The organism is Candidatus Pelagibacter bacterium nBUS_27 (genome assembly GCF_051200985.1).
Classification (GTDB): Bacteria; Pseudomonadota; Alphaproteobacteria; order Pelagibacterales; family Pelagibacteraceae; genus Pelagibacter.
Genome location: NZ_CP172845.1, coordinates 927,978 through 1,158,663 on the forward strand (window position 1 = coordinate 927,978; position 230,686 = coordinate 1,158,663).

General features: G+C 28.8%; 235 protein-coding genes, 4 tRNA genes, 1 other RNA gene, 3 pseudogenes and 1 riboswitch (2 of these 244 only partly in view). Of the genes and pseudogenes, 96 read left to right on the plus strand and 147 right to left on the minus strand.

Annotated features, from left to right (window positions below):
* Positions 1-750, minus strand: the 5' portion of a protein-coding gene (locus tag ACIJYG_RS05020) for a branched-chain amino acid ABC transporter permease (protein ID WP_435095829.1). The gene continues 264 nt to the left of window position 1, outside the view; only the first 750 of its 1,014 coding nucleotides appear in the window; it begins with the start codon at positions 748-750; its stop codon lies off the left edge, out of view.
* Complete coding sequence (locus tag ACIJYG_RS05025) at positions 750-1,616, minus strand: branched-chain amino acid ABC transporter permease (protein WP_435095832.1); 867 nt, start codon at positions 1,614-1,616, stop codon at positions 750-752. Before ACIJYG_RS05025 ends, ACIJYG_RS05020 begins: the two co-directional genes overlap by 1 nt.
* A gap of 124 nt (positions 1,617-1,740) precedes the next feature.
* Between ACIJYG_RS05025 and ACIJYG_RS05030 the strand changes: the two genes are divergently transcribed.
* A complete protein-coding gene (locus ACIJYG_RS05030; RefSeq protein ID WP_435095835.1) occupies positions 1,741-2,997 on the plus strand; it encodes an ABC transporter substrate-binding protein in 1,257 nt (418 codons plus the stop codon).
* A gap of 95 nt (positions 2,998-3,092) precedes the next feature.
* Positions 3,093-3,704: a YjbE family putative metal transport protein gene (locus tag ACIJYG_RS05035; RefSeq protein ID WP_435087732.1), complete on the plus strand. Its 612-nt coding sequence runs from the start codon at positions 3,093-3,095 to the stop codon at positions 3,702-3,704.
* Here ACIJYG_RS05035 and panB read toward each other — a convergent pair.
* The 9 genes and pseudogenes from panB to ACIJYG_RS05080 form a co-directional block, all read right to left on the minus strand.
* Positions 3,705-4,477 (minus strand): annotated as a pseudogene (panB, locus tag ACIJYG_RS05040) (3-methyl-2-oxobutanoate hydroxymethyltransferase).
* A 4-nt stretch (positions 4,478-4,481) separates the two neighbouring features.
* Entirely contained in the window at positions 4,482-4,901 is a 420-nt protein-coding gene (locus tag ACIJYG_RS05045; protein WP_435095838.1) for a VOC family protein, read from the minus strand.
* Between the two features lie 22 nt (positions 4,902-4,923).
* Positions 4,924-6,486 carry a glutamine-hydrolyzing GMP synthase gene (guaA, locus tag ACIJYG_RS05050; protein ID WP_435095841.1) on the minus strand — a complete coding sequence of 521 codons (1,563 nt, stop codon included), beginning with the start codon at positions 6,484-6,486 and terminating at the stop codon, positions 4,924-4,926.
* Positions 6,476-6,913: a tetratricopeptide repeat protein gene (locus ACIJYG_RS05055; RefSeq protein WP_435095844.1), complete on the minus strand. Its 438-nt coding sequence runs from the start codon at positions 6,911-6,913 to the stop codon at positions 6,476-6,478. The genes guaA and ACIJYG_RS05055 overlap by 11 nt, the downstream gene beginning before the upstream one ends.
* A complete protein-coding gene (guaB, locus tag ACIJYG_RS05060) occupies positions 6,913-7,989 on the minus strand; it encodes an IMP dehydrogenase (RefSeq protein ID WP_435095847.1) in 1,077 nt (358 codons plus the stop codon). Before guaB ends, ACIJYG_RS05055 begins: the two co-directional genes overlap by 1 nt.
* 37 nt (positions 7,990-8,026) lie before the next feature.
* Positions 8,027-8,638 carry an RlmE family RNA methyltransferase gene (locus tag ACIJYG_RS05065; RefSeq protein WP_435095850.1) on the minus strand — a complete coding sequence of 204 codons (612 nt, stop codon included), beginning with the start codon at positions 8,636-8,638 and terminating at the stop codon, positions 8,027-8,029.
* On the minus strand, positions 8,639-9,538 hold the full coding sequence (locus ACIJYG_RS05070) for a glycosyltransferase (protein ID WP_435095853.1): 900 nt from the start codon (positions 9,536-9,538) through the stop codon (positions 8,639-8,641).
* Positions 9,538-10,341 (minus strand): CDP-diacylglycerol--serine O-phosphatidyltransferase, encoded by an 804-nt coding sequence (pssA, locus tag ACIJYG_RS05075; RefSeq protein ID WP_435095856.1) that lies wholly within the window; start codon positions 10,339-10,341, stop codon positions 9,538-9,540. Before pssA ends, ACIJYG_RS05070 begins: the two co-directional genes overlap by 1 nt.
* 2 nt (positions 10,342-10,343) lie before the next feature.
* Positions 10,344-10,991, minus strand: a complete 648-nt coding sequence (locus ACIJYG_RS05080; RefSeq protein WP_435095859.1) for a phosphatidylserine decarboxylase — start codon at positions 10,989-10,991, stop codon at positions 10,344-10,346.
* A 75-nt stretch (positions 10,992-11,066) separates the two neighbouring features.
* Here ACIJYG_RS05080 and ACIJYG_RS05085 point away from each other — a divergent pair, with 75 nt between their 5' ends.
* Positions 11,067-12,281 carry an NADP-dependent isocitrate dehydrogenase gene (locus ACIJYG_RS05085; protein ID WP_435095862.1) on the plus strand — a complete coding sequence of 405 codons (1,215 nt, stop codon included), beginning with the start codon at positions 11,067-11,069 and terminating at the stop codon, positions 12,279-12,281.
* On the opposite strand, the gene alaS is transcribed toward ACIJYG_RS05085, so the two are convergent.
* From alaS to ACIJYG_RS05115, 6 genes are all read right to left on the minus strand, one after another.
* Positions 12,273-14,939 carry an alanine--tRNA ligase gene (alaS, locus tag ACIJYG_RS05090; protein WP_435095864.1) on the minus strand — a complete coding sequence of 889 codons (2,667 nt, stop codon included), beginning with the start codon at positions 14,937-14,939 and terminating at the stop codon, positions 12,273-12,275. The genes ACIJYG_RS05085 and alaS overlap by 9 nt on opposite strands.
* A 100-nt stretch (positions 14,940-15,039) precedes the next feature.
* On the minus strand, positions 15,040-16,188 hold the full coding sequence (gene recA, locus ACIJYG_RS05095; RefSeq protein WP_435089738.1) for a recombinase RecA: 1,149 nt from the start codon (positions 16,186-16,188) through the stop codon (positions 15,040-15,042).
* Positions 16,189-16,295: 107 nt separating this feature from the next.
* A complete protein-coding gene (locus ACIJYG_RS05100) occupies positions 16,296-17,588 on the minus strand; it encodes a TolC family outer membrane protein (protein ID WP_435095866.1) in 1,293 nt (430 codons plus the stop codon).
* A complete protein-coding gene (locus ACIJYG_RS05105; RefSeq protein WP_435095868.1) occupies positions 17,585-18,514 on the minus strand; it encodes a uridine kinase in 930 nt (309 codons plus the stop codon). Before ACIJYG_RS05105 ends, ACIJYG_RS05100 begins: the two co-directional genes overlap by 4 nt.
* A gap of 8 nt (positions 18,515-18,522) precedes the next feature.
* A complete protein-coding gene (locus ACIJYG_RS05110) occupies positions 18,523-18,888 on the minus strand; it encodes a GFA family protein (protein WP_435095870.1) in 366 nt (121 codons plus the stop codon).
* A 14-nt stretch (positions 18,889-18,902) separates the two neighbouring features.
* A complete protein-coding gene (locus tag ACIJYG_RS05115) occupies positions 18,903-19,100 on the minus strand; it encodes a hypothetical protein (RefSeq protein ID WP_435095872.1) in 198 nt (65 codons plus the stop codon).
* A gap of 170 nt (positions 19,101-19,270) precedes the next feature.
* On the opposite strand from ACIJYG_RS05115, the gene ACIJYG_RS05120 reads away from it, so the two are divergent.
* Positions 19,271-19,666, plus strand: coding sequence for a LexA family protein (locus tag ACIJYG_RS05120; protein ID WP_435095874.1), 396 nt, complete (start codon positions 19,271-19,273; stop codon positions 19,664-19,666).
* Entirely contained in the window at positions 19,644-20,921 is a 1,278-nt protein-coding gene (locus ACIJYG_RS05125; protein WP_435095876.1) for a Y-family DNA polymerase, read from the plus strand. Before ACIJYG_RS05120 ends, ACIJYG_RS05125 begins: the two co-directional genes overlap by 23 nt.
* Before the next feature lies 1 nt (position 20,922).
* On the opposite strand, the gene ACIJYG_RS05130 is transcribed toward ACIJYG_RS05125, so the two are convergent.
* From ACIJYG_RS05130 to ACIJYG_RS05175, 10 genes are all read right to left on the minus strand, one after another.
* A complete protein-coding gene (locus ACIJYG_RS05130; protein WP_435095878.1) occupies positions 20,923-22,320 on the minus strand; it encodes a hypothetical protein in 1,398 nt (465 codons plus the stop codon).
* A gap of 18 nt (positions 22,321-22,338) precedes the next feature.
* Entirely contained in the window at positions 22,339-23,358 is a 1,020-nt protein-coding gene (locus ACIJYG_RS05135; protein WP_435095880.1) for a hypothetical protein, read from the minus strand.
* Positions 23,359-23,375: 17 nt separating this feature from the next.
* Entirely contained in the window at positions 23,376-25,886 is a 2,511-nt protein-coding gene (locus ACIJYG_RS05140; RefSeq protein WP_435095882.1) for a hypothetical protein, read from the minus strand.
* The gene (locus ACIJYG_RS05145) at positions 25,883-26,428 is read right to left on the minus strand and encodes a hypothetical protein (protein ID WP_435095884.1); all 546 of its coding nucleotides are present in this window, start codon (positions 26,426-26,428) and stop codon (positions 25,883-25,885) included. Before ACIJYG_RS05145 ends, ACIJYG_RS05140 begins: the two co-directional genes overlap by 4 nt.
* A gap of 292 nt (positions 26,429-26,720) precedes the next feature.
* Entirely contained in the window at positions 26,721-27,725 is a 1,005-nt protein-coding gene (locus ACIJYG_RS05150) for a heparin lyase I family protein (RefSeq protein WP_435095887.1), read from the minus strand.
* Positions 27,726-28,868, minus strand: coding sequence for a hypothetical protein (locus tag ACIJYG_RS05155; RefSeq protein WP_435095890.1), 1,143 nt, complete (start codon positions 28,866-28,868; stop codon positions 27,726-27,728). It abuts the gene before it with no gap.
* Positions 28,868-30,037 carry a DUF1501 domain-containing protein gene (locus ACIJYG_RS05160; RefSeq protein ID WP_435095893.1) on the minus strand — a complete coding sequence of 390 codons (1,170 nt, stop codon included), beginning with the start codon at positions 30,035-30,037 and terminating at the stop codon, positions 28,868-28,870. Before ACIJYG_RS05160 ends, ACIJYG_RS05155 begins: the two co-directional genes overlap by 1 nt.
* On the minus strand, positions 30,034-31,479 hold the full coding sequence (locus ACIJYG_RS05165) for a DUF1800 family protein (protein ID WP_435095896.1): 1,446 nt from the start codon (positions 31,477-31,479) through the stop codon (positions 30,034-30,036). The genes ACIJYG_RS05160 and ACIJYG_RS05165 overlap by 4 nt, the downstream gene beginning before the upstream one ends.
* A gap of 2 nt (positions 31,480-31,481) precedes the next feature.
* A complete protein-coding gene (locus tag ACIJYG_RS05170) occupies positions 31,482-32,354 on the minus strand; it encodes a glycosyltransferase family 2 protein (protein ID WP_435095899.1) in 873 nt (290 codons plus the stop codon).
* A gap of 2 nt (positions 32,355-32,356) precedes the next feature.
* Positions 32,357-33,679 (minus strand): glycosyltransferase family 39 protein, encoded by a 1,323-nt coding sequence (locus ACIJYG_RS05175; protein WP_435095902.1) that lies wholly within the window; start codon positions 33,677-33,679, stop codon positions 32,357-32,359.
* A gap of 78 nt (positions 33,680-33,757) precedes the next feature.
* On the opposite strand from ACIJYG_RS05175, the gene ACIJYG_RS05180 reads away from it, so the two are divergent.
* Entirely contained in the window at positions 33,758-34,279 is a 522-nt protein-coding gene (locus ACIJYG_RS05180; RefSeq protein WP_435087781.1) for a TraR/DksA family transcriptional regulator, read from the plus strand.
* An 11-nt stretch (positions 34,280-34,290) separates the two neighbouring features.
* Here the strand turns inward: ACIJYG_RS05180 and ACIJYG_RS05185 are convergent, their stop codons facing one another.
* From ACIJYG_RS05185 to ACIJYG_RS05210, 6 genes are all read right to left on the minus strand, one after another.
* Complete coding sequence (locus tag ACIJYG_RS05185; RefSeq protein WP_435087783.1) at positions 34,291-34,737, minus strand: MOSC domain-containing protein; 447 nt, start codon at positions 34,735-34,737, stop codon at positions 34,291-34,293.
* Positions 34,738-34,789: 52 nt separating this feature from the next.
* Positions 34,790-35,416, minus strand: a complete 627-nt coding sequence (locus ACIJYG_RS05190) for a glutathione S-transferase family protein (protein ID WP_435095905.1) — start codon at positions 35,414-35,416, stop codon at positions 34,790-34,792.
* On the minus strand, positions 35,413-36,429 hold the full coding sequence (locus ACIJYG_RS05195) for an NAD(P)/FAD-dependent oxidoreductase (protein WP_435095908.1): 1,017 nt from the start codon (positions 36,427-36,429) through the stop codon (positions 35,413-35,415). The genes ACIJYG_RS05190 and ACIJYG_RS05195 overlap by 4 nt, the downstream gene beginning before the upstream one ends.
* Positions 36,430-36,750, minus strand: coding sequence for a 2Fe-2S iron-sulfur cluster-binding protein (locus ACIJYG_RS05200; RefSeq protein WP_435087789.1), 321 nt, complete (start codon positions 36,748-36,750; stop codon positions 36,430-36,432). It abuts the gene before it with no gap.
* Between the two features lie 61 nt (positions 36,751-36,811).
* The gene (locus ACIJYG_RS05205) at positions 36,812-37,813 is read right to left on the minus strand and encodes a fatty acid desaturase (protein WP_435095911.1); all 1,002 of its coding nucleotides are present in this window, start codon (positions 37,811-37,813) and stop codon (positions 36,812-36,814) included.
* A gap of 77 nt (positions 37,814-37,890) precedes the next feature.
* The gene (locus ACIJYG_RS05210) at positions 37,891-38,658 is read right to left on the minus strand and encodes a bacteriorhodopsin-like (protein WP_435095914.1); all 768 of its coding nucleotides are present in this window, start codon (positions 38,656-38,658) and stop codon (positions 37,891-37,893) included.
* A gap of 214 nt (positions 38,659-38,872) precedes the next feature.
* Between ACIJYG_RS05210 and ACIJYG_RS05215 the strand changes: the two genes are divergently transcribed.
* Positions 38,873-40,774, plus strand: a complete 1,902-nt coding sequence (locus tag ACIJYG_RS05215; protein ID WP_435095917.1) for a propionyl-CoA synthetase — start codon at positions 38,873-38,875, stop codon at positions 40,772-40,774.
* Positions 40,767-41,099, plus strand: coding sequence for a DMT family transporter (locus ACIJYG_RS05220; protein WP_435087795.1), 333 nt, complete (start codon positions 40,767-40,769; stop codon positions 41,097-41,099). Before ACIJYG_RS05215 ends, ACIJYG_RS05220 begins: the two co-directional genes overlap by 8 nt.
* Here ACIJYG_RS05220 and ACIJYG_RS05225 read toward each other — a convergent pair.
* Positions 41,092-42,399, minus strand: coding sequence for a dihydroorotase (locus ACIJYG_RS05225; protein WP_435095920.1), 1,308 nt, complete (start codon positions 42,397-42,399; stop codon positions 41,092-41,094). The two genes, ACIJYG_RS05220 and ACIJYG_RS05225, sit on opposite strands and share 8 nt — an antisense overlap.
* A 43-nt stretch (positions 42,400-42,442) precedes the next feature.
* Between ACIJYG_RS05225 and ACIJYG_RS05230 the strand changes: the two genes are divergently transcribed.
* Complete coding sequence (locus ACIJYG_RS05230) at positions 42,443-43,333, plus strand: YgfZ/GcvT domain-containing protein (protein ID WP_435095923.1); 891 nt, start codon at positions 42,443-42,445, stop codon at positions 43,331-43,333.
* A gap of 4 nt (positions 43,334-43,337) precedes the next feature.
* On the opposite strand, the gene ACIJYG_RS05235 is transcribed toward ACIJYG_RS05230, so the two are convergent.
* A complete protein-coding gene (locus ACIJYG_RS05235) occupies positions 43,338-44,726 on the minus strand; it encodes a dienelactone hydrolase family protein (RefSeq protein ID WP_435095926.1) in 1,389 nt (462 codons plus the stop codon).
* A 61-nt stretch (positions 44,727-44,787) separates the two neighbouring features.
* Positions 44,788-44,873 (minus strand) — tRNA-Leu (locus tag ACIJYG_RS05240).
* 55 nt (positions 44,874-44,928) lie between these two features.
* On the opposite strand from ACIJYG_RS05240, the gene nadA reads away from it, so the two are divergent.
* The gene (nadA, locus tag ACIJYG_RS05245; RefSeq protein ID WP_435095929.1) at positions 44,929-45,918 is read left to right on the plus strand and encodes a quinolinate synthase NadA; all 990 of its coding nucleotides are present in this window, start codon (positions 44,929-44,931) and stop codon (positions 45,916-45,918) included.
* 4 nt (positions 45,919-45,922) lie between these two features.
* Entirely contained in the window at positions 45,923-46,756 is an 834-nt protein-coding gene (nadC, locus tag ACIJYG_RS05250) for a carboxylating nicotinate-nucleotide diphosphorylase (protein ID WP_435095932.1), read from the plus strand.
* Here nadC and ACIJYG_RS05255 read toward each other — a convergent pair.
* Complete coding sequence (locus ACIJYG_RS05255; protein WP_435095935.1) at positions 46,753-47,124, minus strand: phosphoribosyl-ATP diphosphatase; 372 nt, start codon at positions 47,122-47,124, stop codon at positions 46,753-46,755. The genes nadC and ACIJYG_RS05255 overlap by 4 nt on opposite strands.
* 66 nt (positions 47,125-47,190) lie before the next feature.
* Between ACIJYG_RS05255 and fumC the strand changes: the two genes are divergently transcribed.
* Positions 47,191-48,579: a class II fumarate hydratase gene (fumC, locus tag ACIJYG_RS05260; RefSeq protein WP_435095938.1), complete on the plus strand. Its 1,389-nt coding sequence runs from the start codon at positions 47,191-47,193 to the stop codon at positions 48,577-48,579.
* Here fumC and ACIJYG_RS05265 read toward each other — a convergent pair.
* Positions 48,567-50,060, minus strand: coding sequence for a hypothetical protein (locus tag ACIJYG_RS05265; protein ID WP_435095941.1), 1,494 nt, complete (start codon positions 50,058-50,060; stop codon positions 48,567-48,569). The genes fumC and ACIJYG_RS05265 overlap by 13 nt on opposite strands.
* 32 nt (positions 50,061-50,092) lie before the next feature.
* Here ACIJYG_RS05265 and ACIJYG_RS05270 point away from each other — a divergent pair, with 32 nt between their 5' ends.
* Genes ACIJYG_RS05270 through ACIJYG_RS05280 form a run of 3 tightly spaced genes read left to right on the plus strand, consistent with a single transcriptional unit; the run spans position 50,093 to position 53,819 of the window.
* Entirely contained in the window at positions 50,093-52,129 is a 2,037-nt protein-coding gene (locus ACIJYG_RS05270; protein ID WP_435095944.1) for an ATP-dependent helicase, read from the plus strand.
* Positions 52,126-52,803: an aminopeptidase P family N-terminal domain-containing protein gene (locus ACIJYG_RS05275; RefSeq protein WP_435095947.1), complete on the plus strand. Its 678-nt coding sequence runs from the start codon at positions 52,126-52,128 to the stop codon at positions 52,801-52,803. Before ACIJYG_RS05270 ends, ACIJYG_RS05275 begins: the two co-directional genes overlap by 4 nt.
* Before the next feature lie 14 nt (positions 52,804-52,817).
* A complete protein-coding gene (locus ACIJYG_RS05280) occupies positions 52,818-53,819 on the plus strand; it encodes a M24 family metallopeptidase (RefSeq protein ID WP_435095950.1) in 1,002 nt (333 codons plus the stop codon).
* Here the strand turns inward: ACIJYG_RS05280 and ligA are convergent.
* From ligA to ACIJYG_RS05390, 22 genes and pseudogenes are all read right to left on the minus strand, one after another.
* The gene (gene ligA / locus ACIJYG_RS05285; protein WP_435095952.1) at positions 53,802-55,832 is read right to left on the minus strand and encodes an NAD-dependent DNA ligase LigA; all 2,031 of its coding nucleotides are present in this window, start codon (positions 55,830-55,832) and stop codon (positions 53,802-53,804) included. The genes ACIJYG_RS05280 and ligA overlap by 18 nt on opposite strands.
* A 54-nt stretch (positions 55,833-55,886) precedes the next feature.
* On the minus strand, positions 55,887-56,678 hold the full coding sequence (locus tag ACIJYG_RS05290; RefSeq protein WP_435095954.1) for an outer membrane protein assembly factor BamD: 792 nt from the start codon (positions 56,676-56,678) through the stop codon (positions 55,887-55,889).
* 47 nt (positions 56,679-56,725) lie between these two features.
* The gene (gene lpxC, locus ACIJYG_RS05295; protein ID WP_435095957.1) at positions 56,726-57,649 is read right to left on the minus strand and encodes a UDP-3-O-acyl-N-acetylglucosamine deacetylase; all 924 of its coding nucleotides are present in this window, start codon (positions 57,647-57,649) and stop codon (positions 56,726-56,728) included.
* Between the two features lie 61 nt (positions 57,650-57,710).
* A complete protein-coding gene (locus tag ACIJYG_RS05300; protein ID WP_435095960.1) occupies positions 57,711-58,406 on the minus strand; it encodes a hypothetical protein in 696 nt (231 codons plus the stop codon).
* Positions 58,390-59,070: a cell division protein FtsQ/DivIB gene (locus ACIJYG_RS05305; RefSeq protein ID WP_435095963.1), complete on the minus strand. Its 681-nt coding sequence runs from the start codon at positions 59,068-59,070 to the stop codon at positions 58,390-58,392. Before ACIJYG_RS05305 ends, ACIJYG_RS05300 begins: the two co-directional genes overlap by 17 nt.
* On the minus strand, positions 59,051-59,965 hold the full coding sequence (locus ACIJYG_RS05310; protein WP_435095966.1) for a D-alanine--D-alanine ligase: 915 nt from the start codon (positions 59,963-59,965) through the stop codon (positions 59,051-59,053). The genes ACIJYG_RS05305 and ACIJYG_RS05310 overlap by 20 nt, the downstream gene beginning before the upstream one ends.
* Position 59,966: 1 nt before the next feature.
* On the minus strand, positions 59,967-60,902 hold the full coding sequence (gene murB / locus ACIJYG_RS05315; RefSeq protein ID WP_435095969.1) for a UDP-N-acetylmuramate dehydrogenase: 936 nt from the start codon (positions 60,900-60,902) through the stop codon (positions 59,967-59,969).
* A complete protein-coding gene (gene murC / locus ACIJYG_RS05320) occupies positions 60,872-62,266 on the minus strand; it encodes a UDP-N-acetylmuramate--L-alanine ligase (protein ID WP_435095972.1) in 1,395 nt (464 codons plus the stop codon). The genes murB and murC overlap by 31 nt, the downstream gene beginning before the upstream one ends.
* Positions 62,256-63,323 carry a UDP-N-acetylglucosamine--N-acetylmuramyl-(pentapeptide) pyrophosphoryl-undecaprenol N-acetylglucosamine transferase gene (locus ACIJYG_RS05325; protein ID WP_435095975.1) on the minus strand — a complete coding sequence of 356 codons (1,068 nt, stop codon included), beginning with the start codon at positions 63,321-63,323 and terminating at the stop codon, positions 62,256-62,258. Before ACIJYG_RS05325 ends, murC begins: the two co-directional genes overlap by 11 nt.
* A gap of 1 nt (position 63,324) precedes the next feature.
* Entirely contained in the window at positions 63,325-64,452 is a 1,128-nt protein-coding gene (locus ACIJYG_RS05330) for an FtsW/RodA/SpoVE family cell cycle protein (RefSeq protein ID WP_435095978.1), read from the minus strand.
* The gene (gene murD, locus ACIJYG_RS05335) at positions 64,442-65,743 is read right to left on the minus strand and encodes a UDP-N-acetylmuramoyl-L-alanine--D-glutamate ligase (RefSeq protein ID WP_435095981.1); all 1,302 of its coding nucleotides are present in this window, start codon (positions 65,741-65,743) and stop codon (positions 64,442-64,444) included. The genes ACIJYG_RS05330 and murD overlap by 11 nt, the downstream gene beginning before the upstream one ends.
* The gene (gene mraY, locus ACIJYG_RS05340) at positions 65,743-66,828 is read right to left on the minus strand and encodes a phospho-N-acetylmuramoyl-pentapeptide-transferase (protein ID WP_435095984.1); all 1,086 of its coding nucleotides are present in this window, start codon (positions 66,826-66,828) and stop codon (positions 65,743-65,745) included. The genes murD and mraY overlap by 1 nt, the downstream gene beginning before the upstream one ends.
* Positions 66,829-69,672 carry a UDP-N-acetylmuramoyl-L-alanyl-D-glutamate--2,6-diaminopimelate ligase gene (locus ACIJYG_RS05345; protein WP_435095987.1) on the minus strand — a complete coding sequence of 948 codons (2,844 nt, stop codon included), beginning with the start codon at positions 69,670-69,672 and terminating at the stop codon, positions 66,829-66,831.
* 2 nt (positions 69,673-69,674) lie between these two features.
* Positions 69,675-69,848: a hypothetical protein gene (locus ACIJYG_RS05350; RefSeq protein ID WP_435095990.1), complete on the minus strand. Its 174-nt coding sequence runs from the start codon at positions 69,846-69,848 to the stop codon at positions 69,675-69,677.
* A gap of 33 nt (positions 69,849-69,881) precedes the next feature.
* Positions 69,882-70,064, minus strand: a pseudogene (locus ACIJYG_RS05355) (penicillin-binding transpeptidase domain-containing protein); the annotation flags it as partial.
* Complete coding sequence (locus tag ACIJYG_RS05360; protein WP_435095993.1) at positions 70,064-71,362, minus strand: penicillin-binding transpeptidase domain-containing protein; 1,299 nt, start codon at positions 71,360-71,362, stop codon at positions 70,064-70,066. The pseudogene ACIJYG_RS05355 and the gene ACIJYG_RS05360, both read right to left, overlap by 1 nt.
* Complete coding sequence (locus tag ACIJYG_RS05365) at positions 71,362-71,667, minus strand: cell division protein FtsL (RefSeq protein WP_435095996.1); 306 nt, start codon at positions 71,665-71,667, stop codon at positions 71,362-71,364. The genes ACIJYG_RS05360 and ACIJYG_RS05365 overlap by 1 nt, the downstream gene beginning before the upstream one ends.
* Positions 71,664-72,674, minus strand: coding sequence for a 16S rRNA (cytosine(1402)-N(4))-methyltransferase RsmH (rsmH, locus tag ACIJYG_RS05370; protein ID WP_435095999.1), 1,011 nt, complete (start codon positions 72,672-72,674; stop codon positions 71,664-71,666). The genes ACIJYG_RS05365 and rsmH overlap by 4 nt, the downstream gene beginning before the upstream one ends.
* Before the next feature lie 18 nt (positions 72,675-72,692).
* Positions 72,693-74,171, minus strand: coding sequence for a cell division protein FtsZ (ftsZ, locus tag ACIJYG_RS05375; RefSeq protein ID WP_435096002.1), 1,479 nt, complete (start codon positions 74,169-74,171; stop codon positions 72,693-72,695).
* A gap of 3 nt (positions 74,172-74,174) precedes the next feature.
* Positions 74,175-74,642, minus strand: coding sequence for a division/cell wall cluster transcriptional repressor MraZ (gene mraZ / locus ACIJYG_RS05380; protein ID WP_435096005.1), 468 nt, complete (start codon positions 74,640-74,642; stop codon positions 74,175-74,177).
* Positions 74,643-74,896: 254 nt separating this feature from the next.
* Positions 74,897-75,251: RNase P RNA component class A (rnpB, locus tag ACIJYG_RS05385), an RNA gene on the minus strand.
* A gap of 41 nt (positions 75,252-75,292) precedes the next feature.
* The gene (locus tag ACIJYG_RS05390; protein ID WP_435096008.1) at positions 75,293-76,030 is read right to left on the minus strand and encodes an N-acetylmuramoyl-L-alanine amidase; all 738 of its coding nucleotides are present in this window, start codon (positions 76,028-76,030) and stop codon (positions 75,293-75,295) included.
* A gap of 102 nt (positions 76,031-76,132) precedes the next feature.
* On the opposite strand from ACIJYG_RS05390, the gene ACIJYG_RS05395 reads away from it, so the two are divergent.
* Together ACIJYG_RS05395 and ACIJYG_RS05400 are read left to right on the plus strand one after the other, a co-directional pair.
* A complete protein-coding gene (locus tag ACIJYG_RS05395) occupies positions 76,133-76,930 on the plus strand; it encodes an MlaA family lipoprotein (RefSeq protein ID WP_435096011.1) in 798 nt (265 codons plus the stop codon).
* 22 nt (positions 76,931-76,952) lie between these two features.
* Positions 76,953-77,537: an MlaC/ttg2D family ABC transporter substrate-binding protein gene (locus tag ACIJYG_RS05400; RefSeq protein WP_435096014.1), complete on the plus strand. Its 585-nt coding sequence runs from the start codon at positions 76,953-76,955 to the stop codon at positions 77,535-77,537.
* A gap of 3 nt (positions 77,538-77,540) precedes the next feature.
* Here ACIJYG_RS05400 and ACIJYG_RS05405 read toward each other — a convergent pair.
* Positions 77,541-77,617: transfer RNA gene (locus ACIJYG_RS05405), tRNA-Ile, on the minus strand.
* Between the two features lie 227 nt (positions 77,618-77,844).
* On the opposite strand from ACIJYG_RS05405, the gene ACIJYG_RS05410 reads away from it, so the two are divergent.
* Together ACIJYG_RS05410 and ACIJYG_RS05415 are read left to right on the plus strand one after the other, a co-directional pair.
* Positions 77,845-78,768: a hypothetical protein gene (locus ACIJYG_RS05410; protein ID WP_435096017.1), complete on the plus strand. Its 924-nt coding sequence runs from the start codon at positions 77,845-77,847 to the stop codon at positions 78,766-78,768.
* 16 nt (positions 78,769-78,784) lie between these two features.
* Positions 78,785-79,771, plus strand: a complete 987-nt coding sequence (locus tag ACIJYG_RS05415) for a glycosyltransferase family 2 protein (RefSeq protein ID WP_435096020.1) — start codon at positions 78,785-78,787, stop codon at positions 79,769-79,771.
* Between the two features lie 39 nt (positions 79,772-79,810).
* On the opposite strand, the gene ACIJYG_RS05420 is transcribed toward ACIJYG_RS05415, so the two are convergent.
* The 4 genes from ACIJYG_RS05420 to ACIJYG_RS05435 all read right to left on the minus strand — a co-directional run bounded on the left by ACIJYG_RS05420 (position 79,811) and on the right by ACIJYG_RS05435 (position 84,105).
* Positions 79,811-79,885 (minus strand) — tRNA-Val (locus tag ACIJYG_RS05420).
* Between the two features lie 89 nt (positions 79,886-79,974).
* Positions 79,975-81,801, minus strand: coding sequence for an RNA polymerase sigma factor RpoD (gene rpoD, locus ACIJYG_RS05425; RefSeq protein ID WP_435096023.1), 1,827 nt, complete (start codon positions 81,799-81,801; stop codon positions 79,975-79,977).
* Positions 81,802-81,868: 67 nt separating this feature from the next.
* Positions 81,869-83,644 (minus strand): DNA primase, encoded by a 1,776-nt coding sequence (gene dnaG / locus ACIJYG_RS05430; protein WP_435096026.1) that lies wholly within the window; start codon positions 83,642-83,644, stop codon positions 81,869-81,871.
* Positions 83,644-84,105 carry a GatB/YqeY domain-containing protein gene (locus tag ACIJYG_RS05435; protein ID WP_435096029.1) on the minus strand — a complete coding sequence of 154 codons (462 nt, stop codon included), beginning with the start codon at positions 84,103-84,105 and terminating at the stop codon, positions 83,644-83,646. The genes dnaG and ACIJYG_RS05435 overlap by 1 nt, the downstream gene beginning before the upstream one ends.
* Before the next feature lie 126 nt (positions 84,106-84,231).
* On the opposite strand from ACIJYG_RS05435, the gene carA reads away from it, so the two are divergent.
* From carA to ACIJYG_RS05460, 5 genes and pseudogenes are all read left to right on the plus strand, one after another.
* A complete protein-coding gene (gene carA / locus ACIJYG_RS05440; RefSeq protein WP_435096032.1) occupies positions 84,232-85,425 on the plus strand; it encodes a glutamine-hydrolyzing carbamoyl-phosphate synthase small subunit in 1,194 nt (397 codons plus the stop codon).
* Positions 85,403-88,626 (plus strand): annotated as a pseudogene (carB, locus tag ACIJYG_RS05445) (carbamoyl-phosphate synthase large subunit). The gene carA and the pseudogene carB overlap by 23 nt, the downstream one beginning before the upstream one ends.
* A 90-nt stretch (positions 88,627-88,716) precedes the next feature.
* The gene (locus ACIJYG_RS05450; RefSeq protein WP_435096035.1) at positions 88,717-90,561 is read left to right on the plus strand and encodes a glycosyltransferase family 2 protein; all 1,845 of its coding nucleotides are present in this window, start codon (positions 88,717-88,719) and stop codon (positions 90,559-90,561) included.
* Positions 90,562-90,563: 2 nt separating this feature from the next.
* Positions 90,564-91,379 carry a GGDEF domain-containing protein gene (locus tag ACIJYG_RS05455; RefSeq protein WP_435096038.1) on the plus strand — a complete coding sequence of 272 codons (816 nt, stop codon included), beginning with the start codon at positions 90,564-90,566 and terminating at the stop codon, positions 91,377-91,379.
* 8 nt (positions 91,380-91,387) lie between these two features.
* Positions 91,388-92,167 carry an EAL domain-containing protein gene (locus ACIJYG_RS05460; RefSeq protein ID WP_435098862.1) on the plus strand — a complete coding sequence of 260 codons (780 nt, stop codon included), beginning with the start codon at positions 91,388-91,390 and terminating at the stop codon, positions 92,165-92,167.
* 1 nt (position 92,168) lies between these two features.
* On the opposite strand, the gene ccoS is transcribed toward ACIJYG_RS05460, so the two are convergent.
* Genes ccoS through ccoN form a run of 8 tightly spaced genes read right to left on the minus strand, consistent with a single transcriptional unit; the run spans position 92,169 to position 99,583 of the window.
* Complete coding sequence (gene ccoS / locus ACIJYG_RS05465) at positions 92,169-92,330, minus strand: cbb3-type cytochrome oxidase assembly protein CcoS (RefSeq protein WP_435096041.1); 162 nt, start codon at positions 92,328-92,330, stop codon at positions 92,169-92,171.
* 2 nt (positions 92,331-92,332) lie between these two features.
* Positions 92,333-94,552 (minus strand): heavy metal translocating P-type ATPase, encoded by a 2,220-nt coding sequence (locus ACIJYG_RS05470; RefSeq protein WP_435096044.1) that lies wholly within the window; start codon positions 94,550-94,552, stop codon positions 92,333-92,335.
* Positions 94,504-94,965 (minus strand): FixH family protein, encoded by a 462-nt coding sequence (locus ACIJYG_RS05475; RefSeq protein ID WP_435096047.1) that lies wholly within the window; start codon positions 94,963-94,965, stop codon positions 94,504-94,506. Before ACIJYG_RS05475 ends, ACIJYG_RS05470 begins: the two co-directional genes overlap by 49 nt.
* A 1-nt stretch (position 94,966) precedes the next feature.
* Entirely contained in the window at positions 94,967-96,388 is a 1,422-nt protein-coding gene (ccoG, locus tag ACIJYG_RS05480) for a cytochrome c oxidase accessory protein CcoG (RefSeq protein WP_435096050.1), read from the minus strand.
* 10 nt (positions 96,389-96,398) lie between these two features.
* On the minus strand, positions 96,399-97,277 hold the full coding sequence (gene ccoP, locus ACIJYG_RS05485; protein ID WP_435096052.1) for a cytochrome-c oxidase, cbb3-type subunit III: 879 nt from the start codon (positions 97,275-97,277) through the stop codon (positions 96,399-96,401).
* On the minus strand, positions 97,261-97,431 hold the full coding sequence (locus ACIJYG_RS05490; protein WP_435096055.1) for a cbb3-type cytochrome c oxidase subunit 3: 171 nt from the start codon (positions 97,429-97,431) through the stop codon (positions 97,261-97,263). Before ACIJYG_RS05490 ends, ccoP begins: the two co-directional genes overlap by 17 nt.
* Positions 97,428-98,168: a cytochrome-c oxidase, cbb3-type subunit II gene (gene ccoO / locus ACIJYG_RS05495; protein ID WP_435087870.1), complete on the minus strand. Its 741-nt coding sequence runs from the start codon at positions 98,166-98,168 to the stop codon at positions 97,428-97,430. Before ccoO ends, ACIJYG_RS05490 begins: the two co-directional genes overlap by 4 nt.
* Positions 98,165-99,583 carry a cytochrome-c oxidase, cbb3-type subunit I gene (gene ccoN / locus ACIJYG_RS05500; RefSeq protein WP_435087872.1) on the minus strand — a complete coding sequence of 473 codons (1,419 nt, stop codon included), beginning with the start codon at positions 99,581-99,583 and terminating at the stop codon, positions 98,165-98,167. The genes ccoO and ccoN overlap by 4 nt, the downstream gene beginning before the upstream one ends.
* Before the next feature lie 81 nt (positions 99,584-99,664).
* Here ccoN and ACIJYG_RS05505 point away from each other — a divergent pair, with 81 nt between their 5' ends.
* Together ACIJYG_RS05505 and ACIJYG_RS05510 are read left to right on the plus strand one after the other, a co-directional pair.
* The gene (locus ACIJYG_RS05505; protein ID WP_435087874.1) at positions 99,665-99,877 is read left to right on the plus strand and encodes a heme exporter protein CcmD; all 213 of its coding nucleotides are present in this window, start codon (positions 99,665-99,667) and stop codon (positions 99,875-99,877) included.
* A gap of 44 nt (positions 99,878-99,921) precedes the next feature.
* Positions 99,922-100,110 (plus strand): hypothetical protein, encoded by a 189-nt coding sequence (locus tag ACIJYG_RS05510; RefSeq protein WP_435087875.1) that lies wholly within the window; start codon positions 99,922-99,924, stop codon positions 100,108-100,110.
* Between the two features lie 2 nt (positions 100,111-100,112).
* Here ACIJYG_RS05510 and ACIJYG_RS05515 read toward each other — a convergent pair whose 3' ends face one another.
* The 8 genes from ACIJYG_RS05515 to ACIJYG_RS05550 form a co-directional block, all read right to left on the minus strand.
* Positions 100,113-100,796, minus strand: coding sequence for a 2OG-Fe(II) oxygenase (locus tag ACIJYG_RS05515; RefSeq protein WP_435087876.1), 684 nt, complete (start codon positions 100,794-100,796; stop codon positions 100,113-100,115).
* Positions 100,797-100,808: 12 nt separating this feature from the next.
* Complete coding sequence (locus tag ACIJYG_RS05520) at positions 100,809-101,897, minus strand: ribonucleotide-diphosphate reductase subunit beta (protein WP_435087878.1); 1,089 nt, start codon at positions 101,895-101,897, stop codon at positions 100,809-100,811.
* A 3-nt stretch (positions 101,898-101,900) separates the two neighbouring features.
* The gene (locus ACIJYG_RS05525; RefSeq protein ID WP_435087879.1) at positions 101,901-102,323 is read right to left on the minus strand and encodes a plastocyanin/azurin family copper-binding protein; all 423 of its coding nucleotides are present in this window, start codon (positions 102,321-102,323) and stop codon (positions 101,901-101,903) included.
* A complete protein-coding gene (locus tag ACIJYG_RS05530; RefSeq protein WP_435087880.1) occupies positions 102,320-102,553 on the minus strand; it encodes a hypothetical protein in 234 nt (77 codons plus the stop codon). Before ACIJYG_RS05530 ends, ACIJYG_RS05525 begins: the two co-directional genes overlap by 4 nt.
* 4 nt (positions 102,554-102,557) lie before the next feature.
* Positions 102,558-103,643 carry a copper-containing nitrite reductase gene (nirK, locus tag ACIJYG_RS05535; RefSeq protein WP_435087881.1) on the minus strand — a complete coding sequence of 362 codons (1,086 nt, stop codon included), beginning with the start codon at positions 103,641-103,643 and terminating at the stop codon, positions 102,558-102,560.
* 173 nt (positions 103,644-103,816) lie between these two features.
* On the minus strand, positions 103,817-104,071 hold the full coding sequence (locus ACIJYG_RS05540; protein WP_435087882.1) for a DUF6868 family protein: 255 nt from the start codon (positions 104,069-104,071) through the stop codon (positions 103,817-103,819).
* Complete coding sequence (locus ACIJYG_RS05545; protein ID WP_435087883.1) at positions 104,059-104,700, minus strand: aspartyl/asparaginyl beta-hydroxylase domain-containing protein; 642 nt, start codon at positions 104,698-104,700, stop codon at positions 104,059-104,061. Before ACIJYG_RS05545 ends, ACIJYG_RS05540 begins: the two co-directional genes overlap by 13 nt.
* Positions 104,701-105,024: 324 nt before the next feature.
* Positions 105,025-105,252: a hypothetical protein gene (locus ACIJYG_RS05550; RefSeq protein ID WP_435096058.1), complete on the minus strand. Its 228-nt coding sequence runs from the start codon at positions 105,250-105,252 to the stop codon at positions 105,025-105,027.
* Between the two features lie 103 nt (positions 105,253-105,355).
* Between ACIJYG_RS05550 and ACIJYG_RS05555 the strand changes: the two genes are divergently transcribed.
* Positions 105,356-105,799, plus strand: a complete 444-nt coding sequence (locus ACIJYG_RS05555) for an Hsp20 family protein (protein ID WP_435087885.1) — start codon at positions 105,356-105,358, stop codon at positions 105,797-105,799.
* A gap of 40 nt (positions 105,800-105,839) precedes the next feature.
* Here ACIJYG_RS05555 and ACIJYG_RS05560 read toward each other — a convergent pair whose 3' ends face one another.
* Positions 105,840-106,556 carry a Crp/Fnr family transcriptional regulator gene (locus ACIJYG_RS05560; protein ID WP_435096061.1) on the minus strand — a complete coding sequence of 239 codons (717 nt, stop codon included), beginning with the start codon at positions 106,554-106,556 and terminating at the stop codon, positions 105,840-105,842.
* 79 nt (positions 106,557-106,635) lie between these two features.
* Here ACIJYG_RS05560 and ACIJYG_RS05565 point away from each other — a divergent pair, with 79 nt between their 5' ends.
* On the plus strand, positions 106,636-107,163 hold the full coding sequence (locus ACIJYG_RS05565; protein WP_435096064.1) for a hypothetical protein: 528 nt from the start codon (positions 106,636-106,638) through the stop codon (positions 107,161-107,163).
* Between the two features lie 5 nt (positions 107,164-107,168).
* On the opposite strand, the gene ACIJYG_RS05570 is transcribed toward ACIJYG_RS05565, so the two are convergent.
* Both ACIJYG_RS05570 and ACIJYG_RS05575 read right to left on the minus strand, forming a co-directional pair.
* Positions 107,169-107,831: a hypothetical protein gene (locus ACIJYG_RS05570; protein WP_435096067.1), complete on the minus strand. Its 663-nt coding sequence runs from the start codon at positions 107,829-107,831 to the stop codon at positions 107,169-107,171.
* Positions 107,831-108,775, minus strand: coding sequence for a mitochondrial fission ELM1 family protein (locus tag ACIJYG_RS05575; RefSeq protein WP_435096070.1), 945 nt, complete (start codon positions 108,773-108,775; stop codon positions 107,831-107,833). The genes ACIJYG_RS05570 and ACIJYG_RS05575 overlap by 1 nt, the downstream gene beginning before the upstream one ends.
* 21 nt (positions 108,776-108,796) lie before the next feature.
* Between ACIJYG_RS05575 and trxB the strand changes: the two genes are divergently transcribed.
* Together trxB and ACIJYG_RS05585 are read left to right on the plus strand one after the other, a co-directional pair.
* Positions 108,797-109,741 (plus strand): thioredoxin-disulfide reductase, encoded by a 945-nt coding sequence (gene trxB / locus ACIJYG_RS05580; protein ID WP_435096073.1) that lies wholly within the window; start codon positions 108,797-108,799, stop codon positions 109,739-109,741.
* 41 nt (positions 109,742-109,782) lie between these two features.
* Positions 109,783-110,802, plus strand: coding sequence for an NAD-dependent epimerase/dehydratase family protein (locus tag ACIJYG_RS05585; protein ID WP_435096076.1), 1,020 nt, complete (start codon positions 109,783-109,785; stop codon positions 110,800-110,802).
* On the opposite strand, the gene ACIJYG_RS05590 is transcribed toward ACIJYG_RS05585, so the two are convergent.
* From ACIJYG_RS05590 to ACIJYG_RS05600, 3 genes are all read right to left on the minus strand, one after another.
* Complete coding sequence (locus ACIJYG_RS05590; protein ID WP_435087894.1) at positions 110,799-113,228, minus strand: FAD-dependent oxidoreductase; 2,430 nt, start codon at positions 113,226-113,228, stop codon at positions 110,799-110,801. The genes ACIJYG_RS05585 and ACIJYG_RS05590 overlap by 4 nt on opposite strands.
* An 83-nt stretch (positions 113,229-113,311) precedes the next feature.
* Entirely contained in the window at positions 113,312-113,968 is a 657-nt protein-coding gene (locus ACIJYG_RS05595) for an NAD(P)H-binding protein (protein WP_435096079.1), read from the minus strand.
* Between the two features lie 3 nt (positions 113,969-113,971).
* Positions 113,972-115,159, minus strand: a complete 1,188-nt coding sequence (locus ACIJYG_RS05600; protein ID WP_435087898.1) for a pyridoxal phosphate-dependent aminotransferase — start codon at positions 115,157-115,159, stop codon at positions 113,972-113,974.
* Positions 115,160-115,194: 35 nt separating this feature from the next.
* On the opposite strand from ACIJYG_RS05600, the gene uvrB reads away from it, so the two are divergent.
* From uvrB to pgsA, 5 genes are read left to right on the plus strand one after another with little or no spacing between them, the layout of a single operon-like run.
* Positions 115,195-117,366, plus strand: a complete 2,172-nt coding sequence (uvrB, locus tag ACIJYG_RS05605) for an excinuclease ABC subunit UvrB (protein WP_435096082.1) — start codon at positions 115,195-115,197, stop codon at positions 117,364-117,366.
* Positions 117,348-118,100, plus strand: a complete 753-nt coding sequence (locus ACIJYG_RS05610) for an SDR family oxidoreductase (RefSeq protein ID WP_435096085.1) — start codon at positions 117,348-117,350, stop codon at positions 118,098-118,100. Before uvrB ends, ACIJYG_RS05610 begins: the two co-directional genes overlap by 19 nt.
* A complete protein-coding gene (locus tag ACIJYG_RS05615) occupies positions 118,097-118,522 on the plus strand; it encodes a dihydroneopterin aldolase (protein ID WP_435087903.1) in 426 nt (141 codons plus the stop codon). Before ACIJYG_RS05610 ends, ACIJYG_RS05615 begins: the two co-directional genes overlap by 4 nt.
* Positions 118,509-120,344 carry an excinuclease ABC subunit UvrC gene (gene uvrC / locus ACIJYG_RS05620; RefSeq protein WP_435087905.1) on the plus strand — a complete coding sequence of 612 codons (1,836 nt, stop codon included), beginning with the start codon at positions 118,509-118,511 and terminating at the stop codon, positions 120,342-120,344. The genes ACIJYG_RS05615 and uvrC overlap by 14 nt, the downstream gene beginning before the upstream one ends.
* A 2-nt stretch (positions 120,345-120,346) precedes the next feature.
* Positions 120,347-120,931, plus strand: a complete 585-nt coding sequence (gene pgsA / locus ACIJYG_RS05625) for a CDP-diacylglycerol--glycerol-3-phosphate 3-phosphatidyltransferase (RefSeq protein WP_435096088.1) — start codon at positions 120,347-120,349, stop codon at positions 120,929-120,931.
* Here the strand turns inward: pgsA and ACIJYG_RS05630 are convergent.
* On the minus strand, positions 120,928-121,809 hold the full coding sequence (locus ACIJYG_RS05630; protein WP_435096091.1) for a branched-chain amino acid aminotransferase: 882 nt from the start codon (positions 121,807-121,809) through the stop codon (positions 120,928-120,930). The genes pgsA and ACIJYG_RS05630 overlap by 4 nt on opposite strands.
* Positions 121,810-121,879: 70 nt before the next feature.
* On the opposite strand from ACIJYG_RS05630, the gene ACIJYG_RS05635 reads away from it, so the two are divergent.
* Genes ACIJYG_RS05635 through ACIJYG_RS05645 form a run of 3 tightly spaced genes read left to right on the plus strand, consistent with a single transcriptional unit; the run spans position 121,880 to position 124,287 of the window.
* Positions 121,880-122,317: a MarR family winged helix-turn-helix transcriptional regulator gene (locus tag ACIJYG_RS05635; RefSeq protein ID WP_435096094.1), complete on the plus strand. Its 438-nt coding sequence runs from the start codon at positions 121,880-121,882 to the stop codon at positions 122,315-122,317.
* On the plus strand, positions 122,310-122,987 hold the full coding sequence (locus ACIJYG_RS05640; RefSeq protein ID WP_435096097.1) for a response regulator: 678 nt from the start codon (positions 122,310-122,312) through the stop codon (positions 122,985-122,987). The genes ACIJYG_RS05635 and ACIJYG_RS05640 overlap by 8 nt, the downstream gene beginning before the upstream one ends.
* Positions 122,968-124,287: an ATP-binding protein gene (locus ACIJYG_RS05645; protein ID WP_435096100.1), complete on the plus strand. Its 1,320-nt coding sequence runs from the start codon at positions 122,968-122,970 to the stop codon at positions 124,285-124,287. The genes ACIJYG_RS05640 and ACIJYG_RS05645 overlap by 20 nt, the downstream gene beginning before the upstream one ends.
* On the opposite strand, the gene ACIJYG_RS05650 is transcribed toward ACIJYG_RS05645, so the two are convergent.
* Positions 124,265-124,510: a hypothetical protein gene (locus ACIJYG_RS05650; protein WP_435096103.1), complete on the minus strand. Its 246-nt coding sequence runs from the start codon at positions 124,508-124,510 to the stop codon at positions 124,265-124,267. The genes ACIJYG_RS05645 and ACIJYG_RS05650 overlap by 23 nt on opposite strands.
* Before the next feature lie 32 nt (positions 124,511-124,542).
* Here ACIJYG_RS05650 and lgt point away from each other — a divergent pair, with 32 nt between their 5' ends.
* The 7 genes from lgt (at position 124,543) to ychF (ending at position 130,471) form a co-directional block, all read left to right on the plus strand.
* Positions 124,543-125,313 carry a prolipoprotein diacylglyceryl transferase gene (gene lgt, locus ACIJYG_RS05655; RefSeq protein ID WP_435096106.1) on the plus strand — a complete coding sequence of 257 codons (771 nt, stop codon included), beginning with the start codon at positions 124,543-124,545 and terminating at the stop codon, positions 125,311-125,313.
* A 70-nt stretch (positions 125,314-125,383) separates the two neighbouring features.
* Complete coding sequence (locus ACIJYG_RS05660) at positions 125,384-126,358, plus strand: SAM-dependent methyltransferase (protein WP_435096109.1); 975 nt, start codon at positions 125,384-125,386, stop codon at positions 126,356-126,358.
* Positions 126,345-127,109, plus strand: a complete 765-nt coding sequence (gene pgeF, locus ACIJYG_RS05665; RefSeq protein WP_435096112.1) for a peptidoglycan editing factor PgeF — start codon at positions 126,345-126,347, stop codon at positions 127,107-127,109. Before ACIJYG_RS05660 ends, pgeF begins: the two co-directional genes overlap by 14 nt.
* 8 nt (positions 127,110-127,117) lie before the next feature.
* Entirely contained in the window at positions 127,118-128,050 is a 933-nt protein-coding gene (locus ACIJYG_RS05670) for a ribose-phosphate pyrophosphokinase (protein ID WP_435096115.1), read from the plus strand.
* A 45-nt stretch (positions 128,051-128,095) separates the two neighbouring features.
* Positions 128,096-128,797, plus strand: a complete 702-nt coding sequence (locus tag ACIJYG_RS05675; RefSeq protein WP_435096118.1) for a 50S ribosomal protein L25/general stress protein Ctc — start codon at positions 128,096-128,098, stop codon at positions 128,795-128,797.
* 37 nt (positions 128,798-128,834) lie between these two features.
* Positions 128,835-129,398, plus strand: coding sequence for an aminoacyl-tRNA hydrolase (gene pth / locus ACIJYG_RS05680; RefSeq protein WP_435096121.1), 564 nt, complete (start codon positions 128,835-128,837; stop codon positions 129,396-129,398).
* The gene (ychF, locus tag ACIJYG_RS05685) at positions 129,398-130,471 is read left to right on the plus strand and encodes a redox-regulated ATPase YchF (RefSeq protein ID WP_435096124.1); all 1,074 of its coding nucleotides are present in this window, start codon (positions 129,398-129,400) and stop codon (positions 130,469-130,471) included. Before pth ends, ychF begins: the two co-directional genes overlap by 1 nt.
* On the opposite strand, the gene ACIJYG_RS05690 is transcribed toward ychF, so the two are convergent.
* The 3 genes from ACIJYG_RS05690 to petA are packed head-to-tail and all read right to left on the minus strand — an operon-like array spanning position 130,448 to position 133,009.
* Positions 130,448-131,248 carry a cytochrome c1 gene (locus ACIJYG_RS05690; RefSeq protein ID WP_435096127.1) on the minus strand — a complete coding sequence of 267 codons (801 nt, stop codon included), beginning with the start codon at positions 131,246-131,248 and terminating at the stop codon, positions 130,448-130,450. The two genes, ychF and ACIJYG_RS05690, sit on opposite strands and share 24 nt — an antisense overlap.
* Positions 131,229-132,491, minus strand: coding sequence for a cytochrome b (locus tag ACIJYG_RS05695; RefSeq protein WP_435096130.1), 1,263 nt, complete (start codon positions 132,489-132,491; stop codon positions 131,229-131,231). The genes ACIJYG_RS05690 and ACIJYG_RS05695 overlap by 20 nt, the downstream gene beginning before the upstream one ends.
* Positions 132,492-132,499: 8 nt before the next feature.
* Positions 132,500-133,009, minus strand: a complete 510-nt coding sequence (gene petA, locus ACIJYG_RS05700; RefSeq protein ID WP_435087934.1) for a ubiquinol-cytochrome c reductase iron-sulfur subunit — start codon at positions 133,007-133,009, stop codon at positions 132,500-132,502.
* 90 nt (positions 133,010-133,099) lie between these two features.
* On the opposite strand from petA, the gene ACIJYG_RS05705 reads away from it, so the two are divergent.
* Genes ACIJYG_RS05705 through greA form a run of 3 tightly spaced genes read left to right on the plus strand, consistent with a single transcriptional unit; the run spans position 133,100 to position 134,867 of the window.
* A complete protein-coding gene (locus ACIJYG_RS05705; RefSeq protein ID WP_435096133.1) occupies positions 133,100-133,558 on the plus strand; it encodes a tRNA (cytidine(34)-2'-O)-methyltransferase in 459 nt (152 codons plus the stop codon).
* Position 133,559: 1 nt separating this feature from the next.
* Positions 133,560-134,387, plus strand: coding sequence for an oxygen-dependent coproporphyrinogen oxidase (hemF, locus tag ACIJYG_RS05710; protein ID WP_435096136.1), 828 nt, complete (start codon positions 133,560-133,562; stop codon positions 134,385-134,387).
* 3 nt (positions 134,388-134,390) lie between these two features.
* The gene (greA, locus tag ACIJYG_RS05715) at positions 134,391-134,867 is read left to right on the plus strand and encodes a transcription elongation factor GreA (protein ID WP_435087939.1); all 477 of its coding nucleotides are present in this window, start codon (positions 134,391-134,393) and stop codon (positions 134,865-134,867) included.
* Here greA and ACIJYG_RS05720 read toward each other — a convergent pair.
* From ACIJYG_RS05720 to ACIJYG_RS05735, 4 genes are all read right to left on the minus strand, one after another.
* Positions 134,864-136,138, minus strand: a complete 1,275-nt coding sequence (locus tag ACIJYG_RS05720) for a CCA tRNA nucleotidyltransferase (RefSeq protein WP_435096139.1) — start codon at positions 136,136-136,138, stop codon at positions 134,864-134,866. The genes greA and ACIJYG_RS05720 overlap by 4 nt on opposite strands.
* A 3-nt stretch (positions 136,139-136,141) precedes the next feature.
* Positions 136,142-136,215, minus strand: a tRNA-Gln gene (locus ACIJYG_RS05725).
* Between the two features lie 33 nt (positions 136,216-136,248).
* A complete protein-coding gene (locus ACIJYG_RS05730; RefSeq protein WP_435096142.1) occupies positions 136,249-137,094 on the minus strand; it encodes a 4-(cytidine 5'-diphospho)-2-C-methyl-D-erythritol kinase in 846 nt (281 codons plus the stop codon).
* A complete protein-coding gene (locus ACIJYG_RS05735) occupies positions 137,095-138,780 on the minus strand; it encodes a tetratricopeptide repeat protein (protein WP_435096145.1) in 1,686 nt (561 codons plus the stop codon).
* 11 nt (positions 138,781-138,791) lie between these two features.
* Here ACIJYG_RS05735 and ACIJYG_RS05740 point away from each other — a divergent pair, with 11 nt between their 5' ends.
* The 3 genes from ACIJYG_RS05740 to ACIJYG_RS05750 all read left to right on the plus strand — a co-directional run bounded on the left by ACIJYG_RS05740 (position 138,792) and on the right by ACIJYG_RS05750 (position 141,388).
* Entirely contained in the window at positions 138,792-139,511 is a 720-nt protein-coding gene (locus ACIJYG_RS05740) for a uracil-DNA glycosylase (RefSeq protein WP_435096148.1), read from the plus strand.
* A gap of 141 nt (positions 139,512-139,652) precedes the next feature.
* Positions 139,653-140,225: a ribonuclease HII gene (locus ACIJYG_RS05745; protein ID WP_435096151.1), complete on the plus strand. Its 573-nt coding sequence runs from the start codon at positions 139,653-139,655 to the stop codon at positions 140,223-140,225.
* Positions 140,226-140,317: 92 nt separating this feature from the next.
* Positions 140,318-141,388 carry a site-specific DNA-methyltransferase gene (locus ACIJYG_RS05750; RefSeq protein ID WP_435096154.1) on the plus strand — a complete coding sequence of 357 codons (1,071 nt, stop codon included), beginning with the start codon at positions 140,318-140,320 and terminating at the stop codon, positions 141,386-141,388.
* Here the strand turns inward: ACIJYG_RS05750 and ACIJYG_RS05755 are convergent.
* The gene (locus ACIJYG_RS05755) at positions 141,385-142,536 is read right to left on the minus strand and encodes an NAD(P)-binding protein (RefSeq protein WP_435096157.1); all 1,152 of its coding nucleotides are present in this window, start codon (positions 142,534-142,536) and stop codon (positions 141,385-141,387) included. The two genes, ACIJYG_RS05750 and ACIJYG_RS05755, sit on opposite strands and share 4 nt — an antisense overlap.
* A complete protein-coding gene (locus ACIJYG_RS05760) occupies positions 142,533-143,516 on the minus strand; it encodes an A/G-specific adenine glycosylase (RefSeq protein WP_435096160.1) in 984 nt (327 codons plus the stop codon). The genes ACIJYG_RS05755 and ACIJYG_RS05760 overlap by 4 nt, the downstream gene beginning before the upstream one ends.
* Here ACIJYG_RS05760 and ACIJYG_RS05765 point away from each other — a divergent pair, their 5' ends adjacent.
* From ACIJYG_RS05765 to rnhA, 15 genes are read left to right on the plus strand one after another with little or no spacing between them, the layout of a single operon-like run.
* On the plus strand, positions 143,517-144,005 hold the full coding sequence (locus tag ACIJYG_RS05765; RefSeq protein ID WP_435096163.1) for a DUF721 domain-containing protein: 489 nt from the start codon (positions 143,517-143,519) through the stop codon (positions 144,003-144,005).
* The gene (locus ACIJYG_RS05770) at positions 144,002-144,580 is read left to right on the plus strand and encodes a DsbA family protein (protein ID WP_435096166.1); all 579 of its coding nucleotides are present in this window, start codon (positions 144,002-144,004) and stop codon (positions 144,578-144,580) included. The genes ACIJYG_RS05765 and ACIJYG_RS05770 overlap by 4 nt, the downstream gene beginning before the upstream one ends.
* A gap of 8 nt (positions 144,581-144,588) precedes the next feature.
* Positions 144,589-147,162: a chromosome segregation SMC family protein gene (locus ACIJYG_RS05775; protein ID WP_435096169.1), complete on the plus strand. Its 2,574-nt coding sequence runs from the start codon at positions 144,589-144,591 to the stop codon at positions 147,160-147,162.
* A 9-nt stretch (positions 147,163-147,171) separates the two neighbouring features.
* Positions 147,172-147,447, plus strand: coding sequence for an AtpZ/AtpI family protein (locus tag ACIJYG_RS05780; protein ID WP_435087959.1), 276 nt, complete (start codon positions 147,172-147,174; stop codon positions 147,445-147,447).
* 10 nt (positions 147,448-147,457) lie between these two features.
* Positions 147,458-148,189, plus strand: a complete 732-nt coding sequence (locus tag ACIJYG_RS05785) for a F0F1 ATP synthase subunit A (RefSeq protein WP_435096172.1) — start codon at positions 147,458-147,460, stop codon at positions 148,187-148,189.
* Positions 148,190-148,207: 18 nt separating this feature from the next.
* On the plus strand, positions 148,208-148,435 hold the full coding sequence (locus ACIJYG_RS05790) for a F0F1 ATP synthase subunit C (protein WP_006997791.1): 228 nt from the start codon (positions 148,208-148,210) through the stop codon (positions 148,433-148,435).
* Between the two features lie 5 nt (positions 148,436-148,440).
* Complete coding sequence (locus tag ACIJYG_RS05795) at positions 148,441-149,031, plus strand: F0F1 ATP synthase subunit B family protein (RefSeq protein ID WP_435096175.1); 591 nt, start codon at positions 148,441-148,443, stop codon at positions 149,029-149,031.
* Positions 149,006-149,518, plus strand: a complete 513-nt coding sequence (locus ACIJYG_RS05800; RefSeq protein ID WP_435096178.1) for a F0F1 ATP synthase subunit B family protein — start codon at positions 149,006-149,008, stop codon at positions 149,516-149,518. Before ACIJYG_RS05795 ends, ACIJYG_RS05800 begins: the two co-directional genes overlap by 26 nt.
* 39 nt (positions 149,519-149,557) lie before the next feature.
* On the plus strand, positions 149,558-151,018 hold the full coding sequence (gene crtI / locus ACIJYG_RS05805; protein WP_435096181.1) for a phytoene desaturase family protein: 1,461 nt from the start codon (positions 149,558-149,560) through the stop codon (positions 151,016-151,018).
* A complete protein-coding gene (locus ACIJYG_RS05810) occupies positions 151,018-151,869 on the plus strand; it encodes a phytoene/squalene synthase family protein (protein WP_435096184.1) in 852 nt (283 codons plus the stop codon). The genes crtI and ACIJYG_RS05810 overlap by 1 nt, the downstream gene beginning before the upstream one ends.
* A complete protein-coding gene (locus ACIJYG_RS05815; RefSeq protein WP_435096187.1) occupies positions 151,856-152,920 on the plus strand; it encodes a lycopene cyclase family protein in 1,065 nt (354 codons plus the stop codon). Before ACIJYG_RS05810 ends, ACIJYG_RS05815 begins: the two co-directional genes overlap by 14 nt.
* Before the next feature lies 1 nt (position 152,921).
* Positions 152,922-153,857: a Brp/Blh family beta-carotene 15,15'-dioxygenase gene (locus tag ACIJYG_RS05820; protein ID WP_435096190.1), complete on the plus strand. Its 936-nt coding sequence runs from the start codon at positions 152,922-152,924 to the stop codon at positions 153,855-153,857.
* Positions 153,847-154,791 carry a 4-hydroxy-3-methylbut-2-enyl diphosphate reductase gene (ispH, locus tag ACIJYG_RS05825; RefSeq protein WP_435096193.1) on the plus strand — a complete coding sequence of 315 codons (945 nt, stop codon included), beginning with the start codon at positions 153,847-153,849 and terminating at the stop codon, positions 154,789-154,791. Before ACIJYG_RS05820 ends, ispH begins: the two co-directional genes overlap by 11 nt.
* On the plus strand, positions 154,792-155,757 hold the full coding sequence (locus ACIJYG_RS05830; protein WP_435096196.1) for a homoserine kinase: 966 nt from the start codon (positions 154,792-154,794) through the stop codon (positions 155,755-155,757).
* The gene (gene rnhA, locus ACIJYG_RS05835; protein WP_435096199.1) at positions 155,757-156,182 is read left to right on the plus strand and encodes a ribonuclease HI; all 426 of its coding nucleotides are present in this window, start codon (positions 155,757-155,759) and stop codon (positions 156,180-156,182) included. Before ACIJYG_RS05830 ends, rnhA begins: the two co-directional genes overlap by 1 nt.
* Here the strand turns inward: rnhA and ACIJYG_RS05840 are convergent.
* The 10 genes from ACIJYG_RS05840 to ACIJYG_RS05885 are packed head-to-tail and all read right to left on the minus strand — an operon-like array spanning position 156,174 to position 164,299.
* Positions 156,174-156,659 (minus strand): peroxiredoxin, encoded by a 486-nt coding sequence (locus ACIJYG_RS05840; protein ID WP_435096202.1) that lies wholly within the window; start codon positions 156,657-156,659, stop codon positions 156,174-156,176. The two genes, rnhA and ACIJYG_RS05840, sit on opposite strands and share 9 nt — an antisense overlap.
* The gene (gene thrC / locus ACIJYG_RS05845) at positions 156,659-158,029 is read right to left on the minus strand and encodes a threonine synthase (RefSeq protein WP_435096205.1); all 1,371 of its coding nucleotides are present in this window, start codon (positions 158,027-158,029) and stop codon (positions 156,659-156,661) included. The genes ACIJYG_RS05840 and thrC overlap by 1 nt, the downstream gene beginning before the upstream one ends.
* Positions 158,030-158,683 carry an SURF1 family protein gene (locus ACIJYG_RS05850; protein ID WP_435096208.1) on the minus strand — a complete coding sequence of 218 codons (654 nt, stop codon included), beginning with the start codon at positions 158,681-158,683 and terminating at the stop codon, positions 158,030-158,032.
* A 10-nt stretch (positions 158,684-158,693) separates the two neighbouring features.
* Positions 158,694-159,482, minus strand: coding sequence for a cytochrome c oxidase subunit 3 (locus tag ACIJYG_RS05855; protein ID WP_435087985.1), 789 nt, complete (start codon positions 159,480-159,482; stop codon positions 158,694-158,696).
* An 8-nt stretch (positions 159,483-159,490) separates the two neighbouring features.
* Entirely contained in the window at positions 159,491-160,021 is a 531-nt protein-coding gene (locus ACIJYG_RS05860) for a cytochrome c oxidase assembly protein (protein WP_435089271.1), read from the minus strand.
* On the minus strand, positions 160,021-160,146 hold the full coding sequence (locus tag ACIJYG_RS05865) for a serine protease (protein WP_435096211.1): 126 nt from the start codon (positions 160,144-160,146) through the stop codon (positions 160,021-160,023). Before ACIJYG_RS05865 ends, ACIJYG_RS05860 begins: the two co-directional genes overlap by 1 nt.
* Positions 160,143-161,054, minus strand: a complete 912-nt coding sequence (gene cyoE / locus ACIJYG_RS05870) for a heme o synthase (RefSeq protein WP_435096214.1) — start codon at positions 161,052-161,054, stop codon at positions 160,143-160,145. The genes ACIJYG_RS05865 and cyoE overlap by 4 nt, the downstream gene beginning before the upstream one ends.
* Positions 161,055-161,085: 31 nt before the next feature.
* Positions 161,086-162,720: a cytochrome c oxidase subunit I gene (gene ctaD, locus ACIJYG_RS05875; protein ID WP_435096217.1), complete on the minus strand. Its 1,635-nt coding sequence runs from the start codon at positions 162,718-162,720 to the stop codon at positions 161,086-161,088.
* A gap of 1 nt (position 162,721) precedes the next feature.
* Positions 162,722-163,537, minus strand: a complete 816-nt coding sequence (coxB, locus tag ACIJYG_RS05880; protein ID WP_435096220.1) for a cytochrome c oxidase subunit II — start codon at positions 163,535-163,537, stop codon at positions 162,722-162,724.
* A gap of 60 nt (positions 163,538-163,597) precedes the next feature.
* Positions 163,598-164,299: an RsmE family RNA methyltransferase gene (locus ACIJYG_RS05885; RefSeq protein WP_435096223.1), complete on the minus strand. Its 702-nt coding sequence runs from the start codon at positions 164,297-164,299 to the stop codon at positions 163,598-163,600.
* Between the two features lie 16 nt (positions 164,300-164,315).
* Between ACIJYG_RS05885 and ACIJYG_RS05890 the strand changes: the two genes are divergently transcribed.
* Positions 164,316-164,987 carry a haloacid dehalogenase type II gene (locus tag ACIJYG_RS05890; protein WP_435096226.1) on the plus strand — a complete coding sequence of 224 codons (672 nt, stop codon included), beginning with the start codon at positions 164,316-164,318 and terminating at the stop codon, positions 164,985-164,987.
* A gap of 2 nt (positions 164,988-164,989) precedes the next feature.
* Here the strand turns inward: ACIJYG_RS05890 and ACIJYG_RS05895 are convergent, their stop codons facing one another.
* Positions 164,990-166,051, minus strand: a complete 1,062-nt coding sequence (locus ACIJYG_RS05895) for a homocysteine S-methyltransferase family protein (RefSeq protein ID WP_435096229.1) — start codon at positions 166,049-166,051, stop codon at positions 164,990-164,992.
* Between the two features lie 131 nt (positions 166,052-166,182).
* A riboswitch (SAM riboswitch) is annotated at positions 166,183-166,248 on the minus strand.
* A 146-nt stretch (positions 166,249-166,394) separates the two neighbouring features.
* Positions 166,395-166,754 (minus strand): winged helix-turn-helix transcriptional regulator, encoded by a 360-nt coding sequence (locus tag ACIJYG_RS05900; RefSeq protein WP_435096232.1) that lies wholly within the window; start codon positions 166,752-166,754, stop codon positions 166,395-166,397.
* A gap of 128 nt (positions 166,755-166,882) precedes the next feature.
* Here ACIJYG_RS05900 and ACIJYG_RS05905 point away from each other — a divergent pair, with 128 nt between their 5' ends.
* The 4 genes from ACIJYG_RS05905 to ACIJYG_RS05920 are packed head-to-tail and all read left to right on the plus strand — an operon-like array spanning position 166,883 to position 169,315.
* Positions 166,883-167,119 (plus strand): CDGSH iron-sulfur domain-containing protein, encoded by a 237-nt coding sequence (locus ACIJYG_RS05905; protein WP_435096235.1) that lies wholly within the window; start codon positions 166,883-166,885, stop codon positions 167,117-167,119.
* A gap of 3 nt (positions 167,120-167,122) precedes the next feature.
* Complete coding sequence (locus ACIJYG_RS05910; RefSeq protein ID WP_435096238.1) at positions 167,123-167,500, plus strand: DoxX family protein; 378 nt, start codon at positions 167,123-167,125, stop codon at positions 167,498-167,500.
* A complete protein-coding gene (locus ACIJYG_RS05915) occupies positions 167,501-168,337 on the plus strand; it encodes a pirin family protein (protein ID WP_435096241.1) in 837 nt (278 codons plus the stop codon).
* Between the two features lie 3 nt (positions 168,338-168,340).
* Positions 168,341-169,315, plus strand: a complete 975-nt coding sequence (locus ACIJYG_RS05920; protein ID WP_435096244.1) for a quinone oxidoreductase family protein — start codon at positions 168,341-168,343, stop codon at positions 169,313-169,315.
* Here ACIJYG_RS05920 and ACIJYG_RS05925 read toward each other — a convergent pair.
* Entirely contained in the window at positions 169,308-169,712 is a 405-nt protein-coding gene (locus ACIJYG_RS05925; protein ID WP_435096247.1) for a DUF2721 domain-containing protein, read from the minus strand. The genes ACIJYG_RS05920 and ACIJYG_RS05925 overlap by 8 nt on opposite strands.
* Before the next feature lie 49 nt (positions 169,713-169,761).
* On the opposite strand from ACIJYG_RS05925, the gene ubiA reads away from it, so the two are divergent.
* Genes ubiA through ACIJYG_RS05950 form a run of 5 tightly spaced genes read left to right on the plus strand, consistent with a single transcriptional unit; the run spans position 169,762 to position 175,391 of the window.
* On the plus strand, positions 169,762-170,628 hold the full coding sequence (gene ubiA, locus ACIJYG_RS05930; protein ID WP_435096250.1) for a 4-hydroxybenzoate octaprenyltransferase: 867 nt from the start codon (positions 169,762-169,764) through the stop codon (positions 170,626-170,628).
* Between the two features lie 5 nt (positions 170,629-170,633).
* Complete coding sequence (locus ACIJYG_RS05935) at positions 170,634-172,376, plus strand: ABC transporter ATP-binding protein (RefSeq protein ID WP_435096253.1); 1,743 nt, start codon at positions 170,634-170,636, stop codon at positions 172,374-172,376.
* On the plus strand, positions 172,376-173,614 hold the full coding sequence (locus ACIJYG_RS05940; RefSeq protein WP_435096256.1) for a 3-deoxy-D-manno-octulosonic acid transferase: 1,239 nt from the start codon (positions 172,376-172,378) through the stop codon (positions 173,612-173,614). The genes ACIJYG_RS05935 and ACIJYG_RS05940 overlap by 1 nt, the downstream gene beginning before the upstream one ends.
* Complete coding sequence (gene lpxK, locus ACIJYG_RS05945) at positions 173,611-174,534, plus strand: tetraacyldisaccharide 4'-kinase (RefSeq protein WP_435096259.1); 924 nt, start codon at positions 173,611-173,613, stop codon at positions 174,532-174,534. Before ACIJYG_RS05940 ends, lpxK begins: the two co-directional genes overlap by 4 nt.
* Positions 174,531-175,391 carry a lysophospholipid acyltransferase family protein gene (locus tag ACIJYG_RS05950; RefSeq protein ID WP_435096262.1) on the plus strand — a complete coding sequence of 287 codons (861 nt, stop codon included), beginning with the start codon at positions 174,531-174,533 and terminating at the stop codon, positions 175,389-175,391. Before lpxK ends, ACIJYG_RS05950 begins: the two co-directional genes overlap by 4 nt.
* On the opposite strand, the gene ACIJYG_RS05955 is transcribed toward ACIJYG_RS05950, so the two are convergent.
* A complete protein-coding gene (locus ACIJYG_RS05955; protein WP_435096265.1) occupies positions 175,388-175,582 on the minus strand; it encodes a DUF2093 domain-containing protein in 195 nt (64 codons plus the stop codon). The genes ACIJYG_RS05950 and ACIJYG_RS05955 overlap by 4 nt on opposite strands.
* Positions 175,583-175,605: 23 nt before the next feature.
* On the opposite strand from ACIJYG_RS05955, the gene purD reads away from it, so the two are divergent.
* Both purD and rsmD read left to right on the plus strand, forming a co-directional pair.
* Positions 175,606-176,868 carry a phosphoribosylamine--glycine ligase gene (gene purD, locus ACIJYG_RS05960; protein ID WP_435096268.1) on the plus strand — a complete coding sequence of 421 codons (1,263 nt, stop codon included), beginning with the start codon at positions 175,606-175,608 and terminating at the stop codon, positions 176,866-176,868.
* The gene (gene rsmD / locus ACIJYG_RS05965; protein WP_435096271.1) at positions 176,868-177,431 is read left to right on the plus strand and encodes a 16S rRNA (guanine(966)-N(2))-methyltransferase RsmD; all 564 of its coding nucleotides are present in this window, start codon (positions 176,868-176,870) and stop codon (positions 177,429-177,431) included. The genes purD and rsmD overlap by 1 nt, the downstream gene beginning before the upstream one ends.
* On the opposite strand, the gene ACIJYG_RS05970 is transcribed toward rsmD, so the two are convergent.
* The 6 genes from ACIJYG_RS05970 to ACIJYG_RS05995 form a co-directional block, all read right to left on the minus strand.
* Positions 177,428-178,390, minus strand: a complete 963-nt coding sequence (locus tag ACIJYG_RS05970; RefSeq protein WP_435096274.1) for a glucose-6-phosphate isomerase — start codon at positions 178,388-178,390, stop codon at positions 177,428-177,430. The two genes, rsmD and ACIJYG_RS05970, sit on opposite strands and share 4 nt — an antisense overlap.
* A 190-nt stretch (positions 178,391-178,580) precedes the next feature.
* Positions 178,581-178,910: a DUF3035 domain-containing protein gene (locus ACIJYG_RS05975; protein ID WP_435096277.1), complete on the minus strand. Its 330-nt coding sequence runs from the start codon at positions 178,908-178,910 to the stop codon at positions 178,581-178,583.
* Positions 178,900-179,397 (minus strand): signal peptidase II, encoded by a 498-nt coding sequence (gene lspA, locus ACIJYG_RS05980; protein WP_435096280.1) that lies wholly within the window; start codon positions 179,395-179,397, stop codon positions 178,900-178,902. Before lspA ends, ACIJYG_RS05975 begins: the two co-directional genes overlap by 11 nt.
* Positions 179,394-182,126 (minus strand): isoleucine--tRNA ligase, encoded by a 2,733-nt coding sequence (gene ileS / locus ACIJYG_RS05985; protein WP_435096283.1) that lies wholly within the window; start codon positions 182,124-182,126, stop codon positions 179,394-179,396. Before ileS ends, lspA begins: the two co-directional genes overlap by 4 nt.
* Positions 182,126-183,046 (minus strand): bifunctional riboflavin kinase/FAD synthetase, encoded by a 921-nt coding sequence (locus ACIJYG_RS05990; protein ID WP_435096286.1) that lies wholly within the window; start codon positions 183,044-183,046, stop codon positions 182,126-182,128. Before ACIJYG_RS05990 ends, ileS begins: the two co-directional genes overlap by 1 nt.
* Positions 183,040-183,858: a TIGR01459 family HAD-type hydrolase gene (locus tag ACIJYG_RS05995; RefSeq protein WP_435096289.1), complete on the minus strand. Its 819-nt coding sequence runs from the start codon at positions 183,856-183,858 to the stop codon at positions 183,040-183,042. Before ACIJYG_RS05995 ends, ACIJYG_RS05990 begins: the two co-directional genes overlap by 7 nt.
* Before the next feature lie 122 nt (positions 183,859-183,980).
* Here ACIJYG_RS05995 and groES point away from each other — a divergent pair, with 122 nt between their 5' ends.
* Positions 183,981-184,271 carry a co-chaperone GroES gene (gene groES / locus ACIJYG_RS06000; protein ID WP_008546060.1) on the plus strand — a complete coding sequence of 97 codons (291 nt, stop codon included), beginning with the start codon at positions 183,981-183,983 and terminating at the stop codon, positions 184,269-184,271.
* A gap of 23 nt (positions 184,272-184,294) precedes the next feature.
* Entirely contained in the window at positions 184,295-185,956 is a 1,662-nt protein-coding gene (groL, locus tag ACIJYG_RS06005; protein WP_435096292.1) for a chaperonin GroEL, read from the plus strand.
* 298 nt (positions 185,957-186,254) lie between these two features.
* On the opposite strand, the gene ACIJYG_RS06010 is transcribed toward groL, so the two are convergent.
* From ACIJYG_RS06010 to ACIJYG_RS06025, 4 genes are all read right to left on the minus strand, one after another.
* Positions 186,255-187,118 (minus strand): FkbM family methyltransferase, encoded by an 864-nt coding sequence (locus ACIJYG_RS06010; RefSeq protein WP_435096295.1) that lies wholly within the window; start codon positions 187,116-187,118, stop codon positions 186,255-186,257.
* A gap of 6 nt (positions 187,119-187,124) precedes the next feature.
* Positions 187,125-187,901 (minus strand): hypothetical protein, encoded by a 777-nt coding sequence (locus ACIJYG_RS06015; RefSeq protein WP_435096298.1) that lies wholly within the window; start codon positions 187,899-187,901, stop codon positions 187,125-187,127.
* Positions 187,885-188,646 carry a hypothetical protein gene (locus ACIJYG_RS06020; protein ID WP_435096301.1) on the minus strand — a complete coding sequence of 254 codons (762 nt, stop codon included), beginning with the start codon at positions 188,644-188,646 and terminating at the stop codon, positions 187,885-187,887. The genes ACIJYG_RS06015 and ACIJYG_RS06020 overlap by 17 nt, the downstream gene beginning before the upstream one ends.
* A 512-nt stretch (positions 188,647-189,158) precedes the next feature.
* On the minus strand, positions 189,159-190,865 hold the full coding sequence (locus tag ACIJYG_RS06025; RefSeq protein WP_435096304.1) for a DEAD/DEAH box helicase: 1,707 nt from the start codon (positions 190,863-190,865) through the stop codon (positions 189,159-189,161).
* Positions 190,866-191,041: 176 nt separating this feature from the next.
* Here ACIJYG_RS06025 and typA point away from each other — a divergent pair, with 176 nt between their 5' ends.
* Entirely contained in the window at positions 191,042-192,868 is a 1,827-nt protein-coding gene (typA, locus tag ACIJYG_RS06030; RefSeq protein WP_435096307.1) for a translational GTPase TypA, read from the plus strand.
* Here the strand turns inward: typA and ACIJYG_RS06035 are convergent.
* Positions 192,865-193,512, minus strand: coding sequence for a YczE/YyaS/YitT family protein (locus ACIJYG_RS06035; protein ID WP_435088034.1), 648 nt, complete (start codon positions 193,510-193,512; stop codon positions 192,865-192,867). The genes typA and ACIJYG_RS06035 overlap by 4 nt on opposite strands.
* Before the next feature lie 50 nt (positions 193,513-193,562).
* Here ACIJYG_RS06035 and ACIJYG_RS06040 point away from each other — a divergent pair, with 50 nt between their 5' ends.
* Positions 193,563-194,243, plus strand: a complete 681-nt coding sequence (locus ACIJYG_RS06040; protein ID WP_435096310.1) for a DUF6134 family protein — start codon at positions 193,563-193,565, stop codon at positions 194,241-194,243.
* 2 nt (positions 194,244-194,245) lie between these two features.
* Here the strand turns inward: ACIJYG_RS06040 and ACIJYG_RS06045 are convergent, their stop codons facing one another.
* From ACIJYG_RS06045 to tldD, 3 genes are read right to left on the minus strand one after another with little or no spacing between them, the layout of a single operon-like run.
* Positions 194,246-195,217: an NAD(P)-binding protein gene (locus tag ACIJYG_RS06045; protein ID WP_435096313.1), complete on the minus strand. Its 972-nt coding sequence runs from the start codon at positions 195,215-195,217 to the stop codon at positions 194,246-194,248.
* On the minus strand, positions 195,214-196,530 hold the full coding sequence (locus ACIJYG_RS06050) for a TldD/PmbA family protein (protein WP_435096316.1): 1,317 nt from the start codon (positions 196,528-196,530) through the stop codon (positions 195,214-195,216). Before ACIJYG_RS06050 ends, ACIJYG_RS06045 begins: the two co-directional genes overlap by 4 nt.
* A 3-nt stretch (positions 196,531-196,533) precedes the next feature.
* Positions 196,534-197,946 carry a metalloprotease TldD gene (gene tldD / locus ACIJYG_RS06055; RefSeq protein ID WP_435096319.1) on the minus strand — a complete coding sequence of 471 codons (1,413 nt, stop codon included), beginning with the start codon at positions 197,944-197,946 and terminating at the stop codon, positions 196,534-196,536.
* Positions 197,947-198,034: 88 nt separating this feature from the next.
* Between tldD and ACIJYG_RS06060 the strand changes: the two genes are divergently transcribed.
* Positions 198,035-198,382, plus strand: a complete 348-nt coding sequence (locus tag ACIJYG_RS06060) for a DCC1-like thiol-disulfide oxidoreductase family protein (protein ID WP_435088044.1) — start codon at positions 198,035-198,037, stop codon at positions 198,380-198,382.
* On the opposite strand, the gene ACIJYG_RS06065 is transcribed toward ACIJYG_RS06060, so the two are convergent.
* Genes ACIJYG_RS06065 through ACIJYG_RS06085 form a run of 5 tightly spaced genes read right to left on the minus strand, consistent with a single transcriptional unit; the run spans position 198,379 to position 202,523 of the window.
* The gene (locus tag ACIJYG_RS06065; RefSeq protein WP_435096322.1) at positions 198,379-198,672 is read right to left on the minus strand and encodes a hypothetical protein; all 294 of its coding nucleotides are present in this window, start codon (positions 198,670-198,672) and stop codon (positions 198,379-198,381) included. The genes ACIJYG_RS06060 and ACIJYG_RS06065 overlap by 4 nt on opposite strands.
* Positions 198,673-198,702: 30 nt before the next feature.
* Entirely contained in the window at positions 198,703-199,869 is a 1,167-nt protein-coding gene (locus tag ACIJYG_RS06070) for a hypothetical protein (RefSeq protein WP_435096325.1), read from the minus strand.
* A 28-nt stretch (positions 199,870-199,897) separates the two neighbouring features.
* The gene (locus ACIJYG_RS06075) at positions 199,898-201,088 is read right to left on the minus strand and encodes a class I SAM-dependent methyltransferase (RefSeq protein WP_435096328.1); all 1,191 of its coding nucleotides are present in this window, start codon (positions 201,086-201,088) and stop codon (positions 199,898-199,900) included.
* Between the two features lies 1 nt (position 201,089).
* A complete protein-coding gene (locus ACIJYG_RS06080) occupies positions 201,090-201,974 on the minus strand; it encodes a dihydrodipicolinate synthase family protein (RefSeq protein ID WP_435096331.1) in 885 nt (294 codons plus the stop codon).
* A 45-nt stretch (positions 201,975-202,019) separates the two neighbouring features.
* Positions 202,020-202,523, minus strand: a complete 504-nt coding sequence (locus tag ACIJYG_RS06085; RefSeq protein ID WP_435096334.1) for a J domain-containing protein — start codon at positions 202,521-202,523, stop codon at positions 202,020-202,022.
* 14 nt (positions 202,524-202,537) lie between these two features.
* Between ACIJYG_RS06085 and ACIJYG_RS06090 the strand changes: the two genes are divergently transcribed.
* The gene (locus ACIJYG_RS06090; RefSeq protein ID WP_435096343.1) at positions 202,538-204,613 is read left to right on the plus strand and encodes a S9 family peptidase; all 2,076 of its coding nucleotides are present in this window, start codon (positions 202,538-202,540) and stop codon (positions 204,611-204,613) included.
* A gap of 100 nt (positions 204,614-204,713) precedes the next feature.
* Positions 204,714-205,160: an Hsp20 family protein gene (locus tag ACIJYG_RS06095; RefSeq protein WP_435096366.1), complete on the plus strand. Its 447-nt coding sequence runs from the start codon at positions 204,714-204,716 to the stop codon at positions 205,158-205,160.
* A gap of 42 nt (positions 205,161-205,202) precedes the next feature.
* On the opposite strand, the gene ACIJYG_RS06100 is transcribed toward ACIJYG_RS06095, so the two are convergent.
* Complete coding sequence (locus ACIJYG_RS06100; RefSeq protein WP_435096368.1) at positions 205,203-205,508, minus strand: hypothetical protein; 306 nt, start codon at positions 205,506-205,508, stop codon at positions 205,203-205,205.
* 126 nt (positions 205,509-205,634) lie between these two features.
* On the opposite strand from ACIJYG_RS06100, the gene ACIJYG_RS06105 reads away from it, so the two are divergent.
* On the plus strand, positions 205,635-206,945 hold the full coding sequence (locus ACIJYG_RS06105) for an NCS2 family permease (protein ID WP_435096370.1): 1,311 nt from the start codon (positions 205,635-205,637) through the stop codon (positions 206,943-206,945).
* Positions 206,946-206,982: 37 nt separating this feature from the next.
* On the opposite strand, the gene ACIJYG_RS06110 is transcribed toward ACIJYG_RS06105, so the two are convergent.
* Positions 206,983-207,516, minus strand: coding sequence for a phosphoribosyltransferase (locus ACIJYG_RS06110; protein ID WP_435096374.1), 534 nt, complete (start codon positions 207,514-207,516; stop codon positions 206,983-206,985).
* 28 nt (positions 207,517-207,544) lie between these two features.
* On the opposite strand from ACIJYG_RS06110, the gene ACIJYG_RS06115 reads away from it, so the two are divergent.
* Entirely contained in the window at positions 207,545-207,841 is a 297-nt protein-coding gene (locus tag ACIJYG_RS06115; protein ID WP_435096377.1) for a DUF1330 domain-containing protein, read from the plus strand.
* On the opposite strand, the gene ACIJYG_RS06120 is transcribed toward ACIJYG_RS06115, so the two are convergent.
* Positions 207,828-208,463, minus strand: a complete 636-nt coding sequence (locus ACIJYG_RS06120) for a DNA-3-methyladenine glycosylase family protein (protein WP_435096380.1) — start codon at positions 208,461-208,463, stop codon at positions 207,828-207,830. The two genes, ACIJYG_RS06115 and ACIJYG_RS06120, sit on opposite strands and share 14 nt — an antisense overlap.
* Positions 208,456-209,337, minus strand: a complete 882-nt coding sequence (locus ACIJYG_RS06125) for a DMT family transporter (RefSeq protein WP_435096383.1) — start codon at positions 209,335-209,337, stop codon at positions 208,456-208,458. Before ACIJYG_RS06125 ends, ACIJYG_RS06120 begins: the two co-directional genes overlap by 8 nt.
* 34 nt (positions 209,338-209,371) lie before the next feature.
* Between ACIJYG_RS06125 and msrA the strand changes: the two genes are divergently transcribed.
* Genes msrA through ACIJYG_RS06145 form a run of 4 tightly spaced genes read left to right on the plus strand, consistent with a single transcriptional unit; the run spans position 209,372 to position 214,761 of the window.
* A complete protein-coding gene (gene msrA, locus ACIJYG_RS06130) occupies positions 209,372-209,815 on the plus strand; it encodes a peptide-methionine (S)-S-oxide reductase MsrA (RefSeq protein ID WP_435096386.1) in 444 nt (147 codons plus the stop codon).
* Between the two features lies 1 nt (position 209,816).
* A complete protein-coding gene (locus ACIJYG_RS06135) occupies positions 209,817-210,629 on the plus strand; it encodes a rhodanese-like domain-containing protein (RefSeq protein ID WP_435096389.1) in 813 nt (270 codons plus the stop codon).
* A 3-nt stretch (positions 210,630-210,632) separates the two neighbouring features.
* Entirely contained in the window at positions 210,633-211,628 is a 996-nt protein-coding gene (locus ACIJYG_RS06140; RefSeq protein WP_435088077.1) for an efflux RND transporter periplasmic adaptor subunit, read from the plus strand.
* Positions 211,629-211,632: 4 nt separating this feature from the next.
* Positions 211,633-214,761: an efflux RND transporter permease subunit gene (locus tag ACIJYG_RS06145; RefSeq protein ID WP_435096392.1), complete on the plus strand. Its 3,129-nt coding sequence runs from the start codon at positions 211,633-211,635 to the stop codon at positions 214,759-214,761.
* Here ACIJYG_RS06145 and ACIJYG_RS06150 read toward each other — a convergent pair.
* Entirely contained in the window at positions 214,751-215,350 is a 600-nt protein-coding gene (locus ACIJYG_RS06150) for a lytic transglycosylase (protein ID WP_435096395.1), read from the minus strand. The two genes, ACIJYG_RS06145 and ACIJYG_RS06150, sit on opposite strands and share 11 nt — an antisense overlap.
* Before the next feature lie 50 nt (positions 215,351-215,400).
* On the opposite strand from ACIJYG_RS06150, the gene ACIJYG_RS06155 reads away from it, so the two are divergent.
* The gene (locus ACIJYG_RS06155; protein ID WP_435096398.1) at positions 215,401-216,114 is read left to right on the plus strand and encodes a 2,3-bisphosphoglycerate-dependent phosphoglycerate mutase; all 714 of its coding nucleotides are present in this window, start codon (positions 215,401-215,403) and stop codon (positions 216,112-216,114) included.
* Here the strand turns inward: ACIJYG_RS06155 and ACIJYG_RS06160 are convergent.
* Genes ACIJYG_RS06160 through polA form a run of 7 tightly spaced genes read right to left on the minus strand, consistent with a single transcriptional unit; the run spans position 216,092 to position 224,584 of the window.
* Entirely contained in the window at positions 216,092-216,781 is a 690-nt protein-coding gene (locus ACIJYG_RS06160; protein WP_435096401.1) for a nucleotidyltransferase family protein, read from the minus strand. The genes ACIJYG_RS06155 and ACIJYG_RS06160 overlap by 23 nt on opposite strands.
* A gap of 1 nt (position 216,782) precedes the next feature.
* Positions 216,783-217,733: a phosphotransferase gene (locus ACIJYG_RS06165; protein WP_435096404.1), complete on the minus strand. Its 951-nt coding sequence runs from the start codon at positions 217,731-217,733 to the stop codon at positions 216,783-216,785.
* A 9-nt stretch (positions 217,734-217,742) separates the two neighbouring features.
* Complete coding sequence (tsaE, locus tag ACIJYG_RS06170; protein ID WP_435096407.1) at positions 217,743-218,198, minus strand: tRNA (adenosine(37)-N6)-threonylcarbamoyltransferase complex ATPase subunit type 1 TsaE; 456 nt, start codon at positions 218,196-218,198, stop codon at positions 217,743-217,745.
* The gene (ahcY, locus tag ACIJYG_RS06175; protein ID WP_435090024.1) at positions 218,182-219,468 is read right to left on the minus strand and encodes an adenosylhomocysteinase; all 1,287 of its coding nucleotides are present in this window, start codon (positions 219,466-219,468) and stop codon (positions 218,182-218,184) included. Before ahcY ends, tsaE begins: the two co-directional genes overlap by 17 nt.
* 43 nt (positions 219,469-219,511) lie before the next feature.
* A complete protein-coding gene (locus tag ACIJYG_RS06180; protein WP_435096410.1) occupies positions 219,512-221,053 on the minus strand; it encodes an ATP-binding protein in 1,542 nt (513 codons plus the stop codon).
* Positions 221,053-221,760, minus strand: a complete 708-nt coding sequence (locus ACIJYG_RS06185; protein ID WP_435088097.1) for a response regulator transcription factor — start codon at positions 221,758-221,760, stop codon at positions 221,053-221,055. Before ACIJYG_RS06185 ends, ACIJYG_RS06180 begins: the two co-directional genes overlap by 1 nt.
* A 49-nt stretch (positions 221,761-221,809) precedes the next feature.
* On the minus strand, positions 221,810-224,584 hold the full coding sequence (gene polA / locus ACIJYG_RS06190; RefSeq protein ID WP_435096413.1) for a DNA polymerase I: 2,775 nt from the start codon (positions 224,582-224,584) through the stop codon (positions 221,810-221,812).
* A gap of 115 nt (positions 224,585-224,699) precedes the next feature.
* Here polA and ACIJYG_RS06195 point away from each other — a divergent pair, with 115 nt between their 5' ends.
* A complete protein-coding gene (locus ACIJYG_RS06195) occupies positions 224,700-225,251 on the plus strand; it encodes a biotin transporter BioY (protein WP_435096416.1) in 552 nt (183 codons plus the stop codon).
* Here the strand turns inward: ACIJYG_RS06195 and ACIJYG_RS06200 are convergent.
* The gene (locus ACIJYG_RS06200) at positions 225,244-225,807 is read right to left on the minus strand and encodes an ActR/PrrA/RegA family redox response regulator transcription factor (RefSeq protein WP_435096419.1); all 564 of its coding nucleotides are present in this window, start codon (positions 225,805-225,807) and stop codon (positions 225,244-225,246) included. The two genes, ACIJYG_RS06195 and ACIJYG_RS06200, sit on opposite strands and share 8 nt — an antisense overlap.
* A 147-nt stretch (positions 225,808-225,954) precedes the next feature.
* Between ACIJYG_RS06200 and ACIJYG_RS06205 the strand changes: the two genes are divergently transcribed.
* From ACIJYG_RS06205 to speB, 3 genes are read left to right on the plus strand one after another with little or no spacing between them, the layout of a single operon-like run.
* The gene (locus ACIJYG_RS06205; protein WP_435096422.1) at positions 225,955-227,139 is read left to right on the plus strand and encodes a type III PLP-dependent enzyme; all 1,185 of its coding nucleotides are present in this window, start codon (positions 225,955-225,957) and stop codon (positions 227,137-227,139) included.
* Entirely contained in the window at positions 227,139-228,182 is a 1,044-nt protein-coding gene (locus ACIJYG_RS06210) for a 1,9-bis(guanidino)-5-aza-nonane synthase (protein WP_435096425.1), read from the plus strand. The genes ACIJYG_RS06205 and ACIJYG_RS06210 overlap by 1 nt, the downstream gene beginning before the upstream one ends.
* Before the next feature lie 2 nt (positions 228,183-228,184).
* Positions 228,185-229,060: an agmatinase gene (speB, locus tag ACIJYG_RS06215; protein ID WP_435096428.1), complete on the plus strand. Its 876-nt coding sequence runs from the start codon at positions 228,185-228,187 to the stop codon at positions 229,058-229,060.
* A gap of 2 nt (positions 229,061-229,062) precedes the next feature.
* Here the strand turns inward: speB and ACIJYG_RS06220 are convergent, their stop codons facing one another.
* The 3 genes in view from ACIJYG_RS06220 to ACIJYG_RS06230 are tightly spaced (at most 52 nt apart) and all read right to left on the minus strand, a layout consistent with a single transcriptional unit that may run on beyond the window.
* Complete coding sequence (locus ACIJYG_RS06220; protein WP_435096431.1) at positions 229,063-229,611, minus strand: queuosine precursor transporter; 549 nt, start codon at positions 229,609-229,611, stop codon at positions 229,063-229,065.
* A complete protein-coding gene (gene rpmB / locus ACIJYG_RS06225; RefSeq protein WP_435088111.1) occupies positions 229,611-229,922 on the minus strand; it encodes a 50S ribosomal protein L28 in 312 nt (103 codons plus the stop codon). Before rpmB ends, ACIJYG_RS06220 begins: the two co-directional genes overlap by 1 nt.
* Before the next feature lie 52 nt (positions 229,923-229,974).
* Positions 229,975-230,686, minus strand: partial view of a quinone-dependent dihydroorotate dehydrogenase gene (locus ACIJYG_RS06230; RefSeq protein ID WP_435096434.1) — the 3' portion only. The gene runs 341 nt beyond the window's last position; 712 of the gene's 1,053 nt are visible here — the last part of the coding sequence; its start codon lies beyond the right edge, outside the window — the gene reads right to left on this strand; it ends in the stop codon at positions 229,975-229,977.

Here is a 230,686-nt window from a genome sequence, read left to right on the forward strand (position 1 = left end):
GGGATCAATTATTAAAATATATTGAGCAAACAAACTTCCCATTGGAGCCATAATCATAGCTGATATTACATAAGCAATAATTTTGTAATTTGAAACATTTATACACAAACTTAATGCCGCTTGAGGATCATCTCTCACAGCTCTTAATCTAAATCCTAATTTTGATCTACTTAAGATCCAAACCAAATAAAAAGTGATTAAAAAAAATACTAAAAAAACATAATAGTAAGGCATTTTACTTGTGTGAAATTGAAGCGCTAACCAAGAGTCACCAGATGTCATTGGAACCCATAAACCAGATGCTGCACCAACTAAATCCCATCTTTGAAAAACCACTTGAAAACTTATCCCTATCAGCAACGTTGCGATTGCAAAATAATGCCCACTTAATCTAAGCATTGGTATTCCGATTAAAACTGCTGCAACTCCTGAAAAAATTATTCCAAAAAATATGCTTATCCAAGGAGAAATACCGTACTGAACATAAAAAAATGAAGTTGCATAAGCTCCTATGCCAAAGAAAGCACCATGTCCAAGACTAATCTGGCCAGAAAATCCAGCTATCACGTTCCAAGATTGAGCCATAACAGCATGCATGAAAATCATGATCATTAAATGGAGATAAAAAGAGTTTAATCCAAAATGTGGTAGTGCAAATAATAATAAAACTATACCAGCAATTAATGAAATAATTTTTTTGTCTGTGTTCCAAAGTGGCTCTGCTTGTGCGGTTAATAATTTATCATTCATTAATATCTACCAAATAAACCTTGAGGTTTATAAATTACCACTAATAAATATATTGCAAAGACATACAAAAGTTTAAAAGATGGATCTATCAATAAGCCACCTAATGACTCTACAAGACCAATAATTATTCCTGCATATAAACAGCCAATAATACTTCCAAAACCACCTAGAGCTACAGCAACGAATGCAAATAAAGCAAAATTAATTCCTACATCAGTAAAAATGAAAAAATAGTTAGCCATCATTCCTCCTGCTATACCTACACATCCAAGTCCGATTGCCCATCCAATTGCAAACATTTTGTTTGAAGGAATTCCTAAAATTTCAGCAGCGTGTCTATCTTGAGCTGTAGCCTGTAAAGCTAAACCAGTTTCAGTTTTTGTGACAAATAAATACAAAGCTATAAAAGCAACCAAACATACTAAGCTTGCTACTAATTGTGGTTGACCAATAAAAACAGATCCTATTTCAAGCCTACCCTCTAATAAAGGTTTTTCTATATTTCTAAAATCTGGTGTCCATAATAATTGAGCTATAGATCTTATGAATATTGATAATCCAAAAGTAGCACAAATTTGAATTAACATTTTTGCTTTTAAGATGTATCTAATTAAAAAATAGTGTGTGAGTATTCCACATACAGCCATCAATAAAATGGTAATCGGAATTGAAAAAATAGGATCAATCCCAAATAATGACCACAGCCAAAATGAAGAAAACATTGATAGCATTAAATGTTCACCGTGAGCAAAATTCACAATATCCATTAAACCAAAAATTAAACTCAGTCCTGCAGCTATTAAGGCATAAATTAATCCCATCATTAGACCGGTAACAATTGCTTGAAGAATAATCTCTGATGTCATTAAGAATAAATATAAATTAGAAAACGTATAAACATTATATATAATTGCAAAAGTATATCATTGAATTGATTTTATATATGGTATTTAATTAGTTATTAACAAAAACAAATATGAGGGGAAATAAATGAAAAAATTAATACTTGCAGTATTTACTTTTTTATCATTAATTTGTGCACCTGTAGTAAGTTCTGCGCAAGATGTTAAAATTGGAGTACTGTATCCATTAACTGGTCCTGTAGCCCAAGTGGGTAAGGATGCAGTTGCTGCAGTACAAACTGCTTTAGATATTATTAATAATAGCCACAATATTCCTGGAATGCCTTTGGCAAAAGATGCTGGTCTAAAAGGTTTGGGTGGTGGAAAAATTTCAATAGTTGTTGGTGACCATGGTGGAAAACCAGATATTGGAGTTGGTGAAACAGAAAAAATGTTAAATTCTGATAAAGTTCACGCAATGTTTGGAGCTTACTATTCATCAGTTACTGGTGCAGCTAGTCAAGTTTCTGAAAGAGCTGGTATACCTTGGGTTAATGGTGAGTCTACATCTCCAAAATTAACAACAAGAGGATTTAAATATTTCTTTAGAGTTACTCCACACGATGGTGAATTTACTCAATTAATGTTTGAATTTATGAATGACTTTAACAAAAAGAATAATAACAAATTAAATACACTTGGTATTATTCATGAAGATACTTTGTGGGGATCTGATAGTGGTGGAACACAAAATAAAATGGCTAAAGACCAAGGATTTAAAGTTATTGAAAAAATTAGCTATAAAGCAAAAACAACATCTTTAAGTTCTGAAGTACAAAGATTGAAAGCAAAAAACCCTGATGTTTTATTGCCATCATCTTATACTGCTGATGCTTATTTATTTTTAAATACTGCTAAAGAACTTGATTATAACCCTAAACTTTTAGTTGCACAGAATGCTGGATATACTGATCCAAAATTTATAGCTACTATGGGAAGTAAAGCTGAAGGTGTAATTACAAGATCTCCTTTCAATACTGACTTGGCTACTACAATTCCAATGATTGGTACTGTAAATGACCTTTTCAAAACTCACTCAGGTGGAAGAGATCTATCTGATGTACCAGCTAGAGCTTTTACTGGCTTTATGGCATTAGCGAATGCAATTAATAATGCTGGATCAACTGATCCTGAAAAAATTAGACAAGCGTTAGTTAATTTAGATATGTCATCAGACTCTTTAATTGTTCCTTACAGAGGAATTAAATTTGGTGCTGACGGTCAAAATGAAAAAACTAGAGGTATTTTGATGCAAGTTCAAGGTGGTAAATATTGTACAGTTTATCCATTTGAATTAGCTGCATGTAAATTGCAGTATCCAATGCCTACTTGGTCTCAAAAATAATTTTAGATAATATTAGAGGCGGTCATTAATTTGGCCGCCTTTTTTTTTATACTTTTTATTGAATTATTATAAATTTAAAATAATATTAACTTACCTTGATTGAAGAACTCGTTATTTTAACTAAAATTATTTTTATCACTATTATCTTAACAGCTGATAACGCAGTTATAGTTGGTTCAATTGCAGCAAACTTTGTACCCAAAAATAGGAAACAAATTATTTTGTGGGGTGTGGCAGGAGCTTTTGTATTCAAAATTTTTTTTGCGATATTTGCTACTTACTTATTTAAATTTTATTTCATCAAAATATTAGGGGGATTATTATTAATTTGGATTGTCAATGATTTAAGAAAAGATTTGGTTGATATTAAAAAAATTAAATCACAAACTAAAAAAACAAAAGAACCCTCTTACATAAGTAGTATTGGAAAAGTTTTATTTGCAGATATTATGATTAGCTTTGACAATGTTATTGGGGTTGTTGCAGCGGCTAAAGAATATTTTGGTTTTATGATTTTTGGCCTTGTTTTATCGGTCGTTTTGACTGGAGCCTTAGCAACCTACATGGCAAATTACATACAAAAACATATCTGGATTGCTTATATGGGGTTAATATTTATTCTTATTGTAGGATTGCAGTTAATAATTGGTGGATTAGTTGATCTAGAAATTTTAAAAATTAATGAAGAATTTATTAAATATTTTTAGTTAATAAGAGTGTTTCTTTAGTGGAAACTTTTTTTGCCTCACATCCTGAGAATAATTAAATACTGCTTTTTTTATTTCTTTTCTAATGTTGCTATATTTCTTAACAAACCTAACATCTATTGGGTTAAGTCCAATTAAATCATCTAGTACCAAAATCTGTCCATCACAATTATTTGAAGCTCCTATTCCAATAGTTGGAATGTTAATCTGACTTGTTACTTTTTTTGCTAGAGTAGTTTCTACGCATTCAAGAACAATTGAAAATACACCTGCACTTTCTAATAATTTGGCATCATTTAAAATCTTATTTCTTTCAGAACTTTTTTTTCCTTTGTATCTAAAAGTTTTGTCTGATTGAGGCAGTAATCCTAAGTGACCCATTACTGGTATTTTATTTTTAGTTAAAGCTTGAATAATATTATAAATTTTTTTCCCACCTTCCAATTTAACAGCATCACATTTTGTAATTGAAATTATTTTTTTTGCATTTTTAAGTGCTTCTTTAGAATTTCGATATGTGTTATGTGGCATATCAACAACCATTAAGCTTTTTTTTATACCCATTCTCACACTTTTTGAATGCTCTATCATAGTCTTTAAGCTTACTTGTCTTGTAGATTTATAATTGTATAAAACTGAACCAAGTGAATCTCCTACTAAAATTATATCGCAGAAGTTATCCAAGATTGAAGCAATATTCTTTGAATAGGCAGTTAAACTAACAATCTTTGATTTATTTTTTTTTTAATTATATCTAATATTTGCTTTTTCATCGACTTACCACGAGCCGGTATTTTCCATTGAAGCCCAAGGTTCTTTGGGTTCTAAATTTCCTTCTTGAAGTATTTCAATTGAAATATTGTCTGGAGATCTAACAAACGCCATATGACCATCACGAGGCGGTCTATTAATAGTATAACCCATATCCATTAATCTTTGGCAGGTTTCATAAATATTATCAACTCTATAAGCTAAATGGCCAAAATTTCTTGAACCTTCACCAAGTTCATCACCATCCCAGTTATATGTTAATTCAATTTCTGCTTTTTCATCATTTTGGGCTGCAAGAAAGACAAGAGTGAATCTACCCTTTTCATTTTCCATACGTCTTGTTTCTTTTAATCCTAATCCATCACAGAAAAATTTTAATGACTCATTAATATTTTTAACTCTGATCATGGTATGCAAATATTTCATATGACTAATTTATAGTTCAAAACTACTCTAATTCAATAGTACTAGGTGGTTTTGAGGTAATATCATAAACAACTCTATTAATACCTCTTATGCTATTCACTATTTGATTAGAAATTGTTTCCATGAAAGACTTTTTGAACTCATAAAAATCTGCTGTCATTCCGTCTTCAGAAGTTATTGCTCTTAAAAGACATAAATACTCATAAGTACGATTATCACCCATAACACCTACTGTTTTGACAGGCAACAGGGCAGCATATGCTTGCCATATTTTGTGGTAAAGACCATGATCTTTTAAAGCTTGAATAAAATAGTAATCAGCCTCTTTAAGGATTTTAATTTTATCATTTGTAATTATGCCTGGCATTCTAATTGCTAAACCAGGTCCTGGGAAAGGATGTCTTGAGATAATATCTTTGTTTAAATTTAATTCTAAACCTAATTTTCTAACTTCATCTTTAAAAAGAAATTTTAAAGGTTCGACAAGTTTAAGTTTCATCTTTTTTGGAAGTCCTCCAACATTATGATGTGATTTTATTTTTGAGGTTTGACTGCCTGTTACCGATCTACTTTCAATTAAATCTGGATAAAGAGTTCCTTGTGCTAAAAATTTTACATTTTTAATTTTTTTTGCATATCTTTCAAATATTTTTATAAAGAGATTGCCTATAATTTTTCTCTTTTTTTCAGGATCAGAAACATTGTGTAGCTTTTTTAAAAATTCCTTTTCAGCATTTACATAAATTAGGTTCATTTTTAAACGTTTCTTAAAAGTCTTAACAACTTGTACTTCTTCATTTTTTCTTAAAAGACCAGTATTAACAAAAATGCAATATAATTTTTTACCAATGGCTTTATTAAGTAATTGAGCCACCACACTACTATCAACACCCCCTGATAAAGCACAAATAACTTTTTCAGATCCAACTTGATCTTTAACTTCCTTAATAAGCTGGATTTTTTGATCTTTAGAAGACCAATTACGTTTAATTTTACAAATCAAAAAAATAAAATTACTAATCAATTTTTTTCCATTTTCAGTGTGGGTTACCTCTGGATGGAATTGAATTCCATAAAATCTTTTTAATTTATTTTCTACAATTGCAAACTTTGAATTAGTGCTAGATGCTATTACTTTAAAGTTTTTTGGAAGTTTAGATACCTGATCTGCATGACTCATCCAAACCTTTTTAAATTTTTGTTTATTGAAAAAATTTTTAGTTAAAAGGCTTTCATTTTTTTTATAAATATTTGCCAGTCCGAACTCACGATGTTTTGATTGCTTTACTTTACCACCATTAAGCTTAGAAAGAATTTGATGACCAAAACAAATACCAAGAATTGGAATATTTAAATTTATAATCATTTTATCAAATGAATATTTATTAATTTGATAAACATTTAAAGGTCCACCAGATAAAACAATTCCTCTAATAGAGCTATCAACATCACTAATTTTGATTTTTTTGTGACTTATTATTTCAGAAAAAACACCTAGTTCTCTAATTCTTCTAGCAATTAATTGCGTAAATTGTGAACCAAAATCTATTATTAAGATTTTATCAAGATTTTGATCAAGACTCATTTTCTGGTTCTATATTTTTAAGAGACTTTTGAATTTCATTATTTTCATCACATAATTCGTCACAAACTTTTACAAATGTTTGTGAGAGATTTTTGACTTTAGAGTAATTTGATTTTTTTAAAGCTATTTTCATTAACATTAAAATAACTTCTTCATTATTTGGCTCTATCAGTAACGCTGTGTCCAAATTATATTCCTCTTTTTTTTGATTTTTTTCATGATTATAAATTTTTGCTAAATACAAATACGATTTTGCATCTTTAGGATTAAAAACTATATTGCGCTCTAACATAAATCGTGCATCATCATATTTTTTATCTTGATACTTTTTTAACGCTTCATCAAAAAAACTTTCTGCACTTAGTGCCAAGTTTATAGAAAATAAAGAAAAATATATTAAGGTAATTAATTTAAAAATTTTATTCATTAATATTTACTGTCATTTTTAACTACATCTACGTTGTGAACCATACTTTCATAAAAACCTGCTTTAGTAATCTTAACAAAGTTTGGTTTTATTCTAAGTTTTATTATATTTTTGGATCCAAGATAGCCCATAGATGATCTTAGTCCACCAATCAATTTATAAATAATACTTCCTACATCTCCTTTATATTTTGCAAAACCTTCAACTCCTTCTGGAACATATTTTGATGTATCTTTTTGTTTGGTTTGAAAATATCTATCTGCTGAACCTTTGTTCATTGCTCCTACAGAGCCCATACCTCTAAAGCTTTTAAATAATTTTCCATTTTTTTTTATTAATTTTCCTGGTGTTTCATCTGTACCAGCAAATAATGATCCTATCATTACAGCATCAGCACCTGCGGCAAATGCTTTTGCTAGGTCACCCGAATATTTAATTCCACCATCAGAAATAATTTTTATATTTTTATTTTTCAATCCATTTCTTACAGACAAAATTGCACTTAATTGAGGAACTCCAATTCCTGCAACTAATCTTGTGGTGCAAATAGATCCAGGGCCAATTCCAACTTTAATAATATCAACACCTAATTTAATTAAAAATTTAGCTGCTTCTGGTGTTGCAATATTTCCAGCACATAAAGCAATCTTTTTATTCTTCAATTTTTTAATAAATTTAATGATCTCTCCAACTTTTTTGGTATGACCGTGAGCTGTATCAACCACTATTAGATTAACACCTTCTTTTATTATAGCTTTGGATCTATCAAATTCGTTAGGTCCAGCTCCAACAGCTGCACCTACTAGTAATTTTTGCTTTTTAACTTTTTTAATTTCTAAAATTTGTTTTTTGATATCTAGATTTCTATGAATAACTCCTATTCCACCTGCTTTTGCTATAGCTATTGCCATTTTACTCTCTGTAACTGTATCCATTGCAGACGATAAAAGAGGAATTTTAAGTTTAAGGTGACTAGTTAATTGTATCTCTGTATTCACCTCAGAAGGCAATATTTCGGAGTATTTTGGTGCTAATGTTACATCATCAAAGGTAAGTGCTTCTTTTATAGGAACCATAATCTTTTATATACGATTCATTTTAAATTAAAAGTACCTATCTAAGACTACTACAAATGATAAAACTTTCCTTAGAGTCTTTTCTACTGGATTTAGGTTTAAAAACCTTAACTTCTTTAAAATATTTTTTTCCTTCTGCGACTATTTCGTTAAATGTGCCTCCCATAAAAATTTTTGAGATAAAATAACCTTTATCAGTTAAAAGATCTTTTGCAAAAAACATGGCTTCCTTGCAAAGTTCACCTGTTTGAATTGAGTCAATATTTTTTATTCCTGTCGTATTTACCGCCATATCGGACATAATTACATCTATTTTATTTTTTACATGCTTTTTTATTTCTTCTTGAATATTTTCTTCAGTAAAGTCACCTTGGATTTGAACAGTATTACCTATAGGCTCCATTTCTTTTAAATCTATCGATATCAATCTGCCACTTTTTGCAGCTTTTGCAGCATATTGAGACCAACTTCCTGGAGCTGCTCCAATATCTATAACAGAGATGCCACCTTTAAAAATTTTGAATTTCTCGTCTATTTCAATTAATTTATATGCAGATCGGGCTCGATACCCATCAACTTTTGATTGTCTGACATAAGTATCTCTTCTTTGTTTGTTAACCCAGTTTTTTGAAATTTTATTTTTTTTCAATTAATTATTAAATCGTAATTTTTTATCGATTACATCTCCATCGATGGTTTCTATTTTTGATATGAAATTTTTATCGTTTCTAATTTGATCATTATTTTTTCCTGCAAAATGAACTATTCCAATTTTATGATTAGGTAAATATGGTTCTACTAAAGTATCTTGTATTTTATCATATTTAAGACCACTAATATGTGTCCAATTACAATAAGCTGGAAGTATTTCTGCTGACAAACCATCACAATAAATTGTTATGTTCATTGCAATTTGTTCTGATCCCCAAATTTTTCCTGCTTTTAATGCAATTTTCAAATTTTTTTGCCAAACACTCCAATGTGAAGCATTAGCTTCTAGGGCAAATACACCTATGTTTAAATGAGGTTTGAGAGCTACTTGTCGAGCAATTTTTTCAGAAAAACCAGATGATTTTGCATGTTTATAGTTTTGAGATTTTATTCTAGCAAAACTTCCAAAAAACCATTCAGCTCTTAAAACTCTCCCATAAGCTCTATCTGCTGATGTTGCAATAGACAGCTTGTCATTTTCACACCCTTTAAAATATAACTCAATTGCTTCCCATGAATTAACCCAGGCATCTGCATCTATCCATAAATATTTTTCATAATTCGGAAAATATTTTGGAAGAAATGCTCTTGATACTTGACTTTTTAACCACTCTCTTCCTTTAACCTTAAAATTAGAAACTTCTATATCCCAGTCAGCAGGTTTTATTTCATCTACTTTTTTAGCAAGTATAGATTTTTGATTAGATGTAAGTCCTGCATCCATAATACAAATTGCAGTATTTTCACTTTCTTGAAAACTTTTTATGGAGTCTACTAATTCGTTAAGCAATTCAAAATAATTTGAGTCAGCAAGTGATATTATAACATTTTTTTTCATTACAAAATATCTTCTAAATCATCATCATCAGCTAGATCTTTATCGAGATATTGTTTTTTTAATTTTTGATAATGAAAAAAACTAATCGGTAACATAATTAGATAAATAATTGAGCTTATTGCTATAACGTTAAAAGGATAAATCAAAAGTAACCCTAAAAATAAGACAATACCAAATAATAAAAAAATAGTTGTTTTTCTTTGTATAATAATCTTTTTAAATGAATAGCTAGGGAATTTACTTATTAACAGTAAAGAAATTATTATAAAACAAATTGGTACAATAATATCATAATCAAGCTTAATATAATCAAAATTTGTTATACTTATAATTAAAGGTGTCAAAACCAAAATGCCTCCTGCTGGTGATGGAACCCCTTCAAAAAAATTATCTCTCCATGAAGGCTCTTGATTTGAATTAACATTGAACCTTGCCAATCTTAATGCCACACAACTTACATAAACCAAACATAACAACCAGCCAAATCTTCCTAATTCATTTAACTTCCAAAAATACATAATAAATGCTGGCGCTACACCAAAACTTATCACGTCTGCTAAAGAGTCTAATTCTTTTCCAACTTCTGAAGTTCCTTTAATTAATCTTGCAATTCTTCCATCTAACCAATCAAATAAGGCTGCAAAAATTATTGCTATAATTGCAAATTCAAATTTTTCATCTAATGCAAATCTAATTGAGGTTAATCCAATACAAACACCAACTAAAGTAAGTATATTGGGTAGAATAACTCTAGCATTTTTTTTATCTGCTATAATTTTAAAATTACTTTTGGGTTGTTCCATTTTTATTTTTTAGCTAACAAAGTCTCACCAGAAATAGTTTTTTGCCCAACTTTTACTAAAGGTTCATAATTCTCATAATAAACATCCGCACGACTTCCAAATCTAATCATACCAATTCTATCACCTTGGTTAACTTCTTGACCGTTATCTGTTTCACAAACAATTCTTCTTGCAACAAGTCCGGCTATTTGAACTACTATTATATCATTTCCACTTTTATCTTTGATTTTATAATAATTTCTCTCATTGTCCTCACTTGCTTTGTCTAAAGATGCGTTGAAAAACTTTCCAGGTTTATATAAAATTTTCTCAACTTTTCCTGAACAAGGTGTTCTATTTACATGACAGTCAAAAACATTCATGAACACACTTATTTTTTTAAATCTTTTATTTTCTAAACCAACTTCTTTTGGTCCATCAACTTCTTCAACTTTAATTACCTCTCCATCTGCTGGACTTACTAGATAATTATCGTCTTCTATTATAACTCTTTCTGGATCTCTGAAAAAATAATAAACCCACACAGTTAACAGTAAACCTATCGTTCCAAGAAAACCACTTAGAGATAATAAAATTATTGTAATGAAGCCTGCAATAACTAAAAATTTGTAGCCTTCTGTGTGTATCTTTGGAAATATCTTGCTAATCATTTTCTTCTATTTGCTAATTTTTGATTAATATGTATATAAACCATTCAAATTCAATTAATAAGATAAATTATTTTAATGAGTAAAATCAAGGTAAATAACCCAGTTGTAGAGCTTGATGGCGATGAAATGACTCGTATCATATGGGAGTTTATCAAAAATAAACTAATTCTTCCGTATCTTGATCTTGGAATTGAATATTATGATCTTGGTATGAAAAGTAGAGACAATACTGACGATCAGATCACAATAGACTCAGCAAATGCCATTAAAAAAATTGGTGTTGGAATTAAATGTGCAACAATTACACCTGATGAAGATAGAGTTAAAGAATTTGACCTTAAAAAGATGTGGAGATCTCCTAACGGAACTATAAGAAATATTATTGGTGGGACCGTTTTTAGAGAGCCAATTATCTGCAAAAATATACCCAAACTTGTGCCTTCTTGGACAGATCCTGTGATCATTGGAAGACATGCTTTTGGAGATCAATATAGAGCAACAGATTTTAAAGTGCCCGGCAAAGGTAAGATGGAAGTTAAATGGACTTCTGAGGATGGCAAAGATGAAATAAAATATGAAGTGTTTAATTTTACTGGTCCTGGTGTTGCGCTTTCAATGTATAATTTAGATAAATCAATTGAAGACTTTGCTAGGTCTTGTTTTAGCTATGGCTTAATAAAGAAATGGCCTGTTTACATGTCTACGAAAAATACAATTTTAAAACAATACGATGGTAGATTTAAAGACATATTCCAAGAAATTTTTGAAAAAGAATACAAAACAGATTTTGAAAAAAATAACCTAACGTACGAACATAGATTAATTGATGATATGGTTGCTTGTGCAATGAAATGGAGTGGTAAATATATCTGGGCTTGCAAAAATTATGATGGTGATGTTCAATCTGATACCATGGCACAAGGTTATGGTTCTTTAGGATTAATGACTAGTACATTATTAACACCTGATGGAAAAGTAATGGAAGCTGAAGCTGCGCATGGAACAGTTACAAGACACTACAGAATGCACCAGCAAGGTAAAGAAACTTCAACAAACCCTATTGCTTCTATCTTTGCTTGGACGAGAGGATTGGCACACAGAGGAAAACTTGATAGCAATGATGAGTTAATAAAATTTGCTCAAACTATTGAGAAAGTTTGTATTGAATGTGTTGAAAATGGCGCAATGACAAAAGATTTAGCTATTTTAATTGGTCCTTCAAGTAAATATTTAACTACTAATCAGTTTTTAGATGAGATTGATGGTAATCTTAAAAAGAAATTAAATTAAAGTTTTAAGCTTTTCAAAAGCATCATCAATTTTTGATTGATCCTGGCCACCAGCTTGAGCAAAATCTTTTCTACCTCCACCTCCTTGACCTCCAATAATCTCTGATCCTACTTTAACAAATTTAACCGCATCAAATTTTTCTGTTAAACTTTCAGTAACTCCAACTGCAATTCCTACCTTGTCATCTTTACTTGCAAAAACTATTACAATTCCATCACTCAATTCTTTTTTACCTTTATCAACAAGTTTTCTTAATTCTTTTGGTGGCAATCCATCAACTTTTTGAAGTCTTAATTTAACTCCATTAATTTCTTCATCTTTAATAATATTTTTTGATTTATCTTCTAAAATTGAATTAACAGAGATTGTTTCTAGTTGCTTTGATAAATTTTTAATTAAAGTTTTTTGATCTGATTGATCTAAGTTTGGTTTTCCACCTAATTTAGATATTTGTTCACTTAATTCTTTAATAACCTCATCATTTTTTTCTGAGGAAATATTAGATAATTTCTCTTTATTTTGTAAAAAATCCTCTAATTGCTTATCTCTTAGAGCCTCAATTCTTCTCACTCCTGCTGCAATTGAAGATTGGCTAATTATCTTAAATTTACCAATATCACTCGTATTTTTTACGTGAGTACCACCACAAAGTTCCGTTGAAAAATACTTCCCTTCATCATCTCCCATTGAAAGAACTCTAACCTCATCACCATACTTTTCTCCAAATAGAGCTAATGCTCCGTTTTCAACTGCTTCATCTGGTGTCATTAAACGAGTTTTTACGTCTGATTTTTTTGAAACCATTGTATTCACAAAGTTTTCTATCTTATCAATTTCATCTATTGGTATTGGTTTCATATGACTAAAATCAAATCTTAAACGACTTGGTTCAACTAAAGAGCCTTTTTGAGTTACATGATCACCTAATACTCTTCTTAAAGACTCGTGCAACAAGTGAGTTGCAGAGTGGTAAGCCCTGGTATCATCTCTTCTTTTAGTATCAATTTTAAGTTCAACACTTTCATTTATCTTTATTGATCCACTAATAACTTTTCCGTAATGCACATATAGATCACCTAATTTCTTTTGAACATCTGTTACTTCGAAATTAAAATTATTTGAAATAATTTCACCTGTATCCCCTACTTGACCTCCAGATTCTCCATAAAATGGAGTCTGGTTGACAATAATCATGCCTTCATCATTTTCTTTTAATTCATTAACTTCTTTATTGTTTGATAGAAGTGATAAAACTACTCCCTCTGCCTGGTTACTTTCATAACCTAAAAATTCTGTAGCTCCTAACTTATCTTTTATTCCAAACCATATATCTTCAACTGCAGCATCTCCAGATCCTTTCCAATTTTTTTTCGCAAGTTCTCTGCTTTCTTTCATCAATGATTGAAATTTATCTGTATCAATTGACATTGATTTATTTCTTAAAATATCTTCTGTAAGATCTAATGGAAATCCATAAGTATCATATAATTTGAATGCTACTTCACCAGGTAATACTTTATCTATTTTAGATACCTCATCATTTAAAATTTTAATTCCTCGATCTAAAAGAACTAGGAACTTTTCTTCTTCCATTCTTAGTGTTTCTTTAATTAAAGACTCCGCTCTTACTAATTCAGGATAATTACCTGACATTTCATTTTTGAGTGTGTCAAATAAATTAAAAAAAACTGGATCCTTAGATCCAAGTAAATGGGAATGTCTCATACCTCTTCTCATTATTCTTCTTAGGACATAACCTCTACCTTCATTAGAAGGTAGTACGCCTTCCGCTATTAAAAAAGCGCTAGCTCGCAAATGGTCTGCAATAACTCTAAAACTAGATTGGTTAGATTGATCTTGTTTTATTTTAATTATGTCAGATGCTGAGCTTATTATTTTTTTAAAATGATCTGTTTCATAATTGTCGTGCGTACCCTGAAGTAAAGCTGCTATCCTTTCTAGCCCCATACCAGTATCAACAGATGGTTTTGGTAGATTTATTCTTTTATCTTTCGAAATTTGTTCAAATTGCATGAAGACCAAGTTCCATATTTCTATAAAACGATCTCCATCTTCATCTTTAGTGCCTGGTAGCCCGCCAGTTAAATGATCTCCATGGTCATAAAAAATTTCTGAACATGGTCCGCAGGGACCTGTTTCACCCATTGACCAAAAGTTGTCAGATGTTGCTATTCTTATAATCTTATCATCGCTAAAACCTGCTATTTTCTTCCAAAAATTAAAGGCTTCGTCATCTTCATGATAAACCGTTACGTAAAGTCTATTTTTATCTATACCAAAATCCTTGGTAATTAAATTCCAAGCATAATGGATTGCTTGTTCTTTAAAATAGTCTCCAAAGGAAAAATTTCCTAACATTTCAAAGAAAGTATGATGCCTTGGTGTGTAGCCAACATTCTCTAAATCATTATGTTTTCCACCTGCTCTTACACATTTTTGTGAAGTAGTTGCTCTTTGATAGTCTCTTTTCTCTAAACCAGTAAATACATTTTTAAACTGAACCATACCTGAGTTAGCAAACATTAAAGTGGGGTCGTTATTTGGGACTAAGTTGCTAGACTCTACAATCTTATGATCGTTCTTTTCAAAATATTTTAAGAATGTATTTCTTATTTCGTTTAAAGATTTGTCTGCCATATTTTTAAAATACAGCTTTTTTATTCTATGTCTAGATAACAGTAAGGGAAAAAAGGCGCTTAAATTAAGCGCCTTTTAATAATTAAAGATGACTTTTTAACTAATTTTTTTTAGTAGGAACTACTTCCTCTTTAGCCTCTGCTTTTGGATCTTCTATCTGATCTTTTGCAGCTTTTTCTGGATCTAAAGGGTTTCCTTCAATCTTTTTTTGAATTACACCTGCTTTTTCTCTAATTAACAGTTCTATTTCAGCAGCTACTTTAGGATTTTGAGCAAGATAAGTTTTAGCATTTTCTCTACCTTGACCAATTTTTTCACCCTTATAAGCATACCACGCTCCTGATTTTTCAATAATGTCTGCTTTAGAACCAAGGTCGACGAGTTCCCCCATCTTACTGATCCCTTTTCCATACATTAGATCAAATTCAACAACTTTAAATGGTGGTGCTACTTTGTTTTTAACTACCTTAACTCTTGTTGAGTTTCCAATAATTTCATCTTTATCTTTAATGGCACCAATTCTTCTAATATCCATTCTAACAGACGAGTAGAACTTTAATGCATTTCCACCTGATGTTGTTTCAGGACTTCCAAACATAACTCCAATTTTCATTCTAATTTGGTTGATGAAAATCATCATTGTATTCGTATTTGAAATTGAGCTTGTTAACTTTCTTAAAGCCTGACTCATTAATCTAGATTGAAGACCTACGTGGTGGTCTCCCATCTCACCTTCAATTTCAGCTCTTGGGGTTAAAGCTGCAACTGAGTCAATTACGATAACTGAAATTGATCCTGATTTTACAAGAGTATCAGCTATTTCTAAAGCTTGTTCGCCAGCATCTGGTTGAGAAATTAAAAGTTCTTCTGTATTCACACCTAATTTTTTTGCATAAACTGGGTCTAAAGCGTGTTCTGCATCAACAAATGCACAAATTCCACCAGCTTTTTGAGCTTCAGCAACAACTTGTAATGCTAATGTTGTTTTACCAGAAGATTCCGGTCCATAAACCTCAACAATTCTTCCTTTTGGCAATCCACCTATTCCTAAGGCCAAATCAAGACTTAAAGATCCTGTAGAAACAGATTCAATATCCATTGCTCTTCTTTGTCCAAGCTTCATTACTGAACCTTTTCCAAAATTATCAGTAATTTGTGCTATTGCTGCATCTAATGCTTTGTTTTTTTCTTTAATATCCATTTCTTGATCTTTAGTAGATTTAACTACTTTTAGGTTACTTTTCGTCATTTTTAGCCTCTTTTTTTAATTTTTTTAACACTCGAATCATGAATTAAATGTACACATTTTGTTCTCATTAGCAATATATTAATTTTCTAGTCTAAAAAAACAAATAATTACTTAAGTTTTAGGTATTGGCTATTTAAAAGGCCAACTGCTTTTAACAGGTTATACTGAGCCATTAGGTAATTTCTTTCTGAGCTTACTAGAGATAATTGAGCAGAAAGTAATAGAGAATTTGACTGGATAACATCCAGTGTTGTTCTTGATCCTCTTTCATACTCTGCAGCAATTCCTTCATTTGCAATTTTAGCTGCTCTTACTTGTACTTTTACAGAATTTAAAAAACCTTTAGAAGACTCTAAACTTGACCATGCACTTGCTACATTTGTTTCGTTAGTTCTAACAGCATCATCCAATAATAATCTTTTTCTAGTAGTTAAATTAGATTGTTTGTTTATTTTTGACTGTGTTTTTCCACCTGTAAAGAAAGGCCAACTAACTGTTGCCTTTAATACATCTTTTTCTCTTTCATCAACTGTTGAACTTAGATCATCCGAATAGGATCTCTCTAATGATAAAGATGCTGTAGGTTTTAAATCTGATTTTGAGATAGCTACATCTTTTTCAGATTGGGTCAAATCAAATTTAGCAATTTTAATATCTGGATTATTTTGTTTTGATAAATTAATTGCTTCATTTAAAGAATTTGGAATACTTACAATTGATTTTGAATTTTTCTTTAGTTGATTAGGATCAGCTATTTTTCCAATAATATTTTCATAAGTTAATTTTGCAATTAACAAATCACTTTTTGCTTGAGTAAATTGAGCTTGAGCACCTGCCAATGATGACTCTGATTGTGCTAAGTCCGTATTTGTGATTTGACCACGATCTCTTCGAATTTTATCGTTTTCAACTTGTCTTCTCAAAAGATCTAAATTTTTTCTATTTATATTTTGTTTTTCTCTAGCTAGGATTAAATTTGTATAAGCGTCAACTGCACTATGAAGGGTATCTTGTTCTTTTTTAATCAATTTTGCTTTTGCTAAATTCAATGCTGCAATATTTTTATCAAGAGTTAAATCTCTTCCATAGTCTAGAAGCGTTTGTTCTAATTTAATTGATGTAGTGAATGGATCTACATCATTTATTGTAGCGTCTCCTCCACTTTGATTGGTTAGTTTATTTGTATTCTCTAAACTTTTAGATCCACTTAAAGTAAGTGTAGGTTTGTAATCAGCTTTTGAGATATTAATATCTTCTTCTGATGCTTTAATATTTTCTCTTTCAGCATTTAGCTGAATATTATTTTGATAGGTTTGATTTAATGCATCATATAAAGTAACCGCATTAGCATTACTAAAGATAAAGACTGTTAAGGTAACTAGTATTAATATTTTTTTCATTTTGCTTTATATACCGCAGATTTAATTTGATGGTTACTATTTAAATTCAAAATAATAGACGCATATTTAGGCATTTTTTTGAACATATTTTCTGTAATTCTTTGATAAGTTTGCATAAAATTTATCACATCCCCTTTGCTCATTATCTTGTGACTAGATGATTTTTTAGTCTTAAGCCAAAGTTTATGCTCTTGTTTTAGTCTCCATTTTTGAAGCAAGGTAAAGTTTTTAGCTTTTAGATAAATCATGCAATTAAGTTGAGAATATAATTTTTTATATTTTGTCTTTAATTGTTGGTTTACATATTTTCTCCAAATAAATTTTTGGTCATTTACTTTTTCAAGTGAATTAATTGATTTTTTAAGAGTTTTATTTTCTTCTGCTTTAGCTCCTACACACCATCCTTCAAATATTATTACATCAGGTTTTTCTTTTATTTTGTAACAATTCTTTTTAGGGAATCTGTCGTCCACTGCTTTATTAAAATTTGGTAAATCGATTGTTTTAAAATTCTTGCTCTTTGCTTTTTTAAAAAAGTTTAACATCATTTGTACGTCATGGGTTCCAGGCACCCCCCTTGTCATTAGCATTGGGTGAACTTTTTTTGATAAATTTAATCTTTCTTTTCGAGTTTTGTAAAAATCATCTATAGATATTTTAAATACTTTAAGTTTAAAATATTTTTCTAATATAATTTTTATAATTGAACTGATGGTTGTTTTACCTGTTCCTTGCCCACCCGCTAAACCAACAAAGTAAGGTCTTTTATTATTTACTTTTTTTGCAATCCAAAAACACATAGGAATTAAAAAAGACTTTAGCATTCCATCTTTATTACTAAACTTTTCTGTGGAAGTTTCTTGTGATTTAATAAATTTAAAACAATCTTTTTTAACCTTACTAAAACACTCTTCTGTAACTTTCATCGAACTTATTATTTTTTCTGATCCATTGGATGGTTCTTTCCATCTATCAAAGTTATATCTTTTAAGTTTGCTACATCGACCTCATCAACACATCCTAAATTAAATCCAGTCATCGCAGTATTACTTCTTGGATTGTGATGGGTGTAAATTCCACATTCAGAACAAAAATAATGTTTAGCAACTTTTGTGTGAAATTGGTAAAGCTTTAATTTGTCTTCTCCCTTGGTAATTTTAAAATCTTCATTTTTAACCATACCCATAGTTGCACTTTTTCTTTTACAAATTGAACAATTACATTTTACTATTTTTGCTAATTCATTAATTGGAACATTAATTTCAGCTTCAACAGCTCCACAATGACAATTTAATTTCATATAACTTTCCTAACCTAATTTAATTGATACTCTTTATAAATTTGTTCTCTACTATCTTTATTCATCCCTTTAGTTTTTTCTATAAATTCGTTTCTCAATTCTCTTGTTTTGAATATATAAAAACAAACCGTATCTGTGCTATGATAAATAGCTTTTAACTCATCATCTATATTATTTAACTCTTTTGGTATTTCAGTTTTAATGCAGATCATTTGTTTGTTTTTTAAGTTTAAACTATCTCTGGTTGAAGTTATCCACAATAGCACAAAATGTGGTTTCAGATGTTCACGTTTTGATTCACTTTTGATTCAGTTACAGACTCAAAATACAACCCCTTGAGTGTATTGTATAAATAGTCTATAAAGTAGAACAAAACAAGAACATGAAACTAACTATCCCTTATTATCTACATAAAGCAGGTGCTGGTTTTCCATCTCCTGCAACTGATTATATCGAAGAAGATATTGATCTTAATATGCATTTAATAAGAAATGTTCCAGCAACTTTCATTATCAGGGTGCAAGGTAAATCAATGGTGGATGTTGGAATTAATGATGGAGATTTATTGGTTGTCGATAAAAGTTTGAAACCAAAAAACTTTTCAACAGTGATTGCTAATGTTCATGACGAACTTGTGGTTAAAAGCTTAGTTCAAGAAAGAGATAAGAAATTTTTAACGTCAGGATCCAAGGAGTTTACTGACAGAATTTTAATTAATGAAGAACAAGATATTTTTATCTGGGGAGTTGTAACTTATGTCATCCATTCTATGTACTAAAAAAATAGCATTAGTTGATTGTAATTCTTTTTATGTTTCTTGTGAAAGATTATTCAATCCTAAAATAAGAAGAAAACCTGTTGTAGTTTTATCTAATAACGATGGTTGTATTATTTCAAGATCTACTGAAGCAAAAACTTTAGGGATTAAAATGGGTGAGCCTTATTTTAAAGCAAAAGATATTATTATCAAAAATAAAGTAGAAGTTTTCTCGTCTAATTATTCTTTGTACGGAGATTTATCCAGAAGAGTAATGCGAACTCTTAAAAGATTTAATTCAGATATGGAAATTTATTCTATTGATGAGGCATTCTTGGATTTATCAAATTTTCCAGATCAAGATGTGGAAAAAATTGGAAAAGAGATTAGGGAAACAGTTTTACAATGGACTGGTATCCCAACTAGTATTGGAATTGCTAAAACAAAAACCTTGAGTAAAATTGCAAATCAAATTGCAAAGAAAAAGCAATCAGGAGTTACTAGTCTAATTGGAATTAATAACTTGGATCCTGTGCTTGAAAAAATTGAAATTAATGATGTCTGGGGTGTTGGCAAACAATTAACAAAATTTTATAATAAAAATGGAGTTTATAATGCAAAGCAACTTAAGAATAAATCTAACAGCTGGATTAAGAAATCTTCTAATGTTTTGGGCTCAAGAACTGCAATGGAACTTAAAGGAATTCCTTGTATTAATTTGGAAACAACTACTACAAAAAGAAAAAGTTGTGTTGTCTCAAGATCGTTTGGGAAAAGAGTTGAAAAATTTCAAGAATTAAAAGAAGCAGTTGCAAATTATTGTTTAAATGCATCTGAGAAAATAAGATCAGAGTCGTTAGTTGCAAAAGCAATTACAGTATTTGTTAGAACGAGCCCTTTTCAAAGAAATTATGGATATTACTCGAATGCAAAGACAATTGATTTTCCAATTGCAACAAATAATAGTATCGAAGTAGTTAAAACTGCAGTTACCATACTTGAGAGTATATTTAAAAATGGTTACCAATATCAAAAAGCAGGTGTCATGCTAACGGGACTATCGAACGCCAATGATAAAACAAACCTATTTTCATCTGAAAAAGATGAGAAAATAAGCAGTTTAATGAGGTCTATTGATAACACTAATCACAGATACGGGAGATCTACTCTAAGTGTTGCAAGTGCTGGTGTTCAAAAAAGATGGAATATGAAAAGAGAATATTCTTCTAAAATAGACACAGCTGATTTTTTTAGTCTTCCAACGATTAGAGCTTGATTTATTTACCTTTTTTAATAACTGAGTGAGCTATTTTTTTCCAATTGTAGTCTGTATGCATTGAATTAATCACAACAATTCTTCCTAAATCAAAATCTATCATTATATGTTGACCACCAAAACCATTCATACCCATTACATTTCTTTTTTTCATTCCTGTATAATTTGTATAAAACTTTCCTGCATATGATTTTGGATTTAATGAAGACGTTTTGTCATCTTTCCATTTATTATTCATAGGAATTCTTAGTTTATGAATTTTTTTTAAATATTTTCCAACACAGGTATCATTTTGCCAATCATCTAACATTGCTTTAGCTATTCTCAGATAATCATACCTTGAAGCTCTAAATGAATATCTTAAAGGACCATCTTCATCTTTCACTTCATATTCTTTTAAGATAGTATTATTTCTATTATTCATTTTGATAGTTCTATCGTTCATTTTTAAAAACCATACATCATTGTTAATTTTTGCTTTATCAACAAATATTTCATCTAGTAAATCTTGAAATTTACCTTCAGATTTAAACCAAACATAGTTAATTAAAAGGTTGCTAAGAAAATTGGTGTATTGATATTTGCTTTTTGACTTTTTTGAGTTTTTAAAAACTCCCTTCTTCAAGTGAAATTCAACGGTATTTGAGTTTGCATTTTTATGATATTTATTTGTTTTTAAGTCAAAATCAGCATACTTTTGATGACCTGCAGCCATATTTAAAAGATTGATTAATTTTTGATCATAAAAGAGTGTATTTTCTAATAATGGCCAATCATTTAATCTATGATCAACACCATTGATATATCCCTTGCATATTGCATGGCCTGTAACATAAGAAACTATGCTTTTTCCCACTGATGCACTAGTAAACTGGGTGTCGTTATTATACAAAATTCCGAGTCGATCTTTTGGTGAAATTTCATCTATTGTAATTTTATTATCTTCAAAAAGTAAATAACTAAGCAAAGCTGTTTTTTGCATATGTTTTTTGATGTATTTTGAAATTTTATCATCTCTTAATTCTATATTAAATTTATAAGGATTTTCTGAACCTTTAGATCCAGCACGGTCAAATTTATTTTCTACTTCTAGGTATCTAAATAAATAATAAAGCAAAGTATCTTTATTAGGATTTACACCCCAAGGTATTTCTGATGATTTATAAAATTTGATATCTAAAGTATTTCCTGATTTGATTTGATCACATTTATTATAATACCATAAATGAGAGTATCGTTTTTCTTCTTTGCAAATTTTAGGTACTTCATCATTATTTACATAACCATAATGACCGTTTTTAGTTAGCCAATCGTTAAATTGATCTATAAAATTATCATTTGCATGCAGATGATTAATCCAAAAAAAAGATAAAACTATTAAAAATATAATCTTTTTCATAGTTTATTTTTAGTTTCTTTATTTAATTTGCAAAGTTTTTTTAGAGCCATCTTTATATTGAAATTCTACTTCTGTTTTTGAGACACGTCTTAAAGATGAAAAACCATCATAATTAGAAATAAATTCATTTAAGTTTTTTCTTCCTTTTTTACTCATCTTTTTACCTGGTGCATTAATACCAACATCAACAATAACCTCTGCTCCATTTAAAAAAGCATTTATATATGCTTTAACTGGCGGTCCACAGGTCATGGCTTCTGTAACCCAAATAGGTTTATTAATATTTACAGTCATTAGAAGAGAAGCAAATTCATCAACCCAAAATTCTTTATCACATTTTCCATCAGGAGTACTTATGTGATGAATATTAGCAATATCAAAATTGTCTTTTATTTTTGGTAAAGCATATTTCCAAAATTTTTCATTTTCTGGAAACATTCCAGCAGCACCCGCCATAACTATTATAGAGTCTTTTTGTTTGTCTTTAATAATTTTTGAAGAAAAATTAAAAATTTCTATAAACTCATCTTTCTTTCCTTTAAAGAACATCTTAAATTCTGGTTCATTCATTATCTCCCAATATATAATTGGCTTAGTTAATCCTTGCATATCATTATTACCATCTCCATCATAACGATCTACCAATGCTAAAAGAAAATTTTTATAATTATCCATTGAACAAGGTTTACTCAAATACTTTGAAAAATGTTTACCAAAAGGACTTCTTGTTTTTTTTCTTTTACAAGATTTTTGTTCCCAATTAGAGTATGGCCAAATAGTTGCTATGATTGTTTGATTATGTTCTTGAGCATAAACAACTTGTGCATCAGCTTCATCCCAGGAAAAAATTCCTTGCTTCCTTTCAATTTTATTCCATACAAAGGGTCCTGGATGTGGTCGTACCCATTGACCATCTTTTCCTCTCATTCTTTCATCGCGCATTTCTGTTAATTCACCAAATCTTGACTCGGCGTAAGAAAATTTTAATGAAAAAATTAAAAAAATTAAAATATTAAAAAAAATAATTTTATTTTTCATTTTGTAATGTTATTTTTTTATTTTGGATCACCTGGTCCGCCTGGACCACCTGGTCCACCTGGATCACCTGGTCCGCCTGGTCCGCCTGGTCCGCCTGGTCCACCTGGTCCGCCTGGTCCGCCAGGGGCACCTTCTCCACCCATTGCACCTTCAACTGCTCCACCAATATCTCCCATGGCTCCACCCATTGCACCGCCTGGATCACCCATGGCTCCACCTAAAGCTCCACCTGGATCTCCCATAGCTCCACCTGGATTACCCATACCACCCATAGCTTCACCCATTTCTGGTCCTGCAGGTCCTCCTGCCATAGCACCTGCCATGGCTCCACCCATTGCACCGCCCATACCTTCTTTCATAGCTCCACCCATGGCTTCACCCATGGCACCTTTACCCATTCCACCAACTCCCATTGCAGCTCCCATTGCATGAGAACCCATAGCTGAAGCTGCAGCTCCTTGAGCTGACATTGCTGCGCCCATTGCTGCACCTGCTAATCCTGATCCTGCCTCATTAGCTGCCATTGCTGCACCAGCAACTGATCCCATCGCTTTTCCAGGATCAATACCTGTTCCCATTGCAGCAGAAACTTGGCCTAAATTCATTCCACCTTTCATCATAGCTCCATCCATTCCTTTTGGATCTCCCATTAAATCTCCAAGTTTAGCTCCTTGTGGTCCTCCAGCTAAACCCATACTAGCTGCCATTTCTGGATTCATTTGAGCATTTAAATCCATTGCACCCATTCCAACCATTCCTCCACTCATTGCTGCTAATCCCATATCGCCACCTTCCATACCCATGGCTCCACTTAAACCTTTCATTCCATTTTCTCCCATTGCAGCCATTGTACCTTGATTAACTAAACCTACTTCCATCATGTCACCCATCATACCAGCACCCATAGTTCCTCCAGCAGCCATTTCTGCCATTCCTTGTATTGCTTGACTTCCTAATCCTGCAACATTAGTTGACATAACTGATGTAATATCCATTCCTGCCATTCCGGCTGCACCCATGCTAGCTACCATTCCTGGGGTTAAACCTGTTTGTGCTGCCATTTGAGCCATTCCTAATTTATTCATTGCACCTAAATCCATTCCAGTCATTCCTGACATAGTTTTTCCCATTTCTGCTGAGTTCATAGCTTCACCCATAACTCCAGCCATACCTGTCATACCTGCACCAGCTTCAACGCCAATTACTCCTGCTGCAGTCATACCCATTGCTGTCATACCTTCAGGTGGTGCCATTGCGCCTGGCAAACCTCCTGCTAAAGATGGTTTTGCCATAACCATTGCTCCCATCATCATTCCTGACTCGCTAATATTTTCTGGCATATCTAAAGCTTGTGGTCCTGCCTCCGCCATATTATTTGCAAAAGAGCCTTTCATCTCTGCTCCTTTTTGGAGTGCATTTTTTTCTTTAGGAGATTTTCCAGATATAGCCTGGCTAATCATTCCTACAGTTCCTGACATAGCACCAGTAATGCCTACCTCTGGATTTGCAAAAGCAGTCGATAATGATTTAGCCATACCTTCCATTCCCATATCAGCCATTGCTTTTCCTATTTCTTTCATTCCTTCAATGCCCTTCATGCCATCAGCCATATTTGCCATTCCTTGCATGCCAATATTGCCTTCCATGCTTTTCATCATATCTTTACCCATGCCTTTTGCACTCATCGTTGCAACTATAGCACCTGTCATAGTCTTACCCATTTGTCCCATAGCTTCTGGATTAGCCGCCAAAGTTTCAAGAGCTGCTGTTGCTGCTCCAACTGGTAAAGCTTCTAATGCTCCAGCCATCATTGCAGGCTTCATTCCCATTTCTGCAACATTCATGGATGCAAAATTTCCTGCATCAAAATTTTCCATGTCAAAATTAGCTGACCCAGTAACAGCTTCCATGTCAACCATTCCTGCGTTAGCAAGTCCTTCCATCGCAGCTCCCATTCCAATTCCTTGAGCATCAAGAGATCCCATCATACCTTTTGCATCAAACCCTGCTGCACCTAGCGCATTCATTTGCCCTGCCATTTTTTGCATAGCTACAACTTTTCCAGCTCCCATTTGTCCTGCTATACTTGATAAAGCTGCCATTTCTGCTGGAGAAAAATCTTTTGCAAAATCTATTCCTGTCATATCTAAAGCTGTTGGATCAGGAATAGCCCCTAAAGCCATATCAGTTACACCTTCAACTAGTGACATTGCTTGAACTGCAGAAGTAATATCTCCTTTAGCTAAACTTTCTGTTGCAAATGACATTGCACTTTCAGCTTGCGCTATTGAAACATCTAAAGCTTTACCGATATCACTTTTAGCCTCACCCAACGCTTCTGTAGCTCCTGCAATATTTTCAGCAACTTTTCCTGCATCAGAAGTTAATTGATCGGCTGCTGCTTGAGCCGAACTACCTGCTGCTTCAGAAATTCCTGACATAGAAGTAATATCATTTGCTTTCGCAACCATATTCAAAAATAGTAAGGATATAATTAAACTTTTTATAATAATTTTTCTAATCATCATTTAACTTCCTCAATTTTTTCTTGTGCTTTAATGGTTGCTGCTCTTTGAGCATTAACTTTTGCTGTTGCAATTTGTTTTTTTAAATTAGCTAGTACTGCTGCACGTTCAGCAATTTCAGGTGTTAATTCTTTTACTTTTTTTTTCTTCTTTTTTTTATTTTTTTTGTGAGCAGCATTAAGCATTTTACCTGTTGCCCAGAATTTTAAAATTGCTTCTGATGATTTGGCTTTTGGAGAAATATTTAAACTCATTCTCATTGCCTCTCTTCCTTTTTTTAAACCTTCTAAAGTTTCAACCTTTGCTTTTTTATCATTAAGCATTTCATTAAATAAGGCCTCGAAGTAAGCCATATCTCTAATCATATGATGTTGATATTTATTGAGACTTGATTTTCCTTTTACAAATCTAGCATATACTTTTTTTCCTGCAGCCCCTTGTTTTTGCTTGCTTGTTTTATTATTTTTATGAAACATTTTTTCTGGGTAATCTATTTTTTCATAGATAAATGCTTCTGGTCTTTCGTTTTCAGGCCAATCAGACATTGTTTCATATTTTTTGCAATAGATACAATCTTTCTCTTCTTTATCTTTTTTTTTTGCAGCTTCTAAATTTGATGAAGAAAAAATTATAAAAGTTAAAACAATTAAAATTTTTATTACTAATGATACAGTTTTAAATTTAACTGGGCCTGGCTAAGAAACCATTCATAAGAAAAATCCTACTACTTATTATCCTTTATAGACATAGTTAATTTTTGTTTAAATATGATATAAATGAAATTAATATTCAATTTTTACGTGTAGAAAATTAATTAATTTTTGATTATGGAAAAAATTAAAAAGGTCTTTGATTTTGTGAATAATTTAAATCCTTACAAAATGATTTTCCTGGCACTCCTCCACATAAAGCAACATTTTTTGCACCATGTACTTGAGATTTATCAGACAGTTGACTTATTATGTCGGAACACCCACTCCATAAATCATCACAACTATCTGCTTTGCCCACATTTGAGTATCGAATAACTGTATCAGGTATTTTTAATCCAGCATCGGTAGCTTCATCCATATGATGTCTATAAGGACCAAACTTAAATCTTGCACTTGATGCACCTACCATTGTATCACCAAAATAACTTGTTCTTAACTTGCCATCTATCCAAAAATGCAAAAAACCTTTTTTGGCCCATTTCACATTTATTAAAATATTAACCCACTTACCTTTTAGTGAAGAGAAATCAGGATCAAGGACTACAGTATAACTATCAAAATAATAATATTCTCCTCCAGTTTCATTTTTTTTAGAGCCATAATTTGGTGAATTGAAAGACCAAGTAAAATTATTTTTTACTATATTTAATGAGGCATCATGTGTCCGTTCACCTTTGCCATAAAGTTTTTTAAAATCAAACAAAGAAATAGTATGCTCATCTGTTCTTATGTCTTTTGGAACAAAGTAGCCTACTCTATACCACTTAGTTTTACCTTTTTTTGTAGTATGTTTGTAAGGTTCCATAATTTGAAATCTCTGAGCGTGACCTGGTTTACCCCATCTATTCCAATCATGTTTGTGTCCCTTGTTTGAATACTTTAAATTAAATTCAATTCCTTGCTCTGCAACACCCATATGATCTTCAAATTTATCAAAAAATTTGTAAAGACCATTTTTATTTGGAGCATTTCTGGTATTGAAAACCATTTTATTTTTTGACTGAGCTTTCAAAACATAACGTCCAAAATCTTCCTTCTCTTGTTTTTTCATATTTGTGTGCCATTTTCCAGCGTAAGAAAGTGATGGAAGCAAAAGAAGGGATAGAAGAGTGATTAAAATTTTTTTCAATTAACCTTTTATTACTGAATGAACAATTTTTTTCCAATTGTAGTTTCTATATAATGAACTAACTACTATTATTCTTCTATTATCCAAATCAATTAATATTTGCTGACCTGCAAATCCACTCAGTCCTAAAATTTTTCTTTTCTTATCAATTCCAAAAATATCGAAATGGATTTGACCACCATATGATTTTGTATAAAGACCGACATCAGTTGCTTTTTTTGTCTTATCTTTTTTTTGAACTCTATTTTCATAAATAGTTTTTAAATATTTTCCAGCACAAGTATCATTGTGCCAATCATCCATCATAGTTTTAGCAATTCTTAGGTAATCATATCTATTTGCATAAAAAGAATATCTTGCAGAAACAAAATCTTCATATTTTAAATATTTTCTAGATTTCTGAAATTGAACATTATTTTTAACTGCAACATGTTCATTAAATACTTTATGTAATAATTTGTCCCAATCCTCTCCAGCTTTGAATTTCACGTAATTCATAATCACATTAGTAGTCAGAGCACTATAATTATAAATTAATTTACTTTTTTCTGTACCTCTTAAATATTTATTCATTACCTTTACAAGACCAATGACATTTACATTTTCTTCTTTTTTTTCACCTTTGATCCTATTGTCAGAACCAACATTTCTTCTTTCACCAACCCATTTTTGATCTCCACCTTTCATATTTAAAAGATCAAGTAATATAGAGTCTTCGTAAAGTGTATTTTGAATTAAAGGCCAATCATTTAATTTTACATTTATGTTATCAATATAACCTTCACAAATGGCATGCCCTGTTACATAAGAAACTAAACTTTTCCCCATCGAATGTGATGGCAACATGCCATCAATGATTTTATCCCCTTGAACAGAATATGGTATGTCAGATTCATCAATTACTATTTGATCATTTTCAAACAGTAGGTAACTAATTATTCCAGTGTTTTTATTATTTTTAAATTCTTTTAAAACATTCTTATGTTGTCTTAAATTTGATTTAAACTTGTAGTGATTTTCTGATCCTTTAACTACCCAACCTTCATAATCTATAAGTGGATAATCCCAAGTATTTTTACTTTTATTTGCATGAGCTGATGTTGAAAGAATTAATATAAAAGTAACTAATAAGAATTTTTTCATTAAGCTTTAAACAGCTTATCAGAAAGATTTTGTAAATCTTCACCCCAGAACACATCTTTTTGGATACGTTTGAAATCTAAATCAAATACAGTGGACATTGCTGATGCATAAACTGACCTTGCATCAATCGTAGCGTTAAGATCTCTGCCTTGATATAATTCTTTTTTCTTTAAACCTGGCCAATCTGTATGAACTTGGCTTTTCTTTAATAAACCCCCTGCCATAAATATTGCGGTTCCATATCCATGCTCAGTTCCATTTCCACCATTTTGTTTTATGGTTCTTCCAAACTCAGTCACTGTTAAAATAATTGTATCTTTGTAAGCTTCCTGAAGATTATCCTTCAGATTATTAATAATTTCATCCATTTCAACTAAACATTTTGTATGAGTGCCATCCACTCCACCTTGTGCTGCGTGAGTATCAAAACCATTAACTTCAAACACTGCTACTCTTGGACCATCTGATTTTCTCAAATATGTAGCTGCTTGTCTTGCAAGATTTTTATTTTTTCTTTTTCCACGACGATAGGAACCGCCGCCCATCATTTGTTCATCTTTTCTTTTTTTAATGAAGTCCATCATCTCGTAAAGCTCATCTTCTGAGCTTTCGGCATAAACTGATCTTAAAAGATCCAAAGTGTCTTTCTGTGGAAGTTTTCCATCTGCTGGAAAATAGTTATTATTTTTTGGAATACCTCTTAATAGTAGCGGCATTGGTAATGATAGTGCTAATCCATCACCTTGTAGTTTCGCTAGCTTCATTGCTCTTCCAACCCATCCTGTTTTTTCTTGGTAGGCAATTCTTCCACCCGTTTCCATTAAATTTTGGCCTTCAAAATGTGATCTTTGCGTGTAGGGAATACTAGTTGCATGAACTATTGATCCTGTATTATCATTCCAACATTTATTAAATCCTATTAATCTTGGATGCAAAGCAAAATCAGAATTAAGTTTTATCGTATCTTCAATTAAGATATTTTTTCGTCTTTTTTCAAAATTTTTATCACCAATTATAGGTACCGCACAAAGACCGTCCATACCTCCACGTAACATAATTACCACTAAGTTCTTTTTCCTTGATGATGAAGCTAAAGCTGGAAGATTAAATCCTGCTAAAAATAAAGTTGTAGCTGAGCCTTTTAAAAAATCTCTTCTTGATATCTTCATGCTCTTAATACCTCTGGTAAATTAAATAAAATCATATGCTTTTCTTCATTACTTTTAGCTTTTGAAACTATCTTTAAAATTTTATCTGGGTTATCAAAATTTGTTCGAATGATTTTTTCATGAATACTATCATCTAGTTGGTCTTTAATTTTGTAGGTGTGGAAGGCTTTTTTAGCATACATTAATCTTCTTATTATCAATTCAGTAGACAACCAATCACTTGATAAATCTGAATATCCATTTGGTTGTTTGGATCTATATGGATGATACCCTATATCTTCTAACAACCGATCAGGTTCTCTCAACTCTTGACTAATTAAATAACCTAATTCAAACTTATCCATCTTCTTTTCTGGTATTGGATATGCGTATGTGGCACCTGACATATTAATTGTTTGTAGCCACCAATTTTCAGGGTTTTGAAATTTTTGATATTTATCATTATATTCAAACGCAACTTTAATAGCAGCCTTATGGACTTCAGGCAGATATCCATCTGATTTTTCCCATGCTTTAATAATTGGAGTAATCATTTCTTCTGTTGGTTTGTCAGTGATTAGATATCTGCAGAGTTTTGTTGCGATAAATTTTCTACATGAAGGATGATTTACTAAATCTTTGATAACAATCTTTAAACTTTTTTTTCCTGCTTTATACTCTTTACCAAAAACATATTTTTTTCCTGGCTCATGTCGCTTTGACATAAATCTAATATCTGTTCCTTGATCTTTTGATTTTGTCCACTTTGGTCTCCAGCCCGTCATTATGCATGCAAGTCCCATGACATCTTCTTGAGTATAACCAGCCTTTGGTGAAACCGTATGAAGTTCCATTAATTCTCTAGCATGATTTTCATTTATTGTTGCAGGTTCATTTTCTTTCTTACGCCAATCTTCTTTTCCACTTATAGATTTTGGTCCAATATTATCTTTATTATCTAGATGCATTATCATCGGCCATGCAATAGTTCCTTCGATAGCCATAGTTTCAAAAGTTTTGTCCATGTTAGCTCTTATGAATTCTCTTTGATAAGCTCCTGTTGAAAAGCTTGGTAACCTTTGAGTGTCACTTATTGTAAAATGATTGGTCCAAAAATACCAAAGTTTAGCAAGTACAGGGTTATCGCTTCTTACCGCTTCTGCATGTCTGATACAAATTTCGTTATTAGGCCAAAATTTTGCCCCACTATCATCTTCAAGTTTCTTTTCAGCTATTCTTAATCCTTCTGGATCATTTTTGTATTTTTTTTTAAAAGTTGTTTCTTCAGTAACTCTTTGTTTGATCCAATGTTTTCTCATTTCTTTTTCAGAAAAAATATATTTACCCTTCCAATTTAATTCAGGTATTGTTTCAACTTGTTTTTGAGCCCAAGATAGCGGATCAGATGGAGCTTTCTCTCCAGGTTTCAGACCAAAACCAACTTTTCTAAAAAAGCTTTTCATAACTATTTAACTATATTAATATTATTTATGTTTTCTAGTGATTTGTCAAATTCACTCATATTTTCTCTTAGAGCTAGATTAGAAATCGAATAAATCATTATCAATAATAAAACTAGTGGTAGTGAAGTGATAATAGAAGCATTACTTTTTATTAAAAGAATATAAAAAACTATAAATAATGCTGAACGAATTAGAACCGTTTTTCTAAAAACACTAATTATTGATAAAGAATGTTTTAGTAAATTAAAAAAACTCATCTTTGATGGTCCAAAATACCTATTTCCTCTAATTGAAGGTATTGATAATAAGTCTTTTTCTACTTTTTTTAATGATCCTGAAAAACTATTCCAAGTTGCTTTTTCATTAATCATTTTTTCAACTGTTGATTTTGACAAACAAGTAAAGTTGCCAAATTTAATAGATTGATTGGTAAAAACTAAAGTTAAAATTTTATGTGCCTGATAGCATGTTTTAAATATTAAACTTTCAGATCTTTTTACTCTTTCACCAGTTATACTTTTATCTTTTGTTTGCTCTGTGAGTTGTATAAAATTTTTTATTTCTTCAGGTCTGTCTTCACCATCTCCATCCATGGGTATTACATAATCAAATTCTTTTTTTTCAAAAATATATTTAAGTCCAGAAGCAATACATCTTGCATGACCTCTGTTTTCTTTCATATTTATAATTTCAATTGAATTAATATTTCCAGTATTTTGATACTTATCGATTATCTGTTGAGAAGATGCGTCGTTAATAATAATAACTGATATCTCAGCATTAAGACTTTTAGCTTCTGAGTTAATATCTTCAATTAACTTAGTTAAACTTTCTCTATCATTATAAATTGGGATTAGAATTATATACTTTTTCATATTTATCTTGAGCCAACACAAACATTATCAAGACACATATAGTCTTTCAATTGATCAAGTTTTTCTCTTGCAATAATTCCTTCCCAAACAGGTCTTGATTGAAGATGATATGATAAATTGCCAGCATTCCATTCGTTTCCATAAACTACGTTTATCTTAGTATTAAACTGCTGATCCCAAGCATACTGTGTTTTTAAGGCAATTCCTTTACCAGGATAATCAGTCCTTTTATCTTCTTTTGATAATGAGACATATGCATAAAATATTGGAGATAAAAAGAATAGAAAAATAAATCCAACCATGAATGGTTTTAGCTTTTTGAAGTTTATTTGAGCTTGAAATAAATAAACAAATAAAGTTCCAAAAAATAAATAAAACGGTGTCATCCACATTGTTCTAATTTTAGAACCAGTAACTACTGAAGTTAAAAACATTAATATGATGGGAAGAATATTAATAAATAATAAAAAAAGTAGCTTCTTATCTTTAAAATTAAATTTAAATTTTATTTTTTTTACTAACAACCAAACCAAAACTAAAAATGGAATTAGTAATCCGATTTGTTTTGTCAAAAAAATAAATGGAAATTTAATATGGTCAAATACACTAGATTGCTCTAATCCAGTTCTTGCAAGTCCATATGTTATTGTAATAAATTCATTGTTATTAAGCCAGATTAAATGAGGCACTAAAATTATCAAAAATACTTCTAGTGTTATTAAATATTTAAAATCAAATTTTCTATCTTTCTTTATAAAAATTAAATACATGAATAATAGATCTATTGAAGCTAGTAGATAAACAAATAGATATTTGGATAAAAAACCAAAGGCTGCAAACAATCCAACTAAAAAACAATCAGAAAATTTTACCTCTTTGCTATTATAAATTTTCCATGAATAATAAACTGTGGCTGACCAAAATGGGAGTTGGCAAACATTCACATTAAATTCAGGAGTTGTAAAATTATAGAAATAGATAGCTTCAATAAGTAAAACTGAAATTAAACCTAATAAATTATTGTTAAAAATTTCTTTAGAAAATTTAAATACGTAATAAAAAGAAATAAGTACAAAAATTTGACTAAGCAAATAATAAGCCCAATCTTGAGAGCCAAAAATTTGATAAAAAACTTCTGGAAAAAAGGCACTCATTGGTGGATGTTTGTTAAATCCCCAATCTAAATTACTTCCCCAAGCTAATGCTTCTATAGTATCCAGTGGTAAATTGTGATTAGTTATAGATGGAACCAAAGTCCAAAATATTAGATGCGATATAACGAAAATATAAAAAATATTATTTATATTTCTGTTGTTATTGGTCATTTATAAATATTTATAACAATTCAGCTTGCTTGACACCTCTAATTTGCTAAATATACTGCGAAAATTCAAATTTAAACAATGCCAAAGACTACTAAAACTATAAAAAAAGTTTCTAAGCCTAAATCAAAAGCTGTTAAACCAAAAACAAAAGTTGCGGCCAAACCTAAAGTTGCAGCTAAGGCTCCAATAAAAATTTCAAAAACTTACGTGCCAAAAGATACTGAAAAATATATGTGCGAAAAACATAAGGTGTTTTTCAGAATGAGATTAACAGAATGGAAAAAAGATTTAGTTAAAGCCAATAATGAGGCGCTTTACTTTGGAAGTATGGACGATAATAGTATTTCTGCTGATGTTGTGGATCAAGCAAGTTCATACACTGATAAAAATGTAGAGATGAAAGCTATTAATAGACAAATCAAGTTAATATCTGAAATTGATAAAGCTTTGGCTAGAATTAGAGAAGATATTTATGGTTACTGCTTAGATACCGCAGAACCAATCGGATTAAAAAGGTTAATAGCAAGACCTGTTGCAAAATACACTATTGCCGCACAAGAAAAGCATGAGAAAAATGAAAAAGTTCATGCAGATGATTAATTAACTTTAAATTAATCTAGCACCTTTATTTTATCACCTATTTTGATACTAGAAGAGGTAAGCACTTGACATCTTAGACCACCTCTTCTTAAAAACTCTTTTAAAATGTTATCCTGTCCAAGAACTTCTGTTAAATGCCTACATGGACGACACAAATCAATGCCTTCAACTTCTACATTTCCAACCAAAATTTTTTTACCCACTAAATCATTCAATTGAATTCCTTTAGTAACAACATTTCTTCTGAAATCTATATAGGGAATATTTAAACTATATTTAAAATTGTAATAATCAATATTTTCAGACTCGATTAAAGATAATTGATTATATGGGTCATTAAATTCTTTAAAATGTCTATCTCCTACAACACCTTGATTAGTCAGGACTTCAATTGAATTTACTTCATTTATTGGTTGATTATTTTTAATTGAAATTCCTAATTTATAAACTTCAGACATATTTAAATGAGGTTAATTTAAATCTTAAATGAAAACAAGCAAACAATGGGATTTAAAGGCTTGGAATTTTTGAACCATCTTTTAAAAGATCGTACCCTTTTATAACTGCATCACGGTTTGATATCTCAAGATACCATCTAGATAAATTTTTGTAATTCTTTAATCCAATATCATGCCACTCATGTCTCGCAAACCAAGGGAAAGTTGCAATATCAGCAATTGTATACTTTACTCCTGCAAGAAATTTTGACTCTTTCAATCTATTATCTAATTCTTGATATATTCTCTTTGCAATTTTAAAGTATCTCTCTTCACCAAATTCACTCTTGCCAGGATTGTAGTGATGAAATTGATGGTGTTGACCTATCATGGGTCCAATGGTTCCCATTTGAGCCATCAACCATTGATTAATTTTTAATCTATCTTGTTGATCATAAAGCTTTCCACTTTTTTCTCCTAGATACATTAGAATAGCTCCAGACTCGAAAATACTTTCATTGTTATCATGGTCGGTAATTACTGGAATTTTACTAAAAGGACTTAACTTTACAAACTCTGGTTTAAATTGCTCATCTTTACTTATGTCTATTTTTGTTACTTTATAATCGTAACCAATCTCTTCAAGCATAATAGAAATTTTTTTACCATTTGGGGTGTCAGCTGTAAAAAGTTCTATCACTCTTTAACACCAAGTCTATTTTTTATAGTTTTAGACGAAGTAGTAAATTCAAATCTATACTTTTCATCGGGTCGAGCTAATTTAAAACAAGCTCTAGCAGCTAATGCTCCTTCATGAAAACCTGACAAAATAAGTTTTAACTTTCCAGGGTAATTACATATATCTCCAACAGCATAAATACCTTTTTTGTTGGTTTCAAATTTTTCTGTATCAACTTCAATAGTTTTTTTATCAATATTAAGTCCCCAATTTGCAATAGGACCTAACTGCATTATCAATCCAAAAAAACCTAAAACATAATCAGTCTTAAAAGTTTTGATTTCACCATCATCATGTTTGATACCAATACTATCCAAACTTTTTTCACCACTAACATTTGCTAACTGATATTTTGTGTAAAGATTGATTGCGCCTGATTTTGCAAGCTCCTGTACTTTATCTACCGTTGATTGTGCACCTCTAAAATCATCTCTTCTGTGTATTAAATTTACTTTAGAAGTTTTTGATAACTCAACGGTCCAATCTAATGCACTATCTCCACCTCCAAAAATAGAGACTGTTTTTCCCTCAAATACCTTTTTATCTTTTACAGAATATAAAATTGATTGATTTTCATATTTTTCACACTCTTTTGGTGCAAATTTTCTTGGCTCAAAAGAGCCAACACCACCAGCAATAATTACGTTTGGTGTAATAAAAGTTTTTCCAGCGTTTGTTTTTACCAACCAGTTATTGTTTTCTTTTTTAACTTCATCCACTCTTTCATTTAAATGAATAGGTATATTAAAAGTTTTAATTTGGTTTATTAAATTATTTGTTAACTCTTCTCCCGTACATTCAGGAACTGCTGGAATATCATATATTGGTTTATCCGGATAAAGCTCAATACATTGCCCTCCAATTTTATCTAGGTTATCAACAATCTCACAGTTAAGACCAATTAATTTTAATTGATGAGCAGTAAAAAGCCCTGTTGGACCTGCTCCAATTATTAATGCATCTGTTTTATTCATCTAACCTTGTTTTGATGGAATGTTTACAACTAGACCATCTAATTCATCTGAAACAATTAGCTGACAACTTAATCTGCTATTTTGTTTTGGCTCAAAAGCCATATCCAACATATCTTCTTCACCATCTTCTTTAGCTGGAAGTTTATCTTTCCACTCTTCATTTACATATACATGACATGTTGCACACGCCATTCCACCTCCACAATCAGCATCAATTCCTGGAATATCATTTTGAACTGCACCCTCCATTACTGTTAATCCATTTTGAACATCGATTGTGTGTGTTTTGCTGTCGTGAGTATTATATGTAATTTTTGCCATGGGCTATATATAGGTTTTTATTTAGATAGAACAAGTGAGTAAAATCATACTTAGTCTATTTTCAGACATTTTGTAATTGAGGTATGTCTTTTCTTATAAAATAACTCGCATCTTCTTTCTGTTTAATCAATGCTGGAATTATTTCTTTGTATGCGTCTATCAGTCCATTATTTGGTTTAGGCAATTGATCTTTTATATGGTGGTGAAGTTTATCTAAGTTATATGATGGGACTGTTGGAAACATATGATGTGTCAAATGGAATTCCATTTTCCAATATAAAAAGCTTAATATTGGATTTAGATACATTTCTCTTGATGAAAATCTGTGATCTTTAACATTTCTTGCAAGTCCCGCATGTTGAGTAAATGCAACAAGTTTGTGTAAAGTTTTTCCATAAAATTGTGGTAATAAAAAATAAAGCATCGGTAGCCAAGATGACGCTAGTATTGACCATAAAATAATTAACAACCAAATTGCAACATAAATTCTTGAACTAAAAATTACTTTTACTTGTGCTTTTTCAGGAATACAGTCTTCCATTACTTTTGTTTTAACTCCAAATGCATGTTGAATAATTTCATATGAAATATGTTTTTTAAAAAATATTAAATCTAAAAACGGAATTATATTTATAATTAATCCTTTTGGAGTTTCTTTTAAATTGTTTCCATATTCAATTTCATGATCAAAAGGATTTTCAGTTGAATAAGTATTGCCATGATGAACAAAATGAGTGTATCTCCATCTGATTGGTTCAAAATTAGCCATATAAGATGAAATATAATAAAAAATTTCATTTAAAAATTTTGATTGAAAGGCAGTTTTATGACCCGTCTCATGCCACAATGGATTTGAAAATGAATAGATGTTTCCATACACTAAAAACCAAAACACCGACCACCAGGTTCCCCAAGTTAAATACGCCAAACTTCCAGTTAAAATTAATAAACCAAAAAAAAGAGAGATATGTTGTAAACCTTTTATGTCAGATTTTTTTGAAAGCTCTTTAAGAACTTCAATATCGACTTTACACTTGTGCCATTTGTCTAGATTAACTTCCATAGCTTAAATTATTGCAGGCAAAAAAAAGGGCAAGTACAAAATTGTACCTGCCCCTTAATTTAAACTTTTAAGTAAAACTACTTAGCTCTACCAGGTTGTTGCATTGCTGCTGCCCAAATGATTAGACCAAAAGCGATCTTGTTCAAAAAGTCAGCTGCGTTGTAAATCACGTTAAGTGAGTTAGCATCTACTCCACCTGTTAGGTAACCAAAAATGTAACCTAATGGGTAAATAGCCCAACCTACTGTAACGATCATTCTCATTGCACCAAAAGCAGTTACAAGTGCTTTGTTACCACTTTTCGCCGCTCTTTTACCTGCTTCACCTGAGAATACTTCATAAAGAATGTATACCCAACCAGCCATACCGATAATGAAACCAAGTGTAGCGTTGATATATCCTGCTTCTCCTAAGTATCCACCTACTAGCATTACCAATGTACCAAGCATCAATCTCCAGAAAATTCCTGAATCTGCTTTGTTTACTGCTGATAGAACAAAATAGAATTCTAACATTAGTAATGGAACTGTAATTAACCAGTCAATGTATCTGTAAACAGTTGGTGAATCACCAGTCATGATCCATACATCTCTCATGTACATGTAGTGTACGAATGCAATACCAGTTACTAGACCAGCAACCGTCATTGAAACTCTCCATGCAGCTGGAACCGAACTTCTTTCTAAGAAAAAGAATACAGTAGCAGCTAAACAAGCCATTGATACTAACCAAAATGAAATACCTACGAAATCATCTTGAGCTAACATAACGGTCTCAGCGTTTGCTACACCTGTAACACCCATTAGGGCAACAGCTGTAAGAGCAAACAATTTAAGTTTTTTCATAAAAAAACTCCCTCTTTAGTTAGTTTTTATTTGTTTAGTTTATATAAACTAAGTTCGAGTTTTCTCGAACAAAGATTTCGGTTAAATAGCAAATAAATTTAGATTTATGAAGAGTTAATTACTGTTAATTTACATTGATTTTACTTATTTTTTAAAATTAAATACTATTTGTGATTTAAAAACCAACAATAAATAAGAATTCGAATCAAAAATTATGTCAGAGAAATTTCAAAAAATTTACGAACAATCTATAAATAATCCTGAAAAATTTTGGCAAGAAGCATCTAATGATATTTTTTGGTTTAAAAAACCTAGTAAAATTTTAAATAAATCTAATCCTCCCTTTTATAAATGGTTTGAAGATGGTGTGACCAACACTTGTTACAATGCTTTAGACATCCATATTGATCAAGGTAGAGGAAAAAAAACTGCTCTTATCTATGATAGTCCAATTACAGGAAACAAAAGTCAATTCTCATACGAAGAACTAAGATCAAAAGTTTCAAAATTTGCAGGAGCACTAACTGCACAAGGAGTTACTAAAGGGGATCGAGTAATTATTTATATGCCAATGATTCCTGAAGCAGTTATTGCAATGCTAGCTTGTGCTAGGATTGGAGCAATACACTCAGTGGTCTTTGGTGGCTTTGCTTCAAACGAACTTGCAAGCAGAATAGATGACAGTAAAGCAAAATTATTAGTCACAGCTTCATGTGGTTTTGAGCCTGGAAGAACTGTTGAATACAAACCTTTGGTGGATGAAGCTGTTAAACTTGCTAATCATAAAATTAATAAAATGATTTTATTTCAAAGACCAGGTCATGAAGTAAAATTAAATGGTCCAATTGAAGTCAGTTGGGATGAAGTTATTTCAAATGTATCAAATGCTGATTGTATTGAAATGAATTCAAATGAACTTGCATATATTTTATATACATCAGGTACAACCGGAACCCCAAAAGGAATAGTCAGAGATATAGGTGGTCACATAGTTGCTCTAAAATGGACTATGAAAAATATCTATAATATTGATACCGATGATATTTGGTGGTCAGCAAGTGATATTGGTTGGATTGTAGGACACTCTTATATTGTTTATGCTCCATTATTTAAAGGTTGCACTACAGTATTATTTGAAGGTAAACCAGTTGGCACTCCTGATGCTGGAGCTTTTTGGAAAATTATATCTGACTATAAAGTTAAATCTCTTTTTACAGCTCCTACTGCTTTTAGAGCTATTAAAAAAGAAGACCCTGAAGGTAAGTTTTTTTCAAAGTATGATTTAAGTAATTTTGAGAGCTTATTTCTTGCAGGAGAAAGAGCAGATCCAGACACAATTAAATGGGCAGAAAATTTATTAAAAGTTCCTGTAATTGATCATTGGTGGCAAACCGAAACTAGTTGGGCAATTAGCTCTAATTGCACTGGAATTGAAATGATGGAAACCAAATATGGTTCAGCCTGTAAAGCAGTGCCTGGTTATGATGTTAAGATCATTAAACCCGATCAAACTTTAGCGAAACCAAATGAAATGGGTGATATCGTGGTTAAACTTCCACTACCTCCAGGAACTTTTCCAACGTTATGGAATGCAGATAAGAGATATAAAGAAAATTATATGTCAAATTATGAGGGTTATTACCAAACTTATGACGCAGGTCACATTGATGACGATGGTTATATTTGGATTATGTCTAGAACAGATGACATTATAAATGTTGCAGGTCATAGACTATCAACTGGTGCTATCGAAGAAGTTTTATCTGAACATCAATCAGTTGCTGAATGTGCAGTACTTGGAATTGCAGATAAATTAAAAGGACAACTTCCTATTGGGCTTGTTGTTTTAAAATCTGGAGTAGATAAAGATAATGACACAATTTCTAAAGAGTGTGTGCAAATGGTTAGAGATAAAATCGGACCTGTTGCAGCATTTAAAGTTGTAATTGTTATTAAAAGATTACCAAAAACAAGATCTGGTAAAATTTTAAGAGGAACTATTAGAAAAATTGCTGATGGTGTTGAATATAAAGTGCCTCCTACAATTGATGATCCTTCAATCCTTGACGAGATTAAGCAAGACCTAATTGATAACAAAATTCTAAATAATGATTAAAACATATTTTTTTTTATCCATTGCAATATTTTGTGAGGTAGCTGGAACAATGTTATTGCCAGTATCACAAAATTTTACAAAAGTTATACCAACAGTTTGTCTTGCAATATTTTATCTTGCTTCATTCTATTTAATGACTTTTGTTATGGATAAACTTCCAATAGCGATTGTGTACGCAACATGGAGTGGACTTGGTGTGTTTACAATAGCAATACTTGGGTACATATTTTTTAAACAAACACTAGCTTGGCAAGCCATTTGCGGATTGTTCCTTATTGTTATTGGAGTTGTTCTAGTTAATAGTTTTACAGTAAAGCTTAGCTAAATTTCAAAGGTGTTCCATCAGGATCACCTAGTATCTTACCATCTTGCATTTTAATTTTTCCAGCAATGATAGTTGAAGTTGGAGTTCCTTTAAATTTATATCCATTAAAAGGAGTCCAGCCACATTTACTCTCAATATTTTCATTTTTAATTTCAATTGTTTTATTCATATCGACAATTGTAAAATCAGCATCATAACCTTCTTTAATAAAACCTTTGTTTTGAATTCCAAAAATCTTAACTGGGTTTTCACATACTAAATTCATTAGTTGATTAAGAGAAAGCTTACCATCGTTAACATGATTAAGCATAACTGGCATTAAGGTTTGAACTCCAGGCATACCAGATGGTGAGTTAGGATAATTTTTTTCTTTATTCGCTTTTAAATGCGGAGCGTGATCTGAGCCTATTGTATCATTAAAATTATTTCTAACTCCATACCACAATCTATCATAATGAGATTTATCTCTTAAGGGAGGATTCATTTGAGCATAAGTTCCAAGTTTGTCATAACAATCTGGCGCATAAATTGTTAAATGCTGTGGAGTTATCTCAAAAGTAATATTGCCTTTATGTTGAGATAAAAAATCAATCTCTTCTTTTGTTGTTATGTGAAGAATATGTGCTTTTTTCTTATGTCTTTCTGCAATTCTAACAATTCGTCTTGTTGAGGATATTGCGCATTCTGCACTTCTCCAAACAGGATGGGAATGAACATCACCATCTTTGATTAATTTTTTATTAACATTTAAAATTGCTTCATCTTCAGAGTGAACCGCAACAACTTTTGAACTATTTTGAAAAACCTTATCAATATCATCTTCCTCCGCAACCAAAAGGTTTCCAGTTGAAGACCCTGCAAAAAGTTTAATTCCACAACAACCCTCTAAATCTTTTAAACTTGCTAAATCATTTGCATTGTCAGCAGTTGCACCAAAATAAAATGCATAATTGCAATACATTCTATTTTTTGCGAGGTCCAATTTTCTTTGAAATTCTTTCATATTAGAAGTTGGTGGATTAGTGTTAGGCATTTCAAATACACTGGTAATTCCTCCGGCAATTGCAGCTCTACTTCCAGAATGCAAATCTTCAGTATCAGTTGATCCTGGTTCTCTAAAATGCGTTTGAGTATCTATACATCCTGGTAAAACAGTTTGGCCTTGCGCATTAACTGTTTCCTTGGCATCATCTGAAATTTGACCAATTTGATGAATTTTACCATCTTTAATGGCAACATCTACATCTTTCAATTCACCATCAATATAACATTTTCCGTTTTTAATTATTAGATCTAACATTTATGAAAAAAGTAATTATATTAAAATCATCAATCAATCAAATATGAATATTAAAAACGTATATATTTTGGATGACAGAGCCATTCTGTACTTAAACGGCGAGGATACAAAAGAGTTTCTTCAAAATCTAATTAGTAATGACATTAATAAAGTAAATCAAAATAATAGCTGCTTTTCTTCTTTGTTGTCTCCTCAAGGTAAATTCTTATATGAGTTTATAATAATTAAACACAAGTCTGGTTACATAATTGATTGTGAAAAATCTCAAGTAGATGGATTATATAAGCAATTAAGTATTTATAAACTAAGATCAAAAGTTGAAATTCTAAATCTTAGTAATGAATTTGTGGTTGCTGCTTTTTCTCATGAAAAATTCCTAACTTTTGAAGAAGCAAAAGATATTTCTGGGTTTACTTTAAAATATAGAGAAGATCCTATTTTTTTAGATCCAAGAAATAAACACTTAGGAGCAAGATTAATTATTAATTTAGAAAAACTTTATTTATCTCTAAAGAAATTAGACTTGCATGATGCAAATATGAATGAATATTACTCATTTAGTCATAAACTTGGAATAGTTCCAAAGGATTTAAACAAATTACAAAATAAATTATTTGGAATTGAATGTAATTATGAAGAATTAAATGGAATTGATTTTAAAAAAGGTTGCTATGTTGGGCAAGAAAATACAGCTAGAATTAAATTAAAAAATAAGCTTTCAAAAAGATTATTGCCAATAAATGTTGTTGAAGGTGAGTTAGATGAAGGTGAAAGTATTTATTATAATGATAATGAAATTGGCAAAGTATTAATAGATAAACAATATCCATTTGCTTTAATTAAATACTTAAATGAAAATTTTAATGAAAAAGCTAATTTTAATACAAAAAACGCTATAATTAAGATTGAAAAACCAAATTGGATAAAATCTTAAATAATTATTTCACTCCAAAAATATTTTTTATAATATTAAGAGACTCGGTAGCAGCCTTATCGTTATATTTTATAGTGCTTTTAATATCACAACATTCTGCGTAATAATTTTTTCTATAATTTTCATCTTTTAAAGAAAAATATGACCATCCATTAGGTTCAGTTGTATCAAAAACACCCTCCCCTATATCATACCTTGGATATGATGAGTCTAGCTTACTTAAAACAAACTCTTTTTTCATCTCACTAAAAGATTTCATTGTTATTGGGCTTTTTAATTCTTTCCAATCAAATCGATGAGTGGCTTCTGGAAAAACCTTGAGCACTACATTTCCATTATTTTCTTTAATTTTTTTAACATAGTCCTCACAAAACTCATAAGGTGTTAATCTATCTTTTTCACCAACTAAAATATAAAGAGGTGCTTTGGTTGTCTGAATGTTTTTGTGTAAATAACATAATGGGTAATAAGCGATGTGCGTCATAAACCTATTTTTTGGTTTAATAATATCTATAAAAAAATTTTGATGAGTATTTATTACTGCCATTGCACCATAGCTAAATCCCATTACTGCTATCTTATTTTTATCAATTCTTCGGTCTTTGACTATATTATCAAGCGCAGCATACGCATCTATAGTCGCAGCCTCTTCAGATACCTCATAGTGCCATTGGTTTTCAATTCCTCTGGATTTGAATGTTTGAATATCAAGAATAGCTATACCTAGATTATTAAAGTATTCAAAATGATGACTGGGTACAAAACCCATGGATGGATGCAAGGTAATAATCAAAGGAATTTTTTTTTTATTTGTTTGTGGAATATATAAATCACCATAAACTTTTTGTTTTTTTAACTTCTTTAAACCCCCAAGCATTTCTTTAGCAGTTTTGGGTGAAAAACTATCAAATTTTACAATTTCACTACTACAAATAAATTTACTATCTTTGAATTTATCCACTTTTATTATTTTAAGCTGAACCTCTTCTTTTTCATAGTCCCCATACGGAGAAGAGGATTTTACTGATCTTTTTGTAATATCAAAATTTTCAATTTTATCTTTATCAAATTTAATATTTATCTTTGCATTTTTTAAATCTTCCCAAAGTTTTACTGTACCAGATACCGAAAATTTTTTTCCATTTTTTGATAATTTATATTTAAAATTTTTTCTATAATTCCCCTTAATTCCTTTATGGCAAGGTATGTATAAATGTTCCAATTTACCTTCATTAAATTTAACTGTATCAGCAATTAGATATTCAGATTTATCTTTGTCTTTGTACGTCCATAAAAATTTGTAAAAACCGTTTGGTAAAAAATGTTTTTCATTTGCTTGGGAATTGCCAAAAATGAAAAATATCAAAGATATTGTAATAAAAATATTCCTCATGTTCTAATGCAACTTATGCTATTTCTAAATTTTTATCAAAAATTTGATCAGATTTACAATTTGGTGCGGTCGGAGAGACTCGAACTCTCATGGACTAGGTCCACACGGCCCTCAACCGTGCCTGTCTACCAATTTCAGCACGACCGCAATATGTCTCATAATAAATGAATGACAAGCAACTTTCAAATTGGTAAAAAACATCATGGAATTTACTCAAGAAGTGCAAAAAGCAACTGATCCAATTTACCAAAAGATTTCAAAAGTTATGCCTGAAATCGAATGGTCAGTGCATGCTCCATATATCCACAAAATTAACAAACTTAAAAAAGAAAAGAATGCAGTAATTCTTGCACACAACTATCAAACACCAGAAATCTATCATGGTGTAGCTGATTTTGCTGCAGACTCACTTGCTCTAGCAATTGAAGCATCAAAAACTTCTGCAAATATAATTTTAATGGCAGGAGTTCATTTTATGGCTGAAACAGCAAAGCTAATGAGTCCTGAAAAAAAAGTTATATTACCAGACCTGGATGCTGGCTGTTCATTATCATCATCAATTACCGGTAAAGATGTAAGATTATTGAAAGAAAAATATCCAGGAGTTCCTGTGGTTTCTTACGTTAATACATCTGCAGAAGTAAAAGCGGAAACAGATGTTTGCTGTACTTCAGCGAATGCAGTTAAAATTGTAAAATCATTAGGGGTAAAGAAAGTAATATTTTTACCAGATGATTATCTTGCAAAATATGTTGCTTCACAGACAGATGTTGAAATCATTTCATGGAAAGGCATTTGCATTGTCCATGATCAGTTCAATGAAAAAGAAATACACGATATTAGAGAAAAAAACCCGGGAATTAAAATTATAGCCCATCCTGAATGTCCACCTGAAGTTATTAATGCTAGTGATTTTGCAGGGTCAACTTCTGGTATGATTAAATATGTTCAGGATAACCAACCTAAAAAAGTAATGATGGTTACGGAATGTTCTATGAGTGATAATATTCAGGTAGAAAATCCAAATGTAGATTTTATAAAGCCATGTAACATGTGTCCTTACATGAAAAAAATTACACTTCCTAAAATATTAGATTGCTTAGAAAATGAAACAGGCGAAATAATTATGGACAAAGATACAATTGATAAAGCTAGAATATCAGTTGAAAAAATGGCAGCTATCGGCAGATAATTAAGTGTCAAAAATAAAACTTAGCAAAGATTTTATTCGTAATACAGTTAAGAGAGCTTTAAATGAAGATCTCTACCCTTCTGGAGACATCACATCAAGTTTAGTAAAAAATAATAAAGTTATTAAAGTTAAACTTCTTTCAAATCAAAATGCAGTTATTGGTGGTTTGCTGTTTGCAAAACAAGCTTTTGATTTAGTTGATAATAAGATTAAATTTAGCATTAAAAAAAAAGATGGATCTGTTGTTAAGAAAGGTTCTTTGATTGCAACTATTGAAGGGAATGCTAAAAATATTTTAATTGCTGAGAGAGTTGCTTTAAATTTTTTATCTCATATTTCAGGTATTGCTACAAAAACAAATCAATTTGTAAAACTCGCTGGTAAAAAATGCAAAATTTGTTGTACACGTAAAACAATTCCAAACATTAGAGTTATTCAAAAATATGCTGTAAAATTAGGAGGTGGTACTAACCACAGATTTAATCTTAGTGATGAATTTTTAATTAAAGACAATCATATTGCATCATCAAATATTAAAGATTTAGTTTCGCTAGCTATTAACAACAAAAAAGGAAGAAAAATTACTGTCGAAGTTGATAATTTAAAACAATTAAAAACTATTATGGGTCTTAAATTCAATACTGTTCTGTTTGACAATATGAATGTTAAAAATTTAAGGATAGGTGTTAAGATCGCTAAAAAATATTACGAAACTGAAGCCTCAGGCAATATCAATCTAAAAACAGTCAAACGCATTGCTAAAACAGGAGTGGATAGAATTTCTGTTGGAAGCATAACTCATAGTTCTACTGCTATTGATTTAAAATTAGAAATCTAAGATACAAATTTTGACAAATCAGGTTTAAAGTAATTTGGACCCTTCATTACTTTTCCAGACTCATTATAAATAGGCTCACCATTTTCACCTAGTTTACTCATATTAGAGTTTTGAACCTCATTAAAACATTTATCTAAATCAATACCAAAGGCATGTCCTGCTCCATAAGTTACATACAGTATATCTGTTAGTGCATCAGCTACTTCTAGCAGATCATTATTATCCATTGCTTCTTTAAGCTCATCAAGCTCCTCCTTAATTAAATCAATCCTTAATTTGTTGATTTTATCACTACTAAATGAGGGCTTAGTTTTGACCTCTTGGCCAAAAGTTTTCATAAAAGTTCCAACTTTATTAAAATTCGACATTTTGCTCCTGTAAGTTTTTTAAAATTATTGTATGTTAATAATTATTTATTACTTACAAATTAATCAATGAAATTAAGAAAAGAATTTGACAGTATAGGAAGTGTTAATGTCCCAAAAGATAAATATTGGGGTGCATCCACTCAACGATCAAACAAATTTTTTAATATTGGTAAAATTCTTGTTAATATTTCAATAATCAAATCTATAGCAATTATTAAAAGATCAGCTGCTATAGTTCATTTGAAAGATAAACTAATCAGTAACAAAATTTCTAAAGCGATTATTAAAGCTTCAGATGAAGTGATAAAAGGTAAGTTAGATGAAAACTTTCCTCTTAAAGTCTGGCAAACAGGCTCCGGAACCCAAACTAATATGAACGTTAATGAAGTAATCGCTAACCGAGCAATTGAAATTTTAGGTGGGAAAAAAGGAACCAAAAAACCAGTACATCCAAATGATCATGTTAATAAATCACAATCAACAAACGATGTTTTTCCAACAGCAATGCACATTTCTGTAGCAGAGGAAACCTTAAAAAAATTAGTACCAAGTTTAAAAATTCTAGAAAAGGAATTAAAAAGAAAATCAAATGAGTTTAAAAATATTGTAAAAATTGGAAGAACTCATTTACAAGATGCAACACCTCTTTCTCTTGGACAGGAATTTTCAGGCTATCACGTACAAGTTCAAAAAAGTATTGAGAGAATAAAGTATGCTTTAAAAGAAATTTTATATCTTGCACAAGGTGGAACAGCTGTAGGAACTGGTATAAATTCTAAGAAAAATTTTGATAAAAAGATCGTTAAAGAAATTGCTAAATTTACAAAAATTCCTTTTAAACCAGCAGCAAATAAATTTGCTGAACTTGCAGCACACGATTCAATTGTTAATTTTTCGGGAACATTAAATACATGTGCTGTAGCTTTAATGAAAGTTTCAAATGATATTAGATTTTTAGGATCAGGTCCTAGAGCAGGATACGGTGAGCTTATATTACCAGAGAATGAACCAGGTTCATCAATTATGCCAGGAAAAGTAAATCCTACTCAATGTGAAGCAGTTACTATGGTTTGTGTTAAAGTAATTGGAAATCATAATGGTATCACTATGGCTGGATCTCATGGGCACTTTGAATTAAATGTTTTTAAACCTTTAATTGCTCATAATATTTTACAATCAATTGATCTAATAGCCGACAGTACTAAAAATTTTGCCCTTTATTGTGTGAAGGGAATAAAAGCTAATAAGAAAAAAATCCAAGAACATTTGGACAATTCTTTGATGCTTGTTACAGCCTTAGCTCCTAAAATTGGCTATGACAATGCAGCAAAAATTGCAAAGACAGCACTTAAAAATGACACAACACTTAAGTTTGAAACATTAAAGACAGGTCTGATTAGCGAAAAGGATTATGATAAAATAGTAGATCCTAAAAAAATGATCTATCCAGCATAATCATTCATTGCTTGGTTCACTAATTTTTTTAAATAAATTTTATTTTGTAACTTGTTATCCTTAAAAATAATTTGATTTAAAGTTTTGTTAATTTTTTGGTTAATTATTTCATCTACTTTAAAGCTACTCAAGTCAGCAGTCATTTGATCAAAATTATAACTTAATCTAAACTCAATCTTTTTAATTTCTTTTCGATTATTACGAGGTGTTTGGAAAATCTTATAAACTTCGTTGAAATCTTTAACATTAATAGAAATTAAAGCATCCAAGATTAGATTGTTGTTATTCGTATAAATTAAACTATCTGTTATTTTAATATCAGCATAATTTTTTAAACTAAATTTAGTTTCATTTATATCTACTAAACCTTCACTTATCTTAACATTGAGTGCTAAATTAATAAAATCCCTTAAAGATGAAGCTTGTTTTGCAATGATATTTGAACTTATATTTAAATTCTTATTATTAAGTAATCCTGTTTTTAAAAATTGAATCAATATTGAGTTTGGATTTAATAATGTATCTAAATTAATTTTATTTAAATTGCCTGATAATTCTGAAAAGAAAGGTTTTAGATTAATAAAACCATTATATTCAAAATTTTGATCAAGAGATTTATCAAAAAAATTTAAATCAAAAAAATCTTTTTTAAGATTATATGTACCTCCACTTTTCTTATGATTGTTTGTAATCACTATCAAACCATCTTTTTCAAAATTTTTATAATTAAAAATATTTTCAATTTGAAGATCAATAAAATTTAAATTTATTTTACTAAAAATTTTATTTTTACTAATGTCATCTTTAACTTCAATTTTATAAGGTAGATTAAAAATCTCATTATCAGCAAATAAAATATTTTCTGAAGTTTTACTGTCATAAAAATATTTTAATTCATTAATCTTGTTTATAAACAGAACATCATTTTCGATATTTTTATAAAAGATATTACTATTCTCAACTTTAAGTGAAAAATTAGAAAAATCATTATTCAAAAGTTTAATAAAAAAATTATAATTTTCTTTATTCAAATTAAAATTCATTTTATCAAAAATAACATCTTCTATTTTAATTTTGTTTGGGAATAAAAAATGTTTAGGTGAGATATATATCCTGATCTCTCCTGAACTTTCAACTTGGTTTAGAAATGAGCTGTTTTCAAATTTAAGGTTAGGCTTTGGAAGTAAATTGTAACTATAGTTATTTGATAAATTAAAATCTAAATTTAAATTTTTTAATAACTGATTCTTAATATTAGAAACTAATTTTTTACTATTAAACAAGTGTGGTATAGATAAATATAAAAAACAAGAAACAAATAAGACTGAAATAAAGACAAAAATTCTTTTAAAACTTAAAAAAGTTAATAATTTATCTTTTTCAAATAAAAAATTTAATTTGTTTAAATTTTTCTTTAAATGGCTATTTATAAAGAAGTTAAGCCTTTTAAGGATTCTAACAAAATAATTATGTCTGTTCATAAAATTATAAAACTTATAATGAAATATTTTAAATGATAAACTCCGATTATTTAAAAAACCTAAATAATGCTCAAAAAGAGGCAGTATTATATTTGGATGGACCACTATTAATTGTTGCAGGTGCAGGATCTGGAAAAACAAAGGTTTTAACCTCAAGAATTGCACACATAATTAAAGAAAAGAGAGCCTTTCCTAATCAAATTTTATCAGTAACTTTTACAAATAAAGCAGCTAAAGAAATGCAAACAAGAGTCAGCAAAATGCTTGGGTCAGCTGCAACTGGACTTTCATGGCTTGGAACATTTCACTCAATATGCGCTAAGATATTAAGAAAACATGCAGCAGCTGCAAATCTAAATTCAAATTTTACTATTATAGATACAGATGATCAAACAAGACTTATTAAGAATATCTGCAAAAGTGAAAATATTGATATCAAACAATTAGCGCCTAGATTCATATTAGCAATAATTGATCGATGGAAAAACAAAGGATATTACCCTTCTGAAGTTATAGTAAATAATAAAGACGTTTATGAGAGAACTATACTTCCTTTATATAAAATCTATCAACAGAAACTAATAGACTTAAATTCATGTGATTTTGGTGATTTAATTTTGCATACTGTTAAAATTTTAGAAAATTATCCTGATATTAGACAAATCTATTCAACCAACTTTAAATATATCTTAGTTGACGAATATCAAGATACTAATTTTATTCAAAGCAAATGGTTAAATTTATTATCCGAAAAAAATAAAAATTTATGTTGTGTTGGAGATGATGATCAATCTATTTATAGTTGGAGAGGAGCAGAAATTAAAAATTTTTTAGAGTTTGATCAAGTATATAAAAATACAAAAGTAATACGACTTGAACAAAACTATAGATCTTCTCAAAATATTTTATCAGTCGCGTCGAATTTAATTTCAAATAACCAAAATCGAGTTGGCAAAACACTTACAACTAATATGGAGGAAGGAGATTTAATTAAGCTAAATTGTTTTAAAAATGGGAAAGATGAAGCAATTGGAATTTCTGATGAAATAGAAAAAAAATTAAAAAAAAAATATTCATTTAATGAAATGGCTATTTTAGTTAGAGCTATATTTCAAACAAGAGAATTTGAAGAAAGGTTTCTTAAAATCGGCATGCCTTATAGAATTTTAGGAGGAACAAAATTTTATGAGAGAGCCGAAATAAAAGATTGTGTTGCTTATTTAAGATTAATTCATCAAGAAAAAGATGATCTAGCCTTTGAAAGAATTGTGAATAATCCAAAAAGATCAATCGGAGATACTACCTTAAAAGCTGTTCATGAATTTGGAAAAGAAAGTAATTTAAGTTTAGAGATAGCTGCAAATAAAATGCTTGAACAAAATTTAATTAAACCAAAAACTAAAATAGGTCTTAGTTTTTTTCTTAATGCATTAAACAAATGGAGAAATGACCTTAATATCAAAAAGATAAGTCACATCAAATTGCTACAAATTGTTTTGGACGAGTCTGGTTACTCAGCTATGCTTAAAAATAAAAAAGATTTAGATAATGAAAATAGATTAGAAAATATTAAAGAATTATTAAGCGCAATGAAAGAATTTGATAATTTAGAGAGTTTTTTAGAACATGTTTCTCTTGCAACTTCAATTGATCAAGAATGGGATGGTGAAAAAATTAATATGATGACAATGCATGCTGCAAAAGGGCTTGAATTTGACGTAGTTTTTCTTCCTGGCTGGGAGGAGGGCTTATTCCCACATCAAAAATCAATTGAAGAAAAAGGACAAAATGGCTTGGAAGAAGAGCGACGTTTAGCTTATGTTGGCATTACCAGAGCTAAAAAAAAAGCTATAATTTCTTTTTCGATGAATAGATTTTACCAAGGTGACTGGATTGATAGCATGGCCTCAAGATTCATTGAAGAATTACCAGAAAAACATTTAGAAAAAAATTCTTTTTTTGAAGAGGAAGTTGACGATAATCAAGATTTTGATTTTAATCAGGACTTTGAAATTGAAGAAGGAACAAGAAGTCCTGGATGGATAAGATATCAAAAGAGAATTAAATGAATAGAGAAGTAAAAGAGTTGAGAAAAAAATTTAAAGAATACGATATTGATGGATATGTTATACCTAAAAATGATGATTATTTTACAGAATATTCAAAAATAAACAGATTAAAAATTATTTCAAATTTTAGTGGATCTGCTGGTTTGGCTGTTGTTTTAAAAAATAAAAACTACTTATTTTCAGATGGCAGATACACTATTCAAAGTGAAATGGAGAGTGGAAAACATTTTGAAATTACTAGTTATGAAAAAATAATTAATTGTAATCTATTTAAAAATTTGAAGTTGGGATTAGACCCAAAACTATTTACACATGTGCAAATAAAAAATTATTTTTTGAAATATAATAAAGTTAAATTTTTATCGAATAATTTAATTGATGAAATTAAAACTCAAAAAGTTGTAAATAATACTCCTTTTTTTTTACTCAAAGATAAAATAATTGGAGAAAATAGTGAATCAAAAATTAATAAAATTATAAATTATTTAAAAAAAAATAAAGCTGACAATTTATTTGTAACAGCCCCAGAAAATGTAGCTTGGATTTTAAATATTAGAGGTGCAGATGGTCCCAATAGCCCAATTCCAAATTCAAGATTAATCATTAATAAATCAAAAAAGGTCTTTTTAATAACGGAGCCTCAAAAAGCGAAAGAATTAATAAAAAAAAAATAATTTATAAAAATCAATTGATTAACACAAATGATTTACCAAAAAATATTTTGGCTTCAAGTGGAAAAAGTTTCATAATTGATAATAAATCTTGTTCAGTTTTTTATGAGAATATAATTAAATCTAAATTTAGAATTATAAAAAGAGAAGATCCAACTTATCTTTTAAAAGCTATAAAAAATAATACTGAAATTAGTAATATGATTAAATCTCATGTTATAGATGGAGTGGCACTAACAAAATTTATTTATTGGATTAAAAAAATCAATAAGAAAAAAATAACAGAAGTTGATGCTCAGATAAAATTAGAAAAATTTAGAAAAAGAAGTAACAATTACTTATATCCTAGTTTTGAAACGATTGCAGGATCTGGTGAGAATGGTGCTATCGTTCATTATAGAGCCAAAAAAGAAAGTTGTAGAACAATAAGAAAAAATGACATTTTTTTATGTGATTCAGGTGGTCAATATAAATATGGTACCACTGATGTTACTAGAACTATTTGTTTTAAAAAGCCAAAATCAAACATTAGAAATATTTACACTAAAGTATTAAAAGGACATATAGCTGTAGCAAAAACAGATTTAAGAATAGATAATACGGGTATAAAAATAGATAGAAGAGCCAGAAAATACTTGAAAGAAAGCAAATTAGATTATGCTCATGGCACAGGACATGGAGTTGGTTTCTTTTTAAACGTCCATGAAGGACCACAATCAATTTCCAAACTAAATAAAGTCAAAATTCAAGAAGGTATGATTTTAAGTAATGAACCAGGTTATTATAAAAAAGGTTCTTATGGTATCAGAATAGAAAATCTTGTTTACGTTAAAAAAAATAAAAAAAAAATGTTTTTTGAAAATTTAACTCTTGCTCCAATAGATAAAGAATTAATTAATTATAATCTTTTAACTAAATTAGAAAAAAATTATCTTTTTAAATATCACTTAGATGTTTACTCAAAACTTTCAAAGTACCTCTCTCTTAATGAAAGAAAATGGTTAGCTACTCACATTTAACATTTTCAAAAACTGGCTTTGATTTAATATAGTAATTTTAAATTCTTTAGCTTTATCAACTTTCTTTTTTGTTGGTTTTTCACCAACGATTAAATAATTTAATTTTTTAGTTACAGTACTTACTGATGTGCCAGAATTTACTTCTATCAAAGATTTTACTTCTGCTCTGCTGATACCACTTAATTTTCCTGTTACCATAAATGTTTTTTCATTTAACAATCCATTTTTATTATTAATTATTGCGTCTTTAACTTTTAAAATTTTTTGTAATTCCTTTAAGATATTTAGATTAACTTTATTATCAAAAAAATTTTTTATTGACTTCAGCTGAGTTCCCCCAATTCCATCAATATTTAATATATCATCCAAAATTGCTTCATTTGAAAAACTAATAAACTTTGAAAATGATTTAAAATATTTTGATAAAATTTTTGCATTTTCTAAACCAATATGTCTTATACCTAATGAGTATATTAATCTTTCTAAAGAAATATTTTTTCTTTGATTAATTGAATATTTTAAATTTTCCATTGATTGTTTTCCCCAACCTTCAAGTTTTTCTATTTTTTTAAAATCTAATTTAAATATATCTTGTGGTAATCTTATTAAATTAAGTTTCCAAAAATTTTCAACTATCTTCTTTCCAAATCCATCAATATTGAAGGCATCTTTAGAAACAAAATGTTTTAGTTTTTCTATTGAAATTTTTTCACAATCATAACCTTCGCTAGTACACCTTCTCACTGCATCTTCTCTTTTAGTAATATTGTTAAACTCTTTAATTGTTTTTGAGCCACATGATGGACATATTTTTGGAAATATAAATTTTAGTAATTTATTATCTCTCTTAACTTTATCCACTGACAATATATGAGGTATTACGTCTCCTGCCCTCTCAATAGTTGCTAAATCACCAATTCTTATATCTTTTCTTTCAATCTCATCCTCATTATGTAAAGTTGCATTAGATACAATTACACCTCCAATATTAACTGGTTTTATTTTTGCAACTGGTGTTAAGGCTCCTGTTCTGCCAATCTGTATTTCTATATTAAGAATTTTAGATATTGCTTTATTAGAGGCAAATTTATGGGCAATAGCCCATCTTGGTGCATTGGCAACATTTCCAAGTCTTTTTTGAAGATCAAAATCATTAATTTTATAAACTATACCATCTATATCAAAATCAATTTTTGTTCTATTTTTTTCTATCTTGTTATAATTAGTTAATAAATTTTCAACTCCTGTAATTAATTTATTCAATGGATTAGTTTTAAAACCCCAGTCATTTAATTTTCTTAAGAAATCTATTTGGTTTCTAATTTTTAGACCTTTTTCATAACCAAAAGTGTAAGCAATAAATTTTAAAGGGATTTTTTTTGTGTCATTTGGATTTTTTTGTCGTAATGAACCAGATGCTGCATTTCTTGGATTTGCAAATTTTTCTTTTAAATTTTCAAAATCACTATTTTGTATAAAAACTTCACCCCTAATATCAATTTCTTCTGGGAAATCTTTTAAATCAATTTTTTTTGGAATATCTTTAATTGTAGCAAGGTTAGCCGTTATATCTTCACCTTCTTTTCCATCACCTCTTGATAAACCAGTTTTAAACTCCCCATTTTTATACATTAATGATGCCGATATACCGTCTATCTTGGGTTCTGTACTATAAGATAAGTTGAATTTTCTGTTTTTAGATAAAAAATTTAATATTTTTTTTTCAAAATTGATTAGGTCTTCTTTTCCAAAAGCATTTGACAAAGATAACATTGGAACTCTATGAGCTATTTTTTTAAAATTTTTAGATGGTTTAAATCCTACTGTTTTTGATGGTGAGTTTTCCGAGTTTAAAAAAAAATATTTTATTTCTAAATTTAGAATACTTTTTTTTAAATCATCATATACCTTATCGGTTACTAGTGGATTGCTAACATCATAATAATTTTTGTTATATTTGATTATTAACTTTATCTTTTTTTTATATTCAGATTCTATTTTTTTTTTATTCATCTCAATTAAATAGAGATTTAAATTTTTCTAAAATCGAATTATTTTTATCTTTTTTTATAATATTTTTTTTTTATTTTCATGGTACATTTTATCAAAAATGCTATAAGTACTTTTGTACCATTCAGATGAATTATAATTATATCCTAATAAATTTGCATATTTTTTTGCTTCATCTTCCAAACCAATAATATAATAAATTTCTACAAGTCTATGAAGGGCTTCTTCAACATATATTGTCGTGTCATAATCGTCTGTAATTGTTCTAAATCTATTTATTGCTGAAATCCATTTTTTTTTATCAAAGTAATATCTGCCTATATACATTTCTTTTGCAGCCAAGATATCATCAATTAAATCTAATTTAAATTCAGCATCAATTGCATAATCAGTTTTTGGATACTTTTTTACTACATCTAAAAAGATGCTTTTTGCGTTAGAGATAGATTGAAGATCTTTTTTTTCATCTACAATCTGTTCATAATAACACAAACCCAAAAGGTATTCTGCATAATCAATATTGTAATGATTTGGATAAATTTTCAAAAACCTTTCAAGTTCTGCCACGGCATCACCATAATAATTTTGAATATAATATGAATATGCAGCCATTAAAGCTGCTTTTGGTGCGTAATCAGATTGTGGAAATAAAACTTCTGCTTCATTAAATTTTTTTGCAGCGTATAAGGCATCACCTTTCTCCAATTCTTTCAGGCCCTCTTTGTAAGCCTCTATCATTTGAAGTTCTAAATCTTTTTCTTTAATTATTGATTTTTCAATAACATTTTTTGAACAAGAAATATTTAATATAAAGATTGAAATAATTAAAATAAACCTAATTTTTAACATTAAAACTTATACTCTTATTTATAATATTTTTAAATATGTCTTTAAATTTAAGCTATGGATCTTAATAGATTTCGATTTATTAATGTATGGGGTAGATTTTTTTCTCTTATTTCAATAATTGAAAAATTGCTTTTTTCCTTAAAAACTTTTCTTAGTAATTGATTTGTTAAAAAATGACCACCTTGGGAGCACACTACGTCTCCAATTATCCTATAACCAGATGTATATAAATCTCCTATGCAATCAAGTATTTTATGATTTACAAACTCTTTGTTGTTTCTTAAACCTTCTTTGTTTAATATCTCTTTATCCTTAACTACGATTGCATTATCTAGGCTTCCACCTTTTGCTAGTCCATTCTTTTTTATAAATTCTATGTCCTCAAATAAACAAAAAGTTCTTGAATTATAGACATCTGTTAAATCATCCTCATAAATTTTAAATTTATTACTTTGATTACCAATAATTTCATTATCAAATTTTAATTCAAAATTTATATTTAAACTAAGTTTTGATGGTGCAATTGAAATTTGCCTTTTTCTGTCTAAAAATTCTATTTTTTTATTTATTTTAATAATCTTTATAGGTACGTCACTCACGTCAAAACCAGATAAAATTATTTTTTCGATAAATATTTTTGCAGAACCGTCTAAAATTGGAACTTCCTCGTTGTCAATCTCTATTAATGCATTATCAATACCTAGTCCAAATAATGCACCCATTAAATGTTCAATAGTTGAAACCTTAATGCCAAATTCATTTTCAATAGTTGTATTAAGTGAAGTGTTTGTAACATTCATGAAATTTGGATAAATTATATTATTTGAATTATGATCAATTCTTTTAAAAACTATTCCAAAGTTGGGTTCAGCAGGCTTGATGCAGACATTTACATTCAATCCACTGTGTAATGCAACACCACTAAACGAAACGTTATTCTTAATTGTTTTTTGAGTTAAATAAGACACCATTGTCTTTTAATTTGCTTTAGATAAATTTTAAAAACAACAAATGTTACTAGAAAAAACAATTTTAACTAAATAGTTGAAAAAATTTTTCAAAAAAACCCTTATTTTCAATATTTTTAGAAACCAATCTGACTTCATTTTTGTTAAAACCATTATTTAACTTATTTGCCATTACAAAAGGCTCTGTTTCATCTTCATTATAGAAACTTTTGATATATAGGCCTGACATAAACTGACTAATCTTTATTTGATAGTTCTCTAAGAATTTATCAAATGTAGTGGTAAAACTATTTGAAATAGAAATAAAATTTACCTCTAAATATACATAACCATTGTTGATTACCTCATTACTCAATGAAGAAAAGTTTTCATTTGTATTGTAATCATTAATGATCATGTGCATTATGATTTGATCTTGATAATTTTCTCTAAATATATCTTTAACCTCTGTTAAATAATTTTCTAAATTTTTTTGATTTAAAGATTTTTCGTAATTCTTCTTTTTTATTGTCATATTAACATTTAAAATTTTATCATTTTCTATTACTAAGATAATATTTTTTATAAAATTACTTACAATTTTTTCAATTTTATAGATATTTTCATCAAGAAATTTTAAAAGAATACTTGAGTCAATTTCTTCATTTATTTTAAGTTCTTTTTTATACAAACTTTTCAAATTTATTTTATCATAAACAAATATTTGATATTTGTTTTGAGAAATATAAAGAAAAGTTACAAAATCAATTTCTTCGATCATTTAAAATAATTTGATTATTGACTCTTGCATCAATTGTTTTTTTATCTTTAAATTCATTCATATGCAAAAATTCAAATACTAAATTTAATGCAAGATGAGTATTTTTTTTAGGTAATTTTATTATAGTATTATCATTTAATTCTAAATCCCATCTTTTAGATGTATAAAAATATAAATTTTTTATTTCTTTATAAGGAATCTTTGATTGATCAATAATCTTTTTAATATCAAAAAATTCACTAATGTTAGGATTTCCAAAAATAAATGGTAATTGGTTATTTGAAAAATCATTTTTACTAAGTTTTCCATTTGAACCTAAATAAAATATTTTACCATTTTTATTAATTTTTGCTAAAAAATTAGTTTTACTTATATTAATATTTATTGAAGATGGATATTTTTTAAAAATATAATATTTTTCTACTAAAGGATTAAATTCAATCTCATTTATAAGATTATTTCTATTGATTGAAAAAATATTATTCAATTTTAAATTTTTAATTTTTTTTAATAAAATTGATTTTTCCTTATCTTCTAATCCGATAATATTAATATTACCAACATCAGGAAATTTTAAATTATTGAAACTGATATTGTTAACTGACCCAACTACGATGAATAAAAAAATATATATTAAAATTTTTTTATTTTTTCGTTGTTGCATCTTTTAAAATCCACTCAATTAGTTTTATAAATGTTATTCCTTTATATTTTGCTATTTCTGGAACAAGCGATAATTTAGTCATTCCTGGTTGGGTGTTAATCTCTAAAAGATAAAACTTATTCTTAAAAAATTTAAAATCTGATCTTGTAACCCCTTTGCAGCCTATAACCTTATGTGCCTTAAGTGACATGTTCATAACCTCATTTAATTTATTTTTTGGGAGGTCTACTGGAATAATATGTTCTGTTTTTGCATTTGTGTTGTATTTGGCCTCGTAATCATAAAATTTTCTTCTTGGTTTAAGTTCTATTGCTCCTAATTTTTTATGCCCCATGATTGCGACTTGAATTTCTCTTCCACCAATAAACTCTTCTATCATGATCTCTTTATAAATTTTCATTGAACTTAAAATTTTTAAAATATTTTTTTTTGTACAAATATAAACATTTACACTTGAACCTTCATTAATTGGTTTTATTACAACTGGAAATTTTAACTTCTTTTCAATATTTTTTATTAAATCAAAATTATTTTCTTCATAAGAATATTTAATATATTTTGGAGTATTGATTTTATTTTTAATAAAAATTTTTTTTGATATTGCTTTATCCATTGCCAATGAAGAAGCAACTACTCCTGAATGGGTGTATGGTATTTTAAATCTTTCTAAAATAGTTTGTATGTAACCATCCTCACCAAACTGTCCATGTAGTGCATTAAATATAACGTTTGGTTTAAATTGAATAATATTTTTTGTTAAATTAGCATCTGGTTCAGAAATTTTTACATTATAACCATTTTTTTTAAGCTCATTTGCAACTTGTAAACCTGTATCAAGACTAATTAATCTTTCTTTTGAGATTCCACCAGCAAGTATTAGTATATTTTTTCTCAATTTATTCTAAAATTTTTATTTCTGTTTGCAACTTTACACCAGTTTTTTTCAAAACACTTTCAGATACAAATTCTATTAATTTTTTCATATCATCAAACTTAGCATTACCTTTGTTTACAAAAAAATTACAATGTTTTTCTGAAATACAGGCATCTCCAAATGATTTTTCTAAGCTGACTGACTCTTTTATTAGTTGCCAAACTTTTTTATCTGATTGATCTAATGGATTTTTAAAAGTACTTCCACTAGTTTTGATTTTTGTAGGTTGTGCCTTTTCTTTTTTTTCTTTTAATTTTATCATCATATTTTTAATTAAATTTGAGTTTTTTTTAAAACCCTTAAAAGATGCACTTAGATAAATTAAATCATTAGGTAATCCACTATCTCTATACCTAAAATTAATTTCTTTTGTTGGGATCGTAATAACCTGCCCTAATTTATTGATAGCTTGTACTGAAATTAGGATATCTTTAAATTCTCTATCAAAGCAACCTGCGTTCATTTTTATTCCTCCCCCTACTGTACCAGGTATACAGGATAAAAATTCAAATCCACCCAAGCTATTATCCATTGCAAATTCTGAGAGCGATTTATCACTAACAGCACTTCCAGCAATAATTATATTTTTTGATAAAAGAGAAATATTATTAAAATTATTTGACAGCTTAATTACAACACCATCATAAGTTTTATCAGTAATTAAGGTATTCGATCCACCTCCTAGAATGAATAATTTTTCTTTATTTCCAATTATTTTTAAAAATCTTATTAATTCTTTTAAATTTTTTGCTTTAAAATAAATTTTAGTATTGCCACCTATATTAAACCAATTTTTTTTTTTTAAATTATAATCAAATTTTATATTTTCTTTAAATTCTAACAATAGATCCTCTTGGTTCATGCTCATTATAAATATCGAGGCATTTCTCTCATCCATGATGAGATGGTTCCCGCACCCATTCCAATAACTATTTTTTTTCCATAAATATTATTTTTTATGTATCTTGCTAATTGAAATCTATCGTCTGCTATAATTAGTTTTACTTTAGAGTTTTTGATTATTTCTCCAGCAAAATTTGCATACTTAAAACCTAATGTTATTTTTTCACCTGCTGTATAAATTGGAAGTAAAATAACTTTATCTGCATTTTTAAATGCATATGTGAATTCTTTTTTTAAGTCTTTTAATCTTGATATTCTGTGTGGTTGGAAAATACACACTTTTTCATAACCTTTATAAACATTATTTACTCCATCTAATACAACTTTAATTTCCGTAGGATGATGAGCATAGTCATCAAAAAAGTCGACTTTATTGTATGTAAAAATCTTGTTAAATCTTCTTTGAACGCCCTTAAAATTTTTTAATCCTTTTTTAATACTTGAAACTGTTAATCCAACTGTAATAGCCAAAGCTGATGCGGCAACTGAATTTCTAATGTTGTGTATTCCCAATAGTGGTATCTTAATTTTTTTAATCAATCTATTTTTTTTATTTGGCAAAATTATCTTTAGATCAAACTCAGAATAATCTTTTGATTGTTTTATATTCTTAATACAAAAATTTGACTTTGTATCAATTCCATAAGTATAAAAATTTTTATTACTTAGTTTCCTAATTAAATTTTTATTATTCTTATCATCTATACAAATAAAAGATTTTCCAAAGGATGGAACTTTATTCACAAACTTAATAAAATATTTATTTAGCTCGTCCATAGAGCTATAAAAATCCATATGCTCTCTATCTATATTAGTTATTATTGAGTATGTAGGTGGAATATAGATAAAACTACCATCTGACTCATCGGCTTCTAGGATTGACCAATCACTTTTGCCTAGTTTAGCAGAATTATTGATAGAATTAATGACACCTCCATTAATAATAGTTGGATCTATTTTGGTTTCCTGAAAAATTGATGCTATTAGTGATGTTGTGGTTGTTTTTCCATGAGAGCCTACAACTACAATATTTTTTGTTAAAGAAACAATATTTGCTAACATTTCTCCTCTTTTATAAATTGGTAATTGTTTTTTTTTTGCTTCTACGAATTCTGGATTATTTTTTTTTATTGCAGAAGAAACCACAATAATGGTGGCTTTATTTATATTCTGTTTTTTATGTCCAATTGTAATCTTTACTTTTTCTTTTTTTAATCTTTCAATATTCTTATTGCTAGCGATGTCACTGCCCTGAACTCTGAACCCTTTGCCCTTCATTATAAGTGATAATCCACTCATACCTATTCCACCAATACCTATAAAGTGAATAACTTCAGATTTTGCTAATTTAATTTTCATTAATAATATTTAATAAATTTTGATTAACCTTATTCCATGTGTTTTGATAATTTAATTTTTCTAAATTATTTTTTTTTACAAGCATTTCATCTTTATTATTTAATATGTTTAGTAATAAGTCTTCAAATTTTTTTTTATCAAAATTAGTTTGATCAACAACCCAACAACAACCATTATTTTTATAATAATTTGCATTTTCTAGTTGATGATTATCCTTAGAACTTGGCAATGGAATGGCAATAAAAGGTTTATTGAGAAAAGAAATTTCAGCCAAACTAGAGGCTCCCGCTCTTGTTATGCATAAATCTGCTTGATCTATTAGTAAATTAAGATTTTGATCAAAATTAAAAACAATATTATCAATTAAATTCTTTGAATATAAATTTCTAAGGTGGTCTACATTTTTTTGATTTGTTTGGTGAATTACTTTTAAAGTCTTTATCTTCGAAATTTTAATAATTGATTCATGTAAAATTTTGTCAAATATTTGTGCTCCTTGACTGCCACCAATTATTATTACAGTAAATTGCTCATTTTTATGTTCTTTTAATTTTTTATAATAATACTTCTCTCTTATGAGTGGACTAATAGTCTTTAATTTATTTTCGAACACTTTTGGGAAACCAATAATATTTTCTGAATAACATATAATTTTTTTACAAAATTTTAGAAAAAATTTATTAGCTCTCCCAATAACCATATTTGGTTCTAGTAAATAAATTTTAATATTGAAAATTCTTGCAGCTATACACAAAGGTAAGGACATATATCCACCTGTAGAAATAAGAATTTGAATTTTTTCTTTTTTAAAAAATAACAAAGATCTTAAAGTTAAAAAAATTATTTTTAAAATTGATAAAGGTAATAAAATTAAATTATTTAACTTAGGTGTATCAACGATCTGAATATTATATAATTCATTATCTAAATATTTAAGGCCTCTGATATCACTTGAAATTAAGATATCGTAATCATTTTTTAAATGATCATGTATTGTAATTGCAGGAATGACATGTCCCCCTGTCCCTCCTGTGGAGATTAAAATTTTATCTTTCATTTTAATTATCTATTTTTCTTTTAGTTAAATTTAAAATTATTCCTGATAATATTGAAATACTCACTATTGAAGAACCTCCATAACTCAAAAACGGTAACGTCATACCGGTAGTTGGAAACAGTCTAATATTAACACCTATGTGAATGGTTGCTTGCATTAGGATTAAGCTCACACAACCAATTAAAACAAGTTTAATCTTGTCATTTTTTTCGTAACTTATTTTTTTAAAGACCATGTAAGTAAATATTAAAAATAATAATAATATTAATATTATGGCAACAACGCCAAACTCCTCTGAAATTACAGATATAATATAATCCGTATGTGCTTCAGGTACTCGATTTTTTAGTGTTCCCTCACCAATTCCTTTTCCAAAATAACCACCACTTGTAATGGACTCTATTGCCTTATCAGATTGAAAATTATGACTCCCAGTATCTCTATTAAAAAAAGATAAAATCCTGCTTTGAATATAATCAAACTTAGGCACGTACATAATTAGATAAGTTAATAAAATAAAACCAAATATAGAAAGACCAAAAAGAAAAAAAATATTGATTCCAGAGGTAAATATTAAAACTGCCCATGCGAAAACTACAAGAAGAGTTTGGCCAATATCTGGCTGCATTATTAGAAGTAAAGAGATTATTGAAACTAAGACAATTGATAATAAATATTTTAAATAAAGATTTGAATTTCTAGCACTACTTAAAATAGTTGAAATCATGATAATTAAAAAAGGTTTTAATAATTCAATTGGTTGAAATCTTGGTAGAAAAAATAAATCTATCCATCTTTTTGATCCCTTTACTTCAACACCAATAATTGGAACTAAAAATAAAGAAAGTAAAGTAATAAAAAAAATAAAATATGAGTAATAAAATAATTGATCAGTTTTTAATGAAGAAAAAATAAAAATTATAAATATTCCTATAAAAATATAGATCAAATGCTTAAAAAAAAAGAAATAGCTATTTGTATCTAGTTTATCTGCAGCAATTAATGAAGTTGAAACTAATGAAAAAAAAAGCCCAATTATAAAAAAAAAACTAATGAGTAAAAAAATTGATTTATCTATATTTTTCCACCATTGGTAATAAAATTTATATAGAAAAATATTATTTTGCATTAAGAAATTTTCTAACTAATTGATTAAAATATTTACCTCTATCTTCAAAATTTTTAAAACTATCAAATGATGCTCCAGCTGGACTGAAGAATATAATATTTTTTTTTGTTTTTTTATCTTTCAAATCAAAAAATATTTCATTTAATATATCTTTTAAATATTTTAGATGCTTAATTGGCATCTTATTTTTAATATTTATTTTAAATTCTTCATAATTGTTACCAAAAATAAATGTTTTATAATTCTTACAATCTTTTCTTGAAAGATTTAATTGATCCCCCTTTTTGGGAATACCGCCTAAAATCCAATAAACATTTCTTAAATTTTTTAACAGATTTTCTGATGAAGCAAAACTTGTTGACTTAGAGTCATTAATTATTATCAAATTTTTATCCTCATAGATAATTTGTTGTCGATATTTTAATCCTTTAAATCTATTTAAAGTTTTGATTAATATTTTACTATTTAAATTTAATATTTCTGAAATTTTTAAAACAAATGATAAATTTTCTAAGTTTCCTGCTGATAAAAAGTACTTATTCTCTAATTGTTTAATTAATTTATTTGTTTTTTTTAAATCAACTCTAATAATTTTTGGATTATATTTTTTACTTTTTAATTTTTTATTTATTAGTAAATCATTTTTTTTTATAAATGCTATGGACTCCCTAGACTGAGAATTTAATAGCTTAAATTTGGCATTAATATAATTTTTTAAATTTCTATGTCTTTCAATATGATCGGGGCTAATATTAAGTATTACTGAGTATTTTGAGGTAAATAATCTACTATAATCTAATTGATAAGATGAAGCTTCAATCACAAAAACAGTATTTTTAGTAATTTTTTTTTCAGATAATGCTGGATTTCCAATATTTCCAACCAATCTGCAGTCATAGTTTTGATCCAATAAAACTTCATGCAATATTTTGGCTGTAGTTGATTTTCCATTAGTTCCCGTAATAGTAATGCTTTTATTTTTGTAAAATGAGTAGAATACGTCCAAATCTGTATAGATTTTAGATATATTTTTTTTAAGAAATTTAGACAATTTACAATTTAAAATATCAATTCCAGGACTAATAATAATTCTATCAAACTTAATCTTAGATAATGCTTGAACATTTCTAAGCCTTTGATTTGATTGATTTCTAAATTTTTTTTTTAAATCATCATCAAATAAATATACATTAGCTTTCTTATTTAAAAATTTATATGAAGAAAGACCACTTTTTCCTAAACCATAAATTAATATTTTTTTTTCTAAAAAAATATTTTTATTTTTTATCATTATCTTAATTTTAAAGTAGCCAGACCTATCATTGCTAATATAATTGAAATGATCCAAAATCTAATTACAACTGTTGACTCTGGCCATCCTTTTTTTTCAAAATGATGATGTATTGGTGCCATTCTAAAAATTCTTTTTCCTGTTAATTTAAAAGAAATCACTTGCACCATCACAGAAACAGCTTCAAGAACAAATAACCCACCTGTAATTGCTAATACTATTTCATGTTTTGTGATTATTCCCACAGCTCCTAAAGATCCACCAAGAGCTAAAGAACCTGTATCACCCATAAAAATTTTAGCTGGCGGTGCATTAAACCATAAAAATCCTAAGCATGATCCTATTATTGCTCCACAGAAAATTGAAACCTCACCAGTCCCTTCAATATAAGGAATTTGTAAATAGTCAGAAAAAACAATATTTCCAGTGACATAACTTATAAAAGCAAAACAGCCTGCAACTAAAATTACAGGGACTGTAGCCAATCCATCGAGTCCATCTGTTAAATTAACTGCATTTGACGATCCTACAATTACAAACACAGAAAAAGGAATAAAAAACCATCCAAGATTAATTATTAAATTTTTAAAAAATGGAAAGTATAAATTGGTAATTTCTTGATAATCAACGAAATAAATAAATAAACTAATTCCCACTATTGCTAAAAAAACTTGAGATAATATTTTCAATTTAGATGAAATTCCTGACGAATTATTATGTTTTATTTTTTTATAATCATCAAAGGCTCCAAGTAAGCCAAATGAAATAGCTATATAAATACAAAATAAAACACTTAAATTGGATAAATCTCCCCAAAATAAAACAGAAATCAGTAATCCAAATAAGATAATTACTCCCCCCATTGTTGGTGTACCGATTTTTTTTACAATATGATCTTGTGGACCATCCTCTCGTATAGGATTTACAATTTTTCTATTTGAAAAAAAACTTATAAAAGGTCCACCAATTAATAAAACTATAATCAGTGAGGTGAATAAGGATAATCCAGTTCTAAAAGTGATGTATTTAAAAACATTTAAAAACCCAAAAGTATCAACGAAATTAAGTAGAAATTGATAAAACATTTATTTTGAACCTTTTATATTACTGACAATCTTATTGAATCCTGTCGCATTTGAGGCCTTAACCATAAGATAATCATTATTATTTAAATCATTTTTAATCAAATCAATAATTTGTGAGTTGCTGTTTAATACCCTACCTTTTTTCTTTTTTGAAATAGAATTATAGGTAAATAAAACTTTACTTCCTTTTACAAAGATTTTGTCTATTTTTGTATTATTGATTATTTTTCCAATAGATTGATGAAGCTTTTTTGAGTGTTTTCCAAGTTCTAACATATCCCCTAATAGTAAATACTTTTTCTTTTTATTAGTTTTCATTTTATCAAAATTTAAAATTGCAGATTTTAGAGACAATGGATTTGAATTATAACTTTCATCTATCAAATTTATATTCTTATTATTAATTTTAATCTTAGAGATATCTCCTCTCCCATTTGGTATTTTAAAGCCCAAAAAAATATTTTTATTTAATTTAGATACATCTAAAAAAATACTCATAACAGATAATGCAGCCAGAATATTTAAAATGTTATTTTGAAAATCATTGGAAATAAAAAAATGAGTTTTTAAATTATCTATTCTTATAGTTGCTTTGAACTTATTAGAAATTTTTTTAATACTTATCAGCTTTATATTTGAATTTTGATTATCAATACTAAATGATAAAATTTTAAGGTTTCTTTTATTGGCTATCTTTTTATGTAAAACAAAAAAACTGTCATCAGCATTTAGAACAATGAACCCATTACCTTTTGTATTATTAATTATTTCTGATTTAGCTAAAGCAATTTGTTTTAGACTCTTAAAATTCTTAGCATGAGCATAATTAATATTGGTGATAACACTCACATCTGGATGAACTATTTTAGAAAGATAATTAACTTCACCTTTTTTGTCCATTCCAATTTCTAAAACTCCATAATCATTTTTTTGATCTAAGTTAAAAAGACTTAAAGGAACTCCATATTTATTATTGTAAGATTTAGGTGAAAACCCTACTTTAGATATCTGCTTTAATGAGTTGCCTAGTAATTCTTTTAGTGTGGTCTTTCCACAACTACCAGTTATAGCAATAATTTTTGTTTTTATATTTTCTCTATATAATTTAGAGCTTTTTGTTAAAAATTTAAGCGTGTCTTTAACTTTAATTTGACCAGAAATATTTACTTTTTTTTCAATTTTATTAACTACTGCAATTGATGCTTTTTTTTGGAAAGCTTCACAAATAAATTTATTGCCATCATTTTTTTTTCCCTTAATTGCAAAAAAAATATCATCTTTTTTTATCTCTCTAGAATTAATTCTGGCCTTCTCCAAAGTAATTTTGTTAGATAATTTTTTTACTCCATTAAGTTCATTAAGAATATTAATCTTCAAATTATTTGATAAAGCTAAATTTTTAATTTTTATAGCATTAAGAATAATTTTTTTATCCGAGAAGAAAATTTTTTTCACACCAATTTCTTGAACTGTTTCGTGACCTTTTCCAGCTACCAGTAAAATTTCCCCAGTATTTAAGTGTTTTATTGCCTCAGATATTGCCTTTGCTCTATTTGGAAATTCTAATACTTTTTGTTTTTTAATTCCTTTTTTAATATCTTTTCTTATTTTAATAGGCTGTTCTAATCTGGGATTATCATCAGTAAGATATATTTTATCTGAAAAAAGATCAGCAATTTTACCCATTTTAGCTCTTTTATTTTGATCTCTATCACCCCCACAACCAAACACTAAAATAATTTTTCGACTTGGAAATTGTTCTTTTATATTTTTAAGACAAGTTTTTAATGCGTCTGGTGTATGTGCGTAGTCTAAAATTACTTTTGAGTTATTTTTAATTATACCAACTCGATCAAATCTTCCTTCTACAGATTTTATTTTTGGTATTACATTAAATATGTCTTTAATATTGATATTACTTTTCATTGCAGAAATAACTGCCATTAATATATTTTTTAATTGAACTTTTCCTATCAAATTAAGTTTAATTTTGTGTATTGAATTGTTAAATTTTATTTCTAACAATTGAGTTTCGTCTTCATACTGATGAGATAAAAATTGAAAATTATTTTTTTTATCTAATAACGAAAAAAGGTGTAAATCTTTTTTAGATGCTATATTTTTTATTTTTTTAAATTCAGGTATTTTTTCATCAGTTATTATATTTCCATCTTTTTTTATTAATTTTTCAAATAAATAAAGTTTAGCTTTTAAATAATTTTTTCTATTTTTATGATAATCTAAATGATCTTGAGATAGATTTGTAAATATTCCAGTATTAAAAGATAAACCATCCAATCTATTTTGACATAACCCATGGCTGGACGCTTCCATAATCACATTATTAATATTTTGTTTTTTTAAGTTATTTAAAATTTTACTTAATTGAATTGGGTCTATTGTGGTATTTGATAAATCTTTTTTAAATTTTTTTGATTTAATTCCCAATGTCCCAATTGAAGCAACTTTTTTGTTATTTAAATCTAATATTTGATAATAAAAATCTGCAATAGATGATTTTCCATTTGTACCTGTAACTGCAATGATATTATTTGGGATTTTATTATAAATTTTAAATGATATTTCAGCCAATAACTTTCTAATATTATTTGATTGAATAAATAAAATACCGTTTTTCAGGCCATTTATTTTTTTTTCGGTTATTATTATTTTTGAACCATTTGAAATTGCCGAAGATATAAAGTTATTACCATCTGTCTTATTTCCTTTAATTGCAAAAAAAATATTATTTTTTTTTATCTGATTGCTGTTAAATGAAATTCCTGAAAAATAAATTTGTTTATAATTTTTTTGAATATTTTTGAAGTAATCACCTAGAAGCATAATTATTTAATTTCTAGATATTTTGTGGCTAAAATGGGCCCAATTTTATCCATTATTTTTCCAGCTATCTCTACCGAAGTCCACCCCGCTGTATTATACAAGGTTCCCTTCCAGCCACCTTTTTGATGTCTATATTTATAATAATAATCTTTTGCTTTTTGTGGTGTATCCAACATAACAATAAATACATATTGTGGATCTGATGTTGGAAATATTGAGGCGAACGTATTTATCTTTGCTTCAGAATAAGAACCTTCCTTTGGTTGGTCTGCAGTTCCTGTTTTGCCACCAATTTCATAATTTGCTACATTCGCAAATTTTGCAGTACCTTCATCTGTATTAACAATTTTTCTTAAAGCTGTAACAACTTTGTCAGAAACCCCTTTATTAATTAGTCTATTCTTTTTTTTTTTTCAGAATTTTTATCAATTAAAGTTGGTTTAATGTCATAACCTCCATTCGATATTACCGCATAACCTTTTGCCAACTGAAGAATCGTGGTTGCAACACCATGACCAAATGAGACTGTAGCTAATTTACATTTACCAAAATTATATTCTTTTTGTGGAGCTACCTCATCGATATCAAAATCTATTGAACTTAGTACACCTACTTTTTTTAAAAAAGACTTATGTTTTTCTGGTCCAATTAATTGAGCTATTCTTACTGAGCCAATGTTTCCTGATCTAACTAAGATCTGTTCTGCCGTTAAATTTGAGGGAATTTTATTGTCATATTCTCCAATTCTATGTTTGTCACAACGAATGGATTTTGGTAAATCTAAAAATTCAGTTTCAGGTTTTATCAAATCTTCATTTAAAGCACTTGCAAATGTGAATGGTTTGAAAACTGAACCAAGCTCATAAGTTCCTTTAGTTACCCTATTAATATAATTAACATCAGTTATGTTTTGTCTTTCATTTGGATTAAAATCAGGCAACGAAATAAGCGAAAGTATATTTCCACTTTTGACATTCATTAGTATAGCGGCACTACCTTTACTTTTAAAAATTTCTTGATATTTAATTAACTCATTTCGTATTAAAAATTGTATATCTTTATCAACTGTAAGCTTCATGGGTTTTTTTGAATTTCTTAAAATTTGATCAAAAGATTTTTCAAGGCCAGCAATTCCATTATTATCATCATCTATTTGACCAATAATATGACTAAAAAGATTTTTTTGAGGATAAATTCTTAAAACCTTTTCCTCTGGTTTTATAGAATTATCACCAAGTTTCATTAATTTTTCATAATTTTCCTCTGAAACTTTTTTTTCTAGCCAGAAAAATTTTTTTGTATCAAGTTGCTTTTTAACTTTATTAAAATCTTTATTAGGGAAAATAATATTTAAGTTTAACAGAAGTTTTTTCTTATCTATTACATCTGATGTCTTTATACCTATATCAATAGATTTTATTGTTTTGGCTAAATAATTGCCATCTATATCAATTATATCTGCTCTATAGAGTTTATTGTTAAATGTAGGCAAAACATTGGTTATCTCTGTATTAGATTTACGTGATCCAAGATGAATTAGATGAATAATGTAAATAAGATAAATAATAAAAAAGACAAAAAAGATAAAAGCTACTCTATTAAATTCTATATTTAAATTAGTATCATTTTTTTTATAATCAAAATTATTTTTATAATCTTCAATAATAATTTTTGATCTTAATTTTTTCATTAATCTTTAATTATTTTTAAATTTTCAATCTTTTTGTTTTTGTTCATGATTTTAAAAACTTTTATATTTTCAATTTTTTTTTGGACTAAATCATTCTCAAAATATAGTGATTGAAATTGTAATAACCTGTCTGAGGAACTTAGATAGTCAAATTCAAGTTTGATCTTCTCAAGTTCTGAACTTAAAACTCTGGTATTTTCTTGTACTGTAAAAATTTTATCTTCATTTTTTTTTGCAGAATTTTTAATAATAGCGGTAGATAAAATTAATGAAAAAATAACCAATACTAAAGTGATTTTTTTCACAGCTTATTCCCAAAATTTTCTATCTCTATCAAATTCCTAAATTGATCTAAAATATCAGTTTCAAAATCGTAAAAATCAGTTTTTTTAATCGCATATCTCAATTTTGCTGATCTTGATGGTAAGTTTTCAACAATCTCCTCATCAGAGGGTGTAATTGCTTTTTTTTCATTCAATTTAAGTAATGGCTCAGGTTGTTCTGTGATGGGAGTGTATCTAGATATACTTTTTTTTTCAGAAAGACTTTTTAAAAAATATTTAACAATTTTATCTTCTAGTGAATGAAATGTTACTACAGCAAGCACTCCATCTTTTTTTAGAACCTTTGTTGCATTAATTAATCCAAAGATTAATTCACTTATTTCTCTATTAACTAAAATTCTTAAAGCTTGAAAAACTTTGGTAGCAACATGAACTTTAAAGTTTTTTTTTCTTTTTGTTTTATCTATGATCTCAACAAGTGTTTCGGTGTCAATCTTTTTCTTAGATCTCTCCTTAATAATATTTCTAGCTATAAATTTACTTTCTTTTTCTTCTCCAAAAAATTTGAATATTTTGTCTAGCTCTTTTTCATCAAGTTTATTAATAACATCTTCAGCTGAATAATTATTTAAACCCATTTGCATATTCAAATTTCCTTTAGATTGAAAAGATAATCCTTTCTTAGGATCCTTTATTTGAACATAAGAATAACCAAGATCAAATATTACTCCTCTAACATTCTCGTTTTTGAGTTTTAGATTATTTAGCTGACTAAATTTTATATTTTTGAATAAAAACCTATCTTCAAATTTATTTTTAAACTGATTAGCTTTTACTTCACTTTCAATATCACGATCTAAAGCTATTACTTTAGTATTTTCAAACTCTAATATTTTATTTGAATAACCACCTTGACCAAAAGTACAGTCAATAAAGGTGCCACCATATTGAGGGGAAATAATGCTAACAATTTCTTTTAGCAGTACCGGATAATGCTTTTGTGCTTCTGGTACTATGGTGGCGTCCATTTATTTCTATGAAGACCATTAATTTTTTTGTCTTCTTAAGAATGCTGGTATCTCAAGATCATCTTCTTCTTCATTGCTTGAAGATAATAAATCATCAGAACTTGAATTTTCAGTTTCTGAACTAAATAAATCTGGTGCTTCTGAATCAACACCAAATTCTTTTAAATCATTAGAAGCATCTTCTTCTATGTTCTCTTCAACTGTTTGTTCTTGAGAAGTTTCCAATGCTTCTTGAGTAAATGACTTTTCCATTTCATTTACAGGGCTATCTTCAACAATACTTTCAGCTTCAAGGTTGTTATTATGTAATACCTCTTCATTTGTAGCATTTGAATTTAGATGTTCTTGATTATGTTCTTGAACAATTTCATTTTCAATTTTGAGTGCATTAGCTCCATGTGAAACAGGATTAGAAATAGAATTTGAAAAGTTAAAGGATGCAGATGATCCAATATTAGAAAAATCTGAATACCCTGGATTTCTATTTTGAATACGATGCACCATATTTATTACAGATTTAGTTTCTGGTTGTTGGCCATCTAATGATGTTGCAACAATAGAAACTCTCATTTTTCCATCTAGTTCAGCATCAGTAATTGCTCCAATAATTAATTCTGCCTCTGGATCAACTTCAGCTCTAACTTTGTTAACTGCTTCATCGACTTCAAAAAGTTTAAGGTCCTTACCACCAGTGATATTAACTAATAATCCTTTGGCACCCTTAAGAGTATAGTCATCAATTAATGGATTGCTTACGGCCATCTCAGCTGCTTTAAGAGCTCTGCCCTCTCCTTCTGCTTCACCAGTTCCCATCATTGCTTTACCCATTGAAGCCATAACAGTTTCTACATCAGCAAAATCAAGATTTATTAAACCTGGTCTTACCATTAAATCAGTTATGCTTTGCACACCGTGCATTAAAACATTATTTGAAAGATTGAAAGAATCTTCAAATGTTGTTTGCTCATTAGCAATTTTAAACAAATTTTGATTTGGAATTACTATTATTGTATCAACATGTTTTCTTAACTCTTCCAAACCTTGTTGTGCTCTTCTCATTCTTGAGGGGCCTTCATATAAAAATGGAAGAGTCACAACACCTACAGTTAAAATATTTAATTCTTTTGCAGCTCTAGCAATTACATGAGCAGCACCAGTGCCTGTTCCACCACCCATACCAGCAGCAATAAAAACCATATTTGCACCTTGTAAAGTATTTACAATTTCGTTTAACGACTCGTCAGCTGCTGCTTGACCAATATCAAGTTTCGCTCCAGCACCTAAACCTTTGGTCAAATTTAAACCAATTTGAATTCTTGTTTTACATTTGCTTAACTTTAAATCTTGTGCATCAGTATTGACTGCAATAAATTCTACACCCTGTAGATTATTTTCAATCATTTCATTAATTGCATTTCCACCTGCTCCACCAACTCCCATTACTAAAAGTCGTGGTTGTAATTCTTTTATTTCTGGTGCTTTAAAGTTAATTGTCATCAGTTATTTCCCCTCGTTGTTGTTAAAATGTTTTTCCCATTTAAGGCTTGCTCGATTTAAATTTGCTTTTTTTTTTGCAGTTGCCTTAAATTTTTCAAATGCTGTTGGTTCCCAAATTTGAAATGTTTGACCCTGACCAACAAACAGCATGCTATTTTTAATCTTTGCATGCTTCAATAATTTTGATGAAATTAATATTCTTCCTTCTCCATCGAATTGTAAATTTGTACTTTCTGCTAAAATTGACGTTGCAAAAAAATCTCTTTTTTCCTCAAATGGATTTAAAGAGTCTATAGCAGAGGAAATTTTTTCTATTCTATCTTGAGAACAAGCTTCAATAGAGGCATTATTAAAAGAAGGATAACAAATAACTCCATTGTATCCTAAATTTGAAAGATGAGACCTGAAATTAGCAGGCACAGAAACTCTCCCTTTTTTGTCTAGTTTGTTCTCGTAAATTGATAAAAACATATAATTTATAATTTTTAAATTCCATAATTGGGAATATATGGGAATATATGGGTTATTTAATTTAGTGTCAAATATTGAATCTTGCAAATTTTTGACGACTGTTAACAACTTTTTAATATCGAATGTAATAATTTATTCAAATTGTTTTGATTAAAAGCCATGTACCTTAAGTAGAAAAAATAGAACATTATTGACTCATTAGTGAATCAAAACGTGAACATTTATTTAAAGTGTAATGTTAAACTGTGGATAATTTTGCCAGATAAACTATAAGCCGGGTTCTGTCATTTAAATCTATCATTTGTCTAGACTTAAGATCACTCTTAAGCTCAAGCAACTAACCCTGATGACTAGCCAAGGATGGCTTTTAGTCTTTCGACAATGTCATCTCTACTTAGTCTTGCTCCCAGTGGGGTTTTCCAGCGTTCATTGTTACCAATAGAACCGGTGTGCTCTTACCACACCTTTTCACCCTTGCCATGTTATGGCGGTTTATTTTCTGTGGCACTATCCCTAGGGTTACCCCCGCCAGGCGTTATCTGGCACTGTATCCTCGTGGAGCCCGGACTTTCCTCTTTAATAAATTAAAGCGATAAATTATTTATCTGGCTTAAACAACTTATTACTAAACTATAAAACTGCAAGAAATTTTAATACAATTTTTTTGCCAAATTTTGACTTATAAGTAAACATTCTTGATCAATTTTACCATTAATCAGCTCTTGTCTAAATCTTCTCTGAAATGCGCTAACTATAAAAATAAAAAATTTATCTTCTTTTATTTTGTTTGAGCTTTTTATTGAATATCCAATTTTTGATAAATTTTGATAAAATTTTTTTTTATCTACTTGGCTTATTTTTTTTCTTCTATTTTTGATGAGAGTTTTCTGTGATAATGAATGCCACTTACCAATTCCAAATTCAGACAAATATTTCCATGGGAATTTTTCACCAGGATCTTTTTTTCTAATTGGGGCAATATCAGAATGACCTAAAATATTTTTTGGATTAATTTTGTATTTTTTAATTAAAAATTTACTTAACTTTCTAATAGATTGAATCTGTTTTTTGGAGAATTTTTTATAACTAGAGTTATGACCTGGGTTGCTTATTTCAATTCCGATTGAATTCTTGTTTAAAGATTTAAAATTTATCCAAGATGATACTCCAGCATGCCATGCTTCATACAAGTCTGGTACCATAATAACTATTTCTCCATTATTTTTAATCAAATAATGGCTGCTCACTTTAGATCTTATATTTGTAAGTCTTTCTATTGCCTCAGATTCTTTTTTCATTCCTGTATAATGAAAAATAATAAATTTGATTTGATTTAGTTTTCTTTTTTTTACTTCAAAGTTTGGTGAATAATTCAGAGTTGTATCCATACTCAATTTAGGTACAAATTTAGACTATTTATAAACACTTTGTAGACATTTTTTAAAATTAAATTTTATTTAACAAATAATAATTATATATTATATTTTAGAATGTTTAAAAAATTAATAGTAACTCTAGTCTCCATTTTTTTACTAGCATTTAATGCAAATGCTGGGTCTGATGGTGAATTGGTATTAAAGAAAAAACAACCAAAAGAAATAAAAGATTGTTTTGAAAAGTTAAATAGGACAACTTTTGCATTTAACCAGGGTTTAGACAAGGCAATTATTAAACCAATTGCAAAAGGTTATAGAAAATTGCCAAATGGAATTCAAAAAGGTACCAAAAATGCAGTTACAAACTTATCTAGCCTAGTAACAATCCCCAACAATATTTTGCAGGGAGATATTAAAACTGCAATAATAAACACCGGAAGATTAGTTGTAAACACAACGGTTGGGCTTCTTGGCACTATTGATGTTGCCAATAAAATGGGTTTTCCAAAATACGAAAAAGAAGATTATGGTCAAACTTTAGGTGCTTGGGGAGTAGGTCCAGGTTGTTATGTAGTTTTACCAGTTCTTGGGCCATCTACAATTAGAGATACTGCTGGCTCATTTGCAAATGTGTTGGGTGGAGACCCTTGGTACAACGCATCAATTCATGGTAATAATGAGTTTTTAAGTGAAAGTACTTATATTGCATCAAGAGCTTTGGGTGGTATTAATTTTAGGTCAGATAATCTTGAGTCATTAGATAACCTTGAGTCAAATTCGATAGACTTTTATGCTTCCTTAAGAAGTTTGTATTTACAAGACAGAGAAAATAAGATTAAAAATAATCAAAGGGGAAAAGTAGAAGTAATATATAAAGATGAAGAAGACTGGGAAGAAATAGACAGCAAATAATCATATACAAAAAAGAATTAATATGAAAAAATTAACTACAATCATATTTTTATTAAATCTAAGCTTAAGTCATGCTTATTCTATTCAGCCTGATGTATTTGTTCAGTCTACGGTCAACAGAGCATCAGAAATTCTATCAAAAAATATTTCAAAACAAGAAAAAATAAATCAGCTTAAACTTGTAGCTAAAGAAACAGTAGATATAAAAGGAATAGGTTTTTATTCTTTAGGCTCAACCAGAAAAGTTTTAAACGATAATCAAAAAAAAGAATATTTTGACTTATTTGAAGATTATTTTTTAAAAAGTTTTTCCAGCAGATTATCTGAATATTCTAATCCAAAAATTGAGGTTCAGAATAAAGAGATTATAAATAAAAATTATACAATTGTTAATAGCATATTAGTTAGCACTTCTGAAAGACCTGAGGTAAAAATTGACTGGAGAATTTATACAAAGAATCCTGACAATCCTTTGATCAGAGATTTAATTATAGAAGGCCTTAGTTTAGCTAGGACGCAAAAAGAGGAATTTGCATCAATTTTAAATTCAAATGATGGTGACATAAATGTTTTATTTAAAAATCTAGAAAAATTTGCAGAAAACTAATTTTGGTGGGCCCGCCAGGACTCGAACCTGGGACCAATACATTATGAGTGTACTGCTCTAACCAACTGAGCTACAGGCCCTTAAATTTATTCAAGGTTTACTTCACTTTGGCATATCTTGCAAGTTAGTTAATATAAACAATTCACCATTAACAAAAATAAAAAAGAATAATTTAAAGATCTAGATAATGATTTATTAAAGAAATTTCTTAATAAAGAGTTGGTAAAAATCTTAATTATGGATAATTAATCTATTTAGAATATGATAATTACATTTAAAAAATAATTGCTGTAATTTAAAATATCATATGAATAAAAAATTATTAAGCTTGACTATTCAATTATTAGCAATTTTTTTTCTTTTTAAATATTTTGTTATTGATAATACAAGCGAGAAAAAATTTATACTTTTTGAGTCATCAAGTTTAATATATTTAGTTGTTTTTTTAATCTCTTTAAAATTATTCATAGGTTATATATTTTTTATAATATTAAATACAATCTCAAATAGAAAAAATGATCTTGCCGATGTGTCTACAATTTTTTTATTTGGAGGTATGATTAACCAACTTTTACCTGGAGCTGGTCATGCCTATAAATACTACAAATTAAAATCAAGTTCAAAGATATTACTTTCACAATTTTTGGTGAGCCAGACAATTTTTACATTAAATTCATTATTGTCTCTTATATTTCTAGCTCTTTTGACTGGAATTATCCTTGTAGCAAAATTTAATTTTAACTATCTAATTTTAATATTTTTTTCTTTAATAATAGTCTTAATTTACTTTTATAAAAATTATAAAAATTTCTTTAAAAAAAAATTAATTAATATAAAAAAATTAGAAGATATTCTTAATCAGCTAAAAATTATTAAAGATATAATTAAAGCTAAATATTTAAAATTTATTTTTATCCATTTAGGATTTGTATTTATGGTAATGTTAGAAAGTGTTAGTTTTTTTATTGCACTTAAATTATTTGGAGCAGAAATAACATTAATAAAAGCTAGCTATATTTATATTATAACCGCACTTACTAAAACAGTATTACTTATAAATTATTTTGGAATTTTTGAATTAATATTATTAAGTGTTTCAACAATTATTATACCAGGTGTAGAAGATATTTTAATTTTAGGTATAAGTTTTACAGTTATCAATACATTTTCTCTTATTTTGGCGGCTATAACAATGCCCTCTATAAGATTTATTAAAAAAAAAATAAGTTAAATTTAAAAATAATTTTATGAAAAATTTTAAGTTAAGTATAATAATTCCTACTTGGAACAGAAAAGCAAAATTAACAAAATTGTTAAAAAGAATAATTTCTAAAATTAATGTAAATAATATAAAATATGAAATTATCATATGCGATAGTTATAGTACAGATGGATCACAAAAACTTATAAAGAAAATATTTGGCAAAAATAAAAAAATTATCTACATCAATGTAAAAAAAAATATTATTTCACTTAAAAGAAATAGTGGATTAAAAATATCAAAATATCAAAATATACTTCTCTTAGATGATGATTGTCTCCCAATAGGAAATTTTTTTACAGATATAAAAAATTATCTAGAAAATTCTAAGTATAATCAAATTTTTTGTGGACAATATTCAACTCAAAAAAAATTAATATTAAAAAGTAACTATCACAGATTCAGAAATGCTAAAAACATAAAAACAAATGAGCAAAAAAAGATAAATTATAAAAATATAATCACAGGGTGTTGTTTTTTTAACAAAAAAAAAATATCAAAAAAATTATATTTTAATGAAAATATTCAGGGATATGGATTAGAAGATATTGAATGGGCTTTTAGATTAAATAAAAGAAAATTTGAGATAATTCTTACAAAAGTTAAGGTAGATCATCAAGAAACAAGTCAAAATATAGGTGCGTATGTAATTAAGTGGTACACATTATCAAAAGATGCCATGCTATCATTATCAAAAAGATACCGAAATACTATGAAGAGTAGAATTTTCTATTTTGAAAGATTGTTTGATAAAAAATTTATTAAATTATTTTTTAAGATATTGAATATACTTATTATAAAACCGTTAAGCTTTATCTTAAAAAAATATTTGATTGGATGCGACAGAACTAAGATTTTATATTCATATAATTTATTTGAATTTTTAATTTTTCTTTATTACTTGAGAGGTGCTATTGATAGAGATAAATTTCTTGATAAAGATAAAAAATGGTATGAGGCAGGATATAAATAAGAATTACCTTTTTGAGTTTAATAAATTATGTAACTATGATGGTGGGGAATGTTGGTTACGCTCCAACTACCCCTCGAATGTCAATCGAGTACTCTACTATTGAGCTAATCCCCCATATTGTTACTCTTAGTTATCCTAGACGTAACTAATTTTTAAAATATATTGATGTATCTTCTAATATATTCAACCAAATAATGATTTGCTTAACTTTCCAAGAAGCTTTTTAGCTGTTTAGATCTGCTTGGGTGTTTTAATTTTCTAAGAGCCTTTGCTTCGATTTGTCTAATTCTTTCCCGCGTCACAGAAAATTGAAGACCAACTTCCTCTAAAGTATGATCTGTATTCATCCCAACACCAAATCTCATTCTTAAAACTCTTTCCTCTCTGGGAGTTAAAGTAGATAAAATTTTAGTTGTTGCTTCTCCTAGGTTAGATTTTATAGCTTGTTCTAATGGCGCTAATGCTTTTGTATCTTCTATAAAATCACCCAAACTACTATCTTCTTCATCACCAACTGGTTTTTCTAATGAAACAGGTTCTTTAGAAATTTTTAAAACTTTTCTAACTTTATCAAGTGGCATTCTAAGTTTTTGAGAAAGTTCTTCAGGGGTTGCTTCTCTTCCAAACTCGCTTAAGATTAATCTTTGAGTTCTTACAATCTTATTAATTGTTTCAATCATATGAACTGGTATTCTAATAGTTCGAGCTTGATCAGCGATCGATCTTGTAATTGCTTGTCTAATCCACCAAGTTGCATAAGTAGAAAATTTGTAACCTCTTCGATATTCAAATTTATCAACTGCTTTCATAAGACCGATATTTCCCTCTTGAATTAAATCTAAAAATTGAAGACCTCTATTAGTATATTTTTTAGCAATTGATATCACTAATCTTAAATTAGCTTCAACCATTTCTTTTTTAGCAATTCTAGATTCTTTTTCTCCCTTTTGAACTCTACTAACTAATTTTTTAAAGTCAGTAACAGAAATTCCTAACTTATGACTGATCTCAATTAATCTTTCTCTAATATTTTTAAACTCTTCCTTATTTTTTGCAAAAAACTGTTTCCAAATTAAGTTAGTATCTAAAAATTTTTTAAGATTTGGGTTAATTTCATTTCCAATATAAAACTTGATAAACTCATTTCTTGGAATGTTATTATCCATTGCTAATCTCAAAAGATTTCCTTCTAGAGATATGATTTTTTTATTTTCAACATAGTGCTTTTGAACCAACTCCTCTAAAACTGAAGGTGATAATTGAAGTGATTTAATATTTTCTAAGATTTCATCTACAATTTTTTGATATCCTTTTTCTTTGGCAGGAGAAAAATTTTGTGAATTTAGAACACAATCTAATTTTTCTTTTTGGTACTTGATTAATCTTGTATATTCTTTTGTTAAAGTGTTTACTGTTTTTAAAACTTTTGGTTTAATTTCAGTCTCCATAGCAGCAAGAGTTGGGTTAAAGTCATCATCATCACTATCACCAGAGTTTTCATCCTTATCAGTCTCACCTGCATTTTTTTGTTTAGCACTAGGACCAGTTGACTCATCTTCCATGTAATTTGTATCGATATCAATAATTTCTCTTACTAAAATTTCATCTTTTTGTAATTGATCATTCCATTCATAAAACTGTTGAGCAGTCATCGGACTTTGTGATAGGGCAATCAACATTACATCTTTTCCAGCTTCAATTCTTTTTGCAATTGCAATTTCACCTTCTCTTGAAAGTAATTCAACTCCACCCATTTCTCGGAGATACATTCTAATAGGATCATCACTTTTCTCCATTGTCTTACCTTCTTCTTTGGAGGATCCTTCTTTTTTTCTTAAGACTTTAAAATCAGATTTTTTTTCAACTAAAGCTACACCTTCATCCAAAATATGAATGAATGCTTGAGATAAATTTTCATCAGATAGATTTCTTTTTCCTAGAGATTTATTTAACTCTTCATAAGTAATGAACCCTCTGTGGGTTCCTCTTCCCATTAGTCTAGCAAATGATTTAGTAATTATTCTTTCCACAGCAATATAAGTTTGAAAGACTTATATAATATCAAATTAACAAAAATCCATTGCTAATTTATTGAGATTAGTTGATTTTTCTCTCTTTTTTTAGGTCTTTTAGCTCATTAAATGTTGTTTGGCTCATATCTTTTGAAAACCTCGATTCTAGTTCTTGGATTCTGAACTCAAGATCGTAATTAAACAAATCTTTAGAAATATCATCAAGTAACTCTATTGCTTGATTATCATTTTCAGATTTATTTTTCAGAATATGTTTAATTGGAGCAAATTTATTTATCTTCTCCAATAGTTGTTTATCCAAATTTATATCTTCAATACTAATTTGCTCACCAGATTTTAGTCTTTCAATAATGGAATTAAAAATTTGTTTATTTATTTCTGTGAACAACTTTATATTTTCAATTAAGTGAATATTTGCTTGAAAAAGAGATAGATTATTTAGAAGTAGATATAGTAAAGAAAATTCTTTTAACTCTACACCAGTTATTGATTGGCTTTCGTTAAAATATTTTTTAGTTGAGTCAAGTGATTTTGTTTTTTTTATATAAAACTTTTTTTTATTTTGATTGGAGTGAGGAGTTAACTCTGCAATTTTTTCCAAAAAATATTCAAGCACATATTTTTTAATAAAATCATCTTTAATAGTGTTCGCTATGGATCTAAGTTTTTTTTCAAATATTGCCATTGAAGATGGGTTGTTTTCAGTTTGTTTCTTGTAATGACTAAAAATAAATTGATGAATGGATAGCTTGCTTTGTTTTGTAAAATCTACAAAGTAGTTTTTTCCATGTTTATTAACATAGCTATCAGGATCTTCTTTATCCGGTAAAAATAAAAAGGATATTTGTTTTTCAGGTCTTAATTCTTTTATAGAATTTTCAGCAGCTCTGAGGGCAGCTTTATATCCACTCTCATCACCGTCAAAACAAATTATAATATCGTCAAAGAACTGATTTAAAGTTAAAATTTGTTTATCAGTTAATGAAGTTCCAAGGTTAGCAACTACATTTTCAATTCCATTTTTACTCAATCCAACAACATCCATGTATCCTTCAACTAAATAAATGTGATCTAATTTGTTAGATAATTTTCTAGCTAAATCTAAATTATATAAGTTTGAACCTTTTTTAAAAAAAGTTGTTTCAGGTGAATTAATATATTTTGCTAAGTAATCTAAGTTCTCTATTATTCTTCCACCTAAAGCAATTGGCTGTCCTGAAATATTATTTATTGGAAAAATTAATCTTCCTCTAAATCTTTCAACATATATTTTTTTCTTTTCATCCAGGTAAAACAATCCACTCTCTACTAAAGCTTGTTCACTAAATTCATTTTTTAATTTATCAAAAAAACTGGGATTTTTTTCTATGTAGCCAATTTTGAATTTTTTAACTTCTTCTCTGCCTAACGATCTATTCTTTAAATAATCTCTAGCATTTGAATAGGCTTCATTTTTTAATAGCTCACTGTGATAAAAATCAACATACTGACTATAAATTGATAAATATTCTTTCCATTTTTTTTCTCTTTCCTCGTCTTGTTTTGAAAACATGTAAGGTTGCATACCAGCTAGCTGAGCAAGGTGTTTAACAGCCTCACCAAATTTAAAATTTTGTGTTTTCATTACAAAATCAAAAATATTTCCATGCTCAGATGTTGCAAAACAGTGATAAAATTCCTTTTCATCGTTAACTGTAAACGATGGAGTTTTTTCAGTTTTAAATGGAGACAAACCTACATATTCTTTGCCTCTTTTCTTTAAAGCAACTGACTTTGATACGACTGTTGAAACTTTGAGTCTCGTTTTAATTTCATCCAAGTACTCTTTGGGGTATTTCATTAACTGCCCAATAGTTCCTTAATTAGTGGACCTGCTTTTGCAAAATCAATTTCATCAGCATGTAGTTTTTTTAATTCACCCATTACTTTTCCCATATCTTTAACTGAACTTGCTCCAAGTTTTGATATAACTTCAGCACATATTTTCTTAGTTTCTTCTTCGCCAAGCTGTTTGGGTAAAAACGCTGTTAAAATTTCATATTCATTTTGCTCAATTTCTAAAAGATCTGTTCTGTTATTTTTTTTATAAATATCTATCGATTCGGCTCTTTGTTTAACCATTTTTTTTAAAAGCTTTTTAATATCTTCGTCATCAGTATCTTTTTTGTTAGGACCAGATCTATTCACAATGTCTAAATCCTTAATGGATGATAATATTAACCTATAGGTTGATATTTTAGTTTTATCTTTAGCTTTTAGTGCGTTTTTGTAATCAGTTTCGATAGTTTCTTTTAATGCCATAATTTTTTAATCTACTTCAAAGAAAAAAATCTTCAAAAGAAAAATTGTTTTTTTACAATTTTATATTACATCTCTGTTGCGATAATAATGCAATTATTGTATTAACCTCTAACTCAAGAGTTGTAATTGATCAAAAAAGCAAAAAAATCGAACTCAAAAAATTCACAAATCACCACAGGCGTCTTAGTTCTTGAAAATAAAAAGGTTTTTAAAGGAATTGGAATTGGCTTCCAAGGAGAAGCAACAGGGGAAGTTTGTTTTAATACATCATTAACTGGATACCAAGAAATTATATCAGATCCATCTTATGCCGGGCAAATCATAAATTTTACATTCCCTCATATTGGAAATGTTGGTACTAATAAAGAAGACTACGAGTCTGATAAAATATGGACTAAAGGAGTGGTGTTTAATTCAGAAATAACATCGCCATCGAATTACAGATCATTTCTTCATTTAGATGCTTGGCTTAAAAAAAATAAAATAGTTGGAATTACAGGGTTAGATACTAGAAGTTTAACTAATTTTATCAGAGATAAAGGTGCTCCAAAAGGAACGATCTCATATTCTAAAACTGGCAAATTTAATATTAGTAAATTAACCAACTCAACAATTAAGTGGAGTGGATTAAAAAACCTTGATCTTGCAGAAAAAGTTACAACCCCAAAAAACTATATTTGGAAAGGTCTTAAAACTTGGAAAAAAGAAACTGGTTATAAAAAAAATAATAAAAGTACATTTCATGTAGTTGCAATAGATTATGGAATAAAGAAAAATATTTTAAGATATTTTTCTGACTTTAATTGCAAAGTGACAGTTGTCTCTTGCAAAACATCAGCTGAAAAAATTTTAGCTCTTAAACCAAATGGTATATTTTTATCAAATGGTCCAGGGGATCCAGCAGCAACAGGAAAATATGCAATCAATATAATCAAAGATTTAATTAAAAATAATTTACCCATATTTGGCATTTGTTTAGGGCATCAAATACTAGCCCTTACACTTGGTGCTAAAACAAAAAAAATGAAATTAGGTCATAGAGGTGCAAATCACCCAGTTAAGAATTTAGTTCACGACAATGTTGAAATAACAAGTCAAAACCATGGTTTTGAAATTATTAGAGAAAGTTTGCCAAAAAATATTGAGGTTACTCATAAATCTTTATTTGATAATTGTATTGAAGGTATCAGATTAAAAAATAAACCAATATTTTCAGTTCAATACCACCCTGAGTCAAACCCAGGACCACAAGACAGTGTTTATTTATTTCAAGAATTTATCAACAACATGAAAACAAATGCCAAAAAGAAAAGATCTTAAAAAAATATTAGTTGTTGGAGCTGGACCAATTATCATTGGCCAAGCTTGTGAGTTTGATTATTCAGGTACACAAGCATGTAAAGCCTTAAGAGATGAGGGTTATAAAGTTGTGTTAATTAACTCAAATCCAGCAACAATTATGACCGATCCTGATGTTGCTGATAAAACTTATATAGAGCCTATTACTTTAGAGGTTTTAGAAAAAATTCTTAAAAAAGAAAAACCTGATGCAATTCTTCCGACCATGGGTGGTCAAACTGCTTTGAACCTTGCAATGGAAGCTGAAAAAAAAGGAATTCTAAAAAAATACAAAATAGAATTAATCGGCGCAAACTCTAAAGCAATATCTAACGCAGAAGATAGAAAAAAATTTAGAAAAAATATGATTGATATTGGTTTAGATCTACCTAAATCTGAAATCGTCAATAACATTAATCAAGCATCTAAAGTTTTAAAGAAAATAGGATTGCCTGCAATCATTAGACCTGCATTTACTCTTGGAGGCCTTGGTGGTGGGATTGCTAAAAATGAAAAAGAATATCTAAAAATTATTAAAAGTGGATTACACGAGTCTCCAGTAAGCCAAGTTCTAGTCGAAGAGTGTCTAGAGGGTTGGAAAGAATTTGAAATGGAAGTTGTAAGAGATAAAAAAGATAATTGTATTATTATCTGTTCTATTGAAAATATTGATCCAATGGGAATTCACACGGGGACTCAGTTACTGTTGCTCCTGCTCTAACATTAACTGATAAGGAATATCAAGTTATGAGAAATGCATCTATTGCATGTCTTAGAAAAATTGGAGTTGAAACAGGTGGATCAAATGTTCAATTCGCGATCAATCCCAAAAATGGACGGATGGTTGTAATTGAAATGAACCCAAGAGTATCTCGTTCATCAGCACTTGCATCAAAAGCAACTGGATTTCCAATTGCAAAAGTTGCTGCTAAACTTGCTGTTGGTTACACGTTAGATGAATTAAAAAATGAGATCACAAAAGTTACACCTGCATCATTTGAACCTAGTATTGATTATGTGGTAACAAAAATTCCAAGATTTACATTTGAAAAATTTTCAACTTCGCCTGCAACATTGGGTACATCTATGAAATCAGTTGGTGAAGCTATGGCAATTGGTCGAAACTTTAAAGAGTCGCTTCAAAAAGCATTAGTATCCCTTGAAACAGGGTTTTCTGGATTAGATAGAATATTTGATCTAAATAAGAAACAAATTGAGAAAAAACTTAAAGAAAGTATTCCAAATAAAATTTTATTAGTTGCTGAAGCGATTAGAAAAAAGATCGATTTAAAGAGAATATTTACCTTATCAAAAATTGACCCTTGGTTCTTAGAGCAAATTAAAGAAATTGTAGATAATGAAACTAAGATTAAAAATAAAGGATTACCTAAAGATTTTAATGAGTTTAACCGAATAAAATCTATTGGTTTTTCTGATAAAAAGCTGTCTGAACTTACAAAAACATCGGAAGATGCCGTTAGACGTAAAAGAACTGCTCTTAAAATATTACCGGTATTTAAGAAAGTTGATACTTGTGCAGCTGAATTTAAATCTTTCACTCCTTATATGTATTCTACATACCAAAGAAATTTTTCAATTAATTCTGAGTGTGAGGCCGATCCATCAGCTAAGAAAAAAATCATAATATTAGGTGGTGGACCAAATAGAATAGGACAAGGAATAGAGTTTGATTATTGCTGTTGTCAGGCTAGTTTTGCACTAAAGGATGCTGGTTTTGAGACCATCATGATCAATTGCAACCCTGAAACGGTTTCAACTGACTATGATACTAGTGACCGGTTGTACTTTGAACCTTTAAAAGAAGAGTATGTCTTTAATATAATTAAAAAAGAAAAAGAAAAGGGAAACCTAGTTGGTATTATTGCTCAGTTTGGTGGCCAAACCCCAATTAAACTTGCTAAATTTTTACATGATAACAAACTGCCAATTTTAGGAACGCAGTACACATCAATTGATTTAGCTGAAGATAGAGATTTGTTTAGAAATCTTCTTAATAAATTAAAGTTAAAACAAGCTGAAAGTGGAATTGCTAAAACATTCAAGCAAGCTATTCAGATAGCAGAGAGAATTGGTTTACCCTTAATGGTTAGACCTTCATATGTGTTAGGGGGAAGAGCAATGGAGATTGTTCATGAAAAAAGTCAGCTTAAAAACTTTGTTGAAGAAGCATTTAAGGCTGCTGAAGAAAACCCAATCTTAATTGATAAGTTTATTGATCATGCAATGGAAGTTGATGTTGATGCAATATCAGATGGAAAACAAGTTCATGTAGCTGGTATCATGCAACACATTGAAGAAGCTGGAATTCACTCTGGAGACTCAGCTTGTAGCTTACCTCCAATATCAATTAAACCATATTTAATTAAAGAAATTGAAAATCAAACTAAGAAATTAGCTCTAGCTTTAAAAGTTAAAGGTTTCATGAACATTCAATTTGCAATTAAAAAAGATGAAATTTATGTAATTGAGGTTAACCCTAGAGCAAGTAGAACAGTGCCATTTGTATCTAAAGCAAAAGGTCTTCCGCTTGCTAAAATTGCATCACGTGTAATGGCTGGTGAAAAATTATCTAAGTTTAATTTAAAAGATAAATCTAAAGGAATGTATGCTGTAAAAGAAGCTGTGTTTCCTTTTAACAAATTTCCAAACAGTGATTTACTTCTAGGGCCTGAAATGAAATCAACAGGTGAAGTAATGGGGTTTGATAAAAATTTTGGAATGGCATTTGCTAAAAGTCAAATTGGTGCTGCTAACTCATTACCAAAACAAGGATTAGCATTCGTATCCTTAAAAGATTCTCACAAAGATGAAGGGATAGACTTAGCAAAAGAGCTAATTAAATTAAATTTTACACTTTGTGCGACTAAAGGTACTGCAGAATATTTTAGAAAGTATAAAATTAAATGTAGAATTATTAATAAAGTAAGTAGTGGATCTCCTCATATAGTCGATGTCTTAGACTCTAAAAAAATAGCCCTTGTTATTAATACTGGGGGTGGAAATAGTGAACATAGATTAAATGATGCAATAGCACTTAGAAGAGGAACACTTAAAAACAAAGTCCCCTATTGTACAAATATGTCGACTGCTCAAGCATGTTTGCAAGCGATAAAATCACTTAAAACTAAAAAATTAGAAGTAACTGCTCTTCAAGATATTTAAATTCAAATTAAAAAAACCTATTTTGAATTTAGAAATTAAGAAATTAAATTTTTTTGTTGATGATTTAAAAAAAATTAATATTTTATCGTCATGATACATGGAGATAATGCTAAAATTTTATCATTTCCAAAATTTAAAATTAAAAAGCACAAAGGGTTTAATTTAATAAATATAACACCTGATTTAAAAAAAATATCTCAAAAAATAATTAATAGAAAATTATTTTCATATTTAGATTATTACAAAAATTTAGCGAGCCTACATGGTTATGATTTTATTTTATATGATGAAGTTAAAAAAGATAAAAAATTATCAAGAAATTTATTAAATTTTAGAAAAAAAAATAAACACATTTCATACCTTGAAAATAGATGTCAACCTTTTGCAAAACAAGATGATAAAATTTTAATTTTAGCAACAAATATAGATAGAAAATTAATAGATTTTTTATTGTCTGAATATCAAAAGGATCAAATAAAAATTGTATTAACAACACCTAGGGATCTAAAATTATTTTTTCAAAAAATTTATAAAAGAACGGATACTAAAAATGCATCTGAATTGCTTCATATTAGAGAACCTAAATTATCTGCAAAAAAAGTTTTTTCCCTGAAGCTTACAATTTTTTTATTGTCATTAATTGGGACGTTAGTCACCTGTGGCTATAAATATCCAGCTGAAACCTCTTTTTGTTTTGCCGCTTTTTGTACGTGTGTTTTTTTAATTAATTCATCATTTAGGGTTTGGCTTTTTGTAGTGGCTATTTATTTAAAATTTAAAAATAGATATAAAAAAGAAATCCCCATTTTAGGACAAAAGAATTTACCAACGTACTCAATATTGATTCCTATATATAAAGAAACTGAAGTTTTAAAAAAACTGATCAAAAACATATCTGCATTAAAATATCCCAAAAAAAAGCTTGATGTAAAATTAATCTTTGAAGAAGATGATGTGGAGACTATTGCATTAGCAAAAAAATTAAATCCGCCTCATTTTTTTGAATTCATTATTGTTCCCAAAAGTTATCCGCAAACAAAACCTAAGGCATGTAATTATGCTTTACCATTTTGTCGGGGTGAATATGTTTGTATTTATGATGCTGAAGATAAACCTGAGACAGACCAATTATTAAAAGCTGTAGCTAAATTTAGATCTTTGCCTGATGATTATGTTTGCTTACAAGCATCTCTTAATTATTACAATCAAGGTTATAATTATTTAACTCGATTATTTTCATTAGAATATGCTCAATGGTTTGATTGGTTTTTACCTGGTTTAAATAAATTTAATTCTCCAATTCCTTTAGGGGGAACATCTAATCATTTTAAAAGAAAAAAATTATACGAACTTTATAATTGGGATTCGTACAATGTAACTGAAGATGCGGATCTAGGTATTCGTATTTATCAAAATAGATTAAAGACAACACTTTTAGACTCTACCACATGGGAAGAAGCAACTGGCACTAAGAGTTCATGGATTAAACAAAGAACAAGATGGATTAAAGGACACATGATAACTGTCCTTATTCATAATAGAAATCCATTTAAATTTTTATGGAGAACTGGTTTAAGGGGATTTGCAGGATTTCATTTATTTTTAACATTACCATTAATAAACTTCTTAATTAATCCCTTTGCTATTTTACAAGGATTTTTCTTGCTTACATCGCCTGATTATTCAAGCTGGGTGGGGTTTGGAGATGATTTATTAACATATTTTATTTATGGAATACTTTTATACAATTTATCTAATATTTTTATGTCAATGGTAGCAGGTATAAATAGAAAATTTAGTAAATTATATTTTATCTTACCGCTAGTTCCTATTTATTGGATGTTGCATAGTTATGCAGCTTTCATCGGACTTTTTGAAGTAATAACCAAGCCACATTATTGGGCCAAAACTACACATGGAAAATATTTAACTTAAATATGATAAAATTATTAATAAGTTTAAAAACAACACATAAAGTTATACTTTTATTAATTTTATCTATTGTAATATTTTCAGTTTTTTTTTTAATTCATTTATTCTCACCTGTTCACGATCATGAGTTTGAAAGTATTAATGATATTATCAAAAATAATTTTATTATTGTTTTTTATTATGAAGCTGTATTTGTTTTTATATTATTTTTTTTATTAGTAATATTTTTATCTTATGTTGTAATTAAAACAGATAAATTGGAAAGTATAGTTAATGTTGATGAACTTACAAATGTTCAAACAAGAAGAAGTTTCTTTTTTAATAATGGTGATAATGGTAAAAGAAAATTTGATTATTTAATTCTAATTATTGATATTGATTATTTTAAAAGTGTTAATGATAGTTATGGTCATGAAGTTGGTGACAAATATTTAAAAAAATTTGGTCAAGAACTAATAAAAATTGGAGTAGATAGTTTAAATTCTGTAAGATTAGGTGGTGAAGAATTTGCACTACTTTTCAATTTAAAAGATATTGAAAAAAAATATGAAACTACAAAAGGATATAAAAGTTTTACTCTATCTCAAAAGATAAATAAATTTTCAAAATCTATTCATAATAAATTGAATAGTATTTTCTTAGATGATAATAAGATAATAATACAAAAAACGTGTTCATTTGGTTCTGCATTACTTCCTGTTGATGGTAAAATTTCAGATTCTTTATCATACGCCGACAGAGCTTTGCAAGTTGTTAAAAAAAAGGTCGTAATAATTATAAATTTGCAGATGATAAATTTATTAGTGTCTCTAAAGAATTAGATGAAATTATTACACTTGATGGATTAAGTGAAGCTCTTAAAAAAAGTCAATTAAGTTTTTATTTTCAACCTATTATTGATGTAAAAAATAATTCAATTAAATTTTTTGAATGTTTAATTAGATGGACTAAGCCTAATGGTACTATACTTTTACCAAAAGATTTCTTATCTAAATTTATTCACTTAAATGCAAGATCTATGAAAGAAGGTACTAGAATATGGAGAACGGTTTTTGATAAAAGTTTTAAAAATATTAATATCGATAAAAGGATAAAATTTTCAATTAATTTTCAAATGTCTCACTTTGCAAATATTGGAGCAGGAAAGCTATTGATGGAAGAAATAGAATATATAAAAACTTTAATTGATAATGAAATAATAATAGAAATTACAGAAGCGCAAAATACTAGAATTGATGACAAAGTGGCCAATAATGAAATACAATATGCGAAAAATCAAGGAGTGTCAGTTGCTTTAGATGATTATGGAGTAAAAGGAAGTAATCTTGAACGTTTGATTAATACACCCTGGAATATCATTAAATTAGATAAACAGTTAATTGATAATGTTGTAACTAATAAACGCTCTCGTGTTGCGGTAGAAGGAATTAAAACAATGGCAACTAGATTAAATAATCAAATAATAGCTGAAGGAGTTGAAACTAAAGAGCAGCTAAAATATCTAAAAGAAATTGATATACATTTAATACAAGGTTTTTTATTTTCCAAACCAATGCCAGGTAATCAAATTGAAGGATATATAAAACAATTTTCTGCTAAATACAATTAGACTAGTCTCTCTCGTTTTTTTCCTTTTCTTCTTCAATCAAAATTCTTTCAGAAGCTCCTTCTAGATCTTCGTATTGATTATTTTTTAACGTCCATAAAAATGCTAGTAACCCTATTAAACCAAGAGTAAGTGCAATAGGTATAAGATAGAGCAAAATATTCATGATTAAAATTTTTTCCTTTTTAGATTTAAACGAAAACTATTTCCAATTACAAATAGTGAAGAACTTGACATTGCAATAGCTGCAATTAATGGTGTAACTAAACCTATTATCGCCATAGGAATAGCAAAGATATTATAAATAACTGCCATTAAAAAATTTTGTTTGATTAATAAAACAGATTTTTTTGCAACTTTAATACAACTAATAATTGGAAATAGTTTTTCACCTTGAAAAACAATGTCTGCAGTATTTTGGGTAATATCCATTGCGGTTGATGGTGAAATAGATACATCAGCTTCAGCCAGCGATGGGGCATCATTCAAACCATCTCCGACCATCAGAATTTCTTTATTTTGTAATTTTAATTTTCTAATAAATTCACTTTTCATTTCTATTGAAAATTCAGAATAATAATCATTTATACTAAGGTGTTTTGCTATTCTTTTTACTACCTCATTTCGATCACCAGATAAAATTATTGGAATAACTCCTAATTTTTTAATCTCATCAATTACATCCTTGGTGTCTTCTCGTAATTGATCCTCAAAACTAAAACAGATTTTTTTTTCATTTTCTACTGAAAGCCATATCTCTGAAAAAATTTCATCTTCATCTTTTTGTGAAGGACAAGACCAATTTTTTTTTCCTAGTTTTAATAATTTACCTTTAAAATATCCTTCCACTCCACAACCAATTATTTCTTTTACATTATCTAAATTAAGTAATTTGCCATTAAATTGATTACAAATAGATCTTGAAAAAGGATGCTTGCTATAATGTGCTAACGATGCTGCAATTTGTAGATCTTCTTCTGAGTATGATCCTATTAAATTAGGCTTACCCACTGTTAGTGTTCCTGTCTTATCTAAAATTACATATTTCACTTTTGATAATTTTTCCAAAGCATCACCAGATTTTAAATAGATGCCTTTTTTCATAAGCGAATTATTTGCTAATACCTGAACGACTGGAACTGCTAAACCTAAAGCACAGGGACATGTAATAATTAATACGGTTACAGCTATTAAAAGTGAGGGTTGCCAAGCTAAATCAGCGAACATCCACCATCCAATAAATGTAAATAAGCCAGCTAAATGTACTGTTGGTGTGTATAATTTGGCTGCTTTATCAGCAATTCTGGTGTACTTGGATTTACTTATCTCTGCTTTTTCCATTAGTTTCACAATGTTTGTGAGTAAATTATTTTCTGTAGATTTAGAAACTTCAATTTGAATTGGTGCTGAAATGTTAATTGTACCGGCAAATACATTATCATTTATATTTGCTTTTTTAGGTAATGTTTCACCACTAATAAGACTTAAATCTATTTCTGTAGATCCGTTTAGAATAATTCCATCTGCAGGTATTTTTTCTCCTATAGAAATTGTAATAATATCTCCTGTCCTTATGTCTTTTATCGGAACAATTACTTGTTTTTCATCCTTTATAACTGTTGCAGTTCCACCTAAAGCTGAAAGTAATTCTTTAGCAGATTTTTTTGCCTTACCTTTTGCTAAGACATCTAGATACCTGCCAATGAGTAAAAAAAACAATAACATTATTGCAGAGTCGAAATAGATATGTTCACCATTATTAACTGTTTCAAATAGACTTATTAAACTAGTTAGAATTACTGCTAATGAAATCGGCACATCCATATTTGTATTTTTTTTTAGCAAAACTTTTAATGCTGAATAAAAAAATGGTCTTCCAGAATAGATTATAGCTGGTAGTGCAATTAAACTTGAAATCCATTGAAATAGTTCTCTTGTTGCAAATCCCATTGTCTCAACTGATGATGACCATAAGCCAACTGAAATTAACATTAAATTCGCTGCTGCAAAGCCTGACACTGCAATAGATCTTATCAAGACTTTTTTATTCTCTTCAAAATCATCATCTAAATTATCAACATCATACAAACTAATTGGATATCCTAAATCAGATACAATTTTAGCAAATTTATCTGCTAATTTTTTTTCACCTACCCATTTAATTTCTAATTTTTCAGTAGACATATTTACTCTTACAAAAAAAACATTTTTTAAAGTGTAAAGTGATTTTTCAATAAGATGGATACATGAAGCACAATGAATATTTTTTACTTTAAAAATAATACTATTATTATTTTTTGGATCAATTTTAACAAAAGGAGAAAATAATTTATTTATCTCTACTTTATTAAAATTCGTTTTATTGTTTGATATTTGTGCTTGTTCCATATTACTAATATCTTTACATCCCACTGTCCTTTTAAAGGAAATTTAATTAATTTTTGGAATTTACCATTTGTTTGTTTTTCTAATTTAATTGAAAAATCATAACCAGTTTGAGTTGGTCTAACTAAAAAAGCTGTAACAGAAGCTCCATCAAAACTATCTTTTTTTTCATTTTCTAAATAAAAATTTAGAAAATCCTCTTGATAAATGATTTCACTTTTCCAATTTAAATCATTTTGTTTTTTACTAGCCTCAATTATTTTGTTGTAATTTAATCCTTGATTGTAAGCGTTCTCAGTTACTACACCTCTATGAGTTGAGGTTGCTAGATAAACAAATATGCTATCTAAAATTATCAAAATAACGAAGAAAACTATAAAATAATGAGGAAAACTGTTATTTTTTTGCTTAATCATACTAATATTTCCCACTAATAAATATGTTTTCTACTGTGTCCGATATTTCATCATCTAATTCTTTAATATTGAAAATTACTTTTTTTCGTACCTCTTTATTTTTATCCGCTATAAGAAAAATACGATAATGACCAACACTATTAGCCACAACAGGTAAGTTGTTAGAAGATAAACTTTCTATACCTTGAATTTTAATTTTTGAATTTTTTAGACCTTCAATAGAGAGTGAATATTTCTTACTTATAAATGATTTGTTGAGAATTTTAATATCATAACTATTTCTTATTTGACCATTTGAAAGTTTTACAAATAATGGATTTCTATCATGCAAAACATTAAGTTCTAAAATTGATCTATTCAACAGCATATAAAGAATTGCAGCACTTAAAATAAGAAGGATTGATAAATAACTATATGTGCGTCCCCTTAATAAGCCTTTTTTTTCTTTTTCGTTTCTAAAGCGTCTACCTTTATTTTTTTCTGTGTCATATCTAATTAATCCCGCTGGAAGATTAATTTTCTTCATAATCTTATTACATGCATCTATACACAAACCACAGGCAATACATTCCATTTGCAAACCTTGTCTTATATCAATGCCCATAGGACAAACTTGAATACATTCTGTACAATTAATGCAGTGACCTTTGTTCTCCCAACTATCACCGGCTTTATGTTTGCCTCTTGGCTCTCCCCTAAATTCATCATAACTTATAATTAATGTATCCCTATCAAACATTGCTGACTGAAACCGAGCATAGGGACACATATAAGTACAAACCTGCTCTCTTGCAAAACCAGCCATCAAATAAGTTGAAAAAGTTAAAACTACAATCCAGCTTAAAACAGACCAAGGAACATCAAAATTTATAATTTGTTCTAATAATGTTGGTGCATCATTAAAATAAAAAACCCACGCACCTCCAGTTAATATTGCAATTACGATCCAAGCTATATGAGTTGATAGTTTTCTCCATATTTTGTTAAAACTGATCGGTGCATTGCTTAATTTCATTCTAGAGTTACGATCTCCTTGAAAAATTCTTTCCACCCAAACAAATAAATCAGTCCAAACAGTTTGTGGACACGCATAACCACACCAGGCACGCCCTACAAGACTTGTGCTTAAAAATAATGCTACTGCTAAGAATATTAATATTCCAGTTAAGAAATAAATTTCCTGTGGCCATATCTCAATGAAAAAAAAATATGCTCTTCTATTCGGCATATCAATTAATATTGCTTGATTTGGTATCTGTGGACCTCTATCCCATCTTATCCAAGGAGCAAAATAATAAACAAACAATGTGCAAGTCATAATAATCCATTTTATTTTTCTAAATTTTCCCCAAACTCTTTTTGGAAAGATGATTTTTTGCTCAGAAAACAAACGTAGTGGATTTTTTTCCAAACTTTCTTGCATAATTAATGTCTTATTGTGACGCTGATAGTGAATGAATATATAAAGCTAACATTCTTATAGTTGGGTCATCTAAACGATCCTCCCATGCAGGCATAATTCCATGTTTTGGCTTTTTAATTTGAGAAATGATGCTCGATTTATCACCACTACTATAAAACCAAATATTATCTCTCAAATTAGGAGCGCCCAATTCTTGAATTCCCTCACCATTGTTTCCATGACAAGCAGCACAATTATCAGCAAATAAGGTATTTTCACTTGATTGGTTGTTATTTTCATTGAGAGATAAGATGTATTCAGCCAACTCATTAATTTGCTCATCATTTAAAACTTCTGCAAACTCTGGCATTTCAGAATATTTACCTTCATCATGACCAGATCTAATACCATATTTTATGGATGAATAAATTTGCTCAACGTTTCCTCCCCACAACCAATCATCATCGTTTAAATTAGGATACCCCTTGGCTCCAGCGGCACCTGATCCATGACATGTTGCACAATTATCTCTAAATGCCGCTTTACCTCCTGCTACTGCATAAGTGTAAGATTTTTTATCTTTAAGTATTTCGTCAAATGAGGTTGCTTTAAAAAACTCTTTATAATTTTCTCTAATATCTAATATTTCTTTTTGATTATCTCTTAATTTTTTATATTGAGTCCAATCTAGTATTCCAACTGTGCCTCCACGATAACCGCTTCCAGTCAAAGTTGGCCAAGAAGGATAAACAATCCAATAACCAACTGACCAAATTACTGTAACTATAAATACCCATATCCACCACCTTGGTGCAGGTGTATTTAATTCTTTTAAACCATCCCACTCATGTCCGGTAGTTTCTTGGCCTGTTATTTTATCAATCTCTTTATTGTTATTTTTTTCGGACATAGATTACTTTTTCATTTTTAATTGGTATAAATTTATGTGACTCAATTTTTTTTTTAAAATTTGGGTTAAATAACCAAATAACAACTACTGAAAAAATAGAAAAAAAAATAATTAGACCTAAAACACCTGCATTGTCAGAAATAAAACTTATCATTTTTTAACCTCTTCAACTATTTGAGGGTCATAATTTTTTAGATCCGCCATACTTCCTAAGACCTGAAGGTAAGAAATCAAAGCATCTAATTCTGTGGGTAAGTTTTCATTACCATCAAAATCTCTGATATTTACTTTTTCACCATATCTATTTCTTAAATTTTCTGCTAAATCTGTTTCTGGTCTTAATTGTGCAAGACCATCCTTTGAAGCATTTTCAATCATCTCCTTTGTGTAAGGAACACCAGTAATTTTTAATGCTCTCAGATGTTTTCCCATGTCATCAAAGCTTAAAACTCGATTACTTAAATGTTTGTAGCTAGGCATAATTGACTCTGGAACTACATTTTGAGGTTTGATTAAATGTTCTACATGCCACTCATCAGAATATTTACCTCCTAAACGTGCAAGATCTGGCCCTGTTCTTTTTGATCCCCATTGAAATGGGTGATCATACATACTTTCTGCTGCTAAAGAATAATGCCCGTAACGTTCAACTTCATCTCGTAATGGTCTGATTTGTTGACTGTGGCACGTATAGCAACCTTCTCTTAAATAAATATTAAATCCTTTAAGTTCTAAGGGTGTATAAGGTCTAACACCTTTAATTGGTTCAATTGTAGTTTCCAATCTAAAAAGTGGAACGATTTCAATTATGCCCCCAATTGAAACAGCTATAACCGTAAAAATTAATAATAAAATTGAGTTTTTTTCTAATTTTTTATGTTTTTCCATCATTGGATTTGAGCCTTTTGAGAAATTGTTGATTTATTTGTACTAGGTATCTCTAAAGTTTTGATTAAGTTGTAAATCATGATCAAAACTCCAACAAAGAATAGAACTCCACCAATACCTCTAATTAGATAAAATGGCTTCATCGCCATAACCGTTTCAACAAAAGAATACTCTAAAAAACCCAGATTATCGTAAGCTCTCCACATCAAACCCTGCATAATTCCTGATACCCACATTGAAGATATATAAAAAACAATACCAATAGTGGAAATCCAAAGATGAATATTAACCAATCTTAGTGAGTAAAGATTTTTTTTATTCCATAAAACTGGAAACAAATAATAAATTACACCAAAACTAATAAATGCTACCCAACCTAATGTGCCTGAGTGAACATGGCCAATAGTCCAGTCAGTATAATGACTTAATGCATTAACTTCTTTAATAGACATTAAAGGACCTTCAAAAGTACTCATCCCATAAAATGCTAGAGAAATTATCATAAATTTTAAAACAGGATCTTCTCGAAGTTTGTACCAAGCTCCAGATAACGTCATCATTCCATTTATCATTCCACCCCAACTAGGCATCCAAAGCATAATTGAAAAAGTCATACCCAATGTTTGAGCCCAATCTGGTAAGGCTGTGTAATGTAAATGATGGGGACCCGCCCAAATATATAAAAAAATTAAAGACCAGAAATGTAAAATAGATAACCTATAAGAGTAAATTGGTCGATTAGCTCTTTTTGGAATAAAATAATAAACCATTCCAAGAAATCCAGCTGTTAAAAAGAATCCTACTGCATTATGTCCATACCACCATTGGATCATTGCACTTTGAACACCTCCCCATAACGGATAACTTTTTGCACCAAACAATGATACTGGAATAGAAACACCGTTAACCAAATGTAGAACCGCAACTGTAACTATGAAAGCAAGAAAAAACCAATTAGCTACATAAATGTGAGGTTCTTTTCTTTTTGTAAGAGTAACTAAATAAATTATCAAATATATTACCCAAACTATTGTTAACCATAAATCAGCATACCATTCTGGTTCAGCATATTCTTTACCTTGAGTAACTCCAAATAAATATCCTAAACCAGCCATTAAAATAAATGCCTGGTATCCCCAAAATGTAAAATTTGCCCATCCATCACCTGATAATCTAGTTTGGCAAGTTCTTTGAACTACAAAATAACTTGTTGCAAACAACACATTGCCACCAAAGGCAAATACTACAGCTGAAGTGTGTAGGGGGCGCAACCTACCAAATGTTAATAATGGTTCAAAATTTAATGATGGGAAAACCATCTGAAAAGCAATTAGTAAACCTGCTGCTAATCCCGCTACAAGCCAAAATATAGATGCAATAGTAAATTTTTTAACTATCTCATCATTATAGTTGATCATTAAAAAGATATATCTTTTTTATTTTTTATTAGATTTGATGCAGATCAATCTTTATTTAAAAAAAAAAGGTTAAAAAATAATATGATTAATAAAATATTATATCTAAATGGTTATGGAATTTATATTTGGTCTGCATATATTTTTACACTTATAAGTTTTTCAATTTTGCATTATTCAATTAAACGACAGTTTGAGAAAGAGAGAGAAATCTTTCGTAAAAAATTTGGTTTACTTGATAATGAAAAAAAACAGGCAGCTTATAGACAAGAAACTAATAGAAAATTATTGGCTTAAAACATAGCTTTTTTACAATATTTAGATTTATTAGTTAAGAATTGATGAAAATAAATTACTCAGGTCTTATTTTTCTATTCCTTGGAATAATATTTTTATGGAAAGATATTAATCAGGACACAATGATGTCACACAGCAACGCTTTATTTTCTATTAATGAAATGACCTGGATGTGGTTCTCAATGGCATTGATCCATTTCTTTGTTATTAAAGAATGTAATTGTAAAAAATAAATTTAAGATAGTTTGTAAAGTTCTTTGGTACTTTTCCAATCACTTGATACATAATTTATAATCAAATTTCTTCTGACTCCAAAAATATATTGTTTAGGTACACCGTGCCATGTATCTTCACCTGGAACAAACATGAATCCAGTATTCTGTTTGTAGGGTGCTTTTGAATGGAATGTTAAATCTTTGTTGTAAATTGTAGTTCCCCAATCTTTTGCATAGGTGTTTGAGTCGCTTGAAAGATAAATTAAAAAAGTTAACATTTTTTCTTTAATATCTAAGTGCGGCTCAAGCCAAAAGTCTCCTGTATCTAATGTATACTCAATACGAAGTTTCCCTTTTGATAACTCTTTTCCACAAATTAAACTTAATGTACTGATAATTCCATCACTGTTAAAAATTTCTGCAATTTCCTCCATACAATCATATTTTTTACAATTTTCATTATTAAAAAATATTCGTGTCATGTTGTTGCTTTCTCTTTTTCCTGAATAAGAATTGATAACTGGTGGATCAATTGGAAGTTTGAGAAATTTATCTACTAAATTTTTTGGCAAAACTTTATCAAATGTCCAATAATTAAATGGGTGTTTAACTGATAAAGCATTATTTAAATTTTTTCTAACATCATTATATTCAAAAAAATTTTTACATATTGGTTTGTCTTTTATCTCTGTTTTATTTAACATTTTATTTCCTTATTAATGTTCAGGTTTAAAAAATTCTGTTTCACCAACTACCTTATTTTTTTCAAGTAAATCAAAATAAGGTGATTTTAAATCTTCAAAAGCTTCATGCCATGTACCTTGGGTTGCAGCTTTAGAATATTCTGTGGATCTACCTTCAAAAAAGTTCATGTGTTCAACAGCATTTAATATAGAGTCCAACCAAGTTAATGGATTTTTTTTAATATTATAAATTCTATCAAGTCCTAATTGAACAAGTCTTCTATCTGCAATCCATCTTATATAATCTTTTACTTCTTGTGCCTTTAGATTTTCAAGAGGTCCCATTTCAAATGAAACATCGATAAAGGCATCTTCCTGTGATACCGCTATTCTACAGGCCTCATAAATCTCATTTTTTAATTTATCTGTCCAAATTTCTTTATTTTCCTTAATGAACACCTGAAACAATCTTATCATTGAATTGCAGTGCAAAGTTTCGTCTCTCACCGACCAAGTTATGATTTGTCCCATTCCTTTCATTTTATTATGACGTGGAAAGTTTAGTAAAATTGCAAAACTAGCAAATAGTTGAACACCCTCAGTAAAAGCGCTAAATATTGCCAGTGTTTTTGCGATATTATGAAGAGAATTCACATCACATTTTTGAAGGTAATCATATTTATCCTTCATAGCTTTAATCTTTAAAAATTCAGAATATTCTGTCTCAGGCAAACCTATTGTGTCTAATAAGTGAGAATAGGCCGCAATATGAACAGTTTCCATTGCAGAGAATACAGACAACATCATTTTCACTTCTGTCGGTTTAAATACATTCATACAGTGACCCATATAATAGTTATTCACCTCAACATCTGCTTGAGTAAAAAATCTAAATATCTGTTTTAATAAATTTTTTTCTGAAGCAGAAATTACTTTTTGCCAATCTCTTACATCGTCTCCTAACGGAACTTCCTCTGGCAACCAATGAATTCTTTGTTGCGTCAACCAAGCATCGTAACACCAAGGATATCTGAATGGTTTATAAATTGGGTCACCAGTCATTAATCCACTTTTATTTACAAACTTAGATGTATCAGAATTAATTTTTACTGTTTGTGCCATTTTTTATATTTGTTCAATCAATACTTTAGCTAATTTTTTAGACTGTCCAAAAAATCTTATTTTTTTAATCATATCTAAATTAGACTTATCATCACCAACGATGACAAACCCTATCATTCCTAAACTCTTGTGTGGAGTACACCAATAGGCATAAATACCTGGAATAGTAAATTCATAACTTACATCTTCATTTAATCTAGATTTAAATTTTTCTACACCATCAGGTACGCCACCTTTTATAAATTCGACGTTATGCCCTTTATCTGTTGCTTCCCAAAAAACTTTATCTCCAACATTAATATTGATAACCTTTTCTGAATAAACCATTCTTTCTTTATCTAGCTTATTTAACATTTTAATATTTATTTCTTCACTCATCGCGTAATTAGAAAATATTAAAAAAAGTATTAATATATATTTTTTCATGATGTAAACAGTTTTCTCCTTTGTGTTTTTTTTAGATTTTTAATTTCTCTATTTAAAATATCAGTATTATTTTTATAAAACTCAATCTCTCTTTTAAGAACACTTATAGTTTGTATGAACTTTTGTGATTCTTCATCCATTTCATCTTTGAGATATTTGTTTTCATTTTGTAATTTTGATATTTTTTCTAGCGTTATACTTTCATTCAAGCTTTTGTCGGATACATACATATTATTAATCTGCAATTCTTGTAGGCTCCATTAGTTGTTCCATTAAATCATTATTCCATTTACCTGTTACTTTCACTTCAGCTTTTGCCCCCAAGATAAACGCTTCAATAAGATTATGATTTAGATAAACATAAGTTCCTGGTTGTCTAAATTTATAAACCATTGCTCCAGCTGCACCTCCAGGTACAAACCAAGTTTCTAAGTTAGTTCTTGGAGGATCATTAAACGATCCGTTTGGCCATACATAATCACCATGTCCACCAATTAAGTGAGGTCGTGTATCTCTATTTGCTTGTGCATGGATAAACATTACCGTTTCACCTACTTTTGCAGTCAAAGCGTTATCTCCCTCTAAAGCACCTTCTGATCCATTAAATACTACATGAGTAGGTGTTAATGTTTTCATCACTTCTAAAACATCGCTAAAACCATCACCTGGGTGAATATATTCCTTGTAATTTCCATTATCATCTTTTGGAAGATAAAAATCCTGTTCTCCAATGTAAAATGCTTTGTCATATGTGATTGGATTTCCCTCTCTGTCTTTCAATCCATCTCTAGGTAAAACCATAACGGCGCCGTTCATTCCTTTAACAACGTGCCAAGGCACCATGGCACCACCCGGTGCACAGTGATAAACAAATACCCCTGGTTTAGTTGCCTTCCATCTTAGTATTACTGCTTCACCTGGTAAAATATGTGTAAGACCTCCTCCACCTAGAGCACCTGTTGCTGCATGAAAATCTAAATTGTGCTCAAAGTTATTCTTTTTAGGATTAACTAATGTTAGCTCAATATAATCTCCAACATGGGCAACGATAAGTGGCCCTGGTACACTATCATTAAAGGCAAAAACTCTGAACTTTGTTCCTTGTTTATCAATAGTGATGACTTTTTCTGTAATACTCATTCTAACTTTAATTACTTTGGGTCCCCCTTTTGCAACTATGTTATGAGCTGGAACTAATGGTGCCGGCACTAGCTCCTGGATAACTACAGGAAGCTTATCTGCTTCACCACTTTTTGCCTGAAATGTAATTGAAATTAATATTAAAGAGATAAAGATAGATATATATTTTTTTGTATTCATATTTTTGCCTGTAATGTAATTGAAATTAATATTAAAGAGATAAAGATAGATATATAATTTTTTGTATCCATAAATATCACCTTAATGACTGATTCAAAATTTTACTTGATCTTGATCAAAGTTTTTATAATTTGATTTGTGTCAAACGTTAGGTGGATAAAAATTTTATGAGATTAAATTGAATATCTTAAGACAATATAAGGAAGTAAAACAAAAAAAACTGTTAAGGTTACATGGAGAATGATGCCTTTGTAATGTGCTTTTGCAAAATCTTTATGTGAAACTTTAAAGCATGAATGATGTATCTTATAAATAAAACTTTTAGGATAACTTCCAAATATAAATACTCGGAAAATTATAAATAAGAAATTAGCTATAATTAGCCACGCTAAAAAATTTACTAAAAGATTTAAATCTAGCTCGCCCATTGATCCCAAAGTTGATTATAAGTGTACTTTTTTTTAGTAAATAATTTGCTATGTGGAAGTGTTGCAACCAAATGTATTCTATCTTCTTCTCCACCATTAAAAAAATTATGGTATTTTTTTGCATTAACTATCCATACACCCCCATCTGCAGGTAAATGAAAAGATCTGTCTTCAATTACAAATCTACATCCTGGATTAGTAATAATTGGTATATGTAACCTTGGTTCTGGATCTTTGTGCCAACTCAAGGTTGATCTTGGTCCTTTTTTTAATATTCGAGTTCTTCCTAAAGCGAATCTTCTAGATAATATATCGTAAACAAATTTAAAATATGTGTTTTCAAACTCTGGTAAAAACTCTGTGAAATTATTTTCCTCTATATAATCTGCTCTGGCCACCTCTTGACCTGAGCTATCTGGTTTCGTCCAATAAAGTCCCCATGAATATTTTCCAGATGTACTATCATCATTACCTGGAATTTTATTAAGAGAAATACTATCTATATGTGACACTGACCCATCACCTTGATCAAATTCTTTTTTTCTTTTAATTTCTCTATAAGTGTCAACCAGTCTATTAACATCAAATGATAAACCTGGAACTTTATAAACTAGATCTTTAATTGACATGATTTTTTTTTAAAGAAATTTAAAAAGAAAAAGTTGATGTGAATCAAAAATATTAAGATTTATTCTGTTACAAATTAGTAGGTCTCACCATGTATCTACCCTACGAGTATCAACATTGTCTCTGAAATGGTGGGGCCTATCCTAGAAAAGATATGGTGAAATCCAAATTGTAGCAAAAGTAATTAAAGAACTTATAGCTATGGCTAGTATCAAAGTTTTTACAAGATTATGTATTTTCATAATTGTAAAATAGATGTTTTTTAAAATTTGATATTGATTTAAATCAAAACTAACATTGGGGTCCGGACCCATCTATTTTTTATATTATGGTATTTGATTGTAATCTAAACCAGTGCCACCTACTCCAGTCTTAAGATTAGAAGTAAATTTTGGCATATAAACAGCAATCAACGTTACCGCTAATGCAATGAATATCATTGCAATCGCAATATTAGCTTTACCGTGATAAGGCCTGTTAGTTAACATGTAGTTCATTATTACTCCTTTTGTTGTAAGTATATTTAAACGATTAATTTTTGTGCTGATATGCATCAAAAAATATCAGTTTTGATCAAAATCAATAATTCATAATTTTGATTTAAACCAAATTTTTTTTTTCATGTTTTGTTAGTTTAAATTAATAGAAAGGAGAAACATGAAATCACTATCAATTATAGACTCATTAAAACCTTTTTCAGTTGGTTTTGATGATATGTTTAAACATTTTGAAGATATTCATCATAGAGAATTGGATGCTTTTGAAACCAACAGAGGTGGCTACAATATTACAAAGATAGGAAAACAAGACTACAACATTGAAGTTGCATTACCTGGCATTGATAAAAAAAATGTCAAAGTTAGTGTTGAAGATAATGTTCTTATAATAAAGTCTTCTTCAAATAATAAAATTGAAAAAGATGATAAAGAATATCTTTATAAAGGTGTTGAAAAAGAAAATATCTGTGCCAGCTTTATTATAAGCAAGGATATAAAAGTCAAAGAGGCGATCATGGAAAAAGGTTTATTATCAATTAAGTTAAGAGAAGAAAAACCTTTGCCAAAATATGTTGAGGAAATACCAATTACTAGCAGGCAATAATATTATGAATAGTCTCAGTTAAATACTGAGGCTATTTAATTTATTTTGAAAGATTAGATAATTTATCGAAATCGTTAATATAGATTTGCTTAGAAGATAAGACTTTAACTATGTTTGAAGTTTTTAATTTAGATACTTCTCTACTTACTGTTTCAATTGTTAAACCTAGGTAATCAGCTATATCTTGTCTTGTCATTGGTAAACTTATTGGATTATTTTGCCAGCCAATTCTTTTTCTTTGATCTGATATATTTATTAAAAACTTAGTAAGTCTCTCTGTGGCATCTAATTTTCCAAGAACACCCATTCTATCTTGAGCCAGTGTTAATTCATGAGATGTTTGATTCAAAAGCTCTTTTGCAAGAACCATATTTTTATCAATGTATTCATCTAGTTTTTTCTGTTCAAAAACACATACACGCACCTGGCCAATAGCTTCTGCACAATAATTGTATTTACCATTTTTATAAGAACCAAAAAAATCTCCAGGATAGAGAAAACCTATTATCTGAATACGACCATCATCAATTAATTGATAAATTTTAACATTCCCTTCAGTAATATTATAAATATTTTTTGCATCATCCTGTTGCAAAAAAATGTTTGCTTTATTTTGAAATTTTTTTTCTGATGAAATATTTGAAAATTCTTTGAGCTTTTCCTCCTGTAGACATCTGCAAAATGAGTATGGTCTAATATTGCACTCTGAGCATCTGCTCTTTTCGTTAAATTCTTTATTCAATTGTGCTGACTGCATACCAAAATATATAAACAAAGTATAAATTGTTATTGATCCAGATCAAATAGTTCTTTTAAATTTAGGATAGATACAAAGTGTGCTTAGTACAAATAATACGAACAATCTGCCAGGTCTCAATATTTTAAGATTTCAAGATAGTGACTTAAACTTAATGGGTATTTTACCTTTATTAGCTGAAGAATTTCCATCTTGGGGGTTAGATAGATTAAAAAGTTATGTTAGATTAGTTCTAAAACAAGAGTCGAACGGTATCTTGGTTGCAAAAAATAATTCTTTGTACAATGTTGGTTTGCTAATTTACTCAATGCAAGACATTATAAATAAAGGCTTTTCCAAAAATGCTAAAAAAGAATTTTCTAAATGTTTAGTTGTAGAAAATTTAATTTCTTCAAGTCCTGTTTTGGAAAAAAAAGTTTATCTACAACTTACTAATAGAGCTGTTGATATTGCCGAAAACAATAGCTGTGAAATTGTTGAACTACCTAGATTTAATTCTTCATTTGATTTGGTAAAAAAAAAATATGAAAAAAAAATTGTTAACTCAGATGGATGGAGAACCTTTATTAAAATTGATAAAATATTAACAGCTAATAAAGAGCTTTAATTAAATTATAAAACTTTCCAGTCTGTTTCAAAGGTAACATAATTTACCTGAATACAACGTCTTTCTTTAACTATTTTCTTTTTTTCCATACCGTGCCAAGTATTGGGACCACTAGTAAACATGTATCCGTAATTATTTTTGTATGGAACTGTTTTTACTTTTTCTAATTTATCATTATAAAAATCTGTTCCAAGTTCCTCTGACTCGTTAGTATTATTAACAAATATTAATCCTGACATTAGTTTCTCTTTAATATCACAATGAGGTTTCAACCAAAATCCCTCACGATCGCAAATAACCTCAACTCTAACATATGAGTTTGATAAATCTTTATTGATCATTTTTGAAATAGCTTGATGCACTTCTTTAGATTGAAGTTCGTTAATGAATTTAACTAAATTTGGAAATTGTTTTTCATTTTCTTTAGTTACAAAACATCTAAATTTTATTGCCTCACCACCAGAAGCTATTCCTTCTCTAAACTCAGCAGCCCCACCATCAATTGCTCTAGTTCCATCATAATTTAAATTATGTTTACTTACATCTGGAATATCTGCTTTGATTATCTCTTCTATTGCACTCTCTGTAAGTGCATTATGGTATTCCCAGTGATCAAAAGGAAATTCGTGTTTTTTTGATTGGTTTTGAATTGAATCTAAAAGTGACATTATGAATTAATTTGTTGTTTGATAATACTTGCTACTCTATTCGTTTCGTCTAATTTTTGATAGTTCCAATTTTCAATCTCTTCACCTAAAATTCTAGTTATATTTAATTCTCTAAATAAATTTCTAAATCTTTGAAATCTTTTGTCATTTTTTTTTGGCAAAATATTAGCTACATAAATAGGTTTTCCCGTTAAAGCTGCCTCAGAGATCATTGAGCTAGAGTCGCATGTAACAATAATATTCTCTGCAATTGCTAGAGCTGACAGGTAAGCTTTTTTATCGACATCCATTATAACCGTATGATTATCTCCAAAAAATTCTTTGGCATAATGAATTGTGTTTATTGGTGTTCTCATTGAGGGGATTATAACTAGTTGAAAATCATGTTTTTTTAGCAATTTATATAACATCGTAAAGATATGTTTCATATTCTTTGTGGAATAATCGTAATACTTTGTTGGACCACCCATAATTAATGTCCAAATTTTTCTTTCATCTTTTTTAACAAATGAATTTAAGTAATCTTTATTTTCAGTAATTTCATTTTCTGTAAGATAATGAATGGCGCCTTTGGTGTTGATAACATTTTGACCTTCTAATCCATCGTGTTCTGGGGCAACAATAAAGTCAAAATGATTTAAATCTACTTTTGGATCTTGAATATGAATGTTAAATACTTTTTTACTAGCTTTATTTTTTAAATGAATTGATGGGATAACACTTTTGCGTCCACAAGATATAATCACATCAAAGTCATCTTGATTAATTTTTTGATACACATTTTGTGAAATGGGTGTCAGCTTAGGCGGTATCACTTTCCAAAAACTATTTAGTTCAACTGTGTGGTGTGTAAAATCGATATCTAAGGCTTTTGCCAAACCCTCTACCTGACTAATCATGCCGTGCATTCCTTGAGTTAATAATATGCCTTTTAATTTAGTCATTAATCACTATATAGCTTCCATATGAGTCAAAATCCAACAAAACACACAAAAGTGTTAATAATAGGATCTGGTCCTGCCGGATACACTGCAGCAGTTTATGCGGCACGTGCAATGTTAAATCCAATTTTAGTTTACGGCGTTCAACCGGGTGGGCAATTGACAACAACTACGGATGTTGAAAATTTTCCAGGTTTTGCAGATGTAATTCAAGGTCCTTGGTTAATGGATCAGATGAAAGATCAGGCTAAAACAGTTGGAACAGAAATGATTGAAGATCATATCTCATCGGTAAATTTAAAATCTACACCCTTTGAAGCTGTTGGCGATAGTGGTCAAAAATATACGGCAGATAGCATTATAATTTCTACAGGCGCTCAAGCTAGATGGTTAAATTTAAAATCAGAACAAGAATTCAGAGGTTTTGGAGTTTCAGCTTGTGCTACTTGTGATGGTTTTTTCTTTAAAGATAAAGAAGTTGCAGTTGTTGGTGGTGGTAATGCTGCTGTTGAAGAAGCAATGTTTCTCACAAAATTTGCATCAAAAGTTAAATTAATTCATAGAAGAGATGAACTAAGAGCTGAAAAGATGCTTCAAAAAAAATTAATGGAAAATAAAAAAATTGAAATTATTTGGGATAGTGCTGTTGATGAAGTTATCGGAGATAATGATCCTAAAAATGTTAAAGCAATTAAAGTTAAGAATTTAAAAACTAACGATATTCAAGAAATGAAGATTGATGGGTTATTTATTGCGATTGGACATGATCCAGCCACAGCTTTATTTAAAGAACAATTAGATATGGATAAAGAGGGTTATTTATTAACTAAACCAGATTCTACAGAAACTAATGTCCCTGGAGTTTATGCTGCTGGAGATGTTAAAGACAAAACTTTTAGACAAGCTGTAACAGCTGCGGGGATGGGCTGTATGGCTGCGCTTGAAGCTGAAAAATTTTTATCTCACTGATAAGAGCCATTAAAACTTAATACAAACTAGAGGAAAACAAAATGACTGATAAAGTACTACTAACTGGAATAAGTGGCTGGATAGCGAAACATATAGCAATTGAATTATTAAATTCTGGGTATGAAGTTTTGGGAACTGTTAGAAGTCAAAATTCATTAGAGAAAACTAAAAAAACTATAAGCGAATATGTTTCAACAGATAAATTATCATTTGTTGAATTGGATCTTTTAAAAGATGAAGGTTGGAATGATGCTGCTAAAGACTGTAAATATATTATACATACTGCTTCTCCTTATCCCATGAAAAGTTCAAGAAATAGAGAAGCTTTAGTTCCAGCTGCTAAAGGGGGAACTTTGAGAGTTTTAAATGCGGGTATAGAGGCTAACATTGAAAAGATAGTTCTAACATCATCAATAGCCGCAATGTTTAAAAGACCAAATAGAACCAACCCTTACAATGTCGGAGAAAATGATTGGTCAGATACTGAATGGAGTGGTTCTAACGATTATATTATATCTAAAACTAAAGCTGAGAAAGTTGCCTGGGAATTAATGGAAAGCAAAGGATTGAAAGATAAATTAACTGTAATTAATCCAGGTGGTGTTAATGGTGATGCATTAGATGATAAAGAAAATACATCGACTAAATATGTTCAACTTTTCCTTAAAGGAAAATATCCAATGGCTCCAAATTTTGGAATATTAATTTCTGATGTAAAAGATGTAGCAAAAGCACATGTACTTTCATTAAAAAATTCTAAAGTAAATGGAAGACGTCTATTAATTGGTTCAGAAGTTAAAAAAATGCTGGAAATTTCTAAAATTATGCAAGAAGAGTTTCCACAGTACGCAAAAAAACTACCAAAAAAAGAAATGCCAAACTTTATGTTAAAATTAATTAGTTATCTGGATTCATCTGCAAAACTTATGGTACCAGAACTAGGCATTCTAATGCAAACAGATACTTCATATGCTGAAGACTTATTGGGGATAAAATTTAAACCAGCACGAGATAGCATCAAAGATGCTGGAAACTCAGTAATAAGACTTGGGTTGATTTAAGATCTTAATCGATCGTTATTTTTGTCAAAGATAGGTTCGTCAATTATTTTTGCTTTGATTTTTGCTCCTTGAATTTTGATAAATAACTCATTTCCTATGTTTGCACAATCTGGCTTAACATATGCAAAAGCTAAACTTTTTTTAACTCTAAAACCATAAGCTCCAGAAGTAGTAAGTCCCACTTTCTTATCATCAAAGTACACAGGTTCATTTCCATGTGCATCAGCATCTTTTGCTTCAACCTCAAGATATACCAGCTTAGTTTCTATTCCATTATCTAGTAATTTTGTTACTGCTTTGGACCCTTTAAATTCATTTTTCTTTTCAAGATTAAAAAATTTATCAAGACCTGCTTCAACAACACTAATTTCAGGAGTAAGTTCAGTTCCCCATCCTCTATATCCTTTTTCAATTCTCATAGAATTCATTGCTCGAGTTCCAAAGTCAATAATACTTTCTTGTTTACCTTCTTTAATAATAAGATCATAAATTTCACTCATCTGATCTATTGAATGATGAAGCTCCCAGCCTAATTCTCCCATGTAATTAACTCTGAGTGCAATTACATCTATATTATTAATCTTTATATGCTTTGATTTTAACCATGGAAAATTTTCATTACTTAAATCTGAATCTGTTAATTTTTGAAGTACATTTCTAGATTTAGGTCCTATTAAACCTAAAACTCCTTTTTCAAGAGTTACATTTTTGATTATAACTCTCTCACCTTCTTGTTTATTATGATTTAACCAGTCTAAGTCTCTTATTTCTGAAATAGCTGCGGATAAAGCATAATAATGATTATCTTTTAATTTAGTAATTGTAAACTCAGTTTGAATTCTGCCAATATCATTTAGAGCATGGGTTAAAATAATACTTCCATCTTTTTTAGGAATTCTATTCGAGCATAATCTATTTAAAAATTGATAACTATCCTCTCCTGTAATTTCAAATTTAGAAAAACTACTTAAATCAATTACACCAACATGATTATGAACATGCTCACATTCATTTTGAATATATGGAAAAACGTTATTTCTTTTGTAACTTAAAGCTTCTTTAACATTATCTTTATTAAACCAATCAGGTTTTTCCCATCCATATAAATCAAAATATTCTGCACCTTTATCTTTAAGTTTTTGATATATTGGCGTGGTTTTCATTGGCCTTCCAATTTCAATTTTATCATGAGGCATTGGAGTGACATACATTCTTCGATATTGTTCCTTTGACTTTTCAACAGAATAATCTTTATTGACCCAACTCATGTAACGTCTTGGTTCAAATTCTTGCATGTTAATTTCTGAGTCTCCATGAACAATCCATTGAGCCATGTATTTTCCTGCTCCACCTCCATGTGCAATACCAATGCTTGCAGCACAAAACATCCAAAAATTTTTAAGGCCAGGCGCTGGTCCTGCTAAAAAATTATCGTCAGGTGTATGAGTAATAGGACCACATATTATTCTTTTTATTCCAACATCTTTAAATTCAGGGATTCTATCCATACCTTTTTCTAAATGATCTGCAATTCTATCTAAATCAGGTTCTAGTAATTCCATATCAAATTTCCAATCCATTCCATCTAATGCCCAGGCTGCTACATCTTTTTCATATGGGCCAATTAATAATCCTTTGCCTTCTTGTCTTAAGTAAGATGAAGAGTCTGGATCTCTAACAACTGGTAATTCTTTATCTAATTTTTCTATTTCAGGATGAGCTTCCGTTACTAGATATTGATGAACCATATTAATACTTGGCACATTTTTTAACCCAACCATTGCAGCTACTTCAGGACAAAAACTTCCAGCAGCATTTACAACATGCTCACAAATTATATCTCCTTTTTCAGTAATTACTTTCCACTCACCCGAGGATGTTTTTTTAATGTCGGTTACTCTATTTTTTCTGTAAATTTTAGCTCCTCCATTCCTAGCGCCTTTAGCCATTGCATTCGTTGTGCTCGTAGGATCAGTATAGCCATCTTCAGTTGTTAAAAATGCTCCTTTAATTCCATCAAGTTTTATAAATGGATGATATTTTTGAATTTCTTCTGTAGAAATTATTGAACAAGGCGCACCTACTATATCCAATACTCCTTTAGTGTAATCAAACCATTCCAAATCATCATTTGTATATGCAAGTCTTAAACTTCCTGTTTCATGAAAACCAGTTGGCTGACCAGTCTCTTTTTCAAGATTTTTATAGAGATTTGTTGAATGAAGATGAATTTTTGCAAGATTCAAACTTGTTAACATATGTGGACACTGACCTGCGGCATGCCAAGTAGAACCAGAAGTAAGTTCGCTTTTTTCAATTAAAACCACATCACTCCATCCTTCTTTGGTTAAATGATATAAAAGACTTACACCCATTATACCACCTCCAATAATTACTAACTTTGCATGTGATTGTATTTTGTCCATAAATTTTAATAACAATATATTTTAGTTAGAAATAAATATATATAAATTTTCTACATTTTGAGGACGTGTGATGAAGATTAAAATTATGAACTACTTAAGTCAGCTATCTCATCAGACTCAAAAATTGTTTTTGAAACTTTATTTTGAGTAATGGCAATCATTGCTTTTGCAACAGTTGCTGATTGAATGGGTTTCATTTTCTTTAGAGGCCCTAAAAATAGAGTAGATAATAATTTAAATACAAAAATTCCTATTTTCTCGCCTATTCTCTTTTCTTTTCGATCTCCTAATAAAAAAGAAGGTCTCATTATTCCTAGGTTTGGAAAATTAAGTCTTTTTAATTCTTCTTCTACTTCTCCTTTGAATTTTAAATAATCTCCTGAACTTTTTGGATCTGCATAACCAGATGAGATAAAAACAAATGAATTTACTGAGTTTGATTTTGCAATTTGAGCAACTTGTTTTGGAACCTCAAGCTCCACTCTTTTATATTCATTTTTATCTGGTGAATTTTTCTTTGTAGTGCCAATACAAAAGAAGCAATCATCCCCTTTGATATCTTCTCTATGATTTTCTAAATTATTAAAATCTGTTTGAATAATTTCGATCTTTGGATCACTTGTATCTATTGATGAACGAACAAATAACTTAATCTTAGAATAGTTATTATTGCTAATTAATTGATATAAAACATGGCTTCCAACTAACCCAGATGCACCAAATAATAAGGCTGTTTTCACTTCTTAAGATAAACTTTCACAAAAAGTTTTTATTCTCTCCATTGCTTTTTTTAAATTTTGCATTGAAGTAGCATATGAAATTCTAAAATAACCATCTAATCCAAAGGCTGATCCTTGCACTACGGCAACATTTGATTTCTCAAGTAATTTTTGAACAAAATCAGTATCTGTGTTTAATTTTGTTTTTTTGTTTAAGAGACCTTTGCAGCTTGGAAATACGTAAAAAGCACCATTAGGTGTTAAGCACTTAATGCCTTTAATATTATTTAAACTTTTAACAACAAAATCTCTTCTTTCTTTAAAAGCTTTTGATCTTTTTTGAATAAAACCTTGATTACCATTTAAGGCTTCAACAGCTGCTGCTTGACTTATTGAAGATGGGTTAGATGTAGATTGTGATTGAATTTTACCAATCGCTTTAATTACATCTTTTGGACCTGCCGCATAACCTATTCTCCAACCAGTCATTGCATAAGATTTACTAACACCATTCATAGTAAGAGTTCTATCTTTTAATTTTGAATTTTGTGCGATGGTATAAAAATTAAAATTATCATATTTAATATGCTCATAAATATCATCACTCAAAATATGAACTTTTTTATTTTTAACTAAAACTTTTGCCAATTCCTCAATTTCTTTTTTAGTGTAACCTGCACCTGTTGGATTTGAGGGTGAGTTTAAAATTAACCATTTTGTTTTTTTTGTAATAGCTTTTCTTAATTTTGAAGGTGTAAGTTTGAATCCCTCTTGTTCAGTACATTTAACTATTTTTGGCTTTCCTCCAGATAATAAAACCATATCTGGATAAGACACCCAAAAAGGTGCTGGGATTATAACTTCATCACCTTTGTTTAAAGTTGCCATGAATGCGTTATATAAAACTTGCTTACCACCAGTTCCAACAGTGATCTGATCTGCTGTGTAACTTAACTTATTTTCTCTTTTAAACTTTGCTATAATTGCTTTTTTTAAAGCGGGAGTTCCATCCACTGCTGTATATTTAGTGTCTCCATTTTTAATAGCTTTAATTGCTGCATTCTTTACGTTGTCTGGAGTATCAAAATCTGGTTCACCAGCACCAAGGCCAATTACATCTTTGCCTGCAGCTCTTAATTCTCTTGCTTTTTGAGTAACAGCAATAGTTGGTGATGGTTTAATTCTTTTTAAACTGTCTGATATTATGCTCATTGAAATATAATTTTAATCTACTAGTTTTATAAATAATGCAGAATACTTATCAAGATTTAATTACCGAAATTCAAAATAAAAATCCTGGGATCAGCCCTAAGCTTGAGGGAGGTAAAAAGTTTCAGATGAAAACTGATTTTAAGCCTGCAGGGGATCAACCTGAAGCCATTAAACAATTAGTTAATGGCGCAAATAAAGATCAACTTAGTCAGGTTTTACTGGGTGTTACTGGATCTGGAAAAACTTTTACTATGGCTAAGGTTATCGAAAAAACTAATAGACCAGCTTTAATTCTTGCTCCAAATAAAACATTGGCTGCTCAACTATATGGAGAAATGAAATCTTTCTTTCCAGATAATGCAGTTGAATATTTTGTATCTTATTATGATTATTACACACCAGAAGCATATGTTCCACGTTCAGATACTTATATTGAAAAAGAAGCTTCAATTAATGAGCAAATCGATCGAATGCGTCACTCGGCAACAAGATCACTTCTTGAGCGAGACGATGTTATTATTGTATCAAGTGTTTCTTGTATCTATGGTCTAGGATCTGTTGAGGCTTACAGCAAGATGACTTTAAGTTTAAAGACTAATTATGATTACAACAGAGAAGAATTAATAAAATCTTTAGTAGCACTTCAATATAAAAGGAATGATCAAAATTTTTATCGAGGAACTTTTAGAGCTAGAGGAGAATATCTTGAAATTTTTCCCTCTCACCTAGAAGATCGTGCTTGGAGATTAAGTTTATTTGGAGACAAATTAGAAAAGATAGAAGAGTTTGATCCTTTAACAGGAGATTTGGTTAGTGAACTTGATGTAATTAAAGTTTATGCTAACAGTCACTACATCACACCCAAACCAACTATTGAACAAGCAATAATTAAAATTAAAAGAGAACTAGAGGCAACTTTAAAAAAATTTAAAGAACAAAATAAATTACTTGAAGCACAAAGATTAGAAGAAAGAACTAAATTTGATCTAGAAATGATTGAAGCAACTGGATCTTGTGCTGGAATCGAAAACTATTCAAGATTTTTATCTGGAAGAAAACCTGGAGAGCCCCCTCCTACATTATTTGAATATTTTCCAGACAATACTTTAATTTTTGTTGATGAATGTCATGTAACTGTTCCTCAATTAAATGGAATGTATAAAGGTGATAGATCAAGAAAAAGTAATCTTGCAGAGTATGGTTTTAGATTACCTTCTTGTATGGATAACCGACCACTTAAATTTGAAGAATGGGATGCAATGAGAACGCAAACAGTTTTTGTGTCAGCTACACCAGGACCATGGGAACTAAAACAAACAAAAAATAAATTTGTCGAACAAATCATTAGACCCACAGGATTAATAGATCCTCCAGTTGAAATTAGGCCTGCAAAAAACCAGGTTGATGACTTAATGCATGAGTGTGTAAAAGTAATTAACAACAACTTTAGAGTATTAGTCACTACTTTAACTAAAAAGATGGCCGAAGATTTAACTGAGTATCTTCACGAAAATGGTATCAAAGTTAGATACATGCACTCTGATATCGACACCTTAGAGCGTATTGAAATCATGAGAGATCTAAGGCTTGGAGTATTTGATGTATTAGTTGGAATTAATTTACTAAGAGAAGGACTTGATATTCCAGAATGTGCATTAGTTGGAATTTTAGATGCAGATAAAGAAGGCTTTCTAAGATCTGAGACTTCTTTGGTTCAAACTATTGGAAGAGCTGCAAGAAATCTAGAGGGTAAAGTTATTCTTTATGCAGATAAGGAAACAAAAAGTATTAAAAATGCAATCAAAGAGACAGATAGACGAAGAACTATTCAAGTAGCTTACAACAAAAAACACAAGATCAGTGCAACAAGTATAAAAAAAGAAATTGGAGATGTGCTTGAAAGTGTTTATGAGAAAGACTATGTAAAAGTTGGAACTGATGAAAATATTGGTGGTAATCTTAAGAAACACCTAAAAGCTCTGAATAAAAGAATGAAAGAGTCAGCAACTAACCTTGAGTTTGAAGAAGCAGCAAAAATTAGGGATGAAATTAGAAAACTTGAAGCATCTGAACTAGAAATTACTTTAAATCCAAAGGTAAAAAAATATAGTTCAAATAATAAAATGTATCCAAAAGGTAGATCAACTATGGGTCTTCCAGGTACAAGAGCTCAAAAAGGTAAAAAAAAGTGGAAGCAAACAAAATAATTATAACAGGAGCAGCAACTAGAATGGGTGCTGCGATTGCTAAAAAGCTATCAGGTCCAAATGTGGAAATTGTTATTCATTATAATAAATCAAAATTAAATGCTGAGAAATTACAAAAAGAACTAAAGAAAAATAAAACAAAAGTTTGGTTGATTAAAGGAGATCTATCCAAAGAAAATGATTTAAAAAAAATTATCAAGTTTGCAAAATCAAAATTAAAATACTTTGATTGTTTAATTAATAACGCTTCATTGTTTGAAAATGATAATTTAAAAAATTTTACATCTAAAAGTTGGAATAATCATTTGGATGTAAACTTAAAAGCTCCTGCTTTCTTAACAAAAGAATTTGCAAAAAATATTAAAGGTAAAAATAATAATATCATAAACATTATTGACCAAAGAGTTTTTAAACTAACTCCATTTTTTACTTCATACACATTAAGTAAAACTGGACTTTACACATTAACAAAAACAAGTGCTATGAGTTTGGCTCCCAACATAAGAGTAAACGGTATAGCTCCTGGACCAACAATAAAAAATAAGCGTCAAACAGATAAACATTTTAAAAAACAATATTTAGCTACACCTTTAAAGCAACAGGTGAATGTTAAAGAAATATGTAATGCTGTTGACTTTTTTATTAAAAACAGTTCTATTACAGGTCAAGTATTAGCTATTGATAGTGGACAAAATTTAAACTGGCAAACACCAGATGTAATTGGAAAAGAATGAAAAAAAGTAATTTTAAAGTTGTAAAAATAGATAAAAATAAAAGTTTATTTAACTACGAAAAAAAAATTCTAATCAAAGAATTAACCTTGGATTTAAAACTTGGTTATTACGAATTTGAAAAAGAGAAGCCCCAAAAAGTAAAATTTAGCCTTGAAATTGATTATGAAGATAAAAAACCAACCAGTGACAAGGATATCAAATCTATTGTAAATTATGGGCAAGTTGTAAAATTGATCAAAAAACTTACCAAAAATAAGCATTACAATTTCTTAGAAACACTTGCGGAAGATGTTTTTGATATTTTATTCAAAGACAAACGGATTGGTAAAATAATGCTTCAAATTGAAAAATTAGAGATTTTAAAAGAATGTACGTCAGTTGGTATTCAAATTACCAAAAAAAGAAGTCATGAAAAGCTCTGAACTTGGAAAAGAAGTAATAAAAAAAGAGCTTCCATTAATTCCTAAAAGCCCTGGTGTTTACCGAATGCTTAATCACAAAGATGATATTCTTTATGTGGGTAAAGCCAAAAATTTACCGAATAGATTAAAAAGTTATGTGGCAGAGAAAAACCACATCATTCGAACAGAGAGAATGTTGTCTCAAACTTTTAAGCTTGAGATCACAACTACTGCAAATGAGAGTGAAGCCTTACTGTTGGAAGCAAATTTAATAAAAAAACATAAACCAAAATTCAATATTTTACTTAAAGATGACAAATCATTTCCCTTCATATTTATTGGTGAAAAAGAACAATGGCCAAGAGTTACAAAACATAGAGGGAAAAAAGAAAAAGAAGGATTTTACTTTGGTCCCTTTGCGTCTGCAGGCACTGCAAACTGGACTATTAAGATGCTTCAAAAAATATTTCAATTAAGAGTTTGTGATGATGGTACGTTTAAAAATAGAAAACGACCTTGTATACTTTATCAAATTAAAAGATGTTCAGGTCCCTGTGTGGGATACATAAATAAAGATGACTATAAAAGTTCGGTAGATCAAGCAATTCAATTTGTCTCTGGTAAATCTAGAGATATTCAAAAAAATCTCTCTAAAGAAATGGAGGCCGCAAGTGATCAACTTGATTTTGAAAGAGCTTCAATTTTTAGAGATAGAATAAAATCTCTAAATATCATTCAATCTTCACAAAGAATTAATGAGGCAAACCTAGTTGATGCTGATGTGATTGCTGGATATAAAGAATCTGGGAAAGCTTGTATTCAAGTTTTCTTTTATAGATCAAAACAAAATTGGGGTAATCAAGCTTACTTTCCAAAACATGATCCAGATCAAGAAATTTCAGAAATTATGTCTTCTTTTTTAATGCAATTTTATGAAAATAAAACTGTTCCTAAATTAGTTATTATTAATAGTGATATCAAAGATAAAAAATTAATAGAAGAAACTTTAAGTAAAAAAGAAGGAAATAGCATTTCCATCAATACAGCAAAAAAAGGAACTAAAGCAAAAGTTGTTGCAATGGCAGAAAAAAATGCAAAGGAGTCTTTAAATAGAAAACTTTATGAAACAAATAATAATAAGAATTTATTTGAAGGTGTTGCTAAAAAATTTGATTTAAAAAATGTTATCAATTTAGTTGAGGTTTATGACAATAGTCATATTTCAGGAACCAACAGTGTTGGGGCAATGGTTACATTTGGCAATGAAGGTTTTGTTAAAAAGAGATATCGAAAATTTGATATTAAAACAAAAGGTGCAGAGCAAGATGATTTTGCCATGCTTAAAGAAGTTTTATCTAGAAGATTTAAAAGAGCAATTTTAGAAAAAGGTAATTATTTAACCTTACCAGATTTAATACTGATTGATGGTGGAAAAGGACAATATTCTTCAGCAAAAGAAGTGCTAGATGAATTGGGTCTACATGACCTTCCAATGATTGCTATTGCAAAAGGTAAAATGCGAAATAGTGGAGACGAAACATTCTTCTACAATGGTAAAAGCTATAAATTTGAAAAAAATGATCCAACTTTATTTTTTATGCAAAGACTTAGAGATGAAGCACATAGATTTGCAATTACCTCGCATAGAGCAAAACGAGCTAAAGGATTATCGAAATCATTGCTAGATCAGATCGATGGTATTGGCGCTATTAGAAAAAGGGCATTATTAAACCATTTTGGTTCAGCAAGATCCGTTGAGTCTGCTAGTTTTGATGAGATAAAGTCTGTAGAAGGTGTTGAGGAAAAAGTTGCAAAAAAGATATATAACTTCTTTCATGAATAATTATGCTTAGAAAAATTCCTAATATATTAACCATTGGGCGAATAATAATTGTCCCTTTCTTTGTCTTGGCTTTTTATCTACCAGGCTTTTATGGAGATTTGACTGCGCTCATATTGTTTATAGTTGCCTCGTTCACTGATTTTTTAGATGGAATGTTGGCTCGAATGCTTGGGGAAGAGTCTAAATTGGGTGAATTATTAGATCCAATTGCAGATAAAATTATTGTAGCTACAGCATTAATCTTATTAGTAATGGATGGTACCATTAGAAATTATGAGGTTATTGCTGCTATAATTATTCTTACACGTGAAATTTTAATTTCAGGATTAAGAGAATTTTTAGCTAAAGGTCAAATAAAACTTCCAGTATCAAATCTTGCAAAACTAAAAACTGTTTTACAAATGGTATCGATTGGTCTTTTGCTCTCAGGAGAGACAGGAAATAAGATTATTAATTTTCAAGATTATAATGCACAAACTATAGGAATTATTCTTCTTTGGCTTTCAGCATTTTTAACACTTTTCACTGGGTATGATTATATGCGTAAAGGAATAGATCACGCGATGTCAGAAGACAACAAGAATTAGGCTGCTTTTTTCTTTCTTACTAAAGCTTGATAACTTTCATTTAAATCAATTATAGTTTCACATACTTTAAATTGATTCTCAGCAATACATGAGACTGGTGTTACTTCCGCAGCTGTTCCAGTCAAAAAGCATCCAACGAAATTAGAAAGTTCTGATGGACTTATTTTTCTTTCATGAACTTTAATATTTTTAGATTTTGCAATTTCAATAACTGTTCTTCTTGTTATTCCATCTAAAAAAGAGTCTGGAATTGGAGTGTGAATTTCTCCATTTTTATCTTTGAAAAAAATATTTGCTCCAGTTGCTTCAGCAACATTTCCATCATGATCTAACATTAATGAGTCTGTGTATCCTTGTTTTTCTGCTTCATGCTTAGATAAAGTACAAATCATATAAAGACCTGAAGCTTTTGTATCCCAAGGAATTGTATTTGGAGCTGGTCTTCGCCAATTTGAAATATTTAATTTTATTCCTTCTACTTTTAGTTTTGGATCAAAATAAGAGCCCCACTCCCAAGTCGCTATAGCAACATGAATTTTTGTTTGTTGTGCAGAAATCGCCATCATCTCGCTACCTCTCCAAATAGTAGGTCTTACATATCCATTTTCTACTTTTTGAACTGAAATAATTTTATTGCAGGCATCATTTATTTCTTTTTCGCTGTAAGGAATTGTCATTCCCATTCTTTCTGCTGAATAAAAAAGTCTTGAAGTGTGTTCCTCTAATTTAAATATAGAACCATCATACACACGCTCACCCTCAAAAACACAACTAGCATAGTGTAGTCCATGATTTAAAACGTGTATCTTAGCGTCAGCCCAATCAACTAGCTCACTATTATACCAAATTTTTCCAGATCTATTATCGTACGGCACCATGTATGAAATTTTTAAATTATTAGTGAAAATTATCTTTGTATCTTTAATATGTCAATATAACTTACCTATAATGAAAGAACTTTTATATTTAAAAGATGAACAACTAAAAGATTTAATTGAAAAATTATTTGTAAGTTACAGAGAAACATTTTCAGACGCCAAAAAAGTATTAGATAGACACTCTATTGGATTAGCCCACCATAAAGTAATTCACCTATTGTCAATGTACCAAGGTATTTCGATTTCAGAGCTTTTAAAACGGCTGAAAGTGACAAAGCAAAGTTTAAACAGGGTACTAAAAGATCTAATTAAATTGGAAATTGTAACTTTTAAAAGAGATGATTTAGACACAAGAGTAAAGCATATTTTTTTAAACGAAAAAGGAAAAAAAATATTTAATGAAATTTTCGATCTACAAAAGAAAAGGATTTACAATGCCTTACTTAATTCGAGTTCAGAGGAAGTAATTAATTTTGATAATGTTTTAACTAAAATTATAAATGGATAAATTTATTGCACATATTCTAGTTGTTGATGATGATGATGGAATTAGATCTTTGGTTAAAAAATATTTGAATGAAAATAGTTTTTTAGTCACGACTGCTGATAGCGCAGAAAATGCATCAGAAAAAATTAGTATCATAAAATTTGATTTAATAATTTTAGATATAATGATGCCTGGAAAAAATGGACTAGAATTTATCAGAGATCATAAAAAAAAATTAGATACACCTATTATTCTTTTGACTGCTAAGGGTGAAGCAAATGAAAGGGTCGAGGGATTAGAGGTTGGGGCCGATGATTATTTACCAAAACCATTTGAACCAAAAGAATTAATTTTAAGAATTAAAAATATTTTAAATAAAACTATAAAAACTGAACAAGTTAGAATTATAGAGTTTGAAAATGTTAAAATTGACTTAAATAAACTATTAATTATTAAAAATGATAATGAGTTTAAAATTAACAATACAGAGAAAATAATATTAGAAAAAATGATTAATAATCCAGGTAAAACATTTTCACGTGAGAATATTGGTCAATTAATAGAGCTAGATAAAGAAAGATCTATAGATGTAATTATTACAAGATTAAGAAAGAAAATTGAAATTGATCCCAAAAATCCAAAATTTTTACAAACAATAAGGGGTGCAGGATATGTTCTTTGGATTGAGTAATTTTTTAAAAAAAATATTACCTAAAAGATTGTTTTATAGGGCCCTTTTAATTGTAGCTGCTCCTGTCTTAGTTCTTCAATTAATCATAACTATTGTATTTTTTGACAGCCTTTGGATCAAAACTAATAAAGGAATGACCAAGGCATTAATTAATGAAATTAATTTATTTGTTGAAGTTTATGCTAATCAAAAAATTGATAAAGATGAATTAAAAAATCTCTTTTCTCTATTTATAGATCTAAACATAGAGCAAGTTAATAATAAAAATTTTAATAGTAAATATAATAAAAGAACATTCAGTCCAATTGATAGAACTCTTAGAAGAGAATTAAAATCAAACTTTAATCTTGGTGAATTTTGGTTTGATACAACAAGTTATAAAGAATTAATTGATATAAGAATAAAATATGAAGATGGATACTTTAGATTTTTAGTACCTAGAGATAGAGTTACTAGTTCGTCCGCACGAATATTTGCGCTTTGGATAACTGTTCCAGCAATTATAATGGTTATGATTTCATTAATATTTTTAAAAAATCAAACTAGACCAATTACCAATCTTGCGCGTGCTGCTGAAAAATTTGGTAAAGGTGAAGAAATAGTGGAATTCAAACCTTCAGGTGCCTTGGAAATAAGACAAGCAGGACATGAGTTTGATAAAATGAGAAAAAGAATTCTTAAACATTTAAATCAAAGAACCGAGATGTTATCTGGCATAAGTCATGATTTGAGAACACCTCTTACGAGGATGAAACTACAAGTTGCTTTCATTACAGATAAGGATTTAGCTAAAAAACTAGCAGAGGATATTAATGAGATGGAAAAAATGCTTAATGAATATCTGCAATTTACAAGTTCATCCTATATTGAAAAAGATGAGATGTTCAACTTATCAGAATTGATAGAACAAATTGTTAACAAATATAATAACAAAAATATTCAAAAAGATTTAATACCCAGAGTTTATCTCAATGGTAGAAAAAATTTAATTAATCGATGTCTTAATAATATAATTGATAATGCGTTAAAATATGGAAATAAAGTTAAAGTAAAACTTAACAAAGAAAATACAAATTTGTTAATTATCATTGATGATGATGGTTCTGGTATTCCAAAAAAGGAACATGAAAATGTATTCAAGCCATTCTATAAAATTGACAAAGGTAGAGCAGAGTCCAAGTCAAGTGTCGGTCTTGGATTATCTATAGCATCAGATATTATCAGATCTCATGGGGGAAATATTGTTCTTGAAAAATCTAAAATGAACGGACTTCGTGTTAAGATTTTTTTACCTGTTTAGTTTTCTTTTTTGTTTCCAATTTTTTAATTTTATTTTCTAAATTTTCAACTCGTTTTGATAACACATCAAATTCGTCCTTGCTGACGAGTTTCATTTTAAAAACAATTTCATCTCTTTTGGATTTCAAGATATTAAAAAGCTCTGAACTAAGATCTTTTGAGGAGATAATACCTTGTTCAAAAAGTTTACCAAGTTTATCAATTATAAATTTAGAATTTTTCATATTTAGGATATATAATATAAGTATTATTTAAAATGTTCATCAATAATTTTGACCCAGTCGCTTTTCAAATTATGTCATTTGAAATTAGATGGTATTCTCTAGCTTACATTTTGGGAATTGTTATTGGTTGGTCATTATGTAAAAAAGTATTTATCAAAGACTCAGATATAAATGAAAAATTTGATGACTATATAGCTTATCTCATCATTGGAGTAATTTTAGGTGGAAGATTAGGATATGTTATATTTTATAACTTTTCATATTATTTAGATAATATATTTGATATTTTTAAGATATGGCAAGGTGGAATGTCATTTCATGGAGGATTATTAGGAGTAATCATTTCAAGTTTCTTTTTTGCAAAAAAAAATAATCAAAATCCATTTTCTTATTTAGATCAGGTGTCACTAGTAGCACCAATAGGAATTTTTTTTGGAAGATTGGCTAATTTTATAAATTCTGAACTTTATGGAATAACTACAGATATTCCTTGGTCAGTTGTCTTTATTAAAGTAGATAATTTATCAAGACATCCATCTCAATTGTATGAAGCAATTTTAGAAGGTATAATTTTATTTTTAGTGTTGATATACTTTATAAAAAAAGACTATTTAAGAAAACCTGGTTTAATTTCAGCATTATTTTTAATTTTTTATTCTTTGTTTAGATTCTTTATTGAATTTTTTAGAGTGCCAGATGTACAGTTAGGCTATTTAGTTTTAAATTTAACTATGGGACAAATAATTAGCCTAGTGTTTGTAACGATTGGAACAATTCTTTTTTATCTTAAAAATGAAGATTAATAGAACAACAAATTTACCTTTAGACCAATTTATAGAATTTGCTCTATATAATAAAGATTCGGGTTATTATATGAAAAAAAATCCTTTTGGAAAAGAAGGAGATTTTATTACCGCACCAAACATTACAAGACTATTTTCAGAAATGATTGCGATTTGGGTATTAACCTTTTGGAAAAGTATCGGATCACCAAAAAAATTTAATTTGCTTGAGCTTGGAGCTGGAAATGGTGAAATGATGAAAGTCATAATTGAAACATTAAAAAATTTTTCAGGGTGTTTTAATAATTGTAATTTTCAAATACATGAAAAAAGTGAACTTTTAAAAAAAAAACAACAATTAAATTTAAAATCAGAAAAAATAACTTGGATAGAAGATATAAAGGTAAATAATTCATATCCGACGATATTTGTAGCTAATGAGTTTTTTGATGCACTACCAATTAAACAATTTTTTAAAAAAAAAGAAGGTTGGGTTGAAAGATTTGTGTATTTAAAAGAAGAAAACAAGGCTGAATTTAAAGAGCAATTAACAGAAATAAAAGAGATTGAACAGAGTCTGAACTTTGAAATTTCAAAAGATCAAGAAATTATTGAATATTCACCAAGCTCATTTGATTATTTAAAAAATATTTGTGATCTAATAAAAAAAAATAATGGCGGAATACTAATAATTGATTATGGATATTTAAATTTTAAAATGCATGAAACGCTCCAAGCTATCAATAATCATAAATATTCAAATGTTCTAGAAGATATTGGGGATTCTGACATTACTTATAATATTAACTTTGGTTTATTTAAAAAATTTGTTGATCAATTTAATGATTTAAATTCAATACTTACTAATCAAAAAAAATTTTTAACTAGTATGGGAATAGTTCAAAGAGCAGAAATTATAAGTGAAAATATACCTTTCTCAAAAAAATCAGATTTATTTTATAGAATTAGGCGTCTTATAGATGAAAAACAAATGGGTGAGCTATTTAAAGTGATGTTGATAAAAAAGACAAAAAATCAATTTAAGATAGGTTTTGAAATTGATTAAATCAAAAAAATTAGTGAGATTAAGAAATTTAAAGCATGGCTTTTTTAATAGTAGCGGTGGTCAATCAAAAAAAATTTACAAGAGTTTAAACTGTGGGCCTGGTTCGTCTGATAAAAAATCTGATATTAAAAAAAACTTACAGATTGTAAGAAAAAAAATTAGCAATAAAGCAAAAAATATTTTTTTAGTTAAACAATTTCATAGTAACAAATTCATATACATCGACCAAAAATATAAATACAAAAATAAACCTAAAGCTGATGCTATTATAACTAATCAAAGATACTTGCCTATTGCTGTATTAACAGCTGATTGTGCACCAATATTAATTTATGACAAAAAAATAAAAATGATAGCTGCAATCCACGCAGGCTGGAAAGGAGCCTATAAAGGCATAATAAATAATGTAATTAAATTTATGATCAAAAAAGGTTGTAATTTAGAAAATATTACTGCAGTCATAGGTCCGTCTATTTCTCTAAAAAACTATGAAGTGAAAGAGGATTTTAAGAAAAAATTTATCAAAAGAGATAAAAAAAATTTAATATTTTTTAAGAATAAAAAAAATAAATTATACTTTAATCTAACTGGTTTTATATATAAGTCCCTTAAAGCTATAAAGGTTAAACACATAGATGTTTTAAATATTGATACTTTTGATATCAAAAATAAATTTTTCAGCGCAAGAAGAGCTTTAAAATTAAAACATAATGATTATGGTAGAAATATTTCAATAATTATGCTTAATTAGTTTTTTTAATGAAATTATTATCCGGAAATAGCAACAAACCTCTTAGCAAAAATATTGCAAAATATTTAAAGTCTAAATTGGTAAACTCTAGTATCAGAAACTTTTCTGATGGTGAAATTTATGTTGAGATTAATGAAAATATTAGAGGAAACAGTATTTTTATTATTCAGTCAGTTTCATCGCCAGCTAACGATAATCTTATGGAACTTTTGCTTTGTATAGATGCTTTAAAAAGATCCTCTGCAAAAAATATTACTGCCGTAATTCCATATTTTGGGTACGCAAGACAAGATAGAAAAGTTGTTCCAAGAACTTCCATTTCAGCAAAACTTGTGTCTAACCTAATAACTAAAGCAGGTGCTGATAGAGTCGTCACAGTAGATTTACATGCCGGTCAAATCCAAGGTTTTTTTGATATTCCAGTTGATAACTTATTTGCAACTCCTATTTTTGCAAGACATGCAAAGAAAAAAATAAAAAATAAAAATATTATTTGTGTTGCACCCGATGTTGGTGGAACTGAAAGAGCTAGAGCCTTAGGAAAACTATTAAATGTGGGACTAGCAATTGTTGATAAAAGAAGACCAAAGCCAGGTCAATCACAAGTGATGAATGTAATTGGAGATGTTAAAGGCAAAACTTGTGTAATTGTTGATGACATTATTGACTCAGGTGGAACAATAGTGAATGCCGCAAAAGCACTTAAAGATAGAGGTGCAAAAGAAGTTTATGTTTATATTACGCACGGAGTGTTAAGTGGTGAAGCTGTAAAAAAAATCAAAAATTCTGTAATAAAAAATCTTGTCATTACAGATACGATTGACAACTACGACAAAATTAAAAGCGCTAAAAACATTGAGGTTCTGCCTATTTCAGGCTTAATGGGAGAAGCAATCAAAAGGATATCTAATTCAACATCTGTTTCAGATTTATTTAAATAATTACCTTGAGTTATTAAAGAACTTGAGCTAAAAACCCATGATTTTATGATTTCATTAGAAGCAAACATTAGAAACACTAAAACTAAGGGTGAACTTAGTGCACTTAGAAATAATGGTGGTGTACCAGCCGTAATTTATGGTGGTGAAGCACAAAATGAAACAGTATCAATTTCAAAAAAATTATTAAAATCTCTAATCGATAAGGAAAATTTTTTATCAAATATAGTGACTTTAAATGTTGATGGAAAACCACAAAACGTTCTTCCAAGAGAGATTAAATATCATATCATTTCAGATGAACCAATTCATGTTGATTTTTTAAGAGTAGTACCGGGTGTAAAAATACGTATTGAAGTACCTGTTCAATTTATTAACCATGAAAAATCTCCAGGTTTAAAGAGGGGTGGAGTTTTAAACATTGTTAGAAGAAAAGTAGAATTAAGATGTCCAAGTGAAAAAATTCCTGAAAGTTTGGTAATTGATCTTGATGGTGTTGAGATTGGTGAAAGTTTCAAGATATCATCAATTAATTTAGAAACAGATGTAACTCCAACAATTAAAGGAAGAGACTTTGTTATAGCAACACTAGCAGCACCTACAGTAATGAAGGAACCTGAAAAACCAGCTGAAGAAGAAGCTGCAGAAGGTGAGGCGGGAGCAGATGCAGCAGCAGATGGAGATAAACCAGCAGCTGAAGGTGAAAAAAAAGAGGGTGACGATAAAAAAGCTGCCGAAGAAAAGAAATAAACTGTTAAAGTTAAATTTTACTATCCATTAAAAAAATATGCTTTTATTTGTAGGCCTAGGTAATCCGACACCAGACAGTGAAAATAATAGGCACAACGTTGGCTTTAAGATTATTGATTCAATTAACAAAAAATTTAGTTTATCAAAACAAAAACCTAAATTTAAAGGACTACTAACAACTGGAAATGTTGGTGATCAAAAAGTTTATGCGATTAAACCTCTAACATTCATGAATAATTCTGGAATTTGCATAAGAGAACTTATTGAATATTTTAAAATAGATGCAGAAGATGTGATTGTTTTTCATGATGATTTAGATGTTGAATTTGGAAAAATTAAAGCAAAATTTGGTGGATCAAGTGCTGGACATAACGGAATTGCTTCTATTGATAAGTTCATAGGTAAAGATTATTCAAGAGTTAGAATTGGTATAGGCAAGCCAAAAGAAAATATTGAGGTAGGAGATTTTGTTCTTCAAAATTTTGATGATGATGAATTGATTGGAATAGAAAAAATTTCAACTGATATCAATAATTCTATTTCCATATTAGTAGAAAAAAAATTAGATCTATTTTCTAGTACAGTAAATAATAATAAATAATGAGCTTCAAATGTGGAATTGTTGGTTTGCCCAATGTTGGTAAATCTACTTTATTCAATGCTCTAACAAATTCCAGTAAAGCTCAAGCAGCAAATTTCCCTTTTTGTACAATTGATCCAAATGTTGGAGTAGTCCCCGTGCCAGATGAAAGATTAAATAATTTATCCAGAGTTTCAAAATCAAAAAAAATTATTAACACCACCATTTCATTTGTTGATATTGCTGGACTCGTAAAAGGTGCATCAAAAGGCGAGGGATTAGGTAATAAATTTCTTTCACATATCAGAGAAGTAGATGCAATCATTCACATGATAAGATGTTTTGACTCTGATGATATTCAAAATGTCAATCCAACAGTGGATCCAATCAGAGATTTAGAAATTATTGAGACAGAAATGATGTTGGCTGATTTAGAGTCAATTCAAAAAAGATTAGAAAAAAGTAATAAAAAAAATGTTGATGAAGAACAATTAAAAATACTAGAGATTGCATTAGATTGTATTAATAATGATAAGGATATCTCAATTCTAAAATCCCAATTTGAGAGTAAACAGCTAAATCAAAGTGGTTTATTATCAATTAAACCAAAAATATTTGTATGCAATGTAGACGAACAAAGTGTTCAAGAAGGCAATCAATACACAAAAAAATTTATAGAAAAATTCGGTGAAGAAAATACTTTAATTGTATCAGCAGATATAGAAAATCAAATCAATGAACTAGAATCTGAAGAGAGAAAAAATTACATGGAAATGATTGGTTTAAAAGAGACTGGATTAAGCATGTTAATTCAGAAAGGATATAAAATTTTAGAACTAGATACTTATTTTACGTCTGGTGTAGAAGAAACTAGAGCATGGACTATTCAAAAGAATTGTACGGCCCCGAAAGCAGCTGGTGAAATTCATACTGATTTTGAAAAAGGTTTTATAAGAGCAGAAACAGTTTCATATGAAGATTTTGTAGCAAATGATGGCTGGGTTAATTCTAAAACTAATGGAAAAATGAGATTAGAAGGTAAAGATTATATAGTCAAAGATGGTGATGTATTAAACTTCAGATTCAACACGTGACCATATTTTTTTCATACTAAAATAAACTAAGATAGTTAAAATAATTAAGTAAATAATCGCTTTAAAGCCCATTTGATGTCGAGACTCTAAATGTGGCTCTGCTGCCCACATTAAAAATGTTGTTACATCTTTTGACATTTGTTCAACAGTTGCTTTTGTACCATCTCCATATTCTAATATGTCATCTGAAAGCGGTGCTGACATCATAATTTTATTACCATACATGTATTTATTATAATGTACTCCTTCGTCCAAAGTCATTCCACTTGGGGCATCTTCATAACCTTGAAGTAAAGAATAAATATAATCTACCCCACCCCCTCTTGCTTTAACTAGAACAGACATGTCGGGCGGATAAGCACCACCATTAGCAGCTTGGGCTGCTTTAACATTTTCGTATGGCATTACAAATTTATCTGAGAGTTTTGCAGGTCTTACAAACATTTCACCATCTGCATTAGGGCCATCTGTTACTTCAAATGAAGCTGCAATTGCTTTAACTTCAGCTTCTGTAAATTCTGGTCCACCTTTTTCACCTAAGTTTCTATAACTCACATATTTCATTGAGTGACATGAAGCACACACCTCTGTGTAAACTTGATATCCTCTTTGCAAGGCACCTCTGTCAAATTTTCCAAAAAGACCTTTAAAACTCCAATCAGTTTTTAAAAGTTTAGCCGACTCTGCAGAATTAGAGTGTGTTGTTGCAAAGGTAATTAAAGCTAAAATTGACAATAATTTTATTAAATTTTTCACTTTATTTATCAAAACTTTCATTATTTTTAGCCGTAGCTAAGCTAGGAGAGCCTCCAAGCACTGGTTCTGTAATACTTAATGGAACAGGTAGTGTTTTTTCTTTAAATCCTAAAACAGGTAAAATCACTAAAAAATGAAGAAAGTAATATGCTGTAGCTACTCTCGCAATCAACAAGTAAAGCCCTTCAGCTGGCATAGCCCCCATGTATCCTAAAATTAGAACATCAGCTATAAGTATCCAGTAAAACTGTTTGTACAAAGGTCTGAATACTGCAGATCTAATTTTTGAAGTATCCAACCAAGGTAGCACTGCTAAAATTAAAATAGCTGAAAGCATTGCCACAACTCCAAGTAATTTGTCAGGAACTGATCTTAAAATTGCATAAAAGGGTAACAGATACCACTCAGGAACAATGTGAGCTGGAGTAACCATTGGATTAGCTTCAATATAATTATCGGCATGACCTAAAATATTAGGTGAATAAAAAACAAAAAAAGCAAAAACAATCACAAACATTAGTAATGCAAAACCATCTTTAATTACGATGTAAGGATGGAACGGCACAGTATCTTTTGAAGGTTTCTTTATATCAATTCCAACTGGGTTGTTATTTCCAGGAACATGAAGTGCCCAAATATGCAGGACTACTAATCCCAAAATTAAAAAAGGAATTAAGTAATGAAGTGTAAAAAATCTTGTTAATGTAGGGTTGTCCACTGAATAACCACCCCATAACCAAGTGACAATTCCTTCACCCACTAATGGAATTGCACTAAATAAATTTGTTATAACTGTTGCTCCCCAGAAACTCATTTGACCCCAAGGTAATACATAGCCCATGAATGCAGCAGCCATCATTAATAAATAAATAATTATTCCAATAATCCAAATAATCTCTCTTGGAGATTTGTAAGATCCATAAAATAAAGACCTAAATATATGAATATAAACTGCTAAAAAAAACATTGATGCACCATTTGAATGAATGTACCTGATCAACCAGCCATAGTTTACATCTCTCATGATATGCTCAACACTTTCAAAAGCCATATCAGCGTGAGCTATGTAATGCATTGCAAGCGTTAAACCAGTGACAATCTGGGTTATTAAACAAAAAGTTAAAATTCCACCAAATGTCCACCAGTAGTTTAAATTTTTTGGAGTGGGATAATCTGTTAAGTGATTTGCTAAAGTTAAAAGCGGAAGCCTATCGTTAAACCATTTTCCAACTTTTGACGTAGGTGTGTATTCGTGATCACTCATAATATTATTTATCCAATTTTAATTGTGTTAGCGTTAACAAATTCATATTTTGGAACTTCCATATTTAAAGGTGCGGGACCTTTTCTAATTCTACCAGATGTATCATAATGCGAACCATGGCATGGGCAGAACCATCCATCATAATCACCTTTGTCATTTAATGGTACACAACCTAAATGAGTACAAACTCCAAGCATTACTAACCACTCAGGATCTTTAGCTCTGTCTTCATCTTTTTCAGGATGTTTTAAATCTTCCATTTTAACAGATTTTGCTTCTAAAATTTCTTCTGGCGTTCTTCTTCTAATAAAAACTGGTTTACCTCTCCAAAGTACAGTTATTGTATTTCCGGGTTTGACTGAACTTACGTCAACTTCCGTGCTTGCTAATGCTTTTACAGATGCGTCAGGATTCATTTGATCTACTAATGGCCAAACCACTGCACCAACACCAACTGCACCAACTGCGTACGAGGCAGTAAATAGAAATTCTCTTCTTTTAGGCTTTTTATCTGACATTTTTTTAAATATTATTGTTAAAAAATTACTTAATATACGATTTCTTATAAGATAATAGTTTTTTTTCTACTGAAAGAATGACACATAATTATGAGCCATAGACCCATTATTGCATTATATGAACCAGATATTCCTCAAAATACAGCAGCAATAATTAGAACATGCGCTTGTTTGGGCGCTAAACTTGAAATTATTGAACCATGTGGTTTTCATCTCAGTGATAAACGTTTTAAAAGAGTAGTTATGGATTATATGGATTGGGATAAAATTGATTTATATCAAAGTTCAAAACATTTCTTTGAGGCAAAAAAGAATCATAGAGTTATTTTAATGACAACAAAAGCATCGATATCTTATACAAAGTTTAATTTCAAAAAAGATGATACAATATTGTTTGGGCGAGAAAGTGCTGGTGTTCCTGAAAATATTCATCAATCTATAGATGATCGTTTGAAGATACCAATGAATGAAAATGCTAGATCACTTAATATTGCGTCCTCGGTTGCAGTTGTTTTAGCAGAAAGTTTAAGACAAACAGGGTTAATATAATATGGATAATGAAATAAAAAAAGACATCACTAATAATTGGTTCAAGCTTTTACAAAATGCTATTTGTGATGATATTGTTAAATTAGAAAAAAATAAAATTAAATTTAAATCAACGACATGGCAAAGAAATAAAAGTAAAGATGAAGGTGGTGGTGAATATAGAATTATTAAAAATGGAAAAATTTTTGAAAAAGTAGGAGTAAATTTTTCAAAAGTTTATGGAAAATTTCCAAAACAATTTCAAAAAAATATTCCTGGAGCAAGTAAAGATCCAAGATTTTGGGCGTCTGGAATTTCGATAGTAATGCATATGCAAAATCCCCACATTCCAGCTATGCATTTCAACACTAGATATATTTGCACAACTGAAAATTGGTTTGGTGGAGGGATGGATGTAACACCTTCAATTAAAGATGTTAAAGAAAAAAACAAATTTCATCAATCGCTAAAAAAAATGTGTGATCGTCACAGTAAAAAATATTATAAGAAATATAAAGAATGGTGTGATGAATATTTTTATTTACCACATAGAAATGAGGCAAGAGGAATTGGTGGAATTTTTTTTGATTATAAAAAAGATAATTTTGAAAAAGATTTTAAATTTATAAGAGATGTAGGAGTTACATTTCAAATGATTTTTAATGATATTATTGAAAAAAAAATCACAAAAAAATGGACTTTAAAAGAAAAAGAGATGCAGTATATTAAAAGAGGTAGATACGCTGAATTTAATTTATTGTATGATAGAGGAACAAAATTTGGCTTACAAACAGGCGGAAATGTTGAGGGTATATTGATGTCATTACCACCAATTGCTAAATGGAAATAAAAAATGGATAAAGAACCAATAACTCTAAATGGTTTAAACAAACTAAAGGAAGAATTAGTTTACTTAAAAGAAAAAAAGAGACCTGAAATTGTGGCTGCGATTGCAGAAGCAAGATCACATGGAGATCTTAAAGAAAACGCAGAATATCACGCAGCTAAAGAGGAGCAATCTCACAGTGAAGGTCGAATAACAGAAATCAATGATATCATTGCAAGAGCCAATGTCATTGATGTTACAAAATTAAATAATGATGGAAAAATAATCTTTGGTTCAACTGTATTTTTAGAAAACCTGGATAATGGTGAAAAAATTAACTACAAAATTGTTGGCAAAGATGAAGCTGATTTAAAACAAAAACTAATTTTTTTTCAATCACCAATTGGAAAAGGTTTAATTGGAAAAAATAAAGATGATCTGGTGGAGATTACCACTCCCGCTGGAGTTAAAAACTTTGAGGTAAAAGACGTCAAATATATTTAGCTTTTAATGATTTTTTGAATTTGTTTTTCTGAGATTTGAAAACTATTTTGAACCCAAATTTCTTCTATTAATTTTAACTTATTGCCCAATATCTTTCCCGCAGGAATATCATATTTATTCATTAAAGTGTTTGCATTGATCGGTAGAGTTGGAATAATTTTATCTTTATAGGTCTCCACTAATTTAAGTAATTTTTTTTCAACTTTAAGTGATGTAAATAGTTTAAAATTGATAATATCAAGTACAGTTTGTTTGCCATTAAAGTAAAAAATCTTATTAAAATTCTTTTCATTAAAATTTTTTATACTTACGTTTTCTTTATAGAAAAAATCAATTGATCTTAATCTTTTTTGATCTTTTTTAGAGAGATTAAATTTATAAATAAAATAATCAGTATTATCAGTTCCATCTACAATCATTAGTGAAAGTAAAAAGATAAAATCAATCTTGGATAAATTATCAAAAGCATAAGAATTTAATTTTTTAAAATTTTCTAAATTTTTAAGTTGAGGAAAAATAATTTTTATAAGCTCTAAACTGATCTCATCTTTGAATATTTTTAAGAATGCATTCGATTTTATTAATTTTTTAAATTCATCTAATAATCTTTCTGAAGATAATTTTGAAATCCCCCCAATATTTTTTTTAATTATTTTAATTATTTTATTGTTATGACTTTGATTTGAATAATTTATAAAAAATCTCACATATCTAAGAATACGTAAGTAATCTTCTTTAATTCTATTTTCTGCATCTCCAATAAAATTAATAATTCCACTTTCAAGATCTTTTTTACCATTAAATGGGTCAAACAAATTTCCATCTTTGTCGGAGTATATTGAATTTATGGAAAAATCTCTTCTAGCTGCATCTTCTTTCCAATCTGTGGAAAATTCTACTTTTGCATGTCTTCCATCTGTAGAAACATCTTTTCTTAAAGATGTAATTTCATATTTATGCTTATCAATTATTGCCGTGATAGTTCCATGATCAATGCCAGTTTCATAAAAATTAATTTCTTTTTTTTTTAAAGCATCACAAACTTCACTTGGTTTTAGATTGGTGGCTAAATCAATATCATCAACAATTTGTTTTTTTATGATTTTTCTTACACAGCCACCAACATATCTAACTTCACTACCTTCCGAATAAGTATTAAGTGCTTCAAAAATTCTATTAGCAGGTGTTTGGTTTGTTAAATCAGTAAGATTTTGACTTATATAATCAAGATTACGAGATCTAAAAAAAATTTTATCTAAAAAATTATCCATATTTGGCTGGGGCGCTAGGATTCGAACCTAGGATGCCGGTACCAAAAACCAGTGCCTTACCACTTGGCTACGCCCCAATATTGTTTTCATATAACATAAAAAAATAATATTTATATAGTTTTCGATGCATTACACCAATAATTTTTAAATTTTCTTTTAAATTTAACTTTGGCTAATTCACAATCTTGATTATTTTGATAATACGCAACTATTACCGACCCAGAGCCTGTCATTCTCACAAATAGAGGTTGGTTTAAATTTTCCATAAAAGATTTTAATTTTTTTAGTTTTGGATATTTTGAAAATGCAACTTTTTCTAGAGCATTTTCTTGTTTTAATAAAAATCTTAAATTTAACATATTCTTATTTGGATTGCTCAATACTGGTTTACTAAACTTTTTTACACCTGAATAAATTTTTTTTGTAGAGCATCCAAAATTTGGACGTACAAGTAAAATATAAAAATTAGAACTTTTTAAAAATTTTTTAATACCTCCACTGGATGACAAAATAGTACTTTTTTGAACTATACCTAAAATCACATCTGAACCAATTAAATTTGTTATTTGTAAAATTTTTTTTTGGTTGATTTTGACAAATTTTTTTTTAATCAAAAAATTTAAAATAGTTGCTGCATTCATTGACCCACCACCTAGGCCTGCTTCCTGTGGAATATTTTTTTGAATTTTTATTTCAAATTTTTTATTATTTAATAATTTCTTGTCATCTAAAATTTTAAATAATTTATCAACAGTGTTATCCTTTTTAATATTTCTAGAAAAAATTCCACTAAAAGAAATTTTATGTTTATTGCTGTCAATTCTCTTAATTGTAATTAAGTCATGCAATTGTATAAACTTTACGATACTTTCAATCTTATGTAGTCTAATTAGTTTGCCCGTAACATGCAAAGCTAAGTTTATTTTAGCAAACGATTTAAGTTCATAAATTTTCATTTAAGAATTATTGAGGCCTTCTATAATTTTAATATTTATTTTTTCTTTAATATCTTCATCAGTGTCATCTAATTTTAAAACGTAGTTCCAAAAGTATCTTGCTTGAATATTCCTATTCAATTTCCATAAAATATCACCATAGTGATCGTTAACAGTTGGATCTTCAGGCATTAGTTCAACTGCTTTTTTTATATATTTTTCTGCCTCGTTATAATTTTTTATCAAGTAATGCGCCCACCCTATTGAATCCGTAATATAAGGATCATTACTTCTTAAAGTGTAAGCTTTCTCCAACATTTGCATTGCTTCATCTTTTTTATAATCACGTTCTAACCATGAATATGCCAAATAATTTAAAACATAGGCGTCATCTGGATTTATTTCAAGTGAGTGTTTTAAATCTTCGTCTGCTTTTTGGTAATTACCCAATCGCTCATAACTACCACCTCTCCTATACAATAAATCAGATTTAATCTCCGAATTGACACTCAAAGATGAGATGATTTCAGTGTAGTATTCAATTGCTTTTTCATAATTTTTTGAATTTTTGTAAAAGTTTGCAATATCAAAAACCATTTTCACATTCGGATTTTTAATTTTACTAAACTTTGAACTTATAAAATTTATGCCCTCATTATATCCTTTATTTTTGATAATTATCTGAGCTTCTTTTTTTACTCTAAACCAATAATAAAATTCATATTGCTTATCAATTTTTTTTAGAATTTTTTTAGCCTTGTCATATTCGTCGTTAAGATAAAAGTTTTCAGCTACAAGTGTTGAATTTAAAATGAATTTTGGATTTAAGTAATTTGAAAGATTTAGATAAAAATTGGATTTTTCAATATCATCCTGGGATGAATAAAGATTTGATATTAAAAATAAAAATTCACCAATTATGTCATTATGGTTATTGCATGAAAAAATTTTACCAAACTCTTTAAATTTTTTATTTTCGACCCAACTCTTACTTTGGGACAACAGAAGTGTAGAATTTATGTATTCAAGTTGATCAGCGATTGCCTTTACTTCCTCAATTTGATTATTCTCAATTAAATAATTGATATAAAAAAATATATATCTTGAATAATCTCCATCAGGATTATTTATTAAATTTAAAAAAGTTGATCTAGTGTTTTCTTTTTTCAAATAGCATCTTTGAAATGCTTGGTTTATGATAGAGATATTACCAAAGTTTTTTTTATTAATTAAAATTTTTTTATTTTTAAATGTATGAAGGTATTGTCTTAAAGTTTCAAATATTACTAAATTAAATCTATTTTCATTTTGAAATTTTAAACTTGAATTTAAATATTTTTTAGCTTGATCTAAATTATTTTTTTTTAAGCTATCAGCTATTAAAAGAATGTATGCATCAAAAAAATCTAAATTACTTTTGTTATTACCATTTTTTATTACATTAATAGCTTGAGCAACTTTATTTTCCAGAACCAAAGAATAAGCATATCGTTTTAAATATGCGTCATGTTTATTAAGTAGTACCTTAGAAGCATTAAAAAATTTTAATGCATCAGAATTATCGTTATTCTCAAAGGCAATAATTCCTGAAAAATAATTTGATAGATCTCTTGAATTGAAATCATTAAAACTAGCACTTTTAGAATATACAGACGTCTGATAGAATAACCCTAAAACTACTATTAGTTTTATTAGTTTATTAAACATTTAATCATTGTATGACTAAAAAAGTGATAAATCAAAAAGGCAAATTCGACGAGGAATTAATAAATACGATTGAGCCTAACTTTGTATTTAAAGATAAGCCAATAAATAGATTTAACATTATCGAAAATAGCAATGACAGCAATCAAACAAATAAAGCTGAGCTACTAGAAGAATTAAAAAAACAAATAAATTCAATCGAAAATTGTAATTTAAAAGATAATTCTCAAAATCTTGTCCTTGGAGATGGAAATATCAATAGTTCAATTATGTTAATTGGTGAGGCCCCAGGAATTGAAGAAGACAAATCTGGTACAACATTTAAAGGTGAGGTTGGAGACTTATTAAACAAAATGCTGCTCGCAATAAAAATAAAAAAACAAAATATTTATTGTAGTTATGCTATAAATTTTAGACCTCCAGAAGATCGTAAACCTACTACACAAGAAATTAAAAGATACTCAGTTTTCTTAAGAGAGCATATTTCTATTATTAACCCAAAAATTATTATTCTTATGGGCAGCTCAGCAATGGAAGCTGTAACAGGTATTAATAGTAAAATATCTTCTGAAAGAGGCAAATGGAAAGAAACAATATTAAAAAATAAGACCTACCCAGTGATGATATCATTTAATCCATCCTATTTAATTAGATTTCCAGAAAATAAAAAATATTCTTGGGAAGATTTAAAAAAGATTAAACAGAAAATTGATGAAATGAAAATTATTATTTAAATCTATATGATTAAATTACATAAAAGATATGTTTATTGGTGGAAAAAAAAACTCAATATCTCTAATTATAGCCTTCTATGGATTTCTTTTATAAAAGGAATTTTAGTTGGACTGCTAATTTACCACTTCTTAATTGTTTAAATGAAAATTATAGCTGGTGTCGATGAAGTTGGAAGAGGAAGTTTAATGGGGCCAGTTTATGCAGCTGCTGTAATATTAAATAAAGATATTAATAAAAAGTTATTAAAAGACTCTAAAACTATTACTAAAGATAAAAGAGAATTATTATCAAAATATATAAAAAAAAATTCTATTTGGGTAATTGGTAAAGCATCAGTTAAAGAAATAGACAAAATCAACATCCTACAAGCAAGTTTGCTTGCAATGAAAAGAGCAATTAAAAAACTTAAAAAAAAACCTACACAAGTTTTAATCGATGGAAATAAAATTCCTTATTTAAAAAATTATAATTTAAAAGCAATAATTAAAGGTGACCAAAAAATTCCTTCTATTTCTGCAGCATCGATTGTTGCTAAGGTTGCTAGAGATAAATTCATAACTAAATTGGCAAGCAAGAATAAAGGTTACGGTTGGGATAAAAATTTTGGTTATGGAACTAAACAACATTTAAAAGCTATTAAAAAACTTGGAATAAACAAGCATCACAGGAAAACCTTTTCTCCGTTATCTAAATTAAAGACACACAATATCTAGTTGCCCAATATTAAGTCAGCACAAATCGAATCCAAATAATTCAATCTCAGGTTGACGCTGGAATCCATTTGGAGTCTAATTATTTTATATAAATGAATACTGAATTCAAAAATAAAATTGTTAATGGAGATAGTCTTGAGGAGTTAAAGAATATTCCAAGCGAAACTTTTGATCTAATTTTTGCAGATCCTCCATATAATTTACAATTAAAAAATGAATTAATTAGACCAGATAGATCTAAAGTTAGCGCTGTGAACGATAAGTGGGATCAATTTGAAAATTTTAAGAAATATGATGAATTTACATATGCTTGGCTATCAGAGTGTAAAAGAATTTTAAAAAAGGATGGAGCGCTATGGGTGATAGGAAGCTATCATAATATATTTAGAGTAGGAACAGCAATTCAAAATCTAGGATTTTGGATATTAAACGATGTTATTTGGAATAAAAATAATCCAATGCCTAATTTTAGAGGAACACGTTTTACTAATGCTCATGAAACTTTAATTTGGGCATCTAAGAGTGAAAAATCAAAATATACTTTTAACTATCAGTCTTTAAAATGTTTAAACGATGATCTTCAAATGAGATCTAACTGGAATCTGCCAATTTGCAATGGAACTGAAAGATTAAAAAAAAATGGAAAAAAAGTACATTCAACACAGAAACCAGAGGCACTATTACATAGAGTTTTACTCGCTTCATCAAATAAAGATGATTTAATTTTAGATCCTTTTTTAGGGTCAGGTACAACAGCAACAGTTGCAAAAAAATTAGGTAGAAATTATTACGGTATAGAAAAAGAAAAAACATATTTTAAAGCTGCCGAACAAAGATTAAAAAGTACCAAACCTATTGAGGATGATTTCTTAGATACTTTGAAAAATAATAGATCTAAACCAAGAATACCTTTTGGTTCATTAGTAGAGCTAGGTATAATTAAACCAGGTACAAATATTTTTGATAACAAAAAAAAAATTACTGCGAGAATAATGGCTGATGGAAGCATTAAGCATAATCAAGCAGAAGGGTCTATTCATAAAGTTGCAGCAACTATTTTAGGTGCAGAAAGTTGCAATGGTTGGACTTATTGGCATTGTGATATTAACGGAAGAACCTATCCAATCGATTATTTAAGACAACGATTAATTTCTAAAAATTAATTTTTATAAATTCTACCTAAATAATTTTCCAAGAATCTCTTATTTTTAGTTAATATCTTTAAACTAATATTTCTTAAAAAGACTATGACTGGGTTAGATAAGTGAAAAGCAAATTGATTTAATTTTGATCTATTATTAATCATTTTAACTTTTAAAATTCTATTATCATAAAAATTATTTTTATTATTTGTGATACAGTCAAACAACTCCGAACCACATTCAATCGATTGAGAGGCACCTTGTGCAAATGAAGGTGGAAAAGCATAAAATGCATCACCAATTAAGAAAATATTTTTCCCAGGTTTAACAAAACCTTTGCTTACAAATATTGGAAAACATTTAATATTTGTAAGATGATCTAAAATAGTTGAGGAAGTTTTACTTTGTAAATTATCTTTAATACCTTTAAAGAAAGTCACATCTTTAAAAAGACTATAATTTTCAAGCTCATTTGCTGTTAATTTATACTTTAAAACTCCAATAAAATTGAATGCTTCGTTATTGTTATTAACTGGGTAAATTACATAATGAAAATTATGACCCATAAATAAAGAAATATTTTTTTCATTTAACTCATTGAGTTTATTTCTTGAGATATTTCCTCTAATCGCAATGGAATTATTAAAAACTGGTTTTATTTTATTGTCAGAAATTAATGATTTTCCTTTAGAAAAAACACCATCAGAAATAATTAAATGATCACAAATTACTTTGTTATTTTCGTTAAAAATTAAATTTATTTGATCGTTATTTTTTTCAATTTTTGAAATATTATGATTATATTTTAATAAATTAATATCCAGCCTATCCTTTAAAAATTTGATTAATTTAGATCTCTTAAGTGCTGTATACTTGCAATCTTCAGAATTAAATTCTGAAATGTTAAGATCACATATTTTTTTTTGTTGCTTAAGTTCATAAAAATCAATTTTTTCTGGGTTAAATTTGTCTTTATTATCTAAAGTATTAAATCCAATTCTGTTGAGAAGCTTAATGCTGTTATTAGATAACTGTATTCCATACCCCTCATCCGATTCAATAGAACTATTTTTTTCATAAATAGTGACGTGGTAATTGGGGTTTTCTTTAAATAAATTTGCAATAAACAAACCTGAAATACCCGCTCCAATTATTGCAATTTTTTTCATTTATAGTTTTCCAGATAAGTAACAATTTTTTTTGTAAAAGTTGGCAAAGTGTAGTTTTTTAATTTTTTAGGATCAATCCAATAAGAAAATGGGATTGGCTTAATAATCTTATTATTTTGAATTTTAATATTCATATTCATATTAGACATTTTAAAATTTAAATTTTGTTCAAAATTTTTAGGCTTAATTAATTCCTCCATCGGAAAAATATTAAAGTTCTTTAAAAAATTAAAATTTTTGTTTTTAACTAATAGATATTTATTATCTTTTTTATAAACCTTAAGTAAAAAATATTTTTCTTTGTTTTTTTTTTTAAATTTAGACAATTTAAAATCTTTTTTTATAAATGATTTACACTTTTTTGTGATGGGGCACTTTTCACAATAAGGATTTGTGGGCTTGCATATTAATGCACCCAATTCCATCAATGCTTGAGCATAATCACTAGCTCTAGCAGATGTGCCTAAAAAAGTTTTTTGTTTGATTAAATTTTTCTTTTCAATTTCATTTTCATTTTTTAAATAAAGATATCTTTTTAACACTCTTTCAACATTACCGTCTAAGGGAATAATAGGTTTATTGAATGCGATAGCTAAAATTGCACTTGCTGTATAATCTCCAATACCAGGAAGTGACTTAAGATCTAAAAAATTATCAGGTAAATTTTGATTAAAATCCTTAATAACTTTTTGTGCAGTTTTTTTGAGATTTTTAACTCTTGAATAATACCCAAGACCTTCCCAAAGTTTAATTAGTTTTTGATTATCGCAATTTGCTAAACTTTCTAAATTGGGAATTTCTTTAATAAATCTATTAAAATACGGAATCACTGTTGCAACTTGTGTCTGCTGCAACATAAATTCACTAACCAATGTATAATATTGTTTTTTTTTAGATGAAGTTTTTTTTCGCCAAGGTAATGATCTTTTATTTATATCATACCAATTAAGAATTTTATTTGTTATTATCAATTCTTTCATATGCAATTTAAAGATAATACTAAGCAGAGAAATAAAACCATTCAAGGCCTAAGATCATTTAAAGACACTTTGCCAAAGAATATAAAAAAAATTATAAATAAAAAAGGACATATTTATTCTGAAACTTTAAATAACTGGAAGTACATTGTTGGTGAGAATTTATTTAAAGTTTGCTATCCAAAAACATTTAAAAATTCAAATAAATTTGGAGTAAGCACTTTATTGATAATGGTTAAAAGAGGTCATGAAGTTGATATGGAATATTCAAAAAAAGATATAATGGATAAAATGAATAGTTTTTTTGGTTACTCAGTAGTTGAAAAACTTAAATTTATTAGCTTTGATGATGAACAAAAAATTTTTGTTAAAACAAACACTGCTCGCCAAAATGACGCAATTAATAAATACCAAGATCAGATTAATAATGTTAAGAATGAAAAAATTAAAAAATCACTTATCGAACTAACTAAGGTCTTTAAAAAAAAATGAAAAAATTTTTAACTCTTATAATTATAATTTTTAGCACTACCTCGAGTATTAATGCTGAGGAAATAAAAAGAATATTTGTAGGTAATAAAGATGCAAAAATAACTATAATTGCGTTTGAATCTTTGACTTGTAGTCATTGTGCGAGTTTTCACAAAGATGTATATCCCCAACTTAAGAAAGAATATCTTGATACTGGTCTAGCTAAAATTGAATTCAGACATTTTCCATTAGATGTAGCTGCATTTAATGCCTCTAAAGTTTCACAATGTAAAAATGATGGTGATTCGGAAATTTTGAATAGTTTGTTTGCTAACCAGCAAAAATGGGTAAAGGGTAATTCTGTAGAAGAAGCAAATAAAAATCTTCAAAAATTTTTAATTAGCCAAGGTTTTGATCTTAATTTTGAAAAATGCATAAATAACAAAGAAATAGAAGATTTTGTTTTAAATGATCGAATTGATGGAGTTAAAAAATTTAAAGTAAATGCTACTCCTACGATAGTAATTAATAATAAAAAATTCGAAAAAACTCTTAATTATAAAAATTTAAAAAAAGCTTTAGAAAAACTGATATAAGTTAAAGCATGGAGTTTAAAAAAATCCAATTAAATGGATTTAAATCTTTTGCTGATAAAACGAATTTTCTAATTGAAGAGGGTTTAACTGGAATAGTGGGCCCTAATGGATGTGGAAAATCTAATATTGTTGAATCTTTAAGATGGGTTATGGGAGAAACGTCTGCGAAAAGTATGCGTGGCTCTGGTATGGAGGATGTAATATTTAATGGGACGTCCAACAAAGCTTCCAAAAACATTGCTGAAGTTTCTATTGATGTAGAAAATAAAAATAACGAAGGACCAATTCAATACCGTGAACTTGATCAGATAAGCGTCAGAAGAAAAATAGAGAAAGATAAAGGTTCCAAGTTTTATATTAATGATAAAGAAGTAAGAGCAAGAGATGCTCAAATGTTTTTTGCTGATCTATCAACTGGTGCACACTCACCTTCAATGATTAGCCAAGGCCGTATAGGAGCCTTGGTAACTGCAAAACCAACCGATCGAAGAGCTATCTTGGAAGAGGCTGCAGGAATATCTGGGTTACATGTAAGAAGACACGAAGCCGAACTAAGGTTGGGAGCTGCAGAAAATAATCTTAAAAGAGCTGATGAACTAAGAAGACAACAAGAAAAACAATTGGCCAATCTTCAAAAACAAGCTGAGGAGGCAACAAAATATAAATTAATTACAGATGAAATTAAAAAAATAGAAGCAGGACTTTATTATTTAAAATTAATAGAAATAGATAAAGAAATACAAATAGAAAATGAAATTAATAGTGAGGCTGGAGGTGAAGTTGAGGGTTTTAATAGCAAAATATCTGAGCTGGAAAATTTAATTAAAACGGCAATAGATAAAGTTTCTCCACTTAGAGAAAAAAATATTGAAAATTTATCTAAAATTCAAAGATTAAACTTGGAACTACAAAGCTTAGATGAAGAAAATACGAGAACACAAGATGAAATTGAAGCCATTAAAAAATCTCTTCAAACCCTTGACGAAGATATCACACGAGAAAGAGGTATTATAATAGATGCAAATTCTAATGAAAAAAGACTTAAAGAAGAAAAAAGTGATTTAATAGAAGTGGATTCAAAATATTTTGAAACTGAAAAACTATCCAATGACGAGTTAGAAGAAGCTAAAAACAAACTTAAAGAGGAACAAAAAGCTGTTGATGAAGTAGTTAACAATATTGCTGAAGGAACACTAAATATAAGCATTGGCCCAATAAACAATGTTAAAAACTCTATTGATAGAGTTAAACAATTAATAGATAGTAATGAAATAAATCAGGCTGTTACTCTTTTAGATAGATGCAACATGGAACTTGATAACTTCTTAAATGACTTAAAAAATGAAAAATCAAGAGAAGAGTTATTAAGTGTAAATGAGAAATCACAAAATATTAAGCAACTTCAAGAAAAGTACGCTGACGCATATAGTAAAAATCAATCAATCAAAAATGAGTCTATTAAACGTAATGAAAGAATTAAAACTATTGAAACTGAAATTGAAAGTTGGATAAATTTATTATCAAATTCAGAAAAAATGGTTGCAGAATTAACAGAGAGAAAAAATAAATTAACAAAACAATTAAAAGAATTAGACAATCAACCAAGTGTTCAAGCTGAAAGAAAAGGTCAAATTTCTGAAAACTTAAGAATTTCTGATAAAGAAAAAATAGATAATGACAATATCATAGAAGAAACAGATCAAAAAATTGAAGCTTTAAGACTGCAGCTAAATGAAATTCAAGAACAATCAATTCAAATTAGAGAACGTAAAGCAAGTTCTGGTGCAACTATTGAAGGATTGCAAAAAAGAAAAAGTGATTTACTAGATAGAATTAATTCTGAACTTAGTTTAACAGAAGAAAATATTTTAGAAAATTCGAACTTAAATGGTGTTGAAGAATTACCAAATGCTGTTGATCAAGAAGATTCTTTAGATAAAAAAAAGCAAGAAAGAGAGAGTTTAGGATCAGTTAATTTAAAAGCTGACGAAGAAACAAGTAAGTATGAAGAAGAAATAAAAAAGATGGAGCAAGATCGTTCTGATCTGGTGACTGCAATCGATAAATTAAAAGACAGTATTAACGAACTTAATCAAAAAGGTAGAGAAAGATTAATTGAGGCCTTTGAAAAAGTTAATAGAAAATTTAATGAAGTGTATACTAAGCTTTTTAATGGCGGAAATGCTAAGCTTGAGTTAGTAGACTCTGACGACCCATTAGAAGCAGGCTTAGAAATGTTAGTAAGTCCTCCTGGAAAAAGACTCCAATCAATAACTTTATTATCTGGTGGGGAACAAGCTTTGACTGCTCTCTCTTTAATTTTTGCAGTTTTTTTAACTAACCCTTCTCCAATCTGCGTGTTAGATGAGGTAGATGCACCACTTGATGATGCTAACGTCACAAGATTTTGTAGCCTTCTAGAGGAGCTAATAAAGATTACAAACACAAAATTTATTATTGTAACGCACCACGCCTTGACAATGTCAAAAATGAACAGACTTTACGGGGTTACAATGCCAGAAAAAGGGATTAGCCAACTAGTAGCTGTTGATTTACAAAAAGCAGAGAGTATGGTTGCCTAAACTATACAAATGCCAAAAGATCCGTTAAAAACTCGCCTAGAGATTGCAAAAAGTAAGATTTTAAGGAAAAACTTATATAATAAAAAAGATAATCCATCATCTATTGGAACAGCCTTTAAATTAAGTACAGAATTAGTATCTGCAGTTGCCGTTGGGACAATTATTGGGTTTATTTTTGACAAGACCTTTGGTACTAAACCCTGGTTTATATTAATATTTTTTTTTGTGGGTGTCGTTGCTGGAATAACAAACGTAATTAGATCTGCAAAAAATATGCAAAAATAGATAAAATTTTATGGCAAATCCAATGACCCAATTCAATGTGCACAGAATTGGACCAGAAATTAAAGTTGGCACATTTGATATCTCATTTACAAATGCAAGTTTGTTTATGATTATTAGTTCAGTTGCAATTCTAGTTATTTTTAATCTTGGATCAAAAAAAAATTCATTAATACCAAATAAAATTCAACTTCTCGCAGAGCTTAGTTATACTTTTGTCTCTAAAATGATTAGCGATACAGCTGGCCTTAAAGCAAAACCATACTTTGCTTTTATATTTTCTCTTTTTATGTTTGTGCTCTTTTGTAACATGTTCGGAATGATACCTTACACTTTTACAGTTACAAGCCACATCATTGTTACGTTTATGTTGGCTGCTTTTATATTTATTGGAGTGACAGTTATTGGATTTATGAAACATGGTTTTGGTTATTTAAAATTATTTGTACCTAGTGGAGTTCCTGCAGTACTACTACCACTGATTGTTGTAATAGAAATAATTTCTTATTTAAGTAGACCAATAAGTTTATCAGTTAGATTGTTTGCCAATATGATGGCAGGTCATACTATGATGAAAGTTTTCGGAGGCTTTGTAATAAGTCTTGGAATAGTTGGTGGATGGCTTCCACTAAGTTTTTCGGTTGCGTTAACAGGTTTGGAGATCTTAGTTGCTTTTCTTCAGGCATATGTTTTTGCAATCTTAACATGCATCTATTTGAATGATGCATTAAATTTACACCATTAATTAACATAGGAGGATATAATGGAATTAGAAGCAGCAAAAATGATCGGGGCAGGCCTAGCAGCAATAGCGTTGGCTGGTGCCGGTGTTGGTATTGGAATAATTTTTGGAAATTATTTGTCAGGTGCGATGAGAAATCCATCAGCAGCACAAAAACAATTTCCTAATTTGCTTTTAGGTTTTGCACTTGCAGAAGCAACAGGATTATTTGGATTAGTAGTTGCATTAATTATTTTATTTGCATTTTAAATTTGATGATTAAAAAAATATATTTTCAGTCGATATTTTTTAGCTTCCTCTTTTCTATGGAAGCTTTTGCAGCTGAAAGCGGGGGTATGCCTCAATTAAATCCTGAATTTTGGATTTCTCAGATTTTTTGGTTAACACTAACTTTTGGAATTTTGTATATAGTTTTATCAAAATTAATACTTCCTAAAATTAGTGAAAACTTAGAGTCTAGAAAATCCCAAATATTAGAAAATATTGAGGCTGCAGAGAAACAAAGAGAAAATAGTGAAAAAAAGCTGAAAGAATATGAAGAAATTGTTTCAAAAGGTAAATTTGAGGCCAAGAATATATTTAATCAAGCTAGAGAGAAAGCTTTAAAAGACATCAATGCAAAGAAAGAAGTGCTAAATAAACAGATTGATGATGAAATTGTTAAAGCAGAAAAAGAAATCAAAGTACTACAAAGTGGTGCGGCTGAGAAGATCAACAAGATAGCAATAGAAACTTCATCAGAATTAATACAAAAACTTATAGGAGCTGAAGTGAACAACAGCAGTATCTCAGCAATTGTAGATGACCTATCTAAAAGAAGTGGAGACAAATATTATGGTAATTGATGCAACTTTTTGGGTAGCAGTTTCATTTGTTATTTTTTTTGGAGCCCTGATTTACCTAAAGATACCTCAAAAAATCACTGAGATGTTAGATAAAATGATATCAGATATTAAAAGTGAAATTGATGAAAGTGAAAAATTAAGAACTGAAGCAAAAACTTTACTTGATAATGCACAAAATAAATTAGATACAGCACCAAAAATTAGCAATGAAATTTTAGAAGAAGCAAAAAAAGACTCGGATAAGTTAATTATTGAATTAAATGATAAATTTCATAAATCATCCGAAATTAAAAAAAATTTAGCCGAAAATAAAATAAGTCAAATGAAGGAAGCAGCAATCAAAGAGATAAAGAATGCATCAATTAAAATTGCAGTAGACTCAGTTAAAAAAATTATTACTACCTCCATTGATAAATCTAAACTAGATACAGTATTTCAAAAAAATTTAGAAGAAACTAAAGAAGAGTTAAAAAAAATTAACTCATAATACCCTTACAATTTTTCAAAAAAACTATAAGTTATTAAAATGAATTCTATAGTTATTGGTTCCGGATTTGGAGGAATTGCTGCAGCTCTTAGACTTAGAGCTAAAGGTCACGAGGTCACATTGGTAGAGAAACATTCTGACTTAGGAGGCAGAGCAAGGGTATTTAAAAGAAATGGTTTTACATTTGATGGTGGACCGACAGTAATTACAGCACCTTATTTAATTAATGAATTGTTTGAGCTTTTTAAAAAAGATCCTAAAGACTATATTAAAATTTCTCCACTAAAAATTTGGTATCAATTTATTTTTGAAGACAAAATAAAATTTGATTATTCAGGTAATGAGACTGAAATGAAAAATCAAATTGAAAAGATTAGTAAAGAGGATGTGAAAGGCTATGAAAAATTAGTAAATTTTACAAAAAAAATTTTTGATAAGGGTTTTACTGAACTAGCAGATATCCCTTTTGATAAACCATTTGTAATGATGCAGCAATTACCTGCGCTTCTAAAGCTTAAAAGCTACAAATCTGTATATTCTTTAGTTTCTTCATATATTAAAAATGAAAGACTGAGAAGAATGCTAAGCATGCACCCTCTTTTGGTAGGAGGAAACCCTTTTACCACAACCTCTATTTATGGACTTATTTTGTATTTAGAAAAAAAGTGGGGAATACATTACTCAATGGGTGGAACTGGAAATATCATTAAAGGTTATGAAAAACTAATGAGTGAAGTTGGAATAAATGTGATGAAAAAAAGTGAAGTTACTAAAATAATTTCAAAGAATGGTAAGATCTATGGAGTGCAAATAAATGGTCAAAACAATTTAGAGGCTGACAATGTAATTTGTAATGCTGATCCTCCAGCTGTCTATGAAAAATTATTAAATGAAAACAGTAACAATTCAATTCTATTTAATTGGAAAAAAAATAGAATGGAATATTCCATGGGATTATTTGTCTATTATTTTGGAACTAGAAAAATATATGATAACGTTGAACATCACACAATAAAGTTTGGTGACAAATATAAAGAACATCTTGACGATATATTTAATAAAAAAAAATTGAATAAGGATATTAGTTATTATTTACACAGACCAACTGCGACGGATAAATCAATGGCTCCTGAAGGTAATGATTGTTTCTATGTTTTGGTCCCAGTGCCTAATAACCAGTCAGGAATTGATTGGGATATAGAGGGTGAAAAAATGAAAAGTTTAATAATTGATAAGATGGAAAAAGATTTAATGCCAGATCTTCGAGAAAATATTATAGAGGATTTTTACTTAACACCAAATTACTTTGAAAAAGATTTAAATACTAAATTTGGTTCTGGTTTTTCCATTCAACCAAAATTTACTCAATCAGCCTACTTCAGATTTCATAATAAATCAGAGATATATAATGGTCTTTACTTTGTTGGAGCAGGCACACATCCAGGTGCAGGAGTACCAGGTGTCTTGTCTTCCGCAAAGGTATTAGATAAAATCTTATAATGCCTAGCCGAAGTTATTTATCGCTATATGCAAAATCTTTTAATTGGGCAGGATTTTTTTTACCCAAACAAACTTATTTAAAATGCTCAGCTTTGTATGATTTTTGTAGAGTAGCTGATAATATTGCTGATAACAATGACGCAATTAGAGAGAAAAAAATAAAATTTTTAGAATTTAAAAATAACTTTTATAATAAGAAATTTGATGACCCTATTATAAAAAATATGTGGGGGCTTATAAGTGAATTTAATATACCCTTAAAGGTAGTTCATGATTTATTAGATGGGATTAACTCTGATATCCAAGAAAATATAAAACTAGATAAAAAAAAAGATTTACTAATCTATTCCTACAGAGTTGCAGGAACAGTGGGTTTGATGATGGCTAAAATTCTAAAAGTAAATGAAAAAAACTCATTAAAATCAGCTATTGACCTTGGTATAGCTATGCAATTAACAAACATATCCAGGGATGTTGTTGAAGATCTAAATAATGGAAGATCCTATATAAATTTAGATTTTGAAGAAATTAAATCTACAATACAACTTGCTGAAAATTATTATGAAAATTCGTTCTACTCAATTCAAAAAATTCCATTCAGCTTCCGTTTTGCTATTTTAGTTGCAAGGAGAGTTTATAGAAAAATTGGATATAAAATTCTAAATAAAAAAAATTTAAATAATTATAAAAGATCAGGTAAAATTTATGTATCCAATCCCGAAAAAATAATTGAAACTCTTTATTCTTTACTGGATCTAATTAAATTATTTTTGATTAATAAAAGTGATGATGATATTCGACATAATCATTTTTTAATTAATGAAGAAATAAATTTAGATGAAAGAATTTGATTATATAATTATTGGGGGTGGTTGCGCAGGCTTATCGCTTGCCTATGAATTAAATTTGCATCAAAAATTAAAAAATAAAACTTTAGCAATTATTGAACCAAGAGATAATTATAAAAAAGACAAAACATGGTCTTTTTGGAAAATTTTTTCCCATAATTTTGAAGATTGTATTAAAAAAAGTTGGAATAATTTTACTATCAATATTCCTAATCATACAAAATATATTGATTGTAACAATGCGCCATATCAAACGATTGATAGTGGTTTATTTTATGAAAAAATAGTTAATTCTTTGAGGCAAAATAATAATATTCATTTTTTTAAAAATATGAATGAAGTCAATAAAAATAATTCATTTATATTTAATAGTGTTGCAGATGTAACAGAAGATAAAGGTAATTTATGGCAACACTTTTCGGGTTTTGAAATAGAAACAAATAAAGAGTTCTTCGATGAAGAGATCTTTAACCTAATGGATTTTGATTGTGATCAAAAAAATAATGTGCATTTTTTTTATACACTTCCATATTCAAAAAAAAGAGCTCTTGTCGAAACTACCTGGATTTCAGATTTAAAAAATACGTCTATTCAAGATTATGACAATCAACTAACCCATTATATTAAGAACAATTTAAAAATAAAAGATTACAAAATTAATTTTAAAGAATTGGGTGCTATACCTTTGTTTAATATGAATAATAATAAAAAGAACAATCAAATTAATATTGGAACCGCAGGAGGAATGACTAGATTAAGCACTGGATACACATTTCTTAATATTCAAGAGCACTCTAAATATATAAGAAATAATTTAGACAATATTCAAAATGCTAATTTGTTCACGCTCAATAAAAAATATAAATTTTTAGATAATATTTTTCTTAAAGTTTTAAAAAATAATCCACAAGATATGGGTCAAATTTTTTTTAAAATGTTTAACTGTTCTCCTAGAACAGTAATCAATTTTTTATCAAATAAAAGTAGTGTTTTAGAAGATCTTTCAATTATCTCTAAAATGCCAAAATTAAAATTTTTAAAAGAAATATTTTGATATGATTAATGAAATAAAAAAAATAAATTTAAATCATTCTTTTATTTTTTTTTTATTTTGTAACATTATTTCAATAATAGTTTTTAAAACTAATAATTTTTCTATCTCACCTATAGCATGCCTAATACTTATCTTAATTATTGGTGTTTCTCATGGATCACTTGATCACATTAAAGGAAGAAAGCTCTTAAAAATTTTAGATATCAACAAAATGTCATTTTTTTATCTAGCATACATTCTATTTGTTATTTTTATAATTGTTGCATGGGTATTAGCGCCAACTATTTCTTTATTAGTTTTCTTAATCTTTGCTTCTTATCATTTTGGTAAAGAAGATACTCAATTTCTAATGGAAAAAAATTCTATAAAAAATCAATTTTTTTATTTTCTTAAAGGATCATTGGTCATTTTAGCTCCAATGTTTTTTCATTTTGACGAAACAGTTGCAATATATAAATTTTTATTTGTTGAAAATGAGTCATTTTATTTAACATTGGATTACATAGAAAGTAATAATATTTTATTGATTGGAATTATATTAAGTACTTTATCAAGTGTTATTTTATTTATTAAAAAATTTGAAATAAAAAAATTTGCTATTTTTTTAGATTTCTTTTCAATCATAATAATAAATTATTATTTTTCACCATTAATAGCATTTACAATTTATTTTTGTTTTTTGCACTCAATCAGGCATAGTATTTCTTTAATTCATGAAATAGATAATTTTAACTTTAATAATGGCCTAAAGATTTTTTTAAAAAAGGCTCTTCCACTAACAATTTTGACAGCTATTCTGTGCTTAATAAGTGTATTTTTTTTAAACAATAGTCACAGTTTAAATAGTTCAATTTATAAAGTAATATTTATAGGTTTGGCGTCCTTAACCTTTCCTCATATATTGCTTGAATATTTATTAGAAAAAAATGAAAAATAAAGAAATCAAAATATTACTGTCAGCACCTCGAGGATTTTGTGCGGGAGTTGAAAGAGCTATTGAAATTGTTGAAAAATCAATTCAAAAATATGGAGCACCTGTTTATGTGCGTCATGAAATAGTTCATAATAAATTTGTTGTTGATGACTTAAAAAATATGGGTGCTATATTTGTTGAAGAACTCGAAGAAATTCAAGATAAATCAAGGCCAGTTATTTTTTCAGCCCATGGAGTGCCAAAAAAAATACCTGTAGATGCTAAAAATTATAATATGACTTATATAGATGCAACTTGTCCTTTAGTTTCAAAAGTTCATAGAGAGGCCGAAAATCTTAATAAAGATGGTTACCATATAATTTTAATTGGTCATGAAAACCATCCAGAAGTCGTAGGAACAATGGGTCAATTACCTAGTGGCTCAATCGAACTTATACAAAATGAAATAGAAGCAAAAAATTATAATAATAAAAGTAATAAAAAGATAGCATTTGTTACTCAAACCACTTTATCTGTAGATGATACAAAAGATATAATTCAAATTTTAAAAAGTAGATTTAAAGATATACACGAACCTAAAAAGGAAGATATTTGTTATGCCACAACCAATAGGCAAATGGCTGTTAAAAATATTGCAAAACAATGTGATATGTTTTTTATAATAGGCAGTAGAAATTCTTCAAATTCTGTAAGACTTGTGGAGGTTGCTAAAAAATCTGGTTGTGAAAATTCAAGGTTAATTCATTCAGAAAGTAAAATACCCTATAATGAAATACAAAATTCAAATACAATAGGTATTTCATCTGGTGCTTCTGCACCTGAAATATTGGTAAATAACTTTATCGATGATTTAAGAAATAGATTTACTATTAAAATAAATGAAATAGAAATAATTAAAGAAAACGTAGTATTTAAAATCCCAAAAAAATTAAATTAAATGGCTGTTTATACAAAGATTGATAAAAGAGATATTTCTTCAATAAATAATCTGTTTGAAATAGGAAAAATTATCGATTTCAATGGAATTACAAAAGGAATTGAAAATACAAATTACTTATTAAAAACTAAAAAAAATAAATTTATTTTAACAATTTTTGAAAAAAGAGTTTCAAATAAAGAAATACCATTCTTTATGAGATTAATGGAAATTTTGCATAGTTCGAATATTAACTGTCCAAAACCCCTTAAAAACAAAAATGGTTCATATTTGATTAAATTGAGAAATAAAACTGCATGCGTTGTTTCTTTTTTAAATGGTAAAGACAAAATTAAACTTAATTCAAAAAATTGCTTTGCAGTAGGCAAAATGATAGCAAAAATTCATCAAGCTACTAAAAACATTAAAATATCTAGAAAAAATTCTATGGGTATTAAAGAATTGGGACCATTATTAAAAAGTATAAAATTCAAATCAAAGAAATTTTCTAACTTAGAAAAATTTTTAACAAATAATTTGAATGACATTAAAAAAAATTGGCCTTTGGGACTTCCTAAAGGAATAATACATGGAGATTTGTTTATAGATAATATTTTTTTTAAAAAAGATAAATTGTCTGGAGTAATTGACTTCTATTTTGCTGCAAATGATATTTTTATGTATGAAATTGCTATTTGTATCAACGCTTTATGCTTCGATCAAAAAAATTCAAAATTTAAGTTAAATAAACAAAAAATTAGTGAATTAATAAAAGGTTATGAGAGTGTGAAAAAAATTTCATATAAAGAAAAAAAATCATTAAACATATTATGTAGAGGTGCTGCAATTAGATATCTTTTAACCCGGCTATTTGACTATTCTAATACTCCTAAAACAGCATTGATAAAAATTAAAGATCCTAACGAATATTATCAAAAACTTATTACACATAACAATTTAAATTCATACAAAGATTATTTAATTTAATGATTGAAATCTATACAGACGGTTCTTGCTTAACAAATCCTGGAGATGGTGGATGGGCTGCAATCATAATTGAAGATGGTAAAATTAAAAAAATTAGTGGTAATGAAAAAAAAACAACAAATAACAGAATGGAATTATTAGCTCCTATTAATGCATTAAAAGAAATGAATTCTGAGTCACAAATCTCTATTTATACAGACTCTCAGTATGTAAAGCTTGGGATAACTCAATGGATTAATAAATGGATAATTAATAATTGGCAAACATCTAGAAAAGAGGATGTAAAAAATAAAGATTTGTGGGTCGAATTATTTAATTTAAATAAATCTTTAAATGTTAAATGGAACTGGGTTAAAGCTCATGCTGGAAATACCATGAATGAAGAGGTTGACCTATTAGCCAAAAAAGCTGCAAATTTAGACTAGTTGAATAAAATTTTCAGCAGCAGAGACTTCGCAAGAACCAGCATCATCTTCTTCCTTTAATTTAACTACCTTTAAATTGTCTACTAGCATCGTGTACCTATTAGATCTAATACCTAGCCCTCTTGCACTTTTATCAACATCTGCTCCAATTGCTTTGGTAAAATTCAAAAAAGGATCACCAATCATTAAGATTTTATCGCCAACACTGTGCTCTTTACCCCATGCATTCATTACAAATGGGTCATTAACTGAAATACAAATTATATGGTCAATTCCTTTTTTTTTATATTTCTCAAACATCTTAACGTAACCTGGCAAATGTTTTGCCGAGCATACTGAAGTGTAAGCACCTGGTAGACCAAAAATAACCACTTTTTTATCTTTTAAAAATTCTTGTGTATTTTTCTTAACAGGATTTCCATTCTCCATAATAAAAATTTCAGAATTTGGAACTTGATCATTTTCTTTTATATTCATTAAATTCTCTCTTTTATGTGTTGTTTTACATATTCAACGTTATTTTCAATAATATCATAATTTTCTTTTTCATCCAAAACAAACATTAATTCTTTAGGAAGCTCTGCTTTTAAATTTATAGCTTTTTTAATTGCATCTGGAAATTTACTGGGATGCGCTGTTGCTAAAACTATATTATTTCCATTTAAGTTTATTTTATCAAAAGCACCGTAGCCTATTGCAGTATGTGGATCTAATACAATATTGTATTTTTCATAAACTTCTTCAATGGTTTTTAGAACTTCTTCCTCACTCATTCGTGAAGATAAAAAGTTAATATCAATTTTATCTAATTTATTTTGATCAATTGTATATTTTCCTTTTTCTCTAATATTTTTCATAACGTCTATTGTTTGTGAGTCATCACAATCATTTAAATCGTAGAGCAATCTCTCAAAATTACTTGCAACTTGTATATCCATACTAGGAGATAGTGTTTCAGAAACATTTTCCACTTCATAACTACCTTTTGAAATAGCTCTGTGTAAAATGTCATTTTGATTAGTTGCTACTATCAATTTATTGATTGGAAGTCCCATTTTTTTAGCAAGATATCCAGCATAAACATCACCAAAATTTCCTGTTGGAACTGAAAAATTTATTGGTTGTTTGTTATCTTCAATTAAAAAATAACTATAAAAGTAGTATACACTTTGAGCTATTATACGTGCCCAGTTAATTGAATTTACACCTGACATTTTAATATCACTTGAAAAATTTTTATCAGCGAACATTGTTTTAACTAAATTTTGACAGTCATCAAAATTCCCTTTGATGGCGATGTTGAAAACATTTTTATCTTTTCCTGTAGTCATCAATTTTCTTTGAACGGGTGACACTTTATTATGTGGGTGAAGTACAAAAATATTCACGTTTTTTTTGCCTTTAATGGCATCTATAGCTGCAGCCCCTGTATCTCCTGAGGTTGCCACAACAATATTAAGTTTCTCATTTTGATTATTTAAATAGTATTCATAGAAATTACCTAAAAGTTGCATTGCAATATCTTTAAAGGCTAATGTAGGACCATGAAATAATTCAAGAACAGATCGATCTCCAACTTTTACAAGATTAACAACATTTTTTTTTCTAAAAACTGAATAAGATTGATCTACAATTTTACCCAAATCATTTTCAGTCATAAAACTTCCAATAAATGGATAAATAAGTTTCTTTGCTAAATCATTGTACTCAAGGTTTTTAAGTTCATTAACATCAACTTTATGGAGAGATCTAGGTACAAATAAACCCCCATCATCAGCAAGCCCTTTTACAAAAACATCCCTGAATTCAAAGACTTTTTTACTGTTTCTTGTGCTTATATATTCCATCTAATAATTTTTTTTTCTAAAATATAGATATATTAAAAGAATTGAAATCGCCATTGAAAACCAGGTAATCGCATACTTTTTATGATTGTTCGAAATATTAGCTGTAATCACTTTCGGTTTCGGTAGCTGATAGTCACCATTTAAATAGATAATATATTTTGAAAATTTTTTACCTGTATATTTAAAAATATCATCTCTATCTAATGTGAACCAATAATTTTTTCCAATATCATTTTTAGGTTTAAAAAAATTTGCTTTAATTTGGTTCTTTAATGTTCCATTAATGTTGTTTTGATTGATTAAATTAATCTCAGGTTTTTCTTTTTTATCAAAAGGTATCCAGCCTCTATTAATTAAGTAATTTTCATTATCAATTAAAATAGGATTAATTACTTCAAACCCAGGTTTACCACTTTCATTTAAATTATATAAATAAATTTGTTTTTCAAAATTGATATTCCCAGATGTTTTTATCCTTAAATAATTTTTTTTTTCACTACTTGATAGTTTAACTGGTTTATTTTTTAATGAGCCTTCAATTTGTTTTATTAAATCTAATTTCCAAGTTAATCTATATAGCTGCCATGACCCTAGTGACAAAAGAACCAGGATTATAAAATAAACAAATACTGAAAATAATAACTTATTCTTCAAGGACTAAATATTAACTTCCCCAAATATATATAGCTGCAAATAAAAATAACCAAACAACATCAACAAAGTGCCAATACCAAGCTGCTGCCTCAAATCCAAAATGATGATCTTTATTAAAGTGTCCAAGTTTACCTCTCCACAAACATACTGCTAAAAATATTGTACCTATTACAACATGAAAACCATGAAAACCTGTTGCCATATAGAAGACTGCTCCATAAATATGTCCTGAATAATCAAAGGTAGCATGATGATATTCGTATGCTTGAAGTAAAGTAAAACAGAAACCTAAAATGACTGTCAATGTAAGACCTTGAATAAAGCTTTTTCTATCATCTTCCAATAATGCGTGATGAGACCAAGTAACTGTCGTTCCTGATAGTAGTAAGATAAGTGTATTAATTAAGGGAATATCCCATGGATCAAAAGTTTCTATATCCTTTGGTGGCCAAACATTCCCAACAAACTCATTTGGAAATAAACTGATATCAAAATATGCCCAAAACCAGGCAACAAAAAACATAACCTCTGATGCTATGAACAATGTCATTCCATATCTATGGTGAATTTGAACAACAGGAGTGTGATGTCCTTGATGTTCTGCCTCTATCACAACATCTCTAAACCACATGTAAGCACCATAAAGCACAAGAGCCAAACCTAGGTACATTCCCCATGAAACATCATTATGCATGTAATAAATTGTTCCAATTGCTAATACCAAGCAAGAAAATGATACGTAGATAGGCCAAGGACTTGGGTCTACTAAATGATAATCATGTTTTTTTTCAGCTGACATTTTCGTGATTATGATTGTTTATAGTAATCTGTCGAGAAAAAAGTGTACGACATAGTTACATCCTCTAAATTTTTTGTAGTTGGGTCATTAACTAGCTCAGGGTCTAAATAAAAAGTCATTACGTAAGTGGCTTTTTCTCCTGCTTTTAGTTCTTGTTTTTCAAAGCAAAAACAACCCAGTTTACTGTAATATTTTCCAAAACTTGACGGCGAAACATTAAAGCTTGCCACTCCATAAGTTGTTTCATTACCATAGTTTTCAACTTCAAACTCTATTCTGTTTACTTCGCCTACTTTAACATCAATAACATTTGATTTAGCTTTAAAATCCCAAGTAAGATTGTTTACATTGGTGTCAAACCTAACACTGACAACTTTGTCTAATACTATATTTGGGGCTTCTTTAGATACTTGAGTTGTCCCTCCAAAACCAGTTATTCGACAGAACATGTCATAAAGAGGTACGGCTGCAAATGAAAGACCAAGCATAAGGAAAAAAATTCCACCAAGCAAAACTGGAGTTAAAGTTTTTTTTCTCATCATAGCTGTCTATCAAAAACTCCTACATTGTATAAAGTAAACACAAAAAGAAAAACCATAAATGCCAGAATTACTACTGCAGTTAAAATATTTTTTTTCTTAGTTTTTTTATCTGGTGTTATCATAAAATTTTATCAATTAAAAAAAGAACAAAAATCAAAAATAAATATAAAATAGAATATCCAAATATAGATTTTGCTTTTTTTGCACTAAATTTATTTTTCTTAAAATTATATAGTTCAAAACATAAAAAATTATAGTAAAAAGTTAAAATTAAAGATGGAATTAAAAAAATTAATCCCACAAAATCAATTGCATAAGGCATCACAATTACAGGCACCATTATCAAAGAATAAATAAAAATATTTAATTTAGTGCTTTCAATTCCATTTGTTAATGGAAGCATTGGAATTTTTGCTTTTTTATAGTCATCAGATTTATAGAGGCTTAACGCCCAAAAATGAGATGGTGTCCAAAAGAAAATTATCAAAAAAAATGTTAAAGGTTCTAATGAAAGAGTATTCGTAGCAATGGTCCAGCCAATAACTGGTGGCAAAGCTCCTGCAGCCCCTCCAATAACTATGTTCTGTGGAGTTTTTCTTTTTAACCAGATTGTGTAAACCAACACATAAAACAAGATAGTAAATAATAATAAACTAGCTGATATTCTGTTAGCAAAAAAATCAAGAGCAATTACTGAAAACACTGAAAGAGCAATACCAAAAACTAAAGCTTGGTTTTTATTAACTTTTCCAGTTGGTATTGGTCTAAGACAGGTTCTTGACATTAATGCATCAAGATCAGACTCATACCACATGTTCAATGCTCCAGCTGCTCCAGCACCAACAGATACTAAAATGATTCCAATAATTGCATCTTTGGTTGGAATAATGTTTGGTGCCATTAACAAACCAACAGCACATGTAAAGATTACTAACGACATGACTCTTGGCTTCATTAGCTTAAAGAGTTCTGAAAAATTAAAAACGTCTTCTTGACTTAAGTTTCTATTTTTTAATTTAGACTTGATCATTTTTTTTAGTGTGAAAAATCTAAATTATTTTTTAACTGCTAGATTTTTCAAGACTTTCTTCATCTTCAAACTTTGGTAATTCATCAAAAGTGTGAAAATTAGGTGGTGATGGTACTGTCCACTCTAAAGTCGTAGCACCCTCTCCATAAGGATTTTGGGCTGCAGCTTTTTTCTTTGAAAATGAATAAATTAAATTTACAAAAAATACTAACAAACCTATTACTGATATGTAAGATCCAATAGATGAAACATAGTTCCATCCAGCAAATGCATCTGGATAATCAGCATATCTTCTTGGCATACCAGCCAAACCTAAGAAGTGTTGTGGAAAGAACACTAAATTAACTCCTATAAAAGTAAGCCAGAAATGCAATTGTCCTAAAAATTCTGAATATTCGTATCCAGACATTTTTCCAAACCAATAATAAAAACCTGCAAAGATCGCAAATACTGCTCCTAAAGATAATACATAATGGAAATGTGCAACAACATAGTAAGTGTCATGCATTGCGGTATCAACACCTGCATTCGCAAGAACAACACCTGTTACACCACCAACAGTAAATAAAAATATAAATCCTAAAGCCCAAACCATTGGAGTTTTAAATGAAATAGATCCTCCCCACATTGTAGCTATCCAAGAAAATATTTTGATACCCGTTGGAACAGCAATGATCATAGTAGCTGCCAAGAAATAAGCTTTAGTGTCTGTACTTAAACCAACTGTGTACATGTGGTGAGCCCAAACTACAAAACCTACAATTCCAATTGCAACCATTGCATAAGCCATTCCTAAGTAGCCAAAGACAGGTTTTTTTGAAAATGTAGAAACAATATGACTAATCATTCCAAAGCCTGGTAAAATCAAAATATAAACTTCGGGGTGACCAAAGAACCAAAATAAATGTTGGAATAAAACTGGATCCCCTCCTGTTTGCGCATCAAAAAAGGCAGTACCAAAATTTCTATCCGTTAAAAGCATTGTAATTGCACCAGCTAAAACTGGTAATGACAATAATAGTAAGAACGCTGTAACTAAAATAGACCAAGCAAATAAAGGCATTTTGTGAAGCGTCATGCCTGGTGTTCTCATATTTAAAATTGTAGTAATAAAGTTTACTGCGCCTAAAATTGAAGATGCTCCAGCCAAGTGTAAACTTAAAATAGCAAAGTCCATTGCAGGTCCTGGTTGCCCAGCTTTAGATGATAAAGGTGGATATATAGTCCAACCCCCACCAACTCCTGTTTGACCTGGAGGGCCATCCATAAAAATTGAAAGTATTAATAAAATAAATGAAGTTGGTAATAACCAAAATGAAATATTGTTCATTCTTGGAAAGGCCATATCAGGTGCACCGATCATTATTGGAACAAACCAGTTACCAAATCCACCTATCATTGCAGGCATCACCATAAAAAAAATCATGATCAATCCATGACCTGTAACTAAAACATTATATAGATGATAATTTCCACCTAAAACCCCATCACCAGGATGCATCAATTCCATTCTCATCAAAACTGAAAAAGCTGTACCTATAACACCTGCAACAATTGCAAATATCAAGTACATTGTTCCAATGTCTTTATGATTAGTTGAATAAGCCCAACGCTTCCAACCAGTTGGTGTGTGATGATCGTCGTGTGATGCTGTTTGTGTATACATATTAGTTACTCGCTAGTTTTATATTTTCGTTTTCTAATAACGGTTCTTTTGCAAATTTAATTTTTGCACCTGTTAGCCATTCAGCATAATCTGCCTCTGACACAACTCTTACAGTAATTGGCATAAACGCATGTTTAATTCCACAAAGCTCAGAACATTGTCCGTAGTAAGTTCCAACTTTTTCAGCTTTAAACCATGTTTCATTAATTCTTCCTGGAACTGCATCTCTCTTAACACCAAATGATGGTAATGCCCAAGCATGTAAAACATCATTTGCTGTAATTAAAACCTTAACTACTTTATTAACTGGAACAACAACTTCATGATCTACTGACAGAAGTCTTGGTTGATTTTCTTTTAAGTCTTTTGTCTCAATCATATATGAGTCAAAAATAATATTTTCATCTGGATACTCATAACCCCAATACCACTGGTAACCTATAGCCTTAACCGTAACATCTGCTTTTGGAATAGTATCTTGTTTGTATAAAATTTTGAAGGATGGTACTGCTATAACAATTAGAATTAAGCATGGAATTAAAGTCCACAACACTTCGATTGCAACATTATGTGTTGTCTTTGATGGATTTGGATTTCTTGAAGCTCTAAATCTAATAGACACGTAAATCATCAAAAATAATACAAAGACACTGATTGCAATTATAATAGGTAGTAACAAATTATCATGAAAATTAACTATCTCCCTCATTGACTGGGATGCAGCGTTTTGAAAACCTAGTTGCCAATCTTTTGGTTGATTAGCAAACGCGTTTGATGAATAAAAAATAGCTAGAAATATGTATAAAAATTTTTTCATTTGTAGACACTATATAGTTCGTCTTTTGTAAAATTACACTTTACTTTTCGCGACAAAATATCAATTTATTGCGTAATTTATGATCGATATAGCTGAAATTACAGCTGTTTCTGATCTCAGTATGTTTTCATTGATTTTAATTGGCTGAACACATTCAAATTTAAGAATCTGTTCTCGTTCCAATTCAGAAAAGTCTCCCTCTGGTCCAATTATTACACAAGTTGGCTTAGACGTTATTTGATCTGTATCAATTTTATTATTTTTTGAGTTTAAATCTGTAAATATTAAATCCATGTTTTTATTTTTCAAAAAAGACTCCAAAGATTGAGGGTCTTCGATTAAAGGAACGTTAATCCGATTAGATTGTTCAGTTGCTTCAATAATGACTTTTTCAACTCTCTCTTTATTGATCTTACGAACAATAGTTCGATCAAATATTATGGGTAAAAACTTTGTAACACCTAACTCTGTAGCTTTTTGTATCATAAAATTAAAATAGTTTGATTTAATGGGTGAAAAAGCAAGCCATAATTCTTTGGGGTTTTCTTTTTGTCTCAATTGATTGGTAATACTAAATTCAACAATACTTTTTGAAATACTTAAAATTTTTGCTTCCCACTCTCCACTACTATTAAATAAAGAAAAAACTTCGTTTTCTTTAACTCTCATTACTTTACTCACATAATGAGATTGTGATTTATCAAGTGTAGCTGTTAAATTAAGTGATAAACTTTCACTATAAAATAATCTAATATTACTCATTAAGATAAGTTTAATTATGAAAAATATTAAAGCAATAATTTTTGATGCATACGGCACATTATTTGATGTCAATTCAGCAGCAGAAAAATGTAAAGAAAAAATTGGTAATAAGTGGGAAGGTTTTGCAAATTATTGGAGAACAACTCAACTAGAATATACTTGGCTTAGAAGTTTGATGAAAAGACATAAAGATTTTTGGCAAGTGACTGAGGATAGTTTGGATAAGTCAATGCAAGCTTATAAAATTGACCTCTCGATGAGAAATGAGTTGTTAGATCTTTATAAAATCCTTTCACTATTTTCTGAAGTTACAGAAGTTTTAAAATCACTTAAAGAAAAAAAATATAAACTAGCTATTCTCTCAAACGGCACACCCACCCTTCTCAATCAATTAGTTAAAAGTAATAATTTAGAAAATATTTTTGATGATATTTTTTCAATCGAAGAAGTAGGGATTTATAAACCAGACACAAAAGTTTACGATATGCCAATTAACAAATATCAAATTAAAAAAAATGAAGTTGCTTTTTTGAGTGCAAACACTTGGGATGTATCAGGTGGAGGAAATTATGGTTATAATTCTATTTGGGTAAACAGAAATAATAATATTTTTGATAAACTTGACTACCAACCAGAGTTAGAGATCAAAAACTTAAAAGATCTATTACCCAATATAAAATCTAATTAAAATTAAGCCTTATCTCCATAATCAGTCATATGTTTTGGAATTCTTTTATTTTTTCCATACATAAAATGATTTTCCATTTTTTCTCTATATTTACTTGCTGGAACAGTTAATCCAACTGACTCTGCAACTTCCCTAATCAGCATTGAATTAGCTCCACAGCAAACACCGAGATAATTTATTCCTAAATCATTTGCCTCTTTTGCAAATTGACCTATTTCATATCTATTACAAAAATGTGGATCTAAAGCTGTTGGAAATGTTCTTCCATGTGGAGAAGGACAGCCACAATCGGCTCTGTCAGGCAAATTAAAAAAAGTTGGAAATTTTTCATTGGTTCTATATGGAATTGGTAAAGCACCTACATGACATTTGACTGCTTTTCTAATCTCCTTTAAGAATGGCAACATTGTTGCTGGTCCTCTAAAACAATTTAAGCCCACAACATCAGCGCCTTTTTGTTCCAGCTCTTTACATGTATCAACTACAGACTTTCCATCTCTCATTTTGTTTTCACCCATTGGAGAAATTGTTAGCACAGTTGGTAGATTGGCTTTTTTCATTACCTCAAGAGCTTTAAAAGCTTCTTCAGCATAATAAAAAGTTTCACCAATTAACATGTCCGCACCTTCATCAACTGCCCAACCAATCATTTCAGAAAACATGCCTTCAACTACTTTTTGGGCTTGCTTATCATCTTCCTTCCAAATATTTGAGTTAGAAATATTTCCAGCCATTAAATTTGGCTGAGATCCTTTAGGTGTATCCAAAGCAACCTTTTTTGCAATTTTTAAAGCAGAACGATTTAGCGGTTCAAGTAATTCTTCTTTACCTATAACTCGCATCTTTTCTCTATGTCCATTGTAAGTAAAGGCTTCAACAATATCAGATCCTGCATGTTGAAATTCTCTATGCAAATTTTCAAGTACTTCTGGATGATCTAAAGATACCATTGGCACAAATTCTCCAGATGCCATATATCCACGTTTCTCTATTTCAAATAAAAAACCTTCAGCACAAATCACAGGTCCTTTATCTAATCTTTCTTTTAGTATATTTGTTTTCATTTTTTCTCCAATACAGAGTTAAGAGGCTAAAACTTTGATACAAATCAAATCAATTTATTTTGAAATAGCTCTTCCCTCCATTAATTTGGAGAAAAGAAACTAATTAACCAAAGAGGGTAAAAATTAGCTCTTCTCTCCTTTTTAGTGCTTTAGCAAAATGCTGGGTGCACAATACGGTTCAAATACCCGGTTTTAATTTGAGAAAATTTCAAAAAAAAACCACCGGCTAAAGCGGTGGTTGAAGTGTCGCTTTAGCAGGATTTTTAAAGCGCTCTGCAATTTAACTTAAATCAGCGCTAATCAATACAATCACAAATAAACAATGTTGTCAAAAGAATAAGCTTTATCTTATTCTGTTTTCTTCAAAGTTTTTATTAAGTTTTAATGAGATAGTTCTAGTATTTCTTTTATTCCAATCAGAAAAAGATTTCAAAATAGGAATTACTGATAAGCCAAATTCTGTAAGTGAATATTCAACTTTTGGAGGTACTACTTGATGAACTTTTCTATTAACAATGCCATCAGTTTCCAACTCTTTAAGTTGCTTAGATAACATTTGTTGAGTGATAGTTTTTAATACTTTTTTTAACTCATTAAATCTTACTGTCTTATTGTGAAACAGTGTAAATAGAATTCTTATTTTCCACTTACCACCAAGAAAATATATAGCTCTTTCAGCTGGGCAATTAATTAATTCTTTCATGGCACTTAAATAACTATTTTATTTTAATTATCAAGGTATGTTTTTAAATACTAGTATGATTGTTTTGCGTACTTGCATAATTTGTAACAAATCATTAGTTATGTTCCAAACTAATCGAAAGGGTAAATATGACTAAAGGACAGAGTGCTGGCAATGGACCAATTGCAGTGGAAGTTGAAAAAGATAAATCTTATTATTGGTGTTCATGTGGACAATCAAAAAAGCAACCATTTTGTGATGGATCACATAAAGGAAGTGAGTTTACTCCATTGGCATACAAGGCAAAAGAAACAAAAAAAATGTTTTTCTGTGCATGTAAACAAACTAACAATGCACCATTCTGTGATGGTTCACACAATAAATAAATCATGACAAATATATTAGATTTAGTAGCAAGGTTTTTTATTTCACTTATTTTTTTATTAAGTGGAATAAATAAAATTGGAAACTATGAAGGAACTGTTGGTTGGATGGAGTCCTTAGGCATGCCTGGTATTTTTTTAATCCCAGCAATCATATTAGAAATCAGTGCTTCAATACTAATAATAGCAGGATATAAAGTTAAAATTTCAGCAGCTTTGCTGAGTGTATTTTGTATAGCTACTGCGATTATTTTTCATAGTGATTTAAGTGATCAAATGCACTTTATTTCATTTATGAAAAATATTGGTCTTGCTGGAGGATTTTTATTTCTTGTTGTTAATGGAGCTAAAGATTTTAGTATTGATAAAAAGTTTGGAAATTAAATGTCAAATATAGAAGTAAGTAAAATTATAGACCCTATTCCAGCATCAGATGGTGCTGGGGTAAAATTAAAAAGAAGTATTGGTGTTGAGCCAAATTACTTTGATCCATTTTTAATGTTAGATGAATTTGGATCAGAAAATAGTGAAGATTATATTGCAGGTTTTCCACCCCATCCTCACAGAGGAATTGAAACAGTTACTTACATGTTAGCTGGAGATTTTGAACACAAAGATAGCACTGGTGGCGAAGGTAGAATGACAGCAGGAGATGTTCAGTGGATGAAGACAGGAAGTGGAATAATTCATTCTGAAATGCCCACAATGAAAGAAGGTAAACTTCATGGTTTTCAATTATGGGTAAATATGCCTGCTAAATTGAAGATGAGTAAGCCTGAATATATTTATATTGATGCAGATAAAATGAGCGTTCATAAAGATGGAGATAAACAAGTTAAAGTCATAGCTGGTAAATTTGAAACTGCTGAAGGCCCTATTAAAGGTCATAACGTTGAGCCAGTTTATTTTGATGTTGAGTTGAATAAAAATAAAGAATTTAATTTTAAATTACCATCTACTCATAATACTTTTATTTATTTAATTAATGGTGAAATTGAAATTGGTAAAAATAAACATGACAATGTTAAAGATAGTACCTTAATACTATTAACTAGAGGTGAGGATTTAATTATGAAGGCTAAATCAGATGCTAAGTTCTTAGTGATTTCAGGCAAACCAATTAACGAAGAAATTGCAAGAGGCGGACCCTTTGTAATGAATACTAAAGCTGAAATCTTGCAAGCAGTACAAGATTATCATAATGATACATTTGTAAAATAAATTATGAAAGCTGTAGAAATTAAAAAAAATGGTGGGCCTGAAGTTTTAGAGCTTAAAGATATTACTCTAGATAAGCCAGGCACTGACCAGGTAACAATAGAACAAAAAGCTATTGGTCTTAATTATATAGATACTTACCACAGATCAGGTTTATATCCTTTAAAAATGCCAAGCGGTTTGGGTTTGGAGGGTGCAGGTGTTATTACTGAAGTTGGAGACAATGTAAAAGATTATAAAATTGGTGATAAAGTTTCTTACGCTGGTATTCCATTAGGATCTTATTCAACACACAGAAATTATCCAACAAAAAATCTTGTAAAAGTACCAGAGGGTATTGATCTTGAGCTTGCAGCAACTTTGATGACAAAAGGTTTAACTACATTTTATTTATTGCATAAAACATTTCCCGTAAATTCAGGACAAACAATTCTTTATCATGCAGCAGCAGGAGGAGTTGGTCAAATATTTGGTCAGTGGGCTAAGAGTTTAGGCTGCACAGTTATAGGCACTGTTGGTTCAGATGAAAAAATAAATATAGCAAAAGAAAATGGTTACGATCATGTAATCAATTACAATAAAGAGAATTTTGCTAAAAAAGTTTTAGAGATTACTGATGGTAAAGGAGTTCCAGTTGTTTATGATGGTGTGGGTAAAGACACTTTAGATGGATCCATTGAATGTTTGGCAATAAGAGGAATGATGGTTTCATTTGGAAATGCATCAGGACCATTATCAGATATAAACGTTCCTAAAATGCTTCAGCCAAAAGGTTTATATCTTGTAAGACCTGCTATGCAGCAATACCTATCTACTAAAGAAGAGCTAGATGAAGCATCAAAAGTAATGTTTGAAAAAATTAGTTCTGGGAAAGTAAAAATAAAAATATTTAAAAAATATAAATTAAATGAAGCAGTTCGAGCTCACCAGGATTTAGAGGGAAGAAAAATTTTGGGTCCTGCAGTAATTATTCCTAATTAACATCCACATCCATATCCGCCATATGCAGCTTAAGTGCATTAGTTGAGATATGAATTTCTCTAATAAAGAAAAGAATTGAAATGATCATGGATAAACAACATGAGCCAAAAATTAATCTTGCAATAAATATTTCATTTAAATAAAGGCCTAGTACAGTCATCATATTGAACAAAAATCCAAAAGCAGCAAACATAATAGTCCATCTCAAAAGAGTAATTCTTCCACTTAGGTTTATAAATTGTTTTTTCCACTCATGAGGAATATGGTTTTCGTAAACGTGTTCATCATGAAGTTCTCTAATAAGCTTACTAAGTGAATGAAATCTATTACTATAGATGCTCATTAGCAAAGGAATAGCTGGAAACATTAGTGCTGTAACTGTGTAATCTATATTCATACGAATCAATTTGATTATGAAACTAGCCTTTGTTATTTACAAGTAAATTATGAACCAAATAAAGCTATTTATTGAGCTCACAAGATTAAGAAGGCCCATTGGTTTTATGCTTTTGTTTTGGCCATGTCTTTGGGGGCTTACAATAGTTTACGATTTTAATTTAGTTTTATTAAATTATTTTTTTTATTCTGCGCTTTTTCTTTCAGGCTCAATATTAATGCGCTCAGCAGGATGTATAGTAAACGATATAGCAGATAAAAATTTTGATAAAAAAGTTGAGAGAACTAAAAATAGACCCATTGCATCTGGTAAAGTTTCTATAAAGCTTGCAGCAGTATATGCTTTATTTTTATGTTGTGCTGCTTTTTTAGTATTAATCAATTTTAATAATTTTACGATCTTGATGGCTTTGATATCTATGCCATTGGCTTTTACATATCCGTTAATGAAAAGAATTACTTATTGGCCACAATTATTTTTAGGAATTACATTTAATTATGGGTTAATTTTAGCCTGGATTTCAATTTCAAACGAAATTTCCATAGTTCCGATTATATTTTATCTTGGAGCCATATTTTGGACACTAGGCTACGACACAATTTATGGGTTTCAAGATATTAAGGATGACGAGATAATAGGAGTAAAATCAACTTCAATAAAGTTTAAAAATGATCCAAAAAAATTTTTGTATATTTCATACTCTTTATTTATCTTATCCTTGTTTTTAGTTGGGATATTAATGCAATTTAAGATCTATTATTTTTTATTTATGATAATTCCAATTATACACCTATTAGTATTTCAAGTTAAAAAATTAAATACAGCTTTATCTAAAGATTGTTTAACTAAATTTAAAAGTAATAATTTGTTAGGGTTAATAATTTTTATCAATATTATTATTGGAAAAATAATATAAACAAAATGACAAAAACAAAAATATTCAAAAGACTCTATCAAGACTATACAAAAAAATTTATTAGTAAAATTTTGTTAGCTGCTCTTTTTTCAATAATAGTTGCTTTAAGTACTTCAGCAACAGCATGGCTTTTAGATCCAGCAATAGAAAAAATATTCATTAACAAAGATCAAACTTTAATTATCTTAATTCCACTTGCAATTATTATTGCCTTTAGTGCAAAAGGTATTTCTCTTTATTTTGCAAAACTGCTCATGATTAATGTATCTGAGGAAATTAAAAAAATTTTACAAACAGATATGTTAAAATCTTTTATTAAGGCTGATACTGAAATTATTGAAAGTAAACACTCTGGTAAATATATTTCAAATTTAAATTTTGATGTAAATCAAATCACGAGAATGTTAGCAGAAGCATTTCTAAGTATTTTCAAAGACGGTCTTACATTAATAGGATTACTTTGCGTAATGTTTTTGCAAAACTGGAAGCTTTCCTTAATTGCAATTTTCATGATTCCACTTGCCTCTATCACTGCAAAAATCTTAGGAAAAAGAATGAGTAAAATTTCAACTCAGGCACAAGAAAAATCTGGAGATTTAAATAGATATTTGATTGACCTTTTTAAAAATCATAAAATTATTAAGATTTTTCAAAGAGAAAATTATGAAGAAAATAGATCTGAATCATTTGTTAATGACTTAAAAGAAAAATCTGCAAAAATTTCAGCTGTATATATTAGATCAGCACCAGTGATGGAAATATTAACAGGTATTATGATTGCAATTTTGATATTTTATTCTGGAAAATTGATCATTAGTGGTGAGATTGCGATAAATAATTTTTTTTCATTTCTTGCAGCAATGATGCTAGCGTATCAGCCTGTAAAGACACTTACAAAAGTTAATGTTGCTATAGCACAAGGTTTTGCTGCTGCAGAAAGAATTCTTCCAGTTATAGATATTAATAATGAAATCAACTTAAATGAGGACAAAGATAAATTAAATGTTTTAGAGGGTGATATAGTTTTTGAAGACGTTAACTTCACTTATAAATCTAATTTAGCCAACAAGGTTCTACAAAATATTTCTGCAAAATTTACTGGTGGTAAAATGACTGCCTTAGTTGGTCATAGTGGATCTGGTAAATCAACATTATTAAATATGATACCAAGAATTTATGCCCCAACTAATGGAGCTATATATTTAGATAATCAAGATATATCAGAATTTAATTTAGCATCCTTAAGAAGCGAAATATCCATAGTAGATCAAAACACAACATTATTTGACGATACAGTTTTAAACAACATTAAGTACGCTAGACCTGAAGCAAACAACGAGGAAGTTTATGAGGCTGCAAAACAATCTATGTGTAAAGAATTTATTGATAATTTAGAGAATGGCTTTGAAACTATGATTGGTGAAAATGGAGTAAAATTATCTGGTGGAGAAAAACAGAGACTTTCAATAGCTAGAGCTTTCTTAAAAAAAAGTAAAATAATATTATTAGATGAGGCGACTTCATCATTAGACTCTGAAACCGAAGAAAAAATTCAAAAAGCATTAAGTCAGTTAATTTTAAATAAAACTACTATTGTAATTGCACACAGACTATCAACAATACTTAATTCAGATAACATATATGTAGTCGATAATGGTAGAATTATCGACTCAGGAAAACATGAAGAACTTTTAACTCAATCAAAAGTTTATAAAAATTTTTATGAACGACAAATTAAAGAACACTGATGTATTTTTTTTACAACATAGTTGCAAACTTAATAGTTATAATATCACCTGTAATCATTTTTTTTCGAGTAATAAAGGGTAAGGAAGATATAAAAAGAGTACAAGAGAAATTTAGTATATATTCTCAAAAAAAAAATAAAAAAAAAATTTGGTTACATGCAGCAAGTGTTGGAGAGCTAATGAGTATAGTTCCAATTATTAGAAAATTAGAAAAAAATAAAAAAATAAATAATATTTTATTAACAACATCCACAACTAGTTCTGCAAAAATTTTTAAAAAACTTAGATTAAAGAAAACATCACACGTATATTTTCCATTAGATAATAATTATATAGTAAAGAAGTTTATTAAATACTGGCAACCAGAGTTAGCAATTTTTATAGACTCAGAAATATGGCCAAATATGATCAAAAATTTACATTTGAAAAATATTCCAATCATAATTATGAATGCTAGAATTACAGAACGTAGTTTTAACAGGTGGCAAATTTTTCCAAATTTTGCAAACCAAGTATTTAATAAAATATCATTAGCATTACCTCAAAATTTAGAGACCTTGAAATATCTCAAATTGTTAAAAGTTAAGAATATAGAGGTTGCAGGTAATTTAAAATATTTTGGTGAAAAAAATAACCAAGATCATGCTAACAAACTATTAAAAGATAAGTTCAAAAATATTAAGGTATGGTGTGCTGCAAGTACGCACAATACTGAAGAGATATTGGTAGGCAAATTACATAAAAATTTAAAAAAAAAGGAAAAAAAATTAATCACCATTATAATTCCAAGACATATTAATAGAGCTGGTAAAATAATAGATGAATTAAATATTCTTGGCCTTAAAACTATCGCTCATTCTTCTAAGAAAGAAATACAAAAAGACACTGATATATATTTAGTTGATAGCTACGGTGAGTCATCTAAGTTTTATGATTTATCAAATGTAACTTTTGTCGGTGGTTCAATAGTAAAACATGGTGGTCAAAATCCTCTTGAGCCTGCAAGATTGGGAAATTACATACTAAATGGACCCAATGTAAGAAACTTCAGAGAAATATATACTTTTTTGAATAAGCTTAAAATGTCATCACCAACCTCTAATATTTCAACAATGGAAAAAATAATATTAAAAAAATTAGATACCAAAAATGCCAATCAAAATATAGAAAAAATTATTAAAATAGGAAATGATATACTTGAAAAAAATTTATTTTATATAAATAAATATTTAATATGAAATTAATCAAACCGAATTTTTGGCAAACAAAAAATTTTATTTCATTTATACTTTACCCTTTATCTCTAGTTACATATTTAATTAATATTTCAAAAATACTTTTTATTAAAAAAAAATTTGCAATTAAAACTATATGCATTGGTAATATTTTTGTAGGTGGTACAGGCAAAACATCCTTGGCAATTGAAATAAATGAATTACTTAATAAAAAATTTAAGACAATATTTATTAAAAAAAAATATAAAAATCAGTTAGATGAAATAAATTTGTTAAAAAATAAAGGAAATATTATATCATCAGACAGTAGAAGTAATGCCCTATTAACAGCTACAAAAAAAAATTATGAAGTAGCAATACTAGATGATGGATTACAACAAAAAAACATTAATTATGATATAAAAATTGCATGCTTTAATTCAGAAGATGCTCTTGGAAATGAATTTATGCTCCCAGCTGGGCCCTTAAGAGAGAATATAAATGCAATTAATAAATATGATTTAATCTTTATAAATGGAGAAAGAAAAAATTATAAACTTTTATCTAAGTTAAAATCTATCAATAAAAAATTGAAAATATTTGAGGGAAAATATAAACCATTAAATTTAAAAAAATTTAATTTAAATAAAAAATATTTAATGTTTTGTGGTATTGGAAATCCACATGAATTTGAAAAAACTTTACTTAAATATAAATTCAATATTTGTGAAAAAATAATTTTTCCTGATCACCATAAACTTACAAAAATTGAACTAAAAGAATTAAAAGATAAAGCTAAAAAGGAAAATTTTACAATAGTAACAACTGAAAAAGATTTTTTTCGATTAAGTAAAATTGAAAGAAAAAATATAAAATTTTTGAAAATTAAGTTAGAAATCAATGATAAAAAAAGTTTTAAGAAAACTTTGATATCAAAATTATGAAAAAATTAATTTACCTTATAGAATTTATTTTAATTAAAATTTTGTTTATTTTATTTAAATTAATTGGTTATAGATTTTCATCAAATTTAGGGTTTTTTATTGGAAAAACAATGGGTCCAATATTTAGATCAAAAAAATTAATTATTCAAAATTTAAGTAAGGCTAATATTAAAAACCCTGAAGATCCTAATAAAATTGCTACAAATGTTCTGGGTAACTATGGAAGAATTTTTGCTGAATATGTCTATTTAAAAAAATTTAGAAACGATGAATTAAAAAAATATATCTCAATAGAAGGTTTGGAACATTTAGAATATTTAAAAAAAAATAACAAAAAAGCTGTATTTATTTCAGGTCATTTTAATAATTTTGAACTTATGGCAATGGAAATAGAAAAAGCAGGAATTGAACTGGCCACTATCTATAGACCTTTAAATAATATTTTTTTGAATAAAACAATGGAAAAAATTAGAAAAGAAAATATTTGTAAAAATCAGATTAAAAAAGGAAGAGCTGGTACTCGTGAAATAATCAAAAATCTGATCGAAGGTAAATCAATAGCTTTAATGATAGATCAGCGTGTAAGAGAGGGTGAAAAAGTAAATTTTTTTAACAATTTGGCTACTACTACAACTATTCCTGCTCAATTAGTAAAAAAATACAATTGTGAACTAATGCCTATATATATTGAACGAAAGAAATCAAATTATTTTAAAATTTATATCTCGAAACCAATCAAAGTAAATAAATCAAAGTCGATCTTAGAAATTACTGAATTTCTCAATCAAGTTCTTGAAAAGATGATTTTAAAAAATATTGATCAGTGGATTTGGACACACGATCGATGGAAAAGCTAATTATCTTCCTTTTCTCTTTCAGCTGAGGACTCAACATACGAAAAATAAGCTTCTTGTTTGTCAACATTCCAATAATTTAAATTTTCTAAAGGTATTGTTTTTTTTGAAATAGCACAAATAACATGGTCTCCCTCTTCAATAATTTGAAAATTATTTGGCATATATTTTAATTTAGCTAATTTATTTTTCATTTATAATATATATAAATATTAATATGAAAATTGCAATTATAGGTAGCGGTGGTAGAGAACACTCATTAGCATTAACAATATCTAAATCTTCTATTGTAAATGAAATTTTTTGTATTTCTGGAAATGCTGGAACTTCAGAAATTGCAACTAATGTTCAGCTTGATATTAATAAATTTGATAAAGTACTTAAATTTATTAATGATAATTCAGTAGATTTAGTTGTTGTAGGTCCTGAACAACCTTTGGTGAGTGGAATTGTAGACTATTTAGAAAAGTTTAACATAAAAGTATTTGGTCCTAACAAAATTGCTTCTCAGCTTGAGGGGTCTAAAATTTTCACTAAAAAACTTTGTCAAGAATATAACATACCTACTGCCAACTTTGGTATTTTTGAAAATAAAATTGATGCAAAAAAATTTTTAGATAATGCAAAATATCCGAATGTAATTAAAGCAGATAACCTAGCTGCAGGCAAAGGTGTTTATATTTGTAATAATAAACAAGAAAGTTTCATGGCAGTCGAAGAAATATTTGATGGAAAATTTGGAGAAGCTAAAAATATTCTTATAGAACAATTTCTTAAAGGTGAAGAAATGAGCTATTTTATAATCAGTGATGGAATTACTATTAAGAGTTTTGAAACTGCACAAGATCATAAAAGAGTTCTTGAAGGAGACAATGGCAAAAACACTGGTGGGATGGGAGCCTATTCACCTTCCAGACTAATAAATAATGATTTAGAAGATAAAATTTTAAGTAAAATTATTAAACCTACACTTAAAGGGCTCTCAAATCTTGGGACTGAATATAAGGGTTTTTTATATGCTGGTTTAATGATTGTTGAAAATGAACCTTATCTAATCGAATACAATGTGCGAATGGGCGATCCTGAGTGTCAAACCATTCTTCCAAAATTAAAAACTGATTTAGTAAAAATACTTGAGGCTTGTTGTAATAAAAAACTTGCAAATGTAAATATTGAATGGACTAATAAAAAAAGTTTATGCGTTGTTTTATGTTCAAAAGGATATCCAGATACCTATCAAAAGAATATCTTAATAAATAATCTTGAAAATTTTACTCAAGATGAGAACAATTTTATATTTCATGCTGGAACTAAAAAAGAAAATAACAAAATATATGCTACTGGTGGGCGTGTATTAAACTTTGTTTCACTCTCGGATAATTTTTTGCAAGCTAGAGATGAAGTACATCAATGTATAAAAAAATTAGATTGGTATGGTGGATTTCATAGAAGAGATATTGGTTTTAAAGTTATTGATTAATGAGAGTCATTGGAGGAAAATTTAAGGGAAAAAAACTACTTGAACCTAATGACAAAGAAACCAGACCTTTAAAAGATCTTACAAAAGAATCTATATTTAACATAATTAATCATTCAAATAAGTTTTCAATCAACATAAAAAAAGCATGCGTTTTGGACCTATTTTCTGGAGTAGGCTCTTTTGGTATTGAATGCCTTTCTCAAGGTGCCAGTCATGTGACATTTATAGAAAAATATAAAGGAGTTTTGCCTATTCTCAAAAACAATCTAAATAATTTAAAATCAGAAATTAATTATGAAATTGTTGAGTCGGATATTTTAAATAAGTTTGAATTTAAAAGTTTAAAATTAAGATATGATGTAATCTTTTTAGATCCTCCCTACAAAGAAAAAACTTTAGGAAATATTCTAAACATAATAATTAAAAATAAAATTCTTAAAGAAAACGGTATAATTATTATTCATAGACATAAAAAAGAAATAGATACGTTTCCAAAGAATTTTCAATTAATTGATGAAAAAAAATATGGAATTTCAAAAATTATATTTGGATCTTACTTTTAGAATAGAATTTTCTTAGTTTCTTTTTTTATAAGTTCTACAGCTGGTTGATCATACGGATTAATCTTTAGAACTTTGCCAATTAATATTGTTTCAAGAATAAAAAAGCAAAAAAGTTCTCCTAGTGTTTTTTCATCTCTTTTTTTAATTTCAAAACTTCTAAAAGGAATATTTTTCTTTTTAAAAACAATTTCAGTAGCTTTTTTTTGAGCATACATAATTTGGTCAATGTCCTTATTTTTTAAATACTTTTGCTCTAACAAAACTTTGTCATTGTTTATTTTTAAAGAGTTATTTTCGTGTGAGTAAAAAAAAGTAAAAAAATTATTCTTAAAACCGTCAAGGTATAATTGCATTACACTATGATTATCTTTTGGCATAACAGAAATAATAGGAAGAATGCCTTTTTTTTCTTTACCAAGACTCTCGGCTACTAATTGCTGATACCAATTAAATAAATTAGTTGATTGCACATCGTAATTGATAACAACTGAATTAAATTTTTTTGATTTTAAAAAAAAAATTATAGCTTCTACATTTGAAACTAGCGCATTCATAAAAAATTTATTTTTTACTAAATTATTTAATTGTCTGAAGTTTTTATAATTTAGTCCCATTAATTCCGCAGGTAACATTCCAACTTCTGACAAAACAGAGTACCTTCCTCCTATGTAATCATTATGATCAACAACTTCTGCCTTTAATTTTTTTGCAAGTAGATTTAAATAGCTTTCTTTTTTTTCTGTTAAAAATAAATTTTTATCTTTTTTTTTAATCAAAATATTTGCATTTATAATAGTTTCAGTTGTATTTCCTGATTTTGATATAATTAAATTATTAAAATTCTTTTTCGGTTTTTTATTTTCAAAAGCATTTAAATTATCAACAAATAAAAAATTTTTTTTTATTTTTTTCTTTAAAAAATCATAAATTGCTTGAGCTCCAAGAGTAGATCCCCCCATTCCTATAATTCTGTAATCTAATTTCTTATTAAAATATTTAATTTTTTTTTTATTGAAACTATCTTTATAAAATTTTGAAAGTGAATGAATTACTTGGCTTTTTTCATTTAAAATTGTGTTTAAGCTTTTTTTTATAGTTAAATTTTTTTTTTTATTAAAAAATTTTTAAAATTTATATTTTTAGTAAACATTAATTATTTTTGATTTTATCCAGCATTGACTGTGCGAAGTCTTTACTTGACTCAATGTTTTCTAATTTTTCATTCTTATTGCTTTTTTCACTAATTAGAGACTCAATATTATTTGTTTGATTTTCTTTTTCTATTTTTTCATTTGATGGTTTTGGCAATTCTTTAAAGCTTGGAGGCATGGAAAGAGGAGATTTTTTTTCTACTAAAAATTCTTCTGATCCATTTTTTCTTTGTGGATCAAAAGCTTTTTTTACTGTTCCACAACTTGAGAAAAACAGTGAACTTACAAATCCAATTAAAATCAAAAATTTATATTTCTTAATATTCATTGCTTTTATTATTATCAATAAATTCAAGAATAATCATACTGATTACTCCTAATGTTATAAATATATCTGATACATTAAAGATAAACCAATGAAAATTCCCAACATGGAAATCTATAAAATCAGGTACGGCATTAAAAAAAATCCTATCGTGTAAATTGCCCAATGCACCGCCAACAATCATTAGTAACGAATATCTCTTAAAACCCTGACTTTTTAGTGCCATTACAATCAGTATGACGACTATTATTGAAATTATTAAACTTAAAATGTTATATAAGCGTGATTCATTTAATGAGAATAAGCCAAACGCAATTCCTTTGTTCCAAATTAATACAATGTTTAAATAAGTAGAGTTAAAGATATCCAATCCAAGATTGTTTTTATCTAGTTGAATGACGTATATTTTAGTTAGCCTATCTAAAAAATATATTAAAGCCACTATTGAAAAACTAATGTAAAAATTTTTGCTTAAAAACTTAAATATCATTCAGGATGTTTTGGGCAAGTTTTTCTTGAACATGCATCATTAGTAATTTTCCAACATACTTGACATTTTGAACCTTCTGCCTTGGTAGTTTGAACTTTTGTTTCAGAATTTTCTAAATAAGAAACTTCTGCACTTGAAGTAATACATAGTTCTGAAAAATCTACATCTTTTGAAATATCATTTAGTTTTTTATCTAAATTAATTTTTAAGCTTGCCTCTAAACTTGATCCAATTTCTTTACTAGCTCTTTTTTCCTCAATACTAATATTGCAAACATTCCTGATTTTAATAAGCTCTAACCATTTTTGATATAAATTTTCATTTTTGAAGCTTATTGGGAACTTTACAAATTTTGTTAAATGAATGCTTTTATTATCATTCATTATTAATCTATATATCTCCTCTGTAGTAAAAGATAAAATTGGCGCAAACCATTTTAATAATGAATTAAGAATAACATTTAGTAAAATGATTGTAGATTGTCTTTTTTTAGAATCTTTAGAATCACAGTATAAAGTATCTTTTCGGATATCAAAATAAAATGCTGATAGATCTACAGTACAAAAATTTAATAGTTCTTTATAAAGATTGTGAAAATCATAATTATTAAAATAATTTTTAAAGTTTTCATTTAAAGAATAAATTTTATGAAGCATAAATTGTTCCAATTCTGGCAATTCAGATAAATTTATTTTTTCCAAGTCAATTTCTTCAAAATCATCATTAAGATTTCCAAGCAAATATCTAAATGTATTTCTAATTTTTCTATAAGAGTCAGCATGCTGATCTAGAATTGAGTGATCAATTCTTAAATCCTCTGCATAGTTAGATGAAGCTACCCAAATTCTTAAAATATCAGCGCCATATTTTTTTAAAATATCTTCAGGAGCAATTACATTTCCAAGGGATTTTGACATTTTTAATCCTTTTCCATCAACAACAAAACCATGTGATAAAATTGACTCAAATGGAGCTTTTCCCCTTGTTCCACAAGACTCAAGAAGTGATGAATGAAACCATCCTCTGTGCTGATCTGAACCTTCAAGGTACATGGATGCTGGCCATTTTAAATCTTCTCTTTTTTCTAAAACAAACGAATGAGTAGATCCACTATCAAACCATACTTCAACAATATCACTCAACTTTTCATAATCTTCTGACTTATATTTTTCACCTAAAAATCTTTGTGGGTTGTCTGAAAACCAACAATCAGAGCCTTCTTTTTCATAAATATTTGCTATATTTTCATTAATTTCATCATCAACTAGGATCTGTTTAGTTTTTTTATTAACAAAAATTGGAAGAGGAACCCCCCAAACTCTTTGTCTTGAAACACACCAGTCAGGTCTAGTTTCAATCATGGCTCTTAATCTTTCTTTTCCTTTACTTGGATAAAACGTAGTTTCATCAAGAGCCTTTAAAGCTGTCTCTCTCAATTTATGACTTTCCATTGATATGAACCATTGGGGTGTTGCTCTATGTACCAATGGAGCCTTAGATCTCCATGAATGAGGATAAGAATGTGTCAGCTCACCATTTGCTAGTAATTTTTTTTGTTCTTTAAGTTTTTCAATAACAACTGGATTGGCTTTAAAAATATGATTACCTTCAAATAAATGAACGTTCTTAGTATATTTTCCATCACCATCAACTGTTTCAATGGCTTTTATTCCATGATTCAAACATAAATTAAAATCATCAGGTCCATGACTTGGTGCACAATGAACGATACCTGTTCCCTGCTCTGTTGTTACAAATCTTGCTTCTAACATTGGGATATCAAATTCATATCCCAAATCAAAAAAAGGGTGATTGCAGATTGTATCTTTTAAATCCTTACCTTTAAATTTTTTAATCTCTGTAAAATCTTTTATTTCACAATCTTTAATGATAGAGTCCAACAAAGCTTCTGCTACAACTATTTTTCGATTTTTAAAATCACCATCATCATTTAATTGTATCAACACATAATCAAGGGCCTCATTATACGCTAAAGCTTTATTGGCAGGTATTGTCCATGGAGTTGTTGTCCAAATAACAATCTCACTTCCCTCAAGCTCTTTGATGTTAGATGATTTAACAGTAAAAGATGTGTAGATGGTATCAGATTTATGATCTTGATATTCAACTTCTGCATCTGCAAGTGCAGTTTTTTCAACTGTTGACCACAAGACTGGTTTAAATCCTCTATATAAACTACCTTCTTTTAGAAATTTTCCTAATTCTCTTACAATTTGAGCTTCTGCATCATAACTCATTGTAGAGTAATAATTTTCCCAGTCACCTATAACGCCAAGTCGTTTAAATTGTCCTTTGTGAACTTCAATCCACTTTTCTGCAAATGATCTGCATTCCTTTCTAAACTCAACTATTGGAACTTCATTTTTATTTTTTTTATTTTTTTTATACTGCTCTTCTATTTTCCACTCGATTGGTAAACCGTGACAATCCCATCCCGGAACATATATCGAGTCTTTTCCATCCATTTGATGAAATTTTACTATAATGTCTTTTAAAATTTTATTTAAAGCAGTACCCATATGTATATTGCCATTTGCATACGGAGGGCCATCATGTAAGACAAACTTTTCTTTGCCTTTGCTAGATTTTCTAAGCTCCTGATAAAGATTAATTTTTTTCCAATATTCTAAGATTTCTGGCTCTCTTACTGGTAAATTAGCCTTCATAGAAAAAGCTGTCTTTGGAAGATTAATTTGTGAATTGCTCATTATGCTTTCTTTGCTATTTTTAAATCTAATTTAATTTGAGATCTCAACTTGTTAATATTTTTAAATTTTTTCTCTTTTCTTATAAATTTTAAAAACTTAACTGATAAGTACTTATTATAAAGATTTCCAGAAAAATTAAACAAATGAACCTCTAGTAGGATTTTTTTTTGATTAAATGTTGGTCTAAAACCAAGATTTGCTATTCCTTTAAGAGTTTTGGAATTATTCTTCCTTAAAACACTTACTGCATACACACCTGGTTTAGCTAGGACATAATCTTTGATGTCTATATTGCATGTTGGAAAACCAATTTTTTTTCCAATTTGTCTACCTTTTTGAACCATCCCATTAATAGACCATTTTCTATCTAATAATTTATTAGCTCTTTCTAAAAAACCTTTTTCCAGATAGCTTCTAATTAAAGAGGATGAAACTATCTTTTTATTAACTAAAAAAGGTTTTGGTTTAATAACTTGGTAATTATACTTATGTTCATTTTGAACTAAAAATTTTACATCTCCTTCCCTTTTATTTCCAAACCTGAAGTTATTACTAACAAATATAAATCTTGCTTTTAATTTTTTTGATAAAATATTTTTTATAAAATTGATTGATTTTGTTTTTGAAAAAGTTTTATCAAATTTTTTAGTTACTATAAAATCAACTCCAAGATTATTTAATAAATTAAATTTTTGAGTTACACTTGATAGTCTAAAATTTTTTAAAGTTTTATTAAAAAACATTTTTGGCATTGGATCAAAATTAATCACACCAATTTTTAAATTATATTCTTTCTTGTATGTTTGGGCTAATTTAAACAATTTTAGATGACCCAAATGTACGCCGTCAAAGTTACCAATTAAAATTATTGATCCTTTATGGTTTTTATTAATATCAAAATTTTTATATAATTTTACCATATTAAATCTGACTGCATAAAATTAACAATTGACTCATATTGTTTTGATATTTTTTCTATTCCGTTATCTCTTATTTCATCTTTATGTACTCCATTAGAAATTAATAATGAGTCATAATTTAAAAGGTTTGCTCCCTTAATATCAGTATTAAGGTTATCTCCAATTGATAAAATTTTTTTATCCTTATTGTCTATTGATTGATTATAAACTTCTGGATAAGGCTTACCAAAATAAACAACCTCTCCTCCCATTTTTTCAAATACCATTGCAACAGATCCAGCGCATAATTCTCTTCTATTTCCTTTATCAACTATTAAATCAGGATTTGTACAAATCATCTTTTTGCCAATGTGGTTTTCTAATAAATTTTTATAATAATTTAAATCTTGATCATAATCATCAAACAAACCTGTGCATAAAAAATATTGGCATTTATCAATTTCTTTGGATTTATTGCTTCTAAAGTCATTAAATAAATCAAAATCTCTAGGTGGACCAATATGATAAAATCTTTTTAAAGAATAAAATTTCTTAAGATAATTTAGTGCTGCTTCACCTGAAGTAAATACTTTATCTCTAAATTTCTCATCTAATCCCATTTTTTTTAAAAATTCTTTAACCGGCTGGATGGGTCTTGGTGCGTTCGTTAATAAAACAAAATTTTTATTAATCTCTAATAGTTTTTTAAGGGTAAAAATTGCACCTTCATGAAGTTTAATGCCATTATGAATTACTCCCCATAGATCTATATAAAAGAGATCATAATTTTCAGCAATTGACTGCAAACCTTCAGAATCTAAATTTTTAGTCATATTTTAAGGTATAAACCATAAAATCCTTAATTTCCTAAGATTTTTCACAACTTATTTCTCAAATTATCTTGAAAAAGTTTAGTCAGTATCTATATGAAGCTCATATTTAATAAGGAGAATTTATGAAGTTTAAACCGTTACATGACAGAGTATTAATCGAAGTTTTAGACAGCAGTGAAAAAACTGCTGGTGGAATAATCATCCCAGATACAGCTCAAGAAAAACCTCAAGAAGGTAAAGTTGTTGCTGTTGGTGGTGGAGCTAAAACAGAAGATGGAAAATTAATTCCAATGGATGTTAAAGTTGGGGACAAAGTTTTATTTGGCAAGTGGTCAGGAACTGAAGTTAAGATTGATGGCAAAGAATACAGCATAATGAAAGAGTCAGACATTATGGGTATTTCAGGAAAATAATTTAATTTAAAGGAGAGAGTAAAATGGCAAAAATAATTAAATTTGACGCTGAAGCAAGAGCGGCAATGATGAGAGGTGTCAATATTTTAGCTGATACCGTTAAAGTTACTTTGGGTCCAAAAGGCAGAAATGTTGTAATGGATAAATCTTATGGTGCACCAAGAATTACTAAAGATGGTGTTTCTGTTGCTAAAGAAATAGATCTTGAAGATAAATTTGAGAACATGGGTGCACAGATGGTTAAAGAAGTTGCTAGCAAAACTAATGAAGAAGCTGGTGATGGTACAACTACTGCTACTATTTTAGCTCAAGCAATTGTTAAAGAGGGAATTAAATACGTCACTGCAGGCATGAATCCAATGGATGTTAAAAGAGGAATTGATGCAGCTGTTGAAAATGTAAAAGAAAACTTAATCTCTTCAGCAAAAAAAGTAAAAGACAGTGATGAAATAGCTCAAGTGGGAACAATTTCTGCAAATGGCGATAAAGAAATTGGAACAATGATTGCTAAGGCAATGCAAAAAGTTGGTAACGAAGGTGTTATTACTGTTGAAGAAGCTAAAGGAATTGAAACCGAATTAGATGTTGTTGAGGGTATGCAATTTGATAGAGGATATCTATCTCCATACTTCATCACTAATAGTGATAAAATGACTACTGAGTTAGACAATCCTTACATCTTATTACATGAAAGTAAATTAACTAATTTACAACCAATGGTTCCATTATTAGAAGCTGTTGTACAATCAGGCAGACCGTTAATGATTATCTCTGAAGATGTTGAGGGAGAAGCGTTAGCTACTTTAGTTGTAAACAAACTTAGAGGTGGACTAAAAGTTGTAGCTGTTAAAGCTCCAGGATTTGGTGATAGAAGAAAAGCTATGCTTGAAGATATCGCTATATTAACTGGTGGCCAAGTAATTTCTCAAGATCTTGGAATTAAACTTGAAAATGTTAAACTTGAAGACCTTGGATCTTGTAAAAAGATTAAGGTTGATAAAGATAATAGCACAATTGTTAGTGGTAGTGGAAAAAAATCAGATATCGCAGCAAGATGTGACTCAATTAAAAAACAAGTTGAAGAAACTACATCTGACTATGATAGAGAAAAACTTCAAGAAAGACTTGCTAAATTAGCAGGTGGTGTTGCAGTTATTAAAGTTGGTGGTGCAACTGAAGTTGAAGTTAAAGAAAGAAAAGATAGAGTTGAAGATGCTTTGAATGCAACTCGAGCTGCTGTTGAAGAAGGAATAGTAGTTGGTGGTGGTTGCGCTCTTTTATATGCATCACAAAGCCTAGACACACTTAAGGTTAAAGGAGATGATCAAAAAGCTGGGGTTGCATTAGTAGCTAAAGCTTTACAAGCTCCTGTTAGACAAATAACTTTAAATGCTGGAGTTGATGGTTCGGTTGTAGTTGGAAAACTTCTAGAACAAAATAAAAAGAGCCAAGGATATGATGCGCAAAATGAAGAGTATGTTGATATGTTTGCAAAAGGTATTATAGATCCTGTTAAAGTTGTAAGAACAGCTTTACAAGATGCTGCTTCTATTTCTGGATTACTTGTAACTACAGAAGCTATGATCGCTGACAAACCAGAAGAAAAAGATGCCGCAGGTGGAATGCCTGGTGGTATGCCTGGTGGAATGGGCGGAATGGGTGGAATGGGTGGAATGGGCATGTAATCCCCCACACTCTTTAAAAAATTTAAAAACGCCAGTGAAAACAACCACTCTGGCGTTTTTTTTTATTTCTAATTTACAATGTAGCAACAATGTAAATTCAATGTAGTCATCTTCGCTGTTTTCGTCTGAATTTACAGAAGGACAAATTAAACAACATAAATTAAGAGTGAATTACACAATTAACAAACACACGATTGATAGATTTAAACAACTTTGTCAAAAGCGAGGTTGGATAATGTCGGTTGTAGTTGAGAACAATATCAAAAAATTAGTAGATAATTTTTAAATTGTTTAAATCTTAATTTAATTTTTTAAATATATAATTGTAAGTATTTTTAAATTTTTCTGAAAACATATCGTCATTATGTTTTTTATAAACAATTTTAAAGTTAAATTTTTCCATTAAATTTAAAACTTTGTCATATTGTTCTTTAAAATTTTCATTTATCTCTATTGATAAACTCTTAACTTTTTTATCATTTAAAAACTTATCACCGCCCTCAAGTATCAAATGCTCAATACCATCTACATCAATTTTTATATAATCAGGAATATCTAATATTGAATTTTCTAAAAAGTAATTAATTGTTGTTCCAAGTAAATTATATTTCATAGTTGGTTTAAATTCTTTTCCTTCAAAATCAAATTTTTCTCCAAATGAGTTTAATGCCCCTCCTTCAACAAACTGACCCTCATTCATTTCTTGAAAAATATTTTTTTTGTTAGTTAGCGGTATTGAAACTACTTTTATATTTTTCTCTAAATTGTTGATTGATATATTTCTTGTTAATACTCTTAAATTTGAACTTGAAGGTTCAAATGCGATGGTTGTAGATTTAGGATGTTTTAAAGAATTATATATTGAATATAAACCTATGTTTGCCCCAATATCCCAAAAAATTAAATTCTCTTTTTCTTGAAAACTATCTATCCATTCAAGTGTTTCGGGTTCTTTACTAAAATAAGTATCAACTCTCCATTCTAAAAGTTGATTAGGAACAAAAAATTTTATTTCTTTGCCTAAAATTTTAATAGATTTATATGACCGCTCTTGAATAAAATCATTGAACCAAATGAGAATGCTTCTTTTTGTTATTATCTTAAAAATCTTATCTAAAAAAACAAGTAAACTAAAACAAATGTATGATAATTTCTTTACCATTTTAATTTATGAATGATGAACATCTAAATATTTCCCTTTGTAACTAAAAATTGTTGGTCTCAAGAACAAACAATTGGATTTTATTGATATAATAGGAGTTATTGTCTCAACTAGTAATGAATAGTGAGATTTTAATTCATAATCTTTATTATCAATTGTAAATTTAATATCTTTAGAGGTTGGGTTAGTAAAAAATAATTCATTTTTATCAAAACCATCAAAATATTTTTGTATTGTATAAGTATGATTTTGAAATAATGATGTTTTAACAATATCAGTTAAAAAAGTTTTATTCGAGTAAATACTTGTAAATTTTCCAAGAGTATTACCGTGTACAAAAGAATATAAATTATTGTTTTGAGAATATCCTGAATAACATCTGTTGCTAATTATATCCTTATTATTTAAATCCTTTGTATTTTCTGAAAAATGATAAATATAAAATGTTCCATAATCTTCTAAATTATTTAAATATTTTGAACTAATTTCAAGTTCATTTGATAAATTTAAATCATTTATCTTTTCAATTTTTATCAACTCATTATTTTTTGAATAAAAATGAAACTCTACCCAAGAGTTTTTTAATTTATAAAATAGATTTAAAATATCAGAATACTTAAATTTGGTTTTATATCCGTTATCAGTTCTCCATAGGAAGGCATCACTAACACTAATTGGATAATCTTTTTCAAAATGTTTTAAACTTACTGGTTTAAAATTTAAAGAGTTTCTTAATAATATGCCAATATTCGTATTTGCTAATTTTTTAACTAATGATTTCATTTATTTCTTTTTTTAAATTGGTAACTTTTATAAATTTGCTCTCACTTAAAATATACTCGTGAGGAGGATGGGTATGCTCAAAGGATAAGAACTTATTTTTTATAGAAACATACATTGGTATTCCTAAATATTTATCGGTTGTTAAAAATATTTCAGGTTTCACAAGTTTATTACTTATTTCAATACAGTTTGTATAATTAGTTCTGATTTCAAATTGTTCCTCAATACTTTTGGTTTTATAATTTACTAAATATGCTTTAAAACTTTCTTCAATTGGTTCTTCAAATATATTTTTAATTAAAACATAATTTTTTTCAGCATCAGAATTTGCTATTGAACTAATGGAACTTAATATTGTTCCTTTTTTAGTTATCATTGAATATGGATATTCTGACTGATATGAGGAAAACCCGCCTTGGTTTAAATATATTTTAAAGTTTGCCCTAAAAGCAGGACTTGTGTCAGTAAAATTATTAAAATTTTTTAATTTTTTATCATCAAATTCGTTAAATATTGTTTCATCTGCCAAAAAGAATATTTCATTACTTAAAATATCTTCATTTTTCAAAATGTAAAAATAATCATTAATTTTTTTAGAGGAAATTTCTTGTAAAACCCATTTATTATTTTTTGGATAAGACTTAAAAAGTTTTAGATTTGATTTTTTAAAATTTCTATTTTGAAATAAAGGTATCTGAACTTCTGATTTGAACAAATCATTATTAATTCCATAAAAAAAATTCACTCATATATAATAACAAAGATCTTTAAACATCACAAATATTTGTTTGAAGTTCTGTGTTACAGTTATTGTGCCTGATAACCTCTTGATTGGATGTAATGGCACTTTCTCTTTTTAAGATATTAAATACCCAAGATAGAGTAAATTTCTAAAGCACTTTGATAGAGTGCGTAAGCAATATAACGCTACATTGAATATCAATTATTCAATGTAGTAATCTTCTGAAAGTTGAACGAGTTTGAAGTTAGATTTGTTGTGGTTAAAATGTAATGATTTAAATAATGGTGTGTTTACTATACTTTTGATTTGAGGAATGCGAATGTAATCCCCTACTCTTAAACAAAAATTCAAAAAGGGCAGTTTTTACTGCCCTTTTTTTTTATTAAGATGCTATAAGATTAAAATATGTCAAAAAGATATAGTGCAAAATCATTTAAAGACTCAAGTGCTAGCAAAAAACCAAAATTAAGCCTTAAAGAAAAAAGAAAACAAAAAAAAGAAAAAACTAAAAAATCTTAGGAACTAGCTCTCTTTTGACTATGTTTTTTAAATGTAAAGTTTTTAGGTCTACTGTTTCTACTTTTAAATTTTAACTTACCTTTAAATCCAAAGGTTTTTTTTTCATCTACTGTAGATGAGCTTTCTGAAGGTTTTTTTCCAAAATACTTTGGATTATTTGTAAAACCTGAAGGTTTTATATCACTTTTTTTTGCAAAACTTGATTTTCCTTTAAAGCCAAAAGGTTTTTTTTCTCCACCTCTTGAAGGTCTATCTGATCTATCTTTGCTAAAAGATTTAGGTTTATCTCTGAAACTTGATTTTCCTTTAAAGCCAAAAGGTTTTTTTTCTCCACCTCTTGAAGGTCTATCTGATCTATCTTTGCTAAAAGATTTAGGTTTATCTCTGAAACTTGATTTTCCTTTAAAGCCAAAAGGTTTTTTTTCTCCACCTCTTGAAGGTCTATCTGATCTATCTTTGCTAAAAGATTTAGGTTTATCTCTAAAGCTTGAAGTGCGATCTCGTCTACCTTTTTTATAAGATTTTTTTTCATCTCTAGCTTTACTTTTTTTATTATTTGGCCTCTTACCTCTTTTTTTATTTTTTGAGTCTCTTCTTAATCCACTTGGTGCTGATTTAAAGTTTGGATCTATTAATTTATTTATTGAATTCCACATTGATCGGTCATCCGATGTCAAAAAAGTTAATGCGGAACCCTCTGATCCAGCTCTTGCAGTTCTTCCAATTCTATGAATATAATCCTCGGGAACTTGGGGTAGATCATAATTGATTACATGCTGAATCAATGGGATATCAAGACCTCTTGCAGCAACATCTGTTGCTATCAAAATTCTTTTTAATCCTTTTCTAAATGAATTAATAACTCGATCCCTTTTGCTTTGTCTTAAATCTCCATGAATTGCGTCAGCAGAATGACCTTCTTCTTTTAATTTCTTAACCATCTTGTCAGCACCTCTTTTGGTCTTAACAAAAACTAAAATGGAACCTTTTCTTGCTAAAAATTGATCTATTAATTCATCGTATTTATTTTCTTTAAAAACCTGAAGTGTTTCTTGTTTAATTTTTGCAATTGGAACAGAGGTATTTCCTGTAGAAATTCTCTCAGGTTTATTGAGATATCTTTCTGAAATTCTTAAAATATTATTAGGTAAGGTTGCAGAAAATAATAGTGTTTGATGATCTTTTGGTACAAATTTTAAAACCATCTCAATTTGTGGAGTAAAACCCATATCCAACATTCTGTCTGTTTCATCTAAAACTAAATACTTTGTTGCAGATAAATTTAAGCTTTTTCTTTTTAAATGATCATTAATTCTACCAGGTGTGCCCACTATTATTCTTGATCTATATCCTAACTGTCTAAGTTGTTTTTGCATAGATTCTCCACCAATAAGTAGAGCCGTTTTAATGTTTATTTTGTCAGATATAATACTTTTAATTGCCTCCATAACTTGGGTAGCTAATTCCCTTGTTGGGCACATAACTAATGCAAAAGCATTTTTATCTAAAATCAATTTATTAATTAATGGAATGCTGAATGCTAATGTTTTTCCCGTTCCTGTTTGTGCTGTTCCTAGAATATCTTTACCTTCTAATGCAGCAGGTATTGCCATTCCTTGAATAGGAGTAGGCTTTGTAAAATTCATTCGTTGCAATGAATTTTTTAGTGAGTCTTCTATTTTAAGTAATTTAAAATTTTCCATTGAATATTTAAAGAACTAGATAATGATTCTTTGTTGCATCTAATTTTATTGCGATATCTATATGTTTTTAAAACAATCACAAGAAATGAATTTTTTATTAAAGCTTATTTATCAAGCAATTACTGACTTTTTTTAAGTTTTCAATTCAAAGAATTAATGTATAAGAGCCACAATTTATGAGCAACAATATCAGAAACATCACCATCATCGCCCACGTTGACCATGGAAAGACAACCATGATTGATAATTTAATGAAACAAAGTGGATCATTTAGAGAAAATGAAGTTGTTGATGAAAGATTAATGGACTCTGGTGAGTTAGAAAAAGAGAGAGGAATTACTATTCTAGCAAAACCTGCATCAATTAATTGGAAGGACTCAAGAGTAAATATTATAGACACACCAGGTCACAGAGACTTTGCAGCTGAAGTTGAGCGTGTGCTAAGTATGGCTGATGGTGCATTATTACTTATAGACTCTGCAGAAGGTGTAATGCCTCAAACAAAATTTGTATTAGCAAAAGCACTTAAACAAGGATTAAAACCAATCGTTGTAATTAACAAATTGGATAAAGCAGATCAAAGAGCAAATGAAGTATTAGATGAAACTTTTGATTTGTTTGTAAGTTTAGATGCTAATGAAGAACAATTAGATTTTCCTGTTTTATATGCGAGTGGAAGATCTGGATGGGCGAGTAAAGAAGTTGATGGTCCAAGAGAAAATCTCCACCCACTATTAGATTTAATAATCGAACACGTACAACCAGCAGAATTAGATAAAACTAAACCTTTTGCTATGCTCTCTACTTTGCTTTATGCAGATAGTTTTTTAGGAAGAAGTCTTGTTGGAAGAATATCTCAAGGAACTGCAAAAGCTAACCAACCTATTAAAGCAATTAATCTTAAGGGTGAAAAAGTAGATGAAGGTAAACTTACAAAAATTTTTAGATACGAAGGAACTAAAAAAGTTCCAATTGAAATAGGCGAAGCTGGAGATATTGTTGTAATTGCAGGTTTAGAAAAAGCGAATGTTGCAGATACAATCTGTGATCCAGAATTAAATGATCCAATTCCTGCAACTCCAATAGATCCTCCTACAATGTCTATTACGATTAGTGTTAATAGTTCGCCTTTAGCTGGAACTGAGGGCAAAAAATTAACAAGTACACAAATTAGAGACAGATTAGTTTTAGAAGCACAAAACAATGTTGGTATTACATTTTCTCAAAATGCAAATGTAGATTCATTCGTAATAAGTGGTCGAGGCGAATTAATGCTTGAAATTTTACTTACCCAAATGAGACGTGAAGGATTTGAGATGACAGTAAGCCCTCCAAAAGTACTATATCAAAAAGATGATGCTGGAAATAAACTTGAGCCAATTGAGGAAATTACCGTTGATCTTGATGAAGAGTATTCTTCAAAAATAATAGACTCGATGAATAGAAGAAAAGGTAAACTTTTAGATTTAAAAGATACCGGAAAAAATAAAAAAAGATTAGTTTTTCATGCACCTACAAGAGGATTGATGGGCTACACAAGTAGATTTTTAACTTTAACAAAAGGTACTGGTGTAATTAATAGAATTTTTCATGGATATGGAAAATTTGAAGGTGAAATGGATGGTAGAAAAAATGGTGCATTAATTTCAATGTCGACAGGAAAAGCAGTAGCATTTGCAATTTTTAACCTTCAGGCTAGAGGTGAAATGTTTGTAACTCATAACGACCCTGTGTATGAAGGAATGATTGTAGGATTAACTCCAAAACCTGGTGATATGATCATAAATGTCATGAAAGGCAAACAATTAACTAACATGAGAACGCAAGGTACAGATGAAAATGTTGTGCTAACCCCTGTAAGACAAATGTCAATTGCTGAACAATTAAGTATGTTGAATACTGATGAAGCTCTAGAAATTACGCCGAAATCCCTAAGATTAAGAAAAGCTATTCTTAACCCCCATGATAGAAAAAGAAGTGAAAAGTCTGGGACTGCTGCTTAGTTAAATAATTTATTTACTAAAAATAACCCCAAAGCTACACAAGGTCCTATCCCAAAAGCAAACAATAAAGTTCCAATTCCAACAGTACCTCCCAAGTACCAACCAATAGACATTACTGAAATTTCAAGCAAACCTCTTACAGTAGCAATAGGTAAATTTGTTATTTTTTGAAGACCAATCATCAAACCATCTCTTGGGCCTGCCCCTAAATTTGCAACTAAATAAATTCCCCCTCCTATTCCTACAGTCAACACTGCAAATGCTCCAAGTAATATTTGGGATATATAATTTTCTGGAGTTGGAACATATCTAATGCACACATCTATCATTACTCCAATAATTAAAGCATTTAAAATAGTGCCAATTCCTGGTTTTTGTTTTAATGGAAGCCAAAGTAATAAAACTGCAATACTAATAAAAATAGTTATAAGACCGATTGAAAAACCAATATTTAAAAATATACCTTGTGCTAGCACACTCCATGGTGATGCTCCAGATGCTGAGACAATTAACATCCCTTCTCCCAAACCAAATAAAATCAAACCAAAACAAAGAAAAAAAAAGGTAGAGATTTTTGGTTTTAAATTTAATGGTTTGTCAGAACTCCAGGAAACTCTTGGTATATTTTTAATTTGTAGAAACATATTTAATAAAATACTTCTTTTATTATCAAAGTCTATTAAACTAATATCAAATGAAAAAGTTTTTATTACTTATATTTCTTTTTGTATTCCCATTCAACAGCATGGCTCATATGGCTCACTATAATAAGTTTAACAAAATAGAAATGGAAATTTTAAAAGATGGTGAAGTGATAGGTTATAATTTTTATTTTTTTAAAAGAAATAAGAATGAAACAATAGTCACCAACCAAATAAAATTTACAGTAAAATTATTTGGTGCAACCGTTTTTGAAATTGAGGGTTTTGGTGAAGAAAAATATATAAAAGATAAATTAATTTCATTTGAGTCAAAAACACGCCAGAATAAAAAAGAAAAGTTTGTAAATCTTAAACTTAATGATCAAACAAATGAATTTGAAATTCAGGGGTCATCGTATACAGGAAAAGCATCAACAGATAATGTAGTTGGAAATTGGTGGAGCCATAAAATACTGCAGGCAAATAGCCAAATTAGCCCTGTTTCAGGCAGTATTAAGGAGCAGGTTGTGACTTTTATTGGTAAAGAAAAATTAGACCTATATGGAAAAACTTATGATGTAGAGCACTTTAAATTGACCTCAAAAGATATGTCTATTCCAAAAGATAAAAGACTTAATTTTGATGTCTGGTTTAATAAGAAAAATGCATTAATTTTAAAAGTTGCCTACTCAAGATTAGGTAATTGGGAATATAAAGTTAAAAAATTTGAATAACTTTACTTTACTATCTTTTTATAAAGATCATTGGCGCTTATCCATCCAGCTTCCAATCTTGGACCTACAAACCAATCTGCACAAACACCTAGATTAGTTGACGAGTCCCAAAAACTTTTTATTTTCAGAGGCTTTGAATTAGATGAATATTTCCAACCATGATTAAGAGAAAATAAAACTTTAGTTTTTTTAATTCCTGTCAACTTAAAGAACTGTTCAATTAAAATTTTAGAATTTAAATCTTTATTTTCTCTATTTTTATTAATTTTTTTATTTGCCCAATTATAAGTACTTTGTAGAGTCCATAAATCCTTACTACTTTTAAATCTTTTTTTTGTATTTTCTTTAGCAACCCACCCTAAAATCTTATCATCAAATAAGTAACTACTAATATTTGTTTTTATTTTTTTTGTAACTATCATCACCGTAATATTTGCATCCATTTTTATTTTTTTTTTAATGAATGAGTTTTTTATAAATTTTTTTGATAGTTTGGATAATTGAACAAATGGACAAGTAAGAATTAATTTCTCATAAATTTTTTTAGTTCCATCAGAAAAAGTTAGGACCCATTTTTTTTCTTTATAATCAATTTTTTTTAACTCTGTTTTAAAATTACAATTGATATCTTTGAGAAGATACTTGCTGATATCGTTATTGCCAAGTTTGCCTATTATTTTTAAATGATTTTTATTTTCTCTCTTAATCTTATTTAGAAATAAATGTTTTCCACCCCAAGTTTTTAAAACCTTTTTTTTTATTAACTTTTGAATAAAACTTTTAAAGGATGAGCTTTTTGGAGAAATATATTGTGTTCCATGATCAAAACCCTTCAACTTATCTAATCTTTTAAATGAAGCTCTGCCTCCAGGCCCTCTTGCTTTGTCAAATAAATCAACTGAATATTTCTTGCTTAAAAGATTGGCAATTGTTGCTCCCGAGATACCAGAGCCAATCACACAATAAGTTCTCATTTTCCCGCAACGGTCATTTCATCAATCATCATGGTAGGTGAGTTTACTGAATATTTAAATTCTAAATCATTTGCCAAAGTAATTTTTTTAAACATCTCATTAAAATTTCCAGCAATGGTTACCTCATTTACTGGATATTTAAATTCTCCACCCTCAATTAGAAAGCCAGTAGCTCCTACAGAGAAATCTCCTGTCACTAAATTAGTTCCATGTCCTATTGTCTCAGTCACGTATAAAATCTTAGAATGACTTTTTAGTAAATCATCATAATTAATTTTCCCGTTTTCAAAATAAAGATTAGTACATCCGCTACTTCGACCATTAGATTTTAGATTTAATTTTTTTCCATTATATGTATCAATTAAATAATCATTAAGAATTCCGTTCTTAACTAATTCTAAGTTTTCTGTCGTTACCCCTTCAGAGTCAAAACACTGTGAACCCATACCCTTAATTAAATCTGGTTTATCAATAATATTAATCGAATTAGAAAATACCTGTTGTTTTATTTTGTCTTTTAGAAATGATGTACCTCTTGCAATTGATGAAGCTGAAATAGCACCCGCAAAGGAGCTTAAAAAACCTTTGGATATTCTTTTATCAAAAATAATACTCATTTTATCACTACCAATTTTTTTTGGACTTAATTTTTTTATAGTTTGTTCAGCTGTTGTTTTTCCAAGCTCCAAAGGACTGGCAATATCATTTAAATGACATTTGCTTGTGAATTCATAGTCTCTTTCCATGCTATTTTCATCTTTTGCGACAGTTACGCAAGATGCTGAGAATGAAGATGATTTGTACCCATTACAAAAACCATCACTATTTGCTAAAATAAAATTTGACTTATTTTCTGTAAAGCCTGACTCGGTATTAATAATCTTTTCATCAATTAAAGCTGTTTCTTCTAATTCTCTTAAATAATCTATTTTTTTATCATTCTCTATATGAGACTGATCATACAAATCTAAATCTTTAATGTTTTTTGCCAATAAGTCTTTTTCAGGCAAGGAATTGAATTCATCTTCTGGTGTCATCTTTGTAGTTTCATAACATTTTTCAATTAAAGTTTTTAAATTATCATCCAATAAATTTGATGATGATATTGATGATTTTTTTTTACCAATATATGTTTCAATACTTATTGCTAAACTATCTGATCTATTAGACTCATCTAAAACTTTATTTCTAAAACTAACAGTTTCTGAAATTGAGTTTCCAACAGTCACACTTGCATCTGTTGCTCCAAGTTTTTTTGCTAAGTCTAAGCAATATGAAGCTTTGGTTTTTAAATATTCTTGATTTTTAACCATGATTTATAATTTGGTTCCACCAACAGTCATTTTATCTATCAAAATTGAAGGTTGCGCTACTCCAACTGGCACACCTTGGCCTGCTTTACCACATGTTCCAATACCTGGATCCATCATCATGTCATTTCCCACCATTGATACTTCTTTCAAAATTGATGGACCATCTCCTATCAAGGTTGCTCCTTTGATTGGTGACCCAATTTTACCATTATTTATTTCATAGGCTTCCGTGCAATTAAAAACAAACTTTCCAGATGTAATATCTACTTGTCCACCTCCAAAACTGACAGCAAAAATTCCTCTATCAACTGACTTTATCATTTCATCTTGAGTTTGGGTTCCACTTAACATCATCGTATTTCTCATTCTTGGTAAAACAATGTGCTTGTAGTTCTCTCTTCTCCCGCTACCTGTAGACCTGGTATTCATTAACCTTGCATTTAATCTATCTTGCATAAAATTTTTTAAAATTCCATTTTCTATTAAAACTGTTCTTTCTGTTGGGGTTCCTTCATCATCGATAGTAAGGCTTCCTCTTCTTTTATCTATTGTTCCATCATCAACAATTGTAACCCCTTCACTAGCAACTTTTTGGCCCATCAAATTATGAAATGCTGATGTTTTTTTTCTATTAAAATCTCCTTCTAAACCATGACCAATAGCTTCATGAATTAATATTGCTGGCCAACCAGGGCCCAACACTACCTTCATTTCACCTGCTGGTGCTGGTTTACTATCAAGGTTTACAGAAGCAATTCTTAAAGCTTCCTCACAAACATTTTTCCAATTATCATCTTTTAAATAATCATCATAAGATTGTCTTCCACCAATTCCATAAACTCCCGTTTCTTTTCTGCCATTTTTCTCAAGCATTACTGAAACATTAAACCTAATTAGAGGACGAATGTCTGTTAAAGCTTCTCCACCAGAACGAATAATTTCAATAGATTTTTGTTCTCCACTAAAGCTTGCTGTTACCTGTTTAACTTTAGAGTCTTTTTTTCTTAAATAATCATTTACATTATTTAGAACTTCTAATTTAGAATCGAGTGTCTTTTGTTCAATGGGGTTTATGTCATCATAAAATTTGTTATTGGTTTTTGGAATTTCATGATTATAAATTCCTTTACTAGATTTAAGTGTAGATTTTAAATTTTCAGCAGAACTTTTTAATGAATCTTTTGAAATTTCATTAGAATGGGAATAAGCAACTACCTCATTTGAAACAGCTCTAAAACCAAAACCTAAATCCGAACTATAATTTGAGCTTTTAATCTTATTATCATCTAATAAAATAGACTCTGATTTTGAATTTTCAAAATATAACTCGCCATCATCACAATTCTTTAAAGTGTCAGATACAATTTCATCCACATCTTTTCTGGTAAGATCTGATTTGTTAAAAAAATTTGCCATGGACATTACATAGCTATTTATACTCAATTTTCAATGGATGAATTAACACATGTACATATATTAATTACATAGATACAAACTTTAATTTATGAAAGTATATTTTAATAATTCCTGTAAAATTTGTAGATCTGAAATTAATTTGTACAAAAAAGAAAAAATTCAAGATATCGATTGGGTTGATATAACAGATAATTCTATCGCTGAAAAAGAAACATCAAAAAAAGATAAAGATCTTTTAAGAAGACTTCATGTTAAAGATGGGGATAACATAATTGAAGGTGCGGAGGCATTTTTATATGTTTGGAAAAAAATTCCAAAATATAAGTTTCTATATAATTTTTTTAAACTTCCTGTAATTTTTACGTTTTTTAGAGTTGGATATGAAATTATTGCTTATTTTTTATATTTAAAAAATAAAAAACAACTAAAAAACTAATTTAGAAAAAATATTAAAAACTTACTCAATAAAGACATAGAAGCAATAAACATAATCATTACAACTGAGTACATTAAAGTAACAATCTTATTTTTTTTTCTTCTCAGCCTCACAAAATCTTTATCATCTAAATCTGAAATATCTCTTTCACCAACTACCTGATAATCATAACTCCAACGCCATGTAGAGTTTCCAAGTCTTGAGTCTAGGTTATTATAATAGGTTATCCAAGCAAGAGTATATCTTAGGATTAGGTATAGAATTGCTATTGTAATTGTACCAAAAAACATTCTAAATATTACTTAATTAAATAAGATAGTTTAATTGTTATTTTTTACCCTTTTTCTAGCAATAAGCTGTGTAAGAGAGTCAACCATCGTATCTGATGCTTTAAATATTTCATTATTTTTAAATTCATGAGATACATTTTTTTCTGGGTTAGTCTTATCTTCGATGACTATTCCTTCATCTGGTGAGTTATTTTTGATATATATTAATAATAACCATTCTTCATCAGAAGACTCATCCCATTTAACAAAGATCTCACCAGTCTCAAATCTTTTATCAATACATCTAAAGATAGACATGTGCCTTGTAATATGTCTTTTGTTTAATTGAAACACTAAACTGCTTGCACTACGGTAAAAACTTTCAAGTGCAAATTCTATTTTTTGCCTTGCTATTGTGTATTCTTTTTCTTTTCTAAGTAACGTTTCTCTATCTTCATCACCTTGAATTTTTACTCCAAGGGCCTCCACTCTTTCTCTTATCTTCTGATCTCTAATTATTCGATATTTTTCTTTTAGTATTTCTATTCGTTGTTGAAGGCCTGCATAGTCATCTCTTTTTTCTCTAAGTGATATTTTTTCTAATTTTTCTAACTCTTTAACTTCTCTAATTCTGAATTTTTCAATTTGTTTTTCTAATCTTAATTGCTTTAAGAATTGCTTTTGTTTTTCAGCTTGTTCTATTCTCAATAAAGCTTGCTCTTTTCGAAGAAAGATTTTTATATCTTTGGCTCTTTGTTTATCTAGCTTAATTTCATCTTTTAAAGCTTGTTCCTGTAACTTAATCTTTAATTCTTCCTGTTTTTGCTTTTCATTTTCAAGATTAATTTTTTCTAGTCTTTCTTTTTCTAATTTTTCTAATTTTAGTCTTCTAGCTTCATCTTTTTTAGTCTCTTTATATTCAAAAATTGTATTAGCTATTTTATCAAAGAAAGCTTGAATATATTTTTCAATACTAAAACTAATTTTAAAGTTTATTTGAGGTTTTAAAGAATTTTGAAAATTTATTAATCTTAAAATAAAATTTTGTTTTTTTGGTATTTTTTTATTTATAATTTTTTTTTTGGCTTTATCTAATTTTTTTGGTCTAATTTTTGATTTTATCTTTTTTATTTTTTTTCTGATAACTTTTGATTTTTTATTAACTTTTTTTTTAGTTTTTTTTTTAGTTTTTTTTGAATGTTTTTTTATTTTTTTCATGTTCAGGAGAATTATATCTATCAATAAATCATTGATAAATATAGTCTCTTGTTACCGGGGCTGAAGTATAATTTTTTGTAAGTTGAAATTGATATACAACCTGATCACCCCACTTAAATGACATTTCACAACCTGCTAAATAAAATTCCCACATTCTAAAAAACTTTTCATCAAACATTTGAATAATTTTTTCTTTATTTTTAATACAGTTTTCTTTCCAATGTCTTAATGTATGCGAGTAATGTAATTTTAAAACCTCTACATCAGAAATGATTAACCCAGCTTTTTCGATAGGTGTGGTCACTTCACTTAAGCTTGGTGTATAACCCCCTGGAAAAATATATTTTGTTATCCAAGGATGTGGGTCTCTTGGTGGATTTACTGAGCCTATTGTATGAATTAAAGATATACCATCATCGCTTAATAATTTATCAATTTGCTTGAAAAATTTCTTATAAAATTTCCTACCAACATGCTCAAACATTCCTACACTTACAATTCTATCAAATTTATCATTAAGCTGTCGGTAATCTATCAATTTAAATTTTAGCTGATTTTCTAAATTGAGTTCTTTTGCTTTTTTATTACAATAATTAAGTTGATTTTTAGACAATGTTATTCCTGTAACCTCACAATTAGCAGTTTGAGCAATATCAATAGCTAAAGATCCCCAGCCACATCCAATATCTAAAACTTTCTGATTAGGTTTTATGTTTAATTTTTTTATTATATGTTGAATTTTATTATTTTGAGCATCTGCGAGTGTATCATTTTCATTTTTAAAATACGCACACGAGTATTGTTTCTTGGGATCTAAAAATAAATCATAAAGATCATCTGAAATATCATAATGATGCGATACATTCATTTTAGATTTTTTGATGAAATTAAAGTTAGTTAAGTATCTATAAGATCCTCGAAGTCTATTTATTAAATAACTAAATAAATTTAGATCATTTCTTCCAAAATTCATTAATGCCAAATCTAAAAAATCACTCAAACTTCCATTTTCAATTATTAACTCTCCATTAGTATAAGCTTCCCCAAAATATAAATCTGGCTGGAATAACAATTTATAATGAAGTTTTTTGTCTAAAATTTTAACTTTAATTGGCTTTTCACTTTTTGGTGATCCAATAATATAATTTTTAGAATAAGCATTTTCTAAAATAAAACCATCTTTCTTAAATACATTGTTAAGAAATCTAGCTAATTGCATTTTAGGCTGCCATTATTGGTTTGATGGAAAAATTTAATTTTTCTAAATTATTAATTAACTCCTTTTCTTCATTAGAATTTAAAATTGATAATGGTGGTAAAACGTTTTTATAAATTAAATCATTTTTTGAATAATAAGCATGAAGTCCAGATATTAAATTATATTTTTCAAATGTATTTCTAACATCACATAGTTTTTGGTTAACTATTTGTTCTTTTTTATCAAAAAAATCATCATAAACTTTTCTTGCAAGAGCTGAAGTAACGTTGCAGGTTGCTGTAATGATTCCAGAACAACCAAGTTCTAGTCCTTTCAATAATTTAGACTCTGACCCTGGTAAAATTGAAAAATTATCTAATTCTAGATTTTCAAAAAGATTATAAGAACTATCTTTAACACCAATAATTTGCTTAGGAAAACGTTTTACCAATTCATGCACGCATTCCACACTAAACTTGTATCCACACAGTTTTTCAAAATTATAAAGTACTATTTCACTCTCAGGATATGCATCAATAATTTTTGAGTAAAAATTAATAACATTGCTATCTGTATATTTATAAAATGCAGGTGGCATAATTAAAAATTTTTTAAAATTTAAAGATCTAGCTACACTCATTAAATTAATTGTTTCACCTAAAGAGTTTAAACCAGTTCCAATTATATATTTTTCTTTATATTTACTTGTAGATAATTGATTAAATAAATTTATCTTCTCAGCAACAGATATTAGTTGGGCTTGTCCTGTGCTACCAAATATTGCAGCACCATGACAACCTTGGTCAATGATCATCTCTGCATGCTGAATTGTCTTTTCAACATTTAAAGTTAAGTCATTATTAATAACAGACATTGAAGCTGCATATATGCCGTTAATTTTACTCATAAACAAAATTTATATAAAAAAAAAATTTAGTAAAGACTTAATCAATTAAGACAAATCTTTTAAAATAATATCTTTTGCTTCGTTAACTATAGTCGAAAGTCTTGAAGTTTCTGGTGAAATATCAGGGTGAATTTTTTTTTGTATTTTTATATAAGCTTTATTTACATCCTCCTTAGTTATTTTTTTTGACGGATTAAGATTTAATATTTTGTAAGCTTCTGCTGTAGACATTGTGTTGGTATTAGATACTTTTTTATTATTAAATGAAAATCTTCCAGAATTTCTAAGGGTTTGAATTAATCGGAATAATGAAATTAGTTGTAAAAAAGAAAGACCTTTTAATTTTAATAAAGCCAAACTTGCAACTGTTAATGGCAAAGTTAACAAAAATTTGCCAGCAACTGCAAATAATATTGCAACCACTATTAAACCAATAAATAATATTATTCTCACACCTTGTGATATTTTTTTTGAATTTATTGAGGCAAAAAACCTTAATAAAAAATACAAAGCAGCCAAAATTAACACTGTATAAATTATTATATTCATATAATTCCCTACTTATGAAAATACCATATCTAAAAAAAAAACCAGAATTAAAATCATGTCATGATGTTACATGGGAAGACAATTATAGCTGGATACATCAAAAAAATATTTTAGAGGTACTTAAAGATAAAAATAAACTATTACCTGAAGTAAAAGATTATCTTGAAGAAGAAAATAGATATACTGATTATCATTTAGAAAACACGAAACCTTTACAAAAAAAATTATTTGATGAAATTAAAGGAAGAATAAAGTTAGATGACAAGTCTCTTCCCTATATAGATCACACCTATGAATATTGGACCAAAACAACTGAAATTGGAAATTATTCAATTAAACTTCGAAAGAAAATTAATTCAGATTTAGTAGAAGAAATTTGGAATGGTGATAAAGAAAAAGAAAATCTAGGAGTAGAGTATTTTGGTGTAGGAGATTTAGAAGTAAGCAATAATGATAAATACCTAGGATATTCTTTAGACACCAAAGGCTCTGAATATTATACAATTTCTATAAGAGATATTGAAACCAATAAAATCATCACAAAAGAAATTCCTGAAACTTCAGGAGGAATTACTTTTAGTTTAGATGATAAATATATTTTTTATTCTAAACTTGATGAAAATCATCGTGCAAGGAAAATATATAGGCATGAAATTGGTAATTTTAAAAACCAAGATCAGCTAATTTTTGAGGAAAAAAGTGAGGCATTTACTGTTAGCATTGGCTTAAGCTCTGATGAAAAATATTATTTTATTAATACATCTGACCATAACACATCTGAACAATACTATTTTAATGAAGATGAGAAAAATCCTTCACCAAAATTAATAATGAAAAGAGAGAAAGGAATTCTCTACTCGGTTAGTTCTTGGGATGGAAAATTTTATAATCATACCAACAAAAATGCTGAAGATTTTAAAATCGATATTTCTAATAGTCTTAAACTTCAAGAATGGAAAACATTTATACCTCCAAGAGATGAAGTTTTAATAGGCGGGCTAACTTTTTTAAAAGACTGGATTATTAGATCTGAAACTTCCAACGCACTAGATAAATTATTTATTAGAAATATTACATCGGATCTTGAGGAGGAATTAATATTTTCTAATGAAAGTATTTATGTGCCAGGTATTTCTTTGGTTCAAAGAGATAGAAATACTAACAAATTATATCTTGGCTATTCGTCTCCCAAAACCCCATCAAGGGTTTATTTGTACGACTTACATAATAAATCTAAAAAACTTGTTAAAGAACAAGAAATACCTTCTGGACATAATCCAGACAATTATATTGTTGAAAGAGTAGAATATAAATCTCACGATGGAAGGTTAGTTCCTCTAACAATTACCAGACATAAAAAAACTAAAATTGATGGCTCAGCAAACGTACTACTATATGGATATGGTTCATACGGTAGCTCTATGAGTCCAAACTTTTCTTCTACAAGATTAAGCTTAATTGATAGAGATATTATATGGGCAACAGCTCATATCAGGGGTGGTATGGAAAAAGGAATGAAATGGTGGAAAGAGGGAAAACTTACAAATAAAAAAAACACATTTGAAGACTATATCTTTGCTGCAAAATACTTAATTAACAACAAGTATTCATCAAAAGGAAAGATAATAGGTATGGGTGGATCTGCAGGAGGATTGCTAATGGGCGCTGTTGTTAATCAGGCTCCAGAATTATTTCTTGGAATTGTTATGGCTGTACCATTTGTAGATTCTCTAACAACAAATCTTGATCATTCTCTTCCATTAACTGTTGGGGAGTTTGATGAATTTGGAAATGCTCAAGATAATAAAGAACATTTTGATTATATATTTTCATATGCACCATATAATAATGTTAAAAAAATGGATTACCCTCATATATTAATTACCACAAGCTTAAGTGATAATAGAGTTTTGTTTGATGAGCCTGCAAAATTTACTGCAAAATTAAGAGAATATAAAACTGATAATAATTTACTTCTTTTAAAAACAGAAATGAACGCAGGTCATGGGGGGAAATCTGGAAGAGATGGTGCTATTGAAGAAATTGCAATTGATTATGCGTTTGCACTAAAAATATCAGAAAAAATTTAATCCTGTAGATCTTGAAACAGTAAAACTAATTCCTATATATATTATGTAAGTCGCCTAATGGGGCTTACATAAATAAACTTGCTTAACAAAGGAGAATATAATGACAAGTAAGGATCTATCAATCTTTAACTCACTAAGACCATTTTCAATTGGTTTTGACGATATGTTTGATCAATTTGAAAATATGCTTGGAAATGGAAATTTGACCATGCAGTCAAATTATCCACCATACAACATAAGAAAAACTGGAAAAGATAACTATGCTATTGAAGTTGCATTGGCTGGTTTTAATAAGAATGATGTTGAGGTTGAGTTTGAAGATAATTTATTAACTGTAAGAACCAAGCAAGTTAATAAATCTGATGAAAACAATGTTGATGGGGAAATAATTCATAAAGGTATTTCACAAAGACAATTTGCAAGATCATTCACTATTGCTGATGACGTAAAGGTAAATGGTGCTGAACTAAAAGACGGTCTATTAACTATTTCTTGTGAAAGAATTATACCAGAACATAAAAAGAAAAAACTTATAGAAATTAAATAAGTTTACCTTGCTTGCGGGGATAAAGTCCTCGCAAGTACTTAATTAAAAACAACCATTTGATACAAAACCAATAACAATTTTATCGGGATTTATTTCAAATCTTCTCTCGCAAGGAATTCCATATTTTTTTGTATTATAAATTAATTCAAAATTTCCTTTTGCATTCTTGAAATCTTCATCTGGTTTTCCTAAATCCATCTGTAAAACACTCGCAGGCTTACTAATGTATTTGCTTAATTTTTCATTCTCTTTTTCAACAATTTTATTTGTTTTGTCTTTGATTGTTTGACATCCGGCAATCATCAAAAATGAAAAAGATATAATTAAAAATAATTTTAGTTTTGCCATAAAATAACAATAACATTACAATTATGGCATAATTATAAACTTCTGAGTTGAAATATGTGAATAAACGCTAGTTTTGCAGGGTATTTATAAGAAGAATCAAATATTTGTCACTTAAAAGGAGGACAAATGCTTGAAAATTATTTCAATTATAAAAAACACAAAACAGATTTTAAAACAGAAGTAATAGCCGGAACTACTACGTTTTTAACGATGGCTTATATAATGTTTTTAAATCCATTTATCTTATCGGGTGAATTTGCCGGACCCGAAAAAGGTTTCTTTGATTTCGGCGCAGTTTATACAGCAACAATATTAGCAACAGCACTTGCATGTTTTATAATGGCTTTCTATGGAAAAACTTGGCCAATTGGACTTGCACCAGGAATGGGAATTAATGCATTCGTTGCTTTTGGAGTTTGTGCAGGAATGGGTTACACACCTCAAGAAGCTTTGGGTGCAGTACTAGTTGCCGGTGTATTATTTTTAATTATATCTCTTACACCTATTAGAGCTTGGTTAATAAATTCCATACCTAGAAGTCTTAAGTTGGGTATTGGAGCTGGTATAGGTTTATTCTTAGCAATTATTGGATTACAAATTATGGAGGTAGTTGTTGATGATCCAGTTACACTTGTAAAACTAGGCGATCTAAGTAATCCATTAGTTTTATTAGGTTGTGCTACATTCATAGCAATTATTGTTTTAGAAAAAATGAATGTCAAAGGTAATATCATTATTGGTATATTGGTATTTAGTATTATTGCCTGGGCTGCAGGACTTGCAAACTTTAATGGTATTGCGAGCTCTCCTCCACCAATGACGTACTTGTTTGATTTTGATTTGTCTGCTGCAATGACTGCGGGAATGTCTACGGTAATATTTACTTTGTTATTCATAGACTTCTTCGATACAGCTGGAACGTTAACATCAGTTGCAAACGTTGCTGGTAAAGTTGATAAGCAAGGAAAAGTTCAAGATATTAATAAAGCTATGCTAGCTGATAGCGTTGGTTCAGTCGCGGGTGCAGTTATGGGAACTACAACTGTTACAAGTTATGTTGAGTCTGGAGCTGGCGTAAAAGCTGGTGGAAAAACTGGAATGACATCTCTTGTAATTGGATTGCTATTCTTGGCATGTATATTTTTTGCTCCTTTAGCAACAAGTTTGCCAAAACAAATTGATGGAGCGGCTTTAGTATTTGTTTCAGTTCTTTTTGTAAGAAACATTACAGATATAGAATGGGATGATATTGGAGAGGCTGCGCCTGCAATTCTTGCGATGATTGCAATGCCTTTAACATACAGTATTAGCAATGGTATTGCTTTAGCATTTGTGTCTTACGCTTTAATAAAAATATTTACTGGCAAGTTTTCAACTACTTCGCCAGCAATATTTATTATTGCGATACTTAGTGTTATTAGTTTCGCAGTTGCTTAAAATATTTAATAGGGCTAGCTTTAACTAGCCCTATTTTTTAATTTCTTTTTATAATTTCCTCTATAGACAACTCTTCATAGTGTTCAGTTGGCTGAACTATCCATGGATCTGTATCTAATCTCACTGGACAAAAATCTGGTTCAAAAGTTGATGATTTTTTTTTCCATAAACAAGCTGTTTTAACTTCATTTATATAATCTTTCGTTGGACCATAATTTTTTAGCCATTCTATACTTTTATTTAATGTTAAACCTGTGTCTGAAAGATCATCAACCAAAAGTACTTTATTATAATCTTTGTTTTCTGCTAAAGAACTAATCTCCCTTGCAAACATTAGTTGCCCTTGTTTATCTTCCATACCTTCTCCAGAGTAGCTCTGGATAACAATGTAGGCTATTGGTAATTTTAAAATTCTTGAAAGAATATCCAAAATTGGGGCTGCACCTCTCATTATTCCAACTAGAACCGTAGGTTTATATTCTTTATGAATCTCGATTGCTAACTTTTCAACAATTTTGTTATACTCATCAAAAGTGATAATTAATTTGTTAGCCATAAATTTTACTATCATAACTAAAAAATTTTAAAAGGGAGAAATAATGAAAGCTTATTGGATCAGTTTATATGTAAAAGTTGAAAATCAAGATAATTTAAAAAAATATGCAGAAGTTGTTACACCAATTATTAAAAGTTTTGGGGGCGTTCCCCTTGTAAGAGGCGGAAAACATAAAACATACGATGGAGATGATTTTTCCAGATCAGTTATTTGGGAATTTCCAAGTTATGAAAAAGCAATTGAATGTCACAATTCAACAGAATATTTAGCTGGATGGGATTTGGCAAAAGACACCACTGAGAGACATATGCAGGTAATTGAGGGCTTTAGTACTGAATAGGTTCAGGATCTATACTCCTCCACAAATACCAGGTTGCAACAGAACAATATGGTGAAAATCTTTTTTGCAACAAATTTACAAACTTCTCAGGAGGTAAATATTTTTTTTTATAATTTTTAGAAATTGCCCTGAGTAGTCCAATATCTTGTACTGGCCAAATATTAGAACGATTATAAGTAAATAATAAAATCATTTCTGCAGACCATCTACCAATTTGTCTCAATTGTGAGAGATATAAAATAGCATCTTCATCTGACATTTTTGATATTAATCTTGGATTAAAAGTTTTATCCAAAGTTTGTTTTGCTAAACTTTGAATTCCTTTTACTTTTTGTTTACTGAGACCGCATGATTTCAATTGTGCAAATGTTAATGTAGTTACCATTTTGGCATTAATCTTATTTTTACATTTTTTTTTAAATTTTAAAAAAACTGAGTTTGCTGCTGCAACACTTATCTGCTGACCAATAATACTTTTACATAATGAAAAAAAAATATCCTTTCTTGTTGTTAGAATTTTTTCTGTAGGAGATTTATATTTCATAATTAAACTAGCCATCACTTTATCTTTATTAGATAAATTTTTTTTTGCTCTACTCCAATAACTTGGTATCTTACTCATGTCTTGATAATGATAAATTTTTTTTTAAAATTATTTCACGTCTAAATATTATTATTGAAGATGCTATTACTAAAATAGCTCCAATTAGAGTTTTTGTTGTTGGAACTTCATCCCAAATTAAATAACCAAATATTATAGCAAATACTAATGCCAAATACTTTACAGGGGTAACCAAACTTACTTCAGATAGTTTATAAGACTGGGTTAGCCATAAGTTTGCTAATCCTCCTAAAATTCCTATCATGGATAATAAAAATAAATCTATCAAATTTGGTAATAACCAATTTTGATAAAATGTAAAAAAACTTAAAATCATTATTGAAATCGAAAAAAAGAAGCCTATTAACCAAACTGGTTCTGTTGTGGATAATCTCCTAATAGTTATAGCTACATAAGATAGTCCTAAGCAAAAAATAATAGGTAGAATAAAATAAAAATTTAAGGAACTAAATCCTGGTTCTGAGATAACAATAATCCCAATAAAACCAACCATAACTGCTAACCATCTATAAAAACCAACTTTTTCATTTAATAAAAATATTGAAAAAATAGTAGTAAATATTGGTGCTGCAAAAGTAACACTTACAACTGTAGCTAATGGAAGATTTCTTAAAGCAATAATAATTGAAATTAACGCAATTATTCCAGCCATACATCTTTTAAAATGTAACAAAGGTCTGCTAGTTTTATAAAAATCAATATATCTTTCCTTGGGAATGATAAATAAAATAGGAATTAATCCACAAAAACCTCTAAAAAACAAAACTTGTCCAACGGGGTAATCATTTGTCCATTTCACAATCACATCCATTACAGAAAATGCACATATAGAGATAAACATGTAAAAAAAGCCTAATTGATTTTTGGAGAACATGTGATTAAGTTTAAATCAAATAATCTAATTATCAATGGAAATAGCAATTTTAGCACTAGGATGTTTTTGGGGACCTGAAGTTAAGTTTAACAAGCTTGAAGGAATTCTAAAAACTGAAGTGGGTTACTGTGGTGGTGACAGCAGTAAAACTAACTATAAAGAAGTTTGTTCAGGCACTACTAACCATGCTGAAGTAGTAAAATTAGAATTTGATCCTAGATTAATTTCATATGAAAAAATTATCAAATATTTTTATGAAATTCATGATCCAACCACCTTAAACTCTCAAGGTCCAGACTTTGGGACTCAGTATAGAAGTGAAATATTTCATTTTAATGATCAACAGAAACAAATTGCTGAAAAAATTACCAATGAGGAAAATAAAAAATTATCTGGAAAAATTGTTACAAAAATTTCTATGGTAAAAAATTATTGTCCTGCAGAAGAATATCATCAAAAATATTTAGAAAAGAGATAAAATGTCATTAGTAGATACAAATTGGCTAGAAGAAAATATAAATAAAGTTAAGATTATTGACTGCTCTTGGCATATGCCACAAACAAAAAGAAATGGTTTTATTGAATATCGTAAGGAGCATATTCCAAATGCTATTTTTTTTGATCTAGATAAAAATTCAAAGTTAAATACAGATTTGCCTCACATGTTAACTGATGCAAAATCATGGGAAGTAATTGTAAGTAACATGGGAATAGAAAATAATGATGAAATAGTAATTTATGACAACTCAGATGTTATAAGTTCCTGTAGATGTTGGTATAATCTAATTTATTTTGGTCATAACCCAAAAAAAGTTCATGTATTAAACGGTGGTTTAAAGAAGTGGAAAAATGAAAATAAATTAACAGACAGCAAACAAACAAATTTAAAAGTATCAATTTATAAAGCAGAAGAAAATAAGCAACTTGTTAAAAATAAAAAAGAAATAGATGAAAATATTCAAAAAAAAGAATTTGAAGTTGTCGACGCTAGAAGCAAAGAAAGATTTGAAGGAAAAGTTGTAGAGCCAAGAAAAGGCTTAAAAAGTGGATCTATCGAAAATTCTTTTTGTATCCCTTTTTCTGAATTAATAAATGAGGATCATACATTTATTAACAAAGATGAAATTATAAAAAAATTTAATTCAGTAGGATTTGATATAAATAAAAACCTAGTATTTTCTTGTGGATCTGGAGTAACTGCGAGCGTATTGGCACTAGCTTATTCAATAATAAATGATAAATATATGCCCACAATTTACGATGGCTCATGGTCTGAGTATGGAAAGAGTTAAATTATGAAAAGATCAACAAAAATTATATCAATAGTATTAATCTTCTTTTTTATCATTGCAGCAGTAATCATTGCTAGAACAATGATTGGTAATCATTTTAAGAAAAAATTTAGCAAAAGACCACCCCCAGGAATAATTGTTCAAGTGGTTGAACAAAAATTATTTCAAAACACTATTGAGACATTTGGTACTGCAGTTCCAGCACAAATTAAATCCTTTAATATTGAAAAATATGAGATTTTAGAGCCGATTAAATTTAATACAAAAGTTAAAACAGGAGATGTAATTGCAAAATTAAAGAATAGAAACATAACCACTCCTTTCGATGGAATTATTGGTAAACGAGATTTTTCTAATGATATAGATGTATCAAAGAGTTCAATTATACTAAATTTAGAAGATACTTCAGTTCTATTTGTTGATGTAGATATACCTGAAACGTTTGCGCCATATGTAAAAAAAGGTCAAAACGTAAATATAAAATTTTCTGGAAATGCTCTTAAAAAATACTCTGGAACTGTAGAATCTACTGCAAGCAGAATTGATACAAATAAAAGATCTCTTCCAGTTAGAATTAAACTTGATAACCCTGACAATGAACTTTTATCTGGGTCGCTATTAGAGATCTCTATTAACTACAATGAGAGAAACTCGTTAAGCATTCTTGATACTAGTTTGCTAATGGAGGGTGATAATGTTTATGTATATAAAGTAGACAAAGAAAATACTGTAAAAAAAGTAGCAGTAGAAATTGGCTTAAGAAAAAAAGGAATTGTAGAAATTAAATCTGGTCTTGAAGATGGTGACACAGTAGTTGCTGAAGGTCTAAAAAAAACAAGACCTAATGGAAAAATAAAACCAATTAAATATGGTTCAAAACCAAAGTCATCAAGTTGGAAGAAAAAAGGTAAGCCAGCTAAGACAGAGCAGAAAAAAAGTAAGTTTGATTGGTTAAAAAAATTAAACCCATTTAAAAAATCTGAGACAGAGAAAAAATAAATAAATGTACATCACCGAAGTAAGCATAAAACGACCTGTAGTAGCATGGGTTCTATCTTTAATACTTATTGTATTTGGTTTATTTGTTTATTCTGAACTGCCGGTAAGAGAGCTACCTGATGGTTTACAGCCACCTGTAGTACAAGTTAAAGTTGATTATAAATCTGCGTCAGCTCCAATTGTAGATCAAGAAATAACTCAGGTTATCGAAGATGTTATTGGAGGAGCAGAAGGAATTAAGAATATTGACTCTAAGTCTGAAAACGGAAGAAGTAGTATTAACATCGAGTTTGATACAGATATTGAGCTTGATGATGCTGCAAATGACATAAGAGAAAGAGTGGCTAGAGTAGTTGATAATCTTCCTTCTGAAGCAGATGCTCCACAAATATTAAAACAAGCAGCAGGTTTTACCACAACAATGTGGCTTTCTGTTTCGTCTTCAACATGGTCGGATTTAGAACTTGGCGATTATGCAGATAGATATTTAGTGGATTCTTTCTCAAGTGTAAAAAATGTTGGAAGAATTCTACTGGGAGGTCTTAGAGAACTAAGTGTTAGAGTTTGGATTGATCCTATTAAGCTAGCTGCAAATGATATGACTATTCAGGAAGTAGAAAATGCACTTAGAAATGAAAACATAAGTCTGCCTGCTGGAACTTTGGAAGCAGATAATATAGATCTAACAATTAATTTAGATAAATCCTATAACAACATTGATGAATTAAAATTTTTACCTATTAAAAGAACAAAAGATAAAATAGTTAGATTATCAGATGTTGCAAATGTAGAATTAGGTCCTGTTTCTGAAAAAACATTATTTAAAGCTCAAAGTAAAAATAATTTAAATCAAAAAACAGTTGGTATTGGGATTTATGCCAAGAGTGGTGCCTCAACAGTTGAGCTATCAAAAGAAATCCAAAAAAAAATTGTTGAAGTTAGAAAAACTTTACCAGAAGGTCTCAAGTTAGAAGTTTCATTTAACAGAGCCACATATGTTAAGGCAGCAATTGATGAAGTTTATAAAACTCTAGCAATTGCATTTGTTTTGGTTGTAATAATAATTTATTTATTTTTAGGTAATATTAAAGCAGTAATAGTTCCTGCTGTTGCTCTACCAGTTAGCTTAATTGCATCATTTTTAGGTATTTATTTATTTGATTTATCAATAAATATTTTTGTGCTTCTAAGCTTTATACTCGCAATTGGAATTATAACTGATGACTCTGTTATTATGACAGATGCAATATATAGAAGAATAGAAAATGGAGAAAATCCATTAGTTGCTGCATATAAAGGGTCTAAACAAATTACTTTTGCAATTGTTGCAACAACTTTAATTTTACTTGCTGTTTTTATTCCATTGATTTTTATTAAGGGAATATCAGGAACTTTATTTAGAGAGACTGCTATAGCTTTATCTTTTTCAATTGTTGTATCGTCATTTGTTGCTTTAACTTTGTCACCAATGCTTGCGAGCAAATTTTTAGATAAAAAAGCTAGTTCCGGATTCTTTGTTAAAAAATTTAACATTTTTTTTCATGGTTTTTCTAATTTTTATAAAGAAACATTAAACTATTGGATTAATAAAAAGAAAACGATAATAACTTTTATTTTTTTAATTATAGCTGGATCTGTGGCTTTATTTATGTACACAACCAAAGAGCTTCTTCCAAAAGAAGATAGGGGTGTTTATTTAGTTATTGGTTTTACAGATGAAGGAAGTTCGTTTGATTATACACAACAAAAAGCTCAAGATGTAGAAAAGAGATTGCTTCCATTGCTACAGGCTGAAGATAGTCCTTACAATAGATTCATCATGAGAGTTCCAGGTTTTGGAAGCTCTGCAAATTCATTTAATAGTTTTATTATAATTGCTTTATTAGATGATTGGAAAAAACGAGATAAAGATGCAATGACAATCATGAGACAAGCTATAGGCAAGATAGTAACTGTACCTCAAACTTTAGCTTTTCCAATTTCACCTCAAGGGATAAGGATTTCCAATTACAATAAACCAGTCCAAATGGTAATTTTAGGAAGTACCTACGAAGAATTAGAAGGTATTCAAAAAGAAGTTATAAGTAAACTTAGAAGAAATAGAGGATTGTCAAGAATCGAGTCAGATTTTAATAGGAATAAACCAGAAGTAAAATTAGTTATAAATAAAAATAAAGCTAAAGATTTAGGAATATCGACTAGATCTATTGGGCAGACATTAGAAACTTTATATGGTGGTAAAAGAGTTACTACATTTAATAAATTAGGAAAAGAATATCCAATTATTCTTCAGCAATATCTTGTTGATAGAAAAGATAAAGATAGTTTGAGCAAGCTATTTGTAAGATCTAGTATAACTGGTGAATTAATCTCACTATCAAACTTAGTTGATTTAAAAGAAGAAGGGTCTGCAAAAGTACTAGCAAGATACGATAGACAAAGAGCAGTAACAATATCAGCGAATGTAAATCCAAATTACTCGTTATTTGAGGCAATTGAATATCTGGAAAATATTATGTCAGAAGTTGCGCCCACAAACCAAATTACTTGGAAAGGTGAGTCTGAAGAGATCAAAGAAACTACCAATGAACTTTATATTATTTTTGCACTTGGTTTACTCACAGCATATTTAGTAATGGCTGCAACATTTAACTCTTTTGTCCACCCATTTATAATTATGCTTACAGTGCCATTGGCTGTTTTTGGTGGTTTAGTTTTTATTTTATTTTTAAATAGCTCAATAAATATTTTTTCTCAAATTGCTCTTGTAATTTTAATTGGGATATCAACTAAAAATAGTATTTTAATTGTAGATTATGCTAATCAAATAAGAACGACAGGTAAAGATTTGGTAAGCTCAGTAAAAGAAGCATCTAGTTTAAGATTTAGACCAATTATGATGACATCTATAAGTACCATGATAGCAATGATGCCTTTAGTAATTGGAAATATTGGACCAGGAGCTGGAGAAGCATCTAGACTAGCTGTTGGAGCAACTATTCTTGGAGGAATGATAATTTCTACTTTCTTTACACTATATGTGACACCAACAATGTACTTGGCACTTGCCAGAAATAGTAAAAGAATAGACTCGGTTGATTTAGAGTTAAAAAGAGAATTATCTAAAAAATAATATATTTATTTTTGCTCAGTGAGGTGCCACATTCTTTTAGCTGATTTTTATAAACATTAGATTGTTTCTCAACCTTTTTTGCCAAATTAATTATTTTTTTATTTTTTTTATAATGTTTATAATTTCCCCATCCTTCGTGATAAGCAACATATTGTTTAAAAGCATCATTTTTAGAAATTTTCAAAATAGCGCTAGATTTTTTAGTGTACCAACCAATAAAATCAACACTATCCTTAAACCTAGTTCTAACTGCTAGTTTATTTCCTGTTTCTTTTTTATATTGTTCCCAGGTACCATTTACAGCTTGAGAATATCCAAATGAACTTGATGGCCTTTTATAAGGAATTACTTTAAAAAGTTTTTGTCTAGGGGGTTTTGCAAGCCAATCAAAATCTGATTCCATTTTTATAATTGCAAGCTGCAAATAAACAGGAGTTCCCCATTTTTTTTCTGATTTATTTGCGTGCTTAAACCATAAATATCGTTCGTTAAATATTGAGCAACTATTTGAGGTATTTGATGGTATTGAAGAACAAGCTGAAATAAAAAACAATATTATTAATAATGAATTAATTTTTAAAAACTTCATATGATTTAATTGGTAGTTATATTTTATAAATTAAATTAAAAGATTAAGAAATGAGTTATTTAATTTTAGTTAGACATGGCCAGAGTGTATGGAATCTTGAAAAAAAATTCACAGGATGGGTTGATGTAGACTTGACCAAAATTGGCAAATTAGAGGCCACAAAAGCTGGTGAACTGATAAAAACGAAAAATATAAATATCGATATTTATTATTCATCTTTTCAATTAAGAGCAAAAAATACCTTAAAATTAATAAAACACGCATTACAGGATACGAAAGTTTCAAAAGAAGCTTGGCAACTGAATGAAAGACATTATGGAGCTCTCACAGGCTTAAATAAAGATGAAATGAAAGTAAAACTTGGTGAAGAAAAAGTTCATCAATTTAGACGTTCATGGGATTTGCGACCAGACCCTTTAGATAAAAACAATCCTTATCACCCTATTAATATTGATACCTATAAAGAAATACCAATTAATAGAATTCCTGATACGGAGTCTCTTAAAGATACTTATGAAAGAGTATTAGAGTTTTATAAACAAGAAATTGAAAATGAGATTTCTAACAATAATATTTTAATATCTGCACATGGAAATTCGATTAGAGCATTATGTAAATATTTATTTAAATTAGATGAAAATCAAATATCTAAATTGGAGATTCCAACTGGAAATCCACTTGTAATAAAATTAGATGAAGAGAATAAAATTACAGATTGCAAATACTTAGATAAAGAAAGAGCTAAAGATCTTGTAGTTTTTTAAAAGTTTCAAGATCAGTTAAATGATAAAAATCATTATCAGTCTCAAATCCATATAGTTCTTCTTTTTCAATTAGATCGTTCCATACATTTGTTATTGAAAAATTTTTATCTTTGTAATCAGAAAGAAGTTTTTTATTTATAATTTGGCAACCTGTATAAATAAATTTACTTTCATCATTTTTTATTATTAAATTTTCTTTAAGATCAAAATCACCATTTAAATTTTTATCAAAACTTAATTCCTTTTTTACTAATAAAAGTATATTTTTTAGTTTTTTGGAAAAATACATATTTTCCATTTCAATAATTTCATTAAAATAATTTTTCTTCCATATTGTATCTGGGTTAAATATTAAAACATTATCTTCACTTGAATGTTTCATCATATTGCTTATTCCACCACCTGTATCAAGAATACTCTCACCATCTTCAATAATTGAAATTTTAGATTTAAATTTTTTATTATTTATAAAATCATGAATTTGATCTTTTAAATAAAAAGTATTGAGAATAATTTTCTGTATACCTAAACTTTCGATTAGATTAATACAAGTTTCAAGCACTGCAATATTGTTTAATTTGATCAAAGGTTTGGGAGTGTCTAGCGTTAGCGGATTTAATCTTTTTCCAAATCCCGCACATAAAATAAAGGCTGTATTAATTTTCATTTTACTTAGTTATAAATTTAGGGAAATTAGTTGCCAATAACAACTTCAAATTAATTAAGTCTTTATTTTTACTCATCCTGCTATCAATCATATTCCAGGCATATGGAATAAGTTTTAAATATTTTCTTTTCTTATCTCTTTCTGCCAATCTCATGAATATTCCAATAATTTTTAAATTTCTAAGAACAGATAAAATATCAAAATCATTTTTGAATTTATTTACATCAATTGTTTTATTAGTGTTTAAATAATAGTTGTACACCTTATCTTTTAATAAATTGGATGATTTATATCTGACATCATCAATTAAGGACGCTAAATCATAGGCTTTGTTTCCAATAAGAGCATCTTGATTATCAATTAATCCAATTTGATTTTTGGAGTTTATGATTAAGTTTGAAACATGAAAATCTCTATGAACAAAAGTATCATTTTTAAAGTTTAGTTTTGATAATACCAACTTAATTTCTTTATTAAATTTACTATTGAATATATTGATTTTTTTTTTATTTAATTTTTTTGGAACATACCAATAACTAAATAACTTTGCTTCATCTAATAAGATTTTACTTTTATAATCTTTAATCAGGTAAAATTTATTTCTGAAATTTTTGATTTTTTTATCTTTTATTAATTGTATTTTATTTAAAATATTAACTATTTTCTTAAATATTAAATATTGATTTTTTTTATTTCTTGAAAATATTTGATAAATAGTTTTTTTTCCCAAATCTTGTATTTCAATATAATTCTTTTTATAATTTTGACTTAATAACTTGGGGGCAATTATATTATTTTTAATTAAGATTTTATTAATTGAGTCATAAACTAATAAATTTTTAATTTTTTCTCTATTTGAAAACACTATGATTGAATTTTTTTTAGTATTTCTATAAAATTTTCTAAAAGAAGCATCTCCTTTAATTTCCCTAAAATCTTTTGAAAGTTTCATATTAAAAGATCAGTCTAGACCATCAATTTTAACAGATCTATTATTTAATTCATTTTCATAGTTAAAAATTAAATCTATGGTCTTGTTAAAGTTTACTTTATTAATTAATTCTGGCCACTCAATAAGTGTTATTGTATTTTGATTATTATCAAATAGATCTAAATTCTTAACTTCAGACTTATCTTTCAATCTAAATAGGTCATAATGTTTAATAATTAAATCATCTGTCTCATATTCATTAAGTAAGTTAAAAGTTGGACTTGTCACTTCTGTAGTTTGTAATTTTTTTTTTATTTGAAATTGATTAATTAAATATTTTACAAAAGTAGTTTTACCTACCCCCATTTCTCCATATAAAAATATTACTTCGCCACCTTTCAGATAATTGGAAAAATTCTTAGCTAATTCTTTGGTCGTCTCTTCTGAGGATATATCTATTATGCTATTTTTAATAGCGATAGGCATCTGGTTTGAATGGACCTTCAGTCCCAACACTTATATAATCTGCTTGTTCTTTGGATAATTTTGTAAGTTTAGCTCCAACTTTTTTTAAATGAAGAGTTGCAACTTTTTCATCCAAATGTTTAGGAAGAACATAAACTTTATTTTCATAATTTTTATGATTATTCCAAAGCTCAATCTGTGCAATTACTTGGTTTGTAAATGAAGCGCTCATAACAAAACTTGGATGTCCAGTTGCACAACCTAAATTTACTAGTCTACCTTCTGCCAATAGAATAATTCTTTTTTTGCTAGGCAATTCTATTTCGTGAACTTGTGGTTTAACTTCACTCCATTTATAATTTTTAAGAGCTTCAACTTGAATTTCATTATCAAAGTGACCAATATTACATAAAATTGCTCTATCTTTCATATCCCTCATATGGTCAGCAGTAACAATATCTTTATTTCCTGTGGCTGTTACAACGATATCAGCTCTGCTAATAGCTTCTTCCATCAAAACAACTTCATATCCTTCCATTGCAGCCTGTAATGCACAGATTGGATCTGCTTCAGTAACTAAAACTCTTGCTCCACTTTGTCTTAATGATGCTGCACTTCCTTTACCTACATCTCCAAAGCCCGCTACGATTGCAATTTTTCCTGACATCATTACATCTGTTGCTCTTCTAATTCCATCTACTAAACTTTCTCTGCAGCCATATAAATTATCAAATTTTGATTTAGTAACTGAGTCATTAACATTAATCGCTGGCACTAAAAGAGAATTATCTTTTTCCATCTTATTTAAAGCTTTTATTCCTGTAGTAGTCTCTTCTGAAACTCCTTTTATATCTTTCATCAAATCTTTATATTCATTATGCATGATTGCAGTTAAATCACCGCCATCATCTAAAAGCATATTTGGTTTCCAATCAGGTTTGCCAATAATAGTTTGTTTGATACACCAGAGATATTCCTCTTCAGTCTCACCCTTCCATGCATAAACAGGTATTCCAGCCTTGGCGATCGCAGAAGCTGCATGATCCTGAGTTGAAAAAATATTACACGAAGACCATCTTACCTCAGCTCCTAAAGCAACCAATGTTTCTATCAATACAGCTGTCTGAATAGTCATATGCAAACAACCAATAATTCTTGCTCCTGTTAATGGTTTAGTTTTTGAATACTCTTCTCTTAAAGCCATTAATCCTGGCATTTCACTCTCTGCTATTGAGATTTCTTTTCTACCAAATTCAGCTGATGATATATCTTTGACTTTAAAATCTTCCATGGAAAAGTTTTATACAGTTAACAACAAATTAATCAAGATAAGATTAAGCGCTTGGAAAATTTATCTCTACGATAGCACCATCTCTATCTAATCGATTTGATGCTACAATTTCACCATCATGGAGATCAACTAAATTTTTAACAATATTCAATCCAAGACCTGAATGTTCTCCAAATTTATCTGGTCTATTGCTATAAAATCTTTTGAATACTTTTGATGTATCTATCTCTTTAAAGCCTTGGCCATCATCAATAATTTTAACCAAAATTTTTTTATTTGCAGTATTAGATATATTTACAAAAATATTTTCTCCCTCTTTACAAAATGAAATTGAATTATCCAATAAATTAGCAATTATTTGCTCAATTCGGTTTTCGATACCATTAATGATATATTTTTCATTGCCGTCATTTTCATAATTAATTTTAATATTTTTTTTAACTCCTTGGATGTTGTTATAATCATCTACAACAGATTGAATAATTGGCTCTATATTGATTTTTTTCATCTTTTCTTTACTAAGAGCTACTTCATCTCTTAACATCTGTGAATAATCAGTTATTAATCTTTCAATTCTCAAAACATCATGGCTAAGAATATTCAATAATTTTAATCGTTGTTCAGAATTGTTACTGTCTTGCAATATCTCAGAAGCACTTTTTAAAGATGCAAGTGGGTTTCTTATTTCATGAACTAGATCTGTGGAAAAATTCTCAGCATGAGCGACTCTTTTTTGAAGTTCAATTGTCATATCATCCAGTGAATTTGATAAAAGTCCTAATTCATCATTACGACTTTTTAAACTTTCAATATTTGTTTTGGTTTGACTTTTGTCTTTAATAACTTTTGTATAGCTTACAAGGTTTTGTATTGGTTTAATAAAATATCTACTCAAAACAAAAGAAAAAATAAGAATTACAAAACCTACAGCAACTGCAGTTCTAATAACAAAAGCTTTCCTTTCATCAGTGGCTATTTTGATATCATTGGCATTTTCAGTAATGGCAATGTATCCAATATTAGAATTATCTTTAATTACATTTTTAATTGTAATTAATTTAAATTGATTAAGATCCTCCTGTATGAATGTGTAAGAATTTCCATAAGCGTCGGAATTTAAGTATTTTTTTAATATTTTTTCATAAGGAAAGTTTTTATTTTCAGTTAAATTATTATTTTCATTTGTATTATTTTTGTCATTTTCATTATCATTCAAACTTTCAAATTCAATTTCATCTAATCTTGTAGAAAAAGATCTTGGATCAAGATCTAAGGTGTCTGTGTCACCTACTATATTTAAATCATTATCAAAAAAGATTACTCTATCAAGGTTTTGAAATATAAAACGTGTTGAAAATAAAAACTTCCTAATATCATCAGGATTAAATTTTACGTCCAATCTTTGAAGAGTATTAATTGTATTATCTATTACATTTAAGTGTTTTACTGATTTCTTTTTAATTAAATTAGGTTGAACATTATTTAGATAAATAATTGTAAATAAACTAATTATTGTAAAGATTATAAAATTTATAAATAAAAATTTTTTTAATATAGATAGATTTTTTAAGTATTTACTAAACATTAGCTAACATTCCATCTATATCCACTACCATATCTAGTTTCAATAGCTGAAAAATCAGGGTCTACTTTTTTGAATTTTTTACGAATTCTTTTAACATGACTATCGATAGTTCTATCTTCAATATCAGTGTCTTCTCTATAAGCAATATCCATTAATTGTGCTCGTTCTTTAATAATCCCAGGTCTTTTTGCTAACTCTTTAACAATTAAAAATTCTGTTGTAGTTAACTTGTCCGGGAGCTGTTTACTGTTCCACTCACACTCAAGTTGAGATGGGTCTAATTTTAGCTTACCGTGTGAAATTAAACTTTTATTTTCCTCTAAAATATTATTCGTATCTTTTTTTCTTAGCTGAACTCTAATTCTTTCAATCAAAACTTTAATTGAAAAACCTCCAGATTTTTTTACAAAATCATCTGCTCCTAATTTCAATCCAAGCAACTCATCAATTTCATCGTCTTTGGATGTCAAAAAAATTACTGGTAGAGATGTTTTTTTTCTAAGTTTTTTAAGCAATTCTTCTCCATCCATTTTAGGCATCTTTATATCGATAACTGCTAAATCAGGAGGTGTTCTAGTTAGACCAATTAATGCACCTTCTCCATCTATATAGGTTTGAACTGTAAAACCTTCTTTTTCTAAAGCTATACTTAAACTAGTTAGAATATTTCTATCATCATCTATTAAAGCTATAGTTTGTTTATGCATTCCTTATATAAAAATACTAAATTGTTCTAAATTGGGCAATCTAATAAAATTAATGAAGCATTCCCCAATTATCTCCAACATTAACATCAACAGTTAGTGGAGTTGAAAATGAATGATAATCACTTTGTGCAACACTGGTCATTTCTTCTTTTATTAATTTGATCATCATTTTTTCATCTTTTTTTGGTACCTCAAATATTAATTCATCATGGATTTGTAAAAGCATTTTAGATTTAATGTTTTTTTGTTCTAACAATTTTTTGTCTAATCTAATCATTGCTAAACGCATAATTTCTGATGCTGACCCTTGTATAGGCGCATTGATTGCAGCTCGTTCTTGAAAATTTCTCACATTGAAGTTTTTATCATTAATTCCATTGAAATGAGATCTTCTACCAAAAATATTATTTACATAACCACTTTTTCTACAAAACTTAATAGTACTATCCATATAAACTTTTATTTCTGGAAATTTTCCAAAGTATGCATTTAAAAATTCTTCTGCCTCATAGTTTGAAACATTAATTTGTTTTGCTAAGCCATATTGTGAAATTCCATAAATAATTCCAAAGTTAATTGCTTTAGCTTTTCTTCGATGATCTTGATTTACTTTTTTAATATCAATATTAAAAATCTGGCTAGCTGTTAATGAATGTATGTCTTCATTATTCTTAAAAGCTTTTTTAAGCTCTTTAACATCTGCTAAATCTGCTAAAATTCTCATTTCAATTTGATTGTAATCTGCTGAAATTAACAAATGATCTTTTTTTGCAGCAAAAGCTTTTCTGATATCTTTTCCATCTTCTGATTTAATTGGAATATTTTGTAAATTTGGATCACTTGATGCCAATCTACCAGTTGTTGTTGCTGCTAATAAGAAAGAAGTATGTACCCTTTTTGTTGCAGGATTAATGTGTTCTGGTAAAGAATCTGAGTAAGTATTTTTTAGTTTTGATACTTGTCTCCAATCTAAAACTATTTGTGGAAATTTATGCCCTTTAAAAGCTAAATCTTCTAAAACACTTGCACTTGTTGCAAAGCTTCCTTTTTTTGTTTTTTTTAAACCTGCAATCTTTAAATCATTATAAATAATTTCACCTAATTGCTTTGGTGAGGCTATATTAAATTCTTTTTTTGAAATTTTAAAAACTTCTTTTTCTAAATTCTTAATTTTTTTTTCAAATTTTGAAGAAAGTGATTTTAAAAATTTGCTATCAACCTCAATTCCTTCCATTTCCATAAAGGCTAGGATTTTAATTAATGGTTTTTCAAATATTTCATAAATATTTACCATTTTTTCTAACTTTAAATTTTTAATAAATTTTTTATATAATCTAAAAGTTATATCAGCATCTTCTGCTGCATAATCTTTAGCTTTATCAACCTCTACATCACTAAAATTTATCTCTTTCTTTCCAGTTCCAACGATTTCTTTAAAAGATATTGTTTTATGTCCTAAATGAATTTCTGAAAGTATATCCATATTATGTCTATTTTTTCCTGCATCTAACACATAAGACATAAGCATTGTATCTTCCATTGATGAAATTGTTATTCCTTGTTTATATAAAACTATAAAATCAAACTTGATATTTTGACCAATTTTCTTAACACTTGGGTCTTCTAATAAAGGTTTTAATTTTTTAATGACAATATCTTTCTTGATACATTTTGATGATTTATGTCCAATTGGAATATAACAAGCTTTACCAATTTTAGAACATAGAGAAACACCTATTAAATCTGCTTGATGTGGATCTAAAGAATTTGTTTCTGTATCCACTGCAACCTCTCCTACTTCTTCAGCTTCTTTTATCCATTCATCTATTTGATCAGGATTACTAATTAAGTGATAGTTTTTATTATTGATTGGTTGATGTTTTTCTGAAGCTTTTATTTTATCAGATATGTCTTTTAGTTTTGGTTCACCATATGCAGAAATAACAGAACTTAAAAGTCGGTTAAATTCCATCTCTCTTAAAAATGTATAAAGTTTATCTTTATCTATTTCTTTTAGTCTGAACTCTGTCAAATCTCTGTTGGTTGGAACATCTTTCATTAATGTTACAAGTTTTTTACTAACCAATGCCTTATCTTTATTTTCAATTAATGTTTCTCTTCTTTTATTTTGTTTTATTTCGCTAGCTGACTTTAAAAGTTTTTCTAAAGTTCCGTATTTATTAATCAGTTCAGCAGCTGTTTTAACTCCTATTCCAGGTACACCTGGAACATTATCACTACTATCACCGGCGAGAGACTGTACATCGATCACTTTTGCTGCATCAACTCCAAATTTTGTAAAAATATCTTCTTCTGAAATAAATTTATTTTTCATAGGATCAAAAATTCGAACACCTTTTTTATATAATTGCATCAAATCTTTGTCTGACGAAACAATTGTAACTTTAGCTCCTTTCTTCAGTATTTTTTCCACATAAGTAGCAATTAAATCATCCGCTTCATAATTGGGTAGATCAACCGATGGTAAGTTGAAAGCTAGTACTGACTTTCTGATATACTCAAATTGAGGCGCCAAATCATCAGGTGCCTCTGAACGATTAGCCTTATAATCACTATAAATATCATTTCTAAATGTCTTTCTTGCTGAGTCAAAAATTACTGCAAAATGTGAGGGTTTTTGTAAATTTTGCTCTGACTTTGAGTCTTCAAGTAATTTAAAAAGCATACTGCAAAATCCACTAACAGCACCTGTTGGTAGTCCATCACTTTTTCTAGTTAATGGTGGTAATGCATAATAGGCTCTAAAAATATATCCTGAGCCGTCAATTAGGTAAAAATGATCTGTTTTTTGAATTTTATCCATTAAAATATCATTAAATATTACAGTCGTATTAAAATCTGTATATAAAAAAATTTCTTTTTTTTAAGATCATTAATTATATCTAGATTATTTTAATGTTTGATAGTATCATTTTGATATGGAGTTAACTAAAAATATATCACAAACTAAATTAATAAAATCAGTGTTGGCAATAATACTTGGATCTATAGCTTTAACTATATCTGCTAAAATTAAAATACCTTTTTATCCAGTTCCAATGACTATGCAAACATTTGTGGTTCTATTTTTGGGTGTAAGTCTTGGATATAAAATGGGGCTTGCAAGTATTGGGTTGTATTTATTTGAAGGAATTTTAGGTTTACCTGTTTTTTCAAATTCTCCTGAAAAAGGGGTTGGATTAATTTATTTTACAGGCCCAACAATGGGTTATTTAATTGGTTTTTTAACTGCAGGCTATTTAGCGTCAAAAGTTAATAGCAAAGACAGCCTTTTATTAATTTTGGCTAAACTAACAATAGCAACTTCAACGATTTATATGTTTGGATTATTGTGGTTAGGAACTCTTATTGGATGGGACAAGCCAATTATAGCTTTAGGAGCTCAGCCATTTCTATTAGCAGAAATCTTTAAAATAATAATTTTAGCCTTAGCAACAAAACAGATTTTAAAAATTAGAAATTTTATCTAGGTGATCTTTTAGAAAGAATTCTTTGAAGAGTTCTTCTGTGCATTTTTAATCTTCTTGCAGTTTCAGAAACATTTCTATTACATAATTCAAATACTCTGTGTATGTGTTCCCATTTCACTCTATCTGCGGACATTGGATTTTCTGGAGGAGCAGCTTTTTTTGCAGGATCTGCAAGTAAAGCTTTTTCTACATCCTCTGCATCAGCTGGCTTTGCAAGATAATCTATGGCACCCTCTTTAATGGCTGCCACTGCGGTTGGAATATTTCCATAACCAGTCAGCATAATTATTCTACTTTCGCTATTTGTATTTTGAATTTCTTTTACAACCTCTAATCCGTTACCATCTCCAAGTCTTAAGTCTACTACCGCAAAACCAGGCTTTTTCGCTTTAACCGATTCTACTCCTTTTTGTACACTCTCTGCTTGAGTAACTTCAAATCCTTTTTTTTCCATGGCCCTTGCCAGTCTTTCTCTAAAAGGATTGTCATCATCAACTATAAGTAGAGATTTATTATCAAAATCGTTAATATTTTTAAGGACCACTTGTTCTTTCATTTAACTAATATGGTGATTAGCCATCAAAATTCAATACCTATTATTTGCTTTACATTATTAGTCTATAGGCTTAATAGGAGGAAATTTTAAAGTTTTTTAGAGATAAAAAGCTTTTTTTTATTAAATTTTTTTTTGGAGGCATTTTAAATGCAAAAATTTAAATCAGTTGAACAAATAGTAAATCAACTGAAACCTGAAAAACCGATATATTGTATCAGAAAGAATTCTATTCGTTCTGCAGTAAAATATTTCAACAAAAATTTTCCGGGTAAAATTCTTTATGCGGTTAAGACCAATCCACATCCTGTCGTAATTCAATCAATCATAGATAGTGGTGTAGAACAATTTGATGTTGCTTCTATAGAGGAAATTAAAAGTATTAGAATGTTTAGCCAAACAGCAAAATGTTCATACATGCATACTGTAAAAAGTAGAGAAAGTATTAAAGAAGCTTATTTTAACCATGGAGTAAAAACATTCTCACTAGATACTAAGGATGAATTAATAAAGATTATTAAAAGTACAAAAGGTGCCAAAGATTTAGAATTATTTGTTAGAGTTGCAGTTTCTAATGAGCATGCTGAAATAGATTTATCCAAAAAATTTGGTGCTTTAAATTCAGAAGCAGCAGGATTGTTAAGACTAGCAAAACAACATGCAAAGAAAATTGGTTTAAGCTTTCACGTTGGTTCACAATGCATGCATCCCATTTCATACTCTAAAGGCATTAATGAAATTGGAAATATAATTAAAAAAACAAAAATTTTACCTAATTACATTAATGTTGGAGGAGGATTTCCAACAATTTATCCAGACTTAGTGCCTCAAACTATGGATAGTTATTTTAATGAAATTAAAAAAGGTTTAGAAAATTTAAAACTTGAAAAAATGCCTGAAATTATTTGTGAACCTGGAAGAGCTTTAGTTGCTGAAAGTGGTTCCACAATTGTCAGAGTAAATTTAAGGAAAAAACAAAAACTTTACATAAATGATGGTACATATGGAACTCTGTTTGATGCAGGAACTCCAAATATTGTGTTTCCATCTAAAATGATTAAAGAAAATTCTAATAAGATAATATCAAAAAAATTAACAGCTTTTGATTTTTTTGGACCTACATGTGATAGCATGGATTATATGAAGGGTCCTTTTCTTCTTCCAAATAATATAAAGGAAAATGATTATATTGAGCTTGGCCAACTTGGTGCTTATGGTTTAACATTTAGAACTCAATTTAATGGTTATTACTCTGATGAAATATTTGAAGTTGAAGATAAACCAATCATGACAATGTATGACAAAGACATTAACAAAGCTACTTTGGTTGCTTAATGTCTGATCAAAAAAACCCAGGTCATAATAGTAAAAAAGACTTCTTAAAAAACCCTGTAGAACACATTGATATAACTTCGTTCGATTCTCGAAAAATAATCTCTTCAATGGAAAAAATGTCCTTTGTTTCAAGGGAAACAGCTAATGCTGCCAATATTTACAATGATATGTTGAAAGATAAAAATTGTACAATATTTCTAACTTTGGCTGGATCAACATCAGCCGCTGGGTGTATGAATATTTATAAAGATCTTGTGAAATACAATATGGTTGATGCTATTGTTGCAACTGGAGCTTCTATTGTAGACATGGATTTTTTTGAAGCACTTGGATTCAAACACTATCAAGGTTCTCAATTTCAAGATGATACTGAATTAAGAAATAATTATATAGATAGAATATATGACACGTATATTGATGAAGAAGAGCTTCAAATGTGTGATAAAATTATTTGTGAAATAGCTGATACATTGGAACCAAGAAGTTACACGTCACGAGAATTTATTTATGAAATGGGAAAATATTTAAAGAAGAATTCTAAAAAGAAAGACTCTTTAATCGAAACAGCTTTTGATAACAATGTGCCAATATTTTGTCCAGCTTTCACGGATTCAAGTGCAGGTTTTGGTTTAGTGATTCATCAAGAAAAAAATCCAAAACAACACATGACTATAGACTCTGTAAGAGAATTCAGAGAGTTAACAGAAATAAAGATTAAATCTAAAGGTTCGGGTCTATTCATGATTGGTGGAGGTGTACCAAAAAATTTTATTCAAGATACAGTAATTTGTGCTGAACTATTAGGTAAAGAAGTTGACATGCATAAATATGCTGTACAAATAACTGTTGCTGATAGTAGAGATGGTGCTTGCAGTAGCTCAACATTAAAGGAAGCAAGTTCTTGGGGGAAAGTTGATATTACAAAAGAACAAATGGTATTTGCAGAGGCAACAAGTGTATTACCTTTGATTGCAAGTGATGCTTATCATAAGGGTGAGTGGAAAAATAGAGATAGAAAAAACTTTACAAAAATTTTTGAATAAAATTGAAATATCTTTCAAATAAAAATGGATTTCTAGGAATTGACAATAAAGTCAATTTTAAAGAAAAAGTTGTAATAGTTCCTTTTGGTCTTGAAAAAACAGTGAGTTATGGTGGGGGAACAAAAAATGGTCCAAAAGAAATAATAAAAGCATCTCACCAAGTTGAACTTTATGACGAAGAATTGAATTGTGAGCCCCATAAAAAGATAGGTATTAAAACTTTAAAGCCATTTAAAATTGATAAAGATATCAAAAAAGCACTTAGTAAAATGTCTAAAATTAATGAGGAAATTTTAGATAAAAAACTTTTTCCAATGACTTTTGGTGGTGAACATTCTATCACACCTGGTTGTATTGCTCCTTTTGCAAAAAAATATAAGGATATTTGTCTACTACACTTTGATGCTCATGCAGACTTGCGTGAAAGCTATAATGGAGAAAAGTTCTCCCATGCCTCAGCTATAAAAAGATGTTTGGACTACCCAAACGTTTCTCTAATTTCTTTTGGTATTAGAAATATATCAGAAAGTGAGATTCCTTTTTTAAAAAAAAATTCATCAAGAATTAATATATTTTGGGCAAAAGATAAAAATAAATGGAATCTTAATAAATTTAAGAAATTAATTAAGAACAAAACAGTTTATCTAACTTTTGATGTAGATGGATTAGACTCAAGTATCATGCCAGCAACAGGAACTCCTGAACCAGGTGGATTGTTATGGGATGAAACTTTAAATATTATTCGAATTGCAGCAAAAAATTCAAAAATTGTTGGTGCAGATATTAATGAATTATCACCAATAAAAGGCTTTAACTCATATAACTTTCTTGTAGCAAAACTAGCTTACAAAATTTTATCTTATAAATTTTTATATTAATTTTAGACAGGCTTACTGATCTTAAGTAAAATTTTAAATGGTACCAACATTACCAGAGATACAAATAGTTTTACTGCTAGATCACCCAATGATAATGTTATCCAAGGCACACCTGTTGCATAGAATGAAATCGAAAAAAATAAAAAAGTATCAACTGTAGATCCAATTACAGATGAAGTTAAAGGGGCTATAAACCAATCTTTTTTTCTTAGACGGTCAAAAATCTGAATATCTAATAGTTGAGCTGTTAGAAAAGCTATTCCAGATCCAATAGCTATTCTAATAGAAATTAAATCAGCAAAATTTGTTGAAAATATAAGAGTAAAAATAATTCCAATAAAAAATCCAAAATATACAATTTTTCTTGCAACAAATTTACCATAAAATCTATTGGCTAAATCTGTAATCAAAAAAGCTACTGGATAACTAAAAGCTCCATAAGTGAGAATCTCACTTAATCCATAATAATTAATTGGAAATTGAACTAGATAATTTGAGGATAAAACAACTACTCCCATCAAAATTGACAGGGTAATAAAAAGTTTGCTCATTAAGCAGTTTTAGCTATGGGCTTTTTCTTAAATGGAGATTTTATTAAAATACTTTTTTTTAGTTTTTTTAATCTTGGAGACAGATTTTTGTTTTTAACTGCCTTGAGAAATTCATCAAAGCTACCTTTTTTATCAACAGATCTAACACCAGAATTGCTTACTGTTAACTTTAGACTTCTCTTTAATAATTCACTTGTGAATTTTACTTTTTTTAAATTTGGTAAAAATCTTCTCTTAGTCTTGTTGTTAGCATGACTAACGTTGTGACCTTTCATGGGGATTTTTCCAGTTAATTCACATTTTTTTGACATAATAATAGTGCCTATATAAGGGGAGATATGGAAAGCGTCAAGTTTAATAGATTTAAGATAGAGTTTTATTTCCTACAATTTCAGTATAATTTTTAACTCCATCTCTAATTAATAATTCTTTTAGGTCTTTTTTTATAATTCCTGCAATATTTGGACCTTTAAAAACCATCCCTGTATATAACTGCACATAGTCTGCGCCAGCTGCTAACTTGTCATAAGCCGCCTTACCAGAATCAATCCCACCAACACCAATAATTTTTATTTTTCCTTTTAATAATTTATAAAATCTATTTATTAGAATGTTAGATTTTTCTTCAATTGGTTTTCCTGACAAGCCCCCTTTTTGATGTCCTTGTATATCACTCAGTTTATCCCTTGTAGCTTCTGATGTGTTTGAAATGATGATTGCTTTTATTTCACATTCTAAAAGAATTTCAGAAATTAAGTTAATTTGATTTTCATTTATATCTGGTGAAATTTTAACAGCAATAGGAATATTTGATTTTAAATTTTTTTTTTCTGTCATAATAGACTTGAGTAAATCTTTTAATTTATTACCTTCGTGAAATGTTCTTAAATTTTCAGTGTTTGGTGATGAAATATTGATTGTTATATAATCGGCTTCATCATAGAAAGTTTTTAATCCTATTAAATAATCATTCAATCTATCGTTAGAGTCTTTATTGGGTCCAATGTTAATACCAAGTAAGCCCACTTTGTTATTACGTTTAATACGCTCTTTAACAATTTCAGCACCATGATTA

What these genes read in the sequence shown, in the direction of transcription:
- ACIJYG_RS05025 (WP_435095832.1), bottom strand. Translation starts at nt 1,616, where the DNA reads ATGACATCAGAGATTATTCTTCAAGCAATTGTTACCGGTCTAATGATG.
- ACIJYG_RS05030 (WP_435095835.1), top strand. Translation starts at nt 1,741, where the DNA reads ATGAAAAAATTAATACTTGCAGTATTTACTTTTTTATCATTAATTTGT.
- ACIJYG_RS05045 (WP_435095838.1), bottom strand. Translation starts at nt 4,901, where the DNA reads ATGAAATATTTGCATACCATGATCAGAGTTAAAAATATTAATGAGTCA.
- guaA (WP_435095841.1), bottom strand. Translation starts at nt 6,486, where the DNA reads ATGAGTCTTGATCAAAATCTTGATAAAATCTTAATAATAGATTTTGGT.
- ACIJYG_RS05055 (WP_435095844.1), bottom strand. Translation starts at nt 6,913, where the DNA reads ATGAATAAAATTTTTAAATTAATTACCTTAATATATTTTTCTTTATTT.
- guaB (WP_435095847.1), bottom strand. Translation starts at nt 7,989, where the DNA reads ATGGTTCCTATAAAAGAAGCACTTACCTTTGATGATGTAACATTAGCA.
- ACIJYG_RS05070 (WP_435095853.1), bottom strand. Translation starts at nt 9,538, where the DNA reads ATGAAAAAAAATGTTATAATATCACTTGCTGACTCAAATTATTTTGAA.
- pssA (WP_435095856.1), bottom strand. Translation starts at nt 10,341, where the DNA reads ATGGAACAACCCAAAAGTAATTTTAAAATTATAGCAGATAAAAAAAAT.
- ACIJYG_RS05080 (WP_435095859.1), bottom strand. Translation starts at nt 10,991, where the DNA reads ATGATTAGCAAGATATTTCCAAAGATACACACAGAAGGCTACAAATTT.
- ACIJYG_RS05085 (WP_435095862.1), top strand. Translation starts at nt 11,067, where the DNA reads ATGAGTAAAATCAAGGTAAATAACCCAGTTGTAGAGCTTGATGGCGAT.
- alaS (WP_435095864.1), bottom strand. Translation starts at nt 14,939, where the DNA reads ATGGCAGACAAATCTTTAAACGAAATAAGAAATACATTCTTAAAATAT.
- recA (WP_435089738.1), bottom strand. Translation starts at nt 16,188, where the DNA reads ATGACGAAAAGTAACCTAAAAGTAGTTAAATCTACTAAAGATCAAGAA.
- ACIJYG_RS05100 (WP_435095866.1), bottom strand. Translation starts at nt 17,588, where the DNA reads ATGAAAAAAATATTAATACTAGTTACCTTAACAGTCTTTATCTTTAGT.
- ACIJYG_RS05105 (WP_435095868.1), bottom strand. Translation starts at nt 18,514, where the DNA reads ATGAAAGTTACAGAAGAGTGTTTTAGTAAGGTTAAAAAAGATTGTTTT.
- ACIJYG_RS05110 (WP_435095870.1), bottom strand. Translation starts at nt 18,888, where the DNA reads ATGAAATTAAATTGTCATTGTGGAGCTGTTGAAGCTGAAATTAATGTT.
- ACIJYG_RS05115 (WP_435095872.1), bottom strand. Translation starts at nt 19,100, where the DNA reads ATGATCTGCATTAAAACTGAAATACCAAAAGAGTTAAATAATATAGAT.
- ACIJYG_RS05120 (WP_435095874.1), top strand. Translation starts at nt 19,271, where the DNA reads ATGAAACTAACTATCCCTTATTATCTACATAAAGCAGGTGCTGGTTTT.
- ACIJYG_RS05125 (WP_435095876.1), top strand. Translation starts at nt 19,644, where the DNA reads ATGTCATCCATTCTATGTACTAAAAAAATAGCATTAGTTGATTGTAAT.
- ACIJYG_RS05130 (WP_435095878.1), bottom strand. Translation starts at nt 22,320, where the DNA reads ATGAAAAAGATTATATTTTTAATAGTTTTATCTTTTTTTTGGATTAAT.
- ACIJYG_RS05135 (WP_435095880.1), bottom strand. Translation starts at nt 23,358, where the DNA reads ATGAAAAATAAAATTATTTTTTTTAATATTTTAATTTTTTTAATTTTT.
- ACIJYG_RS05140 (WP_435095882.1), bottom strand. Translation starts at nt 25,886, where the DNA reads ATGATGATTAGAAAAATTATTATAAAAAGTTTAATTATATCCTTACTA.
- ACIJYG_RS05145 (WP_435095884.1), bottom strand. Translation starts at nt 26,428, where the DNA reads ATGTCTGATTGGCCTGAAAACGAAAGACCAGAAGCATTTATCTATGAA.
- ACIJYG_RS05155 (WP_435095890.1), bottom strand. Translation starts at nt 28,868, where the DNA reads ATGAAAAAATTCTTATTAGTTACTTTTATATTAATTCTTTCAACATCA.
- ACIJYG_RS05160 (WP_435095893.1), bottom strand. Translation starts at nt 30,037, where the DNA reads ATGAAGATATCAAGAAGAGATTTTTTAAAAGGCTCAGCTACAACTTTA.
- ACIJYG_RS05165 (WP_435095896.1), bottom strand. Translation starts at nt 31,479, where the DNA reads ATGAAAAGCTTTTTTAGAAAAGTTGGTTTTGGTCTGAAACCTGGAGAG.
- ACIJYG_RS05170 (WP_435095899.1), bottom strand. Translation starts at nt 32,354, where the DNA reads ATGAAAAAGTATATAATTCTAATCCCAATTTATAATGATAGAGAAAGT.
- ACIJYG_RS05175 (WP_435095902.1), bottom strand. Translation starts at nt 33,679, where the DNA reads ATGACCAATAACAACAGAAATATAAATAATATTTTTTATATTTTCGTT.
- ACIJYG_RS05180 (WP_435087781.1), top strand. Translation starts at nt 33,758, where the DNA reads ATGCCAAAGACTACTAAAACTATAAAAAAAGTTTCTAAGCCTAAATCA.
- ACIJYG_RS05185 (WP_435087783.1), bottom strand. Translation starts at nt 34,737, where the DNA reads ATGTCTGAAGTTTATAAATTAGGAATTTCAATTAAAAATAATCAACCA.
- ACIJYG_RS05195 (WP_435095908.1), bottom strand. Translation starts at nt 36,429, where the DNA reads ATGAATAAAACAGATGCATTAATAATTGGAGCAGGTCCAACAGGGCTT.
- ACIJYG_RS05200 (WP_435087789.1), bottom strand. Translation starts at nt 36,750, where the DNA reads ATGGCAAAAATTACATATAATACTCACGACAGCAAAACACACACAATC.
- ACIJYG_RS05205 (WP_435095911.1), bottom strand. Translation starts at nt 37,813, where the DNA reads ATGGAAGTTAATCTAGACAAATGGCACAAGTGTAAAGTCGATATTGAA.
- ACIJYG_RS05210 (WP_435095914.1), bottom strand. Translation starts at nt 38,658, where the DNA reads ATGAAAAAACTTAAATTGTTTGCTCTTACAGCTGTTGCCCTAATGGGT.
- ACIJYG_RS05215 (WP_435095917.1), top strand. Translation starts at nt 38,873, where the DNA reads ATGTCAGAGAAATTTCAAAAAATTTACGAACAATCTATAAATAATCCT.
- ACIJYG_RS05220 (WP_435087795.1), top strand. Translation starts at nt 40,767, where the DNA reads ATGATTAAAACATATTTTTTTTTATCCATTGCAATATTTTGTGAGGTA.
- ACIJYG_RS05225 (WP_435095920.1), bottom strand. Translation starts at nt 42,399, where the DNA reads ATGTTAGATCTAATAATTAAAAACGGAAAATGTTATATTGATGGTGAA.
- ACIJYG_RS05230 (WP_435095923.1), top strand. Translation starts at nt 42,443, where the DNA reads ATGAATATTAAAAACGTATATATTTTGGATGACAGAGCCATTCTGTAC.
- ACIJYG_RS05235 (WP_435095926.1), bottom strand. Translation starts at nt 44,726, where the DNA reads ATGAGGAATATTTTTATTACAATATCTTTGATATTTTTCATTTTTGGC.
- nadA (WP_435095929.1), top strand. Translation starts at nt 44,929, where the DNA reads ATGGAATTTACTCAAGAAGTGCAAAAAGCAACTGATCCAATTTACCAA.
- ACIJYG_RS05255 (WP_435095935.1), bottom strand. Translation starts at nt 47,124, where the DNA reads ATGTCGAATTTTAATAAAGTTGGAACTTTTATGAAAACTTTTGGCCAA.
- fumC (WP_435095938.1), top strand. Translation starts at nt 47,191, where the DNA reads ATGAAATTAAGAAAAGAATTTGACAGTATAGGAAGTGTTAATGTCCCA.
- ACIJYG_RS05265 (WP_435095941.1), bottom strand. Translation starts at nt 50,060, where the DNA reads ATGAACAGACATAATTATTTTGTTAGAATCCTTAAAAGGCTTAACTTC.
- ACIJYG_RS05270 (WP_435095944.1), top strand. Translation starts at nt 50,093, where the DNA reads ATGATAAACTCCGATTATTTAAAAAACCTAAATAATGCTCAAAAAGAG.
- ACIJYG_RS05275 (WP_435095947.1), top strand. Translation starts at nt 52,126, where the DNA reads ATGAATAGAGAAGTAAAAGAGTTGAGAAAAAAATTTAAAGAATACGAT.
- ligA (WP_435095952.1), bottom strand. Translation starts at nt 55,832, where the DNA reads ATGAATAAAAAAAAAATAGAATCTGAATATAAAAAAAAGATAAAGTTA.
- ACIJYG_RS05290 (WP_435095954.1), bottom strand. Translation starts at nt 56,678, where the DNA reads ATGTTAAAAATTAGGTTTATTTTAATTATTTCAATCTTTATATTAAAT.
- lpxC (WP_435095957.1), bottom strand. Translation starts at nt 57,649, where the DNA reads ATGGTGTCTTATTTAACTCAAAAAACAATTAAGAATAACGTTTCGTTT.
- ACIJYG_RS05300 (WP_435095960.1), bottom strand. Translation starts at nt 58,406, where the DNA reads ATGATCGAAGAAATTGATTTTGTAACTTTTCTTTATATTTCTCAAAAC.
- ACIJYG_RS05305 (WP_435095963.1), bottom strand. Translation starts at nt 59,070, where the DNA reads ATGCAACAACGAAAAAATAAAAAAATTTTAATATATATTTTTTTATTC.
- murB (WP_435095969.1), bottom strand. Translation starts at nt 60,902, where the DNA reads ATGGATGAGAGAAATGCCTCGATATTTATAATGAGCATGAACCAAGAG.
- murC (WP_435095972.1), bottom strand. Translation starts at nt 62,266, where the DNA reads ATGAAAATTAAATTAGCAAAATCTGAAGTTATTCACTTTATAGGTATT.
- ACIJYG_RS05325 (WP_435095975.1), bottom strand. Translation starts at nt 63,323, where the DNA reads ATGAAAGATAAAATTTTAATCTCCACAGGAGGGACAGGGGGACATGTC.
- ACIJYG_RS05330 (WP_435095978.1), bottom strand. Translation starts at nt 64,452, where the DNA reads ATGCAAAATAATATTTTTCTATATAAATTTTATTACCAATGGTGGAAA.
- murD (WP_435095981.1), bottom strand. Translation starts at nt 65,743, where the DNA reads ATGATAAAAAATAAAAATATTTTTTTAGAAAAAAAAATATTAATTTAT.
- mraY (WP_435095984.1), bottom strand. Translation starts at nt 66,828, where the DNA reads ATGTTTTATCAATTTCTACTTAATTTCGTTGATACTTTTGGGTTTTTA.
- ACIJYG_RS05345 (WP_435095987.1), bottom strand. Translation starts at nt 69,672, where the DNA reads ATGCTTCTAGGTGATTACTTCAAAAATATTCAAAAAAATTATAAACAA.
- ACIJYG_RS05350 (WP_435095990.1), bottom strand. Translation starts at nt 69,848, where the DNA reads ATGTTGGATACACCACAAAAAGCAAAAGATTATTATTATAAATATAGA.
- ACIJYG_RS05360 (WP_435095993.1), bottom strand. Translation starts at nt 71,362, where the DNA reads ATGAAAAAATTAAGATCAAAAATTATTATTGAAGATTATAAAAATAAT.
- rsmH (WP_435095999.1), bottom strand. Translation starts at nt 72,674, where the DNA reads ATGGACGCCACCATAGTACCAGAAGCACAAAAGCATTATCCGGTACTG.
- ftsZ (WP_435096002.1), bottom strand. Translation starts at nt 74,171, where the DNA reads ATGACAATTAACTTTAAAGCACCAGAAATAAAAGAATTACAACCACGA.
- mraZ (WP_435096005.1), bottom strand. Translation starts at nt 74,642, where the DNA reads ATGTTTTTATCAATTTACGAGAACAAACTAGACAAAAAAGGGAGAGTT.
- ACIJYG_RS05390 (WP_435096008.1), bottom strand. Translation starts at nt 76,030, where the DNA reads ATGGATACAACTCTGAATTATTCACCAAACTTTGAAGTAAAAAAAAGA.
- ACIJYG_RS05395 (WP_435096011.1), top strand. Translation starts at nt 76,133, where the DNA reads ATGTTTAAAAAATTAATAGTAACTCTAGTCTCCATTTTTTTACTAGCA.
- ACIJYG_RS05400 (WP_435096014.1), top strand. Translation starts at nt 76,953, where the DNA reads ATGAAAAAATTAACTACAATCATATTTTTATTAAATCTAAGCTTAAGT.
- ACIJYG_RS05410 (WP_435096017.1), top strand. Translation starts at nt 77,845, where the DNA reads ATGAATAAAAAATTATTAAGCTTGACTATTCAATTATTAGCAATTTTT.
- ACIJYG_RS05415 (WP_435096020.1), top strand. Translation starts at nt 78,785, where the DNA reads ATGAAAAATTTTAAGTTAAGTATAATAATTCCTACTTGGAACAGAAAA.
- dnaG (WP_435096026.1), bottom strand. Translation starts at nt 83,644, where the DNA reads ATGAAATACCCCAAAGAGTACTTGGATGAAATTAAAACGAGACTCAAA.
- ACIJYG_RS05435 (WP_435096029.1), bottom strand. Translation starts at nt 84,105, where the DNA reads ATGGCATTAAAAGAAACTATCGAAACTGATTACAAAAACGCACTAAAA.
- ACIJYG_RS05450 (WP_435096035.1), top strand. Translation starts at nt 88,717, where the DNA reads ATGATACATGGAGATAATGCTAAAATTTTATCATTTCCAAAATTTAAA.
- ACIJYG_RS05455 (WP_435096038.1), top strand. Translation starts at nt 90,564, where the DNA reads ATGATAAAATTATTAATAAGTTTAAAAACAACACATAAAGTTATACTT.
- ccoS (WP_435096041.1), bottom strand. Translation starts at nt 92,330, where the DNA reads ATGAATATTTTGCTCTATCTTATACCTATTGCACTTACTCTTGGTTTA.
- ACIJYG_RS05470 (WP_435096044.1), bottom strand. Translation starts at nt 94,552, where the DNA reads ATGGAACAAGCACAAATATCAAACAATAAAACGAATTTTAATAAAGTA.
- ACIJYG_RS05475 (WP_435096047.1), bottom strand. Translation starts at nt 94,965, where the DNA reads ATGATTAAGCAAAAAAATAACAGTTTTCCTCATTATTTTATAGTTTTC.
- ccoG (WP_435096050.1), bottom strand. Translation starts at nt 96,388, where the DNA reads ATGCAAGAAAGTTTGGAAAAAAATCCACTACGTTTGTTTTCTGAGCAA.
- ccoP (WP_435096052.1), bottom strand. Translation starts at nt 97,277, where the DNA reads ATGTCCGAAAAAAATAACAATAAAGAGATTGATAAAATAACAGGCCAA.
- ACIJYG_RS05490 (WP_435096055.1), bottom strand. Translation starts at nt 97,431, where the DNA reads ATGATAAGTTTTATTTCTGACAATGCAGGTGTTTTAGGTCTAATTATT.
- ccoO (WP_435087870.1), bottom strand. Translation starts at nt 98,168, where the DNA reads ATGATGGAAAAACATAAAAAATTAGAAAAAAACTCAATTTTATTATTA.
- ccoN (WP_435087872.1), bottom strand. Translation starts at nt 99,583, where the DNA reads ATGATCAACTATAATGATGAGATAGTTAAAAAATTTACTATTGCATCT.
- ACIJYG_RS05505 (WP_435087874.1), top strand. Translation starts at nt 99,665, where the DNA reads ATGATTAATAAAATATTATATCTAAATGGTTATGGAATTTATATTTGG.
- ACIJYG_RS05510 (WP_435087875.1), top strand. Translation starts at nt 99,922, where the DNA reads ATGAAAATAAATTACTCAGGTCTTATTTTTCTATTCCTTGGAATAATA.
- ACIJYG_RS05515 (WP_435087876.1), bottom strand. Translation starts at nt 100,796, where the DNA reads ATGTTAAATAAAACAGAGATAAAAGACAAACCAATATGTAAAAATTTT.
- ACIJYG_RS05520 (WP_435087878.1), bottom strand. Translation starts at nt 101,897, where the DNA reads ATGGCACAAACAGTAAAAATTAATTCTGATACATCTAAGTTTGTAAAT.
- ACIJYG_RS05525 (WP_435087879.1), bottom strand. Translation starts at nt 102,323, where the DNA reads ATGAAAAAATATATATTAATACTTTTTTTAATATTTTCTAATTACGCG.
- ACIJYG_RS05530 (WP_435087880.1), bottom strand. Translation starts at nt 102,553, where the DNA reads ATGTATGTATCCGACAAAAGCTTGAATGAAAGTATAACGCTAGAAAAA.
- nirK (WP_435087881.1), bottom strand. Translation starts at nt 103,643, where the DNA reads ATGAATACAAAAAAATATATATCTATCTTTATCTCTTTAATATTAATT.
- ACIJYG_RS05540 (WP_435087882.1), bottom strand. Translation starts at nt 104,071, where the DNA reads ATGGGCGAGCTAGATTTAAATCTTTTAGTAAATTTTTTAGCGTGGCTA.
- ACIJYG_RS05545 (WP_435087883.1), bottom strand. Translation starts at nt 104,700, where the DNA reads ATGTCAATTAAAGATCTAGTTTATAAAGTTCCAGGTTTATCATTTGAT.
- ACIJYG_RS05550 (WP_435096058.1), bottom strand. Translation starts at nt 105,252, where the DNA reads ATGCATATCAGCACAAAAATTAATCGTTTAAATATACTTACAACAAAA.
- ACIJYG_RS05555 (WP_435087885.1), top strand. Translation starts at nt 105,356, where the DNA reads ATGAAATCACTATCAATTATAGACTCATTAAAACCTTTTTCAGTTGGT.
- ACIJYG_RS05560 (WP_435096061.1), bottom strand. Translation starts at nt 106,556, where the DNA reads ATGCAGTCAGCACAATTGAATAAAGAATTTAACGAAAAGAGCAGATGC.
- ACIJYG_RS05570 (WP_435096067.1), bottom strand. Translation starts at nt 107,831, where the DNA reads ATGTCACTTTTAGATTCAATTCAAAACCAATCAAAAAAACACGAATTT.
- ACIJYG_RS05575 (WP_435096070.1), bottom strand. Translation starts at nt 108,775, where the DNA reads ATGACTAAATTAAAAGGCATATTATTAACTCAAGGAATGCACGGCATG.
- trxB (WP_435096073.1), top strand. Translation starts at nt 108,797, where the DNA reads ATGAGTCAAAATCCAACAAAACACACAAAAGTGTTAATAATAGGATCT.
- ACIJYG_RS05585 (WP_435096076.1), top strand. Translation starts at nt 109,783, where the DNA reads ATGACTGATAAAGTACTACTAACTGGAATAAGTGGCTGGATAGCGAAA.
- ACIJYG_RS05590 (WP_435087894.1), bottom strand. Translation starts at nt 113,228, where the DNA reads ATGGACAAAATACAATCACATGCAAAGTTAGTAATTATTGGAGGTGGT.
- ACIJYG_RS05600 (WP_435087898.1), bottom strand. Translation starts at nt 115,159, where the DNA reads ATGAGCATAATATCAGACAGTTTAAAAAGAATTAAACCATCACCAACT.
- uvrB (WP_435096082.1), top strand. Translation starts at nt 115,195, where the DNA reads ATGCAGAATACTTATCAAGATTTAATTACCGAAATTCAAAATAAAAAT.
- ACIJYG_RS05615 (WP_435087903.1), top strand. Translation starts at nt 118,097, where the DNA reads ATGAAAAAAAGTAATTTTAAAGTTGTAAAAATAGATAAAAATAAAAGT.
- uvrC (WP_435087905.1), top strand. Translation starts at nt 118,509, where the DNA reads ATGAAAAGCTCTGAACTTGGAAAAGAAGTAATAAAAAAAGAGCTTCCA.
- pgsA (WP_435096088.1), top strand. Translation starts at nt 120,347, where the DNA reads ATGCTTAGAAAAATTCCTAATATATTAACCATTGGGCGAATAATAATT.
- ACIJYG_RS05630 (WP_435096091.1), bottom strand. Translation starts at nt 121,809, where the DNA reads ATGGTGCCGTACGATAATAGATCTGGAAAAATTTGGTATAATAGTGAG.
- ACIJYG_RS05635 (WP_435096094.1), top strand. Translation starts at nt 121,880, where the DNA reads ATGAAAGAACTTTTATATTTAAAAGATGAACAACTAAAAGATTTAATT.
- ACIJYG_RS05640 (WP_435096097.1), top strand. Translation starts at nt 122,310, where the DNA reads ATGGATAAATTTATTGCACATATTCTAGTTGTTGATGATGATGATGGA.
- ACIJYG_RS05645 (WP_435096100.1), top strand. Translation starts at nt 122,968, where the DNA reads ATGTTCTTTGGATTGAGTAATTTTTTAAAAAAAATATTACCTAAAAGA.
- ACIJYG_RS05650 (WP_435096103.1), bottom strand. Translation starts at nt 124,510, where the DNA reads ATGAAAAATTCTAAATTTATAATTGATAAACTTGGTAAACTTTTTGAA.
- lgt (WP_435096106.1), top strand. Translation starts at nt 124,543, where the DNA reads ATGTTCATCAATAATTTTGACCCAGTCGCTTTTCAAATTATGTCATTT.
- ACIJYG_RS05660 (WP_435096109.1), top strand. Translation starts at nt 125,384, where the DNA reads ATGAAAAAAAATCCTTTTGGAAAAGAAGGAGATTTTATTACCGCACCA.
- ACIJYG_RS05670 (WP_435096115.1), top strand. Translation starts at nt 127,118, where the DNA reads ATGAAATTATTATCCGGAAATAGCAACAAACCTCTTAGCAAAAATATT.
- ACIJYG_RS05675 (WP_435096118.1), top strand. Translation starts at nt 128,096, where the DNA reads ATGATTTCATTAGAAGCAAACATTAGAAACACTAAAACTAAGGGTGAA.
- pth (WP_435096121.1), top strand. Translation starts at nt 128,835, where the DNA reads ATGCTTTTATTTGTAGGCCTAGGTAATCCGACACCAGACAGTGAAAAT.
- ychF (WP_435096124.1), top strand. Translation starts at nt 129,398, where the DNA reads ATGAGCTTCAAATGTGGAATTGTTGGTTTGCCCAATGTTGGTAAATCT.
- ACIJYG_RS05690 (WP_435096127.1), bottom strand. Translation starts at nt 131,248, where the DNA reads ATGAAAGTTTTGATAAATAAAGTGAAAAATTTAATAAAATTATTGTCA.
- ACIJYG_RS05695 (WP_435096130.1), bottom strand. Translation starts at nt 132,491, where the DNA reads ATGAGTGATCACGAATACACACCTACGTCAAAAGTTGGAAAATGGTTT.
- petA (WP_435087934.1), bottom strand. Translation starts at nt 133,009, where the DNA reads ATGTCAGATAAAAAGCCTAAAAGAAGAGAATTTCTATTTACTGCCTCG.
- ACIJYG_RS05705 (WP_435096133.1), top strand. Translation starts at nt 133,100, where the DNA reads ATGAGCCATAGACCCATTATTGCATTATATGAACCAGATATTCCTCAA.
- hemF (WP_435096136.1), top strand. Translation starts at nt 133,560, where the DNA reads ATGGATAATGAAATAAAAAAAGACATCACTAATAATTGGTTCAAGCTT.
- greA (WP_435087939.1), top strand. Translation starts at nt 134,391, where the DNA reads ATGGATAAAGAACCAATAACTCTAAATGGTTTAAACAAACTAAAGGAA.
- ACIJYG_RS05720 (WP_435096139.1), bottom strand. Translation starts at nt 136,138, where the DNA reads ATGGATAATTTTTTAGATAAAATTTTTTTTAGATCTCGTAATCTTGAT.
- ACIJYG_RS05730 (WP_435096142.1), bottom strand. Translation starts at nt 137,094, where the DNA reads ATGAAAATTTATGAACTTAAATCGTTTGCTAAAATAAACTTAGCTTTG.
- ACIJYG_RS05735 (WP_435096145.1), bottom strand. Translation starts at nt 138,780, where the DNA reads ATGTTTAATAAACTAATAAAACTAATAGTAGTTTTAGGGTTATTCTAT.
- ACIJYG_RS05740 (WP_435096148.1), top strand. Translation starts at nt 138,792, where the DNA reads ATGACTAAAAAAGTGATAAATCAAAAAGGCAAATTCGACGAGGAATTA.
- ACIJYG_RS05745 (WP_435096151.1), top strand. Translation starts at nt 139,653, where the DNA reads ATGAAAATTATAGCTGGTGTCGATGAAGTTGGAAGAGGAAGTTTAATG.
- ACIJYG_RS05750 (WP_435096154.1), top strand. Translation starts at nt 140,318, where the DNA reads ATGAATACTGAATTCAAAAATAAAATTGTTAATGGAGATAGTCTTGAG.
- ACIJYG_RS05755 (WP_435096157.1), bottom strand. Translation starts at nt 142,536, where the DNA reads ATGAAAAAAATTGCAATAATTGGAGCGGGTATTTCAGGTTTGTTTATT.
- ACIJYG_RS05760 (WP_435096160.1), bottom strand. Translation starts at nt 143,516, where the DNA reads ATGAAAGAATTGATAATAACAAATAAAATTCTTAATTGGTATGATATA.
- ACIJYG_RS05765 (WP_435096163.1), top strand. Translation starts at nt 143,517, where the DNA reads ATGCAATTTAAAGATAATACTAAGCAGAGAAATAAAACCATTCAAGGC.
- ACIJYG_RS05770 (WP_435096166.1), top strand. Translation starts at nt 144,002, where the DNA reads ATGAAAAAATTTTTAACTCTTATAATTATAATTTTTAGCACTACCTCG.
- ACIJYG_RS05775 (WP_435096169.1), top strand. Translation starts at nt 144,589, where the DNA reads ATGGAGTTTAAAAAAATCCAATTAAATGGATTTAAATCTTTTGCTGAT.
- ACIJYG_RS05780 (WP_435087959.1), top strand. Translation starts at nt 147,172, where the DNA reads ATGCCAAAAGATCCGTTAAAAACTCGCCTAGAGATTGCAAAAAGTAAG.
- ACIJYG_RS05785 (WP_435096172.1), top strand. Translation starts at nt 147,458, where the DNA reads ATGGCAAATCCAATGACCCAATTCAATGTGCACAGAATTGGACCAGAA.
- ACIJYG_RS05790 (WP_006997791.1), top strand. Translation starts at nt 148,208, where the DNA reads ATGGAATTAGAAGCAGCAAAAATGATCGGGGCAGGCCTAGCAGCAATA.
- ACIJYG_RS05795 (WP_435096175.1), top strand. Translation starts at nt 148,441, where the DNA reads ATGATTAAAAAAATATATTTTCAGTCGATATTTTTTAGCTTCCTCTTT.
- crtI (WP_435096181.1), top strand. Translation starts at nt 149,558, where the DNA reads ATGAATTCTATAGTTATTGGTTCCGGATTTGGAGGAATTGCTGCAGCT.
- ACIJYG_RS05810 (WP_435096184.1), top strand. Translation starts at nt 151,018, where the DNA reads ATGCCTAGCCGAAGTTATTTATCGCTATATGCAAAATCTTTTAATTGG.
- ACIJYG_RS05815 (WP_435096187.1), top strand. Translation starts at nt 151,856, where the DNA reads ATGAAAGAATTTGATTATATAATTATTGGGGGTGGTTGCGCAGGCTTA.
- ACIJYG_RS05820 (WP_435096190.1), top strand. Translation starts at nt 152,922, where the DNA reads ATGATTAATGAAATAAAAAAAATAAATTTAAATCATTCTTTTATTTTT.
- ispH (WP_435096193.1), top strand. Translation starts at nt 153,847, where the DNA reads ATGAAAAATAAAGAAATCAAAATATTACTGTCAGCACCTCGAGGATTT.
- ACIJYG_RS05830 (WP_435096196.1), top strand. Translation starts at nt 154,792, where the DNA reads ATGGCTGTTTATACAAAGATTGATAAAAGAGATATTTCTTCAATAAAT.
- rnhA (WP_435096199.1), top strand. Translation starts at nt 155,757, where the DNA reads ATGATTGAAATCTATACAGACGGTTCTTGCTTAACAAATCCTGGAGAT.
- ACIJYG_RS05840 (WP_435096202.1), bottom strand. Translation starts at nt 156,659, where the DNA reads ATGAATATAAAAGAAAATGATCAAGTTCCAAATTCTGAAATTTTTATT.
- thrC (WP_435096205.1), bottom strand. Translation starts at nt 158,029, where the DNA reads ATGGAATATATAAGCACAAGAAACAGTAAAAAAGTCTTTGAATTCAGG.
- ACIJYG_RS05855 (WP_435087985.1), bottom strand. Translation starts at nt 159,482, where the DNA reads ATGTCAGCTGAAAAAAAACATGATTATCATTTAGTAGACCCAAGTCCT.
- ACIJYG_RS05860 (WP_435089271.1), bottom strand. Translation starts at nt 160,021, where the DNA reads ATGAGAAAAAAAACTTTAACTCCAGTTTTGCTTGGTGGAATTTTTTTC.
- ACIJYG_RS05865 (WP_435096211.1), bottom strand. Translation starts at nt 160,146, where the DNA reads ATGATAACACCAGATAAAAAAACTAAGAAAAAAAATATTTTAACTGCA.
- cyoE (WP_435096214.1), bottom strand. Translation starts at nt 161,054, where the DNA reads ATGATCAAGTCTAAATTAAAAAATAGAAACTTAAGTCAAGAAGACGTT.
- ctaD (WP_435096217.1), bottom strand. Translation starts at nt 162,720, where the DNA reads ATGTATACACAAACAGCATCACACGACGATCATCACACACCAACTGGT.
- coxB (WP_435096220.1), bottom strand. Translation starts at nt 163,537, where the DNA reads ATGAAAAAATTTTTATACATATTTCTAGCTATTTTTTATTCATCAAAC.
- ACIJYG_RS05885 (WP_435096223.1), bottom strand. Translation starts at nt 164,299, where the DNA reads ATGAGTAATATTAGATTATTTTATAGTGAAAGTTTATCACTTAATTTA.
- ACIJYG_RS05890 (WP_435096226.1), top strand. Translation starts at nt 164,316, where the DNA reads ATGAAAAATATTAAAGCAATAATTTTTGATGCATACGGCACATTATTT.
- ACIJYG_RS05895 (WP_435096229.1), bottom strand. Translation starts at nt 166,051, where the DNA reads ATGAAAACAAATATACTAAAAGAAAGATTAGATAAAGGACCTGTGATT.
- ACIJYG_RS05900 (WP_435096232.1), bottom strand. Translation starts at nt 166,754, where the DNA reads ATGAAAGAATTAATTAATTGCCCAGCTGAAAGAGCTATATATTTTCTT.
- ACIJYG_RS05905 (WP_435096235.1), top strand. Translation starts at nt 166,883, where the DNA reads ATGACTAAAGGACAGAGTGCTGGCAATGGACCAATTGCAGTGGAAGTT.
- ACIJYG_RS05910 (WP_435096238.1), top strand. Translation starts at nt 167,123, where the DNA reads ATGACAAATATATTAGATTTAGTAGCAAGGTTTTTTATTTCACTTATT.
- ACIJYG_RS05915 (WP_435096241.1), top strand. Translation starts at nt 167,501, where the DNA reads ATGTCAAATATAGAAGTAAGTAAAATTATAGACCCTATTCCAGCATCA.
- ACIJYG_RS05920 (WP_435096244.1), top strand. Translation starts at nt 168,341, where the DNA reads ATGAAAGCTGTAGAAATTAAAAAAAATGGTGGGCCTGAAGTTTTAGAG.
- ACIJYG_RS05925 (WP_435096247.1), bottom strand. Translation starts at nt 169,712, where the DNA reads ATGAATATAGATTACACAGTTACAGCACTAATGTTTCCAGCTATTCCT.
- ubiA (WP_435096250.1), top strand. Translation starts at nt 169,762, where the DNA reads ATGAACCAAATAAAGCTATTTATTGAGCTCACAAGATTAAGAAGGCCC.
- ACIJYG_RS05935 (WP_435096253.1), top strand. Translation starts at nt 170,634, where the DNA reads ATGACAAAAACAAAAATATTCAAAAGACTCTATCAAGACTATACAAAA.
- ACIJYG_RS05940 (WP_435096256.1), top strand. Translation starts at nt 172,376, where the DNA reads ATGTATTTTTTTTACAACATAGTTGCAAACTTAATAGTTATAATATCA.
- lpxK (WP_435096259.1), top strand. Translation starts at nt 173,611, where the DNA reads ATGAAATTAATCAAACCGAATTTTTGGCAAACAAAAAATTTTATTTCA.
- ACIJYG_RS05950 (WP_435096262.1), top strand. Translation starts at nt 174,531, where the DNA reads ATGAAAAAATTAATTTACCTTATAGAATTTATTTTAATTAAAATTTTG.
- ACIJYG_RS05955 (WP_435096265.1), bottom strand. Translation starts at nt 175,582, where the DNA reads ATGAAAAATAAATTAGCTAAATTAAAATATATGCCAAATAATTTTCAA.
- purD (WP_435096268.1), top strand. Translation starts at nt 175,606, where the DNA reads ATGAAAATTGCAATTATAGGTAGCGGTGGTAGAGAACACTCATTAGCA.
- rsmD (WP_435096271.1), top strand. Translation starts at nt 176,868, where the DNA reads ATGAGAGTCATTGGAGGAAAATTTAAGGGAAAAAAACTACTTGAACCT.
- ACIJYG_RS05970 (WP_435096274.1), bottom strand. Translation starts at nt 178,390, where the DNA reads ATGGGGGGATCTACTCTTGGAGCTCAAGCAATTTATGATTTTTTAAAG.
- ACIJYG_RS05975 (WP_435096277.1), bottom strand. Translation starts at nt 178,910, where the DNA reads ATGAATATTAAGAAATATAAATTTTTGATTTTAATTGGATTTGTAAGT.
- lspA (WP_435096280.1), bottom strand. Translation starts at nt 179,397, where the DNA reads ATGATATTTAAGTTTTTAAGCAAAAATTTTTACATTAGTTTTTCAATA.
- ileS (WP_435096283.1), bottom strand. Translation starts at nt 182,126, where the DNA reads ATGAGCAATTCACAAATTAATCTTCCAAAGACAGCTTTTTCTATGAAG.
- ACIJYG_RS05990 (WP_435096286.1), bottom strand. Translation starts at nt 183,046, where the DNA reads ATGGTAAAATTATATAAAAATTTTGATATTAATAAAAACCATAAAGGA.
- ACIJYG_RS05995 (WP_435096289.1), bottom strand. Translation starts at nt 183,858, where the DNA reads ATGACTAAAAATTTAGATTCTGAAGGTTTGCAGTCAATTGCTGAAAAT.
- groES (WP_008546060.1), top strand. Translation starts at nt 183,981, where the DNA reads ATGAAGTTTAAACCGTTACATGACAGAGTATTAATCGAAGTTTTAGAC.
- groL (WP_435096292.1), top strand. Translation starts at nt 184,295, where the DNA reads ATGGCAAAAATAATTAAATTTGACGCTGAAGCAAGAGCGGCAATGATG.
- ACIJYG_RS06010 (WP_435096295.1), bottom strand. Translation starts at nt 187,118, where the DNA reads ATGGTAAAGAAATTATCATACATTTGTTTTAGTTTACTTGTTTTTTTA.
- ACIJYG_RS06015 (WP_435096298.1), bottom strand. Translation starts at nt 187,901, where the DNA reads ATGAAATCATTAGTTAAAAAATTAGCAAATACGAATATTGGCATATTA.
- ACIJYG_RS06025 (WP_435096304.1), bottom strand. Translation starts at nt 190,865, where the DNA reads ATGGAAAATTTTAAATTACTTAAAATAGAAGACTCACTAAAAAATTCA.
- typA (WP_435096307.1), top strand. Translation starts at nt 191,042, where the DNA reads ATGAGCAACAATATCAGAAACATCACCATCATCGCCCACGTTGACCAT.
- ACIJYG_RS06035 (WP_435088034.1), bottom strand. Translation starts at nt 193,512, where the DNA reads ATGTTTCTACAAATTAAAAATATACCAAGAGTTTCCTGGAGTTCTGAC.
- ACIJYG_RS06040 (WP_435096310.1), top strand. Translation starts at nt 193,563, where the DNA reads ATGAAAAAGTTTTTATTACTTATATTTCTTTTTGTATTCCCATTCAAC.
- ACIJYG_RS06045 (WP_435096313.1), bottom strand. Translation starts at nt 195,217, where the DNA reads ATGAGAACTTATTGTGTGATTGGCTCTGGTATCTCGGGAGCAACAATT.
- ACIJYG_RS06050 (WP_435096316.1), bottom strand. Translation starts at nt 196,530, where the DNA reads ATGGTTAAAAATCAAGAATATTTAAAAACCAAAGCTTCATATTGCTTA.
- tldD (WP_435096319.1), bottom strand. Translation starts at nt 197,946, where the DNA reads ATGGCAAATTTTTTTAACAAATCAGATCTTACCAGAAAAGATGTGGAT.
- ACIJYG_RS06060 (WP_435088044.1), top strand. Translation starts at nt 198,035, where the DNA reads ATGAAAGTATATTTTAATAATTCCTGTAAAATTTGTAGATCTGAAATT.
- ACIJYG_RS06065 (WP_435096322.1), bottom strand. Translation starts at nt 198,672, where the DNA reads ATGTTTTTTGGTACAATTACAATAGCAATTCTATACCTAATCCTAAGA.
- ACIJYG_RS06070 (WP_435096325.1), bottom strand. Translation starts at nt 199,869, where the DNA reads ATGAAAAAAATAAAAAAACATTCAAAAAAAACTAAAAAAAAAACTAAA.
- ACIJYG_RS06075 (WP_435096328.1), bottom strand. Translation starts at nt 201,088, where the DNA reads ATGCAATTAGCTAGATTTCTTAACAATGTATTTAAGAAAGATGGTTTT.
- ACIJYG_RS06080 (WP_435096331.1), bottom strand. Translation starts at nt 201,974, where the DNA reads ATGAGTAAAATTAACGGCATATATGCAGCTTCAATGTCTGTTATTAAT.
- ACIJYG_RS06085 (WP_435096334.1), bottom strand. Translation starts at nt 202,523, where the DNA reads ATGAATATAATAATTTATACAGTGTTAATTTTGGCTGCTTTGTATTTT.
- ACIJYG_RS06090 (WP_435096343.1), top strand. Translation starts at nt 202,538, where the DNA reads ATGAAAATACCATATCTAAAAAAAAAACCAGAATTAAAATCATGTCAT.
- ACIJYG_RS06095 (WP_435096366.1), top strand. Translation starts at nt 204,714, where the DNA reads ATGACAAGTAAGGATCTATCAATCTTTAACTCACTAAGACCATTTTCA.
- ACIJYG_RS06100 (WP_435096368.1), bottom strand. Translation starts at nt 205,508, where the DNA reads ATGGCAAAACTAAAATTATTTTTAATTATATCTTTTTCATTTTTGATG.
- ACIJYG_RS06105 (WP_435096370.1), top strand. Translation starts at nt 205,635, where the DNA reads ATGCTTGAAAATTATTTCAATTATAAAAAACACAAAACAGATTTTAAA.
- ACIJYG_RS06110 (WP_435096374.1), bottom strand. Translation starts at nt 207,516, where the DNA reads ATGATAGTAAAATTTATGGCTAACAAATTAATTATCACTTTTGATGAG.
- ACIJYG_RS06115 (WP_435096377.1), top strand. Translation starts at nt 207,545, where the DNA reads ATGAAAGCTTATTGGATCAGTTTATATGTAAAAGTTGAAAATCAAGAT.
- ACIJYG_RS06120 (WP_435096380.1), bottom strand. Translation starts at nt 208,463, where the DNA reads ATGAGTAAGATACCAAGTTATTGGAGTAGAGCAAAAAAAAATTTATCT.
- ACIJYG_RS06125 (WP_435096383.1), bottom strand. Translation starts at nt 209,337, where the DNA reads ATGTTCTCCAAAAATCAATTAGGCTTTTTTTACATGTTTATCTCTATA.
- msrA (WP_435096386.1), top strand. Translation starts at nt 209,372, where the DNA reads ATGGAAATAGCAATTTTAGCACTAGGATGTTTTTGGGGACCTGAAGTT.
- ACIJYG_RS06135 (WP_435096389.1), top strand. Translation starts at nt 209,817, where the DNA reads ATGTCATTAGTAGATACAAATTGGCTAGAAGAAAATATAAATAAAGTT.
- ACIJYG_RS06140 (WP_435088077.1), top strand. Translation starts at nt 210,633, where the DNA reads ATGAAAAGATCAACAAAAATTATATCAATAGTATTAATCTTCTTTTTT.
- ACIJYG_RS06145 (WP_435096392.1), top strand. Translation starts at nt 211,633, where the DNA reads ATGTACATCACCGAAGTAAGCATAAAACGACCTGTAGTAGCATGGGTT.
- ACIJYG_RS06150 (WP_435096395.1), bottom strand. Translation starts at nt 215,350, where the DNA reads ATGAAGTTTTTAAAAATTAATTCATTATTAATAATATTGTTTTTTATT.
- ACIJYG_RS06155 (WP_435096398.1), top strand. Translation starts at nt 215,401, where the DNA reads ATGAGTTATTTAATTTTAGTTAGACATGGCCAGAGTGTATGGAATCTT.
- ACIJYG_RS06160 (WP_435096401.1), bottom strand. Translation starts at nt 216,781, where the DNA reads ATGAAAATTAATACAGCCTTTATTTTATGTGCGGGATTTGGAAAAAGA.
- ACIJYG_RS06165 (WP_435096404.1), bottom strand. Translation starts at nt 217,733, where the DNA reads ATGAAACTTTCAAAAGATTTTAGGGAAATTAAAGGAGATGCTTCTTTT.
- tsaE (WP_435096407.1), bottom strand. Translation starts at nt 218,198, where the DNA reads ATGCCTATCGCTATTAAAAATAGCATAATAGATATATCCTCAGAAGAG.
- ahcY (WP_435090024.1), bottom strand. Translation starts at nt 219,468, where the DNA reads ATGGAAGATTTTAAAGTCAAAGATATATCATCAGCTGAATTTGGTAGA.
- ACIJYG_RS06180 (WP_435096410.1), bottom strand. Translation starts at nt 221,053, where the DNA reads ATGTTTAGTAAATACTTAAAAAATCTATCTATATTAAAAAAATTTTTA.
- ACIJYG_RS06185 (WP_435088097.1), bottom strand. Translation starts at nt 221,760, where the DNA reads ATGCATAAACAAACTATAGCTTTAATAGATGATGATAGAAATATTCTA.
- polA (WP_435096413.1), bottom strand. Translation starts at nt 224,584, where the DNA reads ATGGATAAAATTCAAAAAACAGATCATTTTTACCTAATTGACGGCTCA.
- ACIJYG_RS06195 (WP_435096416.1), top strand. Translation starts at nt 224,700, where the DNA reads ATGGAGTTAACTAAAAATATATCACAAACTAAATTAATAAAATCAGTG.
- ACIJYG_RS06200 (WP_435096419.1), bottom strand. Translation starts at nt 225,807, where the DNA reads ATGAAAGAACAAGTGGTCCTTAAAAATATTAACGATTTTGATAATAAA.
- ACIJYG_RS06205 (WP_435096422.1), top strand. Translation starts at nt 225,955, where the DNA reads ATGCAAAAATTTAAATCAGTTGAACAAATAGTAAATCAACTGAAACCT.
- ACIJYG_RS06210 (WP_435096425.1), top strand. Translation starts at nt 227,139, where the DNA reads ATGTCTGATCAAAAAAACCCAGGTCATAATAGTAAAAAAGACTTCTTA.
- ACIJYG_RS06220 (WP_435096431.1), bottom strand. Translation starts at nt 229,611, where the DNA reads ATGAGCAAACTTTTTATTACCCTGTCAATTTTGATGGGAGTAGTTGTT.
- rpmB (WP_435088111.1), bottom strand. Translation starts at nt 229,922, where the DNA reads ATGTCAAAAAAATGTGAATTAACTGGAAAAATCCCCATGAAAGGTCAC.